Source organism: Marinomonas rhodophyticola (genome assembly GCF_026113935.1).
Taxonomy (GTDB): Bacteria; Pseudomonadota; Gammaproteobacteria; order Pseudomonadales; family Marinomonadaceae; genus Marinomonas; species Marinomonas rhodophyticola.
In genome coordinates, this window is sequence record NZ_JAPEUL010000006.1 from 237,501 (window position 1) to 468,186 (window position 230,686).

Genomic DNA, 230,686 nt, shown 5'->3' on the forward strand with positions numbered 1-230,686 from the left:
CGCAGACTGGTTACGAACAAATTTCGGCCAATGACCCGCACCAGGAATTAATTCGTATAAATTCGACAACATCTGACACCCATTACACACACCTAGCGTGAAAGTGTCAGGACGATTGAAGAAGGCTTTAAATTGCTCACGAGCAATTGGGTTGAAAAGGATAGACTTAGCCCAACCTTCACCCGCCCCCAATACGTCACCGTAAGAGAAACCACCACACGCCACTAAACCACTAAATTGATCTAGCGTTATGCGGCCAGAAAGAATATCACTCATGTGAACATCTACTGGTGTAAAGCCTGCTTTATGGAAAGCGGCAGCCATTTCTACCTGCCCATTTACGCCTTGCTCACGCAAAACAGCAATTTTAGGCTTAACACCAGAGGCAATAAATGCCGCTACGATGTCATCATTTTGATCAAAACGAACGTCAGCAGACAGACCAGGATCTTTTACATCCAACAAGTTATCGAATTCTTGCTGAGCCGATTCAGGGTTATCACGCAATGCTTGGATACGGTAGCTGGTTTCTGACCAGACACGCTGCCAATTAACGCGAGATTCTGCAAGTACCGTTTCGCCTGCGAAACGAATACTAATGTTATCGCCACCAGACAAGGTAGCAATAGAAGCGACAGCGACGCCTACTTTTGCATAAGCAGCAACGATAGTGGCCACATCGGATTCGTTCACTTGAATCACGGCACCCAACTCTTCACTAAATAATGCAGGTGCCACTTGTGTACGATCAGAAATAATCTCATCAAGATCGATATTCAGACCCAAATGACTCGCGAATGACATTTCGACCAAAGTCGCAAACAAACCACCATCTGAACGGTCATGGTATGCCAACAACTTACCGTCACTGTTTAACGCTTGAGTGGTATCAAAGAAACCAGCCAAAGCAGCTGCATCGTCTACATCTGGAGCTTGTTGACCAAGCTTGTTGTAAACCTGTGCAATAACAGAACCACCTAAGCGATTTTTACCGGCACCTAGATCCACCAGCAACAAACGCGTGTTGGCTTTATTTTGCAACTCTGGCGTGAGTGTTTTGCGCACATCGGCAACGGGAGCAAAAGCAGAAATAACCAAAGACAATGGCGAAGTAACGGCTTTTTCTTCGCCGTTTTCTTTCCATACAGTCTTCATAGACATAGAGTCTTTACCAACAGGAATCGCAATATCCAGTGCAGGACATAGCTCCATACCCACTGCTTTTACAGTTTGGTAAAGTTTTTCGTCTTCCCCTTCGTGACCAGCAGCGGCCATCCAGTTTGCAGACAGTTTAATGTGTTTACGTTTGGTAATTTGCGCCGCTGCTAAGTTAGTCAGGGCTTCGCCTACTGCCATACGACCAGATGCAGGCGCATCTAACAAGGCCACTGGAGTACGTTCCCCCATGGTCATGGCTTCACCCGTGTAGCTTTCTAGGGACGAGGTAGTTACCGCTACGTCGGCCACTGGAACCTGCCAAGGCCCTACCAACTGATCACGCGCCACCATACCCGTTATAGAACGGTCACCGATGGTAATTAGGAAATTTTTACTCGCCACCGTTGGCAAACTAAGAACACGCTTAGCAGCATCAGCGAGATCCACATTTTCAGCGGTAAAGTCATCACCAGAAATAATAGCTTTTTTCGCTTCACGATGCATTTTGGGTGGCTTGCCAAACAACACAGACATTGGCAAATCAACAGGCTTGTTGTTGAAATGAGGATCGGCCACTTCAAGGTGCATCTCTTCTTTTGCATCACCAACAATGGCAAACGGACAACGTTCACGCTCACAAATTGCCGTGAACTCTTCAATACGGTCTGGAGAAACGGCCATAACGTAGCGTTCTTGCGATTCGTTACACCAGATTTCCAGTGGCGACATGCCAGGCTCATCATTGAGAACCTTGCGCAAATCAAAGTTACCACCGCGCTCGCCGTCTTTTACCAATTCAGGTAAAGCATTCGATAAACCGCCCGCACCCACGTCATGGATAAAGCTAATTGGGTTCTTGTCGCCCAACTGCCAGCAGCGGTCGATCACTTCCTGACAACGACGCTCCATTTCTGGGTTGCCACGCTGTACAGAAGCAAAATCAAGATCTTCGTTACCATCAGCAGACGCCATGGAAGAGGCCGCACCGCCACCAAGACCGATCAACATCGCAGGACCACCAAGTACGATTAACTTAGCGCCCACTTTGATCTCTTGTTTTTCCACGTGATCACGACGGATATTACCAATACCACCAGCTAACATGATGGGCTTATGGTAACCACGCACTTCTTCTTGGGAAGGACCTTGGATTTTTTGCTCGAAAGTACGGAAGTAACCCAATAAGTTCGGACGACCAAATTCGTTATTAAACGCCGCACCACCTATCGGCCCTTCAATCATGATATCCAACGGTGTCACGATACGAGAAGGTTTGCCGTATTGGCTCTCCCATGGCTGTTCAAAACCAGGAATTTTTAGGTCTGACACAGTGTAACCGCTCAAACCTGCCTTTGGCTTGGCTCCTATACCTGTTGCACCCTCGTCACGAATCTCACCACCAGAACCGGTTGCCGCACCTGAGAAAGGGGCAATGGCCGTTGGGTGGTTATGAGTTTCAACTTTCATCAATATATCGATGTTTTCTTGGCTAAAGTCGTATTCGCGAGTCTCTGGTGATGGAAAGAAGCGTCCACCAAAATGGCCTTCCATTACAGCAGCGTTGTCTTTATAAGCAGACAAAGTACCATCTGGATTATGCTCGTGGGTATTCTTGATCATCTTAAACAAAGAGCGCTCTTGCTCTTCGCCATCAATCGTCCAAGACGCATTGAAGATCTTATGACGGCAATGCTCAGAGTTCGCTTGCGCAAACATCATCAGCTCTACATCGATTGGGTTACGACCCAACTCAATGAAAGATTCAACAAGGTAGTCAATTTCGTCTTCAGCAAGGGCAAGACCCAGCGTTTGGTTTGCCTCAACCAACGCCGCACGACCACCACCTAATACATCAACACTTGTCATCGGCGCAGGCTCTGCATGAGAGAACATGATCGCAGCGTCGCCTAATGCCGGAAGCACGCTTTCAGTCATGCGGTCATGCAACATGGCAGACAACAAGTCCAGTTCTTCTAGCGTTAAGGGCTGAGAACTATGGATAAAGTATTCCACGCCTCGTTCGACGCGAGATACGGCCGCAAGGCCACAGTTATGAAGAATATCGGTTGCTTTCGATGACCAAGGTGAAATCGTTCCTAAACGCGGAACCACTAGTACACTTTGATCAGATGAACTGACTTGGGAGGATTTAGGACCGTAGGCCAAAGCACGTTGTAGAACAGTTTCCTGCTCTGCCGTTAGCGTTTGATTATCAGCCAGCTCCACGAAATGGAGAAATTGCGCATCGACATCTGTGACAGACGGGATAGATGCTTGCATATTGGCTAATAACTTTGCCTTGCGAAACGCCGATAGCGCTGCGGAACCATGCAGAGTTAGCATGTTGAGTATTGCCTCACTTGGTAGTTTTGGGGAAATGGTGTGGGTATTTTAAATCAATGAAGCAAATAGAGGCTAGCAGAGTATGAAATTTCTACACCAAATGACGGAATTAATCGCCTAAATAGCCTCTTTTTGCCTGTTCCTTGAGCTTCTTTTTCTGCTCACGGCGGTATTGAAAGAATTGAGTCAGTTGTGCAGACGCTGTTTCGGCTAAGATCCCAGACTCAACTTTCACCTTATGATTGAGAAACACTGCCTGAAAAAAATACCCCTGACTTTCAACAACACCACTTTTCGGTTCCGTCGCCGCATAAACGACTCGATCGATACGGGCATGTACGATCGCACCCGCACACATGGAACAAGGCTCCAACGTCACATACAAAGTCGCGCCAGGAAGCCGATAATTATTCATCCGCTTACACGCATCACGAATCGCCTGAATCTCCGCGTGTGCGGTTGGGTCACAACATGAAATAGGAGAATTATAACCTTCACCAATGATTTCACCGTTAAGGACTACAATCGCCCCGACTGGAATTTCACTCTCTGATGCGGCTTTATCAGCCAATATGATGGCTCGCTCCATCCATTCTTGGTCTGTCATGTTTGATCTTCCTCAAGGCAGCACTATTACCTTAAATACATAATTGCCTTTAATAGGCAATCCACTCTACACTCAGCACTACTGTCAAAATAAACGCTGAAATAGAACAAGGAGATTCAGTCATGCGCACAGTGGCCGACCTGATGATTACCCATTTAATTACGTTAAGAGAAAACGATTCTTTAGCGAAAGCCAAAGCATTGATGCAAGAAAAAAACATTAGAAACATCCCCATCGTCAATGACTCGGGAGAATGTGTCGGCATGCTGACACAGCGTGAGTACCTACGCCATGCATTTCACTTAGTTAGCCAGTTTGGCACTCAACAACTGTCTAAAAAAGAGCAACAAACCCCCATAGCCAATGCCATGAACAAAGACATACTCACTGTAAGCCCTGAAACAGGTTTGGACATGGCCGCCGAATTCTTCATCGAAAACAAATATGGTTGTCTACCCGTTACTCAAGACAACAAATTGATCGGCATTCTTACGCCTGTCGACTTTGTCAAACTGGCGCATAAAATGCTGACCGAGTCGGCCTAAGCAGGCATCGCTTGTTTATTAGAGTCAGAGGAAGCGGATTGCGCCTCTTTCTCTACTCTCACATTCATCGCCTGTAAGCCAAAATCCGTGCTGGATAACTCGTAACTAACCGGCTGGCCTTTTCTTAATGTTTTATGTCCATCACAAGCGATTGATTTGTAGTGAACAAAAACATCGCTACCTTCTTCTCGTTTAATAAAACCTATTCCTTTGGCATCATTAAACCACTTAACCTTTCCTGTTAATCGCTCCATAACCATCGCCTCTTTTTTTATTTTTATTTAAAGTAAGCGCAAGGTCGAAAGTCAACATGGACTTTCGACCTCTCTGAGTTTACAAAGATGCAATACGGATCTTTTGCTCTTCTAATTTACTAACCGCCAGTTGCAAATCATCACACTTAGCACGTTCTTTCTCGACCACTTCTATTGGTGCCTTAGCCACAAAGCTGTCGTTTGAAAGCTTACCCTGTATACGCTCAAGGTCTTTTGTTGCCTTATCGATTTCTTTTTGCAGACGAGCTATTTCAGCGCCTTTATCGATCAAACCAGCCATGGGGACAAGCACTTCCATATCACCCACCAGGGCGGTTGCTGACATCGGCGCTTCATCACCCACATTTAGCCAAGTCACGGATTCTAGTTTTGCCAACGTTTGTAAGAAAGGACGGTTGGCATCCAAGCGTGTCTTGTCTTGATCAGAACCATTACGGAACAAAATAGCCAAGGGTTTAGAAGGAGAAATATTCATTTCTCCACGAATATTACGAATGCCTTCAATAACGCCTTTTAACCATTCAACATCCGCTTCGGCTTGTACGTCTATTTTTGCCTCATCGGCTGAAGGGTATTTACCCAGCATCACAGTCTCGCCTTCTATGCCAGCAAGAGGGGCAACACGCTGCCAAATTTCTTCGGTCAAAAATGGCATCATCGGATGAGCAAGACGTAAAAAAGCTTCCAATACACGAACCAAAGTACGACGCGTACCCGTCAATTGCGCGGCCGTCGCGTTTTCGTCCCACAGTACCGGCTTAGATAACTCCAAATACCAATCACAGTATTCGTGCCACATAAATTCATACAATGCTTGAGAAGCCAAATCAAAACGATGTGTATCAAAAGCACGATTAACCGCGTCCTCAGCACGCTGCAGGCGAGAAATAATCCACTTATCAGCCAAAGACAATTCAACCTCTGCGCCATGCTGACCGCAATCTTGATCTTCTGTATTCATCAAGACATAACGCGTTGCGTTCCAAATCTTGTTACAGAAATTGCGATACCCTTCCAGACGATTAAGATCAAATTTAATGTCTCGACCACCGGACGCCAACGAGCAAAGCGTAAAACGCAATGCATCGGTACCGTAAGCTTGAATGCCCTCTGGGTAAGTTTCGCGAGTATTCTTCTCAACTTTTTCAGCCAAACGAGGCTGCATCATGCCAGAAGTACGCTTCGCCACTAAAGACTCAATATCAATACCATTGATCAAATCCAATGGATCGATTACGTTGCCTTTGGATTTAGACATTTTATCGCCACGTTCATCACGGATTAACCCCGTAATATAGACGGTTTTGAAAGGTACTTTATTGGTAAACTTCAACGTCATCATAATCATTCTGGCTACCCAGAAGAAAATAATGTCAAAGCCTGTTACTAATACATCGGATTCACTGAATTCTTTAAAATCTTGCGTTTCTTCTGGCCAACCTTGCGTTGCAAAGGTCCAAAGAGCGGATGAGAACCATGTATCTAGTACGTCCTCATCTTGAGTCAATTTAAGCTCTGCTGCCAAACCATATTTGGCTCGAACCTCATCTTCACTCTTACCAACATAATGTTTGCCATCAGCATCGTACCAAGCAGGGATTTGATGCCCCCACCAAAGTTGACGAGAAATACACCAATCCTGAAGATCACGCATCCAAGCAAAGTAGGTGTTTTCCCACTGCTTAGGCACAAATTGAATGTCACCATTCTCAACGGCTTCAATCGCTGGTTTAGCCAATGACTCGACTGCCACATACCACTGCTGAGTCAAATATGGTTCGATCACGGTGTTACCACGTTCACCACGTGGCACTTTTAACTTGTGATCAACCACTTTCTCAAGCAAACCAAGCGCATCAAAGTCAGCAACAACCGCTTTGCGAGCATCAAAACGATCCATACCACGGTATTTTTCTGGTGCGGTATCATTAATAGCCGCATCGTCAGTCAAAATATTGATCAATGGCATGTCGTGGCGTTTGCCAACTTCATAGTCATTAAAATCATGGGCTGGGGTAATTTTCACACAGCCAGTACCAAACTCTTTGTCTACGTATTCATCGGCGACAATCGGGATACGACGACCAACCAATGGCAACTCAACAAACTTACCAACAATATCCGCAAAGCGCTCATCATCCGGCGCCACGGCCACCGCAGCATCACCAAACATAGTTTCAGGGCGCGTTGTCGCCACAACAATATAATCTTTCCCGTCGGCCGTTTTCACGCCGTCCGCCAATGGATAGCGGAAATACCACATGAAGCCATTTTCTTCTTCAGAAACCACTTCAAGATCAGAGATGGCCGTGTGCAGAACCGGATCCCAGTTTACTAGGCGCTGACCACGATAAATAATGCCTTCATCAAATAAACGCACAAACACTTCTTGAACCGCCGCAGACATACCAGGGTCCATTGTGAAGCGTTCTTTTTCCCAAGCAACTGAGTCACCTAAGACACGCATTTGGTCTGAAATCGTACCGCCAGATTGCGCTTTCCATTCCCATACTTTTTCAAGGAATTTCTCACGCCCCAAATCATGACGGGTAATATTTTGAGCGGCTAACTGACGCTCAACCACCATTTGAGTGGCAATACCAGCATGATCAGAACCTGGCTGCCACAATGTGCGACTGCCTTTCATACGTTCACGACGAATCATTGCATCCATTAAGGTATGCTGAAAAGCATGCCCCATGTGTAAACTGCCAGTGACGTTTGGCGGAGGTATCATGATAGAGAATGGAGAACCGTTGCCTTGAGGGGAAAAATATCCGCCCTCTTCCCAACGTTGATAAATAGGCTGTTCAATACTTTGAGGTTGGTAGGTCTTTTCCATTATGATGTCTTAAGGCTCTTATGTAGCAATCAATTGTAAGTTGAAGAATTATAGCGTGTCATAACCAGATAAAGAATAACACGTGGAGAATTAAGCCGTCTGCCGACGTGTTACACGACTGTTGTTTTGCATTACTCTTTTTTTGTTTCAGCTGCGTCCTGCAATGCCTGCATCACTTCCGATACCAACTCAGGCAAACGCCGCTCGAGCACGCTAGCAATGGTTTTAGCGATTAACGCTTGTGATAACGGCGATTCATCTACGATATCGTTGAGTGTAAGCACATCATCCATATCGTCATCATGCGTGCCCTCTGCGGAATCGCTAGAAAAGTCATGATCTTCAAGCAAGTCTTTCTCAGACTGCATACCATACTCTTCAGGCTCATCAAGTGGTTGCGCTGAATGTACTGACTTGTCCGAAGACACAGGCACTGTTTCCGCAACAATGTCCATCAGAATAGGAATGTCATCTTGATTGCGCAAAGCAGAGATCAAGGTTTCTTCATCTGGCTCAAAAACACCGTCATCATATTGAGTGGCTAAATCTGACATAGGAAAAACCAATATTAAGAAAGCAAAATACAACGGCCAAGCAAGCAAGACCACTTAACCTATCATTTATAACCCTCAACTTTCGCACTGAAGAACACAAAAGTCTACCCCAATGGATAAAAGCTAGTCATCAATATCGCTAGGATAAAAATAACACTTTAATCCAATTCATCTTCCTCTGCGCTAGAACGCGATTGAACCATTGCCATAAAAAAAGCAGGGACAAATAATTGTACCTGCTTTTGTACGTCACTGTTTTAAAATGACGGTAGAAGCTTAGGATTTCGCCAGCAAATAACGCGTTAACAACGCAACAGGGCGACCACTTGCCCCTTTGGCTGCACCACCCGTCCACGCAGTACCTGCAATGTCCAAATGCGCCCAAGGGTAAGATCCTGCAAAACGGGACAAGAAACACGCCGCCGTAACAGAACCGGCTTCAGGTCCACCAATGTTAGCGATATCTGCAAAGTTGCTATCAAGCTGTTGTTGATACTCTTCGTCTAACGGCATTTGCCAAATTTTGTCCGCAGCAACATGACTGGCTGCCTTCAACTCAACCGCCAGATCATCATTGTTCGCGTACATGCCTGAATTCACACCACCCAAAGCCACCACACAAGCGCCCGTAAGTGTCGCAATATCAACCACTGATTTAGGCTTGAAGCGCTCAATATAAGTCAAAGCATCACAAAGCACCAAACGGCCTTCAGCATCGGTATTCAAAATCTCTACCGTCTGACCAGACATGGTTTTCACAATATCGCCAGGCTTAGTAGCACGGCCACTAGGCATATTCTCCGCCGCCGCAATCACCGCTGTAAAGTTCAGCTTTGGTTTTAACTCACAAATCGCTTTCATCGTACCGAAAACACTTGCGGCACCGCACATGTCATATTTCATTTCATCCATTTTTGGACCAGGCTTCAAGGAAATACCGCCAGTATCAAAAGTAATACCTTTCCCTAGAAGAACATGAGGTGCCTCGTCTTCTGCACCACCGCGATAGTTCATCACGATCAAATAACTCGGCTGATCACTACCATGCCCCACGGACAACAAGCAATGCATGCCTAGTTCATCCATTTTGCTTTCATCTAGCAACTCAACACCGATACTGTATTCTTCACCTAACTGCTGCGCTTTAGACGCTAAATAACTTGGTGTACAAACGTTACCAGGCAAATTGCCAAGTTGACGAGCAAAAGCCGAACCTTTCGCCGTCGCCGTACCAATAGCCAAAGCCGCTTCATCGCTACCCTCTAACAATAGCGACTCAACTTTTGTTGTTTTCTCAGCATCATCTTTCTTAAAGCCAAGGAAGTTGTAAAAACCTTCATTCAACCACTGGGCAACCAGCGTCAATACATCAGACTGAGAGCGATTTTTTAACACAAGCCCAGCACTGGCAACAGCAACCGATGCGAATGGTAAACCTTTAATTTGTGCCGCTACCGCTGCCACCACTTTACGAGCTTGCATATCGCTCAGCTGAGCGTCTTTACCAATCCCCACTAATAGCACAGCTTGCGCAAAGTCTTGTGACACACCTGGCAATAATAGCGTTTGCGCTACACCACCTTTAAAGACACCCGTTTCGCGTAATTGTGAAACTTGCCCATTAGCATTCTCATCAATCCAAGCGGTTGACTCAGGAAAGTCACCCTCACTTGGAACAAATGTAACAAGCAAATCCGCTTGTACGGTAGATAAGCGATCAAATAACGCCATATTCATGAAAAAAACCTCAATAAAATAACTTTAAGACGGTGGTGCAAGACGAAAATTGAACAAATATACGATAAAAACGCCACTATAATCTGCGTTAATACGCTATTTTTCAGACTATCATCATTCTTCTATCTAAGAACAGCGTCGTCATGCAAAGGCCTCACTTTAAAAAAAACTGGATAATAACCTTCTTACCACGAGATAATGGGGGCTTTAGATATGTAATCAACTCTACGCTCAATAAAGCAGAATCCATCCAGAGGTGACTTTGAGACTATTCAGATACTTAGCGAAAGAAGTGCTTGTGTCAACCATTGGCGTGACGCTTATTTTATTGCTCGTTATTCTAAGTGGACGAATTTCCAACTACTTGGGCCGCATAGCCGAAGGAAAAATGACCTTCGAATTTCTATTCGTTATTCTTGGTTATCATGTGCCGAGTTTCGTTCAGATGATCCTACCTCTCGCGTTTTTCCTATCTTTGTTATTGGCATTCGGACGCCTGTACATAGAAAATGAAATGTCCGTTTTATTTTCTAGCGGCATTAGCAAAGTCAAATTGGCAGGCTACACACTTGGCATTGCCTGCATCATCGGAGCCGTTAGTGCCACCATTAACTTTTGGATAGCACCTTTAAGTGAATACCGCGCTGCTGAAGCCTCCGAGGCACAGAATCAATTGTCTGCTTTCGATTTTTTGATACCCGGCCGCTTTGAGGGTAGCGGACAGCGCACCACTTATCTCGATAGCTTCACGCCAGACGAAGGATGGATGAAACAAATTTTCATTTCGGACGTCGTTCGTAAAAAAGACCAGAACATTCCTACACAAACCTTGGCGGCTTATGCAGAACAAATACGCATTAGCTCTGAAGGTAATCAAACCTATCTTGTGTTTAAAGACGGCACCCGATATGAAGGCAAACCTGGTACAGCTAATTATCGCATCACCTACTTCGATACCTACGCCATTCGCATGGAAAACCAAGGCAGTAATGTCATTGATGACCCTTATACACGAAGCACCCTAGCACTAATAAAAAGTCAAAAACTGGCAGACAAAGTTGAACTCCAATGGCGCACTTCATTGGTTGTTATGATCCCTATTCTTGCCATCATTGGGCTTTCGTTAAGCCAAGTAAACCCAAGACAAGGGCGCTTCTTCAAGATGTTACCCGCCATTCTTTTAATGATACTGTATATCGCCCTTCTCATTTGGGGACGCACGGCACTAGAAAAAGGCAAACTCCCCATTCAGCTTGGTCTGTGGTGGATACACGGCCTATTCATGCTCGTCGCAGCGCTGCTTTTCGCACAATACAACCAAGTCTTTGAACGCCGCAAAGCCAGACTCCCTAACATAGCGGATGCAAAAAACGAGTAATTGATATGAATAGAATAGATAGATACATTGGCAACAGCGTTTTATGGGGCTTCTTGATTGTTGCGGTTGTTCTGCTTGGGTTGGATTTTGCACTCACTTTTATAGAGCAAATTAAAAAAGTCAACGACAACTACACACTGCAATCTTTATTGCAAGTTATCGTGTATCGTTTACCTGGCAAACTCGCAGAATACATTCCGATCGCTTCCCTTATCGGCACCTTAATGGGATTAGGCACTCTTGCCGCGACCTCTGAATTGACCGTTATGCGGGCAGCAGGCATGCCAATTTGGCGTATTGGTTTTGCCGCTTGCCAACCTATCTTACTCGTTTCCTTATTAGGCATGGGGATTTCAGAGTTTGTTGCACCAACCGCTGAACAAAAAGCCAATTTGATTGAAAAATTCAAAGACCAAGAAACTGGCACGTTCTCACTCAGCGGTGGCGTGTGGCTAAAAGCCGACAATAACTTCGTCTATATCGATGCGGCCGATGACACAGGAACACTGTATGGGATAGAGATTTTCGCCCCAAATCAACAACAAGGACTGCAGCAACTGGCCTACACTAAAAGCGCCACCACAGCAAAACACATACAAGGATCAACCTGGCAGCTTAATGACGTAACAGAAACCGTCTTTTTTCCCGACCGTATCGAAACCCAAAGCACCCCACATGCTGAGTGGAACGTTAGCATCACACCAGAAAATTTATTTTTGGCATCACAAGACCCAGAAACACTGTCTCTTAGCCAATTATTGAATTATCAAACTTACCTGCACCAAGAAAAACTCGACGCGTCACAATACGAACTGGAATTTTGGATCACCACCTTACGCCCTGCAGCCTCCTTAGCACTGGTGCTGGTAGCACTTTCTAGCGTCTTTGGCCCTCTTCGATCCTCCACGATGGGCGGACGGATTTTTTCGGGCGTGATCATAGGTTTAGCCTTTCAAAATGCACTGAACTTATTTGGAAGAATGAGTGTTGCGGTCAGTTTTCCGCCCATTATAGGTGTCAGCATACCGATTATTATCTGTTTATTAGCTGGCATTATACTCGTAAGACGTAGAGGCTAACCCTACGTCTTACCGCAACATCAAGAGACAATAAAGCGCGCAATTCTCGCGAGCGCCTCTTGCAACCTAGACTCGTCACAAGTGTAAGCAAACCGCACATATTTATGAGCGTCCTTGATGCCGAAATCAGCCCCTGGTGTGAGTGCCACCTTTTCTGTTTCCAACAAGGCCAAACACCAAGCCATCGCATCTTGTGTTACTCCAGACACATCAACATACACATAAAAAGCCCCGTGAGCTGGCGCGACAACAGGCAGCCCTATTGCTTTTAATCCGGCCAGCAAAACGAGACGTCTAGCGTTTAAGATTTGGCGACGCTCTTCACACTCAGCCAATACATCGGGTTCAAATGCACGAATCGCTGCATACTGAGACACGCTTGGTGCAGCAATGAATAGGTTTTGCGCCAACTTTGTCGCCCCCTCAATCGCCCAGTCAGGAACAACCAACCACCCAAGCCGCCACCCTGTCATGGCAAAATATTTTGAGAAACTGTTCACAACAAAAATATCGTCTGAAATAGACAAGGCCGTGAAGTCGTCGCCTTCATAAACCAATCCTTGATAAATTTCATCGACCAGCAAATGGCCACCCAACTCATTCACTTTTGTCCACGCATCCGAAAGATAGGATTGACTGAGTACCGCACCAGTTGGATTAGAAGGCGAAGCAAGCCAAAGCCCTGCTGTATTCAACCCCCAATGCTGACCTAACGTACTCAAATCCATTTCAAAACCATCTTCGGGCGTTGTTTCGACCAACTTGGCTTTTGCACCAGACTGGATCAAAAAATGACGATTACATGGATAACATGGATCTGGCATCAACACGTCTTCCCCAGCATTCACCATCAGCGAGGCCATCAATAATAAAGCGCCAGACGCACCAGGCGTAACAATGATTCGTTCTGGCGCGACGCTAACCCGATAGCGGCTACTATAATAGTCACTAATTGCGCACTTAAGTTCTGGCAACCCAGTAGCTGAGGTATAACCCGTCTTACCCTGCTTAATAGCCGCGATACCGGCATCAGCAACGGCTTCTACGGCAACAAAATCAGGCTCACCAATCTCAAGGTGGATTACATCCTCGCCTTGCGATTGCAACTGTTTCGCTCTAGCCAATACCGCCATTACCTGAAAGGGTGCAATTTGCTCAACCCTTGCTGCTAACTTATGCCTTTCCATCCAGCTTTCTCTACCTTTCTCTACCTGTTTCAAAAATATCGCGACATTTTACGCAAAAAATGTGGTTAACGAGCACATTATCTGGTAAGTTTCCGCCCGAAAATAAATCACCTAATTTTATTGGTTACAGGCTACCACAATGGAAACCTGCGAAGTGAGGCAATGCGTATGCCAAATATGAACCCTGAGTCATTAATGAAAGACTTCACTCCTTATGTTGCTAAGGATGGCGAAGAATACATGAACGAGAACCAGTTGGCGCACTTTAAAAGCATCCTACTCAACTGGAAACAAAATCTGATGGAAGAGGTTGATCGTACTGTTCACCATCTGAAAGAAGAAGCTGTGAATTATGCCGATCCAAACGACCGAGCGAGCCAAGAGGAAGAGTTTAGCCTAGAACTTCGCGCACGTGATCGTGAACGTAAACTGGTTAAAAAGATCTCTCAAACGATCGAGTTAATTGATAACGACGATTATGGCTATTGCGAAGAGTGTGGCATTGAAATCGGCATTCGCCGCTTAGAAGCTCGCCCAACAGCGACTATGTGTATTGATTGCAAGACACTCGCGGAAATTAAAGAGAGACAAATCGGCGGCTAACGCTAAGTACTTGAGAACAGTGCCTAATTACGCCAATACCCTTATGCCTCTCTATCGTGGCCGTTTTGCACCTTCGCCAACCGGTCCACTCCATTTTGGCTCGCTAGTCAGCGCATTAGCGAGCTATTTGGATGCCAAAAAAACCGTGGATCATGGGTTATTCGCCTTGAAGACGTGGACGGCACACGCTGCAAAACAGAATTTGCCGAACAGATTGTACATACCCTTCACAGCTACCAGCTTTTTTCCGATCAAGACATTCGAATACAAAGCCAGCATAGCGACATCTACGAACATTATTTATCAGTACTAAAACAACATGGACATGTTTTTCCATGCAATTGCACCAGACAATCTCTCGCTCAAAATGATGGCAACCATCCACTCGAGTGTGCAAGTACTACCAAAGAACCACACTCATGGCGACTAAAAACCAGTGCAACTATTTATCAATGCCAAGATCTCATCCAGAACACCCTCATTTTTACTGACGACCTTAAATACCCACCAGTACTGAAACGAAAAGATGGTTTTTTCTCCTATCAGCTGGCCGTCGTGGTTGACGATCACCTACAAAATATTACCCACCTTGTCAGAGGTGCAGATTTAATCGAGACCACCGCCCAACAACTTCACCTTTATCATCTCTTTGGCTGGACACCACCAAATGTCTGTCACATTCCACTTATCACCAATCACTTTGGTGATAAAATCAGCAAACAAAACCATGCTAAACCCATTGAAAATGGTCACTTACCCACCTTATTACGGGCACTCCACTACCTCAACATTGACCTAGCAAACCCTTCCTCGATCGCAGAAGCTCTATCACTGTCCATACAAGCCTGGAACCCCGAAAAATTAAGGGGAATTAAAGAACTTCCATTGCAGGAGCAAGACCTACATTTCATCTAAGTAGCGGTCAGCATAATCCATCAATTTAAGAAAAGGCACTCTCGACCAAAAAGTTCGCATGTGTATAATCGTTACAACAGTTACAAGAGGTGACACTCAATGCACAGCATAATGATCATTTGCCCTGACCATTCCCCACTTAAAGAATCCGAAAAATGGTTATCTCGCTATGGCTTCCAAGTTAATACCAGCCAATCCTTAGAGCAGGCAAAAAAATATTATGAGCTATCAGAATTTAATCTTCTGCTTATCGATCAAGAAGCCATTCAACACCTAAACAGCCATACAGAACTGCCCAACCAACCTCGTCGTATTGTACTTGATACCAAAGCCAGTCTAAGCACAGGTGTTAATAGCATGGCACAAGGGGCGGTTTTCTATCTGCCGCTACCAACTGACTCAGAGACACTTCTCAAACATGTCGTAAACGTACTTGAACAAGATGATGCTCCAAACATAACGCCATCCGCTCAAACACCCCCCAACCAGCAAATCACAAAAGAAGAGGCGCTAACCTTAGGCACACCAGGCAGCGGCATTATTGGCCAGTCCCCATTAATGCAAGACTTGTTTAGTGACATGCGTAAAATTGCTGGCACCGATGTGACCGTATTGATTCGCGGGGAGTCTGGAACAGGTAAAGAACTGGTCGCCAAAGCGCTACACAATCTCAGCCGCCGCCACAACCATCCTATCATCAGTGTAAACTGTGCCGCCATTCCAGAAAACCTAATAGAATCAGAGCTTTTTGGTCATGAAAAAGGGGCGTTCACAGGCGCAAACTCATCCCATGACGGTTTAATTTACGCTGCTGATAAGGGCACGCTCTTTCTCGATGAAATTGGTGAATTACCTCTCGAGGCCCAAGCAAGACTGTTGCGCGTTCTTCAGGAGGGTGAAATTCGAAAAGTCGGTGCAACACAATCGACCAAGGTCAATATTCGATTAATTACCGCCACACATAGAGATTTAATCGCCATGGTCAAACAAGGGCTATTCCGCGAGGATTTATACTACCGACTCTATGTGATGGAGCTGTTGTTACCACCACTAAGAGATAGAGGCGATGACATCTCCATGCTGGCTCAAATTCTTCTTGAGAAAGCCTGTCAGAAGCACAACAAGCCCATTTACAGCTACAACCGAACATTCGATAAAGCCATCCGCGCACATAATTGGCCAGGTAATGTGCGCGAACTAGAAAATGCCATTGAAAGAGCTGTTATTCTTAGTCCACTAGAACGGGTCGAAGCCGCTAATTTAAAACTCGCTAGCCAGCAAAACACTAGCCACACTACAGATTCAGCAGCAAGCAATGCCCATTTGCCCAAAGGAACAACGCTCGACGATTATTTTAAGCATTTCGTACTAACGCACCAACACAAGATGACTGAAACCCAACTTGCACATTCTTTGGGCATATCAAGAAAAAGCTTATGGGAAAGACGACAAAAACTAGCAATACCCAAAAAAGTAACAACATAAAGGTAACACTTGATACCAAAATACCCAAAAAATATTCAAAAAACTGTAAAGAAAATGAACAGAAACACACTAAAACTCAATGAAATCAGCACTTTATTATTTTTGGCACAACAAATGCCTTATATATGACACAACGATAAGAAGATTGACCAAGAATAAAAATAAGTTAATCGTCGTATGTAAGTTCTTAAAAATAAAAATAACAACTAAGAACACCGTGACCTCTTCAAATAAAAATAAAAATTTGAGGTCATGGATGGAAAATCGCTTTGGATAATTGATTTTTTTAGATATACAAGCCTTCGGGCAATGAAAACAATGCAACAATAAAAATAAAACTTGAGTAGAACTGCAGAAGCAGCACCCACTTTGTTTTCGGAACTAGTATCTTCATGTATCCAAAGCGATTATTTTATTTACTCATCAGTAAATAAGTAATAGTCATATAAATACCTACCCTTTTCAACATATCAAAATCACCTAAATACAACCTTTATTCGTGTAACTTTACTTTATCACGTGTAGAATGCCCTTTTCGTTAACTTTAAAATTTGTTGTCCAATGCTTACAGGATTAAAATCTCTGGTACGTAAAGCTACCTCACTGTTTGCCTCACCAAAGGCACAGACTTACCCTATTGTCATACCTCGTAGCGATCACAGCTTATCTCGACAAGACTTGAGCTCCCAATGCTGTTAAAGTATTGTATCGCTTAAACAAAGCTGGCTACGATGCTTACCTTGTCGGTGGCTGTGTACGAGATCATTTAATTGGCATAGAGCCAAAAGACTTCGATGTGGTCACTAACGCCACACCAGAGCAAGTACACAATATTTTCTCTAATTCCAGACTGATCGGTCGCCGCTTTAAACTAGTCCACGTGACATTTGGCCGAGAAATCATTGAAGTTTCCACCTTTAGAGCAAATTCAGCACAAGATGACGATGATGACGACACACCAACCACGTCATTGAAAGGCAAAGATTCGGCTCGTTCAGCTCATGGTATTGTACTGCGTGACAACGTCTACGGCAGTATCGAAGAAGATGCTGAGCGCCGTGATTTCACCTTTAACGCCTTGTATTACAATGTCCAAGACTTCAGTATTCATGACTTCTGTGGCGGTCTAAAAGACATCGAACTCAGACAAATTCGAATCATCGGAGATGCACGCCAACGTTATCAAGAAGACCCCGTTCGGATGCTGCGCGCGATTCGATTTGCTGGTAAATTAGGCTTTGAGATCGAAGCTGAAACTGCAGCACCAATCAAAGAAATGGCACACCTACTGGATCACATTCCGCCAGCACGTTTATTTGAAGAAGTATTAAAGCTTCTAGGCAGTGGTAATGGCATTGAAACGTTCCACCTATTACGCCAATACGGTTTATTTCGTTACTTATTTCCCGATACTGACGCCTTGTTACAAAGCGGCTGGAAACGTAATGATATCGATCCAGAAGCCTTTATACTTCAGGGCTTAAAAAACACCGACGACAGAATCCAGAGTGGAAAAACCACTGCGCCATATTTTTTATACGCTGTCCTATTGTGGCCAAGCGTGACATTGCGTCATGAAGAATTCCAAGCGCAAGGCATGCCAGCCACACCGGCATTGCATCAAGCAGCCAATATGGTGTTAGACAATCAAGTCGCTTCGACCGCCATTCCGCGTCGATTCTCCACACCAATGCGTGAAATCTGGGATATGCAATATCGTCTTCCCAAACGCTATGGCAAACGTGCCTTTCTACTGCTTGAGCACCCACGCTTTCGTGCCAGTTTTGACTTTTTGCTCATACGCGAATTAAGTGGAACAGAGCTAGATGGATTGGGCGATTGGTGGGAAAAATTCCAGCACGGCACAGAAAGCCAACAGAGAGAATTGATTAAAAGCATTGATAACTTTGCTAACGATAAAGAAGGCCCTAAAAAACGCCGCCCTCGTCGTCGTAAGAAAAGTAACGCACCACAAAGAGAAACATTTGACGAGTAAGAGGATGCCTCTTGATACACGCTTATATTGGACTCGGCAGCAATCTTGACAACCCAGTGGCGCAACTTGATCGCGCCATTGATACCTTAAAGAAACACGACGATGTAAAAAATCTTCGTGTTTCTTCTATTTATGGCAGCAAACCAGTTGGTCCACAAGACCAACCTGATTATGTTAATGCCGTCGCCGCCTTCGACACCGACCTATCCCCTATTGATTTACTCGATTTATTGCAAAGTATTGAGCAATCACAGCGTCGAGTAAGAGAACGGCATTGGGGACCGCGCACCTTAGACCTAGATCTGTTATTGTACGGACAAGAAACAATACAGCTACCAAGACTCACCGTGCCGCATACTTTCATGCTAGAACGAGGGTTTGTTATAAAGCCGCTTAGCGACCTAGCGCCTGATATGCTTTTAGCAAATGGCAAAACCGTTACCGAGCATTTACAGCAAATTGATACCAGCGATTTGGTCTTTATCAAAGAAGAATAAATTATGTATTCAGATAACTCACAAAGAAAACTCACCAAACCAGTTACCTTATCCACGCTCAAAAAAATGAAAGCCGATAAGGAAAAAATCACCTGCCTAACCAGCTACGACGCTTCATTTACTAATGTCATGAACGTGGCCGGTGTGGAAACCATTTTGGTTGGGGATTCTTTAGGCATGGTCATACAAGGCCAAGACAGCACCTTACCCGTTACCATCGAAGACATGTGCTATCACACTGCTGCCGTAAAGCGAGGCAATACCAATGCCTTCATTCTGTCTGACATGTCCTTCATGAGCTACAGCAAACCAGAACAAGCACTCGATAACGCCGCTAAATTGATGCAAGCTGGCGCCAACATGGTCAAATTAGAAGGTGGCAGCTGGCTCGCCGACACCGTAAAACTACTTAGCCAACGAGGTATTCCCGTTTGCGCACATTTAGGCCTAACCCCTCAATCCGTGCATAAATTTGGCGGCTATAAAGTACAAGGTAAAAGCCAAGACGCAGCCGACTTATTACTGCAAGAGTCGCTAGACCTTGTGGCGGCAGGGGCGGATATTCTCCTCTATGAATGCATCCCAACAGAATTGGGCAAAACACTGACAGAAGCCGTTCCTGTGCCAACAATCGGTATTGGCGCTGGGCATCATACAGATGGCCAAGTATTGGTGATGCACGATATGCTTGGCATCAACCTCGGCCATACACCAAAATTCGTCAAAAACTTCTTAACCGACGGTCGCAACGTGACGCAAGCCTTTGAAGCCTACGTAAAAGAAGTAAAAGACATGACCTTTCCAGGACCAGAGCACGGATTCAAATAATGCAAACATTCCATACTATCGCTGAACTTCGTGCCGCGCTAAAAATTGAGCGCCTACAAGACAAGAGTATCACCTTCGTCCCAACCATGGGCAACCTACACGATGGCCACATGTCACTGATACGTCGGGCAACAGAAGAAGGTGACGTCGTTGTTTCTTCCATCTTCGTTAACCCAATGCAATTCTCAGCCAACGAAGATTTAGAGCGCTACCCAAAAACACTAGAAGAAGACAAAAGGGTCCTTGAGGCCAACGGTTGTCACTACTTGTTCGCACCAGACGCCTTAGAAATGTACCCAGATGGCAAACGCAGCCAGACACAGATCGAAGTCATGGGCTTATCTGACATTCTATGTGGTGCATCACGCCCAGGTCACTTTGTTGGCGTTGCCACCGTGGTAACAAAATTGTTTAATATTGTTCAACCAGACTGTGCAATCTTTGGTAATAAAGATTTTCAGCAACTTAAAGTCATTGAAGATATGGTACGCGACTTAAGCTCAAACGTGCGCATCATAGGCGTTGATACAGCTCGTAATGACGATGGACTCGCCATGAGACTCACGCAACGGCTACCTAACACAAGAAGAAAGACGCATTGCACCGACGATGTACCAAACACTGCTATGGGCGAAAGAGGCGCTTATAGCAAACAGTGCGAGTCACGAGGACATTCGCGAACAAGCTCAACAGAAGCTTGAAGCGGCTGGTTTCCGTCGTGATTATTTTGAGATTCGCGCACAAGATAATTTACAAACACCATCAGAGGAAGAGAAACGCCTAGTCATTTTGGCTGCGGCACACTTAGGCAGTGCACGCTTGATTGATAATTTGCGTGTAGAGCTATAACTTTGATTTCTAGGGAGATTGTAATGGGCTTCACCCACAGAATTAACTGCTTGGCAGAAATTAATAGAACACAAACAAGACATGGCATCTGTAAATATGAAATCCTTGTTTGAAGCAGATCCCAAACGTGCCGAAAAATACACCGCACAAGCCGCTGGCTGGACATTGGATTACGCAAAAAATCGTGCCAATGACAAAACGCTAGCGCTACTAACGGATCTAGCAAAAGAAGCAGGGCTAGAAAGTGCTATTAAAGGCATGTTCAGCGGTGCGCATATTAACAACACCGAAGATCGCTCTGTCTTACACATCGCTCTACGTGCTAGCCAAGCGCAAGAAACGCTGATGGTAGATGGTATCAACGTCTTAGCTGAAGTACGTACAACACTTAAACAAATGGAAACATTTGTTACTCAACTACACAGTGGTGAATGGAAAGGCTACACAGGCAAAGCAATTACCGACATAGTTTCCATTGGTATTGGTGGCTCTTATCTTGGCCCAAAAGTGGTTGCAGAAGCGCTAACGCCATATAAAAAAGACGGCATCAAAGTGCACTTCGTTGCCAATATTGATGGTTCAGACATCAACGGCAAACTAAATCAAGTGAACCCTGAAACCACGGTATTTGTTATCTCATCTAAAACCTTTGGCACATTAGAAACACTGTCTAACGCAAATGCCGCGCGCGATTGGTTCCTAAGTAATGGCGGCTCACAAAATGACGTCAGCAAACACTTCGCAGCCGTAAGCTCCAATGTGAAAAAAGCTGTAGACTTTGGCATGGATAAAGAAAACATCTTCCCAATGTGGGATTGGGTTGGCGGACGTTACTCATTGTGGTCTGCGATTGGCTTGCCTGTTGCCATTGCCGTGGGCATGGACAACTTCTACGCCTTACTAGACGGCGCTCACAAAATGGACGAGCACTTCCGCACCGCGCCATTTGAAGAAAACCTGCCGGTAATCATGGGCGCCCTTGGCGTGTGGTACATCAACTTCCACAACGCACAAACTCACGCCTTAATTCCTTACGACCATTACCTACGTGCCATGCCTGCTCATATTCAGCAGCTCGACATGGAAAGTAACGGTAAAGCCAACCTATTGAATGGCGATGGCGTCACAACCGACACAGGCCCTATCATTTGGGGCGGTGCTGGCACCAACGGTCAGCATGCTTACCATCAGCTATTACACCAAGGCACACGTCTGGTTCCTGTGGACTTCATTGCACCACTGACCAGTCACAACCCAATTGGCGAACACCACACTCACTTGATTGCTAACTGCCTAAGCCAATCACAAGCCTTAATGGTCGGCAAAACCTTAGAGCAAGCCAAGCAAGAATTGCGTGACGCAGGTGCCGGGGCAGAGCAAGTGGAGGCCGTAGCGCCACACAAAGTGATTCAAGGCAACCGCCCTAGTAATACTCTATTTACCGATAAGATGACCCCTGCCACTGTCGGCGCTCTCATTGCACTGTATGAGCATCGCACCTTCGTGCAAGGCACCATCTGGGGAATTAACTCATTCGACCAATGGGGTGTAGAGCTAGGCAAAGTATTGGGAACCGACATCTACAATCGCCTTGTTAGCGACAGCGACAACAGCGCACTGGATGCTTCTACTCAAGCACTGATCAACGCGTTCAAGAAAGCTCAGGCTTAACTAAAAAAAGAGCAGCTTAGACTTTTTGACATTGAACTAAAAACACCAGCCTCGGCTGGTGTTTTTGTTTTCTCTGTTCCCTCCCCTTCTCTTCAAGGGGTTAGGGAGGGGTTATTAAACTGTAAGTCGCGCCTTCAGGCCGACACAAAACAACTCACATGACACCATCATCAGCCCAACACAGACTTTTGTACATAACACCAAGCCAAGCGGCGTTTCTCTTCACTTTTCAATTCTAGGTAAGGCCGGCTACCTCATCGAAACGCCGATTGGGTTGATGAAAGTAATTATCGAGCAGCGAACTAAAATAAAAAAACTAATAGTGATATCGTAACTGCGCTATCAAAATTGCATCATCTTGATATTTATAAACAATTCGATGCTCATCATTGATACGACGAGACCAATAACCAGCAAGGCCATGCTTTAAAGGTTCTGGTTTGCCAACCCCTTCATAAGGCTCTCGCTGAATATCTTTGATTAGTAAGTTTATCCGCTTTAATACTTTCTTATCTGTGCTCTGCCAGTAAAGATACTGATCCCAAGCTGCGGTTGAAAAAGTGAGCCTCACTCGATTAACTCTCTTTCAACGCCCTTACCCGCTTCCAGTTCAGCAATAGACTCCAACAAGACTCTGGCATTCGCTGGCGAACGCAGCAAATAGGTAGTTTCTTGCATGGACTCATAATCTTCTAACGACATCATCACAACTGGGCTCTCGCTTTTACGCGTGATGATCACTGGCGAATGATCGTCACAAACCTTAGCCATTGTCTTAGCCAAGTTAGCTCGGGCTGTTGTATAACTGATAGCATCCATCATTTTTTCCTGTACTTAATTCTGTACCACTGAGTATAAAGTAAACACCCAAAGTAAATCAACAACTAACCCGTAAGCTGTAATTAATAGAACAACACTAATTAGAAGCAATCAGGATCAGATAGAAATTAACTCTGCTGCCTCTTTCAACTGCCCGTGTTGTATCAAAAAATACCATCAAGACACAACGCCTGATTTTTCAATGCTATCTTTTCACTTAATCAATTGGACAAAGAACGTTAGAAAAGATACAAAAACCACCAGAGCAATAAACGAATTCAAGAAGGAGCGTAGAGGATTAAAATGGTAGATTTTACAAATGGTAAATGGATTTTCGAGCCAAAATTAAGTAAGGTGAGTCTAGACTCAGTCTCTATAACAACTGAGTCGAACACGGATCTCTGGCAACGCAGTTACTATGGATTTCGTAATGATAATGCTCCCGCATTACAGATTGAATCTGATGAAAACTTCACCTTTACCGCAAAAGCCAGTTTTACTTACCAAACTCAATTTGATCAATGTGGTCTTATTATCTATCTCGATAGTGAAAATTGGTTCAAAGCCTCAATTGAATACGAAAACCAAGCATTTTCAAGACTTGGAAGTGTCGTAACGAATTTTGGCTACTCAGATTGGGCCACATCAGATATCCCTCTACCAAAAGAAATCTGGTATCGCTTAAGCCGCCGAGGGGCAGACTTTCTGATTGAATCATCATTTGATGGTATTGTTTTCAATCAAATGCGCGTATTTCATTTGCATCAGCTTGGTGAGACAACAGTCGAAATGGGCAAATGCAACCCGCCACAACCCGCAGAGAAATCGGTAAAATTTGGTGTATATGCGTGCAGCCCTCAGAATTCATCTTTTACCGCTACATTCACCGACATGAGTTTAGAGCCTTGTAAATGGCTAGCCCACTACGCCTAAAGCCAACGTCAAAGGTGAAATTTGGCTAATCAGGATATTGCCAACTGTCTTTCATCATGTGAGCCGATTAAGCGAATTATTCGGCTCACATGGGAATTGGTCTAGGAAACCGCCTTAACCAACCACGCTTTCATTTCTTCTAAATCCGCCTTATGGTCTGGATAGTTTTCAATAACCGAGTCGACACAAGCTGCGATAGCGTCTGGTCGGTAGGTCACGCCTATAAGTTTTTCTGCAAGTTGCTCAATTGGATCCGGGAACAAGCTGTCGGTAAAGGTCTGCGCGGCGGTGATTTTCGCGTTGCTCAGATCGAGGTGAATCTCTACGCCGCCCCATTTGAAACGCTCATCTAGGGTGTGAGTAAACTGCGGAGATTTACCAAAGTTCCAGTCCCAGCTTTGCTGTTGTTCAAATTTTTCCACAAAGCCTGGTAGGTCTGGCAAGGCGTCAGGGGATATTTCCTCTATGGCTGGCACTTCATCAAAATATTCACAAAACGCTTCGACAATAGCGTCACAGACGAGCTGATGATCAATCGCTGGATACAAGCTGTTTAGGTTGGTGACTCGTGAGCGTACGGAGGTAATGCCTTTCGACTGTAACTTTTTGACATCAGGGTTGAGGTAATTCGCTAGACGACTCAAGTCAGCGTGCAGTAATAAAGTACCATGATGAAAACCGCGGTCCTTAGTCTCTTTATAGGCAGAGCCAGAAAATTTGCGCATGGCTTCACCCTCTCCGACCACCAGATCGTTACGGCCATTAGCATAACCTTCAATGCCTAACTTCTTTAAGCCGTTTAACACAATCTCTGTAGAGACTTCTTTGCTGTATTCCGGCTTACCCGCCATAAAAGTAAAGTTAGTATTCCCCAAATCATGGAACACCGCCCCACCACCGCTTTGACGACGAGCTAAATGAATCTTGTCTTGCTCCATCTTACTGATGTTGCATTCTTTCCAAGGGTTTTGTGAGCGACCAATCACCACGGTATCAGCATTACGCCAAAGAAATAAAACGCGCTGATCTGCTGGCATAGAACGAAAAATACAGTCCTCAACCGCCAAGTTAAAATGAGGGTTATTTGAATGGGACAATAAAATTCGGCTAGCCATGGCACTTTCTCTTTAAATGTCAGTAAATAAGAACGGATGTTAATAACATCCGTTCTTATTTACAACGACTTAGTTAGCAACAAAGAAAAAGGACTAACTAAAAAGTACAAACATAAAAGGGTAAATCACTTATAGCGATTTACCCTTTTGAATGAACATTTAAAAGTAAGTGCTTTTATAGTCTAAATTTAGCGACTTCTTGGTTTATTTGTCGTCCTAAGTCATGCAGTTTTTTCGCTTGTTCGGCGGCAAGCTTGCTAGCTTCTGACATCTCATCACCAACACCGCGTATGGTTTCGGTGTTGCGGCTAATTTCGAGTGTAACGGAAGATTGCTCTTCAGCCGCAGTCGCTATTTGTGCCGCCATATCATTGATTTTATTGATAGAATCAAGGATTAGACCTAAACTTCTATTTGCTTCTTCAGCATCTGAAACACTCTGGTTAGCCATCTCCTTACCTCTATCAGTCGCTTTAACTGCACTTTCCGCCGCAGCTTGCAAAGACTCTATCATTCCCTGAATTTCTTGAGTTGAGCTATGAGTACGTTGCGATAAAACCCTTACCTCATCAGCCACCACGGCAAAACCACGACCTTGTTCACCCGCCCTAGCGGCTTCAATTGCTGCGTTTAGTGCAAGCAAGTTAGTTTGCTCAGATATGCCACTAATAGTTGATAGGATAGAGTTGATGCTCTGTACATGTTTATTTAAATCGCCAATAATTTGACTTGCTCGGCCCACTTCTTCCGCTAAGGTTTCTGTAGAACGTTGACTTGTCTCAACTTCTTTGCGGCCTTTCTCTGTTATCGAAACACAATCTCTAGCAGAATAAGCTGTTTGCTCTGCATTAGTAGATATTTCTTGAGTCGCAGACGCCATCTCTGTCACTGCCGTCGCTATCATGTGAATTTCACTTTGATGACGTTGCAATCTCTCGTTTTGCTGATCTGATACCTTAGATACACCACCAGCTTCAGACAGCAAATCTTTAGAGGTAGCACTCAATCGGCTAATAATGCCATAAAGTTGTTCAACAAACCGATTGAAACTCGCTGCTAATTGGCCGATTTCATCGCCACTTTTCACTTCTAATCGAATCGTTAAATCACCATTACCATTTGCAATTTCATCTAGGCTTTTGGTAATGGCACTGAGATTTTCCAACATGACCTTCAATAACAAAGACATGATGATCAAAATAACAACCAAGATGATAAAACTAATAATGACCTGACTTATGAGCTGACTGCGTACCGGAGCAAACAATGTCTCTTTATCCATTACTAAAATAAGCGACCAGTTTGAATTAGGAATAACTGTCGCATAAATAAGCCGGTCACGACCATCTAACGACATATCTTGAAGCGTACGCTTAGAAACAAGTTTCTCGAGCAAATCACCAGCAAAGTTTTCATTTAGCTCTGAGGCTTTTTTACTTTGTAACTTGGAGTCAGGATGTGCAACGATCTGGTCACTTTTATCAACCACTACAGCATAACCATCACCAGGAACGTTAAGTTTATTAACAAAGAGCGTCAGTTGCTCTAAGGTAAGGTTAGCACCAATGGCACCAATAAACTGATTATCTTTCTTTACCGCTTCAGACAATGTAACTACATACTCATTTGTACTCGCGGAAACAAATGGAGAGGCTAAGAAACGACCATTGCTTTCTTTAGCACCTTTGTACCAACTGCGCACTCTTGGGTCATAATTTGGTGGGTTTAAGTTAGGGTCATTACGATACATCTCACCCTTTTCATTACCAAAATAAGTGATTGAGAAGCCTAGCCCTTCTCTTACTTGGTCCAATAATATATAGGGCTTGATATCTGGGAATTCTGCAATTGTCTTGGCAAGCTTGCTTACCGAGTTTTGTCTGTCTTTAAGCCAGTTCCCAACGTTATCACTAAATACTTCGGATACTAAGTCAACTTCATCTTCCAATGCAGACTCAATATTTTTTTGCAATGTAGTAACACTCTGAACAACTAAAGCAACAAAAAAAACAACAAAACAAATAACAGTAATAATAAGAATTTTTTTACGTAATGAGAAATTTTTCATAATGCCAATCCATCGATCTAAACGACATGCTTACACATGCATCAATTATATTTATTTTCGCTCAAGTTCACTTAAAGTAATCTCTCAACCAGCTCCATTGGCTAATATCTACTCGGATTGATCATAGGTTAGATAATCAATGAAAGTCAAAATAACTTAGTTAATTATTGTGAGGTTTTCATTAAGTTATGTAGAGTATTGATAATAATGAATCTAGAAACCTAGGCATAAAAAAACCACGATGCTTTCGCATCGTGGTTTTTTGTAAAACGCCTAATACATTAAATATATTCGACTTTCTCAATCTCGTATATCACTTCGCCACTAGGAACCTGAATGGTCACTTCGTCACCTTCTTCTTTGCCGATAATGGCTTTAGCGATTGGTGATGCGTAAGAGATTTTCTTCTCTTTTACATCCGCTTCGTCGTCGCCAACAATCTTATAAGTCACCGTTTCCTCAGTATCGACGTTAAACAAGGTTACTGTCGTACCGAAAATCACTTTGCCAGACGCTGGCAAGGATTTCACATCAATCACTTGCGAATCAGCAAGCTTCCCTTCGATCTCTTTAATACGACCTTCGGCAAATCCCTGCTCTTCACGAGCCGCATGGTATTCAGCGTTTTCTTTTAAGTCGCCATGTTCGCGCGCGGTTGCGATATCCGCAATCACGCGAGGACGGACGACAGTTTTCAAGTGATTCAGCTCTTCTCTTAGACGAGCTTCACCTTCTACTGTCATTGGTACTTTTTTCATTATTTCCCCAAGTGCAAATCTTGCAGTCTTCTAACTTTCGTTTCACCCGTTAGGCTAATCGCCATACTCGTTGCTTCAGCACCAGCCAATGTCGTAGTGTAACAAACCTTGCGCTGTAAAGCTGTACGACGGATAACAGAAGAGTCTGCAATCGCTTGCGTACCAGATGTGGTGTTGATGATGTAATCAATTTCGCCATTTTTCATCATATCAACGATATGAGGACGACCTTCATTCACCTTGTTCACTTTACGAACTTCCACACCATGATCAGTTAGGTATTTTGCTGTGCCTTCGGTACCCACAAGGTCAAAGCCTAATTCCGCCAAGCGACGAGCCACATCCACAGCCCCTTCTTTGTCCATATCACGAACGCTGATAAAAGCACGGCCAGACGTTGGCAATACGGTACCACCACCCAACGCGGCTTTACCGAACGCTTCAGCAAAGGTATCACCTACGCCCATCACTTCGCCCGTAGACTTCATTTCAGGCCCAAGAATCGGATCGACACCTTGGAACTTGTTGAATGGGAAAACGGCTTCTTTCACGCTGTAGTAAGAAGGAATAATTTCTTTAGTGAAACCAAGCTCTTCCAGTGTTTTGCCTGCCATGACCAAAGCCGCCACTTGCGCCAAAGAGCGACCAATACATTTAGAAACAAAAGGCACAGTACGTGATGCACGAGGGTTCACCTCGATCACATAAATTTCGCCATCTTGTACCGCAAGTTGAGTGTTCATCAAACCAACAACGCCAAGCTCTAGCGCCATGTTTTTGATCATCTCACGAATATCGTCTTGCACTTCTTTAGACAAAGAGTATGGCGGCAAAGAGCACGCAGAGTCACCAGAGTGAACGCCCGCTTGTTCGATATGCTGCATAATGCCGCCAATCACCACTTGCTTACCATCACTGATACAGTCGATATCAATCTCAATCGCCGCATTCAAGAAGTGATCTAGCAACACAGGGCTGTCGTTAGACACTTTCACAGCACTGGTCATGTAACGCATCAGTTCTTTTTCGTTGTATACGATTTCCATCGCACGGCCGCCCAATACATAAGATGGACGAACCACGAGTGGATAACCGATTTCAGCGGCTTTGGCAGCAGCTTGGTCAACACTACGCACTGTCGCGTTATGAGGTTGCTTGTAACCCAAACGCTGGATCATGCTTTGGAAACGCTCACGATCTTCTGCGCGGTCAATAGACTCAGGCGTGGTACCAATGATTGGCACACCTTCGTTTTGCAAAGCACGCGCAATTTTCAGCGGCGTTTGACCACCGAATTGAACGATCACGCCTTTTGGTTTTTCTTTGCGAACGATTTCTAACACGTCTTCAAGCGTGACTGGCTCGAAGTACAAACGGTCAGACGTATCGTAGTCAGTCGATACCGTTTCAGGGTTACAGTTCACCATAATAGTTTCGTAACCGTCGTCACGCAAACCTAGCGCCGCGTGTACGCAGCAGTAGTCAAATTCAATACCCTGACCGATACGGTTTGGACCACCACCAAGGATAATGATTTTTTCACGATCCGTTGGCGCCGCTTCACACTCGTCTTCGTAAGTGGAATACATATAGGCGGTATTGGTTGCAAATTCCGCCGCACAGGTATCAACACGTTTGTAGACGGGGTGAACATTCATCAAATAACGACGTTCACGCAACGATTTTTCAGTAACATGAAGCAGTTTAGCCAGACGTGCGTCAGAGAACCCTTTACGCTTCAAACGACGCAAAACATCGTAGGTCATGTCGACCAAGCCTTTATCCGCTAGGGCCGCTTCTTCTTTGATCAAGTCTTCGATTTGCACCAAGAACCAATGATCAACACCAGTAGCTTCATATACTTCGTCAACCGTCATACCTGAACGGAACGCATCGCCAATGTACCAAATACGGTCAGAACCTGGAGATTGAAGCTCGTAAGCCAATTTCTCTTTACTGTTTTCTTCGGAGAAATCCAGCTGAGGATTGAAACCGTCAGAACCCACTTCCAAGCCACGTAAGGCTTTTTGCAACGACTCTTGGAAAGTACGGCCAATCGCCATCACTTCACCAACGGATTTCATTTGCGTAGTTAAACGATCGTTAGCAGTTGGGAATTTTTCGAATGTGAAACGAGGGATCTTAGTGACAACATAGTCGATTGCTGGCTCGAAGCTCGCTGGAGTTTGGCCGCCAGTGATGTCGTTTTGCAACTCATCAAGGGTATAACCAATCGCCAATTTCGCGGCAATTTTTGCAATTGGGAAGCCCGTTGCTTTCGATGCCAAAGCAGACGAACGAGACACACGAGGGTTCATCTCAATGACCACAAGACGACCTGTTTTTGGATCCATACCAAACTGTACGTTGGAACCACCTGTCTCTACACCGATCTCGCGCAATACCGCCAAAGAAGCGTTACGCATGATTTGATATTCTTTGTCTGTCAACGTTTGTGCTGGTGCCACCGTGATAGAGTCACCCGTGTGAACCCCCATGGCGTCGAAGTTTTCAATCGCACAAACAATGATGCAGTTGTCTTTTTTGTCGCGGACAACTTCCATCTCGTACTCTTTCCAACCGATCAAAGATTCATCGATGAGCAATTCGTTGGTCGGAGACAAATCCAAACCACGAGTACAAATTTCGTCGAACTCTTCCATGTTATACGCGATACCGCCACCGGTGCCGCCCATGGTGAAAGAAGGACGAATAATACAAGGGAAGCCTACTTCCGCTTGAACTTTAAGCGCTTCTTCCATGTTATGGGCAATGCCCGCACGTGGACATTCAAGACCAATGGAGCGCATGGCTTGATCAAAACGGCTACGATCTTCCGCTTTGTCAATGGCATCAGCTGTCGCACCAATCATTTCTACATTGTATTTCGCTAACACACCATGACGTTCAAGATCCAACGCACAGTTCAATGCTGTTTGACCACCCATGGTCGGTAGCACCGCATCTGGGCGCTCTTTTTCAATGATCTTTTCAACGGTTTTCCATTCGATAGGCTCAATGTAAGTCGCATCGGCCATCGCGGGGTCTGTCATGATGGTGGCTGGGTTAGAGTTCACCAGAATAACGCGAAAACCTTCTTCACGAAGCGCTTTACACGCCTGCGCACCCGAATAGTCAAACTCACAAGCCTGACCGATAACAATAGGTACCGCACCTAAAATTAAGACGCTTTTTATGTCAGTACGTTTTGGCATAATATTTTCGTTCCGCTCCTATTTAGGTTTTGTCTTAGGCTTTAGAGGCTTTGATGTTTTCAATAAACTGATCGAACAAAGGCGCAACATCGTGTGGCCCTGGAACTTCGCTTCAGGGTGACCTTGGAAGCTAAATGCACTCTTGTCTGTACGTGCGATGCCTTGCAAGGAACCATCGAACAAAGATTTGTGAGTCATCACAAGGTTAGCTGGCAAGGTGTCTTCGTCTACCGCAAAACCGTGGTTTTGACTGGTGATCATCACAGTGCCTTTTTCAATCGCTTGTACCGGATGGTTTGCACCGTGGTGACCAAACTTCATTTTCTTGGTTTTCGCACCAGATGCTAATGCCAAAAGCTGATGACCAAGACAAATACCAAAAACAGGAATATCGGTTTCTAAAATTTCTTTGATGGCTTGAATCGCGTAATCACAGGCTTCTGGATCGCCAGGGCCATTAGATAGGAAAACACCATCTGGATTCATTGCTAATACATCTTTTGCAGGTGTTTTTGCAGGTACAACCGTTAGACGGCAGCCGCGTTCAACCAACATACGCAAAATATTGCGTTTTACACCATAGTCATAAGCAACCACATGGAAGTCGAAAGAGTCTGGTGTTGTGTGACCATTTACAAGATCCCAAGTAGACTCAGTCCACTCGTATGCTTTTTCAACCGTTACTTCTTTCGCTAGATCCATGCCTTTCAAACCAGGGAAAGCACGAGCCGCTGCAATCGCCGCCGCTTCATCTAAATTTTCACCCGCCATGATGCAACCTGCTTGCGCACCTTTTTCACGTAGAATACGTGTCAGCTTACGTGTGTCGATATCAGCAATACCCACCACACCTTTGCGCTTCAAATAAGAATCTAATGATTCTTGTGAACGCCAGCTGCTAGCCACTAGAGGAAGATCACGAATGATCAAGCCTTCACACCAAATTTTGTCGGATTCTTCATCTTCAGAGTTAACGCCAGTATTCCCAATGTGGGGATAGGTCAAGGTGACCATTTGTCGAGCATAGGAAGGATCAGTAAGAATTTCTTGATAACCAGTCATCGAAGTGTTAAATACCACTTCAGCAGTTGAGGAGCCATCTGCTCCGATCGACACCCCTTTAAAAACCGTGCCGTCTTCCAGAGCCAGAATCGCTGATGTTGCCAAAGGAACCTCCCATTTAGAGCCTTTCAGGTTGCAAAAAAGCGAGATAAACCGGCGGCTCATCTCGCTTTTAAGAAATTGCGTTTTTGCCGTGCATCTATTGATGGGTAACCAATAGATCTCGCGTTCAAAAAATCTGCCTAATTCTACTCTGATACGGCTTTAGCGTCCACCGAATTGCCGCTAAATCTAGCAAAAACACGGAATTTGCTTATATTTTTTCTTGACTTCTTAGTCAAGAATAAGCATGGAGCAAAATACTTTTCTAGCACAACAATCCATCAGCGACATTTTTCGCTGCATCATAGCCCTTTAAATTTCCCAATACCGTCAATGAAAAAACCATCGCAGCGGCAGGCCCTTTGCCAGTCAAAATATTGCCATCCATTACAACAGGTTCATTGGCGATATATTCCGCTCCAATCAATCCTTTTTCGAAACCTGGGTAACAAGTGGCTTGTTTATCCACCACAAAGCCATGGGTACCAAATACCACAGCAGGTGAGGCACAAATAGCCGCTAATAACGCATCTTGGATGTCATGTTTTTCCAACATATCAATCAACAATGCACAATCACGCAAATGTTCTGCCCCTGGCATACCGCCAGCCAACACAATCGCATCAAAAAATTGCTCTGACACATCGGTTAATAAAGTATCAGCCTCAAGCTTTGTACCGTGCGCCATCACAATGTGCTTTGTTTCATGAACACTCGCCACCGTGACATCTACGCCACCACGTCGTAATACATCGATAATCGTAATGGCCTCAATATCTTCATTACCATTCGCAATAGGAACCAATACTTTGCTCATAACCACCTCTTTAAACCCTTAAATTCATAGCCGCTTGGTAAACAAACAGGCCGCTTCGTGGCCTTGTTCTGTTTGTCCTTTTTTGGCTATTTGATAGTAATTTTTTCGACGACCGACCTGCTCAAACCCCAAAGATTCATACAAGGCAATGGCACCGACATTCGATTCGCGAACTTCTAACAAGAGCCTCACGGACATCTTGCTGCGCGACTGTTTCTGACCAAACCATGATTAACTGTCTGGCTAGTCCCTGTCTACGGACTGAGGTATCAATCACAATTAATTCTAATTCGGATTGATCAAGCACAACCGATGCAGTTAACCAGCCAACGATCGATTTCTGCGTCGCATCACCTAATTCAACCACCCAATTTTTGCGAGTCTGTAACGCCTCCGCAACCAAGCCCCCTCCCCAAGGATAAGGATTCGACAAGGCATCAAGTTGAATAATAGGCAGTAAATCTGACTCAGTCGCCAGACGAATAACAATAGAAGGTATCATAAAATGGAACGCCTCATAGAAGGCAAAGACATTAACGGAAAAAGCTTGATTGCATCACTTGCCACGCTTCTTTGCGCAATTCAGGAATACGATGCAATTCGGACAAACTTACGATGCGTGCTGTAGGGTATTGTTTTAAAGAACTTTCAGCTGGCAAATCCTCCACCAGCTGGGTAATTTTAGCACCGGCAAGCACGAGTAATGGAGGCTCAGGAAAATCTTTCACCAAACGACCCACATAGCTTTCTAACGCACCAAACAGCCAATCGGTACGATTTAAAAAATACGGGTTACGCAACTGCCCAGGCCAGCTAAACGCACTGCTCTGCCATTCGTCAATAGGCTGTTTTAGTAGCGCTTGTCCCATTTTCAGCGCCAGACGCTCAATCTCTTCTGCCTGAGAGAAGACCTCAGGCACATCACTTAAAATCAAAAGCTTATTAGATAAAGCATAAGCCTGAATATTCAGCCGCGTAATTTGGGTATTCAGCGTTGGGTCAGGCTCAACAACAATATCGACAGCCAACTCCTCGATAGGCTGTAAGTCTTCAACAATAATTTCTGGCCCAGCGTTTAACTGCTCACGAAGGTGATGGACTAGAGGCTCTTTTTCATCCGCTGATCGCTTATCTACCGGAGCGGAAGCAGGTTCAACCGCTTTAAAACCGGTAGACGAAGGAGACGAAGAAAAGTCCCTCGTCACCGCCACATCAATCGGCCAAGGCTGAACCGGCATAAAAACCGTGCCTGTCACACCGTCAGAAGCAGATTCACTTTTCTCAATAGACAACCAAGAAACGACGCCCATTTGCGCTAAGCAATGGGTTTGAAAGGCCTGTTGAGGTGATAGTTCGCGGTACATAATAACCTTAATCGCTGCGTTAAAAATCTACATTTGTCGATTTGAACATGAGTAAGCAAATATACCCGCTTACGCCAAGAGATGCCACTTGATGGCCTAAAGCTTGCTAGAGATCTTTACGCAACAGCTGTGTATAATCGCAGCCAATTTTGAGCAAACTCCTATAAAGGTATAAAAACATGGTGTCTTTATTATCTCGTTTGATGGTTATCGCTGCGGTTTCAATCAGCAGCTTGAGCTTCGCCGACAACTTGCCAGACCTTAAAGGTCGCACTATTTTAGCGGTCACTGAAAATGCTTACACACCACTTAATTTTGTCGACCCTGCAACAGGTGAAGGCATAGGTTGGGAATACGACGCCATGAACGAAATTGGCAAACGCTTAAACGCCAAAATTGAATGGCACCTAAGCAGCTGGGACACCATGATCCAAGCCGTCAAGCAAGGCCAATACGATGTCGGCATGGACGGCATTACCATTAACGAAGAACGCGCTCAGCAAATTGACTTCACGATTCCTTACATGACGTCTCAGCAATTCATGCTGGTGCGTGCCGATGAAGAACGCTTTAACGATGCAAAATCCTTTGCCGCCAACCCAGATCTGCAATTTGGCGCACAAGCCGGTACCACTAACTTTTATGTGGCCGTGTACGATGTGCTTGATGGTGATGAAAACAATCCTCGCATTACCTTATTAGAAACTTTTGGTGCATCTGTTCAAGCCTTGAAATCTGGCGATGTAGACAGCGTATTAATGGACGCTGCCTCTGCTCGCGGTTATATCGGTGCCAATCCAGGCGCGTTCAAAATCGTTGGCGGCCCATTGGGATCTGAAAATTTTGGCTTCATTTTGGCTAAAGGCTCAGACCTTGTTAAGCCAATCAATGCTGCCATCGAAAGCATGAAAAAAGACGGCACCTTGGAAGCCCTAAACAAAAAATGGTTCTTTGACTATAACCAATAGAAAAAGCCCCAAAAAACAATCCCGTTAAATAGAAATAACCACACAGTAACGGAGCGCCTAACACATAGGCCTTCCGTTTTTTATTGATGACGACCAAGGAATGGTCCTGCTATGAATTGATTATGCCCTTTAAAAACACCGTAGAACGCACACCTTGGTGGTTAGTCACTATCATCATTCTTGCTTTAATTCTGTCATGGAACATGGTGGCTGACGAAAGTTATCAACGCATCGCCAGCGCCCTAAGCGCAGGTTTACTCACCACCATAGGCGTCACATTTGCGGCTTTTATTTTGGCCAGTTTGCTTGGCTTATTCATCGCACTGGCAGGGTTTTCTCGTTATCGCATACTGCGAGAGTTCGCACGTTTTTATGTGGAAATCTTCCGCGGCATTCCCGTTCTCGTACTCTTATTCTACATTGCCTTTGTCGGCGCACCAGAAATGGTAAAGCTCTACAACTGGGGATTACAAATACCGATTGAAGCGGGATGGATAGAAAAAGCCACAACAAGAGACTTCTCTCTACTGTGGCGTGCCATTATCGCCCTTGCCATCAGCTACAGCGCTTTTATTGCTGAAATCTTTCGTGCCGGCATTCAAGAAGTGAGCAAAGGACAAATAGAAGCCGCCAAAGCACTAGGCTTATCCAACTGGCATCGCTTCCGCTTGATCACCCTCCCCCAAGCCATGCGCAAAATCTTACCGCCCCTGGGCAACGACTTCGTCGCCATGATCAAAGACTCCGCACTCGTCTCGGTACTCGGCGTGCAAGACATCACCCAACTTGGCAAAGTCTTCAGCTCCTCCACCTTCCAATTCTTCGAAACCTACAACGTCGTCGCCTTCATGTACCTCATACTCACACTCAGCTTATCGCTAATGATACGCGCCTTTGAAACACACCTAAGACGCAACGATCATCATTGACTAAAGACAGGATCCCTCGCTCCTAATGAGTGTATGAAATCAACGCTGTATAAGAGACAAAAACACACCCATCCTAACCCTTGGAAAAAGGTCGTAAAACGACTTCCATCGATATTGTAGATACCATCTCTCCTGACCAGCCTCAAGTTTTTATTTAACTAACTTGAGGCTGATATTCTGTTTGATTCTTAACAACGCCAAAACATATTTGTGACAGCTTTCTCATCGCTGCACCTAGCGCCTGCATTTTTGTTTTGCCTTGCTTTAGTAGTCTCGTCTTCTGCGCTTTTATATCGGTATTGTGTTGACCAGCTACGATTGCGGCCATATACAATTTCGCTCTGATATAGCCTGGCCCTTCCTTACTCAAGGTTGTTTTTCCTGCCCGTTTACCAGATTCGTTGTGCTTGGGGATCAAGCCTAAATAAGAAGCCAGCTGTTTTGCGCTCTTAAACCGCTTACACGCCAGCAAACAAACCATTATTCGGGATGTTACTTCACCAACACCATTTATGCTTTCAAGTAATTGGCGGTTCTTCTTCAATTGAGGATGCCTGTCAATATGCTCATCGATTTCATTTTTGAGTTTATCAATTTCAGCCTTTAACACTGCTATCATATCTTTGAGAGATTGAGCGACCCGAGCGGATGCGCCTGAAAATCCTACCGCTTCATAACGGTTTTCTTCACGCTGTAAATCTTGCTCTAGCGCTTCAAGTCTACGCATCATTGCCTTTAGTTCTCTTGCTTCTACCGGCTCTGGCTGCCAGCTTGAAAGTGAATGTTGTTGGTCATGACCATAGCGAGCTAGCATTGTGGCGTCTGATTTATCAGTCTTATGAACTAGCCCTAATGATTTTGCATATTGTTTTGCTTTTCCAGGGTTTACATGTAAAAGAGTAAATCCTTGGGCATATAAAAAATACATCAACGGTTCGCTATAAATACCAGTAGGCTCTGTCGTAATAACAATATTCTGAGCTTCTAACCCTGTATTCTTTAGTACCCAATCAACTAATTCTTGATAGCCTTGTTTTGTGTTCTTTAAGACCTTGGTTTTCTGCTTATTTTTGACCACGTCGCGTAACCAACTAACATCTAACTTTTCTTTACCAACATCAATGCCAATAAAAGCCTTCATCTCTATTTACTCCCCTTGTACATGCAGCATCACCCTTACTTGGGGTGCTAGGATACCATTCAGTTTAATGGAGGTTAGGAAATCAGAGACTCAATCTACAAAACAGCATCTTTGTGCTCAGGTCGCGCACGAGGCTCACCGATTTCCCGATGCGATAAGTGCTAGCTAAACACTCATCAAGAAGAGATACAAGGTCGTGCATTTATGCCGACAACAAACCTCGCCATGACAAATTAAGTATTGTCGGGCTAAAGCCGCGACCTACAAAACCCTATGTAAATCAAAAAAATGTAAGCAAAATAACCCCATCCTAACCTTCCCCTTGGAAGACAAAAGGGGAAGGGACAAAAGCAGAAGCTTAGCCATTAAACACGGGGATGATTTCTCTGCCGTATTTGGCGATGATTTCTTCTTCGTCGCCGCTGTCTAGGTAGATGTTAAACTGCGTGGTTCCTGCCGCTTCTAGGTCTTTAATCTTGGCAATATGATCCTCGACAGTCCCCAATACACAGAAGCTTTTCACTATGTCTTCGGTGATGAAATCCAAGAATGGGTTATCGCTTTGACCATGTTTGGAGTAATCGTAACCACGACGTTTTTCGATGTAATCCGTTAAGCTTTTTGGCACTAAACCTGAATCACTGCCGTATTGTTCGACAATATCCGCCACATGGTTACCGACCATGGCTGGGAACCATTTGGTGTGTTCAATACAGTAATCCATGTCACCAAAGTAAGCAGGCGCCGCAGCTTGAATTTTGAAGTTAGACATATCACGGCCTGCAGCTTCACCGGCGTTAATCGCTTGATCTTTAAACCATTTAACTAAATCAGGGTCACCAATCTGCAAAATCAAACCATCACCCACTTCACCAGCGGTAGCCAAGGCTTTTGGGCCATAGGCGCCAATCCACACAGGCAATTCATAACCTGTCGCCCAAGGTAATTTGACCGGTTCTGGGCATTCACCGTATTCCACTTCTTCACCGCGTACCATGGCTTTTACCTTGGTGGTAAATTCCGCAAGACGCGCTAGCGTCGCTGGTTTTTTGCCCATTACTCGCATGGAAGAATCACCACGACCAAGACCAATGTCGAAACGACCGTTACTTTGATGCGCCAAACTCGCGTACAAGCTGGCCGATAAAGACCAATCACGAATATTCGGGTTGGTCACACAAGGACCAAAACGCATGGTTTTGGTGTGCTCCATACACATTGCCATAGCGACAAACGACTCACGCCAAAGAATGTGAGAATCGTAAAACCAGCAATAAGTGAAGCCAGCGGCTTCCGCCTGACGAACAAGATTTCGCGCGCGATCTGGGCTGACGAAGCCTTTAAACGTAATGCCAAATTCCATAATGTATTCCTCTTGTGATTATGCTTTTTAATATTTTTAAAAATTTGAAACTGTGTTTAACAAAGTATTGGTAAGCGCTTTAGAGCACTCTCTACGATGTGCTGAGCAAAACCAAGACGAGGCAAAAACAGACGAAAAAGCGGAGTCTATAAGTTATAAATGAGCATTTTGAGTCTGTTTTTAACAAAGTATTGGTGCGCTCAGTAATCGCACCTAATGATCGGGTGGACAGATACGAACTCCCGCATGAGAAAACGGCACCTCTTTCGAAATATTCAATCGAATCAAAATCGGCGTTAGCGCTTCAACGCAACGGGCGCTTTCGGCTAAGCCTGCGTTGTAGGCTTTGGTGCCCATTTTTTCGATCAAAGCCATGACGCGTTTTTTGGCTTCAAGGTCATTGCCGCACACCAAGATGTCGCAATTGATGCCTCGAGATAGATCGTTCAAGGTCACCGCTGACACGTTATGTAAGGCACCGACAACTGGGATATCATCGCCCAATAACAACTGCGCCGATTCCGTTACCGGATCCGCTTCTGGCATCACCACGGCTTTTGGGTTACCTGGTGCCAATGGCACAACAATGTCCACCAAGGTTTTGCCGACCAACAATGGCGCTAAGGCGGTCAAGGTGGCATCGTGGCCGCTGTAAGGCACCGATAAAATCACCAAATCGTCTGCGGCTTTGGTGGCGTCCTCCATCGACAATCCGGTAATGTCCGCCTGACAATCCTGTTCCGCCAAGGTGACGGTGAGCTGCTGCGCGGTTTCTGCTGCCTTGGCAGGATCACGAGAACCCAACACCACGCTAGTGCCAGCCAGTGCCAAACGCAGGGCCAGTCCTTTCCCTTGCGGGCCGGTTCCGCCAATGATGGCGACTTTATTAGTTACTTCGTTTTTCATCTAAAAAGATCCTCGTTATGAGCACGAATAAGATCACGGCTCGAACTGTCGGTTTTTGACCAAGATAGGCCACGAAAAATTATCACGGGTGATTTAGCCCTTTTCTCCATTAACAACCCAGACGCTGCCGCAACTTCATCCGCAAAGGCAGGTGCGGTGACGCTCAAAGGTCGTCCGAACGCATCCAGCTCCCCCAACATGTGAACCACACCCGGCACATTCGCCAAGCCAATCGCCACGTTGGTTTGCCCCAACCGCCAAGGTCGACCAAAGGTGTCGCTGATCACCACGCCCAAATCACAGCCAAAATAGGCTTCTAATTTGTGACACAGTAAGCGCGCACTTTTGTCTGGGTCTTCGGGCAGTAAAATCAGTTGGCTGGGATGGTCAGCATTGGATTCATCCACTGCTGCATTAGCGCAGATGTAGCCATTTTTATGCTCGGCGATCAGTACGCCTTCTTCTTGATCAGGTCGCTTCATCGCTCGCACAATGCGTGTTGATTGGGACAAAATCACTTCGACTTTACGTGGATCTTTATTAACGGTTTTCGCCAACTCGATGGCTTCTTCACTGGGCGTAATGTCGTCCAAATAGGCAAAAGCACCTTCACTTTTTGACACTACTTTTTGAGCAATGACCAAGATGTCGCCAGCCATCAGCGCTTGATTTTGCGTCGTTAAGGTATCGATGATTTTTTGTGCTAAATCATCGCCCTGCTGAAAATCCGGCAAGCCCATCAAGCGAAACACACTCATAGAATCAGGCATAGTGGCGTTCCTTAATAAGCGTTTTCTTCATCAATGATTGCCCCGTATCGCGCCATGCTTTGAAGCGTTCAGGTTGACGAATTACGGCAACTTTAAGATCTTCCCTCTGATCAATGTCCAACGCGAGATTGGCAAGATGCAGGCTGCGACAAACCAGTCGATTATTCGCAGCGTTGGCCTTATGCGCAGACGCAGAATCACAACCATATTCAAAATGAATGGCATCCGGAGGTGATGTTAATAACGCATTGGTACCGCCGTCTTTGGCAACGGCAATCACCACTTGCGCGTCATGAATTGCCGTCATCAGCGTAGTAATTTCTTTAGGATCCAAGACCGCAATGTCACTAGGAACAATAAGTTGGCTGTCATAGCCGGATTTTTTCACCCAATCGCAGGCAAAATCCAACGCACCGTTTAAACCCTTTTCCCCATCGTCAAACAAGGTATTGGCTTCATAAGATTGAGCAAGGGAAAGTACTTCAAGTGATTCACTCACCACCAGCACGTCTAACATGGGGAAATGTCGCTGAAAAAACGCCAAGGTGTTTTCAAACAGCGTCAGAGACAAACTTTCACGGGCTGCATCCGACAAGCAGCCAACCAATCTTTGTTTGGAACGCTTGGGCGATTTCATCGGAATCACCACACAGAGCTTGTCTATAAAAAAAGGGGCCATTAAAGAAGGTGTTTTCAAAAAAGAAGTCATTAGGCCGCCCTCTGCTTTTTATGAGACAAAGCAAACTCAACCACTTTGGTAAGCAACGCCGTTTTGTCTTCAGGGGTTTTCATTAGGGTTGGCGTGACCAACACATCCAAACCTTGCCCTTGCAACCAAGTGGCGTCTTGCTGATCAAGATTGTCAATCACCATGGCCTGTAAGAATGTGCTGTAACAGTCATAGATGCCTTTTGAATCGATACTTTTCCCTACACTTTCAAGCATTTTATCCGCAGGGCCTTTTACCGTTTTTCCGCCAATTAAAGGCGAAACAGCAATGACATAAGCAGCGCTTTTTTCCACCGCTTGCTGAATGTCCGGCACAGCGAGAATGGCACCAATGCTAACAATCGGATTGCTCGGCGCGATGATAATTAGGTCACTGTTAGCAATTTGCTCTAAGGCATTTTGGGTAGGTTTTGCCTTTTCGATTCCTTGGTACTCAATATCCAGCACGTCGGACTGACAATGCTCGCGTACAAAGAATTCTTGGAAAGACAGCCAGCCTTGTGGCGTCTTCACTCGGGTTTGCACCACATCATCTGTCGGCAACAAAATCGGCACGCTGACGCCATGACGTTTCGCCAAACGCTCGGTAATCTCGCTAGCGCTAACGCCTTGGTGTTTTAAATTCGTTCGATAAATATGCGTCGCTAAATCCAAATCCCCCAGAGTCATCCAAGTGTCTTGCCCTAAGGCTTTTAGCTCGGTGAGTACTTGATGCGTTTCGTTCTTGCGTCCCCAACCTTGCTGACGGTCAATCTGATCACCCAAAGAATAAATCAGCGTATCGATATCCGGTGAGACCCAAAGACCGTGAAATTCATCATCGTCGGCAATGTTGCCAATGATCTTGGTCGCGCTGGCGTATGGGCTTTTTGCCAAGCCTTCTGCCGCTTTGGCACCACCCACACCGCCAGCCAATAAGGTGATGTTTAAGCCGCTCATTACGCCACTCCTTGAATCGCAATGCGGTTCGATAAAGGCGCTTTGACCTTGTGTTCTACCAAGGGATAATCTCTAACCACTTCATATTTAGTGCTGCGCTGTACCGCATGCAGACCCGCCGCTTGAATATTGGCGACCATGTCTTCTGGAAACACTTCTTGCCCATGAGTGGCTCCTGCCGCACGGGAAATACTTTCGTTCATCAAAGTGCCGCCCAAATCATTGGCACCTGAGCGCAGCATTCTAGCGGCTACATCGGACTCCATTTTCACCCATGAGGCTTGGATATTATCGATATGACCTTGCAGCATCAGGCGAGCAATGGCGTGCATTTTGAAATGCTCGTCTTGCGTTGGACCAGGGCGAACCTTGTCTGGATTATCCTTGTATAAACGGGTTTCGTAATGGATAAAACCTAACGGCACAAATTCAGTAAAGCCGCCAGTTTCCTTTTGAATATCGCGCAATAATTTGAGGTGATTGGCCCAATGAATTGGCTGATCAACATGACCATACATGATGGTCGACGTTGTCGGCACGCCAACAGAATGGGCGGCTTTGATAATGCGCACCCACTCTTCTGTAGTGAGTTTATTCTTGGTCAATTGCTTGCGCACTTCGGTATCTAAAATCTCTGCCGCTGTGCCCGGCATAGAACCTAAACCAAGGTTCTTTAACTCGGTCAAAAACGCCTCTGGCTCAAGGCGACCTTTTTTGCAGCCATACCAAATTTCAAATGGGGAAAAGGCGTGAATATGAATGTCTGGCACACGTTTTTTCACCGCGATAATAAGGTTACGGTAATAATCTGCGCCTATATCTGGATGCAATCCACCTTGAATACAGACTTCTGTCGCCCCTCGATTCCAAGCCTCTTCGGCTCGATCAGCCACTTGTTCGACCGTTAGGAACTCCGCTTCTTTGTCGCCTTTTTCTTTAGCGAAATTGCAAAATCGGCACCCCATGTAACATACGTTAGTGAAATTGATATTGCGCGTAATCACAAAGGTTCCGACATTGCCGACGCGTTTTTCACGTACTTTATCAGCGGTGTCTAACACGGCTTGGGCTTCTGCACCTTGCGTAGCAAATAACACACAAGCGTCTTCGACACTCAGCTCTTCGCCCAGCAAAGATCTTTGCAAAATTGTTCGAATCGATTCGCTCACCTGACTATTGAACAGCACCGAATCTGGTGTGCTATCTAGAACATTGCTTGACGTTAAAGGAAATAGGTTCATGCGATAACTCCTCCACTCACTTGAGCTGCACGGCTAGCCAGCGACGCGACTCGTTGCGTTAAATTAGGTGTTAGATATTTATTGTCCTGATGCTGAAAGCGGTCATAAATGGTCAGACGTTCTGCCAGCGAATAACCCAATCCTTCACAAGCTTGCGCCACGCTACTGATCTGCGGCCACGCTCTTTCTGGGTTAATAAAGTCTTTGGTCAAAGGCGAAATGCCGCCCCAATCGTTGATGCCCGCATTGATGTAACTGCCGTATTCGACTTCCAAATTTGGCGGTGCTTGTATGCTGATGTCATCGGGCAAGATCAAACGGGCAACAGCGATGGTGCGCTTCATATCGTCTAAATTGGGTTCTTGATAGTTGGCCATCGCGGTGCCTGCTTTGGCGCGAAAATTCTGAATGATGACTTCTTGGATATGCCCATAGGCAAGATGGCGATCACGAATGGCGATGAGACTGTTTACTCGGTCTGTCCAGCTTTCACCAATGCCAATCAGGATTCCTGTGGTGAAGGCGATATCAAGACGGCCCGCTTGCTCTATGGTGTCGAGCCGACGCTTAGGGGTTTTGTCTGGACAAGCATAATGAGCTTGGCCTTTTTTAAGTAACGTATTTGACACATTTTCCAGCATCATGCCCATGCTAGCCGCGACGGGTTTTAGGCGTTTCAGTTCATCAAAAGACAAGGCTCCCGCATTCACATGAGGCAACAAACTGGTGTGCGTTAAGACACTTTCACATTGATCATGCAAATACTCTAAGGTGCTGTCGTAACCTAAATTGGCCAACATATCGCGAGCTTTCTGATGGCGCTCTTCTGGGCGCTCGCCCAAACTGAACAAAGCTTCTTTGCAATCTAATGCCGCACCTTCTCGAGCGGTTTTTAGCACTTGTTCTGGTGTCATGTAATTAGCATGAGGAGACTCTGGCGACTGCACAAAGGTGCAATAACCGCAGGTATCACGACACATATTGGTTAAGGGTATAAACACTTTTTTGAATAAGTAAGTTGTTTACCCCAAGCGTTATCACGCGCTTTAGCGGCTTCTTGGCAGAGTGCGTACAAGTCTGGCCCAGTAGCAAACTCATAAGATATGGCTTCAGAATCAGAGATCATAGTCACTCCACGCGTTAGTGGTTAAATGAGATTAAATTAACTTTTTTACCATTTGGTATAAAAATTAATAGCAACCATTTTGCGCAGAGTAAATTGTTTTTATTAGTGCAAAACACGCACTGATAAAGGGCTAGCGGTCTAAAGTTTAGTTAAGTAATAAGTTAACCAAAAGGTTAAGATGATGAAAAGTGGCGTTTTTTTGCACAGTTCAATGACTCAAAAAAAACGCCATTTATTGAAATACCAGAGGAAAAACTTGATAAAATTATTTTTAATTATTTTTTTGGCACCAAGAGCGCGCACAACGAAATCCGTCACCGCTAGTTCCGCTCGTTCAAAATCATCTTCGTCCAAACGATGTTTTCCTAATAGCACTTCCATTTGTACCGAGAAATCGGCATAGGTTTGTGTCGCCGCCCAGATAGTAAAAAACAAATGCTCAGGATCTACATCCTCAATTAATCCCTTATTTATCCAAGACTTAACCAATATAACATCTCGATCAAACTGCGGTTTTAAGTGGCTAATTAGGTACTCTTTTAAGACAGGTGCACCACTGATGATTTCATGAGCAAAGACTTTAGAACCATTCGGGTACAATCGTGAAAGCTGCATTTTTTCACGCACATAGCGACGAATAACCGCTTCGGGCGTGTCACCTTGCGTTTCAAGAAATGACAGCTTTTCTATCCATATATCGAGCATCTCTTTTAACACGCGTTTGTAGAGTAACTCTTTGTTTGGAAAGTAATAAATAAGATTTTGCTTAGAAATATTTGCCGTTATCGCAATCGCTTCCATAGAAGACCCGCTGTAACCTTTTTCTGCAAATAACACTTCAGCAGAACGCAGTATACGTGACTCTAATTCTTCTCTATTAATTGATTGTTTTGTGCGTTTCGCTTTCTTCTCAACCAAAATCCAATCCGCCTTAATACAAAAAGTACATTCTTTTTTAACCTTATAAGACGCTGTTTTTATTAAACATTATCTTTTTCTCAAGTTTTAAAATAGCACAGTCAGATAACTCTAACGAGTCTTTCTCGACAAACTTGATTAAAACTTGGCCTACTTATTGCTGACCTGAAAGGCAAGTTATTGATTATTTTTTTATCGTCATTTTTTACCTTTTGGTAAAGGTATTGGAAGCAGGATTAGGAGTAAGCCATGCAAGACCTTCGTATCAACCAGCAACGCCTTTGGGACTCCCTAATGGAAATGGGCGACATTGGCGGTACAGAAAAAGGCGGTTGTAACCGTCTTGCAGGAACAGACTTAGACAAGCAAGCCCGTGATCTTTTTGTTTCTTGGTGTAAAGCCTGTGGCTGTACCGTTGAAGTCGATAAAATTGGCAATATCTTTGCTCGTCGTTCTGGCATAAATAATGACTTACCAGCCGTCGGCACTGGCAGCCACCTTGATACACAACCGACTGGCGGCAAGTTCGATGGTGTTTTCGGTGTTCTTTCTGGCGTTGAAGTACTGCGCACATTGCATGAAAACAACATTGCAACGCCCACGGCAATGGAATTCTCCGTTTGGACCAACGAAGAAGGGTCACGTTTCCAACCCGCTATGCAGGACTTCAGGAACCTATGTTGGCCGCTTTGATCTGGAAACTGAATTAAACAAAACGGACGTCAATGGCATTCGTCTTGGTGACGAACTAGAACGTATTGGTTATTTAGGCGAAATGGAATTAGGCAGCCGACACATGGGCGCATTTTTCGAAGCGCACATCGAACAAGGGCCAATTTTAGAGGATGAAGAAAAAGCCATTGGTATAGTTCGACTAGGCCAAGGCATCCGCTGGTACAACATTGAAGTGGTCGGTCGCCCTTCTCATTCAGGCACCACACCAATGCATCTTCGCAAGGACGCTATGTTAGCGGCTTCTGCCATTGTCACCGAAATGAACGCCATCGCGCATCGTCATGAAAATGGCTTGGGTACGGTGGGTTTTATGCAAGTCTGGCCAAACTCACGCAATACGATTCCGGGCAATGTGACATTCAGCGCAGACCTTCGTAACCCTAAACCTGATGTTTTGCTCACCATGCATGAAGAGCTATTAGCCTTTTGCAAAGAAATCGCCCTTGATCATGGTGTCGACGTCAACGTTGATCCTTTTTGGTATTTCGCTCCAGTAGAGTTTAACGCTTCTGACGACGTAAAAGCCGCCACGGAAAAGCTTGGTTATAGCCATATGGACATCTATGCAGGTGCAGGACATGACGCCTGTTACATGGCGGATTTAGTACCAACTGGAATGATTTTTACGCCTTGTTTGAACGGTATCAGTCATAACGAAGCAGAATACAGCTCACCAGAAGAATGCGCGGCCGGAGCCAATGTGCTGCTGCACGCCATGCTCGAAGCCAGTGAACGCATCGCCAAAGAACATCAATAAACCATGACAACAAGCAAGTGAAGACAACAACGAACCATTGAATGAAACCCATAAATAATTGAAAAGTAGAAGAGGTGGCAAAAATGACCAGCAAGTCTGTTAAACAAGGTGAGTTTTATGAGTTGGAGGTTGATAGCGACCTGCAACAAAGTTCAGCGTATAACGACGATTTAGCGCCAACCAAAGTCAAAGATCGTACATGGAGCAAGTGGCATATTGCCGCGTTATGGGTCGGTATGTCGATTTGTGTACCAACTTATACCTTGGGCGGGGTGTTGACAGCCTACTTCGGATTGTCGGTGATGGAAGCCTTGTTTACCATTCTTGTGGCTAACATTATCTTGCTGGTGCCACTGACACTAAACGCCTATCCTGGTACAAAATTCGGTATTCCCTTCCCTGTGTTATTACGTTCATCCTTTGGTATGGTTGGCTCTAACATTCCTTGTTTGATTCGTGCCTTGGTTGCGTGTGGCTGGTTTGGAATTCAAACCATGTTTGGTGGTTTGGCCATTCATTTATTCTTATCAGCCGTATCCGATGGCTGGGCAAGTTTGGGTGGCGTCGGCGAAGTAATCGGCTTTTTCATTTTCTGGGCGCTAAACATGTACGTGGTGATCCGCGGCGCAGAATCGATTAAATGGATGGAAACCTTATCTGCGCCATTGTTATTGATCGTTGCCATTGGTCTGATGTTTTGGGCGAGCGACAAGGTCTCTTTTACTGAACTTCTTGCCACTCCAGCAAACCGCCCTGCCGATGCTGGCTTTATGGGTTACTTTCTAGGCGGTCTGACGGCCATGGTGGGGTTCTGGGCAACCTTATCATTAAACATTCCCGATTTTAGCCGTTATGCAAAATCGCAAAAAGATCAGGTTATCGGACAAATCGTTGGTTTGCCTATCACCATGTTCTTCTTCGCGGCATTAGGCGTAGTGCTCACTGCCGCATCCACCACATTGGTGGGCGAAACGATCTCTGATCCAATCTCTTTGATTGGTAAAATCGACAGCCCATTCTGGGTGGCAATTGCCATGATCTTGATCGTCATAGCCACGCTTTCAACCAATACGGCCGCCAACGTGGTTTCTCCAACTAACGATTTTCAAAACATCGCGCCAAAACTCATTAATCATACTCGTGGCGCTTTGCTAACAGGTTTAATTGGTATTCTGCTAATGGCTTGGGAATTACTCAAAAAATTAGGGGCCTTGGAATCCGATGTTAGCGTAGAAGGCATGTATTCAAATTGGCTATTGGGGTATTCAAGTTTACTTGGCCCAATCGCAGGCATCATGATTGTCGATTATTTTTTAATCAAACGTCAGCATTTAGATTTAGTCGCCCTGTATACGCCAGACAGCCTTTATCCAGCCTTTAACAACGCTGGACTGATCACCTTTGCTGTACCCGTTTTGATCACGTTAGTGGCATTGAATGTACCAACACTTGGTTGGTTCTATAACTACGGTTGGTTCACTGGCGCATTCACTGGCGCCATCTTGTATTTCATCCTTGGCAATATGCAAACCACGCCTGCGACTCAAACTGACGCGTTGCAATCCTAAATCATTCTCACCGCGGCACCGCGTGGTGCCGTCTATACTTTACAACTGGAAAGGGACGACACATGAGTAGTCTATTAATAAAAGGTGGGACGATCGTCACCCACGAAGAAACCTTCAAAGCCGATATTCTTTGCAAGGACAATAAAATCGTCGAAATAGGCGACATCAGCGTGCTGCCAAAAGACGTTGAAACCATTGATGCCACGGGCAAACTCATCATGCCTGGCGGTATCGATCCACATACTCACATGCAGTTACCTTTCATGGGAACCGTGGCAAAAGACGATTTTGCTTCCGGTACTGTCGCAGCGCTTGCTGGCGGCACAACGACTATTATTGATTTTGTGATTCCCAATCCTCAGCAGTCTTTATTGGACGCTTATCATCAATGGCGTGACTGGGCAAAAAAAGCCCATTCAAATTACACTTTCCATGTGGCGATTACTTGGTGGGATGATACCGTCGCGGAAGAAATGAAAATACTGGTAAAAGACCATGGCGTAAACAGTTTCAAACATTTCATGGCCTACAAAAACGCCATCATGGCAACTGACGATATTCTTGTCGCGAGCTTCACAAAATGCTTAGCACTCGGTGCGATACCAACGGTTCACGCAGAAAATGGCGAGCTGGTTTATCACCTACAAAATAAACTCATGGCTGAAGGCATAACGGGACCAGAAGCCCATCCGCTGTCTCGCCCCTCTTCTGTAGAAGGCGAAGCGGCTAACAGAGCCATTAGCATTGCCAATACGCTTGGCGCGCCAATTTATCTTGTTCATGTCTCCACAGAAGAAGCCGTCGATGCCATTCGCTACGCCAAAGACCACGGCCAAACCGTATTTGGCGAAGTGTTAGCAGGCCATCTCACCGTAGACGAAAGCGTTTATCAACATCCAAATTGGGCCACGGCGGCGGCTCACGTTATGAGTCCCACCATTCAGACCAAAACATCATCAAGATGCGCTTTGGAAAGGCGTACAAGCTGGCACGCTACAAACCACCGCCACTGACCATTGCGCCTTTTGTGCCGAGCAAAAAGCCATGGGCAAAGACAACTTCACGCAAATTCCTAACGGTACAGCGGGAGTAGAAGAACGCATGATGGTGCTGTGGGAAAAAGGTGTCAATGAAGGCAAGATCACCATGAATGAATTTGTTGCTTTGACTTCGACCAACACGGCGAAAATCTTCAACATGTATCCAAGCAAAGGCTGCATTCGTGTCGGCGCTGACGCCGATCTGGTAATTTGGAATCCTGCCACGAGCAAAACGATTTCCGCGAAAACCCACCATTCGAAAATCGAGCACAGTATTTTTGAAGGCATGGAAATCCACGGTGTGCCAGAAACCACAATCTGTAACGGCAAACTCGCATGGCATAACAATGTGCTAATCGCTCAATCTGGCGATGGACAATATATAGACCGCCCAGCTTACGCGCCTTATTACGAAGCCCTAAGAAAACGCAAAGAGTTAAATAAACCTAAAGCAGTTGTGCGCTAAGACAATCATTTAAAAGGGCCGCAGCCCTTAACTCATTGAGCGAATAACATTTCTACGAGGAAGGCGATAGTTTCGAGAAGAAATGTTATTCGATCGATGAGCTTCTAAACTTATCCGTTACAAGACAAATTCGACCAACGCTTGTAGTACGACAAAAGACATAACACCGGCCAAAATATCGTCTAGCATGATACCGAAGCCGCCGTGGACGTTTTTATCGACCCATGAGATAGGCCAAGGCTTCAAGATATCGAATAAACGAAACAAGACAAAGCCCAGCACGATATAAAACCAACCTGCTGGCGCTAGCCACATGGTGATCCAGAAGCCGACAAACTCATCCCAGACGATACCAGCATGATCATGTACGCCCATGTCTTTAGAGGTTTTACCACAAAGGTAAATCCCCACTAATGAGGTCACTACTAGCATCATAAAATACGCTGTCGCGCTTAAATCCTGTAATAACCAAATAAAAATCGGCACAGCCGCAAGCGTACCAAAAGTACCAGGTGCTTTTGGTGCAGCACCAGAACCAAGACCAAATGCCAGAAAATGTATCGGGTTACGCCATACGGACGCGGGGGCAGAGTTTGCCATGGTGTTGCTACCTATCTATTAAATGAAAACCTAAAAATTTTTGTGAACTCTCATGGCTCTAAAAATGTTGCCAGCCAGTTATCTCGCCATCATAGTGTTGAATCACCAAGCCCTCTTCGACAATCTCGCCAACCTTGGTGCATGGCAAGCGCAATGTTTGGGTGATTAATGCAATTTCAGCAGCTTGTTCTTTTGCTGCGGTAAAGCATAACTCGTAATCATCACCGCCGGTTAAGGCTAACGCCACCGCTGCATCTGGCCGCCACTGGCTTAACTGCGCAGAAATAGGCAAATGCTGCGCATCGATATTCGCGCCGACGCCTGAGGCCTTGAGTATATGCTGGATATCTTGCGCAAGACCATCGGAAATATCCATCATGGCATGCACTACACGTTTGAGCGCCATACCAGCAATCAGTCTTGGTTGTGGCCGCCAAAAACGCTCATAGAAGTAATCAAAACGCTCACTGGATACTTGCAACTCCCCTGTGACAATCGGCACGGCCGCCGCGGCATCACCGAGCAGTCCAGTCACATAAATATCGTCACCGACCTTGGCTCCACTGCGCTTTACCGCCATGTCTGGCTCAACATAACCATGCACTTGCAGCGTAATCGTCAGTGGCCCTTTGGTGGTATCGCCACCCACTAAGGCCAAACCAATGGGACTCAGCCAGTTCCGCCATACCTTGCGCCAAACCCGCTAACCATTGCGGATCTGATTCAGGAATCGTCAGTCCCAAGGTGAAAAACGCTGGTTTTGCGCCCATTGCCGCTAAATCGCTCACACAGCTTGCCACCGCGCGATAACCAATATCCACAGGATCCGCGTCAAAAGGGAAATGTCGCCCTTCGACTAGAGTATCCATGGAAAACACCAGACTCTGCCCCAGCGGCACTTGCACCTGTGCGCAATCATCACCAATACCTAACAGAAGATCCCCGCGCCCTTGTGTACTTGCCATCACGGACGCTTGAAAGATATTTTGTATCAACTCGAATTCTTTCAACAGAAGATCCTTACTTATCTTGATAAAAGGTCAATTAAAAGGCATTCGCTGAGCAGTAAAAGCACGCCTGTTTTAGAGCAGAAAGGATACCGTATTATCGGCAGTCTGTCAGAAGCAAAAAAGGCAGATTGCTCTGAACAACCTGCCCTTTTGGGAATGCATCATTACCACAGTAAAAAAGCGTTAATCTTCAGAACGCTTAGCCCGTGTCTTAGGTGTTGGGATCACTTCTAGATAAAAAGACTTCCAATGCTGGCTTTGTGCCGAGCTAATATTGGTATTGATATCGCCTTCGTGGATCGCACGTGCCTTGTCAGCAGTTTGACCAAACTTGCAGTTAAATCCCCAAAAATCCGCCCCCTCTGGCAAGGCTTTATTGCGTTCCGCTTTGATGTATTGCTTAACTTCGTTTTTCGCTTCTTCGATGAGGCGCTGATATGGCTTTTTTGGGTGAGATAAGACAAAGTTCTTTTTCATTATGATCCTAAAAATATTGGGTAAAGCAGCGTAACAACCACCTTGATACCCACCTATGATAGCGGGTTAAGAATAAACCAGCCATCAATAAGAAAGATAAGACGTGTTTTTTGGTTGATTAAAAATAACAAAGACTCTGTCTAGAGAACCTTTGCCTCAAGAACAATCTCTTGGATTCAGAACGTATTTACCGAGCACCACCTCGATGTTTAAAAGGTAATGCGATCTCTACATAAAGTGTGTCTGCTATATCCATGAACAGGCATAAAAAACCCCGTTATTAGCCAGTAATAACGGGGTTTTTAGTTATCTTTTATTAGTTATCTTTATAAACGCTATTTCGCGTTTATAAAACAGTCTTTCGGTTACTTGTTGGCTTCACGGCGAGCGGCGATTTCTTCGCGGCGCACACGTTGTGCTAGTTTATCCAGAATGCCGTTAACGTATTTATGGCTTTCGGTAGCACCAAAGGCTTTAGCAAGCTCAACACTTTCGTTGATCGCAACACGGTAGGGTACGTCTAAACGTTGAGACAACTCATACGAACCAATTCGCATTACCGCTAACTCGATCGGATCCAGTTCGCTCAATGGACGGTCCAGTAGTTCTTCAAACAAAGCGTCTAGTTTCTTAGCGCTTGCCGTGACACCTTGCAGCAACTCACGAAAGTAGACTTTGTCACAAGAATCCATATCTTGATCTTGGTTCATTACGAACTGGGTTTCTATCTCGCTAACCGCAGTTTTGTTCATCTGCCACTGGTAGACAGCTTGCAATGCCAAACGACGAGAAGCACTGCGCAATTGCGAACGTGAAGGCTTTTTATCCTTACGTTTTGGTGTTGGAGTTTGGTCGTTTGTTGTTTCCACTTCGCTCATTTTTTGCCTCAATTGTCCAGACTACGCCGCCTTATGGGCTGACGCTTTTTGCCTGTTTGGCTTTTGTCTGTTTGGCTTTTGTTTATTTAGAAAATACCCTTGGTTGTTAAAGAGCTACTAGATACGGCTTTTAGACAGCATCTGAGTCATATCGACCAAAGGTACGAATATACGGGTTGTCTTGGGCGGCGATTATAGCAACATTTATTCTAGGTTTCTCGGCAAAGTTTTCTAAATATTCATAAGAAAAAACATTTTTCAGGGATTTTCAAAAAAAACCTGAGAAAGCAATAACTCAGCTTTTACCTATTCGTCAAAATCACCTTCAAAATCTTCATCTAGGTATTTTGGCAAATAAACCAAACGCACATCTTGCCCAACTTGGCGAACCGATTTCAATGTCAGCTCAACGGCTTCGTCCATGGCCTCTAAAGGCAATTTAAATAACGGACGTGCGCTAGAACCCAATAATTTCGGCGCCATGTACACCACGATTTCGTCGATCAGACCTGCTTCTAAAAAACCACCAGCCAATTCAGCGCCAGCTTCTAATAAAACTTCGTTAATGCCGGCATCGGCAAGTTGTTCCATTGCGTCCAGTAGATCGAGCCGACCATCTTCGCCACGCGGAGCAAAACGCACCGTCACGCCCTTCTTGGTCAGGACTTCTAAATGCTCTTCTTCCACTTCGTCTTCGACAGAAAACACCCATGCCTGATTCGCTGGGTAGAGAATTTTGGCTTCTGGAAGAATCGACAGAGCGGTGTCCATCACCACACGAATCGGCTGACGCACGCTTTTGGGGTCCGCTTCTTGGTCATTATTATCGATACGGACCGTCATGCTAGGATTGTCCGCCAATACCGAACCAATCCCCGTCACAATCGCATCACTTTGCGCGCGCAAACGTTGTACATCAAGGCGCGCTGCAGGGCACGTAATCCATTGGCTCTCACCAGATTCCATTGCCGTGCGGCCATCCATACTCATCGCAAGCTTCACTCGCACATAAGGCAGCCCTTCACGCATACGCTTGATAAAACCTGGATTCAACGCCTCACATTCCGCTTCTAGAACGGGGCCGATAATCTCAATCCCGGCTTTTTTAAGTTTTGCCAAACCATTACCAGACACTTCAGGATTCGGGTCTTGCATGCCGTAAACAACGCGCGCGACGCCCGCTTTAATCAAGGCATCGGCACAAGGCGGCGTTTTGCCTTGATGACTGCAAGGCTCTAAGGTGACATAAGCCGTTGCGCCAACAGCATCTTGTTTGGCATCCGCTAATGCGTTGACTTCGGCGTGACCTTCTCCGGCTTTAATATGAAAACCTTGGCCAATGATTTGCTGATCTTTAACCAACACACAACCAACACGTGGGTTTGGATGAGTGGTATAACGGCCTTTTTTCGCGAGCTGGATGGCTTTCGCCATCCAATATTCATGGTTATATGTCATGCTTTATCTTCTTTTTTCGATTCTGGGACGTTTTGTTTTGATTTCGGAACAGCGACGCTATGACTTTCTAGACGGTCTATCGCTTCACGAAACTCACTGATGTCTTTAAAGCTACGATAAACAGAAGCAAAGCGCACATAGGCCACTTGATCGAGACGCTGCAACTCTTCCATAACGGCTTCTCCTGTCCAACGGGAAGGCAGTTCACGCTCGCCAGTGGCTTGCATTTTCTCTTTAATACGAGTGATTGCGGTTTCGACCGCCTCAATGCTAACTGGGCGTTTCTCAATAGCTTTAATAATGCCATTGCGCAGTTTCTCCTCATCAAACGCTTCTCGACTGCCATCACTTTTGATCAATTTTGGCATTTGTAATTCAGCCACTTCAAAGGTGGTGAAGCGCTCTTGGCAATGGATACAGGTTCGGCGACGGCGCACCTGTGCGCCTTCAGAAACTAACCGAGAGTCCACTACTTTAGTATCTTGAGTTCCACAAAAAGGGCATCGCATGGTGCTTCCAATATCGCTAATTTGGTGTAAGAATGCCTAAAAATTAGGCCATCACATGATGGGTGAAATCATACCAACCCCGCCATAATATAGCTACCGAGCTACTGTGTGCGCGTTTATCATTCTTCACGATAGAAGATTAGATGAGTTTATAAGGATTTATATGCCGTTCGCAGAATTATCGGGCTTGGTTGCGGCCTTATGCTGGACTATTTCTAGTTTAATGGCACCAGGGCTGATCCAACGTTTTGGCGCCATGCGCTTTAATACTTTTCGTATTGTCATTGCCAGCTCCATTCTTTTAGTCATTTGCTTAATCACTCAACGCTTTGATGCGACCTTATGGCAACATGCGAAGATCATCATGTTGTCGGGGCTATTGGGCATTTTCATTGGCGACACCATGTTGTTTACCGCTGTACATCGGCTTGGCCCTCGTCGCACTGGTGTACTGTTTGCTACCAATGCCCCCATGTCGATTCTATTAGGCTGGTTGTTTCTAGGGGAAAACCTGTCTTTTAATCAACTGTTTGCCTGTGGCTTAGTATTGGTCGGCGTGGTAATAGCGATTCTCTTTGGACGCAAAAACAGCCTACATGCTTGGGAACAAACCAAAGGCAAATTAAGTATCGGGATTTTGCTAGCACTTGGCGCGGCACTGGGACAGGCCAGTGGTGCCTTGCTGAGCAAACCGGCACTCGTGGATGGCGCCGATCCCATTGCGGTTTCTGCATTACGCGTTGGTACGGGCGCGCTGGCATTGGTGCTGGCTTATGGTTTGTACTATCGACATAAACAACCTGCCGAGGCAATTCCATTTAGCCAGCTCACGCGCTTTGATTTCATGGGCATTGCGGCCCTTGCCACTATCGGCATGGTCATTGGTATGAGCGTACTCGTCTGGGGTGTCGGCAACGCAAACGTCGGTATCGTCACCACGTTATCAGCCGTTGTTCCTGTCTTGATTCTTCCGGGTTTATGGATTACCACAGGCCAACGCCCAGCCTTTGGTGCATGGATTGGTGCGATTTTCGTTGTGGCTGGCGCAGCTTTTATTATTTTATTCAGTCACTAAAAATCACTCAATATTCTTCTTTATCGTATTAAATAAAAAATTCACTTGAAATAGAAAAGCTATAAGACATAAGATTCCAAGATTGTAATTTTATGTAACAAAAAAAGGAAATAGCATAAAGTGAATACATTTAAATACATAGGGATGATGATTCTGATACTTCACTCATTTCATGTCATGAGTGCAGAAACCATCAGAGTAAATAAGGTGGTGGGAGAAAAAGAAGAGCTGATGTTCAGCGTATTGAAGCTCGTTATGAGTAAAGTTGACTCAGACGTCACCTATATTCAAAACGACCAAGAGCTAAACACTGCGCGAGCTATTGGCGCTGTTGAGTCAAAGACGTTCGATGTTATGTGGGGAGGCTCTACCTCCACATACGAAGACAAAATGCTACCTGTTAGAATACCGGCCCTAAAAGGATTACTAGGCCATCGCATCTTTATCATTCGTGCTGCTGATCAAGAAAAATTCAATAAAATAAACACCTTGGAAGATTTGAAACGCTTCAAACCAGGCTTGGGAACACTATGGGGTGATACCAAGATAATGAAGTTGGCTGGCATTCCAACTATCACGACGATCAAATATCCCAACTTATTTTTGATGCTAGAAGGTGGTCGATTTGATTACTTTCCAAGAGCGCTCCACGAGCCTTGGGTCGAAGTGAAATCTCGTCCAGAACTGAATTTAGCCATCGATAAACACCTCATGCTGATTTACCCCTTCGCTCAATATTTTTATGTCGAAAAATCGAATAAAGCGCTGCACGACAAAATCTATAAAGGTTTTGAAATGGCCATTGCGGATGGAAGCTACGACAAACTGTTCTTCAATCACCCCATGATTAAAGATGTTTTGGAGCAGGCAAATCTAAAACAACGTAAAGTCATTCGCATAAAAAATGCCACCATGCATCCAGATACGCCCTTTGATCGCAAAGAATTTTGGTTGGATTTAGATAGCCTTTAAACCAGCGAAATAACGACATATTTCTTATACCCAAAGCAACGATACGAGATAGAAATGAATTCAATCAAACAGAAATCCATGCTTTTTCTTTCCAGCGCTTCACTCATCGTGATGGTAATCATTTTCTCCAGCAGCTACATGTTGGCTAAAAATCATTTCGATGATGCGTTAGATAAGCAAATTAAAGGCTTAAACAATACCTTGTCGATTGCGTTACAAGAACCTATTTTTTCTTATGATTCAGGCCTAATTGAACACATTATGTCTTCTTTTATGAATCTTCCTTTTGTGGACAGCATAAAAGCGTATGACCAAAGAAATAAACTACTTGGCACAGCAAAAGACGAACAGAGTACAAAAGCAGACTCCCACGACTTACGTGTTGATAAAATAGATATTACTTGGAGTGACAAGAGTGTCATAGGTCATCTTGAAGTAACATACCGTATGGACAGCAACGCCGAACTACTATCGTCTATTCGAAATATGTTCCTACTGATTGGCGTCATTTTGATACTCGTTTTACAGATCACCAACTGGTTCGTACTAACTCGCTATGTCGTGAACCCAATCAAAGTCGTAGCCAACGCAATGGCTGAAATCGCACAAGGTGGTGGTGATCTAACAAGACGACTCAACATCCAAAGTAAAGATGAAGTCGGTGTCCTTGCCCACGGCTTTGATACCTTTATTTCTAACCTTCATACCTTGGTACAAAAAATTGTTCACTCAAATAACGAACTGTCAAACTGTTCTCACAGCATTAAGTCTAATGCAAATGAAAACGTCAAATCCACAGAACAACAGTTACTAGAAATTGAACAAGTGGCCACTGCGCTCAATGAAATGTCCTCAGCGACACATGAAGTCGCTCGAAACGCCAACGAAACAGCGAATAAAACCCAGCGCTGTAATGAGCTTGCCGTCAAAGGTAACAGCATCGTCAAAAACACCATCAATGATATTCACAACTTAGGTAAGGAAATCAATTCTACGTCTGTGAAAATAGTTGAATTGAAAAATCAAAGCTCTCAAATTAATACCGTATTGGATGTGATCAAAGGCGTTGCTGAGCAAACGAATTTATTAGCGCTTAACGCGGCGATAGAAGCCGCTCGTGCTGGTGAACAAGGTCGTGGATTTGCTGTCGTGGCCGATGAAGTACGTTCATTAGCACAACGCACTCAAGATTCAACGTCTGAAATCGAAGGCATCATTAATAGCTTACAAACCGCCTCTGAGGACGCGAGTAAACTCATGCAGTCGACTAGTGCCACACTACAAAGAACGATTGATGAATCCAGCGGAGCAATTGCCGCACTCGACAATATCATTCAAGATATTATCGTCATCAATGACATGAACGCTCAAGTAGCAACAGCGACCGAAGAGCAAAGCTCAGTTGCCTCTGAAGTCAGCGATAAAGTTCTTATTATCAATAATGCCACGATAGTCATCACCGACAATGCTGCAAACATCGAACAACTTAGTGATCAGCTCGACTCACTCAGCTCAAGCATTAATCGTGATTTATCTAACTTTAAGCTTTAAACGATCTAGATAAAAACGCAGCAAGAACCGTTACGATAAATAGCGGTTCTTGCTCGCATCTGTATTTTTCCCAATCTTCCCCTGTGCTATCCTTACCTAACTAATTTCATTTGGCTCTCCATCAACTTGCCAGACATTTTTTGGTAATCCCGTGGAGCGTTTTAACGAAATTTATTCACGACGTTACGAGCAAAGCCAAGACGAGGCAAAAACTGACGAAAAAGCAAAGTTTATGGTTTATAAATGAGCATTTTGAGTCTGTTTTTAACAAAGTATTGGCGAGCGTAGTAGTCGTGCTAGGATTTCTAATCATAGGATAAGTTGACTATTTATGGCTCAGTTTGTATACAGCATGAATCGCGTTGGGAAAATTGTTCCGCCTAAACGCGAGATTCTAAAAGACATTTCTCTTTCATTCTTCCCTGGCGCTAAGATCGGTGTATTGGGTCTTAACGGTTCTGGTAAATCTACCCTACTTCGTATCATGGCGGGTGTGGATACCGAGCATAATGGCGAAGCGCGTCCAATGCCGGGCATCAAAATCGGCTACTTGGAGCAAGAACCGCATCTTGATCCAGAAAAAAACGTTCGTGGCATTGTTGAAGAAGCCTTTACTGACGTAATTGAAGCGATGGCACGTTTGGATGCCGTCTATGCAGCATACGCAGAACCCGATGCAGACTTTGACGCCCTAGCAAAAGAACAAGGTCAGCTTGAAGCCTTAATCGAAGCGAAAGAAGGTCACAACCTAGATCGTGCCCTTGAAGTCGCGGCCGATGCGCTTCGTCTTCCACCTTGGGACGCCAAAGTAGAACACCTTTCTGGTGGTGAGCGTCGTCGTGTGGCGCTTTGTCGTTTGCTATTAAACAAGCCTGACATGATCCTACTAGACGAGCCAACCAACCATTTGGATGCTGAATCCGTCGCTTGGCTAGAGCGCTTCTTAAAAGATTACCCAGGCACCGTTGTGGCGATTACCCACGACCGTTACTTCCTAGATAACGCCGCTGGCTGGATTTTAGAATTGGACCGCGGCCATGGTATTCCATACGAAGGCAACTACTCTTCTTGGTTGGAGCAAAAGAATGCTCGTCTAGAACAAGAAGCGAAGCAACAAGCCTCTCACCAAAAAGCCATCAAATCGGAACTTGAGTGGGTTCGCCAAAACGCCAAAGGCCGCCAGTCTAAATCCAAAGCCCGTTTGGCTCGATTCGAAGAAATGAACTCACAAGAGTTCCAAGATCGTAACGAAACTAACGAATTGTACATTCCACCAGGACCACGTCTTGGTAACAAAGTCATCGAAATCGAAGGCGTTAGCAAAAGCTTCGAACACAAGATGCTACTAGAAGACTTCAACATGGTGGTGCCACAAGGCGCTATCGTCGGTGTGGTGGGTGGTAACGGTGCCGGTAAATCTACCCTGTTCAAAATGATCGCTGGCATCGAAAAACCTGATACAGGCACAGTGACGTTGGGCGAAACAGTACAACTGGCTTACGTTGACCAAATGCGTGAACTGGATGGCGACAAAACCGTGTTTGAAGAAATCGCTGACGGCCTAGACATGATCACGGTTCACAACTACAAAGTACCGTCTCGTGCTTACATTGGCCGCTTTAATTTCAAAGGATCTGATCAACAAAAATTGGTTAAGCATTTGTCTGGTGGTGAGCGTAACCGCTTGCACCTAGCGAAACTGCTTAAAGAAGGCGGCAACGTATTGCTACTGGATGAGCCGACCAACGACCTAGACGTAGAAACTTTACGTGCTCTGGAAGACGCCCTACTGGCCTTCCCAGGCGCCGCGATTGTTATTTCCCACGACCGTTGGTTCCTAGACCGTATCGCAACACACATCCTAGCGTACGAAGGCGATTCTAAAGCCGTCTTCTTCGAAGGGAACTACGCAGAATACGAAGCCGACTACAAAAAACGTACCGGCAACGACGCCACACCAACTCGAATCAAGTACAAACGTATTGATGCTTAATTCTATTTAATAGGATTAGTTGGTAAAGAATGGAAAGCCGCTTTCAGGAATGGAAGCGGTTTTTTTATTTTTAAAATTATGGTTTTCTTTTACCCTTCTCCGGTTTTCCTACTCACTCATCACTGACTCTTAAGTATTGCGTATCAAACCGTCATATAAGACTTTGTCTCTCATTTACTTAAAAAAATGAGAGACTAATGAGTTTGATGTACACGAATGAGAGACAAGAAACGTACTACCTCATTTATTGCTGAGAGTGAGATACAAAGCTTTCTATATATCCAGTTTAATTGGGTAAAACTAGGCTATCGTTTCTATCCCTTTTCGCTCCACAAGAGAAAGCATTTTCAGCGCAGCGCCTCTGGGTTTGCTTTCACCTTGCTCCCATTTTTTAACCAGCTTATCGCTGACATTTAAATATTGTGCGAAAACGGGTTGGGAAAGGTTATTGGCTAGCCTTAGTTTTTTGACTTGCTCAGGAGTGAAATCATGAATAGAGGTTAAGCATAAGGTATCAAATTGACGCATGGTGGTTTTATCAATCGCACCCGCTTTTTTTAGGCCTTTGGCTGTCTTATGAACAGACTTTAAAATATCACTCATGGCGATCTCCTTCTTGGCAATTTTCTACTTTGATTAACTCTTTCGAAGCTATCAAACTTTCTAGTTCACTCTGGCTAAAACTAATAAACACTTGGGCTAATTCTCTTAGCGCCATTTGCTCTTTTTTGGTGATGTTAGCTCGTTTGTTTTTAGCAAAGGCATACAAGAAAAAATACTTTTCACCAATGACAGCGCCAATAATCGTTCGATAGCCACCACTCTTACCTTTGCTCTGTGTTGCCACTCTCTTTTTATAGAGAGCGCCACCTAGGTCAGCATCAACTAATCCTCTCTGGATCTCATCACATACTTCAATGAGATCCATATCAGACAAACGATCTTTTTTAGTTAAAGAACAAAACTCTTTAGTTTTATAAATAAAAGTATACCCTCCTTGGGTAGTATTTCAACAATACTCAACACATCCTGTGCTTGTTTTATCTTGCCGCTAACCTAACTGTAACACTTTCTTAGACGCCTCGGCTAAGAAGCCAGAGCGCGATTTGTATTTTGGATTTGCGGCGACCATTTTGTCGATTTTGGTAATCAGCAGATGCGGTAAGGTGACGTTAATTTTTTCGCTTTTTCCCAACAAAGGTGTGATATCGACATTCACCACAGCCCATACACCATCGGCGTAGTCTGGATTGTCTTTATGAGCGGTGATTGGGCTTGCGGTTGGAATGTCTTCACCGTCTTCTAACAAGAGGCTCAAGGTGAGAAAAGATTGCTTCTTCGGCCATTTCTAGTGCCTCATCAAATGTATCGCCAGCCGAAAAGCAGCCGGGCACATCTGGCACAGTCACGCCGTAACTAACGCCATTGTCGGTATGCAATACAATTGGGTATTTCATGGTTCGTACCTCTGCTAAAAGCTATTAATAAAGCTGGGCTTGTTTCTTTATGCTGTTAAAAGTACCAATCGGTACATCTTTCTTTGGATGGGGAACCGTCACTGTGCCTTTTTTATTAGGATGCTTAAACTGCACGTGGCTGCCTTTTACTCTAACTTCGTACCATCCGTCTTCGACTAGCATCTGGATTACCTCTCGGCTTTTCATATAACCCCTTTCGCATCCCTTTCCTTAGTATTAATAACAATAACCCCAACACCCCCTTAAAACCAATTGCTTTTTCTTATAACTCCAATAACCCTAAAAAACAATCACTATGATACTAGAAACAAAAAAGCCGCGAACCTTCCAGTAAGCAGCTTCAATAAACAGAGTCGGGCGCTATACAATATCTACACTAATTAACGTGCCATTTGATGCAATGACTTCGTTTTTACCCAAGCATAAATCAGTTGCAATAAGTCCGTTAAGGCTGCCTGTCATGAAGAAGAAATCATCGATATAGCCTCGACGAACACATTCTTGTACGCCCTTCAACAGCACCGCCTTTTTCTGTTCGAAAAATCGGGGCCGCTGGTTGAGTAGTGGTAGGTTTGTCCACTTTTAAGTGAAAAATCACTTGCGATAGGTTGGCTCGACACTAAGATGCCGTAGTTGTAATAAAAGTCACAAGATTGATAACTCTTGTCATTAATTTTGGGACGTAAAACCTCTATAGCAACAAGTGGCTGGCTGTGGCTAACGGCGTATTCAATATCACTTGGCAAGAGTGGAACACTGCACTGATAGCAGATTTCCACTTCGATACCAGATAACTTGTCTTTTGGTAGCTGAGCGCCCTGATTCTGGAAAATTTGAAAGTCAAAAATAGGCGATAGAATAAAAACACCGGAATCCTCAACGACTTTCCAGCCTTTGATGACGGCACCTTTGCTGGTGAGTTCAGCGATCAACTGATCTTGTGCATGACAAATATCGTCGTAGCTGTCTAGGATAGAAGTAAATACACCCTCTTTAAAAGCACTAAGAATGGCGGAGTATTCTGTAAAATTCATCAATGATCCCTTAAAAAAATTTCGCTGTCAAACACCATTGCCTGAAGCCTGAGGACGCGCTCCACGGGTATTTAAACGAATACGATATATAGAAGTAGAAGCGGTAATATACAAGGTCTCTCCTTGGTGATTAGAAGACCTGTCTGTCGCAAAAGTGCAGTTAGATACTTTTTCTGGCACCCGAATTTTGCCTAATAATGTGCCATCCATGTGGTAAATCTGAATACTGTCTTCCGACGAGGTATAAACCCAACCTTGTTGATCCACTCGAAAGCCATCGGCTAACCCCGGTGACACCACGGCAAACAACCTTTCGTTACTTAGCTTGCGCCCCTGCTCGACATCAAACACTTTAATATGATGATTTCCCGAGCCGTCTTCTCTTAGCGCCGCAGAAGTGTCGGCGATATAAAGTTTTGATTCATTTGGTGAAAAGGCCAAACCATTTGGTTCTTCAATCGTATGACAAACAACGGATAGCTCACTGGTGATAGGATCAAAACGATAGACGAAATTCCCCTCTTGTTCAGACTCTGCTTTATAGCCTTCTACATTAGATAAAATGCCGTAAGGTGGATCAGAAAACCAAACAGTACCATCTGACTTCACCACTAAATCATTTGGCGAATTCAAACGCTTACCAAGATATCGGTCGACTAACGTAGTTGTCTCACCTGTTTTTAAATCCGTTCTTTCAATGGATCTACCACCGTGACTGCAATGCAATAGGTTGCCCTGCAAATCAAGATAATGACCGTTGGTAAAGTTAGCAGGCGAACGCCATACCCTTAGGCCTTTCTCCTCGTTCCAACTTAATATTCGATTATTGGGAATATCACTCCATAATAGGGTTTGTGAATGATCGAGCCAAACGGGTCCCTCACTCCATGTTGCTCCTGTGCATACTTTTTCTAAGTCTGATTTCCCTAATAAAATCGATTCTATTCTGTCATCAAATTTTTCCATGGCGATCACCGTTACCTCTACAAGCACTGTAAATAAATCAATGAAACGCCCCTTTCAACAAATGGAAAGGGGCATTAAAACGTTAACTATTTCCAAATGGCTTTGTAGTGTTCACGATAATTGTTGTCTGGATCGAAAATATCGTTTTGACCACCGTCAAACTGAATATTCTCCGGAGTGACTAAGTGTACAGGGGTCGCAAAGCCACTATCAGCAACGCCAGCAAAGGCTCGGTTTAGTTCATCAACAACTTGCCAGCCATGCAGATTAAGTGGCTCTGGTACTGTGCCTACTTGATTAAAGTTAGAGCGTATGCGCGAGTAAGCCGATTGACTACCATCACCTGCAGATATATTACTCGGTAGCTTATCCGCAGGCAGGCCTGACGCATTTAATGCCGACCCGATGTAATCAAAATAAAGGTCATTGATCCCCAAAGAGTAAGTCCACTGACCTTGATAGCGTTGTAACAAAGAGGTCGTTAGCTGAGGCATGCGTGTTGACGTATCTGATAATGGCGTGTCTTCCACAGAGATCAATGTACATCCGCTACATTGCTTAATGACATTTGCCATGGCGTCTGATTTTGCTATCGCAACGGCATAAGCTGAATCAGTAAAAATGACAACACCAGCCTTACCATTGGAGCCTGCCACAGCGGCTAATGCCGCAATCTCAGCCACATCATCCGCACTAGTCGTAATGTTAGAGAAGAGATTTTTGCTTGGAACGGGACCTGGGGTTGGCGCAGAATGCCAGCCCACGACCTTAATGCCCTGTTGTGTTGCGGTTTCCAGTGCTGCTGATTGTTCGTTCACATCAAAGCCCCCTAATACAATACCGTCCGGCTTTAATGCTATCGCTTGGTTAAACGCCGCGGTACGGCCAGATACAGTGCCCTGCCCGTCTAGAACACGAACGTTCCAACCAGTCCAGACTGCAGCCTCTTCTACACCATTACTAACACCAAGTACCCCACCGTTACGCATATCAGATGCTAAAAAAACAATCGTTTTTCCAGACACAGCTTTAGGACCGGTTGTTGGGCCATCCCATGTATTATAAGGAGCCGTGGCCGCTTGAACTTTTGCTTTTGCCATCTCTAAAAAATCATCCGCCTTGGCGCTAGTCGCTCCCATGGCAAGTAATATAGATAAACTCAAAGTGCTGTATTTTAAAATTGACTGATATTTTTTCATGACAACCTCATTCGTATTTTTTGTTTTTATACATCGCAGTTAAATATCGAACCCATTAACGCGCTTCCCTACGCCTTACTACTCACTCTTTTTAATAAGTCGTTTTATACGACCACCTCGGCGCTGAGCGTACCCAGCAATACCGATGGATATTAGTAACGTTGCACCATTGAACAGAGGTTCAATATAAAAGGCACCACCTAGCTGCTGAATGCCGGAAATACCCACCGCCAGAATAGAGACCCCGATAAGAGTACCCAGCACATTCACTCGTCCAGGTCTGATCGTCGTTGAACCGAGAAAAGCCCCAACTAACGCGGGTAAGAGAAACTCCAAGCCAACATTCGCCTGACCGATACGCAGTTTCGCTGCCAACAACACCCCAGCAAAAGCGGTTAATAGACCAGAGGTAACAAATGCCCCAATGACATATTTTCGGGCTGGAATACCATTCAAATCCGCTGCTCTTGGATTCGCACCAATCGCATAAAGGCAACGACCTAGAGGCAAGCGTTCAGTGACAATCCATAGCAAGATAGCAATGCCCATCACGTAGAATGCAGGTGCAGGTAAACCCAAAAAGAAAGCATTTGAAAGAGAATAGAAATCGGCATCCAGTGAACCAATTACCTGACGCCCTCCGGTATACCAAAGTGCAACGGAATAGATCACTGTGCCTGTACCTAACGTGGCAATGAAGGAATCAATTTTCGCCATTTCAACTAACAGGCCATTCAGAAGACCAAACAGCATGCCACAAACTAGAACGACGAAAACCGCCATTTGCCAGCTCATGCCAAATTTGGTTTGAAGGCTAATCGCTAAAATGTGCCAAAGCACAATGCCATAACCAACGGTTAGATCCATCTTCCCCGTCAACATGGGTATCATGGCCGCCAATGCTAGAATCGCGATAATGGATTTATCACTTAAAATTGAGCGTAAATTCAGCATGGTCGGAAAAGTATCCGGTAATAATACGGAAAAAAACAATATCAACAGTAGGGTTAAAATAGGTAAACCATACACGGGAAGATAGCGCCCAATATGGGAAAGTACCCCCTCATTTACTGAATTTTTATCGTTATGGTCCGGCTCTAACGCCGTAGATTTTATGGAAGTCGTCATCGTCTGCTACTCACTATAATTTTTATTTTAGCCAATCAACTTTTTGTAGGAACGGGGAAAATTAATTAACGGCACCATCTGCCGAAGCCACCTCCAGCATATTGGCAAAGGTCATCTCATTTTCAGTTAACTCTTTATGAATGCGCCCTTTGCTGAACACATAGCAGCGATTGCAAATTTTCTCTATTTCTTCAAAGTCAGTAGACACCACAATCACAGTGAGGCCATTACTCACCGAGGCTTTGAGCAAATTATAAATTTCTGCTTTTGCTCCCACATCGACACCCGCTGTAGGCTCATCCAAAATCAAGACTCGCTTATTTAAGTTTAACCAACGCGCCATAATGACTTTTTGCTGATTACCGCCACTAAGATTCTCAATGGTTTGGTCAGGATCTCTTGGACGCACATCAAAACGATCTATCAAATCGCTCGCAATATTCTGCTCTTTGGATAAGGTATTTAATGCAAATAAAGGAGGGTTACCCAACAAGGGGTTAAGAAAAAAATTGTCTTGAACCGACATGGACATCGCAAGATTTTCTGCACGTTCGCCAGCCACATAACCGATACCAGCATGAATGGCAGCGGAAGTAGAGTCTAGGCTGAGCAATTTGCCATCTAGGCGTACTTGACCATTAAATATTGGATAGTCACCAAACAAGGCGCGCCCAACCTCTCCTTGACCGCCACCGCGCAAGCCAATCAGACCGAGGATTTCACCTTGTTTTACGTGGAAAGAAACAGGGCCAACGTTGCCCGCTTCAAAGTTAGAAACGTCAAGCACAGTTGGCGCGCTAGGGTCTACACTGAGACGCTGGAAATCTTTTTGGGCATTCCCCACAATCAGCTCTACTAATGCTTTCGCCTGCATACCCTGAGTGGCGCATTCTGCAACCAAACGACCATCACGCATAATCACCATACTGTCGGAGATTTCCATGACTTCGTCTAATCGGTGAGAAACATAAATCATGCCAACACCTTTCTGACGCAAATCACGAATCACTTCAAATAAGCGCGCCACATCGGCGGCAGGTAAACTCGCAGTAGGTTCATCGAGAACAAGAATTTTTGCTTTGCAATACACTGCACGCGCAATGGCGATAAGAGACTGTTCTGCACGTGATAAGCGAAATACTCGAGTACGTGGATCAATGTCTGCGTTAACACTGGCTAACGCCTCTGCGGCACGTGCGTCCGTTGCTTGCCAATCGATTAAGCCAAACTTTTTACAATATCCCATGGATAACGCCATGTTTTCTGACACTGTCATCCAGTCGACTAAACCTAAGTCTTGATGAATGAAAGCAATCTCATCATGGTGTCTGTTTTTTTGATCTAACTTGACGCCTTGATAGAGGATCTCACCCTGATCTTCTTGATAAATACCCGCTAAGGTTTTGATCAAAGTCGATTTACCGGCACCATTTTCCCCCAATAGCGCCACGACAGAATGCGAGCCTACGTTAAAAGACACATCATTCACGGCCAAACTATTGCCAAAACGTTTGCTCACATTCTTAAACTGCAAAAGAGATGTTACTGACTTTTGTTGTTCACAAGCTTCCAACATGACCTCTCCCCACTTACATTATTTTTATTGTTAAGTAATCGATGTCTATTAACGCTGATATTTACCCGTCTTACTGTGTGAGTTGTTGAATCTGACTCCAAATATCAGGGTGAATCTCAATGCCACCGGCTTTTTCATGCTTATCAATAAAGGCTTGTATTTTGGATCCAGCAATAGAAACCTCACCACTTTCAGCAGGCTCTGATGCCAAAACATAGTCACGAATACGCTGCATTTCTGCTGCAAACTGGTTTTTTTCGATGGTTTTGCTTAGGTCAATGGCAATCAAGAATTGCGATACACCAAACTCACCGTCTTGATCTTCGGTAATGGCCGGAACTGAGCGGCCGCCTGTGATGGCCGTTAGCATCATATCTAGCACGATAGACATAGATGAACCTTTCCAAAAACCCATTGGAAGAACACGTTTGTTTTCCCAAATAATATGAGGGTCTTTGGTCAAATTGCCTTCATTGTCATAACCACCAACAACAGGCAATTCTTTATCGGCTAAGACATGATTCTGTAGCTGACCATAAGAGAATTGAGACATAGAACAATCAACCAATACAGGGGACTCACCTGCAATGGCCATAATCAGCGGATTGGTTCCGATGCGATGATCTTTCCCTCCCCAAGCGGGCATTACAGCAATAGAGTTTGTCGCCGCAATACCAGCAAAGCCTTGGCGAGCCATTTCCAATACATAAGCTCCACCGCGCATCCAATGATTTGAATTACGCATACCGACCATACCAATGCCATACTCACGGGCCAATTCCATGGCACGATCAGCACAAATTAAACCATTCAAAACACCCGCCCATAATGACAATCCCACTGCTCTAGTGCGCCCATCTGATTGACACATTCTGGGATAGCATTGAGCTGAATTTGCCCTTTATCTACTTGACCAATAAAGACCGGAAAACGATTGATACCATGAGAGTAAACCCCTTCATTCGCCATATCTGCGAAACCTGTCGCTAGACGTTTAGCCATGTCAGACGCCATGTCTCGAGATAAGAGAATTTTTTCATACGTATTTTGAAGTTGTTCTACCGAAATGATAGGCATAATAAGTGCAACCTTAATTCCGTATTACGGAATATATTGTTATTGTATTTCCGTATAATGACACAAAGCCAGAATATGTGAAGCTTTTTTAATCAACTTTTATATTTTTTATTCACAGACAAAGCTAATCGCTTAATTTTTAAATAAAAATTAAGCGATTGAATATCGAGGAAGGACATTTGAAAAAAAAGGGGAAGAGACAATTCATCAGTATTGCTCATTAACAGAGCAAACGATTACTCTCTTAATAGACGCAACTAAAGCAGTAAACCAGATTCATGAGCAATACGTTCAAGCGTGGCCTTGGCATGAGCAATGTCTTCATACCAATGATCATTCTGCGCCCACATTTCTATGACAAAAGGCGCCGCATAGTCTATTTCTGCCAGCGTTTTAAAAATGGCATGAAAGTCAACTTCACCTTGACCAATAACCAAATCACGGAACTGCCCTTTGCACTCAGGTGAGACGCGTAATGTGTCTTTGAGATGAATTTGTACAATATGATCTTGACCAAGTTTTAACTCCGTTGGCACATCATGATTCCAGCCAGAAATATTGCCCACATCCGGATAAGCCATGAAAAACGGAGAAGGAATTTCGCGTTTCAGCACCTCAAACTTGCTCAAGGAATTTAAATACGGCGTATCCATGATCTCTACACCAAGCAAGACACCCGCTCTCTCAGCCATTTTGACAGCACGTTGCATGCCTTCTACAAAACGACGATGGGTTTCTTTTGACTGCGGTTCATAATAAACATCGTAGCCCGCCATCTGAATACAACGAATACCAAGCTTGTAAGCCAATACAATGGCCTTTTCCATAATCTCAAAAGCGCGCTCCCTTACCTTATCGTCCATCGAGCCAAAAGGGTATTTACGGTGAGCACTCAAACACATTGATTGCAGTGGCATATCCAGTTCAATGCAAAGATTTCTGAGCGCATAAATGTCCTCATCGGACCAATCAAGGCGGGCTTGTCGATCCGTAGTTTCATCAACGGATATTTCAAGAAAATCAAAACCTAACGCTTTAGCATTAACTAAACGCTCACGCCAGCTCAGCTCAGCAGGCATTGCTTTTTCATAAATACCCAGACGGAACTTCTTTGCAAAATTAATCACAGCATCACCTCAAAATAGTTTTGCCTCGATGAGCTTGGCGGTCTTTGCTATCGTCTCAGCCAAGGAATCAAAGCCTAATCGAGCCATCTTAGGCGTCAGTGATGACACACTAATGGCGTAAATGGGCATTCCATCTTTATTGAAAACTGGAATGGCTACGCAGGAAATACCTGCTTCATTTTCTTCATCATCAATCGCAAAACCTCGCTCTCTCACTCGTTCCAACTCTTGAAAGAATGCGCCTTTTTCCAAGATTGTATTTTCCGTTAGCTGTCGCATTGTATTGTGATTACGCTGCCAGTAAGCTTCGCGTATCTGGTCTGAGGCGAAAGCTAAAAAACATTTACCCGCAGCCGAACAGTAAGCTGGCGAATGCAATCCAATATAGGTTCGCGTACGAAACGAAGCATTGCTTGGTTCTAACTTGTCCTTGAAAAGGATGTTATCCCCATCAAACGCCAAGAAATTTACCGTTTCATTAATGACATCAAGTAATTGCGTTAAATAAGGTTTCACAAAACCAGTCACATCTGAATTTAACGCCACCTGCCCCACATGCAATAGCTTCATCGTTAGTCGATAGTCACGACCACTGGATAGCTGAGTAACATAGCCCGCACTTTCATATGTTGAAAGAATGCGGTGGGCTGATGACTTGGTCATCCCTGTTTGCTTTGCAATCGTCTGCAATGAGGCGCCATTGGGAAATTGACCTAAAAACTCCAATACACTTAACGATTTTAGAAGTGACTTTATTTGTTCACTCATTCATACCTACCAATATTTTTTAATTTCATTATGGAAGGATTCAGCAATCGATCGACCTTCTTCACTGACCAATGCACGGCCTGCGATAAAAGACTTCACCTTAAGATCTTTAAACAGATACAAATCTTCGGGCACAATGCCACCCGTGATAGATAATTCGATGCCTAAATCCGATAACGCTTTCATTTTTATTAGATCTTCTTGCGTCCATGTCACGCCCGCTAATTCAGCGTCTCTTGAGCGATGATAAATAGCTTGTGTAATGCCTATATCAACCCAATCCTTAGCATCCTCTAATGTCCAGTGGCCATATAGCTCAATTTGAATTTCACCAGAACATTCTTCAGCCACTTTATACGCGGCGCGAATGGTCTCTATGTGTGCCGCTGCACTCACAGTGACCCAATTAGCTCCTGCCGCCAATGCCATTTTCGTTAAAATAGCACTAGCGTCGGTGATTTTCATGTCACAAACAATAACATGTTGAGGGTATTTTTCGCGCAGCAAAGTGACACTTTTCACTCCATGAGCGAATGCCAAAATAGTACCTATTTCAATAACATCCACATAATCGGCAATATTTTCTACAGATGCCATCGCTGTCTGTATATCAGTGGCATCTAATGCGACCTGCAATAAAGGTTTAGTCATAGCGATTCCTTCAATAATGAACATTTTAATTAGGCTTTTTCAAACTGTTTACTTTCAAATGCTTTGCTCTCGAACTCTTTAAATAGATTAACCAATTGCAAATAGCGCTGATACTTGTGTTGGTAAGCGTGATAGTGGCGTGGATTTGGTTCTATTCGTTTCGTCTGAATGTTCATTGCTGCTAAGCCCAATTCAATACTAGCGTATTCACCAACACCAACCATGGCCATCAAAGCCGCACCTAAAGACCCCGTTTCTTCAATACTAGGAATTTCCACCGACATCCCCGTTAAGTCCGCAAGCATTTGCATCCACACCTCAGAAGTCGTCGTCCCTCCAGTCACTCTAAGAACAGAAGCACGAGGAAAACGGACACGCATACGATCTAAATGAAGGTTATGACAGAACAGGATTCCTTCCCAAATAGCCTGAATCAAATGACCTTTTGTGTGATGGGCTTGTAAGCCATAAAAGCCTGCTTTAATACCCAGGCCCATATTAGAACCATAAAGGAAAGGCACAAAAAATAGCTCGCTAGCGGCAGCGGGTAACTCAGAGACCAGCTGTTGATTAGTCTGATGATCTATTTCACCATCCTTGCCTAGGTAATCATGAAACCACTCATAATTGCTTGCCGAGGTTGGACTGGCATCATGTATGATGTATTGCTTATCTAAGACATAATGACCATACACATAGTTGTAATTTGACTCTTTTATGTCTGATTCAGAAGGAATACCAGTCGCAATACCTGAGGTCACAGCCCAAGTACCTGTCACATAATTAAGGGTATTCTCATTCGCATTAATACCAGAGCAAATCGCGGTCGAAACCACATCAAACAAGCCGCCAAACACCGGAGTACCAGCCTCTAAACCCGTTTCTTCCGCCACTTTTTGAGTAACATAGCCGGCAAGCTCATCTGGTTTAATGATCGGAGGGAGCGCAGAAAACACCTCTTCAATACCAAACATTCTCAGCAATTCAGGATCATATTCACCGCTAGTAGCATTAAAGAAATTACTCTCTGATATATTGGTTAATTCAGCGGCGATGTTACCTGTCAGACGATATCGTAGGTAATCATGCGCCATCAAAATAGCACCGATCTGACGATAGTTTTCCTCTTCGTTGTCTTTTAACCAGCGAACAATGGAAACAGGGTGCCCTGTCCATAAGGTTTGTAATGTCATTGGGTAAATAGCTTCAGGGATTTTGTCTTCTTGCCACTTTTTCACGATACCGAGGGATCTGGAGTCCGACGAGATAATACCATTGCGTAAATTCTCGCCCTTTTTATCTAACAGATACACTCCTTTTCCTTGGGCTGAAATACTTAAGCCTTTTATATCAGCAGCCGCAATGTCAACGGATTGAAGCAGTTTAACGATAGCGGATTTCGCATCGCTCCATAAATCGTCTAGGGCACGCTCTACCCAGCCTTGTTGCTCGTTAAGCACTTTCGCAGACACTTTTGCAATGGCTATTTGTTGACCGTTACTGTCTAACAAAGCGGCTTTCATGAAGGTACCACCAGAATCTAAGCCAATAAAATAATTCATCGGTCTTCTCCTTCAGACAGAAAAAGCTGATCTATTAAGTCCGCCAATACCCAATCATCATCGTTTGTTGCTGCGGTGACTCTATCCGCTAGCTGCTGTATAGCCTCATCAGCATTCAACATAGCAACGCCCATTCCAGCCAACATCAACATAGAAATATCGTTATGATGATCACCGACAGCCACGACTTGCTCAGCTAGAATATCTTTTCCTTCTAGGTACTTAGCCAAGGCGGTACCTTTGGTGTTGCCAATGCGAGCAAAATCTATTCGATTTGCCCAAGAATATTCCCCATTAAAGTGCTGCTGCACAAAAGGTAATCCAGCAAAATGATCGGCCCTCTTACCTTCAACAACAAATTTCCACACATGAGGGTGATGTTCAATTTCGTGATGAAAATCGTTAATTTTATGTATTTGCGGACGATTTTCTCTTGGAAAGGAATTTGCCCATTCAGATAACGATTCCACATATGGCAAAGGACGATATTTCGAGTGAAGCATGGCATTAGTAACATACATAACTGTCGTCAAATCATGCTCTGCTGCAAGTGAAACAAACTGTTTTGCCACATCTTTTTGCAAAGCATTGTGTTCTAGCACTTGCTCATTTTGATAATCGTAAATATAGGTACCATTGCAGCAAATGATCGGTGTTGTCAGCCCTAGCTGCTGATAATAAGGCCTCGCTGTCGTATGGTGACGTCCTGTTACTATTAGAATCGGGATACTCTCAGCTAAAATGCGGATTTTATCAATCAAAATAGGACTAATAGTACGATCAGATTTCAGCACAGTGCCGTCTAAATCAAGCGCCAATAATTTATACATAATCTCTACTTCTTTTGACCATAGTAAGCATTCTTACCATGCTTACGCATGTAGTGTTTATTCAGTAGTTCGTCTTGTACTTTTATTTGCTGATTCAACGCTCGGGTTCCAATTGCCATCGCAGAGATTTCTTCTAACACCACGGCATTATGCACCGCATCAAACGCGTCTTTACCCCAAGAAAAAGGCGCATGACCAGAAATGATGGCACCAGGAACCGCCACTTCATTGATGCCTCGTCGTTGGAACTCCTCAATGATGACAAAGCCAGTATTCTTCTCGTAATCATTTGCAATCTCATCGGCCGTCAACATTCTGGTGCAAGGAATATCACCATAAAAATAATCCGCATGAGTCGTGCCTAAGGCAGGAATATCTAATCCTGCTTGCGCCCATATAGTCGCATGGCGCGAATGGGTATGAACAATACCGCCGATAGTTGGAAACGCTTTATAAAGTTCTATGTGCGTTGCGGTATCACTCGATGGATTCAAACTCCCTTCAAGGCGTCTCCCATCAAGATCAATGATGACAATATCGTCGGCCGTCATTGCACTGTATTCCACACCAGACGGCTTAATCGCAATCACACCTCTGTCTCGATCAATTTCTGACACATTGCCCCATGTAAAGGTCACCAAGCCATATTCAGGTAGCTGTAAATTGGCCTTCAATACTCTTTCTTTTAATGTCTGATACATGATGATTCTCGAAAAATAATCTGCATATAAGGATTTTCTAGCTTATTTAAAACGCCTCTAGACTCGGCACTTAAACGAATAGAAAGCACCGAGCCAAGGCTTTATGACTACTTTGATGCGGCTAAAATATCGTTGATCATTTTGTCACCATGCTCTTTAATAAAGGCATCCCAAACAGGCTTAACGGCTTGCTGGAAAGCCGCGCCATCGACATCTCGGTTGACTTTCATGCCATCTTTTTCCAATTGAGCAATCATAGAATCTTCTTTTTCAATACTCAGCTTGCGCTGCATCTCAACAGCTTCCTGCGCTACTTGCGTGATAATCGATTGATTCGCAGGGCTTAATTTATTGAAGGACTTTAAGTTCATCGTAAAGGCAAGAGGCGAATAAGCGTGTTGAGTCAAACTTAAGAATTTCTGCACTTCATAAAACTTAAAAGACAAAGTCACGCCGATAGGATGATCTTGTGCATCAACAACACCTGTTTCTAGTGCGGTATAGAGCTCCGAAACCGGAATTTGGGCCGGATTCGCACCTAACATATTAAACATATCGTTTAAGGCTTTAGAATTATTGACCCTCATACGTAAGCCTTTTACATCAGCGGGAGTACGAATTGGCCCTCGGCTATTGGTCACATTACGATAGCCATTTTCTGGATAACCTAGACCTTTTAAATCAAAGGCTTCCATTTGTTTAGAGACAGACTGACCTACCTCTCCATCTAACACTTTGTAAGCAGTTTGGCGATCAGGAAACATAAAAGGCAAGGTAAATGCAGCCGATTCAGGTAAAAGGCCTGAGTAGTTATTCAGCCCAACAATAGAGAAATCGACTAAGCCAAATCGAGTACTCTGAATCATTTGCTCATCATTACCAAGCTGACCCTGAGGAAAAATATTAACTTTGACGTCACCATTGGTTCGAGCTTCCACTTCTTTCTTAAAAAACACTGACATGTCTTGCTGCAGATCTGACTCTGGAGCGGCATGTGCTAACTTTAGTGTCGTCTCCGCAAAACCTGAAGTTGATAAAACAGCACAGGAAACAACGGATACCAGACCAACACCTTTAAATAATCTTTTTATTGTTTTCATTATTTTCTCCTTGGGTTATCCAATAATAAATTTCATCGGAACAGTGATGATGCTGGGAAATACTATGAAGAGTATTAACAGCAAAACATAAGCGCCTATGAAGGGTAAAATCCCCTTCACAGAGGTAGAAATAGAGACTCGAGACACGCCACACACGACATTTAAAACCGTACCAACAGGAGGCGTAATCAGACCAATAGAGGTGTTAATAACAAACATTAAGCCAAAGTAAACCGGATCAATCCCCGCCATTTTGACGATGGGCATTAACAACGGAACTAGGATTAAAATGGTTGGACTTAAATCCATCACCATACCCACTAAGAAAACCAGCAACATGATCACTGCCATTAACAAACGAGGGTTGTCTATCATAGGGGCTAGAATTTCAGCCAGTTGTTGAGGAAGTTGTGCCACAGTAATCAACCATGCAGCGACCATGGCACACCCAACTAAAAACATCACCATCGCTGTAGAACGCCCTGCCCGACCCAGTACGTAATACAAACGTTTGAAGCTCAGCTCTTTATAGATAAAAGCGGATACGAAAATAGCGTACACAGCAGCGACAACCGCGGCTTCTGTTGGGGTAAATATACCGAAACGAATACCACCCAAAATGATAATCGGAAGAAACAATGCCCAGATTCCGTCTTTTAACGCTGCTACTTTCTCTTTTACAGTGGCTTTTTTCTGTAGTGTCAAATTCTCTTTGCGGACAATAAAACTCCATAGAAACACCAGTGTCACACCCATTAACAAGCCAGGAATAATACCGCCAATAAACAAGTTTTTAATGGAAATACCACCCGCAACACCAATCAAAATGAGCGGAATAGACGGTGGTATAACTGGGGCAATAATGCCACCAGACGCCAACAAGCCGATGGATGAGCCTTCTGGATAATTGGCTTTCTTCATCATTGGATAGAGGATACTGACCAAGGCAGCCGCATCTGCTACCGCTGAACCAGACAAACCGGCTAATAAAATAGAAGTGAAAATTGCGACATAGCCCAGTCCACCTTTACGATGACCAACAAAGGTATTGGCAAGACGCACAATACGCTCAGAAAGACCGCCTGTCGCCATCACTTCCCCTGCTATCAAGAAGAAAGGAATCGCCAACAAGGTAAAGCTGTCTACACCGCCAATCAGTGCCTGGGACAGAATGTCCGCACTAAACAAATCCATATGTAGCATTAGCGCCATAGAAGACAGCAGTAAAGCAAAAGAAACAGGCAGGCCCAGTAAAATAGATAAGATCAACACACCAAGAAAAATAAAAAGTGTCATTCGTCATCCTCCTGTTCCAATAACCAGCTAGGATTAAAGATTCGAACCAGAGAAATCAGACCAATCAACAAACCTGAAATCACCCCAGCTAGGGCAAATAATGCCGACGGTAAACCGGTTAAAGGAGAAATATTATGCCAATTGGCTAAGGTTTGATTTAACGCACCAATGAATAACATGCTAGATGAAATGAGAATAACCAACCAAATAAGTCGGTTTAAAATCGGCACGGCAGACGGGAAAAAACGCTCAGAAAATTCGGTTACGGCAAGATGCTCCCCCCGACGTAACACAGCGGCAGCTCCCAACAAAACAATCCAAACAAGACCTAACCGCGATAGTTCAACAGATGAACGTATACCGGATGAAAAACCATAACGCAGAACCACATTAGTAAAGACCAGTACCACCATCACAGCCAAAATACTTGTGATCAGTACGTCAATAATCTTCCACATCCACTTTATTATTTTTTTCATGGTGTAAAACCTCTAAAAACTGAATGGGAAATCCCATTAACTGCTTTTTATACTTATTATTTTCGTTTGATCGTTTACTGTCAGAGTGTAGAAAACAGTAAAACCGACCAATATTCCGCAATACGGAATACTTTAAAACTATATTCCCGTATAATGACACAAAAATAAATTAAGTGAAGCTTTTCTGTACAGTTTTTTAGAAATTTGCGACTTAAGAAAAATAGGCATAAAAAAACTGCCTATCTTGATCACAAAAGATAGGCAGTTCAGTAGCGTGTATTAAAAGCGTGTTTTATAGATCATAAAAAACATGATCCTAAATGAACTACCGCTTCTTAAAAATCCCACTGGCAATAACGACGCCGATGCTGACGAAGATGAGTCCGGCGATGGAGTAGTTTTCTAGATGTTCGCCAAGTACTGGAATGGCGATGAGTGCGGCGAGTACTGGGGTGAAGGCGCCGATGGCGGCCATGTTTTCAGCGCCGAGTTTTTGGATGGCGTAACCGTAAGAGAACCCTGTCATCAAACCAACGAGTATACTTTGCACAAAAATTTGCCCTGCCAACATATCCCAAGAGGCGTTCGCTAAGCCGCTGGAAGCTAATCCAGTTGCCCATAAAAACGCCAGCGCGATCAAGGATACCAAGCCCATCAACGCTGTTGATACCAAAGGCGGTAAACCAGCGATACGCAGACTCACGGTATACACAGCCCAAAAGAAGCTAGCAGCAAGCAATAATAAATCGCCTTTCCAGGTGTTCTCAGGCGCAGTAAGCAGCGACAAGCTGAATAAAACCACCACGCCTGCACAAACGAAGCTCAACCCAATCTTGCGTTCACGGCTGACTTTTTCTTGATAAAAAAGCACGGCCAACAAGGTTACGAAGAAGGGAAAGGCACCAAGAATCAATAAACCTGCGTGAGATGCTGGCGCGTATGTCAAACCGGTGGCACTTAGGTAGAAAAACGGTAAGCCTGCACCACAAACGATACCGAGCAAAAGTATGGGAGAAACGGCTTTTACTTGGACTTCTAGCGCGCCATAAGAAAGGAAACAGTAATAATGCTGGCGGAGAAAATCGCAGTATACCTAAATCAAAGGCAGTCAAGGTGTTGGTCATACCAGCACGCATACTGACCAGCCAAGAAGCCCAAATCAAAATACTCACCAAGGCAGCTAATAGACCAAGGCGAAAGCCCCAGCCAGTGGCGTATTGTTTGTATTTTGGCGGCTCTTGAGCGGACATGGATGATGTGTGTTGTGAGACTGTTTGCGGCATAACCACCTCGCGGGAAATCGATAGCTTTATTATCTGCTCTCATCCGCGAGCATGTCCTTGCTATTTACCCTCAAGAAAGGATATTTTTTAGCATATAACACTCAATTCGATTCTATAAATTACTAAGTGTGCCAATATGGATAAAACAGACCTAGATATTCTCTCTCATCTGCAATCAGACGGACGTCTGACTAACGTGGCATTGGCGGAGGAAATCCACTTATCGCCCTCGCCTTGTTTACGCCGCGTGAAGCAATTGGAAGACTCTGGTGTGATCGAGGGTTATCACGCTCGCATTGATCGTCAAAAGGCAGGATTCTCCATGACGGTGTTTGTGGAAGTGCGTTTGAAAAGCCACGCAGGCGATAAACACATTGTGTTTGAGAAGGCGATTTTGGAGATGGAAGACATCATTAGCGCGCATCTTGTGTCTGGCATTGCGGATTATCGATTAGAGGTGGTGGCCGTCGATTTACAAGATTACGAACGCATTCTGAAAGCCTTACAGTCCTTACCTCATGTCAAAGACATTCAAAGCCACTTTGCTATTCGCTCGGTAAAAACCGCGGCGCCATTGCCGCTAAAAAGAATCTCCTGATCTCTCCCCATTTGTCAAAGCGTAAAACGACAAAACCGTTTATCTCTCGATAAACGGTTTTGTCTGTGGAGCACGCTTTCCGTCGGTGCTATACCTTAAAGCTGCCTACTTGCTGATCTAATCCTTTATACAACTGAGTAATATCTTTCGCTTGCTGAGCTAGTAAATCAGATACAGATTGAATGGAATCAGTCTGATCTTTCAACGACACCATGTTGCGATTGATATCATTGGAAACAATAGATTGTTCTTGAGTAGCCTGCGCGGTCTGAGCCGCCATTTCTTGAACTTTTGCAAATGATGCCTGTATACCATTAAATATTTTAGTCACTTCACCAAAGTTGGTAACCGTAGATTCAGCGTTATCACGACTATTTTGAATCGCTTTAGACGACTCAGACACATTAATCTTAAGCTGCTCAATCATGCCTTCAATTTCATTGGTACTGTCTTGGGTACGGGTTGCCAAGGTACGAACTTCATCCGCAACCACAGCAAAGCCTCGACCCTGCTCACCTGCACGAGCGGCTTCTATTGCAGCGTTCAGTGCCAACAAGTTAGTCTGTTCGGCGATATTACGAATCACTTCCAAAACAGAGGCGATACTTTCTGAACTCTTTTGCAACTGACCAGAGCGACCAAGGGCAAGCTCGATATCTGCCACTAGCGTTGTAATGGCATGTTGAGATTTATTGACTGCGGCCATACCACTTTGGGTCAAATTATTAGAATTCTTCGCCTCATCGGCAGTATCACGCGCTACTGTCGCCATTTGTTGATTGGACATATCCATTTGGTGACCAGCACTGACAATGGAAGCTGACGCATTCGCTAATGCAGTCGTAATTCCTGACGTCTGTTTGGCAACATTATTAAGCTGCCCTGTCATATCACCCAAGGCATCTGATTGTTTGTGAATATTACTGATAATCCCTCTTAGACGGCCAACAAAGTCATTAAACTCTTTGGCAAGATCACCTAGCTCATCGTCAGTCGAAAACTTAATACGTTGAGTTAAATCGCCATCGCCCTCCGATATTTCACGAATGCGTTGCCCTAAATAACGTACCTGATTAGCGAGCGTTTTTGGTGTTCTGTAGCTAAACCAAGCCGCGATAAGTAAACCCAAAAGGACGATAACTACCGCAAACTCTTCAAAGACAGAAACTTGTTCTTTAATGCGCTTTTTCGATAGGTCTGCATGAGCATTGACCGCTTCACCAGCTTTATCCAGCATGCCTCTTAATGCCTGAAAGTCAGCATTGGCTTTTTGCTCTGCCGCATCAAATCCTGAATCACCAGGTTTTAAAGCCACAAAAGCGTTGGACGCATTTAGCCAAGTATTGAAAGCCCTCTCAAATTCGCCAAACGCCTGAAAAACTTGTGGCTCATTCGCTAAATACTGACGAAATAAATTAAACCTATCTTTCACCTGTTGGGCGTTTTCAACCCTATCCTTTTCTTCATCGATCAGATTACCCACACCAACCACAATACGCTGTTCAGCCAGCTTGGCTTGATAAAGATCTCGGTCCGCATTCAGAATAACGGCAGAGGCTTTTCCGTAAGAGTCTGCATGTGCATTTAAAGCACCATTAAGTTGATTGATTATGTACCCCATAGACGCGGATGCAATGATGAATGTGATGCTCATGATCAAAACAGGTAGTGAGCTTTTTACTCTAATAGAATTTAAACGCATTGCTTTGTCTCCTAACAAAAACTATCGCTTTACAACATATAAGCCATGATAGAATTACTGGCACTCACTGAGCAATGCGGTTTAACAATTACCTACATTTATACTGAACTAAATAACGTATTAATACGTTTTTATTGATCTAACTCAAAATATAACTAACTCATTGTCTTTGTTAATTTTATTTGAATGATAAGTGAAAAATTTTCACTTAAAACACACTACTAAGTAAAGCAAAATCGTTTAAAGGAGAAGCCGCTTGTTAGAAAAAACTCCTAATAAAACCCTTGAAAAGAGCATTCCATAGCATGACTTTTCCAACACCCAGTGCAAAACTCGCTCTAGCGGCTTGGTTAGAATCTCATACTGAGTTTCGACTCTCTGCGCAGGCAAATAGCTTAACGGATGCACTTAAAGACTTAGAAACGTCTCCCAAACCGACAAGCTATTTAGCACAATTGAGGCAATTAAAGCGCTATTTCAATCGTACTATTTTTGCCGTACTGATGGCGTCCATGATCTTAGGGTTGGTGGCAGTACCACCAGCCTTTGTGACGAACCAAAGCGATCAAGTGAACATTTTCTGGTTGTTCATTATTTTGCTAGGCTTTCACGCACTGAACTTTATTGTGTGGTGTGTCACCATGATGGCCACCATGAGACAACATACAAACAGTAAGGGGATACTGCTAAGCCTGTTGATTTTCTTTAACAAAAAAATCAGTAAACACTCACACATCAATAAAGATATAAGTGAAGCCTACCTACACTGGCAATGCCCGACACATTCGAATAAATGGCTAATTGGCAGTCTTTCCCATGCTGCATGGGGCTGCTATCTATTAGCTGGCTGGTTGATGACTTTATTGTTATTGCTCACCAATCAAGTTAATTTTGTCTGGGAAACGACGTTATTAAGCGATGACGCTTTTATTCAATTAACACAGACATTAAGCCTCCTCCCCAGTGGTTTGGTATCGCACTACCAAACCAGCTTGATATTCTCGCAAGCCGAGTGGATCTCGTGTCACAAACGGCCATCACAAGACAACATTGGGCCAATTTCCTGCTCGCAAGCATTATGTTTTATGGCGTCTTACCACGGCTAGTATTCACCATCCTCTGCCTAAGTATGTATCACATTACACGCGCAACACGGCCGCTTAGTACACAAGAAAAAATCATCCAAAATCGTTACCAACAACAAGAAAGTCACAATCGACATATTTTGGATGCAGACGATCATAAAGACACAAGCAAAAGCATCCATACCGACGCGACACACAATGGCACACTTTCAGATAACACGCGCTGGAGCTCTGTTCGAGTGGAGTGACGCCAAACCCGATGAGTTAAGCAACGCACGCTCTGTGTCCTTGTTAAACAGCCGAGAAGAGCAAAATCAATTTTTAACCTTATCCAGTGATGAGCCAATTTATATCTTGGTCAATGGCAGACAAAGCCCAGACCGCGGGGTAAGACGCTTTTTCTCCCAAGCCCGCATGAGGTATCCTGCTGTCGTGATGGTGATATTAGATAACGGCAAGGACAGATTTGTCGAAGATTGGCAACGCCTTGCCAGAGAAACAAGTCTGCCTTCAACGCTTCTTTCGAAAAAGGACTAAACCGTGTCAATTTCCCTTTTAGTGGTTGGCCACGCAAACACAGGCAAAACATCGCTGATTCGTACTTTGTTACGCCGTCAGGACTTTGGCGAGGTTAACGATAGAGCGGGCACCACTCGACATGTGGAAAGTGTCAAAATAAAGATCGGTCAGCAATCGGTCATGACATTGACCGATACGCCTGGGTTTGAAGATTCAATTGGTCTTTGGCAAATTCGCCACTCGCCCAGATTTCAATCTTTCCAAGGTGCGGACTGGCTACAGCCCTTTTGCGACAGCCAATTTGCCCAAGACGAATTCGAACAAGAAGCGAAAATTCTAAAACAACTTACTAAAGCCGATATCATCTTATACGTCATTGATATTCGCCAAGCACCGTTAGGCAAATACCTTGATGAACTGACCTTGCTGGCCAGCGCCAATAAACCCATTATTCCTATTTTGAATTTCAGTGCGACAGCCAGCGCGCATACAGATGCTTGGCGCAAAGTATTAGCAGAACGTCATTTGCACGCCGTCATAAAATACGACACGGTGGCCTTTTACTTTGAAGATGAAAAACGTCTTTACCAAAGTATTCAAAGTTTAATGCCAGAAGACTACGACACCATTGCTCAGCTTATTCAATCTCGAGAAGAAGCCGCTCAATTACGCAAAACCATGGCCAGCCGTCAATTAGCCGAGTTAATGTTAAAAGCGGCCAGCACTCGTCTTGAATGCTCGAGTTATCCCCTGGCTGACAATGAATCACGTGCTTTTGAAGACAACGTACGCTCACTAGAAAATCGTTTTATCCGTCAACTTTTGCGTCTTTATGAATTCCAAGAAGAAGACTTAATCGCTACGCCATTAGCCATTCAAAATGACCGCTGGCAGCAAGATATATTTGCAAAAGAGACGCTTAAAGAATGGGGAATCGAAAGTGGCACCAGCGCGCTAACAGGCGCAGCAATTGGCGCTGGTATTGATGTGATGTCGGCAGGATTAACGCTTGGAACAGCCACAACGATTGGCGCCTTACTTGGCGCCACATGGAAAACAGGGAGGCATTACAAAGACACACTGAAAAGCAAACTGACCAACCGCTACTATCTGTGTCTTGATCACGCCACACTAACGCTACTGTGCTTACGAGGATTAAGTGCCATTCATCACCTACATCAGCGTGGTCACGCGACGCAACAAGCCTATGAACTCAACACTCAGACACAAAATGACGACCTAATCGCTCAGCTAAAGCCATATTGGAAACAAGCGCAACAGCACCCAGAGTGGGCAACACAAGATCTACCGGATACACATCCAAGCGTACGAGATTTACAGAAGTACTTAGACAAAGCCATTGAGCAAAATAGCCATTAACGCTTAGTGAGCACGCAGGAGTTCGCGATCCAATCGTTGCTGGGTTGCCTGCATCTGTTGCTCACATTGCTTCATCAAACCTACCACGTCGGTCTCTTGTAATCCTGAGGTATCAATGGGAGGTAGCATTTCAACCAGCACCTTGCCATTATGCCAGCGGTTCAAATGTACTTGACCATGAGTGCTGCTACAGACAACAGGAACAATAGGAACACCTGCTTGGACTGCCGCATGAAAAGCACCACGTTTAAAAGGTAACCAGCCACGTCCTCGGCTGCGAGTGCCCTCTGGAAACATCCAGATAGACAATCCAGTTTTGGTCATACTAGAGACGATTTGATCAATAGTGGCAATCGCTTGTCGTCGATTTTCTCGATTAATCAGGAAGTTACCACTGGCCCAGTACAAAATGCCAAAAAATGGAATCCAGCGTAAACTGGTCTTTCCTACCGTCACCACACCTTTAGGGACCACTACAGCGAGAGTGAATAAATCAAAATTATTTTGATGATTCGCCACATAAACCGCTTGAGGAATGTTTTTTGTGGACTCCGCCACTCGACCTTCAACCGATAAACCAAATAAAGGTACCCACTTGAGCAAACACTCTACCTAAATAATACACACGATTTTTCGACCATAGCGTCAGTAGACAAAACACAATACCAAAAAGTGTGACACCTACCACCAACAATAAGAGCAATGCCATCCGTATCAAAAGCAACATATTGAAATAAACCTCACATTAACAGCGTGTAAGATTGATTAGGGGTTAACGCGAGTGAAATGCCTCACGCCATTTATAAAACTCTTCTGCAACCAAGGGCTTAGAAAAAAAGTAGCCTTGAATTTTATCACAATGATATTGATTTAAGAGCGCCACACCTTCCGCATTTTCAGCGCCTTCCGCCGTCACTTGAAAGCCCAAGCTATGGGACAGTTCAATGGTCGCTTTGGTGATGAACTCATCACCCTTGTTGGTATCAATGTATTGAATAAAGGCTCGATCAATTTTTACTTCGTTCACCGGCAATTCACGCAAATACGACAGAGAAGATTGACCTGTACCAAAATCATCAATAGCCAGATGAATACCCATTTCTTGCAAGGCTTTCAGTACCCCAATCACTTTCACTCGATCTTTCATTACCGCACTTTCGGTGACTTCAAGAGCCAGAGCACGTTCAGGTAAACCGTACGTTTTTAATGCCTTAGCAACCGTCTCAGGTAACTCTTCATCTACAAGGTCATGAGCAGATAAGTTGACCGCAACACGAATTTCGTGCCCTTGTGCCCACCATTGGCTCAGTTGTGATAATACCGTATTCAGTACCCATTTAGTGAGCACCTGTATGTTACCGGCATGCTCTAACAAAGAGATAAACTCATCGGGCGGGAGAAAACCCAGTTCGGGATGAACCCATCGAATCAGCGCTTCCGCTTCATGACAATCATTTAATGCCCCTCCAACCTTAGGCTGATAAACGACAAACAGCTGATTGCTTTCCAGCGCAATAGGCAAATCTCGAATGATCATCAGTCTACGGCGATGATCTTCATCCTGGCCCTCTTTATAAAACACACAAAGCTCGCTCTCTTCTCGTGCTTTGTCAGCAACAATATCCAGCCGCCTCATGGCGCTATTCACACTGGCCGTCGCATATTCAAAAGGCAGTACCGCAATACTAATATCCAGTCGAATACTAGAGCCTTTTTCCACCTCGAACTCATCATGTAAAAAACGCTTCAAATCACTGCAATCTTGGCAAGCTATGTCTTTGTTGGAAATCACTAAGAACTTATCCGCACTCATCCGTGCCAACATTAGGGCGTCTTTTTTCCAGTATTGTTGAAGGCGCTCAGCCATTTTCGACAACAAAACATTACCAACATCAAAGCCCAGCATATTATTAATTTGCTTAAACTGGCGAATATTCAGTAACACCAAAGCGCCTGTGGTTTTTGGCAAGGCTTCACTTAAATAATGCTCAACGGCACTTTGATTAAATAACCCCGTCAGTTGATCGTGAGATGCCCGATAAGTCAGTTCTTCTTCACGATTAATAATCGATTCTTGCATGACTTTCATGGTGTTAGACAACACACCAAACTCACCAGATACTGATGGCGCTTCAATACTTTCTTTGCTGGATCCGCGACCGATTTGCGATGCATATTCCACTAAACGTCCAATCGGCTGGGTCATATTTCGAGCCAACGCCACACCAAATAATAAGGCCAGCGCCAATACCCCCGTAAAAATCAATATAAGCTGACTACGGGTATTATTGTAGCTTTCTAACCAAGGTCCATAAGGTAGGTGAATAATACCCCATTGTGTTGGAATACCTAAATCCACCCCCAAAGACAAATATTTTTCATCATTAGAGAAAATGGGATACTCAAGAACATCGTTAATGTCGCCTATACTATTAAATAGCCTTACCTTCTCATCGGTTGGCAATGTTGAAAAGCCAGCCAACTTTTCTTCATCATTGGTCTCGTAAACAAAACTAATATCTAGCCCTGTGACGTTTTTGATTTGTTCCGCCAAAACCTGATCTAACGAGAAAGCCATGCCCACCCAGGCAATGACATTGAGAGCCTCACTGGCACCAAAACCAACTGGTAAGCTCGATTATCAAAATCGATCATAGTACTGATTGACGCCCCACCTGACCGACGAGCAGACAATACCAGTTCAGAGATGGTATTACTCATTTCAATTTCTTGAGTAACGGTAATGACCTCACCTCGAGGCGAAACCAGCAGTGAAATGTCAGCGTTAATACGGGCACCATGATTTTGCAATACTGATTGTAATGTGCCTGTTTCTCGTGTTGCAACGGCTTGTTTAAAACCAAAATCTGACGTTAATATTTCAACACCTTTGGTCAACTGCTCAGCGCGCGCTTCGAGTAATAAATCAAATACTTTGCGCGAGACATCGATCGAATCAACCCCCTGCCTGTAATTGTCTTTTTTAACGATGACAATACAGCCAAAGCCGTGCCCAACTGCGCCAGCGCAAGCAGTATTAAAACAAACATGATCAGTCGTGCTTGAAAGCTTTTCAACACTCTAAAACCTCTTTGATGCTAATGACCTAGGCTACTAAGCATTAGGGACAATGCACACGCATATTCACAGATAATAGGGGGTATTTAAATTGTATGCCATATTCTCATAAACGATCTTGTATTTACGCAAATAATAACATAAGTTATTCATTTAAACTTTTGTTATTTAGCTTATGAAAGATCAAACATATCGTGTTTATCAAGCCATAAAAAGCGATCCGCTTGCGTCACAACAAGCTATTGCAAACCGACTCAATATGAGTCGAGAGTCCGTTGCTGGTCATATCATGCAGTTGACTCGACAAGGGTATATCTTAGGAAAGGGCTATTTGCTTGCTGAGCAAAACACTTATGTCGTTTTGGGTGGTGCCAATGTGGACATCAACGGCCATAGCGACAAAAACCTACACTCACACGATTCAAATCCAGGCACCATTAGCCAAAGTCCAGGTGGTGTTGGGCGAAATATTGCCGAAAATCTAGCCCGTCTAGGTGAACACGTACACCTAATTGCGCCTATTGGATTAGATCAACGCGGCGATTGGCTCATCGAGCAAACACGCTTAAGCGGTGTTGAAACTCACAACGTCTTACGTCACGAAACTTTGCCCACAGGCACGTATCTTGCCATCAATGATAGTAATGGTACCTTACTGGCCGCTATTGCAGACATGCGCATTATCGACAGCCTAGAGGAACAAAAGCTCAGTAGCAAACAGGCACTGTTACAAAGTGCTCATCGTATTATTATCGATGCCAACTTGCCCGCTGGCATCATTGCTTGGCTTGCTCAACAGCCCCTATCAGCACGCTTTATTGCGGATGCAGTTTCCACCGCTAAAGCACCACGTTTACAAGCAATACTGCCAAAATTAACCCTACTCAAAGCCAATCAGGATGAAGCTAGGGCCATTCTTGGTTGCGCAGAAACCAATCCAGAAACGCTAGCAAAAGCCTTGATTGGCGCAGGAGTGGGCGAGGTCTTACTTAGTCTAGGCAAGCAAGGTGTGCTTTATGCAGACAGCACGCACACGATTAGACAAGCGTGCTATCCAGTTCAAGCCGTTAGCGACACAGGTGCTGGAGACGCTTTACTCGCCGGCTACTTAAGTGCTTGTCAACAAAACATGAATCTAAATCAATCGCTGTCTTTTGCTCTCGCTTGTGCAGCTATGACATTAGAAAGCCCTCATGCCAACAACCCAGAACTAACGGTTCAAACGGTCACCCAATGGATAGAAAAACAATGAATGAATATTTAGATATACACCCAGATGTTGCCGCAGCGATTACGGCAGGAAAACCCGTTGTAGCGCTAGAAAGCACTATTATTTCTCATGGTATGCCGTGGCCACAGAACGCGGAAACCGCCAAAAAAGTAGAGCAAATCATTCGTGATAATGGTGCCGTGCCTGCTACCATCGCGATTATTGATGGCCGCCTAAAAGCGGGATTAAGTAACGATGAAATAGACACCTTAGCGAAAGCCGGTTTATCCGTCACCAAGTGCTCACGTCGTGACTTGCCCTATGTCGTGGCTAAGAAACAACATGGCGCGACAACGGTAGCGGCTACGATGATTATTGCAGCCATGGCAGGCATTAAGGTATTTGCCACTGGCGGTATTGGTGGTGTTCATCGCGGTGCACAGCAAACCTTTGATATTTCTGCGGATTTGCAAGAGCTGGCAAAAACCAATGTTGCCGTTGTCTGTGCTGGAGCAAAATCCATCCTTGACCTTGCGCTAACCCGTGAATACTTAGAAACTCAGGGTGTCCCCGTATTGGGCTACAAAACAGATACCTTGCCTGCTTTTTACACCCGAGAAAGTGACCAAACGGTCGATTATAATATGATCTCAGCTGAGGAAATTGCCCATTTCATTAAGGCAAAATGGGCGATGGAATTACACGGCGGCGCGATTATCGCGAACCCTATTCCTGAAGAATTTGCTATGGATAAAGCCACTATTGACGCAGCAATTAATCAAGCATTACTAGAAATGGAAGAACAAGGCGTGGCTGGAAAAGAGTCCACACCATTCTTGCTAGCACGTGTTGCAGAATTAACCGGCGGTGACAGTTTAGCAAGCAACATTCAATTGGTGTTTAACAACGCACGTTTAGCGGCCGAAATCGCCTCCGCACTTTGACTAAGCAAATGACATGGCAAACCTACGTTTGTCATGTCTAACTGGCATCAGCTTTGCCAATAATTGTCTTTCCAATAGTCGATTTGATCGTCCCCCAGAAAACTCCAGGCGACGAATCGACTAATTTTTTGACCTTGCGCCATATCAATCGTTTTCACCTGACGAGCACCAACCTGTTTTAAAGTCCTATAAATCGTTTCTAAATTCGCCTGACGTGCGACTAAAGAGGTAAACCAAAAACAACGGTCCGCGTATTGCACACTTTCTTGAATCATTCGAGAGATAAACCCTGCCTCACCGCCATCACACCAAAGTTCTGCAGACGTGCCACCAAAATTTAGCGCAGGTTTTGCGGTTGTTATTTTGCCTTTTACACCACGCCATTTACGCTGGGATTCATCCATCATAGCCGACTCACTGGTATGAAAAGGTGGATTACACAAGGTCAAATCAAAACGGTCTTTTTCTTTCCACACGCCGGAAAACAATTTGTCAGCTTGCGTCTGCAACCGCACCACTATCGCGCCTTTTAAACAAGCATTGGATTTCACAATTGTATCGCATGTCGCCACAGCAATAGGGTTAACGTCTGAACCTACAAACTGCCAACCGTATTCTTGATGACCAATAATGGGATACACGCAGTTAGCACCCACACCAACATCCAAGACTTTTATTGCTTTTCCTCGTGGAATAACCCCGTTATTGCTAGCCGCTAGCAGGTCTGCCAGATAATGAATGTAGTCCGCACGCCCTGGAATAGGTGGACAGAGATAGCCCGGCGGAATATCCCAAAACGCCACACCGTAAAAATGGCTCAGCAAGGCGCGGTTTAAGGTTTTAACCGCATTGGGATTAGCAAAATCGACGGACTCATTGCCGTATTGATTCAGTTGTATGAAGTTTGAAAGTTCCGGACAGGAGTCAGCCAATAACGCAAAGTCATAGCGTGCTCGATGCGGGTTGCGAGGATGAAGTTCTAACTTGTTGGTGCGTTTGCTCTTCGTATTCTTGCTTTTTAAGACCACAATAATGCCATTATTTCAAACCAAAATGCGAGTATAACCGAATTTCTTAGCTTGGACTAAATCTACGGATACATCATCGCTCTAGAATATTACGGCTCTGGATAAGGAATTAATGTTTTTGCAACATCTTCAATGAGCGTTCTAAACCACTTTACAGCAGGGTCTTTCTCAATACTTTTAGGCCAGCTTACAAAGTATTTGGAGTCTGGAAAGGCAACAGGTAATGGTTTCATTGTAAGATTAAATTGTTCACAAAAGCGATCCGCCAGCAAACCACTGGTACTGATCAACAATGACGTTCGCCCAACCGTTTCTAATGCCGACAAAAAATAAGGCGTACGAAAGGCAAAGCGGCGTTCATGGGCCTCTCTCCTAACACTAGGTCACTCACCGCTCGTCGAGTTCCTCCCATGCTCACCAGTACATGAGAGAAGCTCAGATATTCATCCAGACTAATATGCTCTTGCTTGGCGAGCGGGTGATTATTCGACATGATGCAGCGGAATTTTTCATGGCCTAATAAAACCTTACGGTATGTATTAGGAATTTCAATGTATTCACTACACAAAACGACATCGACCGAATGTTCCGTTTGACTGATCAAACTGGTTTCCGTAATGGTAGTCGTTTCCAAAGAAGCAAATGGCGCTTCTTGATAAAAGCGTTCTGCTATCGAAGGTACATAAGCTTGTGCTTGATAATGGGTAGTTTGTAAACGAAACACTCGATTGCTACTCTGTGGTTGAAAATCTGGCGGTGAGTCGAGTCCAGCCATCTGCTCCAATAGCAACTTTAAAGGTGCTTCTAGCGCCAATGCCTTTGACGTTGGCACCATGCCTTTTGAAGTACGAAGAAACAAAGGGTCATTAAAGGCATCACGCAATCGATTCAGTAAGCGACTCATGGCAGATTGACTCAAATACAAACGATTCGCGGCACGTCCGACATTACGCTCTTCTAATAAATATAAAAGCCCAGTCAAGGATTTGAGATCCAAATGTTGTAGAGAGTTAGGAATCATAGGTAAATCTCGATTTATGCATAATGATTAGAACTATTATGCATTGGCTTTAATCCCTAAGGAAAGCCAATATGACTTTTCTGATTTTCTCTCGTTTTATAAGGCTATTATCATGCCCACTGCTAAACAGACTTTTCTGTACGGTCTTTTTTTTAGCGCTGTGACTGTGCTCTTTTGGGGAATGCTACCTATTGCGCTAAAGTTGTCTGGCAGTTTTTCCGATCCTATTACGTTAACTTGGTTACGTTTTTCAGTGGCGGGTATCATTTTAGGTTTATGGCAATGGCAACGTGGTAAACTGGAAGAATTCAAATTTTTATCTAAACATGACTGGTTACGGCTTTTTGCCGCAGGTACATTTTTGATTATTAACTACACTAGTTTCGCATGGAGCTTAGACTTTTTATTACCGGGCTCGGCACAATTAAGCTTTCAGGTTGCTCCTTTATTCCTCGCTTTGGGTGGATTATTTTTTCTAAGAGAAAGCATAAACTGGCAGCAATGGTTGTGTTTTGTCGGAATAGGAATAGGGATGTTGGTGTTCTTTCATCCTATTTTTGGACAAGGTGGTCAGGGCTCTATTTGGGTTGGATTCGCCATTGTTCAACTGTCTGCCGCAGCCTGGTCTCTGTATGCTTTACTGCAAAAATCTTTATTCAAACGACTCGCGCCGACAAACATTTTATTGGCAATTTATGTTTATGCCTTGCTTGTTATGCTGCCATTTTCATCGCCCAGCGAACTAGTAAACATGTCCGCAGACGATGCCTGGATTGCGGCTTTTTGCTGTCTAAATACGTTGGTCGCGTATGGCGCATTTGCCCAAGCTATGCGTTACTGGCAAACCGTACAAGTCAGTGCTTCCGTTGCTTTGACCCCCGTTATGGCTTTCATACTGACAGAATTTTGTGTCGCTGTTGGTTGGTGGACCGAGAGTATTCACTCTTCCCATGCCGACCTATTAAGCTTATTTGGTATGTTAATTGTGATCATCAGTGCCATTAACGTGCAATTAATCAGCGCAAGAGTACAACGTAAAGCCGCGTTATTGACAAAGCCTTTGAACGAAGCCATTTAAGCGAGTGACATTGTCCTTATAGCCAAAGCGTAAAAGGCATAATAGAAAGACCCAGAATTAACACTATGGCAATCAAAGTAAAAAAAGCTTCTGCTGGATTTTGACGCGCATGCTGAAGGTAGCCTAACACCCACTGCCCAACCGAAATGGGTCGCATAGTTTGGGCACGTGCTATTTGATCTTCTCGTATAAGCGCTAACGCTTTTGCGGCCTGCTCCTTGTCCTTTACCCACAACCCAGCCATGGACACTTGCCAGCGCCCAGCAGACGTTTCATAAAAGGCGATCTCATGATCGGTTAATAATTGACGAATATCATTCGCTTCTTCATCTGGCACATATTTCAGTCGGAAAACTAACGTCGCCATAATATAAAACCTTATACACAAAAAAAGAGCGGTAGAGAGTAAGAGATGCCTGACCGTATTACAATCATGTGCTGTCCTGTCTCATTTTATAACGTGTTCTTCAATCCAGGAAATCACTTGCTCTTTGGGCAACGGCCTGCAGAAATAATACCCTTGAACCCTATCAACCCCGAGGCTCTCTGACCGCATTGAGCTGATCCTCTCGCTCAACGCCCTCTGCGACTAACTTCATGTTTAACTCTTTTGCCAACTTAGTCACAGATGTCAGTATCTGGCGGGTAAATTGATCGTCTTTCAAACTCGCAATAAATATTTGGTCTAACTTTAACGTGTCATAAGGGAAGCGACGCAAGAAATCCAATCCCGCATAACCGGTACCAAAATCATCCACAGACAGATGAACGCCTAGCGCTTTGATATGTTCAAATCGGCTTACCATAATAGGCAGATCAATGGCATCTAAGGCACTGGTTTCTGTCACCTCAAGTCCTAACCGGCCTTTCAGCTCAGGGTACTCGTCAAGGATACCTGCCAAACTCGGCGCAAAAGTTTCTCTAAGTAAGCTGTGCCTGTCTACATTCACCGAAATATTAATATCATTTAACGGTAAAGGGTACTCGCGATAAAAATCACCGACTTTGCGAATCACCATCCAAGTCAGTTCATCAATCAGGCCTAGTCGATCCGCCATATCAACAATAACCAGAGGAGAAACCTGACCATGATAAACAGAGCGCCACCGAATCAGTGCTTCCATTTCATACTGACCATCAACATTCAGCGATACAATAGGCTGAAAATACACCTCCATGGCATTATTTTTAATGGCGCGTTTAACGCAGTGCCTTAGAGAACGTCGGTAATAAGCAATGGTAAAATAGCCTGTACAGAGGATAATAGACAGCAGCACCCAACACACAAAGATCCAAGGTAACAGTGACACCAAACGGCTCCAGTATAAGTCGGTTGTTAAAAGCACCTCTAATTCGATTGCCCAGTCATCAAGTGTCTCTTTTTTCGTTTCTAACAGATCTGAAACAATATGGTCTCGGTTTGAGAACAGCACGTGCTTGCCCAGTGTTAACTCGTAAGCATAATCAGGCAACAATATTTGATCCACCGTCATCGCAAAACTGCTTGGCGGCGCTAAGCCATTAACACCCAGCCCGTCAGACCTTTGGTAGAAAGCAAAAAAAGTTGACTCGCCCAAGGTATTAGAATCCATTAACGACACCGTTTTACGATCTTTACTGTCTTTTATACGGGACACAATGGATTTATATATGGAAATATTGATGGCCCCAAGGTTGGAGCAATACACCTTAAAGTCAGCATTGAAAAGACCAAACTCTTTAAAAATAGGAGAGTAAAAAGTAGCACGACGCAAACGGTCTACATCAGCTCTTTCACAAACAAAAGCGCTGTTATCCGCCACTTGTTGCAATTCGGCAAAAATACTTTCCATGTGCTCTGACAAAGCATTTTTTGCCATATCGGTTCGTTTATCTAAGTCATTTAACAAAAAAACATAGAAGCCCTGTGGCAAAGAGGAGAAAACTGAGGAATATGGAGAGTAACCCGCAAAAAAATAATACCTTTTTTCAATAAACGCTATTGCCCTGACGTCGCCAAACATACCGACACATCCCTCCATTTATGAATCATCAAGATAAAACTCCAATTGTATGCAAAGGCTTTGCCTGTTAATTGTGAATAGCGACAAGAATACATAAAAGCGCCCATAAAAAAAGACCGCTCCAAGCAGTCCTTTATATATAGCATATAACATCGAATATTTGACTTAAATCTCTATGAGAGCCAGTAATAAAGCACCTTAAGCATTATTCATTTTATGCTAGGATGTTTAAAAATTATCACAAACAAGGTCCATTAGTCGGTTACTTTTGCAATCACAATAGAAAGATAACCGACTTCAACACCAAACTTTGTCATCACAGACTCATTGATAACAACGCCATCTTTGACCATATACATACGATCATCCACATTAACTTCTATTAGGTCTCCGTCGTATTGAACCTGTAAAACATAATTCATAAACAATGCATTTCCTGCGATTTTTACATCACCAGAACCAATCACATCATTCGCTGTTGCCGTATACTGGCCCTTTGCATTCGGTGTCATAGTCCAAGTACGATTTTGAACTTCACCATCATCAAACACAAACACTTCAGCCAACGTCCCAACGCCGTTCTCCCAACTTCCTTCTAGAGTGGCATTGAAATAACGAATCACCTCACCACTGCGGTTTTTCAAGATACCATGCGCGGTTAAAGGCCCAGAAAAAAGTTTGTAATTCAAACTTCGGTTCATTTTTAGCGTACAAAGACACATCTGGGGTAGAGCAAGCCGTTAATAACAACATGCTCAGTATCACCGCCATCATTTTACTTGTGACAGAACACCATACGTTTTTCATAGTCATTTCCTTAGAATATGCAGTGCTATCGCTAGAATAAAAGAGCGATGCAGTAATGTGTTAAAAATAATGGTACTGAATATCTACACTCTGATATTTGCCGTTTTCATCGCATATATTGGCGCGTCCGGTGAAACGCAATAAGCGCTTATCTAAAGGATCATAAGCAACCACTATCGGATCCACTGCTATTTTGACAAACCAGGAAATGGGAGACAAAGCGAAACACATCGCTCCATCCTGTGTTCCATCAAGACAATCGGCTTTAGCAACACGAAAAGAAAACGTGGTTTGCTGGCTAGGCACCAAATATTCGATATCCATCTGTTTACCTGTTTTCAAGGTATCCCAGTACTGTTTAACAAAACCATCAAAACCGGCATCTACCACAATACCCGCTACCAATGGGATCGAACCGACTTCTGGCTGGGCTTTTCGGTTTTCTACATAGTTTACTTCCAAGCGATTATTCACTTGTTTCACATCTATGGTTTCACCGTTACGCTCATTAACCTGTGAAAAGCTGGGAGTAATACGCGATTGAGAAAAATCTAGGGTTTTATTCGCAAACACACGGCCATCTGGCTCTGAATATTCCACCTTATGACTTTTGTCATCGAGCATTTGATGTGTTTCTCGGTACAATAAAGCACCGGTTTTCAAACTGTAGGCACTGCCTACTATTTTGGAAAAGTCGGCATTGCTAGAAACTGGCGTATCAGCCAAACTGAAGGCACTAAATAATAAAGAAAAAAACAACGTCACAAAGGACCGCTTCTGCGGCAAACAAACAAAAGATAGCTTCATTTCTCACCCTTACATTTTAGATTACGTCATACACTTATTTATCATCAAGTGAGACCCATATCAGATAGAGATAACGCTGATACAGAAGCAAATACAAGAACTCTTAGGCATCAAACAATGTCCATTTTTCGCTCAGCCAAATTCCCAGCGGTATCACCAACGACCAAATAATCGCTACGATCAATAAAGTCTGTCCAACAGGCTCTGCTAAGCTAATACCTGACAGCTTTGCACCAGCAAAATAACTCAATGTTGGCCCAATAGCACCCATTAACGCCCCCAATATATATCGTGAACGAAGAAAAGATAGGCTATGGGCAAATAAGGTCGCAACACTCACCCAAAGACACAGTAACCAAACGGGTGGCAAGCTTATTGTGTCTAAATTATCAGCTGAAGCAGAGAACACGCCAACATGAAACAGGGTACCATCAACGATAATACCTAATGTTAGGAAAACTAAAAATAAACGCCATTCTCTTCGAGTATGCATAAAATAACGATCATGCAAGAACAGATACGAAGCCGTGGCAGCGAGAGTCCAAAGATCGCCCGCTAATAAACAAATAAACCAAACCGCTTGAAATAGAATGGCATTCAATAAGGATTTCATGCCATATGCTCCCTTTAATTCGTCTCAATAGACAAACGATGATCGGGTTTGGCAAAGACAAACTGCCCTGTACTAATGGCCCTTTCTTTGAAGCCACCTTCGCAATAAGCCAAATAAAAGTCCCACATACGGCAAAATACGTCGTCAAAACCCATGTTCGTCACTTCATGACGAGCGGCATGGAAACGTGTGCGCCAATCCGCTAACGTTTTGGCATAATGCTCTGTAATGTCCTCCAGTCCCACAATTTGCATGTCAGTTTTTGACGCTATTTTATGAGCAATCACCTGATTGGATGGCAAACAACCACCTGGGAAGATGTAACGTTGGATAAAATCCACTGAACGGCGTGCATAATCGTAACGTTGATCCGCAATGGTAATGGCTTGAATCACCATCACACCATGGGGTTTTAACAGCTCGCTGCACTTAGAGAAATAGCTGTCATAGTATTCGTGACCCACCGCTTCAATCATTTCAATAGAAACAAGCTTATCGTATTGCCCTTGTAAATCGCGGTAATCTTCAAGCAACAAGGTAATCTTATCTTGCAAACCTTCGGCTTCCACTCGTGCCTTAGCAAACTCATACTGTTCTTTGGAAATTGTGGTGGTGGTTACTCGACAGCCATAGTTCTTAGCGGCGTGAATCGCCATGCCACCCCAACCTGTGCCGATTTCTAATAGGTGATCGTCTTTGCTTAATTGAAGCTTTTGGCAAATACGATCCAGTTTATTTACCGATGCTTCTTCTAAAGAAGAATTCAGCTGTGGGTAAACCGCCGAGGAATACATCATGGTAGGGTCTAAAAATAAGGAGAAAAAATCGTTGCCTAGGTCATAGTGAGCGGAAATATTATCTTTCGACCCTTTCTTCGTATTGGCATTCAATTTATGAACGATCTTTGCCCCTATACGGCTCCATATGGGACGTTTAGCGTCCATTTTATTGATCAAACTAAGATTGGCCACCATCAAGCGAATCACCGCAACCACATCCGAAGAAGACCACCAGCCCTTCATATAAGCTTCGCCAGCGCCAATACTACTGTTTAAAAATACGTCACGATAAGCATGAATGTCATGAACTTGGATATGCGCAATATAGCGAGTGCTTTCCTTGTCTTCTCCGAAGGTATAGGTTTTACCATTCTCATCTAATGTTAAATGGCCAATTTCCAATTTTCCTAACATCGCAAACACCATCTTGCGTGCTAGCGTATCGAACCAAGTTGTTGTGTTATTTTTCACTTTCTGATTTTCCATACTAACGGAGTTCATAGGTATTAATCTCCTAAATGCCATATTTCTACCCTATTTGATCTTGGTAGACGATGAGTTCGGATGCGAATAAAAAGGCACCTTTTTTATCCATAACTTTAGTGCTTGCCAATAAATGCCAAAGGCAACTTGCATTGTCATGACAGGATAACGAAACAACACCCTCGCCATAGTAGAAGACGTTAACGACATTCGAGTCAGTGATAAGGTGGCATCAAACACGCACTTTTCCCCTACTAACTCTTTATTCTGCATATGCACCGCTAGCTTCTTATGAGGAACATTGCTTCGCCAGTCATAAAAATGTTCCATCGGATGAAATGGCGATACATGCATTGCCTTGTTAAATTGCATACGCTGCATAGGCAGGAGTGGATCACATTTTAAAACATAAGGTATTTTTTCCCGCCAAGGCGTATTCGTTACTTCAAGCAGCATGGCTTGCAGTTGCTCATGTTTGTCGAAGCAATAATAAATAGTGATGGGATTGATGATGAAGCCAAAATATCGACAATTGGTTAACATGCGCACTGGACCTGATAAATCCAAGCCCAAACGCTCATTCACTTCAGACAGCACTGCCTGTTTAATAGAAACAGACGAATCCCCAAAATAATCTTGTCGAGCAAATCGAGCTAAGGACCAAGGTTTAACAGACCACCAGGGACTCATCGCCAACACATCATTTAACTCATCTAAATCGAAGTACATCATAAAGACGCTATAACGAAACGCATGAGTACGCGGTAAAAAACGACGATGGCGCACAGTGCCATGATAGACAGCGCTGTGCTTAGGCAGAAAATCTACCATGTGATTCCCAATCCATTAGCCACACGAACGCCACTCCAACAACCATCTTCATGGAAACCGTTACGCCAATAAGCCCCACAAAACCACGTTTTGTTTACCCCATTAATTTCTGACCAACGATCCTGAGCGTTAATACCCGCCAAGGTAAAGGTAGGATGAGAGTACTGGAAACGCCCCACGATTTTGTCTTCCGCAATCATGTCTGTTTGGTTCAAGGTAACCACATAGGTGGTATCACTGGAAAAATGCTGCAGAATATTCATGTTATAACTTAGGGTAGCAGGCTTAGTTCGATCCTTTCCAAGATAGTAATTCCAACTAGACCAAGCGAGTTTCTTTTTCGGCAACAGTCTGGTATCGGTATGAAGTACCACATCGTTGTTTCGATAAGGCAGAGCCGATAAAATCGCGTGCTCCTCTTTAGAAGGGTCCGCCAATAACGCCAACGCCTGATCACTATGGCAGGCAAACACAATTTGATCGAACACTTGTGTAGAGCCATCTGCAAAGTGAATCACCACATCGGTCTCAGAACGATGTACTTTGTCGATAGTCGCGCCAAGCTGAATACGGTCTTTAAACTTTTCGACTAAAGGCTGTAAATACGCCGATGATCCCCCTTCAATGACTCGCCATTGCGGGCGATCATTCACACTTAACAAACCGTGGTTTTTAAAGAAGCGGACGAAAAACACCAATGGAAATGCCATCATTTCATCCAATGTCGATGACCAAATCGCACTGCCCATTGGAATCAAATAATGACTGGCAAAACGGCGACCATAGCCCTTTTGCTGCAAATACTCTCCAAGCGTCACACCTTCCTTTAATTGACCGCTGTCTAGGTCTTGGATGGCTTCTTTATTGAAACGTAAAATATCTTTTAACATACCAATAAAAGAGAAGTTCAATAAGTTGCGACGCTGGGCAAACAGTGTATTTAAATTGTTGCCTCCGTATTCGAGGCCCGTATCCTGACAACTCACACTAAAACTCATCTCTGTCGCTTTAGATGCCACACCCAACTCATCCATTAGCCGAATAAAATTCGGATACGTCCAATCATTGAAAACAATAAAACCCGTATCAACTGCCCGAGTCTGTTCTGCTTCTTTTACATCTACGGTTGCCGTATGACCACCAATACGATTTTCCGATTCAAAGACTGTCACTTCGTGCTGCTGCTGTAGAAGATAAGCACTAGTCAAGCCAGATATCCCTGAACCAATTATGGCAATTTTCACTCATTGTCCCCTTAAAATACCTTATATCATTCACTCACCGAGCGGATGTAATAGCCAATTGTCACTGGTGATATTAGTCGTTATGATTTTTTTTAGGTGCCAATATAGACAACCATAATTTTGGGAAGTGCCGTCCAGCCCACAGCATGACCGATAAACGCTTAGGAAAGGCAAACTCAAAAGGACGGGAGGCTAAAGCATTGAACATTCTTTTCGCCGCATCATCAGACGACATTAAAAATGGCATAGAAAACGTATTTTTTTGCGTCAGAGGTGTATCAACAAAGCCCGGCAATAAACAGGTCACATCAATATTGAATTGCTTTAAGTCCATACGTAGGGAAGAGAGGAAATAACGCACAGCCGCTTTGCTCGCGCCATAAGCTTCCGCTTGTGGGAAAGCGGCCTGAACCGCTTGTGAACTTACTCCGACTAAATGCGGCCGCGAGGATTTCTTCAATAACGGCAAACATACATCCACACTGTTTACCAAACCAAAAAAATTAACCGACATAATTCTATCCATCATTTTCCAATCAGGATCTGTATCTGTCATATTAAGATATTCGCAGGTGCCCGCATTTAAAATCGCACAATCTAAATGTGCAGTATGTAGCATTAAGGTTTCTCTTACGGCTTGAACCTGACTGTCATCGGAAATATCAAAAGCCACAAAGGTTAGGCTTTCATAGGATTCTGACAAAGTAACCAATTCGCCTTGCGTTCTCGCACTGGCTAACACTTGCCATCCTGCTTCTAAGTATTGCTTTGTTAACGACAGACCAATACCAGAACTGGCTCCGGTAATCCATACAACACCTTTGTCCATTATCATGCTCCTTGTTCTCCCCAAACTACCTTGCCAAGCGCTTTTTTAAACCTTTCACGGCAGTACCCAACAAAGGCACGTGTTCATAAATTAACTGACCAAGGTCATACACGTCTTCATGGAAATAGATGCGCTCATTAAACTGCACTTGGCTCATACCACGCACAGTAATCGTTTTGTTGCCTAACTTAGGGTGTTTAAAATGCATATTCCATTTGATATAGGCTGTATTCTCAGAGACGAGCTGATCCAAATATTCAAAACGCCCACTGTGCACATTGACACACATTTCGGACAAGTAAGCGTGCAAACTTTCGGCACCGCGCAACTCATGAACAGGGTCCTTAAAGAGCACATCTTCTGTGTAAACATCATCCATTTTTTCTAACTTTGGATGCTTAACGTCTTGATAAAACGCTTTAAAGCGCTCTATTAATAAAGAATTGGAAGCCATATTTGCGTCCGTCATACTCGTCACTTACCTTAGCAGTTACCTAATTGGGTGGTATTTTGTGTCACCATATTTTGTTTAACGCGTTGCGGTGCATTCTGGATCACTTTCAAAAGAAATTTAAACACTATTTACGTAAATAAAAGTGATCCTCTCGAATAAATACAGCGTATATTTGATACAACGCAAACTAAGCGTATGACAATTTTGCTTTTTGGAGCGATAAATGGAACGCGCAACTCAACTACCCGACGACGAACAACGAGTCACGGACATTTATGCCGTCGCTCAACATAGGGATCAAGCCGCTTTAGGCCGTTTATTTGATCACTATGTACCAAAAGTAAGATCGTTCTGTCTTGCCGCTCAGCCTGGTGCCAATTTAATGGCCGATGATATTGCGCAAGAAGTCATGATACGTATTTGGAACAAAGCACACACTTACAAACCTGAATCGGCATCGCTTAATACTTGGGTCTTTACTCTAGCGAGAAATGCTCGTATCGATTATTTACGTCGAAACAGCCGACATCAGTCAGATATTGATCCGGAATATCTTTGGGAACATGTGATCGACGAAAATGCCGATCCATTTAAAGACGCACAGCAAAAAAGAGATCAAGAACGTATTCAGCAAGGCTTAAACAAATTACCAGCTGATCAAAAGCAGGTTTTGTCAAAAGTTTACTTAGAAGGGAAAACACATAAGGAAGCCGCTGAAGAATTGTCTCTTCCTCTTGGAACGATAAAATCTCGGGTTCGCCTTGCTTTGCATAAACTCACTATTTACGTTAAGAGGTAGTATCGATGATAAACTACCATCCATCGATTGAAATACTAACAGACTACGCTGCTGGCTCACTACCTTTGGCGCATTCCTTGTGTGTGTCCACACATTTAGAACGCTGTCCTGAATGCCAACAGCAGATTAGAAAGTTGGAAATGCTCGGCGCACATCTTTTTGATCAGGCTCAGACAGAATCTCGTCAGCTCAGTAACCTAAAAGACAGCTTCTTCAAAAATCTAGCGCAACAGCCTAGCCCAAAAGAAGACAATAAGGTATCGCCTCAAGAAGATAAAGACATGAGATGGGATGATTACGCCATTCCACGTAGCCTGCGCCAGTTTATTACCAAAAGCTATGATGATCTTACGTGGATGCGCCTATCGCCCTCTTTTAAGATAGCAACGCTTTACAACGAAGAAGGCGGCGCACAAATCGCTCTGACCAGAGTAAAAGCTGGCGCCCATATGCCAACCCATACCCATACAGGTGACGAAATCACTCTCGTATTGGAAGGGGCTTTTTCGGATGAAAGCGGTATTTATCGTCAAGGTGACTTTATCAACCGTGACGCGAGTCACAAACATAAACCCATCGTCACAAAAGACGCAGAATGCATCTGTCTAACAGTTTTAGACGCGCCGATTGAGTTTACAGGCTGGCTGACAAGACTGTTAAATCCGATTGTTCGTCGTTACCATCCTCATTCTCACTAATGGCAGGATGGTTCAACGCAACCAAAGATAGACACACGATTGCAGACGTTAGCCAATAACAAGCAAATTTTATGAAATTCTGGTATAGTCCTTGTTCAATCTAAAAACAAGGACTATTTATCATGGCAACTAAAAAGAAACAGCCGGCTGCTTCGGAAACTTCGGAATCCATTGAAAAGCAAATGCAAGAGTTTCTTGCGCGCGGTGGACAGATAGATAAAATCGATTCAGGGGTTAGCGGACAATCTCAGTTAACAGGATCACGCCACATTTCTCTCGGTAATAGCAAAACGAAAGCGCAGTAAGCTTTCGTTTTTATACGCCTTGTTGAAAATGGGTTAGTAAAAGAACACTTGGTACAAGCCAGCCCTTGAATAATCAGGCATTTGGTTTATCTAGCGTTCTTTTTCTCTAACTCATAAGCCAAACCAATAGACAAAGCTTGTGCCAAACAAAGTGAAGAGGACAACGAACGAAAAGACTGAATTTCCGCTTCCTTGACCACAAAACAAACAGATGCGATGGAAGCCAAAGGGCTTATTTGATTATCGGTGATCACAATCAGAGGCACTTTTTTCTCTGCTGCCGCTTTTGCCACCATTTGCGTTTCTTCCGCATAAGGGTGAAAACTCACCGCGATCATCACATCATTCTTATCCAATGCACTCGCTTGTTCCTTATACATACCCCCGACACCATCAATTAAATAAGCCTTACGATCAATATGGCGCAACGCATAAGCAAAATAACTGGCGACGACAAATGCTCGTCTTACTCCGACAACATGCGCAGCATTGGCTTGGGACAATATTTGTATGGCTTTATCCAAATCCTCAGCCGCAGTGGTTTCACTCAAATGCCCAAGAGCAATCGCATTTGCGTGGGAAAATCGAGTCAGCAATTGAGACGGCGACTGTTCACTATTTTCATCGCCAAATGCTTCTCTTGCCATACGAATTCTGTCTTGATAACTGGGCGCCTCTTCCATTAGATTCTGCTGGAACAATTTCTGCATCTCGCTAAACCCGCTAAAACCAAACGCATTAGCAAAGCGAACCCAAGTAGAAGGATGCACCCCAGCGTCTTTTGACAGCACAGCAACAGTACCAAATGCGACATCACTTGGTGCGTCTAAAACAAACTCTGCCACTTGACGCAACCGCTTACTTAACTTTGGATAGTGCTGTTTAATGGTCTCTTTTAAGTCCGTCAATGATTCTGGCGCAACGTTTGACATAAAATACTCTCTGTACTCAAAGTTCTCTCCGTAACAGCAAGCACAGCAGCATAATGAAACAAATGGGCTTATCAAGAGAGAAGTAATTATTGCAATTTTAGAATAAAAATTCTAACTTAGTGGTTACTAACGTGTCTAGTATCAAACCTCTAGATACCGTCTCTTAGTCAAGAAAATCATATAAAAATAGGACTTTCATTTTGAACGAAGCTGATCGTAAATTTTTTCGCCCTAAATGGCGTCGTGTCACCGCTACCGTTTTCTGTTTTGGCTGGACATTGGTGGAATGGTTATCCGGAGAACCGTTCTGGGGCATGATTGCAGCGGGCATTACTTTTTACTGTTTATGGAATTTCTTTTATAAATTTGACGAAAGCCAAGAAACATCTGAATAAAACCACCACCGTTGATAGAGCAAGGTAAACACTAACACGCAAAATCGATTAAACATAACGCAACAACAGGGATAAAAAAGCAGCTTAGTCAACGCTAAGCTGCAATGGGAGTACCGATTGATTTGACAAGACAACGCTCTACGCTAGGTGGTTTTCTTGCGTTTGTTCTGACGTTGTTGATCAATAATCACCGCAACAACAATGATGGCGCCTTTGATTATGTCTTGATAGTAGGCATCAATGCGTAAAAACGTAAAACCGGAAAGCATAACACCTAAAATCAAAGCGCCAATCACTGTCCCCGCAATACGGCCTCGCCCACCAGATAAAGACACACCACCAATGACCGCAGCGGCAATAGCGTCCAATTCGTACATCAACCCCATACCTGCCTGCGCTGTTTTAATACGTGCGATGGCCACCATGGCTGCCAACCCAACCAACAAACCTGCAATGGTATAAACCTTAATTAAGTGACGATCTATATTGATACCCGATACTCGCGCAGCTTGAGGGTTTGCACCTATTGCGTAGGTGAATTTACCAAAGCGGGTATAGCGCATGACCACATGAAAAATGATGGCCACTATAATAAAGATAACAACGGGCATCCAACGATCTAAGGCATTCCCTAACATGGCAAATTCATTGGTAAAACCAGACACAGGACTGCCATCAGTATACCAACGAGCCACACCTCGCGCGGATACCATCATACCTAATGTGGCAATAAATGGTGGTATACGTGTTTTGGTGATGAGCCAGCCATTCACAAAGCCAGCCAATGCCCCAACCGTTAAACCCACCATCAAGGGCACAAAAAAGGGCAAATCCGTTAACGCTGGAGAAATAACCTTAGGCCAACTACTGGATTGAGCAAACGTCGCAGCAATCATGGCCGACATCGCCACCACAGACCCAGAAGACAAATCTATCCCTCCGGTGATGATGACCATGGTGACCCCTATGGCAATAATACCAATAACAGAAACCTGTAATATGATGATTTGCAACCGACTCATATTCATTAAAAAGCTCTGACCGACAAAAATCCAGCCGAGTATTTCAAACATAACGGAGATGCCAATCAAAACTAATAAAATGCTGACTTCCGCAGGAATACGTTTTTTCTTCTGGGTATCTGGGTTGTCATTTACTTCTTTCATGGTGTTGTCTAACGTCGTCATAAGAACCTCTTATTTTTCTAATTCTTGTACTATTGAGCGGCTAAATTCATTACTGATACTTGATCGGCTTCTGAACGATCTAAAATGCCCGTCACACGTCCTTCGTGCATAACAAGCACCCGATCACTCATCCCTAGCACTTCAGGCAATTCGGAAGAAATCATGATGACCGCGACCCCTTTATGGGCCAGCTTTGTAACCAATGAATGGATTTCAGCTTTTGCCCCAACATCGATACCTCGTGTGGGTTCATCTAAGATCAAAATACGTGGGTGAGTCAGTAGCCAACGAGCAATCAACACTTTTTGTTGGTTACCACCAGAAAGGTTCTCGATGGCTTCTTCCATGTTTGGGGTTTTTACACGTAGCTTTCGGCACAAGGCTTCAGATTCTTCATTCAGTCTTTTTTGATCGACAAAACCGCCGCCACCGACAAAATGCTCATGCAAAACAGCAGACTGAATGTTTTCTTGAATATCCAACGATAGGAAACAACCGGTTTCTTTTCGGTCTTCTGTTAAAAACGCCATACCCTTCATAATGGCGTCATTAGGATTTTTGATATGGACTTCTTCACCCTCAATACATACGGTACCTGAGTCTGCGGGAGTGACACCAAAAATGGCCTCTGCGACATTGGATCTACCCGAACCGACAAGACCAGCAAAGCCTAATATTTCACCCGCTCTCACATCAAATGACACATCGTGAAATACGCCATTTAGGGTTAGATTTTTGACCGACAGTAGGACATCGCCTAATGCAACGTCCTCTTTTGGAAACATCTGATCCACATTACGACCCACCATCATGCGGATGATTTCATCACGGGTAACGTCAGCAGAAGCATGCGTACCAATGTATTTTCCATCACGAAATACAGAAAATTCATCGGCTATTTCAAATAACTCACTCATTTTATGAGTGATATAAACGATACCAATACCCCGTTTGCGTAAGCCTCGAATAATCTCAAATAAATGCGCCACTTCGGTCTCAGTAATAGCAGACGTCGGCTCATCCATGATCAATACATCCGAGTTAAAAGACACGGCTTTGGCGATTTCAACCATCTGACGATTCGCCACCGATAAGGTGCTAATCTCGGCTTCTGGATCAAGCTTAATATTAAGACGTACGAACAATTCTTCCGTCATGCGAGCCATTTTGGCATGATCAATAAAACCAAAGGCGTTAGTTGGCTCTCGTCGAATCCAAATATTTTCCGCCACCGTCATTTGATTCATCAACAACAACTCTTGATGAATCATAGCAATGCCAGACTCTTGCGCTTTCAGAGGTGTTTCTAAGGTAACAGGCTCTCCTCTTAACCTCACTTCGCCACTATCTGGCTGATAAATGCCAGCAATCACCTTCATCAAGGTGGATTTTCCCGCACCATTTTCCCCCATTAACGCATGGACCGTACTCGGACGAATTTTCAAACACACGTCATCCAATGCCAATACACCAGGAAACCCCTTGGACACATTAACAACTTCTAATACGTATTCACACGAGTGGTCTTTGGGAGGAGTTGCGCCATTCACAGACACGGTTTCCTCAACTGCTGCGCTATTCATAACGCAATCCCTCCTATTTTTATTTTAATTAAAAGCGTTTTTAGTTAAGAAACTTAAAGGTAATCGTTTAGATTTTCAGGTGTCACCAATTCAAACGGCACCCATACTTTACGATCCACACTTTGGCCATTAATGAGCTTAACGGCTGCGTCTACAGCACCACGACCTTGCCCATCAGCACTCTGGAAAACCGTTACATCCAACTCACCCGCTTTCATGGCAGCCAAGCCGTCAGTAGTGGCATCAATACCCGCAATCACAACCTCATCCATTGAACGGCCAGCGGCTTTTAATGCCTGAATCGCACCGATCGCCATTTCGTCGTTGTTTGAAATAACCGCATCAAACTGGATACCAGCAGCAATCCAGTTGGTCATCAAATCGCTGCCTTTGGTACGTGACCATTCTGCTGTTTGTTGCTGAACCACTTTTAGGCCTGAGCACTCTGGCGTGGCAATAACATCATGAATATCTTGTGTGCGCTGTAACGCCGCTTGGTTGGTTAACTCACCCATCATGACCACAATGTTGCCCTTGCCATTTAATAGGCGACACACTTCTTGAGTCTGCAACGTTCCCGAGACTTTCTCATCCGATGCCACAAACGCTTGATTATCTGGAAGCAAATCAACATTGATAGGTTGGCGATTAACATAAATGAGGGGAATACCAGCGGCTTGGGCATCATCGGAAATGGATAAGGTTGCATCGGTATCAACAGGGTTAATAATGATGGCATCCACACCAGAAGCGATAAAATTCTGAACTTGATTTAATTGATTACCAACGCCATTTTTGGCGTCTTCTATTTGAACATCAACCCCCTGCTCCTTGGCAGCTGATTGAATACCGTTGCGCAAAGTCGTCAAAAAGTTATCGTCAAACAAGGCCATTGAGACGCCAATCTTAAGATCCGCAGCAGAAACAGACGTTGCGATAACTGAAGACGCGATGGCAGTAAGAAGTAGTTTTTTCATTATGCGATTTCCTCGAAAGTAAGCGCTGACACGCTCTAATTGTTTTTATTTTTTCCGGTAAAACGCGTCTAGAGATCAAACCCAGACGCACTCTACAAAGTGCCTCTAGATCTCTAAACATTCGACTGGTTTATATCACTGAGATGCAACCCATTCGAATATGTATATTCCACAAAAAATCAATATAGAATATATATTCCAATTTGATGGATATTGCCACCGTTGTCAAGCCCAAAATGTAATTTAATGGCAGAGTAAAACCACCAGCCGTTTGCCTTCCTCTGTCACACCTTTCAACACACTCAAAAATCATGGGTAGGCCAACAGTGCACGACACTTTCCATCATAAAGGCGCTGGCGAAGAGGAATTCTTTCCCGAGCGCACGGGGCTCATTCATATCTCTGGCCTAGAAGACGACATAACCTTCAACGACATGCTAGACGGAGACCGAGTGCTAGTCGGTCCCAAAGATCGTTTAGACAATATTGAGCAGCTCCGCACTTTACTGGCAGCAGGTTATTTAGGCCGGTGTCATTCGAACCTTTCTCTAAAAAAGTGTGGGACCTTCCAAATCCAAAACAAGCGGTTCAAGACAGCATTGATTTTGTTAACCAATCATTAGCTCAATAGGCGAACTGATTAATGATTCATATCCCACACAGCGAACCCAGGCGAGCAGATACACTCTGCAGCCCTCACACAGGCTGTTTTATTTCCTCCATTGGCAGAATTATTATGTAAATCTCATTAAAAAATATAACGCATTGTTTTATAAAGATTTTAAATTGAAAAACACATTATGGAAAAATTCATTCCAACATATTGAAAATATAGAATATATATTCTATTATCTTCGAAGGTAGATTACACAATAAAAAAAACAGCCACTTCATTTTCGACAAAGTACTATTCACCTTGTTGTCATTTCGGCTGATACGGGAGATGAAGAACCATGCTCAAAGATAAAACGTTAGATCTGATTTGTCTTGGACGCGCTGCGGTCGATATGTATTCAGAGCAAATAGGCAGTCGTTTAGAAGATGTCAGCAGTTTTGCAAAATATCTCGGCGGCTCTTCTGGCAACATGGCTTTTGGGACAGCTCGTCTTGGTTTAAAAAGCGCCATGTTGACACGTGTTGGTAATGAACACATGGGCCGCTTTGTTAAAGAAGAGTTAGCCCGTGCAGGTGTCGACACCAGTCACGTTATTACGGATCCCGAACGTTTGACGGCCTTGGTCGTATTAGGCATCAAAGACCAAGACACCTTCCCATTAATTTTCTACCGTAACGACTGTGCCGATATGGCCGTCAGTAAAGACGACTTTGATGCGGACTTTATTGGTTCAGCCAAAGCCCTTGTTATTACAGGCACTCACTTCTCCACTGAAAACACTTACGAAACCAGCAAACAAGCCATTGCCTACGCTAAGCAAGCGGGCACGAAATGCGCCCTAGATATCGACTACCGCCCTGTTCTTTGGGGACTAACCAACCCAGGCGATGGTGAAACCCGCTTTATTTCCAATGAAAGAGTCTCAGCACACTTACAAAGTATTCTGGCGGATTTTGATCTGATTGTGGGCACAGAAGAAGAAATACATATTGCAGGTGGCAGCACAGATACCATCACGGCACTGAAAAAAATCCGTGAACTAAGCACGGCCACCATAGTGCTGAAACTTGGCTCTCAAGGTTGTACGGTACTGGAAGGAGCGATCCCTGACTCTATGAACGCCTTTGAGCGACATATTGGCGTTCGCGTTGAGGTACTCAATGTGCTTGGCGCCGGTGATGCCTTTATGAGTGGCTTCTTACGGGGCTGGATACGCGGCGAATCCGCAGAACAGTCTTGTGCCTACGCCAATGCATGTGGCGCTTTGGTTGTTTCGCGTCATGGTTGTGCTCCGGCTATTCCAAGCGCGGAAGAACTGGATAATTATATTGCTCGTGCGGCACACATTAAACGCCCAGACTTGGATCGTGAACTGAATCATTTACATCGAGTCACCACAGAAAGACTGCCTTATGACTGGCAAGACCTGTGTATTTTTGCCTTCGACCATCGCAAACAACTCTTTGATATGGCCCGTGAAGAAGGGGCCGATCCAGCCCGAATTAAAACGCTGAAACGTCTATTAGTCGATGCCTTAGATGTAGGTTCCCGCCAACTAGGTGGTAGCCAGTACGGTGTCCTCATTGATGATACCTATGGACAAGATGCACTCAATGCGGTGACGGGGCGCGGCCTTTGGATTGGTCGTCCAGTGGAACTTCCAAGCTCTCGCCCTATCGAGTTAGAAGGCGGGCGTAGCATCGGTTCTCGCCTAAAAAGCTGGCCAAAAGAGCACATCGTAAAATGCCTCGTTTTCTACCATTCACAAGATGAAATAGAGCTGCGTGTTGCCCAAGAGCGCCAAGTGGTTGAGCTCTACCATGCTTGCTGCACTTCCGGCCATGAACTGTTGTTGGAAATCATTCCACCACGAGACAAAGCCTTTGATGACAGCCTTTTCACGAACGCCATGAAACGTTTCTACCACCTAGATGTGCGCCCAGACTGGTGGAAGCTGCCACCTCAATCGAAAGCAAACTGGCAAGCCATTACCGACATAATTCAGCACCATGATAAACACTGCCGTGGTGTGGTGATGCTAGGTTTAGACGCGCCAATGAACGAACTCAAAGAAGGCTTTGTTAATAGCGCAGGTTTTGATATTTGCAAAGGCTTCGCGGTGGGGCGTTCTATTTTTAGCGAACCAAGCCGTGAATGGTTAGCAAATCGCTATAGCGATCAACAGTTTATCGACGCCATTGTGTCAAACTATTTGGAGCTCGTCTCTTATTGGAAAGAACGCCACACCGCTCAGTCCCAGCAGCAGCCACAACAGAAACAGGCTTAAAGGAAATTCACATGACAACAATAACACTTACCATGGCCCAAGCCGTCGTCCGCTTTATGATGGCGCAAAAAATAGAAACAGATAATGGTATTCAACCCATGTTTGCGGGTGTATGGGGGATTTTCGGTCACGGTAATGTTGCCGGTCTTGGCGAAGCGCTTTACCAAGTAAAAGATCAACTGCCGACTTATCGCGCACACAATGAACAAGGCATGGCACATGCCGCTATTGCCTACGCTAAAACCAAAAACCGTCAACAAATGATGGCTTGTACTGCGTCGGCGGCACGAGTGCGGTGAACATGGTGACGGCAGCAGCTGTGGCGCATGTGAATCGTATTCCTGTCTTGTTTCTTCCGGGCGACACCTTTGCCACTCGTATGCCAGATCCAGTACTCCAACAAGTCGAAAGCTTCCAAGACATGACCATCACGTCGAATGATTGTTTTCGCCCAGTCAGTCGCTTTTTTGATCGTATTACTCGTCCGGAGCAACTGTTAACCTCGTTGCCGCAAGCCATGCGCGTGCTAACGGATCCGATTGAATGCGGCCCTGCGACATTAGCGTTACCGCAAGACGTGCAAACCATGGCATTCGACTATCCTATTAGTTTCTTCGACGAAAAAGTCCATCGCCTACGTCGCCAAACACCGGATTTTTATGAGCTAAACGACGCGCTTAAACTGATTCGACAGGCCAAAAAACCGGTCGTCATCGCAGGAGGCGGCCTTCATTATTCTGGTGCGCTCAAAGAGTTCGATGCCTTTGTTAGCCAATTCCAACTGCCTGTAGGTGAAACACAAGCCGGCAAAGGCGCTCTGCCTTGGGACCACAAACACAATATGGGAAGTATCGGTGTCACAGGCGCGGCCTCAACCAATAACCTATGTGCTGATGCGGACTTGATTATTGCCGTTGGTACTCGCCTTGGTGACTTCACCTCGGGGTCCCGTTCTCTTATCCATCCAGATGCCAAAATCGTCAGCCTAAACGTAGCGTCTTTTGATGCCATCAAACATAAGAGCCAAGCGCTAGTAGGAGACGCAAAAGCCACCCTGCCACTGTTAAGTAAGGCCCTCCAAGGCTGGCAGCTAGAGTCTTCTTGGGTTGATAGAGCCGAAAACGAGCGCGTTAACTGGCAACATATTGTCGATCAAGCGACCACGGATCAAGGCACAAATTTACCCAGTGATGCCGAAGTTATTGGGGCCGTCAATCGCGCGGCTGGCGAAGAAGACATGGTGGTATGCGCGGCTGGCGGTTTACCAGGTGAATTACAAAAGTTATGGCGGACGCGTTACCACCGCGGCTACCACATGGAATACGGCTATTCCTGCATGGGCTATGAATTGGCCGGTGGCTTAGGCGCCAAAATGGCAAGCCCTGAATCCGAAGTGTTCGTCATGGTGGGCGACGGTTCTTACCTAATGCTCAACTCTGAAATCGCCACCTCAGTGATGCTAGGTCAAAAAATCATCGCTGTTGTGCTAGACAACCGAGGTTTTGGCTGTATTAACCGCTTACAACAAGCCGGTGGCGGTGCAGGCTTTAACAACCTTTTAGACGATTGTTTTAGTGTGCCTGAAGGCGCGCCTAAAACCGACTTTGCGGCTCATGCCAGGGCACTTGGCGCTAACGCTGAAAAAGTCGCCAACATCGCGGAATTAGAGCAAGCCCTTGTACGCGCTAAGAGCTCCCCTATCAGTTATGTCATCACCTTAGATACCGATCCGCTGAAAACGACAGCAGAAGGCGGACATTGGTGGGATGTCGCATTAGCTGAAGTCTCAGAGCGCAAACAAGTCAGCGACGCTCGCAAGGAATACGAACAACGTAAAGCAGCTCAATTTAAACACTTGTAATACTGAACATCATTTCGCATTTACTGATCGGAGAATAATAATATGAGCGTCAGAATCGGCATTAACCCATTAACTTGGACAAACGACGACCTACCCACACTGGGCGCAGAAACTTCCCTTGAAACTTGTTTAACAGAAGGCAAACAAGCGGGATTTAGTGGCTTTGAGTTAGGTCAAAAGTTCCCTCGCACACCAGAAGTACTTGGCCCTATTCTAAAAGCACATGGTTTGGACTTGGTTTCAGGCTGGTTCAGCGGCGAATTATTAACGCGCAGTGTCGAAGAAGAAATTGAGGCCATTAAGCCGCATCTTCATTTATTGAAATCCCTTGGCGCAAAAGCCATGGTGTACTGCGAAGTCACAGGCTGTATCCATGGTCAAATCGAAACCCCATTGTCGCACCGCCCTATTATCAGCGAAGAAAAAATCGCTGAAATGAGTAAAAAACTCACTCAGGTCGCGGACTACTGCCTATCTGAAGGGGTACAAATTGCTTACCACCACCATATGGGAACCGTCATTGAAAGCCAACACGAAGTTGATTTATTGATGAAACACACAGGTCCTTCTGTTGGCTTACTTTTAGATACGGGCCACATGACATTTGCTGGTGGTAACCCATTAGAAGTTCAAGCAAAACACGCGGATCGCATTATTCACGTACATTGCAAAGATCTTCGCCCTGAGATCTTAAAGGACGCTAAGAACCGCGATATCAGCTTCTTGAATGCCATGTTAAATGGCGTATTTACTGTACCTGGCGACGGCTTTATCGATTACAGCAGCTTGTTCAAACAACTTAAAGCCAGCAACTATTCTGGCTGGTTAGTGGTAGAAGCAGAACAAGATCCAGCCGTTGCACACCCATTAACTTACGCCACAATGGGGGCAAACAACTTAAAAGCACTATGCGCTGAGTCTGGGATAGACATCGTCCAATAATCACCGGCTTTTATTCGTGTCGTTAACGCTAGAGCACCCACGTTAACGACAACAAAAAACACATGCAAACGTTAGGTACTCTCATGCAAACATTAGGTAACTACATTAACGGTCAGCACATGGCCAGCCAAAGCGGTCGCACGAGCCCAGTCTACAATCCAGCAACGGGGGCACAAAGTCTTAACGTTGCGCTGTCTAGCGCCGATGAAACTCGCACCGCGATTGCCTCAGCACAAGAAGCGTTTAACACATGGAGCAAGGTCACTCCGCTTAACCGTGCTCGTGTCATGTTTAAATTTAAAGCCTTGCTGGAGGAGCACGCAGACGAAATCGCCGCGATGATCACCAACGAGCACGGCAAAGTATTCTCCGATGCCAAAGGTGAGTTAACGCGTGGTATCGAAGTCGTCGAATTTGCTTGCGGCATTCCACATCTACAAAAAGGCGAACACAGCCTAAACGTTGGTCGCGGCGTCGACAGCATGTCTTTGATGCAACCACTTGGCGTTTGCGCTGGCATTTCACCGTTTAACTTCCCTGCTATGGTACCAATGTGGATGTTCCCTGTTGCCATTGCCTGCGGCAACACCTTTGTCATGAAACCATCCGAGAAAGACCCATCCGTGCCATTACGCTTAGCCGAACTGCTCTCCGCAGCGGGTCTCCCAGATGGTGTATTCAATATCGTTAATGGCGACAAAGAAGCGGTAGATGTACTGCTAACGGATGAACGAGTTCAAGCAGTGAGCTTTGTTGGCTCAACGCCCATTGCTGAATACATTTACGCAACCGCTTCTGCCCATGGTAAACGCGTACAAGCATTGGGCGGCGCTAAAAACCATATGATCGTCATGCCAGATGCAGATCCAAGCCAAGTCGTTGGTTCCCTAATGGGAGCGGCCTACGGCTCAGCGGGTGAACGTTGTATGGCGATTTCTGTCGCGGTTTGTGTAGGCGACAGCGTGGCCGATAATTTGATCCACAGCTTAAGCACTGAAATTGATGTCATGCGAGTCGGCCCAGGTATCGGCTTACCTGAAGAAGCACACATGGGTCCCGTCATCTCCAAAGAGCATTGTGCAAAAATCAAAGACTACATCCGCATTGGTGTCGAAGAAGGCGCGACGTTGGTGCGCGATGGCCGCGATTTTGTCTACCCAGGCAATGAACATGGTTATTTCGTTGGACCCACCTTATTCGACAATGTCAAACAAGGTATGCGCATCTATAACGAAGAAATTTTCGGCCCTGTTTTATGCGTCGTTCGGGCCACCAGCTATCAAGAAGCCTTGGATATGATCAATGCCCACGAATACGGTAATGGCACGTCAATCTTTACCCGTGATGGCGATACCGCTCGTCAGTTCTGTGAAGACGTTCAAGTAGGCATGGTGGGCGTCAATGTGCCCATTCCTGTGCCCATGGCCTTCCATAGCTTTGGCGGCTGGAAACGTTCTTTGTTTGGCCCATTGCACATGCATGGACCCGATGGTGTGCGTTTCTATACTCGCATGAAAACCATCACGGCCCGCTGGCCAACGGGCCTTCGCGCTGGCGCAGAATTTTCTATGCCAACCATGAAGTAGCGAATTTACTCGAGCCTCAGTCGCCGATTGTTTATTGTTTAACTCTCTAGTCAGCGACTTTTGGCCCACCTTATTGGTGGGCTTTTTTTCACCTTCATGCTTGAAAACTTTTGGTCACATACTCGCCACACAAACGTCACGTCTTTGTCACATTGACACTCTACCCTGCTTACTATGACATCTGAAATCTTATTAGAGCGGAGTACGACTGTGATACAAGTTGAGCAAATGATTGCCAGTAAATCGCCTCAGTTTTTCGACAAAAGCCCTCTTATCACTCGCCCAACGTTAAGCCTGTTAAAACGCTTATTCCACGAAAATGAAGTCAATCAATTCCCGGAAAAAAACCACGGCTGTGTCGGCTTCGAATTTATTGACCGTGTACTGGATCACTTCAACTTTAGTTACCAAGTGAGCCAAGTTGATCGACGCAACATTCCTGCCAGTGGCCGCGTTATGATTATCGCCAACCACCCACTTGGTGCTTTGGATGGTCTTGCGTTACTTCGATTAATTGGTGAGATCCGTCCAGATGTAAAAATCGTCGCCAATGATTTATTGATGGGCTTTGACGGTTTAAAAAAACTGGTCTTACCGGTCGATAATCTAGGTGGCAAAACAGGGCGCCAGCAACTCAAAGCCATCATGAGCTGCTTACATAATGAAGAAGCCGTGATTATTTTCCCAGCCGGAGAAGTGTCGCGGATGTCACCAAGTGGTGTAAAAGACCAACAATGGAATCAGAACTATCTTAAATTGGCGCAGAAAACCAACAGCCCATTGTTGCCCGTTCACATCGGCGGACGTAACTCTATGTTGTTTTATACCAGTTCTATTTTGTATCGCCCATTGTCTACGCTGCAGCTTGCGAACGAAATGTTTCGTCAGCGAAATCGCAAAATACCCATGCAAGTAGGCCAAGCCATTCCGATTCAAGAATTGGCACAATTACCGTTAAGCGATAAAGAAAAAACAAACTGGTCAAACGCCATTTGTACCGTATTGCCAAAGGCAGAAAACCGCTGTTAAAAACAGAAAAAACCGTCGAGCACCCGCAAAACCGACAACTGATCAAACAAGAGTTAAAACTGGCAGAACACCTTGGCAGTACCAAGGACAACAAACAAATTTATCTGTTTGATTACGACCCTATGTCAGTGACGATGAAAGAAATTGGGCGCTTGCGCGAGATTGCCTTTCGTAAAGTCGGTGAAGGCACAGGAGAGCGTTCTGATCTGGATAAGTTTGATCAATACTATCGCCATTTAATTCTATGGGATGAAGAAGAACTGGAAATCGTTGGCGCTTATCGAATTGGTGAAGTGGCGCGTTACATGAAGTCAGACACTCCAAATCGCATCTACAGTGCCGAGTTATTTCAATACTCTTGCGATATGGAGCCTTACTTCGAACAAGGGATCGAATTAGGGCGCAGTTTTATTCAACCCAAATATTGGGGCAAACGCAGTCTGGATTATTTATGGTACGGCATCGGTGCCTATTTGGATAAACACCCTGAAATACGTTATATGTTTGGTCCAGTGAGTCTAAGCAACAGTTATCCGCAAGTGGCAAAAGATTTTATTGTCTCTTTTTACAAACTGTATTTTGCCGACAAAGAGCATTTAGCACGCTCTTTTACGCCTTACCAAATCAACGCCGAACATGCGGACATTATTTCCGATATTTTCAGCGGAGAGGACTATGAAGAAGATTTCAGGCTATTAAAAGAACAACTCAGCCACTTTGGTGCGAGTGTGCCAACCTTGTTCAAGCAGTACAGCGAATTATGTGAACCTGGTGGGGTTCGCTTCTTAGACTTTGGCGTCGATGCCGACTTTGGCTACTGTGTAGACGGTTTGGTCCTAGTAGACCTAAATACAGTCAAAGAAGCGAAAAATAAACGTTACCGAGGGCACAACAGCGGCACTCAGGCTTAATACCCTAGAATGTCCTAGCGTGAATCGTGGTGATGCCCTCGTGAATGAGAATGGTGACCATGGGAATGGTCATCCTCTTGTTCAGGGCGTTTAAAGACAACCAGATAAATAATCTTAATGACCAGCATCACACTTAACGCAATAAGAACGACCATTTGAATGTCCATCACAACACCTCGTTATTTTTGTTGGTGTCATTTAACTATAGGACATAAATCCGTTTATATTGTGAATTTTCGTTTCAATTGTGTATGAGTGCCGTAAGCCCCAGAATAGCGCAATGGGGAACAATTAAAGCTAGGAATATGCTTTAACCAGATAGCAGAAAACGCTCATTAAGAATTTTATTATTATAAATTAATTAGTTATAAAATGTGGCGTAAGCTTTGCTTGCTATTTGCACTAGAAGCTCGCTTCAAAAGCACATTTTGTTGCACTCAGGCTTTTGCAGTAGCCTTACCTTATTTTGTCTATCACTAGACCATGGAGCTGGAAATGATTGAGAAAACCTACTTAAAAACCAAACCCGAATGCAAAGTGAAATTTGCCCTACCAGCCGACAAGATTGGCGAGGCCAAAAGCGTTGCTGTTGTTGGTGATTTTAATAACTGGGACAGCGAAGCCAATCCAATGAAAAAACAGAAATCTGGTGTATTTGCATCGACAATCAGTTTGGAGATCGATACCTCGTACCAATTTCGTTATGTATTAGATGGTACCGAATGGCTCAACGATGACATGGCAGATGCCTATGTTCCAAGTCCAATAAGCCCTGATACGAATGGTGTTATTCGCCTGTAATCCCCTTCTTAGACCTTCGTAATACGATTAAAAAGCCCGTCTCGGCTCAACATTTGAGTCGAGACCAAATACGCGTTCACCGCGTATTTTGTTCATTCTGAGGCATCTCATGACCTCTCTTTCCTGTCGCTCTAAAACGCCATTTTTTTGCCCTAAAAACACTAATTCATGGTTTCAAGCTGCAATTTATAGTCAAAATATGTACAATTGTTTTTATTAAACGCGCGTTTAATAAAAATTCAAATACTTCAATGATCCTAAACAGAACATTGAAACAGACAAAAAGAGGCACAACATGGCACATCAGCAGCAATACATTCATGGCCGCTACCATGCATCCACCAGCGGAGAACACTTCGAGACAATCAACCCAGCCACAGGCGAAGTGATTGCAACAGTAGAGCACGCAGGACAAGCTGAACTCGATGCTGCTGTTGAATCTGCCAAACAAGGCCAAAAAGTCTGGGCAGCGATGAAGCCCTGTTGAACGCGGCCGCATTTTGAAAAAAGCCGCCGATCTATTGCGTGAGCGCAACGAAGAATTAGCACGCCTAGAAGTGCTCGACACAGGCAAACCTCTGCAAGAAGCCATTGTCGTCGACATCCAAACTGGTGCCGATGTTATCGAATATTACGCAGGCCTTACGGACAAAATCCAAGGCGATTACCAAGATCTTGGCAATGGTAATTTCTTCTATACTCGCCGTGAACCGCTTGGCATTTGCGCAGGCATTGGCGCGTGGAACTACCCTATTCAAATCGCCATGTGGAAATCAGGCCCTGCTTTGGCAGCAGGCAACGCGATGATCTTCAAACCATCTGAAGAAACACCACTCACGGCGCTTAAACTGGCAGAAATCTTCACCGAAGCAGGCTTGCCTGATGGCGTCTTCAACGTTATCCAAGGGGATGCACGCACAGGCCAAATGATCACCAACCACCCAGACATCGACAAAGTGTCTTTCACCGGTGAGGTTGGCACAGGCAAGAAAGTGATGGCCGCGTCTTCACAGTCTTTGAAACAAGTCACCATGGAGCTTGGCGGTAAATCGCCGATGATCATCTTCCCTGACATGCCAGTGGATCAAGCCGTTTCTGCCGCTATGCTGGCAAACTTCTACACCCAAGGCGAAGTATGCACCAACGGCACCCGTGTGTTTGTCCATGCCGACATGATGGATGCCTTCACCAAAGAACTCAAAGCACGCACCGAAGCCATGATCATTGGCGACCCAATGGACATGGCAACACAAGTTGGCGCACTCATTTCTAAAGATCACATGCAAAAAGTCTTAGGCTACATTCAAGCCGCTAAAGACGCTGGGGCGACCTTGTTATGTGGCGGTTACCAAGTCACGGAAAAGGGCTTAGACAAAGGCGCGTTTGTGGCTCCGACTGTCTTCACCGACTGCACTGATGATATGCCGCAAGTACGCGATGAAATTTTTGGCCCTGTGATGTCAGTACTGAGCTTCACCGACGAAGACGAAGTAATTGCCCGTGCCAATGATACCAAACTTGGCCTAGCCGCTGGCGTATTCACCAAAGACTTCGCTCGCGCTCACCGTGTAATCAATCAGTTGCAAGCAGGTATTTGCTGGATCAACTCTTGGGGTGCGTCTCCGGCAGAAATGCCTGTGGGCGGCTACAAAGAGTCTGGCATTGGTCGCGAAAATGGCATCGAGACCCTGTACCACTACACGCAAAACAAGAGCGTTTTTGTTGATCTAAACGACATCGAAAGCCCTTACTAAGCGGCTCACAGAAGAGACAGGAGTAGACATGGCAAACGAAACATACGATTACATTATCGTTGGTGCTGGCTCCGCAGGCTGTGTGCTGGCGGACCGACTGACAGAAAGCGGTGAGAACAAGGTTCTGTTGCTGGAAATGGGTGGCTCGGATAAGAGCATCTTTATCCAAATGCCAACGGCGTTATCTTACCCAATGAATACCGACAAGTACGCGTGGCAATTCCACACGGAAAAAGAACCGGGCTGGATGATCGTGAAATGCATTGTCCACGCGGTAAAGTACTGGGTGGTTCGTCTTCCATCAACGGCATGGTGTATGTTCGTGGTCATGCCTGCGACTTTGATGAATGGGAAGAAAAAGGCGCCAAAGGTTGGAATTACCAGTCTTGCCTCCCCTACTTCAAAAAAGCCGAAACATGGAAAGACGGCGCAACACTCTACCGTGGCGGCGAAGGCCCATTGTCGACCAATAACGGCAACGACATGACGTACAACCCGCTTTATAACGCCTTCATCAAAGCAGGCGAACAAGCAGGCTACGGTCAAACCGATGACTACAACGGTTTCCGCCAAGAAGGCTTTGGCCCCATGCACATGACGGTCAAAAATGGTGTACGTGCATCAACCTCTAATGCCTACTTGCGTCGAGCCATGTCACGTCCGAACCTCACCGTAAAAACAGGCGTGCTTAGCCATAAAGTTTTATTTGACGGCAAAGTCGCGACGGGTGTTGAGTTCAGTAAAAACGGACAAGTGCAACAAGTGAGCGCCAATAAGGAAGTGATCCTTTCGGCAGGTTCTGTGGGTTCACCACAACTATTGCAACTGTCTGGCGTGGAACTTCAAAAGAGGTGTTGGAAAAAGCAGGCGTGCCTGTACTGCATGAGCTGCCTGGCGTGGGCGAAAACTTGCAAGACCATTTGGAAGTCTACTTCCAATACTACTGCAAGCAACCTGTAAGCTTAAACAGCAAGTTGGATTTGATCAGCAAAGGCCTAATCGGCACGCGCTGGATCTTGTTCAAAACGGGCTTAGGTGCGACTAACCATTTTGAATCCTGTGGTTTCATCCGCTCTCGTGCTGGACTCAAGTGGCCAAATATTCAGTACCACTTCTTGCCAGCGGCCATGCGCTACGATGGCAAAGCCGCGGTTAAAGGTCACGGTTTCCAAGTACACGTTGGCCCAAACAAACCAGAAAGCCGTGGTAAATTATGGATTGAGTCGTCTGATCCAGCAGCCAAACCTCGTATCTTGTTCAACTACATCACCACTGAACAAGACAAACAGGATTGGCGCGATACCATTCGCTTAACCCGTGAAGTGCTGCAACAGTCTGCCTTGGACGAATACCGCGGTGAAGAAATTCAACCGGGTATGGATATCCAAAGCGACGAGCAGATCGACCAATGGGTAAAGAAAAACGTGGAAAGCGCTTACCACCCTTCTTGTACTTGTAAGATGGGCGACGACAACGACCCGATGGCCGTACTTAACGAGCAATGCCAAGTGCGTGGTTTGCAGAACCTACGTGTGGTGGATTCCTCCGTGTTCCCTACCATCACCAATGGTAACTTGAACGCTCCCACCATCATGGTGGCCGAAAAAGCCGCCGACATGATCCTTGGCAAAGCACCACTACCAAAACTCGACGCGCCAGTTTGGATTCACCCTGAATACGCAACCAAACAGCGGTAATCACCTAAGAGATTATGAGATAAAAAAAGCCAAGTTGACGTCTTTCTCAACTTGGCTTTTTATGAACTTTTTAGCGAACTAAAATCACCAGTATTTATTCAACCGAGCTTAAAGCGACTAATAATACGTTCAAGATTCGCCGATAGTTTTGCCATATCATCGCTCGATTTTGATATTTCAGCGATGGTCTTCTCATTCTGTGAGGAAGCTTTGGTGACAATTTCAACGTTCCCGCTTATCTCATTGGCAACCACGCCCTGCTCTTCCGAAGCACTGGCGATTTGTTCCATCATATTACTGACGTTATCGACATAATGGACCGCATCCTCAAGCGACTGTGCTGTATGACTGGCTGCACCCGATACTTTTTGTACGTAATCCACACAAGCATGCAGCATCTTTTGAGCGGCTAATGCCTCTGTTTGTAAGCGGCGAATGATGTCCGCAATTTGCTCAGTTTCTTTTTGAGTGTTTGATGCCAAACTCCTCACTTCATCGGCAACTACCGCGAAACCACGACCAGACTCACCGGCACGGGCAGCTTCAATCGCGGCATTCAAAGCAAGTAAATTGGTCTGATCAGAAATCCCCTGAATAGTCACCACGACTTTAGAGATGTCTTCCGTACGTTGATTTAGTGTATCTACGGTAACACGTGCTTTGTGCACTTCCTCCGTCACTTGCGTCATATCGTTAACAGCATTTAATAGCTCTTGCTGACTCTCGCTCACCCGCTGTTTGGCGTCTTCTGCTGCACTGGCTGCCTCTTGAATATTACGCGCAACATCTGTCACAGAAATGGCCATCTGCTGCATCGAGTTACCAATTTCTGTTGTGCTCGTGTGCTGAGACTGCACGTTAGCACTAGCCTGCTCAGAGATAGTAGCGAGTTCACGAGAAGAAGCAGATTGAGATACAGCGCTATTTTTTACTTGTTGAATCAACTCATTAAGATTATTCGACATGCTTCGCATCGCACCATACACGCTAGATGCTGATGCGGTATCACTAAAATGAAGTGATAGATCTCCAGCGGCAATTTTTTCTGCAATTCGCTGCATTTCTTTAGGCTCTGCTCCAAGAGGGGCCAATACCGCTCGCGCTACCCACAAAGCGATGAACACCACACAGATACCGATAACAATCGCCAATATTAGAAAAGCATAATTGAGCTTGTTTACACTGGCTAACGCTTCCGCTTCACTCATTTCTGCTGTCAAAATCCATTTCAAGTCCTTATATTCAAATGGTGCATAAGAAGACAGCACCGCGTCGCCCTTATAGTTTTTACTAAGTTGCGTATTTGAAATGCCTTGACTACCTTCAGTCAAAGCAAGGGTATCAACTCGGCCTCGATCTGGATAACGAAACGATGCCAGAACAGAGTGAGATTCTGGATCAAGGATAGAATCTGAACGCATCTTTCCATCCTCACCCATTAAATAGGTTTCACCCGTCATGCTCAGACCAATATTCTGTGACATGATCTGATTCAACGCATCAATTGGAAATTGTGCGATCACAATCCCTATCTGCTTTCCTTCTCGATAAACCGGTGTTGATAAAAAGCCTGCTGGTGCTTGGTAAGACGGCAAATACAAAGAAAAATCGGTAAACGTGACACCATCTGATGACAACGCCTTTTGATAAGCCATTGCTAGACCAGAACTTTTAAAAGGGCCAGTTTTTAAAGAGGTGCCAAAATCCACCTCTTTAAACACGGTGTAAATAACATCACCGTCTAACGACACCAAAAAAACATCATAGAAACCAAACTCTTGCTGCACTTTTTGCAAATAGGGGTGAATACTTTGATGGAAACCGTCGTAAGCTGGAATATCGTCCGATGTTAACGCTTTATCTTTTTCTCCTACAGAGTGAGGGTTATTCGCTATGTAGGCATATTGCAAAGCAATGGCGGCAGGCGACATCTGAGACGTTAGAGAGCTAGATTGAAAGCTCGCCGTCTCGTTTTCCGGCAGCCTTGAGGCGAATTCTGTTTGATAAAAACGATTTAACTCACCAAGTTTATTATCATCAACGGGAATGGCTTTTAGCCGATTATAAGTATTTTCCAAAATAGGCAACATACGCACGACAGAAGGGTTTTCCGCTAACAAAGAAAGCCCATTTGATAAGGTCTCAAGATACGCTACGACAGATTGTTTTTTGGTTTCTCTTAACGACATTAATTGATTATTGCCCATTTTGATTAAAGCGTCTGATGAGAAATAAACCGCCACTGCCGAAGAAATTAAAACAGGAAGAAAACCCACTAAAAGTAGAATTGCTAATATTTTCTTTTTAAACGTCATAAGTCAATTCCATTACGATTAGGTAACAATTCATACACTTTTGCGGTGTAGGTATAGCTATCGATACAGGTCAAACAATCCTGAACGTCATTTCACACCTTGGTCCAAAGTAACGTATTAATGTCAAACGCTTACTTCCATGTAAGCATTTAACGCTCTAGCTAAAGAAAAACCAAGTATGGATTTGTAGACTATTGCAACTGAACTATTTCAACTCAAAGATAGCAAAGCCATTTTCGTCTAAAGACTTATACATCATATTTTTAGCCGCAGCTTCTTTTGCTTTTGGCGCCGTAGTAAACAAAACGTTTGCTTTACCAAATCCCGTAAAGGACCAGTTCCCATCTGCTGCTGGGTTAATAACCGCCTGGCTTAGCAAGTAGTTCGCAACGACGTCACGGTTCTTATCGGGTGCGTCAATGACAATGGTGTCGCCATTCAAGTTCGGGAAGTGACCGCCACCGCCTGCGCGATAATTGTTGGTTGCCACTAAAAACTCATCTTTCGGACGAAGCGCTTCGCCATTAAACATAACATGAGTGATGCGGTGGGCATCTTGATTGATTACTTCCCCATCGCTGTTATAGCGTGCCGGTTGGGTGACATCTATCTTATAGGAAATGCCGTCAATCACATCAAAGTTATAAGTTGGGAAAGACGCATTCACCAACTGTTGTGGCTCGGTTGAATAGGGATCGATCTGATTAAATTGACCCGCCGCCGCTTCTAGCCACTCCACTACTTGCGCACCCGTCAGTTTCACCACTTTTAAATCGTTAGGGTAAATGTACAAGTCACTGACGTTTTTCAATGCGATGTCACCTTTTGGCACATCGGTGTAATACTCTGGGCCACCACGACCACCGGCTTTAAAAGGCGCTGCCGCAGACAAGATAGGCAAGCCTTCATAAGACGTACCACGAACAATATTCTCCACGTACCAAATCTGCGCATTATTGACGATTTGAATAGAAGGATCATCTTGCACCAGTGCAAAGAAGCTATTGATGTCAGCGGTAGATTCACCCACTTTACGACGCATATACTCCAAAGTACCTTCGTGTTCGGTTTTCACTGCGTCATTAATACTCGCGTCGGCTTCCACTAAAGCCACCGTGTCACGGCCTTCGCGACGTGCAATAGCACGCACTTCCGCTTTGCCATCGGCAACTTTCCAACCATTACCCGCAGGTTCAAGCGTTAAATCAATCACCCCAAGGTGAGAACCCCAAAAACCCGGCATAGTCGCAGGCTTGCCAAATACGGTGCCTTTGTCACCATCCACGCCTTCAAACTCAGCTAATGCCTTGTCGCCAGGGAAGATACGGTGGGAATGACCAAACAAAATAGCGTCGATGCCGTCTACTTTCGCCAAATGGTATGTGGCGTTTTCTTCGCCTTTTAAATAAGGGGAGTTCATCATGCCACTGTGTGGGATCGCGATGATCACATCCGCGCCCTTAGCCTTCATTTCTGGTACATATTTATTGGCGGTTTCGATGATGTCCTTGGCAATGACTTTATGGGTTAAGTTGTCTTTATCCCACGTCATAATTTGAGGTGGCACAAAGCCAATATAACCTATTTTGACCGATTGTTTATTGCCGTCAGAATCGACGAAGGTTTTGTCTTTGATAATGTAAGGCTGGAAGTAAGGCTGGTCATTAGACGCATCGTTGTCGCCATCGTCCACGTAGACATTCGAGTTAACGTAAGGGAAGTTCGCGCCACTCAAACTTTTCATTAAAAAGTCTAAACCGTAGTTAAATTCATGGTTACCAACGTTACCCACATCGTAATCCATGAGGTTCATGGCTTTAAAAGCTGGGTGAGTTTCACCGAAGCGCAACACGCGACCTTTTGCCACATAATCGCCCAGCGGCGTGCCCTGTAATAAGTCACCATTATCCACCAACACAGAGTTTGCAACCTCTGCACGGGCCGCCTTGATCAAGGTCGCCACACGGGACAAACCCACCGCGTCACTTTGCTTATCGCCGTAGTAATCGTAATCCACCAAATTCATGTGAATATCCGTAGTTTCCATGACCCGCAAGTCAATAGTAGAAGCCTGCGCCATCGCCGCAAAAAGCAAAGAAGAGGCGAAAAATGTCGCGCCCTTAGGAACAAAAAACGTCATGAAAATACTCCATTCATACAGTCATCTTGCGTATCAAAAAATACTAACCAAAAAGTCAGTTTTCATAGTAAGACGATTTTATGCGAAGTTCATGCCTTTTTTGTGACAGTTGTTTATCCACTTTGAGCGTGTAAAGGACCGGATATGTCGGATCACGGTCGTACCTCCCTCATCCGACCTACGCGCCATAGGCTTAAACTCAGTAAGAACCAAACGGCGTTTTGATGAGACAGGCGTACTTTTCTTGAGTTAGCAAGTGAGGAAAAACGCCGTTTGGTTCGATTCAAATAGAAACTCAAAGTGCTAACGCTTAAACCAGCGCCAAACGAAGAGGACTTTGATGAGTGCAGCGGCGACGTAGGTCATGGCGCAGGCCGTGAGGATCTTCTTCACTTTGGGTAGGTCTTCCTGTGGGATGTAGTTACCTTCGGCAAGGATGGGTAAGGCTTTGTTAAAGCTGGCGTCCCATTCTTCGGGCAGAATGGCGACTTGCACTAATACGGCCAACAGACCAGATAACCCAACCACCAACGCGTGCAGCGGCACAGCGTAAGGCAAATGCAGCAACAGCGTGATAGCTGGCCAGCCTAACAATAAACCTGCGGTGATGCGTCTCGCCATGTGCGCTAAAGGTAAATAACGCGTGCTAAGGTGGGAGATTTTTTGTTTCTTTTCGTGGGCAATGGCGTGACCGACTTCGTGAGCCGCTACCGCAACAGCGGTGAGCGAGCGACCATTTAATACACTAGGACTTAGACGAACAACATGTTGACCAAAATCGAAATGGTCATGGCCTTCTTGCGTTGCTTCCACTTTGACCTCATTAAGCTCAAAGCGTTTCACCAAGTGCGTTGCCAGTTCTCCGCCCGTTCCAGGCAGGTCGTTACGCTCGGTAGAATAGCGCTTCAAGGTGTATTTTACCCAAGCACTTGGTCCAACCAAGAGTAAAAGTGCGATGACAATTCCGATAATCCACAACATAAATAAGTCTTTTAACTACCCAAGTTAACAAAAAATATTCCGCTCAACTTTGACCCTTTTTGCTGTCATCACATACACTGTATGAAATAACACTAAACCAATAAGAGCTTAATATGAAAAATCCCTTAGTTGGTCCTATTCTCGCGATTTTAAAAACGCATCCTAGCGGCATCAGTGAATTTGATATTCTCAAGACACTGAAAGATCAGTTACCCGAATTTCGTCAGTTGGCCGACGATGCGAACTTGCAACTTTTTCGCCAACACTTTCTTATCATGAATGCCTTATATCAATTACAAAGTAGCCTCTGGCAAGAGGAAAGCTTAACCCTTAGCATCAATGCGATGCGCATTCAGTTACTCAGTGCCACGCACATCAATCTCTCGCAGAATACCACGTTAAGCGACAGCGCAGATGCAAAACTGGCGGCCTACTATCTAGATTGGAGTGAATACGAAAAAACCGATGCTGATGAGGTCTCTCGTCTTCTTAACAGTTTCTATAAGGGTATTAGTTTACCTGGCAACCGAGACTCGGCTCTTAAAACACTGCAAATCGACAGCACTAATCCAACCAAAGCGACCATTAAACAACACTACCGAAAGTTGGCCCAAAAGCACCACCCAGATCGAGGCGGCGACCAAGATGTTTTCATCGGTCTAAGACAGGCCTATGAGTACCTGATGTTCTAAAAGGTTCCCCAGTAGAACAAAACCCGTCTTTTAAGTGTAAAGCTCTCTTTCTGTGATTGCTTTCATTTCTATAAAAATTCAAGATGAACCTCGCTCATCATTTGTGGTCAAAACACGACCTTTTATTACTTCATTGATTCATTTTATAGAAACAGGCCTATGACTTTTTCCTCTTTTTTTCAGTCTCTTCAACCTTCTCGATTACTCTCTTTAAACCTTCGTCCTCTTTGTCTAGCGTCATTCACCTTACTGGCTAGCTGCAGTTTAACGGAGATTGACCACTCCAATGACTTTGAGAATAATGGTCGAGACGTCACCGCATTGAAACGTGACACCCTATATCTAAAAGAAAGCCTTCCACCAGGATTACCTTATCCAGACAAAAGCTTTCAAAGTGGCTTAGCACAGCAAATCAAGTATTTAAATCGCATAAAAGACAAAGATTATTTACTAGAAAACACCCAAACCAGTGTCGCCGACTTAAGACTCGTTGCCCAAGAAATAGACAACTGGCTGCGCAATCCAACCCAGCAACCGAAATTGATAGCTCACCAGTTAGCAGGACAAGATAAAAGAGGCAATGTACAGATCACCGGCTATTACGTTCCCATTTTGCCAGTGCGTCATCAACCAGATGACGTATACCGTTATCCACTTTATCGTAAGCCGACCCAACGAAATGCAGAAGGAAGATTTCCTTCCCGTGAAGAAATCGACTTTGAAAACGCCCTCGCTGGACAAGGTTTAGAGATCGCTTACACCGCAAGTTTGGTCGACAATTTTTTCCTACATGTACAAGGCTCTGGCGTTATTGAATATGAAAATGGCGAGCGTAAACTCTTATCTTGGGGTGGAGTGAACGGCCACGCTTATCGTAGTTTAGGAAAAGTGCTCATTGAAAAAGGTGAGATTGATAAGGCCGATATTTCAGCGCAAAGTATTCGCCAATGGCTAAGCGACCATCCTGAGCGCAATAGGGAGATTTTATCGACTAACCCAAGCTATTTGTTTTTTAGCGAAGGTCCACAAAACCCTGTTGGCGCCGCAAACGTGCCATTAACTCCGCTTTATTCTGCGGCGGTTGATCCAAATGTCATCCCGCTTGGGTCCATTTTATTGGCTCAAGTCCCTAAACTAGACCATTATGGTAACTTAATAGGGCATGATTTTCGTCTATTACTCGCACAAGACAAAGGCGGTGCTATTAAAGGACCGGGACATATTGATTGGTATCAGGGCATAGGCGAAGAAGCCCACTTCCATGCAGGCCAGCTAAAACACTTTGGCAAGGTTTGGTTGCTGCTACCGAAGAATCCGATACCCGAAAAGTTGATTGCTAAATAAACACATCCTTTCAATAACAAAACGCCGTACTGTCATCACCCAGTACGGCGTTTTCCATTTGGCTAGGTTTCACTAAAAACCATCACATAAGGTCACTTAACTTAAAGGAAACGGGAAGGTTTATCTTGAGTTCGGTTTCCGTCATGTCTTTAGGAAATTTCGGTAATGGTGTTGAACGTTTAATCATATCTAACACCGCATCATCTAAGCGTTTGTGTCCTGAGCTTTCTGTAATCATCACATCCGACACCGAGCCATCGGCATGGGCCACAAACGATAAGGAAACCACGCCCTCTTCATTGCGGCGACGAGAGGCTCTTGGGTAACGTTTATTTTGTGCCAATACCGATTTTAGCTGAGTAAAATAACTTGCCTTAGCGCCGGGTTACCACCACTACTCGCCGCATTACCACTACCTGTTGTGACCTTTCGGTTCGCCATAGAAGGTGGGGCAACTTGCGGAGAAGCGGCCTTCACCACAGATTGCTCTTGTTTGTTCGATTCAGGCTGCGGTTTTGGCTCAGGTTTTGGTTCTGGCTTAGGTTTTGGTTCTGGTTTCGGTTCTGGTTTCGGTTCTGGTTTCGGTTCTGGTTTAGGCTCAGGTTTTGGTTTTGGCTTAGGCTCAGGTTTTTTTACTTCAATAGGCGATTTTTGCTTGACCACTACAGGCTCTGGCTCCTGAATCACTTCTGGTTCTACCACAGGCTCTTCAATCACTTCAGGCTCAGGCTCAATCACCGGCTCTTCAATAACCTCCGGCTCTTCAACGACCTCAGGTTCGACTTCTGGCTGAACTTCTTCAATAGGCTCTTCCATAACGTCTTCGGTTTCTTTGACTTCTTCTTGCGCAGCCGTTGTTTGCGCTGCAGCACCGAGATCGCCTAGCATACCAAGATCAAACTCAATACCCTGAGAACCAATCGCTTGACTACCCTCTGTCGGGCTATAAAAAACCGCATAAAAAGCCCCTGCATGGAGTGATATTGCTAAACTACCTGCAATCACCCAGTGTCGCGTGGAAATCATTCTTTTCCTCGCTCTAATTGTGTTGCCAAACTCACCTTAGTCAATCCTGCTAACCGAACTTGATTAAACACTGGACGTAACTTCTCTAATGAAATACTGCCATCTGCTTTAATTTGTACCCAAAAAGCTTCTTTGTCCGGTGCTGAAGCAAATTGCTGCTCCAAATAAGCTTGCACATCATCAATAGAAAATAAGGCATCATCGACATACAAGCTGCCATCTGTGCCTAACACGATTTCAATACTGGGGTCAGTGACCGCTCGATTGTCATTGATAGAATGGGGCGGCATCACAGCGATAGGATCGGCTTTTTGAATTTGGCCAGCCACCATAAAGAACACCAACATCAAAAACACCACGTTGATCAACGGCACCATGTTGTCATCATTGGCGGCGTTTCTTGTGGCGTATTTTTCGCCTATTTTCATTTCGTCTCCGGCATAGCAAAAGCATTCGCAATGGATACGGTTTTTGCACCATTAAACTTCAGACGGTCAGCAAGATGCATCAAGGTCTGCAAGGTAACGCCCTCTTCCGCCTTGATGACAAAAATGCCACCATTATGGTCTGCCACAAGTGTCTGCAAGCGAGATTGATCGGAAAAACTAACGGCTTGCCCCTCCACCCAAACCTGATCATCGTTTTGCTTCAAGGTAAGAATAAGATTGTCTTTTTCTTCGACAGGCTTTTGTGTGTCAGGCGTCATAGACAAAGGAGTATCCACAATACGCCAAGGCACAAAGCTCGAGGTCAACATAAAAAACAGCAAAAGAATGAACACCACATCGATCAGTGGCGTTAAGCTAATGGCATTCTTACGTTTAGGTTGGGAAAGATTAAGCGGCATGCAGCATCTCTTTGGTAGCTTTTGCCACCAAATGCTTCGCTTCTTTGCTAGTGAAAACTTGAGTCACGGCATCGTTCATGTTGTGAGCAATGCGCTCAACCTTGCGCTCCAACCAGCTTTGTAATGTCACCACAGGAATCGCTACCGCCAAACCCACAGCAGTCGTTAACAGTGCCTGCCAAATACCGCCAGATAACACAGAAGGATCCACTTGATTCCCAGCCCCTTCCATTTGCTGGAAAGCGGTAATCATACCCAATACTGTACCGAGTAACCCTAACAATGGGATTCAAGGTAGCAATGATTTCCAATGGACGTAGATAGGAACGAAGCTGATTGAGTCGACTCATCGCTCGACGCTCCACTTCTTCACGAATCAAATCCGCGCTGGTGTTCGCTGCTAATAAGGCACGCATGGTATAACCAACAAGCGCATCAATCGGGCGTTTTTCATCTAACTTTTCAAGCGCACTTTCCGCGCCTTGGTTACGCCAAGCATCCAAAGCCACATTGGTTGTTTTGAGACTTTCAGCACGCAATGATGATAGCTGCCAAAGCTTCAAAAAAACGATGGTCAGAGCCACGATAGAAAACACCATCAGAATCCACACGACAGGCCCACCGACCTGCAAAAAATCGATTATTTTCTGCTGTATTGAATTTTCCACAAGACTCTCCGCTGAATAAAACATATTGGACAAATGGTAGTCATTCTCAACCACATTTTCAATATGTAATTACCAAATACAAAAAATAGATGCTGCTCAAGGCGTATTAACAGGGGAGAAAAGTCTGATCATTCAAGAAAGGCGCATAATCATGGACGTTCACCATGATTATGCGTGATAAATGCAGTGAAGGCCGTTGCGCTAGAGCCAACCACGATGCTTAAAATACCAATAAGGCGCAAAAGCTGAAAACACCATCAAGCCTAACGCGGCAGGATAACCAAAATCCCAGCCGAGCTCGGGCATAATATTAAAGTTCATCCCATAAATGCTAGCCACCAATGTTGGCGGCAAAAATACCACGGAAGCAATCGAGAAAATCTTGATGATTTTGTTCTGTTCGATGTTAATAAAACCTTGCGTCGAATCCATCAAGAAGTTGATTTTATCGAACAAAAACGTGGTATGGGACATCAAGGTTTCAACGTCACGCATCACCTCGCGCAGTGTTTCTGAATAGTCTTGGCGATTCGGTAAATGTCGTAGCAGAAAAGAAATATTACGTTGCGTATCCATCAAACAAAGACGAATTTTTCCATTGCTGTCTTCCAGCCGCGCTAGCTTCTCGATAATCGTATCCAATTCGGTTTCGTCATCTTCCAGCACCAAATGACTGACACCTTCCAACTGACGATGAGAGTCTTCTAGCGTATCAGCGTGGTTCTCTACTTTATTCTCAAGCAAGGTAACCAATAAATGCGCCGCTGAATCAACAATGATTTGGCCTCGGCGCGCACGCATACGCAACAACCTAAAGTCAGCCAATTCTGTTTCACGAATGGTAATCAGCCTATCTTGCTGCAAAATACAAGCGACGGTGGACGTCTTATGGCGACCTTCCGTTTGATTCAAAAATAGCGAGTGAACATGAATGCCCGCTTGATCAACAAAACAACGAGCAGACGCTTCAATCTCTTCAACATCATCAGACTCAGGAAGATCCGTTCTTAATAAGTCCTTCAGCTGTAATCGCTCATCGTCATCAGGTTCCGCCGCATCGATCCAATTGGCCTCCTTTTGCAACGTGGCAAAATTCTCATCTTCTTTGGAAATCTCTTGAATCAGTCCATTAGAGATTTTAAAAAATCTTAACATCTTCTTTCCTCGATATACTGGGCATTTTATTTCAGCCTAATCACGTAATCTGGCACAGCTTACAACCTATAGAATAGACACTAGAGATGTGTGTTTTATGACGTTGAAATAGGTTTGTGTGGTTGCAAGAGTGCTTATTGTATCTCACGTCTGAGAGAAACTGCAGGACAAAAAAGAGGCAATACAGACCAAGCCGCATTGCCTCAAAAAAAGACCGTTCCCTGGGAGGAGATGGTCTGTCTTCTTATCGAGTTGGATAAGAAACTTTAAAATGTCATAACAAAAGCCATCAGTGCGCTAATATTTGGTCCAGAAAAGCTTTGGCGCGTTCTGTTTTTGGTTTCACAAAAAACTCTTTTGGCGGCGATATTTCAATCACGCTGCCCGCTTCCATAAAGACAATACGATCCGCAAATTCTTTGGCAAAGCCCATCTCATGAGTCACACAAATCATTGTCATACCGTCTTTCGACAATGAGCGCATAATTTCCAGCACTTCAGAAATCATTTCAGGATCAAGTGCGGAGGTTGGTTCATCAAATAACATAATGTCTGGAGACATGGTTAGCGCTCTGGTGATGGCAACACGCTGCTGCTGACCACCTGACAATTGACCAGGATACTTTTGCTCTTGATCGCCAATTTTCACCTTACTAAGTAAATCACGCGCGATATCGTTCGCTTGTGCCACAGGCATCCCCAGCACATGACGTAAGCCAAAGGTGCAGTTATCTAGCACCGTCATATGGGGGAAAAGATTAAAGTGCTGAAACACCATCCCCGTATGACGACGAATTTTCTCGATGTCTTTAACATTGTCACTGATGGTGATATCGCAAATAGTAATATCGCCTTCGTCGTGTTGCTCTAAATTATTAAGGCAACGAATCAAGGTGGATTTCCCTGAACCAGAAGGTCCGCAAATCACGATGGTTTCGCCTTTGGCGACCGCTAAATCAATATCACGTAGCGCATGATATTTACCGTACCATTTGTTAACTTGATCCAGCTTTACTACTGTTTGTTCAGACATAATGTATTCCCATTAATGTTTTGTGCGTTTAATACGGCGCTCTAGATGCGCGCCATATTGGGCAATAGAGAAACAAGCGATAAAGAAAAACGCTGAAATAACAATCGGACCTTCTGCATGAAGCCCAAGCCATTCCGCGTTATGAAACGTCGCATTAATCGCACCCATCACTTCCAATAATCCTAAAATCATCACCAAGGTGGTTTCTTTAAATAAACCGATAAAGTTAGTGATTAACGCAGGGACTGAGTTACGTAGTGCTTGCGGCATCACCACATACGCCATCGTTTTCCAATAGCCACAGCCCATCGCATAAGAGGCTTCAATTTGGCCTTTTGGTACGGCTTGGATCGCTCCACGAATGATCTCTGCTTTGTACACAGCCGAAACGAAAATCAGCACAAACAAGACTCGGAACAATACGTCGATAGACACACCACTTGGCAAAAAAAGCTGCAACACTAAAGACGCCATAAATAAGAAAGTAATCACAGGCACCGAGCGAATCAGCTCGATATAGCCGGTACAAGCCCAACGCAAAATGGGTAACTGAGATTGTCGACCTAATGCCAAAAGAATAGAGACAGGCAACGACAAACACATAGCAATAATGCCCAAGAAAAAGGTCAGCGTTAAGCCGCCTAACGCACTGGTTGAAATATCTTCAAAGATGAACCCACCTTTAAGCAACAACCAAAGTACAACTGGCAAAACAAGGATATAAGCTACAATCCATTTTTGTGGAATTCGTTGACTAAACAACAAGGGAAAAGCAAAAAGCCCTACGGCAAACGCCGAATTCACTCGCCATTGCTCAGACTCAGGAAAAGGTCCGTAGATGTAATAATCCATGTATTGCCGGATCGGAATCCAACACGCAGCGCTCGGTGCACAATCTGCGCGGCTGGTTCCACTAAAGGTGGCGGAGAAAAACAGCCAATCTAAAGCTTTTGGCAACAGTAAACACAAGAGTGCAATAATGGACAAAGTCACCACACTGTCCAACCAAGTGTTGAAAAGATTACGTTTTATCCACACAACAACTCGGCTAAAGCTGAGAGGCGTCGCTTTTTTCGCTCTCGCCTCAACAGGCTTACCGATTATTTGTTCTATGTTTGTTTGATGATTCATCTTATCGTCCTTTCAACTGCATAGCTTTGTTGAAACGTCCCATAATGGCTGCCAATATCAGGTTCAAAAAACCATAACTCGCCATAACAATCACGATGCACTCGATGGCTTGACCGGTAATGTTTAAACTACTGCCACCCATGGTGCCCATAATGTCCATAAAGCCAACCACCGAACCCAATGCAGCGGCTTTTAGTACGTTGATATAAATAGACGTCATTGGTGGAATAATAGAATGCAAGGCTTGAGGGATTATCACTTTATTCATCACAATATTGGGCTTTACACCAAGCGCTAGACCGGCTTCCATTTGCCCCTTAGAAATCGCCAAGATACTTCCTCTAATGACTTCTGAACCATGTGCTGCAGAGTAAGTACTTACTGCGATAATGAGCATTATAAATTCTGGAGGAAGCGTCCAACCCTGTTGGAAGTTAAAACCAACCAGTCTTGGTGTATTAAAACTAATAACAGGCGAAAAAACTAAGCTTGCCGACACAGCCAAAATAATCGTCATCAGCAAAATAGAGAGACATTGGCGTCCTGTTGTCGTCATCCTTTTTTTAATAGCAAAAAACAGTATTCCCCATAGTGTGACAAACACTAATGATGCCAATATGCCATAATTCCACACCACACTAGGAATGGATAAACCACGATTTGAAAGAAACGATACATCACCAAAATTAAACGCCTGACGGACTCCAGGTAATGTCAAAGATAAGGTATACCAAACCGAGATATGCACCAAAATCGGCACATTGCGAACATATTCAACGATGCAAAGAGAGACCTTAGACAGTAAAAAATTCTGTGACAAACGCATAATAGCCAAACACAAAGCCAGCACCGTCGTTAACAAGATAGCTATGACAGCAAACGCAATCGTATTGACCATTCCAGCCGCCCACGCCATAAGGTGCGAAGAGGTTTTTGGATCATAATGAATTAAGCTGTAGCTAATATCGTAGCCTGCGCGCTGAAAAAGAAAATCAAAACCGCTTGTCAAACCAGCATCACGCATATTGGTCGCAGCATTGAATGCTAAATACATGGCGCCAAAACAAATGACTACAAAAAATACGAGCTGTATCAGAGTATCTCGCACTTTTCGGTTATATAAAAAAGAATGCATAAACCACTGCCATTAAGCTAACTAAAAAGTATTGATCATAATAAAAGCCAGTTTATTCATGAATAAACTGGCAGATATGGTCATTAACGGAACGGATAGGCGTATAACAGACCGCCCTTGGTATAAAGGTTATTTAAACCGCGATCGAACTTAAGCGAAGAATCCTTACCGAGGTTACGATCAAAGATTTCGCCGTAGTTACCCACCGCTTTAATGGCGTTGTAAGCCCATTTATCATCTAAGCCAAAGTTCTTGCCCAAACTGCCTTCTGTGCCAAGTAAGCGCATCACGTCAGGTTTGGTACTGTTTAGTTTTTCATCAACGTTATCTTGAGTGATCCCCTGCTCTTCTGCCTCAATCAAGGCCATTGCTGTCCAAGTAACGACTTGACGCCATTCGTCATTGCCTTGTTTTACATAAGCACCCAATGGCTCTTTGGAAATACGTTCAGGCAAAATCACGTTTGCCGATGGATCTGGCATACCTTGACGATCAGCCGCTAAAGCAGAGGCATCATTGGTCACAGCATCACAACGATTCGCTAGATAAGCGGCCGTAGATTCAGCACTTCCTTCTACGATGAGCGCTTTATAACTTAAACCTCGCGACTCAAAATAGTCGTTAATGTTTTTCTCGCTTGTCGTACCTGGGTAAGTACAAATAGTCGCACCGTCTAATTCTTCAATCGAATTCACACCCAGCTCTTTTTTCACCATCAAAGCTTGGCCGTCATAAAACCAAGGCGTGGTGACATCCACACCATTCAAACCATCACGCGTAGCAGTGAAGGTAGTAGAACGCGCCAACATATCAATTTCATCTGTCACTAACGCCGTTAGACGGTTACGAGAGTTCATGGTAATGAACTCAACTTTAGATGCATCGCCAAATACCGCTGCAGCAACGGCTTTGCAAAGCTCAACATCTAGTCCAGTCCAATTGCCTTTTGTATCAGGCGTTGAAAAACCCGCTTTACCAGGATGGATACCACACTTCATAACACCGCGTGCTTTTACTTCTTCTAGCTTGTCCGCTGCGTAGACAGAAGCACTAGTAGATAAAACTCCAGCACCAATGATCGCAGTCGCAATTAGTTTTTTCATTGTTGTAATTCCTATATTGAGTTCCGATGTGACAAACAAAGAATACTTTGGATACATATTAATAGTCAATAATGAAAAAATGGATACATAAAATTCAATTTGATTGCATGATTTAGAACACACGCCATCCAAATGAGAGAAAATCGGCACGTTTAAAAAACATCTATAGGAGAAAAACAGACATGGGGATCACCACCTTCTCAGGAAAAAACCTTAAGAAGGTGTGTTAATTAGGTAATACAGAAGGTTACAACTTGGTAGCTTGACGGCGTTTTAATTGCTGAGATTTCAATTGTTCAGCCAGTGCATAAGCGCTCATCATGATATGACTTTCCAACGCATAGCAAGCGCCTTCTATGTCCTGACGTTCGCAGCGATCAATCAATTCATCGTGCTCACGTAAGGAGCGAGGCGTATTACGGTGACTCAAAATAAAAGACTTCAAACGCGCATAATGGCGATGATGTAGGTCTTTGATCACGTTTTGCATCAAAGGACGATTGGCAGGTTTATATAAGACTTCATGGAACTGATAGTTTAATGGCGTCCATTCCTCAGGAGCACATTTTTTTAGGCTTTCATTGATTTCACGGGCTTTCGCAATGTCCTCTGGCCCCATCAACGGAATAGCTAATTCAAGTAACTTCACTTCAATTAACGCTCTAAGCTCACACTTTTCAAGAAAACTTTCTGGCGAAATGGTCGTGACCGTTGCTCTGCCTGTATCGCGAATTTCAACTAACTCTTCTCCAGCTAATATCTGCAAAGCTTCTCGCACTGGCGTGCGGCTAACTTGATAAGCACTGGCAATATCCACTTGCGAAAGCGCCATTCCTTCAGGATAAGTACCATCCAAGATTTTAGCTCGTATGTCTTCCGTAACCGACAGTACTGCTTTTTGTTTGTTATTTTCGCTCATGAAAGCCTATCTAATTGAGTTTAATGAGGTTTCTAAATAAAACCGCATAAAATATGAACAAGATTTTAGCATAGAGTCATCTTATCTGCGACAGTAGACGATAGAAATACAAGCAATAGGAACTTGATTAATGTATTCATTTAATATAAAAACAACAGCAAAATGTATCCATTATGGTTTTATATATGTTCACTCTCGTCAAAAATGCAAATGTGTACGCTCCAGAGGCACTTGGTATCAACGATATTTTGATCGCTGCTGGCAAAATTTTAAAGATAGACAGCAAGATCGATATCACAAATATCACTGATACTCAGGTTATTGATGCACAAGGACAAACACTCATCCCAGGTTTTGTCGATGGTCATGTGCACTTGATTGGTGGCGGTGGCGAAGGCGGCTATCACACTCGTACACCCGAAGTGTTGCTCAGTCATTTAACCAAAGCAGGCATTACCACGGTAGTTGGCTTATTAGGAACAGACAACGCAACACGCCATAATGAAAGTCTTTACGCTAAAACAAAAGCGCTCACCACAGAGGGCGTTAGTGCGTATATGTTTACTGGTGGTTATAAGGTTCCAACCGAGACCATTACTCAATCAATTCAACGAGATATTGTCTTTATCGACCGAGTCATTGGTTTAAAAACCGCCCTTTCCGACCATAGGTCTTCGCAACCAACCATAGAAGAGCTATCACGCATGGCTTCAGAAGCACGTGTTGCAGGTCTTATTTCTGGAAAATGCGGTCGAGTTGTCGTACATCTTGGCAATTCCCCAAAAGGTTTTGGACCGCTGTTTGAGGTAGTTGAACGCTCAGACATTCCAATTTCTCAGTTCATACCGACTCACGTCAATCGCACCGAGTTACTGGCAGATCAAGGTATGGAATGGTTAAAACTAGGTGGTTTTGTTGATTTGACCGCAGGCATAAACCCAGACAAAGGCGCAAAAGGCAGTGTCAAAGCGTCTCGCTTTTTAGCTCGCTGTAAAGAACAAAACATCGATACTAGTCGAGTTTGCATTAGCTCTGATGGTAATGGCTCTATTCCAGTATTTAATGAAAAACGCGAGCTTATTGGTTTAAAAGTGGCAGGTTTTAGCTCTTTACTCTACCAGCTAAAAGAAATGATTCAGGTCGAAAATATGTCGATCACTGAGGCGATTATTCCTTTCACTCAGGCTCCAGCCCAATGCCTAGGATTAGCGAACAACAAAGGCAAAATATCAGTAGGAAAAGACGCTGACTTTTTGGTCTTGGATCATAATCTCGATATTCAACACACTTTCGCTCAAGGTATTTGTCATATAAACAATGGCGTAGTCCAAATCAAAGGGACATTTGAAGAATAAACGCCTAGCTGATAAACCCTACCGATCATTGGATCGGTAGGGTTTTTAGCTTAATACTGTCGCATTACGTTAATTTCACGAGTTTGTTCGCTGATCACCATTTGCGCCATTTTGATGAGTGCTGGGTCACGACTAAACTGCAGCAGCACTTTTGCCATGGCTACCGCGGCCTCATGATGTGGAATCATGCCGTCTATAAAGTCACTATTCACATCGCCACTGGCGGATAATCCATGCATCTCCGCCATCATGGTCGCATTAATCGCAGCGTAGGCAGCTTTAATTTGCTCTGCTTCTGCCGATGGTCGCGCTTCTCCATAGCTGACCAACCAGTCTTGCATAAAGGCGATCTCACTCGATTGAGCCGCCACAACGTCTTCGGCCAAAGGCTTCAACTTGTCAGACATCTGCGCGGAGGCAAGCAACTGTTTCGCCATATCAATCGCCCCTTGGTGGTGTGGAATCATGCCCTTTACAAAGTCGTAGTCCGCATCTCCGGTCAACTCTGTGGCATGCATATCCATCATCATTTTTTGGTTGGATTGCACAAACAAAGGCACATCACGGCTTACAGAAGACGACATCGTGTCGTGCCCTTTATGAGGGGTTGTGTCATTCACCACATTGGTGCAGCCAGACAGAGCTATGCTGCTGGCTAACATCGCCGCAACACTGTATTTTTTAATACCTATCATAATTTCATCTCACATTATGGAGTGTTTAGTCATCCCTAGAATCTATACCAATAATGAACACATTCGTACGGATGGTGACAATATCGCGTTTGATAACGCGTGTTTTAACTCACAGTAAACATTGATAATCGAGGTGGCGGTGTGACAGGTTCTAAAAAATGATGGGGCCATTGCTGGCGCGACGCTAACAATGGCCAATAATGTGTCAATGCTGAAAACGGTTCAAAGAACGGTGATAAAACCGCCAAAGTACAGTGATCAACACAGTCAAGATAACTCATGTCCGAAGCATGATGGTGAGAAGCAAAAGACGCTAAATTCGACTCCTGCATTGAAGCATTTACCGAATGTGCTGCATGTACGTCCACCGATATCGGCAAGCTATGATGTGCCATGTCGTGATAAGGAGTCACTTGGATTAAAGCCGATAAAAGCAACCCTCCTCCCGCCAGCAGACACATCATAATCAAGACAATACGAGGTACTTTTAGCACACCATTAAACCTACAAATAAATATATTCGAATAGCATACTCTGCAAATGCCGACACAACAAACACATCGAAACAGAATCAATCCATTTCTGCACGAATCTATTTTGCCGTTCTCTATTTTTTTGGATAATCACTCATCTCTTTGATCAAGGTAAATAGATTACCTTTAGCAACTTCCGCCTCAAAACTGTCTTGCATGATGCCCATGTCTTTGCGCAGTTCATGGGACAAAGACGCAAGCTTCTTACGAGAGTGGTAACGTTGAAAACAAACCGAAATGTGCTGTAGCAATGCAATGATGATCATACCAACCTCCTAATGTCGTGAAACGTCTGAGCAAGCAATAATAAACGCCTTAGTACCAGCCCAACAGACGCAGACAGATCATTAAAAAAACACACAGAATCCAATACAACCCCTCTGTATTGTCACTTTCTCTTTGTTCTGTATGCTTTTACTAAGCGAAGATAAATCGATACGCCACATAGAGTAATAACAGCGCCATAATGCGATTCACCCACGCCATGATGATAGGATTCATTGCGGCTTTTTTAAGACGAGAGCCTGCGAGTAAATACACACTTGGCGCACCGCAGGCCATAGCGGCAAGCCCGAGTGACCAGAGAGCAATATGCCAACCCTCGATCTGTGCTCGTGGAAATTGCACGGTCACAATAGGCACAATGGCGACCAAGGCTTTAGGATTACAAAGTTGTAATATCAATCCGGTTTTAAAGCTCACTTCTGTATCTTTGGCTTTCAACGTACTTTGCTGAAAGCTCGCCCATAAGATTTTCAGCCCAAGGTAGGCGATATACAGGCCACCCAATACAGCAATAAAGGATTGATAGTCTTGGGGAATAATCTCGCCACCTAAATAGCCAATCAATAGAAACAAGATCAGCATGGCGGCCCCAACACCAACGCAATACAAGAACGCCCGCCAACCTTGCCCATTTATTCCGGCAAACAACGCCAGCATATTGGCAGGTCCTGGACTGTACATAACACCAAAGGCATAAATGAGTATTTCGAGCATGGGTATTCCTCAAATGGATATTGATAAAAAGACGTCAGTAACATTCGGTATGTAAAGTAGTGAGTAGTACGACTAACTACGCAGCAAAGTGCGCCTAAATTGATAAGGCGTGAGGCCAAACATGGGTTTGAATCGTCGGTTAAAGTAACTCAGATCGCTGAAGCCAAAGGTAAAAGCCACATCCGCTAACGGCATACCAAGCTCAAGCGCTTCTTTGGCACGGTTAATACGATAGTTTTGCCAATACTGATGGGGCGTCATACCGAAATAATCACGGAAACAACGCAACAAATGATACTTAGACATATGCGCCACTTGACTTAACTCGTCGAGAGACACTTCTTCCCCGACATGAGCATGTAAATAATCGCGCACTCGCTCAAAAACAGGGTCTTTCGCGCGGCGTTTGGACTTGTCTAGACTAACAGAGCGCTGAATTCCCTTTTGGCGCGCTAAATATTCAGCAAATTCAAACAACGCAGACGAGTACTCCAATGCCGAGGTTGACGTACTTTCCACTAAAGCGGCCAAACGCAGAATATGCGTTTTGAGCACAGCATCGTGTTGCACAGTATGTTCGATACGAAAGTCTTGTGCTCGTCGAACGCCAGCACTGGCAAGCATAGGGCTTAGTTGATCAGGATGAACATAGAGCATTTTGTAGTGCAGCGTATCGTCACCACCAGAATGACCGTCGTGAGCGTCTTCAGGATTAAACACAATCACATTGCCAGCATAGCTTTTGTGATGTTCACCTAAAGCGAAGAAATCCTGACGACCGGATAAGGTCACGCCGAAAGAAAACTCTTCATGGGCATGAGTACCATAAGAAAAATCGCTCATAGAGGCTTCCAGCAACATGACTTCATCAAGCACAGCGCTTTTCGCAAACTGAAAACGATTTTCTGCCGACATCACACCCTCTCTCAACTCGCCCAATCAATAACCATAGACTAACCAATAACAAACAGAAAAGATTGGACAATATTGCTCAATGAACTGTCTTGACTAACAATTTTGTTTAGCAACGAATCCTGCACTATGGCGTTCAGTAAGCGCCAGAACAACAACCGATGCCATTAAAATAATCACACCAAACATAGCCAAAGGCGTCAGTTTTTCTCCCAAAAATAGCACAGCAATAGCCGCCGCCGTCACGGGTTCGACGAGCACGATAACCGATGCCGTTGTAGCGCGGACAGAAGCAAGGCCTGTATTGAACAGTATGTAGGCAACAGCGGTCGGCACCAAACCAAGGTAACTGAGAAGAACAAGGCTATGATACAAATTTCCTGAAAGAGGCAGCAAGCCTTCAAGTAAGGCGAATGGCAATAGACAAACGGTTCCGACTATTATGCCAAAAAAGGTAACATTAAATTGATCAGTACGATCACGCCGACCCATCGCTCTAGTAATAAGAGTGACACTGACATAACAGACAGAAGATAGGGAAGCGAAAGCCAGCCCTAGCAATGAATTAGACCCAACATCTCCGCCACCCGTCAACAAAGCAAGACCAAAAATAGCAAAGGCGATGATCAGTGCACCCGACCAGCCGATTCGTTCACCCATTGTCAGATAAGAACCGATAGCCATCAAAATTGGTCCCAACCCTAACGTCACTATGGTAGCCACTGCTAAGCCGCTATATTGCACCGCTGCGAAATAGGCGGTCTGGTAAATCGCGAATCCCATACCAATGATAATAACTCGTGCCCAGCGCTCGCGGATAAAGTCTCGCATGGCGCTTCTTTTGTCTTTCGAACTCATGATGAGTGCCACAATAGCAAGAACCAACATACCGATGGCGAAGCGCCAAAACGAGACCGCAATCGGCCCAAGACCACTGCGATAGAGAACAGCAGCGACAGCCCCTCCCGTGCCCCACGCAATGGCAGCAAAGGACACATAGAGCAAGCCACGGCTAACCGATAAAGTGGAAGAAATCTCCTTTACACCAGCTGCTTCAGAAACCATGTTTAACCCTCAGTTTAAAATGAATACCTTCTGTTCTTGCAGCAAGCGTCGCTTAGTTATATATAAGAGTAAAACGCATAATTCACTAAACAATCATTCGAAAAACGAATAGGTAATACCAATGAATTACCCTGACTTACAAATAAGCTGGTTACGAACCTTTGTGGCAGTGGTCGATACTGGGTCTTTATCCGCCGCCGCGCCATTGGTGCATCGCTCTCAATCTGCCGTCAGCATGCACATCAAAAAGTTAGAAGACATTATTGGTACAGCTATTTTATCTAGAGGACCCCGTCATTTAGAGGTCACATCAAAAGGCATTGAATTACTTGCCTACTCACGACGAATCCTCGAATTACAGTCTGAGGCCTATGAGGCCCTGTTTGGCACGCAATTGACCGGCCTAATTCGCATCGGTGTTCCTGATGACTATGCCATGTACTTGGCCCCCGTTTTACGAAGCTTTGTTAGTCGCTATATGGGTGTAGAAATCGAATTAACCTGCGAACAATCAACCTCTCTTATTCCACGTATCAATAGCAACGAACTGGATATAGCGCTAATCTCTCGCGACAAACCAGAAAATGGGGAGTTGCTTTTTCAGGAGCCAATGGTTTGGGTGGGAGCGTCAAAATACGAAGTGTGGCGGCGCAATCCTCTACCTATCGCTGTCTATGAAGCGGGTAGTATGGCTCAAATTGAAACATTGTCGGCCTTAAATAAGTTCAACAAAGATTATCGCATTGTTTATAAAAGCTCGGGGCTAGCTGGTCAGCTTGCTGCGGTGGAAAGTGGATTAGCGGTGGCAGCACTGACTCGTTGCAGTGTTCCTGCCGAATTGCAAATTTTACAAAATTTACCCGCTGAATATGATTTACCTAAACTAGCGGCAATGGAAGTGGCTGTCTTTCGCAGTAAACGATCACAAAAATCGGCAGCCGTGGATGTGATTTACGAGCAAATAGTTCAAGCGTTAAAAGTCGACGCTTAATATCTATATCAATATGGTACAAATCAATAAATAAGTGGCTACAAGGTTAACCACTCAATTAAAGAATAAATTTCTACCAGAGCATGAAGCTGTTAAATAGTTTGTTTTCTCTCTACTTGAGCTAATGCTCTTAGGTACATACGCCCAGCACAAATACCCGCGAGGATATTGCCGACCAAAACACCGAAGAACAGCCCTTTAAGCCCCGCTAGTTCAGAACCAATCCATAGGCAAGGCAGAAAGAAAGCAAACAAGCGCAATGCCGATATTGTTAGAGCTGTGTAGGATTTTCCTAACGCATTAGAGATAGACACCATCAACATACAGATACCAAGCAAACCAAGGCTCACCGGTACTATCATCAGATGCCAATGCAAAATCATCGAGACGTCTTCATCGCTGGTCATTAAGTTTGCCAATACGCCCGAGATAAAAAAAGTAATGACGGCGATCACTAACTGAAACGACAAGACAAAACGACACGCCAAACGCACCACGTAACGCACATCATCCAAGCGACCTTCGCCTAACAATCGCCCTACCATGGGAGGCATAGACATAGTCAGCGCCAACACAGCAACAATAGAGAAAAACTCAAAGCGTGGTCCAGCGCCCAAGAAGCCACCGCGGCCGTACCAAACCCAGCAATTAACTTAGTGGCTAACATAGAAGACACAGGCGGCAACAACTGACTGACCATCGCAGGCCCCATAATATGACCAATCGACGCCAAGCTTTTGACGATATTTAAGTCTTGCCAATCAAAGGTAATCCAATGCTTTCGAGCCACTTTCGGCGCAACCATCAAAACACCCAGACCAAACGCCACCGTCGTTGCCATCGCGGCACCGTTCAAGCCAAGGTCTAGCGTGAAGATGAAGATAGGGTCTAACACCAAGTTGAGTACGCTGGTGACTATCATCATGATACCAGGTAACAAGGTGTTCCCATTGGAACGACAAATACTGTAGTAAAAATAGATTAATGCCCCAACCCACGCACTCAGCAACCAATGAGGCCAATAAGCATCAATAATAGGATAGACAGAATCAGGGGCACTTAATAACGCCAAAATCGGATGACGTAACAACCAAATAAGCACGCTAAAAAAAGCAATCCCCACGCTTCCCATCATCAGTACCAAACCACCTAATTGCTTGGCGTAACGGGTGTTCCCGGCCCCTAAAGCTCTTGAAATAATCGCCGTTGTCGCAATCCCAAGACCCACCTGCAGACCGATCACAATCATTTGAATGGGCAAGGTAAAACCCTGTGCCGCCAGTGGTAAAACCCCCAACTGACCAATAAAAGCACTGTCCACCAACTGAAAACTCATCAACGACAAAATGCCAAACATCATCGGCCATGTCATGGAGAAAAGTTGCTTTGCTAAGGGCGCAGAGGGAGATACTTGAGAGGACATAGGTTGCTCATACAAAAAACTGAACCTCTATTCTAACCTACTTTGCTGACAACTGAATGACACACACCTTCACCAAACAAACTATGCGATGAAAAGTCTCATTCTTCAGCATGACGCTGACTTTGCTTATGCCCATAGTTCAGCATGACTAAAGCAATCATAGAAAAAATAGCAAAACCGCTAGCCAAAGGAATAACAGTAAAGTTATAGAACTGTCCTGCGATGGTTGCTAAGACAATGGCAATTAAGCTTGATAAAGACGAGATTAGCGAAGCGCCAAGCCCTGCCATGTTCCCTAATGGCTCCATCGCCATGGCATTCACATTACCAAAGACCATACCGAGACATGAAAACATCACCATACCCAGCACCATAAAAAATACAAAAGGCGGCACGCCATCAAAGAAAAAAGCCACAACTAACAGGATAAACGCGGTCGAACACATAACACTTAACGCGCCAACCACGCAGCGCAGCATGCCTACTCGCAGGACAATTTTGCCGTTTGAAAAGTTAATGATAGAAGAACCTATCGCCAGCATGGCAAAGAACAACGGAAAACGATCACCCGTGTCATACACATCCTGAAAAATAGATTGTGCCGTACTGATATACAGCATCAAACCTCCAAAAATACAACCTAACAGAATGGTAAAGGCCATCACATCACGACGACTCAGAATGATGCGCACGTCAGCCATTAAGCGTTTTCGGTTTAACGGTACACGGTTCTCTTTTAGCAAGGTTTCTGGTTGGCGTAACAAAAGCCAACCACCGGCAACAGCGGCTTGTATCATCAATAAAGCAAAAATCCAGCGCCAATCAGCCACTTTAATCACCAGTTGCCCCAATGACGGTGCAAGCATGGGCACAAGAATAAACACCATCATGACAAACGACATAATGCGCGCCATAGCGGCGCCTTTGTACAAATCTCGCACCAAGGCACGGGAGGCAATTTTAGGGCCAGCAACACCAAAACCTTGAATCATACGGCCCAGCAAAAACACCTCGATAGACGTCGCCAATAACGCAATCACAGAACCTAAGAGATAAATACTAACGCCAATTAAAATGCTTTTTTTACGGCCAATCGCATCCGACAGCGGGCCAAAAACGATCTCACCAAACACCATACCCAGAATCATCGCTGAGACAATCCACTGAGTTTGTTGATAATCCACAATAGCAAGTGATGCCGCAATTTGTGGGAACGCTGGCAACATGGCGTCCATACTCAACGCGGTCAGTGACATCATCAAGGCAAACAGCGCAATGAACTCTTTTTCGGCTAAGCGCCGTTGCGGTTTGTCCGCTACTTGGGCATCAGAAAGCGACATCCGTATCCTCAGGGTCTAACAAAAATGGAGCATTAGTTTACTCGTCTCTTCTTATATACTGCAATCAATTAGATGGCGCTCTGGCTAACAGTTCCAACACAGCAACTTTTACATCCTGTATTAATTCGGCTTCATCCACGCCGAGCACTTGGCCATTTTCCACCACTCGCTTGCCGTTAATAAAGCTGTGTTGAATCAACGCTGGTTCGCCGCATAAGATGGGCGCTTCTAACAGACTGTGTACACCAGAAAAACGGGGTGCATCAAGGGAATACAAGACTAAATCCGCAGCATACCCCTCGGCTATTTGACCTGTTTTCAGCCCTAAAAGCTCGGCGCCATTTTGCGTGCCCCATTTAAGCACTTGCGCTACATTCGTGGCGGCTGGGCCACCCTGAGTACGATGCAGCAGCCAAGCTAAATTCAACTCTTGCAGCATAGAAGCATTTTCACTGGACGCAGAACCATCCACACCAAGGGTAATTGACATGCCCGCCTTTTCCATCGCCAGAATCGGGGCAATGCCGCTACCAAGTCGACAATTTGACGTGGGACAATGGGCGATTCGAGTCTTAGTTTGTGCCAGCAATTCAATGGCATGAGCATCCGCTTGTACCAAGTGAGCGAACCACACATCCTCCCCTAACCAATCGCAATCCAGTGCGTAATCAATGGCACTCATACCAAAATTCTGTTGCGCCATTTGCTCATCAAAAGACACTTCCAATAAATGCGAATGGCGCAGTAATTTTCGTTCTTTTGCCCACTGAGCGTAACGACGTAAATCTTCGGCGGGTGAGGTATGAACCAAGCTGGTAGGCGCGATGACTAAACGTCGCATGCTGAATGGGCTGTCGTCATGATAGCGTTTATAGGAAGCATCAAGGCGATCTAGTGACAACACCAATGACTCTGGGACAATGCCGCTGTCTTGCATACCTTTATGGCTGCCCTGTACCGTCGCACCACCACGACATAAAACTAAGCGAATGCCCAAGTCTTCCGCCGCACGCCAAACAGCGTCTTCCAACTCTGGGGATGTACTCGCATGATATAAGTAATGGTGATCCGCGCAGGTTGTCACCCCAGAGCGCAGTTGTTCATAAAGGCCTAATTTTGCTGCAACATACATTAAATCTGGCGTAATTTGTGGCCAAAAACGATAGGGAACACTCGCTAGCCATTCCCCTAACCCTTGGTTTAAGCCAGTAGGAACGCCTTTTAAAATGGATTGAGCAAGGTGATGGTGAGTATTGACAAAACCGGGATAAACGACACAGTCTGATGCATCGATCAATTCATCGTCTGGTTCGCGATACAAAGTAGGTGCAATGGCGGCAATCACGCCATCTTTAATACGGATCTCTTGAGGAAACTCATAACCTACAACGGCTTTGGCTTGGCGGATTAAATACTGAGTCATAACACTCTCCTTCTAGGAAAGAGCAATGTCCAGGCCGCAAGGCTTAACCGCTTCTACTCTTTGATCTAATACTAATGATTTTAAATTGGATCTATCCAATGCAATCACAAAGCAAGCCCTGTACCAGTCTGCTCAACGGCAGCAAGTACACAGCCACCCGCTTTAAAAAAGCCCATAAAATCCTCTGATTTTTGTATTTATAGTGCAGAGACGCCTTAAATCGCCCAATTCAAGGGCATAAAAAAAGCACGCAAAATACAAAACGGTCGATTTTATAGACCATCCTATTTGGCCTACTTGTTGCTTAGTCATGAATAGCGCAAATTGTTTGCGTGGCGCAATGAGTAGAAGCGGTCAAACTTGGAGCTGATATCAATAAAACCAAGTTCGGGCATTGCTCACTGCCTTATCGACAACCCAAAGAGGATGTCGAAAGGGAAGTGACAGCCGTTTCCAACAAACTCGACTGTGTACCCAGCCCTCTCGCTCTTTCCTCATCTGGTTTTCTTTGTGGTTGTTTCTGTGAATGAGTTTGTTTTGCTTAAAAAAAAGCAAAGCCGAATCTATGATGAAGCATGGAGAACACAATGAACAACCCACTAAAAACATCCCTATTTGGTAAGCTATGCCTAGCTGGGGCCGTGGCATTTACGGCTTTAAATGGCAGCACCGCATTTGCAATAGACAAAGTGAAATTTCAGCTTGATTGGCTACCGGGTGGCGACAAAGCGCCTGTTTATGTTGGTATCAAAAAAGGCTTTTTCAAAGACGCCGATTTAGACGTAACCGTTGCCAGCGGCCGAGGCTCTACCGACGCCATTAGCAAACTCGCCACAGGCAATGCCGATTTGGGTTTATCCGACTTGGTCGCACTATTAATGGCAAAAGCTCAAAACGATGTACCAGTTTCTGCGGTTTATTCGGTTTTTAGTAAAGCACCCCATGCTTTTTTTGTTCTCTCTGAATCAGGCGTTAAAAGTGTCAAAGACGTCGCTGGAAAACGCATCGCCACCTCGCCTTATACGTCTTCAAATGTCTTCTTACCTTTGCTGTTAGACGTGAATGGCGTTGATCCAAACAGCGTAAAGTTAATCAAAGCCGACGCTGGTGCCTTAAACCCAATGTTACTTTCCGGTAATGCAGACGTCGTTATTTCATGGATAACAGACACGGTGATTTACCAACAACAAGCCAAAAGTGCGAACAAAACCTTACAAGTACTGCCTTGGTATGATGCTGGGTTAGAATTTTATTCAACGTCCGTCATTGCTTCAGATCGCTTTATTAATGAACATCCTGATGTAACAAAACGCTTTGTCGCAGCGTATAAAAAAGCCATCGAATATACTTGGAAGCACCCGGAAGAAAGCGGACAAATCGTCCATGAGATGGTACCCGAAGTCGATGCAAGTACCGCGACAGACACCATTAACTCGATCAAATCCTTGGTTTATAACGCCGTCAGCGAGCAAGATGGCTACGGTGCATTTACCAAAAAACGACTCGCCACCACATGGCAATGGACCGCCAAAGCACAAAATATTGCAGTCGACAGCTTTGATCCAGAATCGGCGGTAAATCGCCAGTTTATGCCTTAATTAACACCTTCATTTGCTGAAATAAAAACTCTTCAAAAAGCCCATTTATGAAGTGACCCCCAATGTTGTTTGTCCAACTATTGGGGGTCACTTCATTATTTGGGCTTTTCTTAGTTCTGGTACAGGTAATTCCATCACGTTCTAGATTGAAAAGATCTCAGTATCGACGAGAAATAAAGGCCACAAGACAGCCTGCGACACACAAGCCTGTTAGTACGAAAAACAACCCTTGGCTACCATTCAAATCAATTGCATAAGCAAAGATAGGTGGACCAACAGTTACCCCTAAATTTCCTAGCTGCGCTATTGCACCATTCCCCATTGCTTGCTCTGATTCTGTTGTTGATAATGCAGGTATTAAAGCAAAAGCCGTACCCTGCACAATTCCAGATACCAGTAACAATAATAAAGCAGTCAATAAGAAGTATCGCGGTGAGTCTTCAAACTGAGTAACAAAATAGGTAATCAGAGCAACGCCTACATACGCAAGAAACACCAAATTTTGAGGACGTAAACAATATTGAGACAAAGCACCAGATAAAAAAGTCCCCCGATACTACATAATGGCAGCAATATTAAAAGTAAGCTTTTTGTTGTGTCATCAGGAGATAATCTAGGAACAAATGTCAAAAGAGCCACAAACATAGTTGTATGAAACAGAAATACTAATCCTGGCAAAAATGTTCTTGGATTCAAATAAACCTGAATGGTTTGAGTAAAAAAGCTAGCAAAGGTTAATTTGTTAATGTTTGGTGGAGTATTAAGCGTTTTACGTGCTGGCAGCAGGAAATAAAGCACGAGAGGAACAGACAAAAAAGCATGAGCAAGAAAAACACCAGAGATTCCATAATTTAAAATAATCTTGCTTCCTAACCACCCAGCAATAGCAAAAGCCACACCAAAAAAGTTCCCCACAACCCCATTACTAGAGAATAATGCTGTTTTGCAGCACTCCGTAGCATAAGTGTTGGTGCGGCAACCACTATACCAAGATGTGATATTCCTTCTATAATTCTAGTAATTAGTAACACAGAATACGAAGGAAGCACTGATTGAATAAATGACAACCCTCCCCCAATGACTAGAGATCCAATAAGAACCTTTTGATAGCCTAAATATCCAGACAGTACCCCAGCAACAACACCAAATAATAATCCGATAAAACCGACTATCGATAACAACGCACCAATAGAAGAAGCACCGACATCATAAGCGGTAAGAAGAAGATCATAGGAAACCGAAAATTTTGCAAACTGCATTGCTGCGAAAACACCAACAATCCATAGAATAAAAACATCTATCCATTGTGTTTTTTCTAACTCGATACTTTTAATTGCCACAATAGAACTCATAATAACCCCAACATTCGCGGTAAATGCTCACAGCTATTACAAACCTTTATCTTTTTAGATGATGCATCTACAACATAATGTATCATTACTTTGGGCATTGATATATCCGAAGGTACTATAAACTGGGGGTCAATAGTAAACTGACCTGAATCAGATAAATTCCAGTCAGAGGAGCCACTTAAAAACTGCCTTGACTTTCTCATTTTTTGAGCACTAATATCACTTAATTCTTTTGATGTATTATTCAAATCTGGCATTAGATCATATAAAGAAGGAAGGGTATGACCAAAATTATAATCATTATCTGTAGAGCTCCATGTTTTTCCTTCTAACCCATTTTCGGATGCAATACGATCTATCAACAAATATGCTTGCCCACTTGTTGAGTTCGCCTCAAAATTAGAAAAATTCATTACAAACATTAAAGCATTTCCTAAAATATGCGCGTATTTTAGGCGACTCACCAAAATATGCAGTAGTAGCAAAATCGGCAGGAACGCCAGATTCATTATCAACATTAGACGCATACGCCACAAGAATAAGATCTTTCCAATTAATAGCTTGATTATTTGAAAAAACTGAGAGTCTCTAAATGATTTAAAATGGCTACGCGTAACATCATTACTATTACATGCTAAAATTGCAGCACCTAAATGAGGGGGATTGTACCAACCATTTTCGGTTAAATTAGGATAAGATGCTATCTCCTCAATCCAAGACTGTTTTAATAAAGCTTCGGATATATTATTTTTACCGAAATAGTGACTAACTACTTTTGTTAATGCATCTGAAACCTTCAATCGACCAGGGTTAATAATATCTACCATAAAAAACACTCCTTGTGAAATTTAATCCTTAAAAAGAAATCATTCTGTATGCTTCTAATATCGAGTTTCCAGAATAATTATATTTGCTTATTTTCTTTAACTCAGGACTCGCATTTACCGCAATAGTTTCTGTAAGCTTAGAAAATAATGGCTCATCACTTAATGAATCACCAAATGCAATACATTCATCAAAATCAAGATTATATTTATTACATAAATCCATAGCAATTAATGGTTTATCTTCAGGAGACAAAATCTTAAAATATTCATCTGAATGAGGAGGATATGTTGAACTAAAGATATGATCAAAACCATAAATACTAAAATGACTTGCAAATACATCCTGAGACATTGTAATTAAACAGCTCAGACTTCCTCGACCCTTTATTTCTGCAAGGCACTCTGAAATATGATCGATTTTTTTTGCATCTTGGAAGGCAGAAAACGACACATTTTTGTCTATTTCCCCCCAAAGTTTTGATATAAGATCAGTGAATTGATAAGTAGTGATTCTACGTTCAGAAAATTGTTTTTCTAGCTCAAAAAGCTGTGTCTCAGTTCCAAGCTTTTTGGCCAATTCTAGTAAACCTGTAGATTCAGGTAGAATTGTTCCATCCATGTCAAATATATATAGTCGTCTCATTCCTTTAACTTCCATGACAATCCAATAACAAAAATCTAACAAATCTAAAAGGTATAATCAATACTATTTTTCATAGTTTTCAATATCCTAATTTTCTGGGTAACTGACACCGTAATTTATCAACAACAAGCTCAAAGCGCGGGCAAAACACTGCAAATACTACCTTGGTACGATGCCGGTTTAGAATTTTATTCCACCTCAGTTATTGCCTCTAATCGCTTTATTAATGAACATCCTGATGTAACAAAACGCTTTGTCGCAGCGTATAAAAAAGCCATTGAATACACCTGGGCACACCCCGAGGAAAGCGGACAAATCGTTCATGAGATGGTACCCGAAGTCGACGCTAGCACCGCCACAGACACCATTAATTCGATTAAATCGTTAGTGTATAACGCTGTCAGCGATCAAGACGGTTACGGCGCATTTACCAAAGAACGACTCGCCACCACATGGCAATGGACCGCCAAAGCGCAAAATATTGCCGTCGACAGCTTTGATCCAGAATCAGCTATAAACCGTCAATTTATACCTGAATAAACCATCATATTCAGTTAGATAAAAAACCTTTCAAAAGCCCATTTATTTGGGCTTTTTTCTTGCTATTAGACGCAAATCGCTTCTATTTAGAGTAAGATATCTTCATTAAAAACAATAATAGAGGTCGATATGGACATAGGTCTGGCCAAGCATTTAAAACTGACTCAACTGCGCTTAATTTCGGTCATAGCAGAGCATGGTCAGCTCGGTATTGCGGCCGATGAGATGGCAATGACACAACCTGCCGCGTCACGTATGTTGAGTGAAATCGAACAAACTATTGGCACGCGTTTATTCATTCGTCACGCCAAAGGCATGGAACCAACCTTGGTTGGTCAAGCTGTGGCACGTCGGGCACACAATTTATTGGTTGAGCTACGAGATCTTGCCCGTGAAGTAGGCGAACTAAAAGAAGGTGGCGGAGGCACCACCTCAATTGGCGCGGTTACCGGGGCCGCAGTGGGGTTTGTCATTCCAGCCATTCAACAATTGCGTGCCATCGCCCCCAAAGCCGAAATAGACATCAATGTGGACACCAGTGATATTTTGGTGCGTGATTTAATCGCTGGACACAATGACTTCGTGCTCGCGCGTATCCCCAAACAATACGACGCCAACGAATTTGAAATTTATCCAGCCCGTACTGAATCGGTCACACTCGTGGTGCGAAAAGATCACCCATTAGCTAATCTTGATAAAGTGCGCGTCAAAGACCTCGCTCATTTTGAATGGGTCATGCAGTCCCACCGTGCGCCCATACGTGAAGCGGTCGAAGCGGCCTTTATGGAAGAACGCGCTGAACTGCCGTTAAGCATTACCAACAGCACCTCTTTATTGGCATTAATCGCTATCTTGGTGTCTTCCAACGCCATTGCGCCGATGGCGAGAGAAGTCAGTGATTTGTTAGTGGGTCATAAAGTCAAAGCCGACTTAAAAACACTAAAATTGGATAGAAAAATTGTCATGAAGCTCTCATTATTTGTTGCAAATGCGTGGTCGCCAATTATCCCCTCTTGCCAATCAGCTCAAGCGTTTAGTATTAGCCGAACTGGAACAGAAACCGATAAAGAGTGATATATAAAAAAAGCGAGTCGCCTGCTTCACAGACCACTCGCTCAAACCCCGCCTTGGGTATCTCAACAAAAATTAGCCAACAAGATCTTTTGGTAACAAAGCCTTTGGAATGTTTTGATAACACACAGGGCGCAAGAAACGACGTATCGACAAAGTGCCCACTGAAGTGGCACCGAAGTTTGTCGACGCTGGATATGGACCGCCATGCACCATGGTATCGTTTACTTCCACACCGGTTGGAAAACCATTTGCCAGCAAACGACCCGCTTTACGCTCCAGCACAGGCAAGAGTTTCTGACACGCCGCATGATCGCCTTCATCAAGATGAATAGTACAAGTCAGCTGACCTTCCAAATGACGAGCTAACTCGACCATTTGCTCAACACTGTTCGCTAAAACAATCAATCCAAGTGGCCCAAAGACCTCTTGATGCAAGGTTGGGTTATCCAACCACACTTGACCCGTTACCGTGAATAAGTTTGGTCGAGCCGTACGATCATCTGTATCCGCTGAACGAACAACCGCCTGAATGCCCGTTTTTTCCATCGCTGCGACACCAGAACGGTACGCATCGGCAATGCCATCTGTGAGCATAGTTTGTGCTGATGTTTCCGATAAAGCGGCACTGGCGGCTGCGATCATCTTCTGGGCATCTTCATTGTCCAACATGACCGCAATTCCAGTGGTTAGTACAAAACTGTCCAGCACCCATGGTTAATGAGCCAGCCCAACCTTTACCCAATGCCTCCGCACGATTTTTAACGGCTTCTGGCATCACAAACATTGGGTTTACAGAACCCAGTTCACCAAAAAACGGAATCGGCTCTGGACGTGCCGCACACAAATCAAACAAGGCACGGCCACCCGCCAAGCTGCCAGTAAAGCCAACCGCCTTGATCAGTGGATGTTGCACCAAGGCTTGCCCTACCTGACGATTGCCCCCTTGAATCAAAGAGAAAACACCGTCTGGCATGTTGCAACGCTTAATGGCCTTATCAATGGCTTGTGCCACTAACTCGCCCGTTCCGGGTGTGCCGAATGGCCTTTGACCACCACAGGGCAACCTGCCGCCAACGCGGCGGCGGTATCGCCACCCGCCGTTGAAAACGCCAATGGAAAATTAGACGCACCAAATACGGCAACGGGGCCGATTGGACGCTGGATCATGTACATATCTGGACGCGGCAACGGTGCGCGATCTGGCAAGGCTTCATCATAACGACGATCTAAATATTCGCCCGATAAGATGCGCTCAGCAAACAAGCGTAACTGACCCGTAGTACGGCCACGTTCGCCCTGTAACCGTGCCGCTGGTAAGCCCGTTTCCTGCACGCCGATTTCAGTAATTTGATCGCCTAGCACATCGATTTCGTCAGCAATCGCATTCAGAAACGCGGCACGCTCTTCGCGAGAAGAATACCCAAACGTTTCAAAGGCCGCTTCTGCCGCTTCTACTGCCGCATTTACATCAGCAACACGCCCCACGGCAAACTCATGAGAAGACCCAGAAGAAGGCTCGGAAGAAAATGTTGCGTCGCCCTTTACCCATTTGCCGGCAATAAAATGCTGTCCCGTTAACATACTCACTCCTCTCTGCTTTTTAATTAATGACTGTCTTTTGGTACGGCCGCACCACGACAACCTTTTAGGAAGTCAAAATCAGCCCCCGTATCCGCTCCTTGCACATGGTCATGGAACAGCTTGATATAGCCGCTTTTGGGTGGCTCTAAATGGCTCTTCCAGTTCGCCAATCGACTGGCCATTTCTTCATCTGAAATGTCCACATGTAAGCGTCGTTTTTCGACATCCAGCTCAATCATGTCGCCATTTTGTATCACGGCCAATGGCCCACCCGCTGCGGCTTCTGGTGTCGTATGCAATACCACAGTGCCATACGCCGTACCCGACATACGCGCATCAGAAATGCGCACCATGTCTTTAATACCCTTGCGCAGCACTTTTGGTGGCAAGCCCATGTTGCCAACCTCCGCCATACCTGGATAACCTTTCGGTCCACAGTTTTTTAGCACCATGACGCAGTTTTCATCGATATCCAAGGCTTCATCATTGATCTTAGCTTTGTAGTCATCAATGTCTTCGAATACCACAGCGCGGCCACGGTGTTGTAATAAATGCGCCGATGCCGCAGAAGGTTTCAGTACTGCACCTTGTGGCGCAAGGTTACCTTTTAATACAACAATACCGCCTTTTTGTGTCAGTGCTTTTTCCACTGGCAAAATGACGTCTGGGTTCCAATTACGAACCTCTTTTACTTCTTCCCAAATGGATTCACCAGACACGGTAATGGCGTTTTTGTGTAGTTTTCCAGCTTCTGCCAGATGCTTAATTACCACAGGCAAACCACCCGCGTAGAAGAATTCTTCCATCAGGTATTTGCCCGATGGCATCAGGTTCACAATAGTGGCAATTTCTTGGCCCAATTTATCCCAGTCATCTAGGGTTAAATCCACACCCACACGACCAGCAATAGCCAATAAATGAATCACCGCATTGGTCGAGCCACCAATCGCGCCGTTGACGCGAATCGCGTTTTCAAAAGCTTGGCGAGTCAAAATATCAGACGGCTTTAAATCGTCTTTCACCATATCAACGATACGACGACCAGTTAGATGCGCCATAACGCGACGACGGCTATCTACTGCAGGAATCGCTGCGTTACCCGATAACGCCATGCCCAAGGCTTCAGCCATCGAGGCCATGGTGCTAGCGGTGCCCATGGTGTTACAAGAACCCGCAGAGCGAGACATAGATTGCTCGGCTTCAAGGAAGTCTTCTTGTGTCATCTTGCCCGCTTTAATGTCTTCCGACATTTGCCACAAGGCTGTACCAGAAGCCACACGCTCGCCTCTGAAGTAGCCATTCAACATTGGGCCACCAGATACCACAATCGCAGGGATATCGACACTACACGCGCCCATAAGCAGCGCCGGTGTGGTTTTGTCACAACCTGCTAACAAAACAACGCCATCAAGCGGGTTGGCACGCAAAGCCTCCTCCACGTCCATCGCCGCCATGTTGCGATACATCATAGCCGTCGGACGCAGTGAGCTTTCACCCACAGAGAACACAGGAAACTCTAGTGGCAAACCACCCGCTTCATAAATACCGTGTTTCACTCGATCGGCAAGATCTCGAAGATGGGCGTTACAAGGTGTAAGCTGCGACCAGGTATTACAAATGCCAATAACGGGGCGACCATCAAATAAATCCGCCGGCAGGCCTTGGTTTTTCATCCAGCTGCGGTGGTAAATATGATCACGTGAGGTACCGCCAAACCATTCGGTTGAACGTAATTTGCGGGGCCATGTTTTTGGTACGAACTTGTTTTTTTCAGAATCACTCATACCCAACCTCCATCAACAATAAAGTTCTGCGCCGAACACATAGCCGCCGCATCGGACCCTAAAAACAGTGCCATATTGGCGATGTGTTCAGGCAGTACCTTGCCTGTTAGGCATTGGCTCTGTTTAATTTTCTCTTCTGCCGCATCATCGACCCACAGGCGCAGTTGCTTTTCCGTCATCACCCAGCCGGTACCAAGGTATTCACACGAATACCAGAGCCACCTAAATCACGGGCCAGAGATCGAGTTAAACCATGAGTCGCCGCTTTGCTCGTGCCGTAAGTTGGATAACCGGCTGTCGCCATCATCCAGCCCACTGAGCCAAAATTGATGATCGAACCGCCACCGAGTTTGCGCATCATCGGCGCGACGGCTTGAGCGGCAAACATAGCGTGTTTGATGTTCACACCAACCAGCTCATCAAAACGCTCTTCTGTCAGCGATTCTAAAGAATGACGCACGTCGTTAGCGGCGTTATTCAACAACACGGAAATAGGACCGAACGCGTCTGCTGCCGCACGAATTTTGCTCTGGTAATCTTGGATGTTAGTAATGTCACAGACCTCAAAACGCACCTCATAACCATCTTTTTTCAGACGTTTAGCCAGTGCCGTACCAGCTTTTTCATCCAAGTCGACAAAAGCCGTTTTCGCACCTTGCTTGGCATATGCTTCAACGATGGCCGCACCTATACCCGTCGCACCGCCAGAGATAAAGACTGAGCGATCTTTTAAATCTGGATAAACGGCACTCTTTGATTTATTCATAGCGGCGCTACCTCGGTATCAAGTTCATCCGCTTTCGCTAATGTATTGCGCAATGGCAAACCAAAGGTAGGTGAGGAAATTTCAAAGACATCGCCTTCTTGAGCCTGAATGCCATCAGCAAAAGACAAGGTTGCTGTGCCAAACATGTGTACATGTAGATCGCCCGGCTGGCGGAAAATCGCATATTTGAAATGATGGTGCTCTAAGTTTTTAAAGGTATGCGACATATTGTCTTCACCGGATAAAAAGCCTTTTTCCCAGAGCGTTTTTTCGCCACGTTCGATGCGTGAATGACCATCAATGTGCATGGGCAATTCGCCCACCAACAATTCAGGACCAAACGACGCAGGACGCAATTTTGAATGCGCTAGATACAAATAGTTTTGACGCTCTGTTACGTGATCTGAAAATTCATTCGCCAAGGTGTAACCAAGACGATGCACTTTGCCGTCTTCGCCCACCAAGTAAAAACCCGCGATTTCTGGCTCTTCACCGCCATCTAAAGCAAAAGATGGTGAAGGCAAGGCCTCACCTGGTGCGATTACACCAGCACCATTGCCTTTGTAAAACCACTCTGGCTGAACGCCTTCTTGTCCGTCTTTTGGCTTGCCACCTTCCACGCCCATTTGGAAAATTTTCATGGAATCGGTCAGTTCTTCACTTTTCGCATGCATAGCATTACGTGTTGCTGCAGAGCCTAAATGCGTTAAGCCTGTACCAGTCAGATACATATGCGCTGGATCAGGATGTCGAACTGGGCAATCTAACTGATTATTTTTTGCCAGCTCTGCCAAATTCACAGACTCCCCCAAACCATACTTTGCAATAATAGACTTCAGCGGCACGCCATTTTTAACGGCTTCTGTTGCGAGTTCGTAAACACTCGATGCATGAAGAACAAGGTGTGCTTCGCTGCCTTCACGGCACACCACACCACCTTGTTTAATTTGAGATAAAAACAACATAAATCGCTCCTTAACCCGCGTTCTTAGCGCGCTTTTTGTTTGTTGTAGACGTCGAAAATAACCGCAGCGAGCAATACCAAGCCCTTGATAACTTGCTGCCAATCAATCCCTATACCCAATATCGACATCCCGTTGTTCATAACGCCCATGATGAAAGCACCAATCACCGCACCGATGACTTTACCAACGCCGCCCGTCATGGAGGCGCCGCCGATAAAGACGGCCGCAATAACATCCAACTCAAAAGCAAAACCGGCTTTTGGCGTAGCTGTGTTCAAGCGGGCGGCAAAGATTAATCCTGCCAAAGCAGCCAACATGCCCATGTTGGCGAAGGTCAAAAAGGTCAAACGCTCGGTATTGATACCCGATAATTTCGCCGCTTTTACGTTGCCACCCAAGGCATAGATACGACGACCAATCGTCGTGCTGTTTGTAATAAAGGTATAGATAGCGATCAGTACCGCCATGGTGATCAATACGTTTGGTAAACCACGATACGTACTCAACATGTAAGATAGGTAGATAATGGCAACTGCGATCAAAGCATTCTTCACGATAAAGAAAGCAAAAGGCTCATCTTGAATACCATACTTCAACGCTCTAGCACGGCTACGAGCTGCTAAGAATACAATGGCACTGGCGGCTAACACACCCAATACTAATGCCGTAATATTTGGACGTCCTGCCCCAAACACATCTGGAATAAAGCCAGTACTTAATAGCTGAAAGCTTTCTGGAAACGGTCCGATGGATTGCCCTTCCAGCAAGGTCAACGTCAAACCACGAAATACCAACATGCCGGCCAAGGTAACGATAAAAGCCGGAATCTTCCAATAAGCGATCCAGTAGCCCTGCAAGCCGCCAATAATTAAGCCAACCAGCAGGCAAACCGGCACAACAATAATAGTGGGTAAGTTATAATTTACCGCCATCACCGCCGCCAATGCCCCAATAAACCCCGCCACTGAGCCAACTGATAAATCAATATGCCCCGCAACGATCACCAGCAACATACCAATCGCCATGATAATGATGTAGCTGTTTTGTAAAAATAAATTGGTCAGGTTAACCGGGCGCATCAATATGCCATCGGTCAAAAACTGAAACATCCCCATGATGACCACAAGCGCAATCAGCATGCCGTAATCACGTACGTGTGACTTTAAATAGTCAGTAACAGAAGGTGCCGATTGGACCGCTGTAGAGGTTTCTTTGGTTGTCATTATTATTGCTCCGCTATTATTCTTCTCGCCGTTATTATTGCTATCGCTAGGCTTTCACTATCATTGACATGATTTTCTCTTGGCTCGCATCAGCTTTGTCTAATTCGCCAACCAAACGGCCTTCGTTCATCACATAAATACGATCACACATGCCAAGCAACTCTGGCATCTCTGAAGAAATCATCACCACGCCTTTACCGTCATCAGCAAGCTGATTGATGATGCTGTAAATTTCAAACTTGGCACCTACATCGATACCACGAGTAGGCTCATCCAAAATCAACACATCTGGTTGTGAATACAGCCATTTGCTTAATACGACTTTCTGCTGGTTACCACCGGATAAGTTCATCACCTTTTGAAACACGCTTGGGGTACGAATATTTAGAGCTTGTCGATAATCTTCAGACACTTGACGTTCGATGTTTTCATCGATGACCCCAAAAGACGAAACCCTAAGCAAATTCGCTAGCGTGGTATTGGTTTGAATGGTTTCTTCTAGGATCAAGCCCAGTTCTTTACGATCTTCAGTAACGTAGGCCAAACCGCTTTTAATCGCTTTTGGCACCGTCGATAAATCGGCGAGTTCACCGCGCAAACGCACCTCACCTTGCACATTTTTGCCGTAGCTTTGACCAAACAGACTCATGGCCAATTCCGTTCGTCCAGACCCCATTAGTCCTGCGATCCCGATGACTTCGCCAGCACGAACAGTAAATTCAATGTCGTGCAGCATCTGGCGATCCAACGCATCGGCATGCCATACGTTCCAACCGCTGACTTCCATTAGTATTTTGCCTAATTGACTCTCTCTCGCTGGATAGCGGTGCGCCATATCACGACCAACCATGTCACGAATAATGTCTTCTTCACTGATGTTTTGTGCATGACAATCCAGCGTTGACACTGACGCGCCGTCACGAATCACGGTAATGCTGTCTGCTACTCGGCTGATTTCATTCAATTTGTGGGTGATCAGGATAGAAGAGATGCCTTGTGCTTTTAATTCCAGTAGCAAATCAAGCAATTTGGCGCTGTCGTTTTCTTGCAAAGCGGCGGTTGGCTCATCCAAAATCAATAACTTCACGTCTTTAGCAAGGGCTTTAGCAATCTCAACCAGTTGCTGTTTACCGACCCCCAGTTGACCGACTAACGTCGACGGCGATTCTTTCAAACCTACTTTGGCTAACAAGTCTTGGGTACGCGAGAAGGTCTTCGGCCAGTTAATGACGCCACCTTCCACATTCTCGTTGCCTAAAAATAAATTCTCAGCGATGGATAAAAGTGACACTAATGCCAACTCTTGGTGAATAATAATGATGCCTTTTGCTTCGCTGTCCCTAATACCGGAAAAGGCAACAGTCTCGTTATTAAAAAGAATATCGCCATCGTAACTGCCATGTGGATAAACCCCACTCAATACCTTCATGAGAGTGGATTTTCCCGCGCCGTTTTCCCCCACCAAAGCGTGGATCTCCCCTGAACGAACTTTAAGGTTCACTGAGTCGAGGGCTTTTACTCCAGGAAATGTCTTGGTAATGCTGCGCATTTCCAAAATAATATTTTCCATAAAACATCCCATTAGCAAGGCGCTACTACCGCATTAACACACGGTGAATAGCGCTCTCGCTGGTTTATTATTGTTGAATTAGGATCAATTAAAAATTTTCACGATGTCACGAGCGAAGCCAATTTTGTACTCACAAAAGCTTGGCTTTGCTCACTCATTAAAGGCTTATTCGACTTGAGATTTGGTGTAATAACCACTGCCCAATAGCACATCTTGCCAGTTAGATTTATCCACCGTGACCGGCTCAAGCAAATAACTTGGCACAATTTTGATACCATTGTTGTAGGTTTTAGTATCATTAATTTGCGGCTTTGCATCATTCAATACCGCTTGCACCATGCCCACTGTCACACTGGCTAATTCACGGGTGTCCTTGAAGATGGTGGAATATTGTTCGCCGGCAATGATGGATTTAACGGATGGCACTTCCGCATCTTGCCCTGTCACAATCGGCATGGGCAAATTACCAGAACCATAACCAACGCCTTTCAAAGAAGACAAAATCCCGATAGAAATACCGTCATAAGGAGACAAAATACCATCAACACGTTTTGTCGTATAATGCGCTGACAATAAGTTATCCATACGAGCCTGAGCGGTTGCACCGTCCCAGCGCAAGGTACCGACCTTATCCATGCCCATTTGCCCAGAAACCACGTTCACTTTACCCGAGTCGATCATAGGTTGAAGCACAGACATGGCGCCATCGTAGAAGAAATAAGCGTTATTGTCGTCTGGTGAGCCGCCAAACAATTCAACGTTGTAAGGTACCGCTCCACGCTGTTCCATACCACTGACCAAAGACTTAGCTTGTAATACACCGACCTTAAAGTTATCAAAGGTGGCGTAGTAGCTCACATGAGGGCTGTTTTTGATCAAACGGTCATAGGAAATTACTTTAATACCCGCTGCGTCGGCATTTTCAAGTGCGTTTGAAAGAGTGGTACCATCAATTGCGGCGATGACTAATACATCAACGCCTTTTACAATCATGTTTTCAATTTGAGAAAGTTGATTTGGAATTTCATCTTCAGCGTATTGCAGATCAACCTTATAGCCTGCGTCTTGGAAGAGTTTGACCATGGAATCACCATCTGTGATCCAGCGGGCAGACGATTTAGTCGGCATGGCAATACCAACATAACCACTCGCAGCCAAGGCACTCGCGGAGCTTCAGCGCAGTGGCACCCAATACTAAACCAGCAATGGCATTCTTTAGATAGTTCATTAGCGTCTCCTGTTACAGCCGAGTAAGCGCCATAAAGGGCAAACTGCGTTAGCCGTAGGGTTTGTTATCGTTATTTTTTTAGAGCCAATCAGGTCTTATAAAAAACCTGCTACTCAGAGTAGGCAAAATGAACATACCAATCAAATAGAATAAATGTTGTTCTTCATATCATTTTTGGTATGAAATTGAGTGAAGTAATAAAAGACAAATAAACATATTAGCTACTGCAGGACACGCACAAATTTCGTATGATAATTTTACCCTTTACCTATCCCATTCATTCAGAAGGACTATATGGAATTTATTTGGATATTATTCGCCTTTGTCTGCGGGCTGGCGGTCAAAATGATCAATTTACCGCCATTAATTGGTTTTTTATTAGCGGGGTTTTTGCTCAATTATCTGGGAATGGAAGCAAGCAGCACATTAGACTCTCTCGCTAATATTGGTATTACTCTAATGCTGTTTAGTATTGGATTAAAGCTCCACGTTAAAGACCTACTCAAGCCCGAAGTGTGGGTCAGCACACTTAGCCATATGGGATTATGGAGTGTGGTTTTCGCTGCTATCGCATTGTTACTGGGGACGTTAAGCCTCCCCTATTTTGGCGCCCTAGATTACAAAGTTGCTGCTTTACTCGGTTTTGCACTGAGCTTCTCTAGTACGGTGTGTGTGATGAAGCTTTTGGAAGAAAATGGTGAATTGAAGACTCGCCATGGCCAACTCGCGTTAGGCATTCTGGTTATGCAAGACATAGTAGCCGTTATCTTTCTGGTTGCAGCCACAGGGAAAATCCCTTCCATTTGGGCATTAGGCTTATTTGGCTTACTGCTTATTAGACCACTCATCAATAAAATGGTTAACAAATCCGGACACGGTGAGATGCTACCGCTAACCGGGCTATTTCTTGCTTTAGGCGGCTATGAACTCTTTTATCTTGTCGGCGTAAAAGGCGATCTAGGCGCGCTGATTATGGGTATTTTGTTAGCCTCTCATCCTAAAGCGACGGAAATGAATAAATCGTTAACAAACTTTAAAGATTTGTTCCTCATCGGTTTCTTTCTATCGATTGGCTTTACAGCGTTACCAACCTTTAGCATGATTGGCATGAGTTTTATCATCACATTAGTCCTTCTGTTGAAATTTGTTCTCTTCTTCGCCCTGATGACAAAAATGAAACTGCGTGGCCGAACGTCTTTCTTGTCTTCCCTTATCCTTTCTAACTACAGCGAGTTTGGCCTAATTGTCGTTGCACTAAGCGTAGCGAATGGCTGGCTAGCAAAAGAATGGCTGGTCATTTTAGCGCTCGCTGTGTCGATTTCGTTTGTGATTACCAGCATCATTTACCGACAATCCCACAGGCTTTACCGCAAAAACAAAGAAACCATTCGCCAATTCGAAAGCAGCCAATGCTTGCCTGAAGACATCTTTACTCAACCCAAAGGCGCAGAAGTGTTAATTGTGGGTCTTGGACGTGTAGGACGTGGTGCGTTTGAGTCGCTAAAAGGTTTAATTGGTCATAACGTCGCGGGGATGGACGCCGACCAAAATCGTATAAAAATGATGCAAGAAGCCAATGAAAATGTCTTCTATGGTGACGGCGAAGACGCTGATCTTTGGGAACGCCTAGACACCAAAGGCATTCGCCTCATTATGTTGGCCTTACCCATCGCAGAAGACAGCACCAACATCGCCATACAGCTGCGCAAAGCCAACTACCAAGGCCAAATCGCCGCCATTGCCCGCTACCAAGACGAACGAGAAATACTACTCGCCTCCGGTATAGACAACGTCTTCAACTTCTACACCGAAGCCGGTACCGGTTTTGCGGAAGAAAGCTTGGCATTGATTCGACCACAGGAAAGCGCTGCAGCGGCTTAACGTTCAACAGTAGAGCGCACCATAAAAACGCGGTGTCATGCCTATGACACCGGTTTTTTATTGAATCTAGCTATGCAAACCTAGCGCTAGCTCACGCATATTGCAGTTCATAAGGCTGAACATTCAACGCAATCTTATGCTCTCTAACAGCCCACAAATCATAAGCATTTTGCAACCTAAGCCAATGATCTGCAGAGGGCTTCTTGAAAGCCAGCTCGAGTCGCAATGCCATTTCTGGTGTAATCGCCCCTCTGCCATTTAACACCTTAGATAGGGTTTTCCTGCTGACATTAAGATGTGCAGAAACATCCGTTATGGTTAACTCCATTGGCTCAATAATGAGGCTCTTTTAAGATCTCGCCCGGATGAGCGGGGCTATGCATACTCATTAGTGATAGTCCTCGTAGTTCACAATTTCAGCATCTCGGCCATCAAACCGAAAGGTTACTCGCCAGTTGCCATTCACCATGACAGACCAAATTCCATCTCGATTGCCAGAGAGCGTATGAAGTCTCAAACCAGGAAGGTCCATATCATCAATATTTTCAGCTTGATCAAGGTTTGAAAGAATCAACTTTAAGCGATTCTTGTGCTTAGCTTGAATTCCTGCCGTGCTTCCCGTTTTGTAAAAACGTTCAAGGCCTTTGTGTTTGAAAGTTTTAATCATACACAAAACCGTAACCCAAAAGGTTACAGTTTGGAAATTGGTTTTTTAATATAACTTCGGGATTAAGATAGCAAAATATTATTAATGAAAGCTTTAACTGTTAGCTTTCATGTCATCCAGCTTCACTTTCACGGCTTCGGCCTTCTCTGTCAGTTCTGAATAGAGTCTGATGTCGCCACCGCGTTGAGCTTGCATGGCTTTTTCTAGCAGCTCGCCATATTCTTTATCGAGCTTTTTAATCGGATCGGATTTCAAAAAAGAAAACATAAATGAGCCTGTCGCTGTGGATGGATGTTATTCATACGCAGGCAATTGGAATTTAGATCCTTTTTTCCTGACAAACCAACAAAACAAAAACGCCAACCAGATGTCTCTGATTGGCGTTTTGACTAAAAGCAATAAAAGCTGTCGCGCTTACACGTCTAGGAAATCCATAATCCCTTCAGCCGCCTTACGACCTTCGTCGATTGCTGTTACCACCAAGTCGGAACCACGCACCATGTCACCACCAGCAAAGATTTTTTCGTTGGTCGTCTGGAACATAAATTTACCGTCTTTTGGCGCAACAACACGACCGCGAGCATCGGTTTCAATACCGAACTTTTCAAACCAAGGCGCCGGACTTGCTTGGAAGCCGAAGGCGATCAATACCGTATCAGCCGGAATAATCTGCTCACTGCCTTCGATGATCTCTGGACTACGACGGCCATTAGCATCGGGTTCGCCAAGTTGTGTTTCCACTACTTTCACGCCCTCTACTTTGCCATTACCTACGATCTCGACTGGCTGACGATTAAAAAGGAACTGCACACCTTCTTCTTTGGCGTTTTGCACTTCTTTACGAGAACCGGGCATGTTTTCTTGGTCACGACGGTAAGCACAAGTCACGCTCTTTGCACCTTGACGAATGGCGGTACGGTTACAGTCCATCGCCGTGTCACCACCACCCAAGACAACAACTTGCTTGCCTTTTAGATTCACGTAATCGGCTGGATCTTCTTCAAAATCTAAACAATGATTGACGTTAGAAATCAGGTAATCCAAGGCATCGTGAACACCCGGCAAATCTTCCCCTGGGAACCCGCCTTTCATGTATTTGTATGTACCCATGCCTAAAAACACAGCATCGTACTCTTCTAATACGTGTTCGAATGGTACGTCATCACCAACAGACGTTCCAAGTACAAACTCCACGCCCATTTCTTCAAAAATTTCACGACGACGCGTCATGACGCTTTTTTCCAGTTTGAATTCAGGAATACCAAAGGTCAGCAAGCCACCGATTTCAGGGTACTTATCAAATACAACTGGTTTGATGCCATTACGTACCAAGATGTCCGCACAAGCCAAACCAGCAGGGCCTGCCCCAACGATGGCAACCGTTTTGTTAACCGGTACTACGTTAGACATATCAGGACGCCAGCCCAAAGCAAACGCGGTATCCGTAATGTATTTTTCTACAGAACCGATCGTCACCGCACCAAAACCACCTTCACCAAGCGTACAAGCACCCTCACAAAGACGATCTTGTGGACAAACACGACCACACACTTCTGGCAAGGAGTTGGTTTGATGGCTCAACTCCGCCGCTTCCAAAATACTGCCTTCACTGACTAACTTGAGCCAGTTTGGAATGTAGTTATGAACGGGACACTTCCATTCACAATAAGGATTACCACACTCTAAGCAACGGTGCGCTTGGTCTTTCGCACTGGCTTCTTCAAAGGGTTTATAAATTTCGACGAATTGCGCCTTACGGGTAATTAAAGGCTTCTTTTTAGGATCTTTACGATCCACTTCGACGAATTGAAATACGTTGTTCAAGCGCTCAGACATAAGCTGCTATCTCCTTGGCCGCCTGATAACAAGCGGCACTTCTCTCAAATGGGTCAGACTGATTCATTCACAACGCTTAGCTCGACGTTTTATTCCATCGAGCCAAGCGCCACAACAGCGTGTTTTATTCCGGACGTTGACGAGTGTTTGCCAACAGCGCACCTAAGCTGGCGGCTTTTGGTTTGACTAGCCAGAACTTACCAATGTAGTCATAGAAGTTTTCTAAGATCTCATGGCCCCATTCGCTGTCAGTTTCTCGGACGTATTCTTCGATCACAGAACGAAGGTGTGAACGATACTCTTCCGTCAATTCCGTACCAATGCGGTGAATTTCCACCAATTCGTGATTGTATTTATCTACGAAGGTACGATCTAAATCGAGTACATAAGCGAAACCGCCTGTCATACCCGCACCAAAGTTATAACCTGTATTGCCAAGAACCGTTACCATACCGCCAGTCATGTATTCACAGCAGTGATCGCCTGCGCCTTCAATGACAGTATAAGCACCGGAGTTACGCACAGCGAAACGCTCACCCGCCGTACCCGCGGCAAACAATTTACCGCCCGTCGCGCCATACAAACAAGTGTTACCAATAATGGCGGAATGTTGCGATTTGAAAATCGAGCCTTTCGGAGAACGAATCACCAACTTGCCGCCCGTCATACCTTTACCCACGTAATCGTTAGCATCACCTTCTAGGTACATATGCAAACCACCCGCGTTCCATACCCCAAAACTTTGACCGGCTGTGCCTTTCAATTTCAAGGTAATAGGCGTATCAGACATACCTTGGTTGCCATAACGTTTCGCAATCTCACCAGACAAACGAGCGCCAATAGAACGGTCACAGTTAGTAACATCAAAAGAGAACTCACCGCCTTCTTTTTCTTCAACGACGTCTTTCACCGTATCCCACATTTTTAACGCCAATAGGCCTTTGTCGTGTGGTGGGTTAAAAGGCGTCACACAATATTGCGCTTTGTCCGCTGGAATCGCATCGTTTTTCAAAATAGGTGATAAGTCTAAATTGCGTTGCTTATCTGTTTCGCCAGGTAGGATGGTTAACAGATCAGTGCGGCCAATCAAGTCTTGCAGACTTGCCACACCCAGCTTCGCCAACCATAAGCGTGTATCTTCAGCCATAAAGCGGAAGAAGTTTTTAATCATCTCGACCGTGCCGATAAAATGATCATCACGCAAACCTTGGTCCTGTGTTGCCACACCCGTCGCACAGTTGTTCAAGTGACAGATACGCAGGAATTTACAGCCCATCGCCACCATTGGCGTGGTACCAAAACCAAAGCTTTCTGCACCCAAAATGGCGGCTTTAACGACGTCTAGACCCGTTTTCAAACCACCGTCTGTTTGCAGGCGAATTTTGCCACGTAGGTCGTTAGAACGAAGCGCTTGTTGCGCTTCTGCTAAACCTAGTTCCCATGGTGAAGCCCGCATGACGAATAGAGGTAATGGGCGATGCCGCCGTACCACCGTCGTAACCAGAAATGGTGATCAAATCCGCGTAAGCTTTCGCGACACCAGCGGCAATCGTACCCACACCCGGTTCAGAAACCAATTTCACAGAGATTAGCGCATCTGGATTCACTTGTTTCAAGTCGAAAATCAGCTGAGCCAAATCCTCGATAGAATAAATATCGTGATGTGGCGGTGGTGAAATCAAGGTCACACCCGGTACGGCATAACGTAGACGAGCAATTAAGCCGTTCACTTTTCCGCCTGGTAACTGACCACCTTCACCTGGTTTCGCCCCTTGTGCCACTTTAATTTGTAGCACTTCTGCGTTGACCAAATATTCTGGTGTTACACCAAAACGACCTGAGGCGATTTGCTTGATCTTAGAGCGACGCTCTGTACCGTGACGAGCTGGATCTTCACCACCCTCACCAGAGTTAGAACGACAGCCCAATTCATTCATTGCTTGCGCTAGGGCTTCATGGGCTTCTGGTGACAAAGCACCTAAAGACATACCCGCGGAATCGAAGCGAGGTAAAATCTCTTCGATGGACTCAACGCTGTCTAATGGAATCGCCTTTGCTTTATCCGATAACGTAAACAAATCACGTAACATAGAGGCAGGACGATTATTCACCAGCTCAGTGTACTTAGTGAAATCCTCGAAACGACCACTACCCACCGCCGTTTGCAAGTTACGCACCACATCAGGGTTAAAGGCATGGTATTCCGCATCATGTACGTATTTTAAATAACCACCTTGCTGAATCGGTTTGCGCAATTTCCAAGCGTTATTGGCAATCGTTTGTTGATCTTGTTGGAAATCTTCAAAGCGAGCGCCTTTAATCCGGCTGGCAACGCCTTTGAAACAAAGATCGACCACTTTCGTGTCCAAACCAACAGCTTCAAACAACTGCGCGCCACGGTAAGAGGCAATGGTAGAAATCCCCATTTTAGAGATAATCTTCATCAAACCTTTGTTAATGCCTTTACGGTATTTCACGTGGCAAGCAATTGGGTCACCCAAGACTTCGCCTTTATCAATCATGTCGTTAATCAAACGATAAGAAAGATACGGATAAACCGCTGTCGCACCAAAGCCCAACAACACGGCAAATTGATGAGGGTCACGAGCAAAGCCTGTGTCGGCAATAATGTTAGAATCGCAGCGTAGACCTTGCTTAGACAAATAATGATGCACCGCACCAACGGCCATAGGCGAAGGAATAGGTAGATGGCCTTTCACGATCTCACGGTCGGTCAATACCACAATCACAGCGCCATTACGGACCACGTCTGCCGCCTTCAATTGCAAGTCTTTAATCGCTTGCTCAAGAGACACTTCTTCTGGATTGTAATTGGTGTTTAAACGAACCAAACGGAAACGGTGGTCATCTAATGCCAACAAACGGCTGTATTTACGAGCCGATAAGATAGGCGAAGACAAGATAATACGGTTTGCGTGTTTTGGTGTTTCTTCAAACAGGTTACGCTCTACACCAATACACGTTTCTAGCGACATCACCACAGATTCACGCAGCGGATCGATAGGTGGGTTCGTCACTTGGGCAAACTTCTGACGGAAGTAATCTGTCACTGGACGCGTCTGACTGGACATCACCGCCATTGGCGTGTCATCACCCATAGAGCCAACGGCTTCATGACCGCTTTCTGCTAATGGACGGAAAATTTGCTCACGCTCTTCATAAGATACTTGGAACATTTTCTGATACGTCAGCATTTCTTCTTTGGTAAAAGGAACGAACTCAAGAGACGATTCTTCCAACAAAGATTCGATACGAATGGCTTCCTGCTTCAACCATTTTTTATATGGGTGCATAGACTTAAGACGATTGTCGATGTCATCCGTGTGCAATACTTTGCCATTTTGTGTATCGATCACCAGCATTTGGCCAGGACCTACACGGCCTTTCGACACAACATCTTCTGATTTGTAGCCATATGTGCCCACTTCAGAAGCCAGTGTAATAAAGCCGTTTTTCGTCACTACCCAACGAGCAGGACGCAGACCATTACGGTCAAGCATACAAATAGCGTGACGACCATCGGTCATTACTAAGCCCGCTGGGCCGTCCCACGGATCCATGTGCATAGAGTTGTACTGATAAAAAGCACGCAACTCTGGATCCATGTTTTCTACGTTCTGCCACGCCGGTGGAATGATCAAACGTGCCGCACGGAAAATATCTACGCCACCAGTCACCAAGACTTCCAACATGTTATCCATGGAAGACGAGTCAGAACCGGTTAAGTTCACAATCGGTTGAAGATCTTGTAATTCAGGGATCAGCGGCGTGCGTAGCTTGCTGCTACGAGCCAAAGCCCAATTACGGTTACCTTCAATAGTATTGATCTCACCGTTGTGCGCCAACATACGGAAAGGTTGCGCCAATGGCCACTTAGGTAAGGTATTAGTAGAGAAACGTTGGTGGAAAACACAAATCGCGGTTTGCATTTTTTCGTTGCCCAAATCTTTATAAAAGAAAGGCAAATCCACTGGCATCATCAAGCCTTTGTACGCCAACACTTTGTCGGACAAAGAACAGATGTAGAAGTTTTCGTATTGCGCTAAAGCAATCTCAGTTTGACGACGAGCCACAAACAAACGGGTTGCGAAGGTACGAGCATCCATACGGTTGCTATCAACAAATACTTGCTCGATACGCGGCAAGCAATCCATCGCGATAACACCAAGACAAGACGCATCGATCGGCACTTCACGCCAACCGACGACGTTCAAACCTTCATCGGTAAGCTTCTTCGTTAACGTTTCACGTTGCTCACTCGCAAGCGCCTCATCTTGGTCAAGAAACACCATGCCGATACCGTAAAGATCCGACAAGGTGTGATTGAATAAAGCCTGTGCTTCACCACGTAAAAATAGATCAGGCTTTTGGATAAGAAGACCACAACCATCACCCGTTTTGCCATCGGCAGCAATGCCGCCACGGTGTGTCATACATGTCAAAGACTCAATAGCGGTCTTGAGCAATTCGTGGCTAGTATTGCCTTCCATATGCGCAATTAAGCCAAAGCCACAGTTGTCTTTGAACTCGCCAGGACGATAAAGGCCTGCATTCATACACCAACTCCCACAGTTAAAACGTAAAAATAATTATTAGATAAATTCGACGATCAGATGGCTGGGTTAAAAATCGCAAGTATAAACTCACTCACGTCGAGAATGACTATCATCTACCCAAAATACCACCCAAATGGACGATCATACTACCCTGACACCGAGCACTACTCAAACGAGCACAAGCCTGCTTTATGTTATTTTGGCGTTTTTTATAGGGTGTTTAGCGGCAAATAATGCGGACTTAGAGAATTATCTATGGCTGGAGTTTTTCCAAACAGAAAATTCCACTGTTCATTGATGTTTTTCAGAGAATTACAGTGATTTTTACTAAATTAAGGGGGTTACTATACAAAAGCCTCACAAAAAGGAGGATTGATGAGGTTTTCTGTCCTGTCATCAGAAGAAAATGCGGAATTCTCAATAAAAAAAACGCAAATCGCTAATACTACTTGGCTTTCTTAATATCCTCTTGAATTCCTCGGGCACTGCGCGCCCAAGGATTAAGGTCACGAATATCTTTCGGAAGAGACTCTGCAACCGCTATGGCTTCGCTGCGATTGCGGTAAGAGCCATACACCACAACATACCAATCCTTACCATTGTGCCTTGACTTAAAGTACCCAAAAGCATCGACACCTCCTTGATCGCGGATAAAATCCTGTACAGTGCCTTTATTATGCGTTCCTAGTAGCTGTAACGTATAACGACTGGGGCTTTGCGATAACCACCATTCGGTTTTATCAAAACGGTCTGGCGTGGGCTTGACACTCGCTGTCTCTGTTTTAGGTGCCGTTTGCACGGGTACAGCCTGAACAGGTGCCGCCGCCGCTGTGACCAGAGGAGCTTCGCCACGAATTGGTGCCGTAGGTAATGCGGGCACTAACATAGAAGGTGAATTCGTTGATACCTCATTCGACATGCTAATAGGAGGCAATGAAGTGTCTTCAGGGATAGGCGGAAGAATAACATCGCCTTCTTGGCCAATTTTGCGCTGCATAGCGTCAATACGAGCAATAGTCTCAGCAGATGATTGCCCTTGCCGCGGACTCAAAGGAATGACGTTACTCGTTCTGTCTGCCGTTGCACTGGGTGTCGATGACTTATCAGAAAACAACACCGCAACAAGAATACCCAGCATCACAACGGACAGCAATGCCATGTGGGCCAATGGGAATCCCATCGCAAGGTTAAATTTCATTCCCGATTTAATGGCTTTATTGCCATTGCCCATCATCGCTTGCGCTATCTGATTGATACGACCAGGATAGCCGCCAGACTCTTGATGAATCTGCTTAATCTGCTTGTCGTTAAAGGGCAGATTGATTCCGCCGCCAACCGCACGAACACGATGTAATAAATAAGAGCGCGTTTGCTCTAAAGAATAAGGTGCCAGAGTAAAGGAATGGCTCAACTGTTCATAACGAGACCGCTGAAAAGCATCTAAGTTACGCGACAGAGGATACTCACTAAACAGCACAACATGAGGAACCGTCTGATTTTCCGTTGCCAATGACATCATATCAAGCAACATACTCACCGCGTCGGTATTAAGTTCTTGAGCATTATCAATTAACACTAATGCCGCTTGGCCTTTTACATCCAAATCATGGGAAAACTTTAACAGAGGCCCGAATGTTGTTTCGTTCGGGGGTTGCGTAAAATGACCAGCAAAGCCCGAATATATGGCCTGCAATAGCTGCCCCGCGGTCATGAGCATGGAGGCTTTCACGTGACTAATGATAGTGGTGTCATCTTGATGTCGGGCAAATTCCATCAAGAAGCGACTTTTGCCGCTACCTTGCGGTCCTTGAACCACAGACAACAAGCTACTGTAGCGACTCAAATGCTCAAGTAAGGCCAATTGCTGATTGCCTTCTTCGGAAGCAAAATAGACAGACGCATCTTTCGAGCCAAAGGGATCCCTCAGCGTGGCTTTTGGCGGCTGATTAAGCGCATCCTCTAGATCAAACTGAAAGTCTGGCTTAGACATAATCGTCCTTCAACAATAAATACCCAACAAGATTAAGCAAGATTCGCTTGTTTACTTGCTTCAAGTGCATCCAAAAGACAAGCATTGAAATCTTCCATGGGAAAGTCAGATGTAACGATCGCTTCCCCTAATGCACTCAGCAATACCAAACGTAGGCTACCATCCAATACTTTCTTATCCAATGACATGCGTGCAATGAAACACTCAAGTGTCATACTCATAGGCGGCAATACAGGTAAATTTGCCGCTTGGAAAAGTGCCACAGAACGACTCACGTCCTGTTCGGTTAAGTTACCCATGCGCCAAGAAAGATCGATGGCTAACATGCTTCCAGCTGCAACCGCTTCTCCGTGCAACCAATTGCCATAGCCCATTTCCGTTTCTATTGCATGACCGAACGTGTGACCTAGGTTTAAGATAGCACGAATTCCACCTTCTCTCTCGTCTTGCGCCACAACGGTGGCCTTCGCTAAACAGGAACGATAAATAGCATCGCTAATTTTATCGTTGTCCAATGCCATCAACTGAGACATTTCTTGTTCCAACCAATCAAAAAATGGCCTATCACAAATCAAACCATATTTAATGACTTCGGCCATGCCCGCTGACAACTCGCGCTGAGGCAGGCTTGATAAGGTTTCTGTATCAATAATCACGGCTTGAGGCTGATAAAACGCCCCTATCATATTTTTACCTAAGGGATGATTTACACCGGTTTTCCCGCCGACGGAAGAATCCACTTGCGATAATAAAGTCGTTGGCACTTGAATAAAAGGCACACCACGTTGATACGTTGCGGCGGCAAACCCCGCCATGTCCCCAACAACACCACCACCTAGGGCGATAATCGTTGTCGTACGATTATGCTTTGCCTCTAACAAGGCCGACATAATCAGGCCATAAGTTTCCAACGTTTTATAAGCTTCGCCATCGGGCAAAACACACGTATCCACTTTATAGTTCGCTGATAACATAGAAACCATATCATCTAAATACAAAGGGGCAATGGTTTCATTGGTCACTATCATGACTTGTTTACCATGAATAGCATCATCAAAAAGCGACTTTTGCTGGCGAATCCCTCTACCAATAAAAATAGGGTAACTACGATCGCCAAGATCAACGTTTAACGTACGCATCAGGATACTGTAATCTCCATCTTCAGATGACGCCGAATCGCATCCAACACCTTGTTGGCGACAGATCTAGGGTGGCGTGCATCAGTTTCAATAATCAGATTCGCTACCTCACGATATAGAGGATCGCGCACTTCAAATAGTTTTTTTAATGTCGCTTTCGGATCACCGGTTTGCAAAAGCGGGCGGTGAGTGCTTTTAGACGTTCGGTAAAGCTGTTGTGCAACGGATGCATAGAGATACACCACCAAAGCGTTTTCGCGAAGAATCTCTCGATTTTCTTCGCGCATCACGATACCGCCACCGGTTGCCAACACACAATCACCTGTATCCGACTCGGCTATAGAAGCCAATGCTTGGGTTTCACGCTTACGAAAGCCGTCTTCCCCCTCACGCTCAAAGATCCAAGGAATGTCTGCACCAGCATTGTCTTCTATGACCTTATCTAAGTCATAAAACTCTTTGCCCATCGATTGGGAAATCAAACGACCTATGGTCGTTTTTCCTGCGCCCATCGGGCCTACTAAAATAATATTGGGGGCTTTTATCATTGTATTCAATTACGTCGGAATTAAGCAGATTTAGACTGCGGCCTAGTTAACTGACATTTGTAGCAGCTTTGGTGTAATAAATACAAGTAATTCAACCTTTTCTTGCTGTTCTGAACGCCTTTTAAACAACTCACCCAATAATGGAATATCACTAAAGAAAGGCACTCGACTTTCAGATTCAAAACTTTCTTCCCGAAAAATCCCTCCCAGAACAAGCGTCTCCTGATTTTTCACCACCACTTGTGTTTTTAGTCGATTGGTTTTTAGACTGGGAACACCGTTAACTAAATCGCCTACCGAGTCTTGGTGAATATTAAGGGATAACAAGATGTGCTCACCTTCTTTGACGAAGGGCGTCACCTCTAACATGAGTGCCGCTTGACGAAACTCTATACTGACTTTGTCGTCACTCACTGCCTGATAAGGCACCTCTGTTCCTGATTCAATCCTAGCAGGCTGCCCCTCTGAGGTCACAATCTTTGGTTTTGATACGACATTTGCCAAGCCTTCGCTTTCCATCATGTCTAAGGTAAATGCCAATAACCCAGAGCCTCCCATGCTTGAAAAGTCTAGATTTGTCGTTGGCACTAACGCGCCTAAATCAATTGCACCGCCTAATGAAGATCGGACACCATCTGACAACTTAGCTTGCCAGTTCACACCAAACTGTGATTGCGCTGTACGACTGACTTGTGCGATTTGAGCACTGATTTCAATTTGCCGCAACGGCGCATCCAACCATGCCAGTGTTTCTTCTATTCCCTCAGGCGCATCACAAGAATGGGTAATAATGGAATTGGTTCTATCATCTACAACTAAAGATAACGCTGGATATAAGACCTGTAAGTGCTGACCAACGATGTCGGCTTTGGCGTGTTTTATCACCCAATACTCTTTCTGGCAAACCACGCTAGAATGATTCGTATCAATGGATGATGACTCATTAGGCATCAGAATAGCCACTCGCCCTTGCCATTGCAGTTTTAAATTTGGCTGTTGAGCAATCGACTCCATCACATCTTTCCAACTTGCATCTTTAATCGAGAGTGTTAACAGGTCATCAATCTCAGGGCTAATCACCACACTTTCATTCATTTGCGATGCCAGCCAAGGCAATACTTCTTGCAGTGGGCGCGATTCAAAATACACATCCATTGCCAAGGCAGAGTGTGATACGCAAAGTAAACCGAGAAGGAAGCGAGACAACCCCTTATTCATATTGATCTCTCTCCTCTCGAACCTGCAGTCGTTGTATCGATCCATCCCTGGCCACCAGAGTAATTTGATCGAAAGATACTGCATTCACTGTCATACCAGCTTCAGGCAACCAACTTCCCCGCGTTATCCAATAACGATGGTTTTTATAGTTCAGCATGGCTGACGCTGCCGCACCTACTCGCATCGTCGATACCAGTCGCCAATCATCTTTGTTGAAGCGCCTTGTGCGTAATTGAGTCGGCAACCAATTGTGATATTCTCGATTCTGCTTAGGAACACCAAGACCAAACCGCAACCGACCTTGCCAATTACCCAGCTGTGTTCTTTGCCAAGACACAGTGTGCAAAACCAAAGGCAGCTGCGTCTCAACTTGCTCCAACACGCTTTGCCATGCAATCAACGACGCGGTTCCCTCAATAAGCCATTGCGTGGGCCTATCAATTTCTGTTGCCACCACGCGTTGTTGAACCCAAGAAGTATCAGGAAAATGTATTTGTCGCAGATAATTAGCCTGCTTTTGCCATTGTCGCCATTCATTCTCGGCTTGATTATTGAGTCTTGTGTGATGACTCACGTCGTCATGCAAATTCGACAAAAGGGGATACCAAACCGCCATTTGCAACAATATGAATAACAGAACAATGGAACGAGTGATTTCGAAAGAAAAGAAAGCGCTACTTTTCAAATACGCTAATAGAGACATCTACCACGTCCTTATGTGCTCTTACCAAAGACGAATCAGATTGCTGCTGCGCAACCTCCCAAAACCAATCGGGGTATTGTTGCTGCCAACGAGAGAGCAACACGTCTAAATCTTGCTCTAACAATGTCATTTCAAAAGACATCCCCTCTGACTCACTATTTACCCTCTCAAGACGAACGGAATCGGGTAGAGCCTGAATTAGGGCCAATACAGATTCCGTCATCCCTCCCACTTCTTGCTCTGAAGACCAGGCGGATTGAGCCGCTAATGTCTGCTGACGAGCTAGGATCATCTGTGCAGATTCATCTTGTAAATAAAATGAATACAGCACCGCCGCACAATGCAGTAAAACGCTTATTCCACCTAACACAACCCAAAGGCGGCGAGTCTCGTTGCTGCTTTACTTTATTAGGCTGATAAGGCAATAGTGCGTGCTGCGAACAATGAGTTCCAGGAGCGATCATGAGACGGTATCCCCAACCACTGACTTTGCGACATTAATAAACAAGATTTCGCAGTAGACTGAAAAGGTAAACAAAGTTGCTCTGCCCACTCCGCTGCACAGGCAAATACACGCAATTGGCGATCTCCAACGGACTCTTCTAAGCACTGGTAATTAAACACTAAGGTTTCTGGTGGCAGAAAGCTTGTCTCAACAGCGTGACTCAACGCCGCTAAAGGCAATAACGACGAAGGAACAGAATGTTCCAGAGAGCATTGAGAGATCGAAAGCCAGTCATCAGGAATCAAAACAACAATACGAGAGCAAGTAGGAATACTATCAAATGATAAGGCTTGTTGAATCAATACCAGATGCGAAGAGTCTATCGTCACGCAATCCTCTAAAGCGCGGGATGTCAACCATTTAGCAGACTCACTGGGGGTATGGAAAGTGCAATTTTCGGCCGAATATATGGCCACAGAATAGGCAGACATGAGCGTCATCATTCATCCTTGAAATAATCAGCAACAGGGCGTAATTTTTATTTGGCATCCTGACCAAATTTTTAACAAGATAACACGATTTGATGCAAAGTTAACCACCTATTCTGTAATCATCTTAGGTATAATGGGGACTTTCCATCCAGCATCCATTGGATTTATATGGCTAAGGCACTAAAAATACTCTTTATTCTCGGCCTCTTTGGCACCCTTTGTGCGGTCGGTATCACCTATGCAATCTATTACAGTGTAAAGGATCGTATTCCTACAGTTGAAGAGACTCAAAGACATTGAACTAAGAATTCCATTACGTATCTATACCGCCGACAACTTACTAATTGGTGAGTTTGGTGAGCAACGTCGCACACCTATCAGCTACTCAGAGATCCCACCCAATCTAGAGCATGCTATTTTAGCGGCCGAGGACACCAATTTTTATCACCATCCAGGCGTTGATATCCTTGGCTTAGGTCGAGCGGTCATGCAACTGATCACCACAGGACAAATTCAAAGTGGTGGTAGCACCATCACGATGCAGGTGGCTAGAAACTATTTCCTATCATTTGAGCAAACTTTCACCCGCAAATTCACCGAAATCTTCATTTCTTTAAAAATGGAGCGCGAACTGTCAAAGCACGACATTCTTGAGTTGTACGTCAATAAAATCTACTTAGGAAATCGCGCCTATGGGTTTGAGGCCGCCGCTCAGGTGTATTATGGCAAAAACCTAAACGAACTGGATCTTGCTCAGCTGGCCATGATAGCTGGTCTGCCAAAAGCACCATCGCGTTTTAACCCTGTGGTGAACCCTTCCCGTGCATTGATTCGTCGTAACTGGATATTGCAGCGCATGTTGTCACTTGGAATGATAGACAAAGACGCCTATCAAAATGCCGTAGAATCTCCTATTACCGCTAAGAACTATGGGGTTATGCCTGATATTGAAGCCGGGTATATTGCTGAAATGGTTCGCTCAGAGCTATACAACACATTCGGCGACGATCTGTACAGTACGGGTATGACTGTCTACACGACCATTGATTCAAAACGACAAAAAGCCGCAAACGACGCTATTTTCAATGGCGTACTTGATTACGATATGCGCCACGGCTACCGAGGCCCTCTTGAAAAACGTACCGACCTAATTAATGCCCCGCTAGAAGAGCAGAAAAAAGCCTTACAAGACATAGGAAGGTTTAAAAACTGGCAAACGGCATTGGTGCTGTCCACCACCAACACAACGGCAGACGTTCGTCTTGCTAACGGTGAACGCGCAACCCTACCATGGGAGGCCGTTAAATGGGCAAGATCCTATATAAACGAGGACTCACAAGGCCCATCACCATCCAAAGTGACCGATGTGCTCGTGCCTGGTGATATTGTGCGCTTACGCCCAGACAACCAACTTGAATGGCTACTAGCGCAAAAGCCCGCTGTTCAAAGTGCCCTTATTTCTCTTAACAGTAAGGATGGTGCCATTCAGGCTCTCGTCGGCGGTTTTAACTTTTTTGAAAATAAATTCAACCGAGTGACTCAGTCTAAACGCCAACCTGGTTCTAATTTTAAACCCTTCATTTACGCCAGTGCTTTGGATCGCGGCTATACGGCCGCCAGCATTATCAATGATGCGCCTGTAGTCTTTAATGATAAAAACTTAGAGTCCGCATGGCGTCCAACCAATGATGGTGGTAAGTTTTACGGCCCCACACGATTACGTGAAGCGCTGTATCGCTCACAAAATATTGTCTCTGTGCGTTTACTTGAAGAGACTCGGCATTCGTCCTACTCTCAACTTCTTACGTCGGTTTGGTTTTGATCCAGATGAGTTACCTTACAACCTTTCTCTATCTTTAGGCAGTGCCAACCTATCACCTCTACAAATAGCAACAGGGTATGCTGTTTTCTCAAATGGTGGTTATCAGGTACAACCCTACCTAATTAACAAAGTCATCGATCGAAATAACAATGTCTTATTTCAAGCAAGCCCAGCTACAGTCTGTGTGACCTGTACACCGCTTGAAAAGACGACAGATGATAAACCTCAAATGGGATTATTTAATACGCCAGAGGGTATTGTTAGCCTTCCTATGGCACCACAAGTGCTTGACCCAGAGGTAAATTACATAACCTACGACATGATGCGAGATGTTATTAAGCTCGGCACAGGTCGACGCGCTAGAGTATTAGAGCGCGACGACTTAGCTGGAAAAACTGGGACTACAAACGATGGGCGCGACGCTTGGTTCTCCGGTTTTAATGGTGAGCTGGTCACTTCTGTATGGAGTGGTTTTGATAACTCATCGCCCCTAGGTCGTGGAGAATGGGGTGGCTCTGTTTCGCTTCCAGCATGGATAGATTATATGAGAGATGCTTTACAGGGCACCCCACTGTCTTTCGTGAGCAAACCCTCTTCCTTAGTAACCGTTCGCATTGATCCGAATACTGGAGAGCGCGCTTTACCTGGTCAATCTAATGCAATTTTTGAGATTTTTAGAAAAGACCACGTACCGCCACAGCGCAATCTAAACTTGCCAACATTAAACAGTAATCGTGACAGCGAATCACGAGAAGAGAAGCAAGAAACCAATGCATTAGAAAACTTGTTCTAACATAGGTTTATTCCCTATAAAAATGCCAGCCCAGTGCTGGCATTTTTATCTCTTTGAACGCTCTAGCTCCACTTGGGCTGAGGAGCTTGGTAAGCTTTCACGGCCGCTAGCAGGGTTTCTGGCGTGCTCTCTTTGATAATCATATCAATGTAAGACTGCTTCACAAAGCCTGCCTGCTGCATGCTGTCTACCATAGTAAATAGGGGATCATAAAAGCCATTTAAATTATAAAAGACACAAGGTTTGCTATGCAGGCCAAGTTGCCCCCAGGTCCACACTTCAAACATTTCCTCCAAGGTCCCCACCCCACCCGGAAGCGCCACAAACACATCAGCCAATTCGCTCATTTTAGCTTTACGCTCATGCATATTGGCTACCACATAGAGTTCAGTTAATCCTGTATGAGCGATTTCCTTGGACTCGAGATGGGACGGAATCACACCAATGACCCTTCCACCAGCTTGCAAGGCTGCATTCGCTATCACCCCCATTAAGCCAACATTTCCTCCGCCGTAAACAATGTCTATCCCTTGCCCAGCAAGATACACGGCCAACGCTTTTACGCCATTGGCATATTCGGGGGAATTACCCGCAGCGGAGCCACAATATATTGCAACTTTCATGACACAACTCCTATTTAATCCAAGCTATTCCTGCTTATTGATCAATGAAAATACCGTATTAATAATATTTAGTCATAAAAAAAGCGGCTCTTTTTTAAAGAGCCGCCTGGTAACAGATCAAGATTCGATTAAGCACCGAAGTGATTAAGATTCTCTAGTGGATAAAAATCTGGGTATGGCAGCATTGCCACACCAGAATCTACCGCAGCACGAGCCACCGCGGCAGACACCACATTAAGCAAACGAGAATCCATTGGTTTTGGCAGGATATATTCTTTGCCAAAGCTCAATGGTGCGCCACCGTAAGCTGCAACCACATCCGCAGGTGCTTCTTCTTTCGCAAGATCTTTCAGAGCATGCACAGCCGCAACTTTCATTTCTTCGTTGATTTTAGTCGCACGAACGTCTAAAGCACCACGGAAGATGAAAGGGAAACCAAGTACGTTGTTTACTTGGTTAGGATAATCTGAACGACCTGTTGCCATGATCAAATCATCACGCGTTGCACGAGCAAGCTCTGGATTAATTTCTGGATCTGGGTTTGAACAAGCAAAAACGATCGGATTCGCCGCCATTTTCGCAAGCTGTTCTGCAGACAATAAATCTGGACCAGATACACCGATGAATACGTCAGCACCATCGATTGCATCATCCAAATTACGTTTATCCGTATCAATCGCAAACATGGCTTTAAATTGGTTCAAGTCAGTACGACCAGAGTGAATAACGCCATTACGGTCAAGAACGAAGATGTTTTCGCGCTGTGCACCACACGCAATGATTAACTTCATGCATGCAGTTGCGGCAGCACCCGCACCAAGACAAACGATTTTAGCGTCAGCAATGTCTTTACCTTGAAGCTCAAGCGCATTCAAAAGACCAGCCGCGGTAACAATCGCTGTACCATGTTGGTCATCGTGGAAAACCGGAATAGAACAACGCTCGATCAATTGACGTTCAATTTCAAAACACTCAGGTGCTTTGATGTCTTCTAAGTTGATACCGCCGTATGTGTTGGCAATACGAGCCACAGTATCAATGAATGCCTGTGGACTTTCAGATTCCACTTCCACATCAACGGAGTTAATACCAGCAAAGCGCTTAAACAATAAACCTTTACCTTCCATTACTGGCTTACTTGCCAATGGGCCTAGATTGCCTAATCCGAGGATCGCAGAACCATCAGAGATCACGGCAACCAAGTTGCCTTTACCGGTATAACGGTAAGCCGCTTCTGGGTCTTTTGCGATTTCACGACAAGGCTCAGCCACACCTGGGCTATAAGCGAGAGAAAGATCACGAGCGGTTGCTGTTGGTTTCGTAATAGTAACGCTAAGTTTGCCTGGAACTGGATATTGGTGATAATCCAACGCTGCTTGCTTTATATCTTCTGCCATTATGATGTTTCCGTCTATTTGGTGTTATTAATTAGTTTTATCATAGCCAAACTGGGCCTTGTCCCCAAGCCTACAAAAGCTTCGAAAGTGGCACCTTATAATTCTGTGTCGCCAGAATAATCGATATACTCATTACTTTAAAGCGTAAAACCATAGGAATATTCTATCAATCAATGCTTGTTAGAAACGTTGATTTCACGCAAATCATTCGGATGTCTTACTGACAAAACCCAAGATTTAAAGTCTGAATATCGGCTTTTCCTTTGATGTTGCCAACCACGTACCTCTATGTCCTTGCCTTCAAACGCAAATACTGTTTGAGCAGACCAATAGTCGATAGTATTAGGTGGCAAATTGATCACTAGATCCTGATCGGTTTCTAGCCACCAACCTCCTCGGTTCTGAGTAATGGAAGTGATGTTAACACGAGAGATTGCAAAGCCAGCTTTTGGCTGCCATTGCAAATTTTGCTGCCATAATCCCTTATGCGCATTGCGAGCTGAGTCTTCAGCGGCCTCAAAACAATCTTGATAGGCTAAGTTAGGAGGAATCGCAATACGATAACCAAGTCCTTCGGATAGTAACTGACTCGTCAGTGAAATACGATCTTTATCGAAAAGGTAGTACAAATAACGACCGTATCTATCTTGATCATTTTTGGACTCTTGAAGGTAGACAAATTGATCGAGGCGAGAACGAAGAAACTGCATCGCCTCAACGGCAAAAGGCTCATGATTGCCTTTTTTGTGATCCAGTTCTGGGGTATCAATACCCACTAATCGCACTTTTCGGCCATCCGTCAAATGTACGGTATCGCCGTCAACGACTCTTTTAATCTGAGCCTTCTCAAGCTTTCCTGTTGCCACACAGGTATCATCACCATGGGCGGCAAAGGACAAAAACAAAAAAAGCGCCAAGCAAACTTGGCGCTTTCTTAATGGGATCACTATCATGCCACCAATTACTTAGTAGTACGACGTGCTCCGAAACGCTTGTTGAAGCGATCAACACGGCCACCAGTATCAACCATTTTTTGTTGACCTGTGTAGAAAGGGTGGCAGTTGCTGCATACGTCAACGTGCATGTCTTTACCAAGCGTTGAATGTAGGTTTAGCGTGTTACCACAAGTACAAGTTGCTGTAATTGCAGAGTAATTTGGGTGAATATCTTTTTTCATTGTATATACCTTTGGGTTTAATGTGCCGCCACTTGGTCGATCATTAATGGGCTATTGCCGCGCCAAGCACCGCACGTTTTTTTGTACAGACATTGTACAGTATTGCGCAAGAGTGGCGTATTTTAGGGATCTATTGCAGAATCAGCAACCTTTTTATCGTGCTTTGCTGATAAAATTGTCACTCGCACCAACCCACTACTCTGACGTACACTTACGCATTAATAAAAATGCTATCTTTTGCTTTACTGAACAAGGCCTAATCTAACGCATGTCTGAAGTGCTTCTCACACTCTCCCCATACATAAAAGTCGCGTTACCTGTGCCAATGCGTACCTTATTCGACTACAAAGTGCCCAAAGCTATTGCCCTGCGGCATGAGCTAAAACCGGGCATGAGAGTCAAGGTCCCCTTTGGCAAAAGTAGTCGTCTTGGAGTGATTGTCGCTGTTAGTGACCACAGCGAGTGGGACCCCGATCAGATTAAGCCGCTCACCTCACTACATGATAAAAGCCCTGTTATTAGCGCCGAATTAATGGCCCTGTGTGAGTGGGCAGCACGTTATTATCATCACCCCATTGGTGATGTCATCTTTCATGCGCTGCCTATTCTATTGCGCAAAGGTGAAAATGCCGAGTTTAGGACAGAAAATTGGTGGTTCACGACAGAAAAAGGACAAACCACCTCTCTGGAACAACTCAGTCGTGCACCACGCCAACAAGACTTTTTAAAAGCTGTGCAACAACACCCTAATGGCTTAAGTCAGCATGCCGCCTCAGTATTAGACCTTGCCCCTAATGCTGCCAAGATTCTGGAGGAAAAAGGGCTATTGCGCAAAGAACCTCGTTCTTTTAACAAAGGCGGAGAAAGACATGCCCATGTGACACAAATACCTCCGACACTGAACATGGAGCAAATGCGGGCAACAGAGCATATATTGGATTATCGTCACCAATTCCATGTCGCGTTATTGGACGGTGTGACGGGGAGCGGTAAAACCGAAGTTTTTTTACGAGTAATGGAGCGCCTGATCGACGAGGGAAAACAAATTCTGGTGATGGTGCCAGAAATAGGCCTAACGCCACAAACACTAAAACGCTTTGAGAACCGTTTCAACACCGATATTGTGCTGATGCACTCTAACATGAGCGATAGAGAACGTTTGGATGCTTGGCTCTTGGCAGCAAGCGGCCACGCTAAGATCATCATCGGCACAAGATCCGCGGCTTTTATCCCTGCCCCAAACCTTGGCCTAATCGTTATTGATGAAGAACACGATACCTCATACAAACAGCATGAAGGCTTTCGTTATCACGCACGAGATCTTGCGATTAAACGCGCTCAAGCACTGAATATTCCCGTCTTACTTGCTTCGGCCACACCGTCATATGAGAGTTTAACCAACGCCCTGCAAAAACGCTTTGCTTGGCTTAAACTACGTCAGCGAGCTGGTAACGCACACATACCTAAAATGGAAAGAGTAGACTTACGGGGAAAGAGCTTAGTGCATGGCTTCAGCGAACAAGCACTCGTAAGTATGAAACAATGCCTAGAACGCAAAGAACAAGTACTGGTATTTTTAAACCGTCGCGGTTACGCCCCCACTCTAATGTGTCACCAGTGTGGCTGGATTGCCGCCTGCGATCATTGCGATGTTAACCTCACCGTACACAAACGTGCTAATAAGCTGCATTGTCACCATTGTGATACGCAAAAAGCACTCATTCATACTTGCCCTGAATGCCAGTCGGAAGAGTTATTTACCGTTGGGGAAGGTACAGAGCAAATTGAAACACAGCTCAGCACACTGTTTAAAGAAGTACCTATTTTGCGTATTGACCGTGACAGCACTCAACGTAAATCGGCTATGGCAAAACTTACCCAAAAAATCCATGAGCATGACCAAGCCATTCTCATTGGAACGCAAATGCTCGCCAAAGGACATCATTTCCCTAACGTCACTCTTGTCATCATTATGGACGCAGATGCTGGGTTATTCTCTTCTGATTTTCGAGGTATGGAGCGCACTGCTCAGCTTATTACGCAGGTCGCTGGCCGCGCTGGCCGCGCCAAAAAGCCAGGCCATGTATTATTGCAAACCTATCACCCCGATCATACTGCGATTGAATGCCTATGTAATCTTGGTTACGAACACTTTGCCATTGATGGATTGGCCGAGCGTAAATCTTTATCACTTCCGCCCTTTTATCATCAAGTCATCATTCGCGCCGAATCCGGCAATGAACAGGAAGCCATGCAACTCTTGTCCACCATGCGAAACGATTTAGAGCCATATTTCTCTAAAGACGTATTTCTTGTCGGCCCCTATGCCGCCATCATTGTTCGCAAAGCAGGACAACATCGGGCATTAATTTCTCTAAAATCGGCACAGCGAGCGCCACTTCATCAAGCCACCCAAATGATGACCGAATGGCTAGAGCAATCAACCAAACAACATAGAATTCGCTTTGCAATTGATGTCGATCCACTGGAAACTTACTGATCTTGGCCGCATAATGTGCGCAACTCACACTGAACCCTATTTACTTATGCCAAAGCTAAAAGCCAAAAGCCCAAATTATGTTTAATCCTGTTCAAATTGCAGCAAAAGGAAGTCGCCCAAAAAAAGGGGCGACTCGTCGAACACCACCCCCACAGCAACGCAAAACCACTTGGTGGCTTTGGCTTCTTGTGCCCATTATAGTCATCGCTTTCATTTATGGCCTAACGCAACTAAACCAAGTCGCACCCACAACAAAACCAACACCAATAGAAGTCCCCCAAGGCGATTCCAAAACCAGCCCCTACACCGGCGCCTAAGAAAGTAGAAGAAAAAGTCAGTGTTGCTCCGAAAAAAGACACGTTTGAGTTCTATCAAATATTACAAGACAGCAAGGTTGATACCAGCCACGTCGATGCTTATCAGTCTACCCCTAGGGGGGAGCAAGATTATTACTACATGCTTCAAGCCGCCTCATTTAGAAATCTTGAAGATGCGGATCGCCTGCGCGCTCAACTCATCTTGTCTGGTTTGGTCGAAGCCAGCGTTCGCAAAACCATGGATAAGGACGACCAGGCTTGGTATAGAGTGATTCTTGGTCCTTATGATTCACGTTCAAAAATGAATCGTGCAGAGGATAAACTCGTCTCTTTGTCAATCTCTCCTTACTCTTATAAAATTAAAAAAGAGTAAGCTTTAAAATCGGCATAAATTGCATACAGAACATGAAAGCTTGTTCTGTATGCAATCCTCGCTTGAAATCTTCCCGCTCGCCCCCATTTCGTTAGAATCGAAACGGGAGTAGACCATGACAACGATTCTTACTGTACGCAAAGGCAATCAAGTCGTCGTAGGCGGCGATGGACAAGTATCTTTAGGCAACACTGTGATGAAAGGCAACGCTCGTAAAGTGCGCCGTCTCTATCGTGGTGAAGTAATTGCTGGCTTTGCTGGCGGTACGGCGGATGCGTTCACCCTATTCGAACGCTTTGAAGGCCAACTTGAAAAACACCAAGGCCACTTAGTACGGGCTGCAGTAGACCTTGCTAAAGACTGGCGTTCTGACCGAGCGTTACGCAAATTAGAAGCCATGCTGATTGTCGCTAACAAAGAAAGTACTCTAATCATTACTGGTACGGGCGATGTGGTTGAACCACAACATGGTGCATTGGCTATTGGCTCTGGCGGCAACTTCGCTGAAGCCGCGGCTCGAGCCTTAATTGATAACACGGATTTATCAGCCAAAGAAATCGTTGAGAAAAGCCTCAATATCGCTGCTGATATTTGTGTGTTCACAAATCACAGCCTAACCATAGAAGAAATTACCATCGACCCGCAGCTTGAAGATAAGTCTAAATAATTCTCTATCAACCAAGAGCATTACAGACAGTAAAGCGACGCAGCTAACATCACACAATACATTTAAAAGAGAATTAATAATGAGCAGCATGACCCCAAGAGAGACGGTTAACGCCCTAGACAACCACATTATTGGTCAGCAAAAAGCAAAACGTGCGGTCGCCATCGCACTACGAAACCGCTGGCGTCGCATGCAACTTCCTGAAGACATGCGAGCAGAAGTCACACCCAAAAACATCTTAATGATAGGCCCAACGGGGGTAGGTAAAACAGAAATCGCTCGCCGATTAGCTAAGCTTGCCAACGCACCTTTCATCAAGATTGAAGCCACAAAATTCACTGAAGTGGGCTATGTTGGTCGTGATGTAGAGTCGATTATTCGTGATTTGGTTGAAATGGCAATTAAAATGCTTCGCGAACAAGAAACGGCAAAGCTACGCCATAAAGCCGAAGATGCCGCAGAAGACCGTATTCTTGATGTGTTGTTGCCCCCCGCTCGCGGCGGTGATCCTGAATTACAAGACAATAGCACTCGTCAGACTTTCCGTAAAAAACTACGGGAAGGCCAACTGGACGACAAAGAAATCGATATCGATGTATCCGATTCACCAATGGGTGTTGAAATTATGACTCCACCAGGCATGGAGGAAATGACCAGCCAGCTACAAAACTTATTTTCCAGCTTTGGTTCACAAAAAACCAAAAAGCGTAAAATGAAAGTCAAAGATGCTATGCGCCAAGTTCGTGACGAAGAAGCGGCAAAGCTCGTTAATGAAGAAGAACTGAAAGCTCGCGCAGTAGAAGCCGTCGAGCAAAATGGTATTGTCTTCTTAGATGAAATCGATAAAGTCGCTAAAAGCTCAGAACGCTCCGGCGGAGAAGTCTCTCGCGAAGGCGTACAGCGCGATTTATTGCCTTTAGTCGAAGGTTGCACCGTCAGCACCAAATACGGCATGATCAAAACCGATCACATCCTATTCATTGCGTCTGGCGCCTTCCATTTGTCTAAACCATCAGACTTGATTCCAGAATTGCAAGGCCGTTTACCCATTCGAGTTGAACTGGATGCGCTAACAGTAGACGATTTCAAACGTATTTTAGTCGAACCAAGCATGTCATTGACGAAACAATATGTGGCGCTTGCTAAAACGGAAAATATCAACCTGAACTTCACTGAAGAAGGTATTCACCGCATAGCTGAAATTGCTTTCCAAGTGAACGAGCGTACGGAAAACATTGGGGCGCGTCGCTTACATACGGTACTTGAACGCTTACTTGAAGAAGTGTCTTATTCCGCCAGCGACATGCCAGATGATCAAACCGTCGACATCACAGCGGCTTATGTTGATGAACAACTAGGGGAAATCGCTAAAAATGAAGATTTGAGCCAATATATTCTATAATTGGAATCATCTCTCTTAAAAAATAGCCCTTATTTCACGCCCCTTCTTGGAAGGGGCTTATAGGAAAAAGACTGTGTCTAAACCCGTCCCAACGAACATCAACTACCATAAAAAATCACGAGAGCTGGCGCTCACCTTTGCTGATGGACATAGCTTTCGCCTAAGTGCTGAATTCTTAAGGGTTCACTCACCTTCCGCGGAAGTACGCGGTCACGGCATGCAAATGCCCATTTTGCAATACGGGAAAAAAGACGTTGCCATCAATAATATTGAAGTCGCTGGCAATTATGCGCTAAAGATCTCCTTCAACGATGGTCACGACACTGGCCTCTATACTTGGGAATATCTCTACAATATTGGCAAAAATCACGATGAACTCTGGCAAATGTACCTAGATCGCCTTGAAAAAGAAGGTAAGACGCGGGACACTTCCGTCATTCAAATCCACCAGCTTTAATTTTTATATCACTCTGCCATTGACCATCGGAGCGTTTTTTTATGAGTTCTCTCAGTTTATCGGCGCTTAGTGCCATCGAAAAAGCGATCAATCTAGCGCTCAAACAGGACACACCGTCACAAGACCGCTTGAGTAAACTGGCAGGACAACAGGTTTTTCTTTATGTAGAAGACTTTTCTTTCATATTACAAATGCACATCCTTGAACAAGGGGTAATGCTGCATCAACCAGACAGCTTAGATGAAATCGAATTAGACCCGCGGTTAGATACACTGGTGCAAGGACCCAGTTCAGCCTATCGTAAATTATTGGATGGCGATGGTTTCTTTGACGGTGACCTACGCATTCAAGGCAATGCTCAAGCCCTCATGACACTGCATAAAGTGATGGAAAACTTCGAATTCGATTGGGAAGGATTGCTGGCGGATCACATCGGCGATTTGCCCGCCGCAACCCTAGCACGCCTACTTCGTGCTCAATGGTCTTGGAGCAAAGAATTCACCACCAATATGAGAATGCAACTGGTTCAACATCTACAAACTGACAGTCAGCTACTGCCCAGCAAAATTGAATTTGACCACTTCGTCAATGAAATAGAACGCTTCGGCACCTTAATTGATCGTGCCGAAGCTAGATTAAGGATCTTAACAAAATAAAAAATGATTTAAATACATATACTTGTTGATTACTTAGGGAAGTTTAATGTCTTCAATACTTAATAATCTTACCAATTTTGAATGGTGGTTTAATGGTCTTTTTTTACGCTATTAGCTTTCACTTCTAAATTATATTTTTATATAACTCCTAGATTTAAAAGATTTTTTAGAAACCGTTCAGCCAAAGAGTTAAAGGCAATTAGGTTAATTAGACACGACAATGTAAAGGTATTAAGAGAAGTCTTTCATGAAAAATGTTTATTCCTGATTTTTATACTTGGGGCCATGGTCTACATATACAGTTTTGTAGCAAATAATATATTTTCCGATATAGAAATATATAATCAAGATAAGATGACCCATAAATTAAATATCATTTTCACGCTATCTATCCCTGTATACATCCTTGAAATCATGTATATAAGAAGAAGGTCTTATGTAAAGAACCTTTTTAAATATCGAGATAGACTAAAAAAATAAGACCTATAGCTTTGCTCGACTAAAATACACACCAACAATTGTCACAACAAAACCGATAATCTGAATCGTGGTCATGGATTCGCTGAATAAGAAATAACTTTCTACTGCCGCCAATGGGGGCGCTAATAGCAGCATAGTGGAAACCTGTGAGGCTCGCACTTTTCTCAATAACCACACCATTAAAAAAACACCGCCACCAGATAACACCAGCACGCCCCAGATAACGAGTAAGAAGGACTCCAGCTGCACGGCAAACAAGGTTTCACCAAGTAACAGCATAAAGCCAATCGAGACGACACTGGCCGCGAGGTTTTGTATCGCCATGGAGCTGAAAATATCAGACGATGAAATAGACATTTTTTGATAAGTCACACCCAGTGACAAGGCAAATATCGCGGCGCAAGCCAACGTAAACGTCAGCAGAGTCACGCCACCATGGCTCATATCTAACTCTAGCGCGGGGCTGATGACCAATACTAGGCCTACCATGCCGACCAACATTCCAAGAATACCTTTGAAGGACGTTTTTTCTCTGATTAGTAAGAAAGCTAACAGGGTCACCAATGCCGGCTGTAACGCACCAATCAGCGCCATGATGCCAGCAGGCAAGCCTTTAGCGATAGCCACATAGGCAAAGCCCAAATAAAAGCCATTCATTAGCATGCCAGCAATAATATGCTTAGGTAATTCTTGCCAAGCAGGAAAACGTCTACGCTGCCACAAGGCAATAGCAAGGAAGAGTAAACCCGCTAAAACAAAACGGATGCTCAGAAAAACGTTAGGGTCGATCAGGCCAACAATTAACTTACCGGTGATAAATCCCGTAGACCAAATAAGAACTAAGAGTACATATAGCAAGGCCATTTCAATTCCCTTTAAAATTTAGATAAGGTTTTTCGCCGTCACCTTACAGTTGGGCAGACAATGAAAAGCCAACGTTTCTAGAAACACTTTTTAACTTCTTCACTACTCATTCCAGACCCAATCAAAAAATGCAACTTGGCAAAAGCGGCTTCGTAAGTCATATCTTTACCAGAAATAACGCCCGCTTTAACCAAGGCAGAGCCAGCGGCATACGCTCCAGCCGCCACACTTCCTGCGCCACATTGGCTCACGTTCACAATCACGACGCCACGGTCGGTCGCGGTTTTCAATAAAGCCAAAAGAGTGGGATCTTTATCAGGAGCGTTACCAGCGCCGTAGCTTAATAATACCGCCCCTTTTACCGAATCATTTAATAAACCTTGCCAATGAGCCGCTTGCACGCCTGGAAAAACCGGCAGTATAGTGACCGCACTGTCTGCCATATCTGGAATATGTATCACCATGGGCGGTTTCACGGCCTCTGTTAAACGCCACCGCCAATCAATGCCTAACACACCTCGCTCAGGGCAGTTGGGCGAACTAAAAGCTTGCCAGTCACTGGTATGCGCTTTATGAAGCCCGATCCCCTTCTATCAAGCGACCTGCAAAAAACAAGAAGACACCTTGCACGCCTTCCTCACACGCTGAAATCGCGCCCATGATATTAATCATCGCATCGGTGCGCACTTTATACATAGGTACTTGCGAGCCAGTCACTATGATAGGTTTGTCGCTATTAGCAAACATAAAAGATAACGCCGCCGAGGTATACGCCATGGTGTCTGTGCCATGCAATACAATAAAGGCGTCAAAATCATGCCATTTGCTTTCAATATCACGGGCGATGGTTTGCCAGTCTGTCGGGGTGGCATTGGAGGAGTCAATCAAACTTGGATAACCTTCAATGACAAACTCATGATTAAGCTCGTCGGCTTCATTAAGATGTTGAGCAAGATGATCAGCAAACGCTGCATCGGGTATTAAACCTTGACCCGAAGGTACCATACCTATCGTGCCACCTGTGTAGGCTATATAAATTCTCATCTGCTGACTGTTCCTCTTTACGAATCCTATTTTGCGTGCGAATTATGTCGCTTAAGACATAAAAGGCGCTGTTCAGTTGAAAAGCGCCTTTATTGTGTTCATTACCACCGTAGAGAATTTACATACGCTCTAACGTTTCAATCCCTAATAAGGACAAGCCAAGCTTCAGGGTAGACGCGGTATTCAACGCCAACTGTAAACGACTGTGTTTCACCTCTTCCTCGGCATTGATAATAGGACAAGCTTCGTAGAAGGTCATAAAGACACCGGCTAAATCGTATAAATAAGCACATAAGAAATGTGGCATACCATCATTCGCCACTTGCTGAATGGCTTCTTCAAACTGGCATAACTTCACTGCCAAAGCACGTTCTTGCGGCTCATCAATCGTAATGTCACCAGTCAAGCTAGCCACATCAACTTCAGAGCGTTTAACGATGCTTGCGACGCGAGAATAAGCGTACAGCAAATAAGGCGCCGTGTTGCCTTCAAAGCTCAACATGCTGTCCCAGTTAAACACATAATCGCTGGTACGGTTCTTCGATAAATCCGCGTATTTCACTGACGCAATACCGACCACACGACCAATGTTGCGCAGCTCTTCTTCGTCCATTTCTGGATTCTTCGATGCCACCAATTGATAGGCGCGCTCTTGGGCTTCTTCCAATAAAGAAGACAGTTTCGCTACGCCACCAGAGCGAGTTTTGAAGGGTTTGCCATCGCTGCCCATTACCGTACCAAACGGCATGTGTTCCAATTGTGTTTCTGGCTTCACAAAACCCGCTTTGCGAGACAAGGTGAAAATTTGCTGGAAATGCAAAGATTGGCGCGCATCCACAAAATACAACACACGGTTTGCATTCAAGGTATGTTGACGAAAACGCACAGCGGCTAAATCCGTTGTCGCATACAAAAAGCCACCGCCAGTTTTTTGCACGATAATTGGCGTGATCTCACCTTCTTTATTAGCGAACTCTTCCATGAAAACACACTGTGCACCATTGGATTCTTGCAGCAAATCTTGTTCTTTCAGCTCATTAACAACATTAGCTAGGTCATCGTTATAAGCGCTTTCTGGCATTACATGCTGACGCTCCAAAGACACACCAAGCATTTTGTACGTCTCTTCACAGTGCGTCAGAGAGATATTTATAAACTCATCCCAAAGTGCCAAACACTCTTCATTTCCAGACTGCAACGCCACCACTAATTCACGAGAGCGAGTAGCAAAAGCTTCATCCTCATCGAAACAGGTTTTCGCAGCGCGGTAAAAGGTTTCTAGATCAGAAAGCGCCATGCTGATGGTGGCATTTTCAGAACGTAAACGTTCCATGTAAGCCAACAACATACCAAACTGCGTGCCCCAATCACCCACGTGGTTTTGACGCACCACATGATGACCAAAAAACTCTAGCGTACGAACAACAGCATCACCAATGACCGTTGAACGAAGGTGTCCAACGTGCATTTCTTTTGCAAGGTTTGGAGACGAATAATCCACCACAACCGTTTCTGGTGCATCAACAGGATTTACATCAAGGCGGTCGCTGGTACGCAATTGCGCTAACTCTTTACTCAACCAAGCATTTTTCAAAAATATATTGATAAAACCCGGTCCAGCGATTTCAACCTTATCGGCAAGATCCGATAGATCCAACTTATCTAATGTGGCTTGGGCAAAATCACGCGGATTCATTTTTAACGCTTTTGCGGCGCCCATAATACCGTTTGCTTGGTAATCACCAAATTGTACTTTCGCGGATTGACGCACTAAAGCTGGCGCCGAATCAGAAGCACCAGACGCCACCATAGCCGCTTGAATGCGTTGATTTAAAAGAGTTTGAATATTCACAAGGAGACCTTTAAACAGTAAATACACCGCTCATTTAAGCGGCATACTAGAATCACACAGCCCTCGGACTGTCACCAATCAGAGGGCTGAATTCAAAAAAATAATGGTAGCAATAATAACCGATTTTCACGCTTTTAGCGAAAGAACAGCTTACAAGCTTGGTTGTTATTTTCATCTTGATAAGGATAGCCAAGCTCGTCTAGGAAATGCGTTACGTCGGTTTCTTCACCCACCGCTTGCAAACCGACTAAAACGCGACCATAAGCATCGCCATGATTACGATAATGAAACATGGATATATTCCATTGACCACCGAGTGTATTTAAAAATTTCAACAAGGCACCCGGACGTTCTGGAAACTCAAAACTGTACAGTAACTCACCTTTATCGCTGCGCAAATGCCCACCAATCATATGACGAACATGCACTTTAGCGGTTTCATCGTCTGTCAAATCAACGATTTCATAGTCTTTCAAGTCGGCCAATAACTCCTTACGACTATGAGGACTACCACCTAACGCCACACCAACGAAGATAACGGCTTCTTGATCATCGCCGTAGCGATAGTTAAATTCAGTGATATTACGGCCAACCAAAGCTTGGCAAAAATCCTTAAAGCTGCCTGGATGCTCAGGAATTTTTACCGCAATGATGGCTTCACGCTTTTCACCTAATTCAGCGCGTTCAGAGACATGGCGTAAGCGATCAAAATTCACGTTCGCACCACTGTTGATCGCAATCAGCGTTTGTCCTTTCGCGTCTTCACGCTCGATATACTTTTTAAGCCAGCTAAGGCGCAAGCACCAGCAGGTTCTGTGATCGCACGTGTGTCGTCATAAATGTCTTTAATCGCGGCACACATTTCGTCGGTGGTCACAGTGATCACTTCGTCGACAGTGTCTTTGGCGATCGCAAAGGTGTTTTGTCCGATTTCAGCCACCGCCACGCCTTCAGCAAAAATACCTACAGTCGCTAAGCGAGTTGGCTTGCCTTTCTCCATAGCAATTTTTAAACACGCCGCATCTTCTGGCTCAACACCGATGATTTTGATGTCTGGACGCAAATATTTCACATAAGCCGCCACGCCAGCGATCAAACCACCACCACCGACAGGAATAAAAATCGCGTCAATATTACCTTCATGTTGATGAAGGATTTCCATACCAATCGTGCCTTGGCCTGCGATCGTGTCCAAGTCATCAAATGGATGCACGTACACTTGACCTGTTTGTGCCATGATTTCACGAGATTTTGCCGAGGCTTCATCAAACGCATCACCAAACAAAACCACTTCTGCACCATGATTACGTACCGCACTGACTTTTACTTCAGGTGTGGTGGCTGGCATAACGATCGTTGCCTGAATGCCAAGTTTCTTCGCCGCCAAAGCCAAGCCTTGAGCGTGATTACCCGCTGACGCAGCAATCACCCCACGAGTCCGTTCTTCGGGTGTTAACTGACAAATTTTGTTGTATGCCCCACGAATTTTGAACGAGAAAACAGGCTGCAAATCTTCTCGCTTCAAAATAATCTCGTTGCCCAATCGATTTGATAATTGATTGGCACGAGACAGTGGTGTTTCTACGGCAACGTCATAAACGCGCGCCTGTAGAATCTTTTTGATCATGGTATGAGGCATAGTGTTTCCTAAACGAATATAAATCGACAACACGATGTTCTTAACGACATCTACGCTGACTGCTAGTCAAAAAAACCGAGTAGGAAATATACTCTTTCACTTCTCTTGGCGCAAAGACAGATGTCCTCTAAATCCACATTAAAAAGATATAAAATCGATAAATAGCCTGATCTGGCGGGGTAACAATCACACTTGGAAGCGCCTATAATATTTCCACCATCAGAGGTGGCTTAGCTTTTAAAATAAGCCAGACCCCCCTAATAAAACTATAACAGAAGGTGAACACCACCATGACACAAGACGAATTAAAACAAGCAGTTGCTAAAGCAGCCGTGGATTACATTTTGCCCATGCTAGAAGCAGACACTATAGTTGGTGTTGGCACAGGCTCTACCGCAAACTTGTTTATTGACGAACTAGCCAAATACAAAAACCGTTTTGACGGTACAGTGGCCAGTTCTGAAGCCACTGCAGAGCGCTTAAAAAAACATGGCATTCCTGTGTATGATTTGAACAGTGTTGACAGCATACGAGTGTATGTTGATGGTGCGGATGAATCAGATGAACATTTACACTTAATCAAAGGCGGCGGTGCCGCGTTGACTCGCGAAAAAATCGTCGTCGCATGCAGCGATGAGTTTATCTGTATTGCTGATGAATCCAAACTGGTAAACGTACTTGGTGATTTCCCTCTTCCTATTGAGATCATTCCGATGGCACGCGGTCACGTAGCGCGCGAATTGGTAAAATTAGGCGGTGATCCGGTTTATCGTGAAGGCGTTGTTACTGACAACGGCAACCACATTCTTGATGTCTACAATTTAAAAATTCTTGATCCTATTGCACTGGAAAAAAGCATTGATGGCATTGTTGGTGTCGTGACGAATGGCTTGTTCGCAAAACGTTCTGCAGACGTTTTATTGTTAGGCACAAAAGATGGCATCAAAACCATAAAGAAATAATGTCATGACATTCAAAGCCTCGAAAAAAGATCGAGGCTTTGAATAATGACAATGGGATTAAAACAGGCCGTTAAAACCAACGACTTCTTCGCATCAGCACAAACTGACCACCGCCCAACACCACCAAAGCCGCGCAGAACAACCAAAAGGCCGCATTACTGTCAGTGCCAGGCATACCACCAATATTAATACCGAATAACCCAGTCAAAAAACCCAATGGCATAAAGATTCCTGACAAAATCGACAAAACATACATGCGAGCATTCATTTTCTCGGCTTGTAAATTGGCAAACTCTTCTTGCATCAACAAACAGCGCTCACGCAATGACTCTAACCCTTCGACATAGCGAGTAATATCGTTCGCAGCTTCTTGTACGCGAGCTATTTGCTCTACGCTCATCCAAGATACGGCTTCTTGAGAGAGCTTGTTAATCGCTTCTTTCTGCGGCACTAAAAAACGTCTAAGACGAATCGTCTCGAGACGACGCTGAACAAGTGAATCTCGTTGTCCAGACTCAATCCCTTCACCAATGCTTTCTTCTAAATCAGCCAGCTCGTCTTCCAAATCAGTAATGACTTTTGCCATTCTATCCGTTAAGGTTTCCGTCAATGTCGCAACCACATCCGCCGTATTAGTCGGCCCTTCATTGTTATTAAGATCCTTCACAACGCCCTGCACCGACAATAACTTACGTCTTCGACTTGATACAATAAAATGTGGGGTTACCCAAAGACGTAAAGACACCATATCTGATGGATTTGATTCCGGGTTTAAATTAACCCCTCTCAGCGTCAACAATAGGCCTTTTCCCATTCTGACCGTTCGAGGTCGTGTCTCTTCTGCAAACAAAGCCTCTACCGCTGTTTCTGGAATACCCTCCACACTTGACAGCCACGTATAGCCTTCTTCTTCATAACAATCTAAATGCACCCATCGACAGCCTTGCTCAGGTAAAATCTTAGGCAAATCTGAAAGTGGCAACGACTTAGCACCACCTTGACCATCAAGCTCAAGATTGTGTACAACAAACGCAGACATATCTATTCCTCTCAACATTTTTCGTAGATTATCGGAAAACGTTGGTTTTCCCTATTTATTTTGCCTTCCAATTCCTAGCTTGGCTGACACTCATAGCCTAGAGTGGCATAATTTAAGCCACTTCAAATAACAAGGAAATGCCATACCATGCAAAACTTATCTGATGTTTTAGCATCCAGCGCAACACCGAAAACATTACAAACTGTGTTAACGGTAACAACCAACACCTGCATTGCCATATCCGATGCGCTAAAACAGGGTTCACTAGCAGGTATTTTAGGCATGGCTGGCAATGAAAATGTTCAAGGTGAAGAACAAAAGAAGCTAGATGTCATTTCAAACGACATGCTTAAAGACGCTCTCACCGCTTGCCCTGCCGTGAGAGCCATTGCTTCGGAAGAAGAAGACTACATAGTACCAGCCAATACCGATGGCGAATACTTCATCGCCTTTGATCCATTGGACGGTTCGTCTAACATCGATATCAATGCCATGGTTGGTACTATCTTTTCAATCTATCGCCAAACCGGTGACCAACCTGCAACCGAAGCGGATTTCTTGATTCCTGGTAAAGAACAAGTCGCGGCAGGTTACGTTCTGTATGGCCCATCAACCATGTTGGTTCTAACAACAGGCAATGGCGTTAATATGTTCACCTACGATCCAACCAAACACGTCTTCATATTAACCCACGAAAACGTTCAGGTGGCACAAGACACACAAGAATTTGCCATTAATATGTCGAATCAACGCTTCTGGTCTGCCAGCATGCAAAACTACGTTAATGACCTAGTGAAAGGCAAAGATGGCATACGCGGTAAGAACTTCAACATGCGCTGGGTAGCCGCTATGGTGGGTGACGTACACCGCATCCTTTGTCGCGGCGGTATCTTCATCTATCCTTGGGATAACAAAGATCCATCTAAAGCAGGCAAGCTACGTCTAATGTATGAAGCTAACCCAATGGCCATGCTTCTAGAACAAGCTGGCGGTAAAGCCCATACCCACACTCAACGCATTCTGGACATTCAGCCAGAAGCCATTCACCAACGTGTCGCCGTCATTCTTGGCGCTGCAAACGAAGTGGATAAGTGCCTAAGTTATTAACAAAATAAAAGTATTGAGCCATACTAGACTTAATGTGGATAGGTTAGTTGCAACAAAAAAGGGCAAACGGAAACGTTTGCCCTTTCAATTCATAACATAAATTTATGCGCTTAACTTAGCCGCAATTTCAGCAACATGTTTACCTTGGAATCGCGCCATCGCAATCTCTTTGTCTGACGGCATACGACTACCATCAGCACCAGCAATGGTTCCAGCCCCCAGCGGTGAGCCACCTTTGACTTCACTTATATCCGCCAATTCTGGACAAGAATAAGGTAATCCCACAACGACAAAACCATGATGAAATAAAGTCGTATGAAAAGACTGTACAGTGGTTTCATTGCCGCCACCCGTACCAGTGGAAGTAAAGACACTGCCCACTTTACCAACGAGCTTGCCTTGAGTCACAAACCGCCAGTCATATCTAGGAAGTTACGCATTTGAGACGCCATATTACCGAAGCGGGTTGGCGAGCCAAAAATAACAGCATCATAATCCGCCAACTCTTCAGGCTTAGCAACGGGAGCTTGCTGATCCAACTTGATACCCGCATTCTTCGCCACATCTTCCGGCATCAACTCAGGCACGCGCTTAACATCGACATGCGCACCGCCACTACGAGCACCTTCGGCCACCTCTTGCGCCATTTTTTCGATGTGACCATAGCTTGAATAGTAAAGAACCAATACTTTTGTCATCTCAAACTCCTTCCTTTATTTAAAATGTCATTTCATTGTAGACCTGATTTCCAAAAATTAAAGGGAATAGTTAGAGTTCAAACTTATTTGAACTTTATTTGGACATTAATGAAGACTATCTTCAAAAACCAACCTAACAAGACAAACATAAGTGAATTGGTGAGCAAATAGAGAAGCGAGTAATAAGGGACAACCTATTCTGATAGATGGCACAGGCAATCTCTTTTAATGACGCGCCCAGATAGACAAATAAGGCGTTCTCTTTTGATGACCCGCGCAGACGCGTCGGAGTATGAAACAGGCACAAACTGAGTACGAGAGGGTAAGCCATTACTACGTGGCATGAATTCAGATAGACGACATAAGGCGCGCTCTTTTGATGACCCGCGCAGACGCGTCGAAGAATGAGACAGGCGCAAGCGGGGCACAAAAGAGCAAGCCATTGCTGCAGGAGTAAACCATTACTGCGTGCACGTGAAGACGGCTAACCGTAGACGAAAAAAAGCCCTGACAGCATCAGCTATCAGGGCCTTCTTAATATAAAGCTTGACGACGACCTACTCTCACATGGGATCTCCCACACTACCATCGGCGATGGCGCTTTTCACTTCTGAGTTCGGGATGGGATCAGGTGGTTCAACGCCTCTATGATCGTCAAGCAATTCGTTTTGCGTTTTGTTCTGGCTGGACTCTTTTCGTCTCACCACAACACGCGAATACGTGCTTGGATCTTTAACAATTCATTTTGAAATAGTGATAACCAAGTATCAAACCGATGCTCATCATTGCTGATGCTTTATCGTAATCTGTGTCTGTGATTGTAGCGTTTCCGCTTTAAAAACCACTTTGGTGTTATATGGTCAAGCCTCACGAGCAATTAGTATTGGTTAGCTCAATGCCTCACAGCACTTACACACCCAACCTATCAACGTCCTAGTCTCGAACGGCTCTTTAGGGAACTTATGTTCCAGTGAGATCTTATCTTAAGGGAGGCTTCCCGCTTAGATGCTTTCAGCGGTTATCCCGTCCGAACATAGCTACCCGGCAATGCCACTGGCGTGACAACCGGAACACCAGAGGTTCGTCCACTCCGGTCCTCTCGTACTAGGAGCAGCTCCTCTCAAATCTCAAACGTCCACGGCAGATAGGGACCGAACTGTCTCACGACGTTCTAAACCCAGCTCGCGTACCACTTTAAATGGCGAACAGCCATACCCTTGGGACCGGCTTCAGCCCCAGGATGTGATGAGCCGACATCGAGGTGCCAAACACCGCCGTCGATGTGAACTCTTGGGCGGTATCAGCCTGTTATCCCCGGAGTACCTTTTATCCGTTGAGCGATGGCCCTTCCATACAGAACCACCGGATCACTAAGACCTACTTTCGTACCTGCTCGACGTGTCTGTCTCGCAGTTAAGCGTGCTTTTGCCTTTACACTCTATGCATGATTTCCGACCATGCTGAGCACACCTTCGTGCTCCTCCGTTACTCTTTGGGAGGAGACCGCCCCAGTCAAACTACCCACCACACAGTGTCCTCGATCCGGATTACGGACCTGAGTTAGAACCTCAAACATACCAGGGTGGTATTTCAAGAGTGGCTCCACGGTAACTGGCGTCACCGCTTCAAAGCCTCCCACCTATCCTACACAAGTAGGTTCAAAGTTCACTGTGAAGCTATAGTAAAGGTTCACGGGGTCTTTCCGTCTAGCCGCGGATACACAGCATCTTCACTGCGATTTCAATTTCACTGAGTCTCGGGTGGAGACAGTGTGGCCATCGTTACGCCATTCGTGCAGGTCGGAACTTACCCGACAAGGAATTTCGCTACCTTAGGACCGTTATAGTTACGGCCGCCGTTTACTTGGGCTTCGATCAAGAGCTTCGCTTGCGCTAACCCCATCAATTAACCTTCAAGCACCGGGCAGGCGTCACACCCTATACGTCCACTTTCGTGTTTGCAGAGTGCTGTGTTTTTAATAAACAGTCGCAGCCACTGGTATCTTCGACCGACTAGTGCTTACGGAGCAAGTCCTTCACACCGGCCGGCGTACCTTCTCCCGAAGTTACGGTACCATTTTGCCTAGTTCCTTCACCCGAGTTCTCTCAAGCGCCTTGGTATTCTCTACCTGACCACCTGTGTCGGTTTGGGGTACGGTTCCTGCATATCTGAAGCTTAGAAGTTTTTCCTGGAAGCATGGCATCAACCACTTCGCCCAAAGAGGGGCTCGTCATCAGTTCTCGGTCTTAAAAGGGCTCGGATTTGCCTAAGCCCTAAACCTACCGCCTTAAACACAGACAACCATCGCTGTGCTGGCCTAGCCTTCTCCGTCTCTCCATCGCAATATGCACGAGTACAGGAATATTAACCTGTTTCCCATCGACTACGCATTTCTGCCTCGCCTTAGGGGCCGACTCACCCTGCCCTGATTAACATGGGACAGGAAACCTTGGTCTTCCGGCGGGGAAGTTTTTCACTCCCTTATCGTTACTCATGTCAACATTCGCACTTCTGATACCTCCAGCCTGCCTTACAGCTTGACCTTCAACGGCTTACAGAACGCTCCTCTACCATGCCTAGTAAACTAAGCATCCGTAGCTTCGGTGTACAGTTTTAGCCCCGTTATATCTTCCGCGCAGGCCGACTCGACTAGTGAGCTATTACGCTTTCTTTAAAGGATGGCTGCTTCTAAGCCAACCTCCTAGCTGTCTAAGCCTTCCCACATCGTTTCCCACTTAACTGTAACTTTGGGACCTTAGCTGACGGTCTGGGTTGTTTCCCTTTCCACGACGGACGTTAGCACCCGCCGTGTGTCTCCCGTAATTGCACTCATTGGTATTCGGAGTTTGCATGGGGTTGGTAAGTCGGGATGACCCCCTAGCCCAAACAGTGCTCTACCCCCAATGGTGAGATACGAGGCGCTACCTAAATAGCTTTCGAGGAGAACCAGCTATCTCCGAGCTTGATTAGCCTTTCACTCCTATCCACAAGTCATCCCCAGCCTTTTCAACGGATGTGGGTTCGGTCCTCCAGTTGATGTTACTCAACCTTCAACCTGCTCATGGATAGATCGCCCGGTTTCGGGTCTATTCCCAGCAACTAAACGCCCTATTAAGACTCGGTTTCCCTACGGCTCCACTACATGTTTAACCTTGCTACTGAAAATAAGTCGTTGACCCATTATACAAAAGGTACGCAGTCACGGAACAAGTCCGCTCCCACTGCTTGTACGTACACGGTTTCAGGATCTATTTCACTCCCCTCACAGGGGTTCTTTTCGCCTTTCCCTCACGGTACTGGTTCACTATCGGTCAGTCAGGAGTATTTAGCCTTGGAGGATGGTCCCCCCATATTCAGACAGGATAACACGTGTCCCGTCCTACTCGTTTTCATGATTAAGGTGTTTTCGTATACGGGGCTATCACCCTCTATCGCGGCACTTTCCAGAGCCTTCTACTAACACCAAAACCACTTAAGGGCTAATCCCCTTTCGCTCGCCGCTACTTAGGGAATCTCGGTTGATTTCTTTTCCTAAGGGTACTTAGATGTTTCAGTTCCCCTCGTTCGCCTCCTCACAGCTATGTATTCACTGTGGGATACTCTACAAGTAGAGTGGGTTCCCCCATTCGGACATGTTCGGATCAAAGCCTGTTTATCGACTCCCCGAACCTTTTCGCAGATTACCACGTCCTTCATCGCCTCTGACTGCCAAGGCATCCACCGTGCACGCTTGGTCACTTGACCATATAACCCAAAATAGTTTCGGATCACATACCAAAGGGCTTTTGTACCCCTCTGGATTTACGATTTAGAAAGTCATCTAGGTTAAAGATGCTTTCCACCGGTTTGACGCTTGATTATCGTCTATTTCAAAATTCGAATTGTTAAAGAGCAAGTTTAGTGCAAAGCACTAAGTCAGAGACTAAACCATCACTTGCGTGACGCTTTGTTTAGTGTCTTGCTTAAAGCTTTGTCGCTAAGCTTTCTAAACTAGATACTGTATCTCGCCAATGAATAATCATTAACTCATACCATCAGATAATTTGTGTGAACGCTCACCAGAGGTTTCTATCGTTTAAGGAGGTGATCCAGCCCCAGGTTCCCCTAGGGCTACCTTGTTACGACTTCACCCCAGTCATTGACCACTCCGTGGTAAGCGTCCTCCTTACGGTTAGACTACCTACTTCTGGAGCAATCAACTCCCATGGTGTGACGGGCGGTGTGTACAAGGCCGGGAACGTATTCACCGTGACATTCTGATTCACGATTACTAGCGATTCCGACTTCATGGAGTCGAGTTGCAGACTCCAATCCGGACTACGACGTACTTTCTGGGATTCGCTTACTCTCGCAAGTTCGCAGCCCTCTGTATACGCCATTGTAGCACGTGTGTAGCCCTACTCGTAAGGGCCATGATGACTTGACGTCGTCCCCACCTTCCTCCGGTTTGTCACCGGCAGTCTCCTTAAAGTTCTCGGCATTACCCGCTAGCAAGTAAGGATAAGGGTTGCGCTCGTTACGGGACTTAACCCAACATTTCACAACACGAGCTGACGACAGCCATGCAGCACCTGTCTCAGAGTTCCCGAAGGCACAAACACATCTCTGCGTTCTTCTCTGGATGTCAAGAGTAGGTAAGGTTCTTCGCGTTGCGTCGAATTAAACCACATGCTCCACCGCTTGTGCGGTACCCCCGTCAATTCATTTGAGTTTTAACCTTGCGGCCGTACTCCCCAGGCGGTCTACTTATTGCGTTAGCTGCGCCACTAAGTCATTACAACCCAACGGCTAGTAGACATCGTTTACGGCGTGGACTACCAGGGTATCTAATCCTGTTTGCTCCCCACGCTTTCGCACCTCAGTGTCAGTATTAGTCCAGGGTGTCGCCTTCGCCACTGATGTTCCTTCCTATATCTACGCATTTCACCGCTACACAGGAAATTCCACACCCCTCTACCATACTCTAGCCTGCCAGTATCGGGTGCCATTCCAAGGTTGAGTACTGGGATTTCACATCCGACTTAACAAACCACCTACGCGCGCTTTACGCCCAGTAATTCCGATTAACGCTTGCACCCTCTGTATTACCGCGGCTGCTGGCACAGAGTTAGCCGGTGCTTCTTCTGGGGCTAACGTCAAGATAATTGGGTATTAACCAATCACCCTTCCTCACCCCTGAAAGTGCTTTACAACCCTAAGGCCTTCTTCACACACGCGGCATGGCTGGATCAGGCTTGCGCCCATTGTCCAATATTCCCCACTGCTGCCTCCCGTAGGAGTCTGGGCCGTGTCTCAGTCCCAGTGTGACTGGTCATCCTCTCAGACCAGTTAGAGATCGTCGCCTTGGTAGGCCTTTACCCTACCAACTAGCTAATCTCACGCAGGCTCATCTAATAGCGGAAGGCTCCGAAAAGTCCCCTCCTTTCCCCCTCAGGGCGTATGCGGTATTAGCATGCGTTTCCACATGTTGTCCCCCTCTACTAGGTAGATTCCTACGCGTTACTCACCCGTCCGCCGCTCGTCACCCAAGAAACAAGTTTCTCCGTGCTACCGCTCGACTTGCATGTGTTAAGCCTGCCGCCAGCGTTCAATCTGAGCCATGATCAAACTCTTCAGTTAAAAAGTTTGCTTACTCAAAATCTATTACACTAACAATAACTTAATCATTTCATCATCCCGAAGAACAACGAAACAACATAAAGCGAATTGACGTGTTAGACGTTTCGCAAGACTTCAATTTTTTTGACCATCTCGAATCAGTTAAAAACCAATCCGGATAATCTTCTGAAGCCTCCAGCGAGCGCCCACACAAATTATCTGATTATCTATTTTAAAGAGCGTCTGATACTTCGTTCAACTTACTTACCTTAGTAAGTGCAAACTCTTGTTTGCGTCGTTGTCCGTGTCAGTGGGTGCGTATAATACGCATCAGAATTTTCTATGCAAGGACTTTTGGTTTTTCTTTCAGTTTTTTTAAATAAAATCAAAACCGTTCAAATAACCACCAAAAAGCCGCTTTTTTGGTTATAAAGCAACCAAACAACATAAGTGTTTGTGTGAGCCTTACGTCAGTTTAGGCATTTTTACTGGGACAGAACGAGCCACGGCCATTCCTTTTGTATCGATCGCCACTTGGTAGGCAATCACCTCAACACCTTTTTCAATCACTTCCATACACGCTTGAGCATACTTCTTATCAATATGCACCGCAGGGGTAACCGAATCGATCCCCGTGTGACTAACACAGAAGAACATCACCGCTCGATGACCTTCTGCCACCATATTGGCAAGCTCATACAAATGCTTGCGTCCTCTATCGGTAACCGCATCCGGAAAATACCCTATTCCATCTTCTTCGAGCAACGTGACGTTCTTCACTTCTACATAACACTTCTGCCCATCACCACCCGTTAATAACCAATCAATACGGCTTTTTTCGCCATACTTCACTTCGGCCTTTTGCTCAACGTAGCCCGTAAGCTCTTCTACCACTCCATTCGCAATAGCTTCACCAACCAACTTGTTTGGGTAGCCAGTATTAATACAGGCTAGATATTGCTCGTCGACTTCCACCAGCTCCCACGTATACGCGAGCTTACGCTTTGGGTTATCGCTTTTGGATAGCCACACACGGGCATTCTCTTGTTGGCAACGCTTCATTGACCCGGTATTCGGGCAATGGGCAACGACCACCTCACCGCTCGGCAATTCAATGTCCGCCAAGAAGCGCTTATAACGCTTTAGCAATCTTCCTTCTATTAAAGGGGTTGGAAACTCCAAGTAAATACTCCTATCTTTCATCTAGAAAAGAAATCCTGTCGAACACGCACAAGAAAAACACGCCTTATTCATTAAAAGCCTTCGCTCAATCACTTCGCCTACTTGCAACACTTGATAGTCCAAGTATCGCATGATCTTTCAACGCCCCCCACAATTCTCACAACGCTAAACAGCAAATAGGGATTGCCGTGCAGACAAAACAAGAACGACCTCCAATGAGAGCCTTAAACACATTTATAAAACACATTAAAGCCGGCTGATCGCAGCCAATAAACGCTCATTGAATGCGCGATCAATGACAATTGCTTTCACTTCATTAAAATTATCATAGAAATTGGGCAAGGAAATGGCATCGATTACATTAGCTGCAAAATATGGCGCGGAGTTTTTTGCAGCAGCCAATACACTTTGTGCTCCACTGGCCCCTGGTGATGTCGACAGCATAATAACGGGCTTACTTTGAAAGACTTCCATGTTGATTCGAGATGTCCAATCAAACAGATTTTTATAAGCCGAGGTATAGGACCCGTTGTATTCGGCAAAAGACATGACGATGCTATCGGTCGAACCAATGGCGTTATAAAAGTCGTGTGCTAATTGTGGAATGCCCGATTCTTTTTCTCTGTCCTCGCTGTAGATTGGCATTTCAAAGTCGTTAATGTCGATCAGCGACACATCTGCGTTGTTGATTTGTTGGGCAGCATAACAAGCCAGTTTCTTGTTGATAGAGTTTTTACTGTTGCTTGTGCTGAAGGCCAGTACTTTCATTTTAGTTTCCTTTATTGACGTTTGTAGGGAGAGTAGATTGTTTTTTCAGGGTGGCGGCGCCTGCAATGGCTAGAACTAAAGTAAAAAACCCTGCTAATAAGTAAAAATCGCTGTATCCCAATTGGGCGATAAGAACGGAGGTGACAAAAGGTGAAACAAATTGCCCAATGAAGATGCTGCTGGTCAGTACGCCAGATGCGAGTCCGCGTTTGTTGCTTGGCACAAGCTCCATGCCTTTTACCATGAAATTTGGCATTACCAATCCCATGCAAGCGCCCATGAGGCCGCAACCGAGAATAACTAAGCCGAACGATGTGGCTTGTGATAGCACAAGCATACCAAGACTCATGGCAATAAAGCCGATGAGTGCGACGCCATAGTTTTGGATTTTGACAACCAGCTTGCCAAAGAACACACCAGCTATCGCGGCGATTAATGTTCCCATTCCGATTGCCAAGCCTGATTTGCTTGGATCAGTGATGCCAATATCCGCCATAAAAAATGGAATTTGCGTTGGCAGGATATAAAACACGATTAGGTGACAGAAAATCAGAATAGAACAGCCGATGAGCGGGAGTTTCCAGTTCGTATTGGTATCATCTTGCTGGTTATCGCTTGGCTGAGTGGTTTGCTTGCTGTCGCGAATAGATAGGAATACAAGCGGCACCAACAGAATAGCAATGGCGTAGATATAAAAAGGGAGTCGTGCGCTTATGCTTGCTAAATAGCCCGCTGTGACGATAAAGAGGATACCGCCAATATTAGAAAAGGCTTGTTGCAGCCCCATAAATTGGCTTCTTTTTTGCCCAGAATAATAATCGGTTATGAGCGCCGTTATGGCGGTCATCAGTCCTGCGACACATATACCCAAAATGGCTCGACTGATAATAATGGCTTCTAAACCCAGCAGCTGTGCGCCAGCGGCACCAGCGATGGCAAAAACAATAGTCGCAATAAGGATTTGATTTCTACGACCAAACTTATCGGCTGTCCAGCCTAATATTGGCGCGAAGATCACTACAAACAAAGCCGGAATTGGTAACAGCATCTTTACCAAGAAATCAGCTGCAGGCGTTCCCGAGAATTCACTCGCCAAACCGGGTAACGCAGGAGCAATAGTAGCGTTAGACATTACTGTTAGTGTGGAAATCAGTAGCAAGCAAAGTGCTCTGGATTCTAATAGATTGGTTTTCATTAAGGCTCTCTTTTTTAGGCATAAATAGCATTTTTTCACAGCTCTCTCAGCGACTTTATTAAATGCTGAACTTGAGCTGATTTGAATTTGAGTCTATTCTGCTACCTAAACTTAAGTTTAGGTCAAGCGTCAAATGCGAAAAATAATAATGCCTGAGTGGATTTCTGTGGGTGTGTTAAGCGAAAGGACCGGCGTATCGGTGTCGGCTTTACATTTCTATGAAAGGAAAGGTTTGATAAAAAGCCAAAGAAATACATCCAACCATAGGCAATACCCAAAACATGTTATTCGTATCGTTTCTCTGATTCAGGTTGCTCAGCGGACAGGATTTTCTTTGGAAGACATTTTGTTGGAGTTTGAAGGACTACCAAATCGAACCCGCGTCACCCTAGAAGATTGGGAAGCCCTCGGTGCAAGATGGCAAAAAGAACTGGATAGGAAAATTACTCAACTGACCGAGCTGAAAAATATGATGGCGGACTGTATTGGTTGCGGCTGCCTTTCCCTTGAGCGATGTCGACTCATGAACCCATACGATAAACTAGGTGAAAAAGGCACTGGGGCACAGTTGTTGACGAAATGGCACAAGTAGCTTAAAAACACCTTTTTATTCACGACCTAGACCCACTCCCCCGCGGGCATAGAGACAACCTAATAATTATCGGCGATGCCTTCAGCGACACAAACCGTACAGGGAGTTTCTACTGAGCAATTGAGTAAACTCTATATGGAAGGGTTGATCAGTAATAACCAAAAACAAAAAACTCGCTTCGACGAGGCGGGTTTTTAGCGTTTCTATTGATTCAGTCAGATGTTACCTAACTGAATTATTCCCATTAGATGATGGCAATATAAAAAAACATCGAGTTCAGCATCTTGAATTATTTTTTTAATTGTCATACATTACGATACTGGTTCTATACACTATCAACTTATTTGCGCAGCAACCTGAACAGACACCCGTTCTACATTATAAATGACAACTTCTCCACCAATAGCCTGATTGGGGTCAAACAAGGCAAGATTAATCCCCTCACTAACAGAGCTACGATAAACAACGCCATCAAATCCTTTCTTTTTAATAAACTCACACAAATACTGGCTAGGAATGTAGTCTATAGCAGCACCTGAAGGCTGAACTGGCCTTGTCAACTCTTCCCCCAAACGTTCTAGAAAAGGCAAATCTGCCCGCAATTGAGCTATTTGCCTTGCGTCTTCCAAAATGAAAGGAGAAACAAGTTCACGAGGGTTGCGCAAATCCACAGCCTTAATTTCAGGAATATCAAACGTGGCTACGCAAGCGATTTCGCCTGTATGAGGTCTAACCTCAGCTACAGCTGTCTTGGGTAAAGAGCCTAAGTAAAGATAGGGTATTCCTGCAGGGTTTGCACGTCCATTTGAAGAACGCCTTTTAGGTGGAGCACCCATTTTATCTATTTGAAAAGTTCCATCCTCACTCTGGATTCGAGCACGATACCAGCGCAATGGTAACTCTTTTGCTATTAGCATATCTAAGAGGCTCTTTGAGACGTTCCTCATCTATAGTTACATCGAGAAACCAACGATTCGAGTACATCATTTCATCACGCAGTCGATCCCACTGGGCTAGACCATCGCTACTATAACTACTGGAAGGCTGAAATGTACGACGAACAATTTCACCGTTATTAAGAATTTCACTAAGTAGATCTTTTGCATGAGCTATATCCATACGATCGTGACTAAATATCAACCAATCATCTTTCATCCACTCAACTAATATTTTTCCATCGGAACTTGGCTCATAAACATTCACCAGAAGCTCAAAATACTCAGCTAAACTTGCTGGAGTAACTAATGACGTGTTAATTGAACCACAAAAATCGCAAGTTCCCTCTTTTGGCTCCAGTGTTGGAAATATCTGATCTCGTAAAACTCGATCACCAAAACATTCAGGGCAACAGAAACGCTCAGCCATAGCTACCTCACTTCAAATAGTTAGCAAGCGTTTCAATGTGATGCTTCATAGAAAGCTTCTTCACATAACCTAGACCTGGGAAGTGACCTTTAGCATGAAGAACTCTGAACTCCTCAATTGCTTTGCCTTCAAAAATACCCGAGCTACCGCTATCTAACTTAGTGATTAGCTTATGGAGTGCTTGAGCAAATTTTCCTGCAGGGTCTGTAGGAGTATCCTTTGTATCTGAAACAAAATGATAAATATACATCACGTCATCCTTTTCGCGATCAATAAAAGTAAGGTGAATTGCTACTGCATAGGCTGGTCCACCACCTTCAGTATATGCATCACCAACCATCAGGAAATCCCCGAAACCTCTCATACCTAACTCAAGGTAAGTGGCATGAAGCTCAGAAAAAGTCTCTACTTCTGGGTAATCTGCATTACGCTGACGGTTGAAACCATCACGAATCAAAATGCGTCGACTTTCAGAAAAATGTTTTCGGTATAGTAACTTTGCATAATCATCAATAAATATATTGGTTATCTCATGCATACGCCCTTCAAGCCTAGCAGCTAAAGCTTTTGGCTCAGTAAACCCCATATGGACTAGTACTGGATTGTGAGGCACGTGCCTCTCAAAGCAAGAAAAAGCATCATCAACCGATATACCATTACGTAGAAGAATCCCTGCTGATATATTCGTTGAGCCAGAAAACTCATCCTCAAGAAAGCTAGTTATATTAGCGCCATCATCTTGATGATCCCCATGATGAGGATTAACTATTACTATAGCTTTACCACCTGCATCATGAATCGCTTCTAGCGCTCTTTTCAGACCATTCAATGACTCACGAACAGGTTCAATCACAGGTATAAAGTCTTTTTCAGCTAAAAGCCCAGCCATTTCACGAATCGTTATTAGCTCATATTGCTTTCCACGAAAATATGGGTAGTACATACGTCGATTAACTCCATGTCATTGCCGCATGTAGCGGGGTTTCTGTCGCATTGATCAACCTTATTTGATCCGAGCGTCGCACAGATACAGATAACGCAGCTGTCTGTAAGGATTTCGGTAAGCTTTCAACAAAGTCTCTAAGAGAAGCAAGTTCTCGCGTTCGTTTTAGCGTTTTTACCATTTCAAAATGCAAAGTAGCTGGGTCGAGTCTCAGAAAACAGCTCTCGTAGTACGGCATGTCTTTGGGTATTAGGAACATCAGGGACCTTTACTCCTAAATGTTCAAGGATCTCAATACTTTCAGTGATACGCAAAGACTCAAATACTGTACGAGGACAGACTCTTTCAGGACTATTCTTGGCCTCACGTATAGTCTTTATTTGATATCGCTTAGTAAGACACATAATTCCAATATCATCCGATACGGTTTCAATAATGCCATCGATATGGTCTTCACTAGATATAACATTAACTTTTGCAAATACGCGCTTATAGTTCTCTATTTGATTTTCAAGCCGAGTCAGCGAATCTCGCTCAGACTTTATTTCATAAACGGTTGCTGTACCGTTTAAAATCACAAGGTCGGCTTTACAATTACCAGCTCGAAACTCGTTAAGCATTGAGGCTGTACGAAGTGAATGGGTTCCAAGAAGCACTTTTTGACTCACTGCTGCTCGATATATGTACTCATCACGATGCCCAACAACTTTAAGTATATTAAACGCAAAATCAAACGCTTCACCGACCGTTGCGTTAAGACCCAACTGATCAACTAATTCAGTTTCTCTAAGCAAACGAGAGAATAATGTTGACTGCCCCTTTCTTGCCATCTCCCGAAAGACAGTAGCTGAAAAAAACCTCGTCAAAGCTGAAAATTGAGTTGCTTTATTGATCTTCATCCAAACACCAGAAAAACGCCTTTACACAAAATATATCAACCTTAGGAAGAGCCATTAGCCCTACTTAAGCCCATGACTTCAGACGATCTTCATCCTTTCAATCAAATTAAATATTACACTTCATACTAGCATTCAAGTTCAATTTAAGCGATGAAAAAGACAGCCACTCCCATTTCAAGTTCTTAATTTTAGGTCATTGTCACAACTCTTCTTTTCTTCAGGCAATAAAAAAACCCGCTTCGACGAGGCGGGTTTTTAGGTGTTTCTATTGATTCAGTCAGATATTACTTAACTGAATTATTCCCACTCGATGGTAGCCGGTGGTTTAGAAGACACGTCGTAGGTCACGCGGGAAATGTGTTCGATCTCGTTGATGATTCGACCAGACACTTTTTCTAGCAGTTCGTACGGTAGGTGTGCCCAACGTGCGGTCATGAAGTCGATGGTTTCTACAGCACGTAGCGCAACCACGTATTCGTAACGGCGACCATCGCCCACTACGCCGACAGATTTCACCGGTAGGAAGACAGCGAAGGCTTGGCTGGTTTTTTCGTACCAACCGGATTTACGCAGCTCTTCGATGAAGATAGCGTCAGCGCGACGAAGGATGTCGGCGTATTCTTTTTTCACTTCGCCAAGGATACGAACACCAAGACCAGGTCCTGGGAATGGGTGACGGTAAACCATGTCGTATGGCAAGCCAAGTTCAAGACCAAGCTTACGCACTTCGTCTTTGAACAATTCACGAAGTGGCTCTACCAATTGGAACTTCATGTCTTCTGGCAAGCCACCCACGTTGTGGTGAGATTTGATAACGTGCGCTTTACCTGTTTTAGACGCTGCAGATTCAATCACGTCTGGGTAAATCGTCCCTTGTGCTAGGAAGTCCACATCGGTCAATTTCGCCGCTTCGGTATCGAAGATGTCGATGAAGGTGTTGCCGATGATTTTACGTTTTTTCTCGGGATCCGCTTCGCCCGCTAATTTACCAAGGAACAAGTCTTCCGCGTCAACGCGGATGACTTTGACACCCATGTTGTCGGCGAACATTTTCATGACTTGGTCGCCTTCGTTCAAGCGTAGCAAGCCGTTGTCGACGAATACACAAGTCAGTTGGTCGCCAATGGCTTTGTGAAGCAATGCCGCTACCACAGAGGAATCTACCCCTCCAGAAAGCGCCAATAGTACTTTGCGGTCGCCTACTTGCTCTTGCATGCGTTCAATGGCGTCTTGAGCAATGTTCGCAGGTGTCCAAAGGGTGTCACAACCACAAATATCCACAACAAAACGAGATAGGATACGACCACCTTGTAACGTATGGGTTACTTCTGGGTGGAATTGCACACCGTAGAATTTCTTCGCTTCGTGCGCCATAGCAGCGATTGGGCAGCTTTCGGTAGACGCCATAAGAGTGAACTCTTCTGGCATTTTGATGACTTTATCACCGTGGCTCATCCATACGTCTAGCAAGGCAACGCCGTTGTTAGCCACATGGTCTTGGATGTCGTCGAACAATGATGGGCCTTCGTGCTTGCGAATTTGTGCGTAACCGAATTCACGAATGTCAGAGCCTTGAACTTTACCGCCCAACTGCTCAGCCATGGTTTGCATGCCGTAGCAGATACCAAAAACTGGCACGCCCATTGTAAAGACCACTTCCGGTGCGCGTGGCGGCTCGGCTCTGGCACGGATTCAGGGCCACCAGCAAGGATGATGCCTTTTGGGTTGAAGTCGATCACTTCTTGATCTTCCATATCAAAAGCGCGAACTTCACAGTACACACCAATTTCGCGAACACGACGCGCAATCAGCTGAGTATACTGAGAGCCGAAATCAAGAATAAGAATTTTATGAGCGTGGATATCTTGCGACATTGTTAGCCATTCCTTTCACTCTGCCAATAAAGAATCAAATGCTTTGCGACAGACGTAATTAATAAGTAATTGGAGCGATAAATAAAGATGGGGCGTGTTGTACGCCCCATCTCAGTGTCAAATTATCTCGCGATTAACCCACGTGATAATTTGGCGCTTCTTTTGTAATCGTTACATCATGAACATGACTTTCACGAATACCTGCGCCTGTAATTTTTGAGAACTGCGCTTTAGTACGCATTGTCTCAATATCTGGTGAGCCAGTGTAGCCCATTGAAGAGCGAACACCGCCCATCAATTGATGAACAACCGCAGCCATTGGTCCTTTGGAAGGCACACGACCTTCAATCCCTTCCGGTACAAGCTTCTCAACGCTGCTTGAATCTTGGAAATAGCGATCGCTTGAACCCTGAGATTGAGACATCGCACCAAGCGAGTCCCATACCACGGTACGCCTTAAAAGAACGACCTTGGAACAAAACAACCTCACCTGGAGCCTCGTCCGTACCAGCAAGAATACCGCCAACCATAATAACACTGGCGCCTGCTGCAATGGCTTTACTAATGTCGCCAGAAAAACGCACACCGCCATCGGCGATCACTGGAATACCACGAGGATTCATTACTTCAGCGACATTCGCCACGGCGCTGATTTGTGGCACGCCCACACCTGTAACAATACGAGTGGTACAGATAGAGCCTGGACCGATACCGACTTTCACGCCATCCGCACCAGCGTCAGCAAGGGCGATTGCCGCTTCGGCTGTCGCAATGTTGCCACCGATCACTTGAATATGAGGGAAGTTTTCTTTTACCCAACGAACACGATCGATCACGCCTTTAGAATGACCGTGCGCTGTATCGACAACGATGATGTCAACGCCTGCATCAGACAGGGCTTTCACGCGATCCGCGGTATCCGCACCCGTACCAACCGCGGCACCAACACGCAAACGACCTTGGTCATCTTTACAAGCGTTCGGGAAGGTGGTGGCTTTATTGAAATCCGTTACCGTTACCATACCACGCAATTCAAACTGCTCGTTCACAATCAACACTTTCTCAATGCGATTTTCATGCAACAATTTGCGGATAGAACCAGAAGATGCCCCTTCCAGCGCAGTAACAAGGCGATCTTTTGGTGTCATAATGTCAGCGACTTTTTTGTCGTAATCTTTGACAAAGCGCACATCACGACTCGTTACGATACCAACCAAGTCTGAACCTTGAACAACAGGTACACTTGAGATGCTATTCGCTGCTGTCAATTCCATTAGCTCTTTAACGCTGGCTTCTGGATTGATGGTAACAAGATCACGGACGATACCGCTTTCGAATTTTTTCACACGACGCACTTCACGAGCTTGCTCTTCAATGGTCAAGTTTTTGTGCACAATGCCTATGCCACCTTCTTGAGCCAGAGCAATCGCCATGCGATGTTCAGTAACGGTATCCATCGCCGAAGAAATAAGCGGAATATTCAGCTCAATGTCTTTAGTGATTTTCGTTTTAAGGCTAACATCCTTAGGAAGAACTTCGGAATAGCCAGGGATAAGCAATACGTCGTCAAACGTTAAAGCTTCTTGCACGATTCGTAACATAATGGGGAGTTTCCAATGCCAACAAGGGTGTTAAGATGGCAAGTAATTCTACTCCAATAGTTGCACTCGGTAAATCAAAACCACGAGAGATTGATGAAAAATTTTACAACTTCGGCTTCACAAGAAACAGCTTTTACCGTCTCACAGCTAAATAGACAGATACAACAGTTACTTGAAGCAAGCTTACCGTGGATTCTTGTAGAAGGAGAAATTTCCAATCTCGCCAAACCAAGCTCGGGTCATTGGTACTTTTCCCTCAAGGATGACAAAGCGCAAATTCGCTGCGCCATGTTCAAAGGCAAAAATGCCGCGGTACGCTTCAAGCCCAAAGATGGCGACATGGTTCGCTTACGCGCGCGCGTCACGTTTTATGGCCCACGAGGTGACTGTCAGCTCAGTGTTGAAGGCATGGAGTCTGCTGGCGAAGGCGCACTTCAACAAGCGTTTGAGCGTCTAAAGAACAGTTTACAAGCCGAAGGCCTGTTTGCACCTGAGCACAAAAAGCCACTCCCCACCAAACCAGAGCGTGTCGCCATTATCACCTCACCAGTCGGTGCCGCTGTGCGCGATATGATCATCGCCTTTCGTCGACGTTTTCCCTTAACCGAACTCACCATTCTACCCTCTTTGGTACAAGGCCAAGAGGCTGCCAGAAACATCCTGAAACAGCTACAACGTGCCGATGGCAGCGGCCACTTTGATGCTATTATTCTCGGTCGCGGTGGCGGTTCATTAGAAGATTTATGGAGCTTCAATGACGAAGCCTTAGCGCGCGCTATCTTTGCCGCCAACACGCCGATTGTGTCGGCTGTGGGCCATGAGACAGACTTCACCATTGCGGATTTTGTCGCCGACGTCCGTGCCGCCACACCAACGGCGGCAGCGGAATTATTAAGCCCTGATCGCCATCAATTAATTCGTCAAATAGAGCAACAAGAGAAGCAATTGGCTCGGCGCATGTCTCACATCCTTGAGCAATGCCAACAACAACTCGACTTCATGACCAAACGTATTCGCCACCCAAAAGAGCGAATCGAGCAACAACAAAATCAACTAGAACAGCTGAAACGTCGTTTGCAGCAGAGCATGCAACGTAAAATAGTAGAGCAACAAACGAAAACCGCTCATTTAGCTCACCGTTTGGAGAAAAATAGCCCTACGCGCCGTATCGATCAGAACAGACAAAAGCTCAAAGACATCGACGCTCGCCTTGTTCGTGCGCTCAATAACACCTTGACCAACAAGCAAACCGCCTTTGCTCGTATCATCGACAAGTTAAACCTCGTCAGCCCACTGAATACCTTGGCTAGAGGCTACGCCATTGCCTCCAAAGACAAGCAAGTGATTCGCTCCATTAAGGACGTTGAAAAAGGTGATGCTATTTCAGTAAGAGTTCAGGATGGGATCATTTCTTGTACCGTAGGCGAAAGTGAACAACCCAAAACCAATCAAGTTCGATAATGTATCGCGCTTGATTGTACCGCCAAAACATTGGTTTTTTTCTTCTAAGACCCCAATACCAGCACAAAACATGACTTCGCCACTACTTTCTTAAAAAACACTAACTCTCCATCTGTGCCCTAAAATGGACACCCTAAGCTTTCTAAAAAAAGCAAAGAAGTTTTAATAAATGAATAATTGTGCAAAAACTCATCCTTCCCTAGTATCGATCGGAGAGTTACTAGCAAGATAAAAATACAACGGAGCCACATTAAATGTCGGACACTTATAAGATGGAGCGCGCGACAGCCTCTGCAAAAAAATCAACAGATAAAAAATTACTTAAACTCATTATTGCCTCCTCTATTGGCAACGCATTGGAATGGTTTGACTTAATCGTCTATGCCTTCTTTGCCCGCACTATTTCAAAATTGTTCTTTCCTACCGATAACGAAACACTGTCACTCATGCTCGCGCTCTTCACATTCGCGATGTCATATCTCATTCGCCCTATTGGTGCGATTGTGATTGGTAACTACGCAGACAAAATAGGGCGAAAAGCAGCAATGCTATTAACCATTTGGCTAATGATGGCAGGAACTTTTCTAATTGCTGCAATGCCAACCTACGAAACTATTGGCTTATTGGCACCATTAGGGATTTTACTCGCTCGATTATTGCAAGGTTTTTCGGCTGGCGGGGAATTTGGTAGCGCCACAGCGATGCTGGTTGAACATTACCCTGAACGTAAAGGCTTTATCTCTAGCTTCATGTTTGCAAGCCAAGGATTAAGTGGTTTGTTAGGAGCAGGATTTGGGTTGTTACTAACAACCACATTAACCACGGATCAGTTAGAAAACTGGGGCTGGCGCATTCCTTTCATCTTTGGTTTATTGATTGGTCCTGTGGGTTTATACATCCGCCGACACATTGAAGAAACGGGTGAATTTACCGCTTCAAAAGAAGAGAAAGTGCCATTAATAGAATTGTTTGCGAATAACAAACTCGGCATCCTATTCAATATCGGCGCCATGATACTGTCTACATCTGTAACCTATTCGATTATTTTCATGCCGACTTATGCCACAAAATATCTAGGCTTAAGTAACTCCATTGGTTACGGTGGCACTCTAATCAGCTACACGGTGCTAATGTTGTTAACACCGTTTGTTGGGATTTTGTCAGACCGTATTGGCCGGACTCGTTTAATGATTTTTGCTGGTGTGCTGTTCTTTATTACGGTTTGGCCTGCGTTCTTCGTTTTGTCTCACCACCCAACATTAATCATGCTTGCCAGTGTTCTATTTTGGTTAAGTGTCTTGAAATCCATGTACTTTGGTGGCTTGCCCGCTCTGATGTCTGAGATGTTCCCTACTCGTGTTCGTGCAACAGGGATGGCTCTGAGTTACAACATCAGTACAACAGTGTTTGGGAGCTTTACTCCATTCTTACTCGTCTGGACTATCAGTGCCACGGGAGATCAATTGGCGCCAAGTTATTACCTATTGCTGACTAGCTTAATCAGTTTGCTCGCCTTACTTGGCATCCGTAGACACTTCAAAATCAACTAAATAGAAGTTCTTATCTGACCATAAAAAAAACGCTGCCTTACGCAGCGTTTTTTTATTTTAAATTTTCATCGATGACATCAAACTAAGAAATTCACTCCTACCACAAACAGCAGTAAAGCAAATAGTCGTCTTAACATTATAGGATTCAAATGGTGTGCTAGTTGAGCACCAACACGAGCAGAAAACATACTCATCAAGGCAATACCTACTAACGCAGGTAAATACACAAAGCCGATACTGTTAGGTGGCAACTCTAAATGATTCCAACCAATAACCACAAAGGAAATAGCTCCCGAGAAAGCAATGGGTAAACCGCATGCCGCAGAAGTTGCTACCGCCTTCTTAATATCAACCCCTTTCCAAGATAAAAATGGCACCATTACAGAACCACCACCAATGCCAAAAATTGCCGACACCCAACCAATAACTACGCCAGCCATAGACATCACCGATTTAGTTAAGCCAGAGCCTTGGTCTTTAGGACGCCAATTCGCCGCCATTTGTAATGACATCAGTAAGCAAAACACACCAATAATTTGCTGAAGATTCTCACCCGGAATATACGACGCAGTCACCCCTCCCAACGCACTACCAAATAAAATCCCAGCACCAAGCCAGATAACCATTTGCCACGCTACTGCGCCTTTTTTATGGTGCGCTATCACCGAGTTAATCGAGGTAAAGAAAATAGCACTGAGTGACGTTCCTACTGCCAGATGCGTCAACACTTCAGCCGATATGCCTTGCAAGGTAAAACTGAATACCAACACAGGTACAATGATCAAGCCGCCACCTATGCCAAACAGCCCTGCCAATAGCCCAGAGCAGGCCCCTAATACTAAATACAAAAGAAAATCTATCATACAGTTTATTCGCAAAAATCAGGTCATCATAACCAATACAAAGAAAAACGGTGGCCTCTTTGAGCCACCGTTTCAGACACTAAAAGCCTCTCAATTACTCAGGCCAATGTTCGCCTAAATCCCAAAATAATCCAGTAACCGCTAAAAGCCCTTGCTCAACAACACTTTCTAGAAGATGCTCATCAGGCGCATGCTGTTTACAAGATGGATAAGAATGAGGCATCCACACAGTTGGTAATTCTAATACATCTGCGAAACAATGATTTGGAATAGTACCACCTAAGTTAGGCAAAACAGTCACCGTTTGGTCTAACGAGGTTTCCATAGAACGCTTAACAAAGCCAACCCAAGGATGAGCCGGATCTAAGCGCGTCGCATTGTAACCACCTTCAAAAATCACCTTAACATCCCCTAGCCCTTTCTCATCTAAAAAGTCTGATAGGTTAGCAACCAAATTCTGCCAGTCGGTTCCCGGTACAATACGCAAGTGACATACCGCCTCAGCGACGTCAGGAATCGCACCAATAGGCTTTTGGATATCTCCAGCACCAAGAGCGATTACTTCGAGAGTATTACAACCAAACAATCTCTCACCTGCAGTAAGCTCTTTCTCACCCCATTGGTCATTCAACATCGGATCACCAGCATAGCCACCCACCGTTAATTCACGCATCATTTCAGCCGCCAAACCACTTGGTAAAGGCGCACGTAAGCACTCAGCAATTATTCGACCATTCGCTGTCATCATACTAGAAAGAGCGTGCTGTAAGCGTGTCACCGGATTGGTAATAACGCCCCCCAATTACCTGAATGACGTGCACCATTGCCAGTTTCACACCGTAGTCGAAATTGGCAAACGCCACGAGAACCTAAAAAAATAGTCGGTGTCTGAGCATTTAACCTAGGACCATCAGACGCTAAAAACAAGTCGGCTTTTAGCGCTTCTTTTTGCTCACGACAAAACAGTTCTAATCCTTTAGAGCCAACTTCTTCACTCATCTCAAATAGGATTTTAATGTTGTAACCCAACTTACCTTCACGAGCATTTAATACCGACTCCAGTGCGAGCAGGTTAATCGTGTGCTGACCTTTATTATCTGCCGTACCACGTCCGTAAATTTTCTCGCCAATCTGAGACAATTTCCAAGGATGAGTACCTTCTTGCCATAATTCCGCCTGCCCATTAGTGACATCACCATGACCATAAGTTAATAGTGTCGGTAAAGATTCACCCTCCATGCGTTTAGCAATTAATAGCGGCGGGCAAGACTCTATTGGATTCGCGAAGATCTCACACTCAAACCCCAATTTCACTAACGTTGGCTGAATTTCATCGGTTAAATACGTCATTAATTCAGCACTGGCACTTGGGTTTTGACTTTCACTAGCAAACGCCACACGACGCGTTAATGTTGCGATAAACTGACCATTTTCAATGGTCGCAATAGCCTGTTGTAACGCGGCTTGTCGACCATTTTGGCTGGTTGCTTGGGACATAATCTCTCCAAAATGCACGAATTTATTATGGCATTTAGCTTAAGATGTAATAAGCTTTACAACAATTATCAATTACACAACAAAACCTTCTATAAAATAGAAATCTTATGAATGACATCTCGTTAAAGTACTTTCACGCTGTTGCAAAAACGGGTTCCTTGTCTGCGGCTTCGGAAGAACTCCACGTCGCGGTTTCGGCAATCAGCCGACAAATAACTCAGTTAGAAGAAAAACTTCAGCTAACATTGTTTGAACGTAAAGCGCGTGGCATGACGCTCACACCAGCTGGTGAAGTGCTATATACCTATTCGTTGCGTAATACGTTGGAATTTAAAAACGTGATGTCGGAAATGAGGGGAATTAGCAATATCCAGCAGCAGTCTATCGCACTGGCTTGTCCAGAAGGCATGGCTTGGGACTTTCTCCCGCATGTCATCGCAAAATTCCGCTTGGAATACCCAAGTGCTCGCTTTTCACTACAAGTTGTCGACTCAAGCAGAGCAACTCAACTGGTTAGAGAAGGCCGAGTAGATGCTGCGTTTACCTTCAATTTGCAACCTGAGCAAGGCGTTGAAGTGTCGCTGCAAGTGCCTTCTCCGATCGTCGCCTTATTATCCAAAAATCACCCGCTAGCCAGCCAGCAAGACATTAGCGTAAGGGATTTAACCGAATACCCTATTGCTACATCCGGATCAGGAACAACACTCAGTTACTTATTTGATATAGCTTGTCATATTGAAGGAGTACAAATCATTCCAGCCTTGTCTAGCGACTCTGCGGGTTCTATTTATACCTTTGCGAGCGAAAGCGAAAATGCCATTGCTCTCTGTGGGGAACTAACCGTTGCGAGACGAGCAAAGCGAGATGGTCTAGTTATACGGCCAATGCGCGAACCAGCGTTAGCTCAGCGCAGCCTTCAAGTGCAAATTATGTCGAGAAGAAAATTACCCACTATCGTGAGGTATTTTCTCACTCACCTAACCGAGTCACTTAAAAACCAAAGCGAGCGCCACGCATAAGTAAATTTAAACCAAACCTGATTAACTAGGCTCGGTTTAAATTATATGCTTGCATCAAGTCACTTTGAACAGCTCGACTTTGTCTTTTAGGTGTCTCATCTCTTCGCCAATGGCATTGGTTGCCGCTCGGCTTTGATGAAATAGTTCGACTGTCTGTTCACTTTGCGCGGCCAACATGGATAAATGCTGATTAATGTCTGCAACCGACGCATTTTGAATGCCGGCCCGCTCTGCCACCTGTTCATTCATATCAAACAATTGCTGCAAGAAAGCATCAAGGGCCATAACTTTTTCGGAGACCAGCTGTTGACTGCCAAGCGTCTGAATGCTTTTTTCACACGCCACGTCCATCTGTGAGGTAACCTGCGTCGATGCGGCTCGCAACTGTGAAATAATACTCTGTATCTCATTGGTCGATTCGCTCGTGCGCTGAGACAGCATGCGAACTTCATCCGACACAACAGCGAATCCTCGACCATGTTCGCCAGCACGAGCCGCTTCTATGGCCGCATTTAGAGCAAGCAAATTAGTCTGCTCAGAAATAGAACTAATAACGTTCAACACGGAAACAATCTTTTCTATATTTTCATTCAGCTCAGTCAGGCTGGTTTTACTTTGCATCATATCGACTTCTAAAGCTTGCAAAAACACCAAGCTACTCTGAACTTCTTTGTTAGCCTGCTGAAGCTCCGCATTACTTTGATCAGACAACTCTCCCGCTCTTGTTGCCAAATCTTTGACCTGAGCGCTCTGCTCAGTAATATCCTGAGTCGCAGAAGCAATTTGTCCTATAGACTGTTTCTCTGCTTCCGACGCTTTAGAAAGCTCATCAACTTGCTGGTTCAAACCTTCAATTGCACCATCTGTCGTTTTAACAGCATCGTTCACCGCCATTAATGAGCCCTTTAAAGTCCGCAGCAAGGAGTTAACTGCGCCAGCCAAAGCACCGATTTCCGCTTTATCAGAACTCTTGATCTGATAATTAAGATCTAAATTATCAGACACATAACGAACGTCCTTACCAATCGCCACAATAGGACGAGTCAAAGAACCAATCACAAAATGAAGAATGAGCAATGAAATCAAAATAAAGACAACAGAGTAGAGAAACGCCTTCTGGAGCTGTTTATAAATCGGTGCCATGATCTGCTGTTTCGGCACCACGAGCATAATAAACCTGTCTAATACTGGTACCCATAATGACCCCAGATAATAAACCTGTTCGTTAATCATCACATCATCAATAACTAGGTCGATTTTATTGTTCAACAAACTAGAAATATGACTTTTCTCGATCCTATCCATAAAGGAAGAATCACCTTTTGCTTGGATCACACCATTGCTTGTTACCAACATAGCGCGTCCCTGCGGACCTACCTTGAGCTTCTGAACCATATTAATCAGCTTGTCCGCTTTAATTCCAAGCCCTGCTACTGAATAGGGTTTATTGGTATTTGGATCCACAGCATTACTACGATAATTGATAAACAGCATTTGATTTTCATACTGTAAATTCAACTCATAATCATGGCCTGTGGCCAAAAAATTCGGATAAAACTCTTTGTAAGGATAATCTGGCAACAGCGTTCTAAAAAAGTTTTTCTCATAGCCAAAATATTCCAAACCATTTGGGCCATTTAAAACATAAAATGTCGAGTCACTGCCCGCGATGTCTTTCACGGATTTCAGCTTAGCTTCTATAAAAGAAATCTGATTATCTGCTGCGCCTTTGCGAACCCAGTCTTCAACAAAATTGTCGTTTGTCATGAGATGAGAGGCAGTAATTAACGGCGTAATTTCAGTACTAATTTGTGAGGCTAGATTACTTAGATGGGTGGGTAATACTTCTTTTTTTAACTGTTCTAACTCTGTATCTAGCGTGGAAAGTGCTTGAGTACTTACTGAGACCACCGTACTGGCAACCAGCAACACTGCAAGAACAGAGAACATGCGACTTCTAACGGATAGACTTTGCCACTTCATAATAACATCCTTATTATGTTTTTTATTGTAGAGTTATCGTCAGATACTACACCGCAGTTAATGACAAAAACAAAACAATTTTCACACTGAAAGTAACAAAATGATTAAAAAATACTGACCTTAATCAAAGAATCTATGTAAAACGATTAAGCTCGTTCTACAACCCATATCGCTCTATTTTCTTAATCAGCCCTTGTCGTGAAATACCCAGTTGTTTGGCGGCTTGGGTGCGGTTGCCTTGGCTTTTTTCTAAGGCTTGGTTAATCAGTCGAATCTCAAGGTCGCGGACTTGTTCATCTAATGAGGCGTCGCTCGTTGGTAAGCTTGCCATGGTTTGACGAACAGACTCACCACTTGGATATAACAGCTGGATATCTTCCATGGTGATTCGACCTTGCGGGCAAATAGACGCGACGCTTTCTAGGGCGTTCTTCAACTCTCGAACATTGCCCGGCCATGATTGATCTCGGAACCATTGCACGGCTTCAGGACTGAGCTGTAATTGCTTGGTTTGCTGACTTTGCAAACGCTGCAGAAATGACTGTAGCAATACGGGAACGTCTTCTAGACGCTCCGCCAGCGCTTGGGTTTCAATATTGACGCCTTTGATTCGGTAATACAGGTCCTCTCGGAAGCTACCTTCTCGGACTTTTTCAAGTAAGTCGGCGTTGGTTGCGGAAATCACACGGATGTCGATGTATTTCTGTTCTCGGCCACCGACAGGGAAGAAGGTGCCCTCTTGCAGCACTCGCAGCAGTTTCACCTGCATCGCCAACGGCATTTCGCCGATCTCATCCAAGAACAAGGTGCCGCCATCGGCCAAACTCAATAGGCCAATTTTGTCTTTTTCCGCCCCAGTAAACGCGCCTTTCACGTAACCGAACAGTTCGCTTTCTAATAAATCCGCAGGAATCGCGCCGCAATGCACAGAAACAAACGGCTTGGCTGCGCGATGACTCAAGTCGTGCAAGGTGCGCGAAATGACTTCTTTACCCGTACCCGATGGCCCCGTGACCAAAACACGCACATCCGTCGGTGCGATTCGCTCCACCAACGCCCTGACCTTTTGTGAACTCATCGAATGACCAATATACGCAGACGCACCTTGGGAAGAATGACTAACTTGCTTTAGCTGAGTTAATTCTCGCTCTAAGGTGGTTTTGGTGATGGCTCGGCGCACCACCACCGCCAACATATCTGGATCAATGGGCTTAGCAATAAAATCCCATGCGCCAAGTTCAATGGCTTTTAGGGCCAAATCCCGATCCGCGTGGCCAGTAATAATAATCACCGGACGACCCGCAAAATCGTCCATCGCATCCAAGGTCACTTGCGGATCAAAATGCGGCGGCATAGACAAGTCTAATAGCACCAAATCCGCATCAAACAACGCCAATGCACCTCGGGCGTCGTCTAAACTACCCGCGGTTTTGACCTGGTAATCTTGCTTCGCCAACCAACGGCTCGCCAATTCACGAAATGCAGGTTCATCGTCGACCAGTAATATTTTATTTTGAGTCATGGAATTCTCTGTTTAAAATCGCAACGCCAGAAAAGTGGCGAGGTAAAATAAGCTCGAAGGTCACAGGCCAAGCCGAATCAGAACGGTGTCTAATCTTCCCGCCATGGGCATCAACAATACGACGCACAATCGCTAACCCAAGACCACTGCCACCCGCTCGCTTAGTCACAAATGGCTGAAATAAAACTTCACCTTGCAGGCTTGGGTCGATGGCTGGCCCGTTATTATGCACTTGGATGACAATCTGTTGATCTTCTTCTTTGGCTTCAATCAATAATTTGCCCTCTGGCATATTGCGCAAAAAAGACACGGCATTATCGATGAGATTAATAAACACCTGTTGAAGTCGTTGCGGGTCAGCATCCAACTCAATCGCTTCATCGATATCAAGTTCAAACGCCACACCTTCTAGCTGAGCTTGCGCCAGAATACTCGCTATTAAAGAACGTAAAGGCGTGGCGACAACTTGCAACGTCAAGCCACCGGAATACACCAACATATCGCTCACCAAACGATCCGCGCGTTTTAGCTGAGTCTGAATATGTTGACGCGTTTCAGCTGGCGCGTCATAGGCTGCCATGGAAATAATGTTCAGAGGATTGCGTAACTCGTGGGCCATGGCCGCCGACAAACTGCCCAGCTCAACCAAATGCTGCTCATCCATGCGTTTTCGTTCCGCCACCGCTAAGGCCAACAACCGCTCAAGCAAGCCACAGCTAGTCGAAAATAAAGAGGCAAACACCTCCGCTGTCAAACGCATCCCAGGGCTGGCATCCTCCCAACCGATCAAAACAAAGTGCCAATCCGACTCGGATCGAGACACTCGTATTGCTAAAACATCGTCTTGCTTTTTCATTGGGTAAGCAGAACGTTGCAATTGAATCGCCACACTGCGTCTTATCTGCAGAGAAAGTAAACGCTCACCAATGGCGATCAATTGCGACCAGTCTTGGGCGTCTTTTAATTGTGTTGACCAGGTATCCAATATCGCTTCATTCAAGGAGGCGCCAGGATAAATAAGCCGCGATACCAAACGACTCAACGGCTGATAAATGACCGCAGCGACAACCAAGATCAACAAGGAATACAGCCACAACTGCCAACTTGGCACATTGGCTAACGCCTGCAAACCAAGGCGTCCAGATACCACGCTGATTACTGCGATCACACAGAGAATCACCAACATCATGGCCACCCAAAGCAAGGCACGATTGGCAAAGGCATTGACTGACAAAATTTGATAGCGCACCACCGCATAAACCAACAACAGCAAATAGGTTGGCAGCAAGAGCATGGGATACGGAAACCAGCTAATGCCAAAGGAAGGAAACACAAAACTGGTCGCTAACAATAACCCCCAAGCGCCAACGCCGAACATGGCTAGAATGGAGCGTTTCTTGTTACCAGAATGCCGATACCAACCAAACAACAGCACACCATGAGCCAAGATACCAATCAACACGGTGTAGGCGAGGTTCCAGGCCCCAGCTTCAGTAAAAATGAAAAATGAACGTGTCTCTAAGGTGCTAATCGCATCGCCCGCACCAATCCACCAGCTCTGTAACACGACCGCGAAGCTGGTAAGATAGAACCAAGGCACGACCTGATATAGGCGTTCTAACATAGGCTCTTTAGCCGGGCCTGAATTGACAAAACGGATGGCAAAATGTAAGAAAAAAGTCGGCATTAATGGATTAGCAAGAATGATATGAATACCAATTTGCTCATAGCCTTGAAATAAAACCACATGCCCAAAACACCAAATAGCCATCATGATGGCAAAGCCAGCCAACGCTTGTAGGTCACTTTGCTTTCGTGCGCGCCACAATAGCCAAACGGCGACCAATACACCACATACACTGTTCACCAGCATGGCGACTTCAAACATCAAGGAAAGCGTCAAAATCGTAAACCTCGTTTACATCTGTAAATGGAAAAATCGTAAACCTTTTTGACACAGCAAGCAAAGAAATAAAAATTCCCTTTAAAATCAAAAGCATAAATATCACTAATAGTTGGCCTGTCCTTTGCTATGACTAAGGCAACCTTTGATTTACATCAAATATTTATCAACTAACAGGACCAACACCATGAACACTGGCTTTTTAATGACCGAAATCATTGCGCTTTTTAGCATTGTAGGATTAGCAATACTGCCTTTGGCTGTACAACAAATACGCACGCTAAGCGTTAAAAACAACGTTTAACTACCTAACGCTTATTTATTGCTAAGGGAGCCATTATGGACCTCGACGTCGCCATCTTATCTCGCATACAGTTTGCCTTTACGGTGAGCTTTCATATCATTTTCCCCAGCATTACCATTGGTTTGGCGACGCTGATTGCCATTTGGGAAGGTCTGTGGCTTAAAACACACAACCCTTATTACTTACAGTTGGCAAAATTTTGGATCAAACCCTTCGCCATTACCTTCGGTATGGGGGTGGTGTCCGGTATCGTCTTGTCCTACGAGTTTGGTACCAACTTTTCCAAGTTCTCAGAAATGACCTGGGCAGTACTTGGGCCATTGATGGCGTATGAAGTACTAACGGCTTTTTTCATGGAAGCTGGCTTTCTTGGTGTCATGTTGTTTGGCTGGCAACGTGTTGGTCGGAAGCTGCACTTTTTCTCAACCATCGTCGTCATGGTAGGGACGTGGATTTCCGCCTTTTGGATCATCGTCGCCAACTCTTGGATGCAAACTCCCACAGGGCACAAAATCGTCGATGGCAAGTTTGAAGTGGAAAGCTGGATGGCAGTGATTTTCAATCCATCCATGCCCTATCGCCTCACACACATGTTAGTTGCGTCATTAATTACCGCCACTTTTGTTGTAGCCGGCATCTGTGCCTACTACTTATTGAAAAAGAAACACATTCCGTTCGCGAAAAAAGGCTTATCCATGTGCATGTGGTTCGCCTTGGTACTCACTCCACTACAAGCATGGATCGGCGATATGCACGGTTTGAACGTAAAAGAACATCAGCCAATCAAATTGGCGGCCA

208 protein-coding genes, 3 rRNA genes and 16 pseudogenes (2 of these 227 only partly in view) are annotated in these 230,686 nt (G+C 44.8%); 67 read left to right on the forward strand and 160 right to left on the reverse strand.

The window, feature by feature from the left end:
• Both purL and tadA read right to left on the reverse strand, forming a co-directional pair.
• On the reverse strand, positions 1–3,501 hold the 5' portion of the coding sequence (gene purL / locus ONZ52_RS07065; RefSeq protein WP_265217966.1) for a phosphoribosylformylglycinamidine synthase. Its footprint begins 399 nt before the window's first position; 3,501 of the gene's 3,900 nt are visible here — the first part of the coding sequence; it begins with the start codon at positions 3,499–3,501; its stop codon lies off the left edge, out of view.
• Between the two features lie 109 nt (positions 3,502–3,610).
• Positions 3,611–4,108, reverse strand: coding sequence for a tRNA adenosine(34) deaminase TadA (gene tadA, locus ONZ52_RS07070; protein ID WP_265217967.1), 498 nt, complete (start codon positions 4,106–4,108; stop codon positions 3,611–3,613).
• 122 nt (positions 4,109–4,230) lie between these two features.
• On the opposite strand from tadA, the gene ONZ52_RS07075 reads away from it, so the two are divergent.
• Positions 4,231–4,653 (forward strand): CBS domain-containing protein, encoded by a 423-nt coding sequence (locus ONZ52_RS07075; protein WP_265217968.1) that lies wholly within the window; start codon positions 4,231–4,233, stop codon positions 4,651–4,653.
• Here ONZ52_RS07075 and ONZ52_RS07080 read toward each other — a convergent pair.
• The 4 genes from ONZ52_RS07080 to ONZ52_RS07095 all read right to left on the reverse strand — a co-directional run bounded on the left by ONZ52_RS07080 (position 4,650) and on the right by ONZ52_RS07095 (position 10,061).
• Positions 4,650–4,907 carry a cold-shock protein gene (locus ONZ52_RS07080; RefSeq protein WP_265217969.1) on the reverse strand — a complete coding sequence of 86 codons (258 nt, stop codon included), beginning with the start codon at positions 4,905–4,907 and terminating at the stop codon, positions 4,650–4,652. The genes ONZ52_RS07075 and ONZ52_RS07080 overlap by 4 nt on opposite strands.
• Before the next feature lie 79 nt (positions 4,908–4,986).
• Positions 4,987–7,770: a valine--tRNA ligase gene (locus tag ONZ52_RS07085; RefSeq protein ID WP_265217970.1), complete on the reverse strand. Its 2,784-nt coding sequence runs from the start codon at positions 7,768–7,770 to the stop codon at positions 4,987–4,989.
• A gap of 131 nt (positions 7,771–7,901) precedes the next feature.
• Positions 7,902–8,324, reverse strand: a complete 423-nt coding sequence (locus ONZ52_RS07090) for a hypothetical protein (RefSeq protein WP_265217971.1) — start codon at positions 8,322–8,324, stop codon at positions 7,902–7,904.
• Positions 8,325–8,600: 276 nt separating this feature from the next.
• Positions 8,601–10,061 carry a leucyl aminopeptidase gene (locus ONZ52_RS07095; RefSeq protein WP_265217972.1) on the reverse strand — a complete coding sequence of 487 codons (1,461 nt, stop codon included), beginning with the start codon at positions 10,059–10,061 and terminating at the stop codon, positions 8,601–8,603.
• A 256-nt stretch (positions 10,062–10,317) separates the two neighbouring features.
• Between ONZ52_RS07095 and lptF the strand changes: the two genes are divergently transcribed.
• Together lptF and lptG are read left to right on the forward strand one after the other, a co-directional pair.
• Positions 10,318–11,439, forward strand: a complete 1,122-nt coding sequence (gene lptF / locus ONZ52_RS07100; RefSeq protein WP_265217973.1) for an LPS export ABC transporter permease LptF — start codon at positions 10,318–10,320, stop codon at positions 11,437–11,439.
• A gap of 5 nt (positions 11,440–11,444) precedes the next feature.
• Positions 11,445–12,518: an LPS export ABC transporter permease LptG gene (lptG, locus tag ONZ52_RS07105; protein ID WP_265217974.1), complete on the forward strand. Its 1,074-nt coding sequence runs from the start codon at positions 11,445–11,447 to the stop codon at positions 12,516–12,518.
• Positions 12,519–12,538: 20 nt separating this feature from the next.
• Here the strand turns inward: lptG and ONZ52_RS07110 are convergent, their stop codons facing one another.
• Positions 12,539–13,738 (reverse strand): aminotransferase class I/II-fold pyridoxal phosphate-dependent enzyme, encoded by a 1,200-nt coding sequence (locus ONZ52_RS07110; protein ID WP_321160278.1) that lies wholly within the window; start codon positions 13,736–13,738, stop codon positions 12,539–12,541.
• A 135-nt stretch (positions 13,739–13,873) separates the two neighbouring features.
• On the opposite strand from ONZ52_RS07110, the gene dksA reads away from it, so the two are divergent.
• From dksA to pgi, 8 genes and pseudogenes are all read left to right on the forward strand, one after another.
• Positions 13,874–14,308, forward strand: coding sequence for an RNA polymerase-binding protein DksA (gene dksA, locus ONZ52_RS07115; RefSeq protein ID WP_111606847.1), 435 nt, complete (start codon positions 13,874–13,876; stop codon positions 14,306–14,308).
• A 174-nt stretch (positions 14,309–14,482) separates the two neighbouring features.
• The gene (locus ONZ52_RS07120) at positions 14,483–15,223 is read left to right on the forward strand and encodes a glutamate--tRNA ligase family protein (protein ID WP_346433229.1); all 741 of its coding nucleotides are present in this window, start codon (positions 14,483–14,485) and stop codon (positions 15,221–15,223) included.
• Positions 15,224–15,322: 99 nt separating this feature from the next.
• Positions 15,323–16,708, forward strand: coding sequence for a sigma-54-dependent transcriptional regulator (locus ONZ52_RS07125; RefSeq protein WP_265217975.1), 1,386 nt, complete (start codon positions 15,323–15,325; stop codon positions 16,706–16,708).
• Positions 16,709–17,411: 703 nt separating this feature from the next.
• Complete coding sequence (gene pcnB / locus ONZ52_RS07130) at positions 17,412–18,704, forward strand: polynucleotide adenylyltransferase PcnB (RefSeq protein ID WP_265217976.1); 1,293 nt, start codon at positions 17,412–17,414, stop codon at positions 18,702–18,704.
• Between the two features lie 14 nt (positions 18,705–18,718).
• On the forward strand, positions 18,719–19,201 hold the full coding sequence (gene folK / locus ONZ52_RS07135) for a 2-amino-4-hydroxy-6-hydroxymethyldihydropteridine diphosphokinase (RefSeq protein WP_265218188.1): 483 nt from the start codon (positions 18,719–18,721) through the stop codon (positions 19,199–19,201).
• A gap of 3 nt (positions 19,202–19,204) precedes the next feature.
• The gene (gene panB, locus ONZ52_RS07140) at positions 19,205–20,029 is read left to right on the forward strand and encodes a 3-methyl-2-oxobutanoate hydroxymethyltransferase (RefSeq protein ID WP_265217977.1); all 825 of its coding nucleotides are present in this window, start codon (positions 19,205–19,207) and stop codon (positions 20,027–20,029) included.
• Positions 20,029–20,878: pseudogene (panC, locus tag ONZ52_RS07145) on the forward strand (pantoate--beta-alanine ligase). The gene panB and the pseudogene panC overlap by 1 nt, the downstream one beginning before the upstream one ends.
• A 30-nt stretch (positions 20,879–20,908) precedes the next feature.
• Positions 20,909–22,549, forward strand: a pseudogene (gene pgi / locus ONZ52_RS07150) (glucose-6-phosphate isomerase); the annotation flags it as partial.
• Between the two features lie 316 nt (positions 22,550–22,865).
• Here pgi and ONZ52_RS07155 read toward each other — a convergent pair.
• Positions 22,866–23,120: a Txe/YoeB family addiction module toxin gene (locus ONZ52_RS07155; RefSeq protein WP_265217978.1), complete on the reverse strand. Its 255-nt coding sequence runs from the start codon at positions 23,118–23,120 to the stop codon at positions 22,866–22,868.
• Positions 23,117–23,371: a type II toxin-antitoxin system Phd/YefM family antitoxin gene (locus tag ONZ52_RS07160; RefSeq protein ID WP_428981165.1), complete on the reverse strand. Its 255-nt coding sequence runs from the start codon at positions 23,369–23,371 to the stop codon at positions 23,117–23,119. The genes ONZ52_RS07155 and ONZ52_RS07160 overlap by 4 nt, the downstream gene beginning before the upstream one ends.
• 300 nt (positions 23,372–23,671) lie before the next feature.
• Here ONZ52_RS07160 and ONZ52_RS07165 point away from each other — a divergent pair, with 300 nt between their 5' ends.
• Complete coding sequence (locus ONZ52_RS07165) at positions 23,672–24,301, forward strand: DUF1349 domain-containing protein (protein WP_265217979.1); 630 nt, start codon at positions 23,672–23,674, stop codon at positions 24,299–24,301.
• Positions 24,302–24,402: 101 nt separating this feature from the next.
• On the opposite strand, the gene lplA is transcribed toward ONZ52_RS07165, so the two are convergent.
• The 8 genes and pseudogenes from lplA to ONZ52_RS07205 all read right to left on the reverse strand — a co-directional run bounded on the left by lplA (position 24,403) and on the right by ONZ52_RS07205 (position 34,802).
• Positions 24,403–25,416: a lipoate--protein ligase gene (lplA, locus tag ONZ52_RS07170; RefSeq protein WP_265217980.1), complete on the reverse strand. Its 1,014-nt coding sequence runs from the start codon at positions 25,414–25,416 to the stop codon at positions 24,403–24,405.
• 175 nt (positions 25,417–25,591) lie between these two features.
• Entirely contained in the window at positions 25,592–27,484 is a 1,893-nt protein-coding gene (locus ONZ52_RS07175) for a methyl-accepting chemotaxis protein (protein WP_265217981.1), read from the reverse strand.
• A gap of 281 nt (positions 27,485–27,765) precedes the next feature.
• Positions 27,766–28,242, reverse strand: a complete 477-nt coding sequence (gene greA, locus ONZ52_RS07180; RefSeq protein WP_265217982.1) for a transcription elongation factor GreA — start codon at positions 28,240–28,242, stop codon at positions 27,766–27,768.
• On the reverse strand, positions 28,242–31,457 hold the full coding sequence (gene carB / locus ONZ52_RS07185) for a carbamoyl-phosphate synthase large subunit (RefSeq protein WP_265217983.1): 3,216 nt from the start codon (positions 31,455–31,457) through the stop codon (positions 28,242–28,244). Before carB ends, greA begins: the two co-directional genes overlap by 1 nt.
• Before the next feature lie 34 nt (positions 31,458–31,491).
• Positions 31,492–32,624: pseudogene (gene carA, locus ONZ52_RS07190) on the reverse strand (glutamine-hydrolyzing carbamoyl-phosphate synthase small subunit).
• A gap of 262 nt (positions 32,625–32,886) precedes the next feature.
• Entirely contained in the window at positions 32,887–33,438 is a 552-nt protein-coding gene (locus tag ONZ52_RS07195; RefSeq protein ID WP_265217984.1) for a DJ-1 family glyoxalase III, read from the reverse strand.
• A 136-nt stretch (positions 33,439–33,574) separates the two neighbouring features.
• Positions 33,575–33,940, reverse strand: a complete 366-nt coding sequence (locus tag ONZ52_RS07200; protein WP_265217985.1) for a GNAT family N-acetyltransferase — start codon at positions 33,938–33,940, stop codon at positions 33,575–33,577.
• 31 nt (positions 33,941–33,971) lie between these two features.
• Positions 33,972–34,802 carry a hypothetical protein gene (locus ONZ52_RS07205; protein ID WP_265217986.1) on the reverse strand — a complete coding sequence of 277 codons (831 nt, stop codon included), beginning with the start codon at positions 34,800–34,802 and terminating at the stop codon, positions 33,972–33,974.
• A gap of 179 nt (positions 34,803–34,981) precedes the next feature.
• On the opposite strand from ONZ52_RS07205, the gene ONZ52_RS07210 reads away from it, so the two are divergent.
• Together ONZ52_RS07210 and ONZ52_RS07215 are read left to right on the forward strand one after the other, a co-directional pair.
• Positions 34,982–35,770 carry a transporter substrate-binding domain-containing protein gene (locus ONZ52_RS07210; protein WP_265217987.1) on the forward strand — a complete coding sequence of 263 codons (789 nt, stop codon included), beginning with the start codon at positions 34,982–34,984 and terminating at the stop codon, positions 35,768–35,770.
• Positions 35,771–35,892: 122 nt separating this feature from the next.
• Positions 35,893–36,699, forward strand: a complete 807-nt coding sequence (locus ONZ52_RS07215) for an amino acid ABC transporter permease (protein ID WP_265217988.1) — start codon at positions 35,893–35,895, stop codon at positions 36,697–36,699.
• A gap of 154 nt (positions 36,700–36,853) precedes the next feature.
• Here ONZ52_RS07215 and ONZ52_RS07220 read toward each other — a convergent pair whose 3' ends face one another.
• From ONZ52_RS07220 to ONZ52_RS07265, 10 genes are all read right to left on the reverse strand, one after another.
• Positions 36,854–37,840, reverse strand: coding sequence for an IS110 family RNA-guided transposase (locus ONZ52_RS07220; RefSeq protein WP_100188761.1), 987 nt, complete (start codon positions 37,838–37,840; stop codon positions 36,854–36,856).
• A gap of 358 nt (positions 37,841–38,198) precedes the next feature.
• Positions 38,199–39,203 (reverse strand): TIGR03842 family LLM class F420-dependent oxidoreductase, encoded by a 1,005-nt coding sequence (locus ONZ52_RS07225; RefSeq protein ID WP_265217989.1) that lies wholly within the window; start codon positions 39,201–39,203, stop codon positions 38,199–38,201.
• Positions 39,204–39,416: 213 nt separating this feature from the next.
• The gene (npdG, locus tag ONZ52_RS07230; RefSeq protein WP_265217990.1) at positions 39,417–40,109 is read right to left on the reverse strand and encodes an NADPH-dependent F420 reductase; all 693 of its coding nucleotides are present in this window, start codon (positions 40,107–40,109) and stop codon (positions 39,417–39,419) included.
• Positions 40,106–40,879: a coenzyme F420-0:L-glutamate ligase gene (gene cofE / locus ONZ52_RS07235; RefSeq protein ID WP_265217991.1), complete on the reverse strand. Its 774-nt coding sequence runs from the start codon at positions 40,877–40,879 to the stop codon at positions 40,106–40,108. Before cofE ends, npdG begins: the two co-directional genes overlap by 4 nt.
• The gene (cofC, locus tag ONZ52_RS07240; RefSeq protein WP_265217992.1) at positions 40,872–41,588 is read right to left on the reverse strand and encodes a 2-phospho-L-lactate guanylyltransferase; all 717 of its coding nucleotides are present in this window, start codon (positions 41,586–41,588) and stop codon (positions 40,872–40,874) included. The genes cofE and cofC overlap by 8 nt, the downstream gene beginning before the upstream one ends.
• Positions 41,588–42,547: a 2-phospho-L-lactate transferase gene (gene cofD / locus ONZ52_RS07245; RefSeq protein ID WP_265217993.1), complete on the reverse strand. Its 960-nt coding sequence runs from the start codon at positions 42,545–42,547 to the stop codon at positions 41,588–41,590. Before cofD ends, cofC begins: the two co-directional genes overlap by 1 nt.
• Positions 42,547–43,788 carry a 5-amino-6-(D-ribitylamino)uracil--L-tyrosine 4-hydroxyphenyl transferase CofH gene (gene cofH, locus ONZ52_RS07250; protein ID WP_265217994.1) on the reverse strand — a complete coding sequence of 414 codons (1,242 nt, stop codon included), beginning with the start codon at positions 43,786–43,788 and terminating at the stop codon, positions 42,547–42,549. The genes cofD and cofH overlap by 1 nt, the downstream gene beginning before the upstream one ends.
• Complete coding sequence (gene cofG, locus ONZ52_RS07255; RefSeq protein ID WP_265217995.1) at positions 43,785–44,735, reverse strand: 7,8-didemethyl-8-hydroxy-5-deazariboflavin synthase CofG; 951 nt, start codon at positions 44,733–44,735, stop codon at positions 43,785–43,787. Before cofG ends, cofH begins: the two co-directional genes overlap by 4 nt.
• A gap of 38 nt (positions 44,736–44,773) precedes the next feature.
• Complete coding sequence (locus ONZ52_RS07260) at positions 44,774–44,914, reverse strand: hypothetical protein (RefSeq protein WP_265217996.1); 141 nt, start codon at positions 44,912–44,914, stop codon at positions 44,774–44,776.
• A gap of 216 nt (positions 44,915–45,130) precedes the next feature.
• Positions 45,131–45,832, reverse strand: coding sequence for a TetR/AcrR family transcriptional regulator (locus ONZ52_RS07265; RefSeq protein WP_265217997.1), 702 nt, complete (start codon positions 45,830–45,832; stop codon positions 45,131–45,133).
• Between the two features lie 249 nt (positions 45,833–46,081).
• Here ONZ52_RS07265 and ONZ52_RS25020 point away from each other — a divergent pair, with 249 nt between their 5' ends.
• The 4 genes and pseudogenes from ONZ52_RS25020 to hydA all read left to right on the forward strand — a co-directional run bounded on the left by ONZ52_RS25020 (position 46,082) and on the right by hydA (position 50,398).
• Positions 46,082–46,525, forward strand: coding sequence for a hypothetical protein (locus ONZ52_RS25020; protein WP_346433230.1), 444 nt, complete (start codon positions 46,082–46,084; stop codon positions 46,523–46,525).
• Positions 46,410–47,324, forward strand: a complete 915-nt coding sequence (locus ONZ52_RS07270) for a hydantoinase/carbamoylase family amidase (RefSeq protein ID WP_346433231.1) — start codon at positions 46,410–46,412, stop codon at positions 47,322–47,324. Before ONZ52_RS25020 ends, ONZ52_RS07270 begins: the two co-directional genes overlap by 116 nt.
• Positions 47,325–47,407: 83 nt before the next feature.
• Positions 47,408–48,892: an NCS1 family nucleobase:cation symporter-1 gene (locus tag ONZ52_RS07275; RefSeq protein WP_265217998.1), complete on the forward strand. Its 1,485-nt coding sequence runs from the start codon at positions 47,408–47,410 to the stop codon at positions 48,890–48,892.
• A gap of 62 nt (positions 48,893–48,954) precedes the next feature.
• A pseudogene (hydA, locus tag ONZ52_RS07280) lies at positions 48,955–50,398 on the forward strand (dihydropyrimidinase).
• 117 nt (positions 50,399–50,515) lie between these two features.
• On the opposite strand, the gene ONZ52_RS07285 reads toward hydA, so the two are convergent.
• The 7 genes from ONZ52_RS07285 to nrdR all read right to left on the reverse strand — a co-directional run bounded on the left by ONZ52_RS07285 (position 50,516) and on the right by nrdR (position 55,330).
• Positions 50,516–50,998 carry a phosphatidylglycerophosphatase A family protein gene (locus tag ONZ52_RS07285; protein WP_265217999.1) on the reverse strand — a complete coding sequence of 161 codons (483 nt, stop codon included), beginning with the start codon at positions 50,996–50,998 and terminating at the stop codon, positions 50,516–50,518.
• A 58-nt stretch (positions 50,999–51,056) separates the two neighbouring features.
• The gene (gene thiL, locus ONZ52_RS07290; RefSeq protein ID WP_265218000.1) at positions 51,057–51,647 is read right to left on the reverse strand and encodes a thiamine-phosphate kinase; all 591 of its coding nucleotides are present in this window, start codon (positions 51,645–51,647) and stop codon (positions 51,057–51,059) included.
• Entirely contained in the window at positions 51,586–52,008 is a 423-nt protein-coding gene (locus tag ONZ52_RS07295; protein ID WP_265218001.1) for a thiamine-phosphate kinase, read from the reverse strand. The genes thiL and ONZ52_RS07295 overlap by 62 nt, the downstream gene beginning before the upstream one ends.
• 183 nt (positions 52,009–52,191) lie before the next feature.
• Positions 52,192–52,485 (reverse strand): DUF6172 family protein, encoded by a 294-nt coding sequence (locus ONZ52_RS07300; RefSeq protein ID WP_265218002.1) that lies wholly within the window; start codon positions 52,483–52,485, stop codon positions 52,192–52,194.
• A 365-nt stretch (positions 52,486–52,850) separates the two neighbouring features.
• A complete protein-coding gene (gene nusB / locus ONZ52_RS07305) occupies positions 52,851–53,363 on the reverse strand; it encodes a transcription antitermination factor NusB (RefSeq protein WP_265218003.1) in 513 nt (170 codons plus the stop codon).
• A 306-nt stretch (positions 53,364–53,669) separates the two neighbouring features.
• Positions 53,670–54,821 carry a bifunctional diaminohydroxyphosphoribosylaminopyrimidine deaminase/5-amino-6-(5-phosphoribosylamino)uracil reductase RibD gene (gene ribD / locus ONZ52_RS07310; protein ID WP_265218004.1) on the reverse strand — a complete coding sequence of 384 codons (1,152 nt, stop codon included), beginning with the start codon at positions 54,819–54,821 and terminating at the stop codon, positions 53,670–53,672.
• Positions 54,818–55,330 carry a transcriptional regulator NrdR gene (nrdR, locus tag ONZ52_RS07315; protein WP_265218005.1) on the reverse strand — a complete coding sequence of 171 codons (513 nt, stop codon included), beginning with the start codon at positions 55,328–55,330 and terminating at the stop codon, positions 54,818–54,820. The genes ribD and nrdR overlap by 4 nt, the downstream gene beginning before the upstream one ends.
• Before the next feature lie 163 nt (positions 55,331–55,493).
• Here nrdR and ONZ52_RS07320 point away from each other — a divergent pair, with 163 nt between their 5' ends.
• The 4 genes from ONZ52_RS07320 to ettA all read left to right on the forward strand — a co-directional run bounded on the left by ONZ52_RS07320 (position 55,494) and on the right by ettA (position 60,921).
• A complete protein-coding gene (locus ONZ52_RS07320) occupies positions 55,494–56,405 on the forward strand; it encodes a DMT family transporter (protein ID WP_265218006.1) in 912 nt (303 codons plus the stop codon).
• A gap of 120 nt (positions 56,406–56,525) precedes the next feature.
• A complete protein-coding gene (locus tag ONZ52_RS07325; protein WP_265218007.1) occupies positions 56,526–57,377 on the forward strand; it encodes a transporter substrate-binding domain-containing protein in 852 nt (283 codons plus the stop codon).
• Between the two features lie 54 nt (positions 57,378–57,431).
• The gene (locus ONZ52_RS07330; protein WP_265218008.1) at positions 57,432–58,928 is read left to right on the forward strand and encodes a methyl-accepting chemotaxis protein; all 1,497 of its coding nucleotides are present in this window, start codon (positions 57,432–57,434) and stop codon (positions 58,926–58,928) included.
• 331 nt (positions 58,929–59,259) lie between these two features.
• Positions 59,260–60,921 (forward strand): energy-dependent translational throttle protein EttA, encoded by a 1,662-nt coding sequence (ettA, locus tag ONZ52_RS07335; RefSeq protein ID WP_111639096.1) that lies wholly within the window; start codon positions 59,260–59,262, stop codon positions 60,919–60,921.
• A gap of 300 nt (positions 60,922–61,221) precedes the next feature.
• Here ettA and ONZ52_RS07340 read toward each other — a convergent pair whose 3' ends face one another.
• The 24 genes from ONZ52_RS07340 to ONZ52_RS07455 all read right to left on the reverse strand — a co-directional run bounded on the left by ONZ52_RS07340 (position 61,222) and on the right by ONZ52_RS07455 (position 79,219).
• Positions 61,222–61,524, reverse strand: a complete 303-nt coding sequence (locus ONZ52_RS07340; protein WP_265218009.1) for a helix-turn-helix domain-containing protein — start codon at positions 61,522–61,524, stop codon at positions 61,222–61,224.
• Positions 61,517–61,849 carry a type II toxin-antitoxin system RelE/ParE family toxin gene (locus tag ONZ52_RS07345; RefSeq protein WP_265218189.1) on the reverse strand — a complete coding sequence of 111 codons (333 nt, stop codon included), beginning with the start codon at positions 61,847–61,849 and terminating at the stop codon, positions 61,517–61,519. The genes ONZ52_RS07340 and ONZ52_RS07345 overlap by 8 nt, the downstream gene beginning before the upstream one ends.
• Before the next feature lie 123 nt (positions 61,850–61,972).
• The gene (locus tag ONZ52_RS07350) at positions 61,973–62,239 is read right to left on the reverse strand and encodes a type II toxin-antitoxin system HicB family antitoxin (RefSeq protein WP_265218010.1); all 267 of its coding nucleotides are present in this window, start codon (positions 62,237–62,239) and stop codon (positions 61,973–61,975) included.
• Positions 62,214–62,378: a type II toxin-antitoxin system HicB family antitoxin gene (locus ONZ52_RS07355; protein WP_265218011.1), complete on the reverse strand. Its 165-nt coding sequence runs from the start codon at positions 62,376–62,378 to the stop codon at positions 62,214–62,216. Before ONZ52_RS07355 ends, ONZ52_RS07350 begins: the two co-directional genes overlap by 26 nt.
• A 24-nt stretch (positions 62,379–62,402) precedes the next feature.
• Positions 62,403–62,585 (reverse strand): type II toxin-antitoxin system HicA family toxin, encoded by a 183-nt coding sequence (locus ONZ52_RS07360; RefSeq protein WP_265218012.1) that lies wholly within the window; start codon positions 62,583–62,585, stop codon positions 62,403–62,405.
• Between the two features lie 174 nt (positions 62,586–62,759).
• Positions 62,760–62,915: a hypothetical protein gene (locus ONZ52_RS07365; protein ID WP_265218013.1), complete on the reverse strand. Its 156-nt coding sequence runs from the start codon at positions 62,913–62,915 to the stop codon at positions 62,760–62,762.
• Positions 62,912–63,433, reverse strand: coding sequence for a hypothetical protein (locus tag ONZ52_RS07370; protein WP_265218014.1), 522 nt, complete (start codon positions 63,431–63,433; stop codon positions 62,912–62,914). The genes ONZ52_RS07365 and ONZ52_RS07370 overlap by 4 nt, the downstream gene beginning before the upstream one ends.
• 27 nt (positions 63,434–63,460) lie before the next feature.
• Complete coding sequence (locus ONZ52_RS07375; protein WP_265218015.1) at positions 63,461–64,399, reverse strand: SMP-30/gluconolactonase/LRE family protein; 939 nt, start codon at positions 64,397–64,399, stop codon at positions 63,461–63,463.
• Positions 64,400–64,485: 86 nt separating this feature from the next.
• The gene (locus tag ONZ52_RS07380) at positions 64,486–65,598 is read right to left on the reverse strand and encodes a substrate-binding domain-containing protein (RefSeq protein WP_265218016.1); all 1,113 of its coding nucleotides are present in this window, start codon (positions 65,596–65,598) and stop codon (positions 64,486–64,488) included.
• A gap of 78 nt (positions 65,599–65,676) precedes the next feature.
• Positions 65,677–66,726 carry an ABC transporter permease gene (locus ONZ52_RS07385; RefSeq protein ID WP_265218017.1) on the reverse strand — a complete coding sequence of 350 codons (1,050 nt, stop codon included), beginning with the start codon at positions 66,724–66,726 and terminating at the stop codon, positions 65,677–65,679.
• Positions 66,727–66,787: 61 nt separating this feature from the next.
• A complete protein-coding gene (locus tag ONZ52_RS07390) occupies positions 66,788–68,302 on the reverse strand; it encodes a sugar ABC transporter ATP-binding protein (protein ID WP_265218018.1) in 1,515 nt (504 codons plus the stop codon).
• Positions 68,303–68,372: 70 nt separating this feature from the next.
• Positions 68,373–69,116 carry a 3-dehydro-L-gulonate 2-dehydrogenase gene (gene yiaK / locus ONZ52_RS07395; RefSeq protein ID WP_265218019.1) on the reverse strand — a complete coding sequence of 248 codons (744 nt, stop codon included), beginning with the start codon at positions 69,114–69,116 and terminating at the stop codon, positions 68,373–68,375.
• Positions 69,113–69,379, reverse strand: coding sequence for an Ldh family oxidoreductase (locus ONZ52_RS07400; protein WP_265218020.1), 267 nt, complete (start codon positions 69,377–69,379; stop codon positions 69,113–69,115). Before ONZ52_RS07400 ends, yiaK begins: the two co-directional genes overlap by 4 nt.
• Before the next feature lie 257 nt (positions 69,380–69,636).
• Entirely contained in the window at positions 69,637–70,506 is an 870-nt protein-coding gene (locus tag ONZ52_RS07405; RefSeq protein WP_265218021.1) for an L-ribulose-5-phosphate 3-epimerase, read from the reverse strand.
• 9 nt (positions 70,507–70,515) lie between these two features.
• Positions 70,516–71,274: an IclR family transcriptional regulator gene (locus ONZ52_RS07410; RefSeq protein WP_111639086.1), complete on the reverse strand. Its 759-nt coding sequence runs from the start codon at positions 71,272–71,274 to the stop codon at positions 70,516–70,518.
• A 6-nt stretch (positions 71,275–71,280) separates the two neighbouring features.
• The gene (locus ONZ52_RS07415; RefSeq protein ID WP_265218022.1) at positions 71,281–71,925 is read right to left on the reverse strand and encodes a 3-keto-L-gulonate-6-phosphate decarboxylase UlaD; all 645 of its coding nucleotides are present in this window, start codon (positions 71,923–71,925) and stop codon (positions 71,281–71,283) included.
• Between the two features lie 29 nt (positions 71,926–71,954).
• A complete protein-coding gene (locus tag ONZ52_RS07420) occupies positions 71,955–73,487 on the reverse strand; it encodes an FGGY-family carbohydrate kinase (RefSeq protein WP_265218023.1) in 1,533 nt (510 codons plus the stop codon).
• Positions 73,484–74,317 carry a Cof-type HAD-IIB family hydrolase gene (locus tag ONZ52_RS07425; protein ID WP_265218024.1) on the reverse strand — a complete coding sequence of 278 codons (834 nt, stop codon included), beginning with the start codon at positions 74,315–74,317 and terminating at the stop codon, positions 73,484–73,486. The genes ONZ52_RS07420 and ONZ52_RS07425 overlap by 4 nt, the downstream gene beginning before the upstream one ends.
• 5 nt (positions 74,318–74,322) lie before the next feature.
• Positions 74,323–75,018 (reverse strand): L-ribulose-5-phosphate 4-epimerase, encoded by a 696-nt coding sequence (locus tag ONZ52_RS07430; RefSeq protein WP_265218025.1) that lies wholly within the window; start codon positions 75,016–75,018, stop codon positions 74,323–74,325.
• A 107-nt stretch (positions 75,019–75,125) separates the two neighbouring features.
• Entirely contained in the window at positions 75,126–76,118 is a 993-nt protein-coding gene (locus ONZ52_RS07435; RefSeq protein WP_265218026.1) for a TRAP transporter substrate-binding protein, read from the reverse strand.
• Positions 76,119–76,133: 15 nt separating this feature from the next.
• Positions 76,134–77,414 (reverse strand): TRAP transporter large permease subunit, encoded by a 1,281-nt coding sequence (locus tag ONZ52_RS07440; RefSeq protein ID WP_265218027.1) that lies wholly within the window; start codon positions 77,412–77,414, stop codon positions 76,134–76,136.
• Positions 77,411–77,893 carry a TRAP transporter small permease gene (locus ONZ52_RS07445; RefSeq protein ID WP_265218028.1) on the reverse strand — a complete coding sequence of 161 codons (483 nt, stop codon included), beginning with the start codon at positions 77,891–77,893 and terminating at the stop codon, positions 77,411–77,413. Before ONZ52_RS07445 ends, ONZ52_RS07440 begins: the two co-directional genes overlap by 4 nt.
• A gap of 325 nt (positions 77,894–78,218) precedes the next feature.
• Complete coding sequence (locus ONZ52_RS07450) at positions 78,219–78,896, reverse strand: DMT family transporter (protein ID WP_265218029.1); 678 nt, start codon at positions 78,894–78,896, stop codon at positions 78,219–78,221.
• Between the two features lie 95 nt (positions 78,897–78,991).
• Positions 78,992–79,219 carry a hypothetical protein gene (locus ONZ52_RS07455; protein ID WP_265218030.1) on the reverse strand — a complete coding sequence of 76 codons (228 nt, stop codon included), beginning with the start codon at positions 79,217–79,219 and terminating at the stop codon, positions 78,992–78,994.
• Positions 79,220–79,312: 93 nt separating this feature from the next.
• On the opposite strand from ONZ52_RS07455, the gene ONZ52_RS07460 reads away from it, so the two are divergent.
• Positions 79,313–79,774: an Lrp/AsnC family transcriptional regulator gene (locus ONZ52_RS07460; protein ID WP_265218031.1), complete on the forward strand. Its 462-nt coding sequence runs from the start codon at positions 79,313–79,315 to the stop codon at positions 79,772–79,774.
• 88 nt (positions 79,775–79,862) lie between these two features.
• On the opposite strand, the gene ONZ52_RS07465 is transcribed toward ONZ52_RS07460, so the two are convergent.
• On the reverse strand, positions 79,863–81,476 hold the full coding sequence (locus ONZ52_RS07465) for a methyl-accepting chemotaxis protein (RefSeq protein ID WP_265218032.1): 1,614 nt from the start codon (positions 81,474–81,476) through the stop codon (positions 79,863–79,865).
• Positions 81,477–82,129: 653 nt separating this feature from the next.
• Between ONZ52_RS07465 and ONZ52_RS25330 the strand changes: the two are divergent.
• From ONZ52_RS25330 to ONZ52_RS07480, 3 genes and pseudogenes are all read left to right on the forward strand, one after another.
• Positions 82,130–82,809: pseudogene (locus tag ONZ52_RS25330) on the forward strand (DUF2868 domain-containing protein).
• On the forward strand, positions 82,760–83,098 hold the full coding sequence (locus ONZ52_RS07475; RefSeq protein WP_265218034.1) for a DUF2868 domain-containing protein: 339 nt from the start codon (positions 82,760–82,762) through the stop codon (positions 83,096–83,098). Before ONZ52_RS25330 ends, ONZ52_RS07475 begins: the two are co-directional and overlap by 50 nt.
• Positions 83,099–83,101: 3 nt before the next feature.
• Entirely contained in the window at positions 83,102–84,460 is a 1,359-nt protein-coding gene (locus ONZ52_RS07480; RefSeq protein ID WP_265218035.1) for a DUF3482 domain-containing protein, read from the forward strand.
• 3 nt (positions 84,461–84,463) lie between these two features.
• Here the strand turns inward: ONZ52_RS07480 and ONZ52_RS07485 are convergent, their stop codons facing one another.
• From ONZ52_RS07485 to ONZ52_RS07495, 3 genes are all read right to left on the reverse strand, one after another.
• Positions 84,464–85,063, reverse strand: a complete 600-nt coding sequence (locus ONZ52_RS07485) for a 1-acylglycerol-3-phosphate O-acyltransferase (protein WP_265218036.1) — start codon at positions 85,061–85,063, stop codon at positions 84,464–84,466.
• Between the two features lie 169 nt (positions 85,064–85,232).
• Positions 85,233–87,038 (reverse strand): GGDEF domain-containing phosphodiesterase, encoded by a 1,806-nt coding sequence (locus ONZ52_RS07490; RefSeq protein ID WP_265218037.1) that lies wholly within the window; start codon positions 87,036–87,038, stop codon positions 85,233–85,235.
• The gene (locus ONZ52_RS07495; RefSeq protein ID WP_265218038.1) at positions 87,023–87,358 is read right to left on the reverse strand and encodes a hypothetical protein; all 336 of its coding nucleotides are present in this window, start codon (positions 87,356–87,358) and stop codon (positions 87,023–87,025) included. The genes ONZ52_RS07490 and ONZ52_RS07495 overlap by 16 nt, the downstream gene beginning before the upstream one ends.
• 355 nt (positions 87,359–87,713) lie before the next feature.
• Here ONZ52_RS07495 and ONZ52_RS07500 point away from each other — a divergent pair, with 355 nt between their 5' ends.
• A complete protein-coding gene (locus tag ONZ52_RS07500) occupies positions 87,714–88,790 on the forward strand; it encodes a carbohydrate kinase (protein ID WP_265218039.1) in 1,077 nt (358 codons plus the stop codon).
• Positions 88,787–89,692 carry a pseudouridine-5'-phosphate glycosidase gene (locus ONZ52_RS07505; RefSeq protein WP_265218040.1) on the forward strand — a complete coding sequence of 302 codons (906 nt, stop codon included), beginning with the start codon at positions 88,787–88,789 and terminating at the stop codon, positions 89,690–89,692. The genes ONZ52_RS07500 and ONZ52_RS07505 overlap by 4 nt, the downstream gene beginning before the upstream one ends.
• 47 nt (positions 89,693–89,739) lie before the next feature.
• Here ONZ52_RS07505 and rlmF read toward each other — a convergent pair whose 3' ends face one another.
• The 3 genes from rlmF to ONZ52_RS07520 form a co-directional block, all read right to left on the reverse strand.
• Positions 89,740–90,720: a 23S rRNA (adenine(1618)-N(6))-methyltransferase RlmF gene (rlmF, locus tag ONZ52_RS07510; protein ID WP_265218041.1), complete on the reverse strand. Its 981-nt coding sequence runs from the start codon at positions 90,718–90,720 to the stop codon at positions 89,740–89,742.
• An 89-nt stretch (positions 90,721–90,809) separates the two neighbouring features.
• Positions 90,810–91,013, reverse strand: coding sequence for a type 2 periplasmic-binding domain-containing protein (locus ONZ52_RS07515; RefSeq protein WP_265218042.1), 204 nt, complete (start codon positions 91,011–91,013; stop codon positions 90,810–90,812).
• Positions 91,014–91,033: 20 nt separating this feature from the next.
• Positions 91,034–91,741 (reverse strand): LysR family transcriptional regulator, encoded by a 708-nt coding sequence (locus tag ONZ52_RS07520; RefSeq protein WP_265218043.1) that lies wholly within the window; start codon positions 91,739–91,741, stop codon positions 91,034–91,036.
• Between the two features lie 112 nt (positions 91,742–91,853).
• Here ONZ52_RS07520 and ONZ52_RS07525 point away from each other — a divergent pair, with 112 nt between their 5' ends.
• Complete coding sequence (locus ONZ52_RS07525) at positions 91,854–92,819, forward strand: DMT family transporter (protein ID WP_265218044.1); 966 nt, start codon at positions 91,854–91,856, stop codon at positions 92,817–92,819.
• 16 nt (positions 92,820–92,835) lie between these two features.
• Here the strand turns inward: ONZ52_RS07525 and ONZ52_RS07530 are convergent, their stop codons facing one another.
• From ONZ52_RS07530 to ONZ52_RS07575, 10 genes are all read right to left on the reverse strand, one after another.
• A complete protein-coding gene (locus ONZ52_RS07530) occupies positions 92,836–93,186 on the reverse strand; it encodes a DUF6164 family protein (RefSeq protein WP_265218045.1) in 351 nt (116 codons plus the stop codon).
• A 163-nt stretch (positions 93,187–93,349) separates the two neighbouring features.
• Entirely contained in the window at positions 93,350–94,678 is a 1,329-nt protein-coding gene (locus ONZ52_RS07535) for an EAL domain-containing protein (protein ID WP_265218046.1), read from the reverse strand.
• A 398-nt stretch (positions 94,679–95,076) separates the two neighbouring features.
• Positions 95,077–95,511: a DUF3833 domain-containing protein gene (locus tag ONZ52_RS07540; protein ID WP_265218047.1), complete on the reverse strand. Its 435-nt coding sequence runs from the start codon at positions 95,509–95,511 to the stop codon at positions 95,077–95,079.
• Positions 95,512–95,689: 178 nt separating this feature from the next.
• Complete coding sequence (locus ONZ52_RS07545) at positions 95,690–96,436, reverse strand: hypothetical protein (RefSeq protein ID WP_265218048.1); 747 nt, start codon at positions 96,434–96,436, stop codon at positions 95,690–95,692.
• A 103-nt stretch (positions 96,437–96,539) separates the two neighbouring features.
• Complete coding sequence (locus ONZ52_RS07550) at positions 96,540–97,049, reverse strand: DUF2878 domain-containing protein (protein ID WP_265218049.1); 510 nt, start codon at positions 97,047–97,049, stop codon at positions 96,540–96,542.
• Between the two features lie 14 nt (positions 97,050–97,063).
• Complete coding sequence (locus tag ONZ52_RS07555) at positions 97,064–98,329, reverse strand: SAM-dependent methyltransferase (protein ID WP_265218050.1); 1,266 nt, start codon at positions 98,327–98,329, stop codon at positions 97,064–97,066.
• Between the two features lie 33 nt (positions 98,330–98,362).
• Positions 98,363–99,142 (reverse strand): DUF1365 domain-containing protein, encoded by a 780-nt coding sequence (locus ONZ52_RS07560; RefSeq protein ID WP_265218051.1) that lies wholly within the window; start codon positions 99,140–99,142, stop codon positions 98,363–98,365.
• A complete protein-coding gene (locus ONZ52_RS07565; protein WP_265218052.1) occupies positions 99,136–100,386 on the reverse strand; it encodes an NAD(P)/FAD-dependent oxidoreductase in 1,251 nt (416 codons plus the stop codon). Before ONZ52_RS07565 ends, ONZ52_RS07560 begins: the two co-directional genes overlap by 7 nt.
• A gap of 73 nt (positions 100,387–100,459) precedes the next feature.
• Positions 100,460–101,215, reverse strand: coding sequence for an SDR family NAD(P)-dependent oxidoreductase (locus tag ONZ52_RS07570; protein WP_265218053.1), 756 nt, complete (start codon positions 101,213–101,215; stop codon positions 100,460–100,462).
• Positions 101,216–101,240: 25 nt separating this feature from the next.
• Positions 101,241–101,684, reverse strand: coding sequence for a nuclear transport factor 2 family protein (locus ONZ52_RS07575; protein ID WP_265218054.1), 444 nt, complete (start codon positions 101,682–101,684; stop codon positions 101,241–101,243).
• A 208-nt stretch (positions 101,685–101,892) separates the two neighbouring features.
• On the opposite strand from ONZ52_RS07575, the gene ONZ52_RS07580 reads away from it, so the two are divergent.
• The 3 genes from ONZ52_RS07580 (at position 101,893) to ONZ52_RS07590 (ending at position 103,471) form a co-directional block, all read left to right on the forward strand.
• Positions 101,893–102,468 (forward strand): sigma-70 family RNA polymerase sigma factor, encoded by a 576-nt coding sequence (locus tag ONZ52_RS07580; protein WP_265218055.1) that lies wholly within the window; start codon positions 101,893–101,895, stop codon positions 102,466–102,468.
• Between the two features lie 5 nt (positions 102,469–102,473).
• Complete coding sequence (locus ONZ52_RS07585; protein WP_265218056.1) at positions 102,474–103,166, forward strand: ChrR family anti-sigma-E factor; 693 nt, start codon at positions 102,474–102,476, stop codon at positions 103,164–103,166.
• 122 nt (positions 103,167–103,288) lie between these two features.
• Positions 103,289–103,471 carry a hypothetical protein gene (locus ONZ52_RS07590; protein ID WP_024025667.1) on the forward strand — a complete coding sequence of 61 codons (183 nt, stop codon included), beginning with the start codon at positions 103,289–103,291 and terminating at the stop codon, positions 103,469–103,471.
• Positions 103,472–103,557: 86 nt separating this feature from the next.
• On the opposite strand, the gene ONZ52_RS07595 is transcribed toward ONZ52_RS07590, so the two are convergent.
• Positions 103,558–104,403 carry a MurR/RpiR family transcriptional regulator gene (locus tag ONZ52_RS07595; RefSeq protein ID WP_265218057.1) on the reverse strand — a complete coding sequence of 282 codons (846 nt, stop codon included), beginning with the start codon at positions 104,401–104,403 and terminating at the stop codon, positions 103,558–103,560.
• 200 nt (positions 104,404–104,603) lie between these two features.
• Between ONZ52_RS07595 and ONZ52_RS07600 the strand changes: the two genes are divergently transcribed.
• On the forward strand, positions 104,604–104,798 hold the full coding sequence (locus ONZ52_RS07600) for a hypothetical protein (RefSeq protein WP_321160280.1): 195 nt from the start codon (positions 104,604–104,606) through the stop codon (positions 104,796–104,798).
• 143 nt (positions 104,799–104,941) lie between these two features.
• Here ONZ52_RS07600 and ONZ52_RS07605 read toward each other — a convergent pair whose 3' ends face one another.
• Genes ONZ52_RS07605 through ONZ52_RS07615 form a run of 3 tightly spaced genes read right to left on the reverse strand, consistent with a single transcriptional unit; the run spans position 104,942 to position 108,545 of the window.
• The gene (locus tag ONZ52_RS07605) at positions 104,942–105,985 is read right to left on the reverse strand and encodes an ABC transporter permease (protein ID WP_265218058.1); all 1,044 of its coding nucleotides are present in this window, start codon (positions 105,983–105,985) and stop codon (positions 104,942–104,944) included.
• A gap of 29 nt (positions 105,986–106,014) precedes the next feature.
• Positions 106,015–107,568 carry a sugar ABC transporter ATP-binding protein gene (locus tag ONZ52_RS07610; RefSeq protein WP_265218059.1) on the reverse strand — a complete coding sequence of 518 codons (1,554 nt, stop codon included), beginning with the start codon at positions 107,566–107,568 and terminating at the stop codon, positions 106,015–106,017.
• Between the two features lie 53 nt (positions 107,569–107,621).
• Complete coding sequence (locus ONZ52_RS07615; protein WP_265218060.1) at positions 107,622–108,545, reverse strand: sugar ABC transporter substrate-binding protein; 924 nt, start codon at positions 108,543–108,545, stop codon at positions 107,622–107,624.
• Positions 108,546–108,871: 326 nt separating this feature from the next.
• Between ONZ52_RS07615 and ONZ52_RS07620 the strand changes: the two genes are divergently transcribed.
• The 7 genes and pseudogenes from ONZ52_RS07620 to ONZ52_RS25590 all read left to right on the forward strand — a co-directional run bounded on the left by ONZ52_RS07620 (position 108,872) and on the right by ONZ52_RS25590 (position 117,777).
• Positions 108,872–109,168, forward strand: a complete 297-nt coding sequence (locus ONZ52_RS07620; protein WP_265218061.1) for a hypothetical protein — start codon at positions 108,872–108,874, stop codon at positions 109,166–109,168.
• Between the two features lie 330 nt (positions 109,169–109,498).
• Positions 109,499–111,448, forward strand: coding sequence for a bifunctional 5-dehydro-2-deoxygluconokinase/5-dehydro-2-deoxyphosphogluconate aldolase (locus ONZ52_RS07625; RefSeq protein ID WP_265218062.1), 1,950 nt, complete (start codon positions 109,499–109,501; stop codon positions 111,446–111,448).
• Positions 111,449–111,459: 11 nt separating this feature from the next.
• Positions 111,460–113,309 (forward strand): annotated as a pseudogene (iolD, locus tag ONZ52_RS07630) (3D-(3,5/4)-trihydroxycyclohexane-1,2-dione acylhydrolase (decyclizing)).
• 42 nt (positions 113,310–113,351) lie between these two features.
• Positions 113,352–114,251 (forward strand): myo-inosose-2 dehydratase, encoded by a 900-nt coding sequence (gene iolE, locus ONZ52_RS07635; protein WP_265218063.1) that lies wholly within the window; start codon positions 113,352–113,354, stop codon positions 114,249–114,251.
• Positions 114,252–114,334: 83 nt separating this feature from the next.
• Positions 114,335–115,837 carry a CoA-acylating methylmalonate-semialdehyde dehydrogenase gene (locus ONZ52_RS07640; RefSeq protein ID WP_265218064.1) on the forward strand — a complete coding sequence of 501 codons (1,503 nt, stop codon included), beginning with the start codon at positions 114,335–114,337 and terminating at the stop codon, positions 115,835–115,837.
• Between the two features lie 210 nt (positions 115,838–116,047).
• Positions 116,048–116,866 (forward strand): 1-acyl-sn-glycerol-3-phosphate acyltransferase, encoded by an 819-nt coding sequence (locus tag ONZ52_RS25585; RefSeq protein ID WP_487349000.1) that lies wholly within the window; start codon positions 116,048–116,050, stop codon positions 116,864–116,866.
• Positions 116,830–117,777, forward strand: a complete 948-nt coding sequence (locus ONZ52_RS25590) for a GNAT family N-acetyltransferase (protein WP_487349001.1) — start codon at positions 116,830–116,832, stop codon at positions 117,775–117,777. Before ONZ52_RS25585 ends, ONZ52_RS25590 begins: the two co-directional genes overlap by 37 nt.
• Positions 117,778–117,791: 14 nt before the next feature.
• Here the strand turns inward: ONZ52_RS25590 and ONZ52_RS07650 are convergent, their stop codons facing one another.
• Entirely contained in the window at positions 117,792–117,944 is a 153-nt protein-coding gene (locus tag ONZ52_RS07650; RefSeq protein WP_157959187.1) for a hypothetical protein, read from the reverse strand.
• Between the two features lie 328 nt (positions 117,945–118,272).
• On the opposite strand from ONZ52_RS07650, the gene ONZ52_RS07655 reads away from it, so the two are divergent.
• The 3 genes and pseudogenes from ONZ52_RS07655 to betA all read left to right on the forward strand — a co-directional run bounded on the left by ONZ52_RS07655 (position 118,273) and on the right by betA (position 122,029).
• Positions 118,273–118,578 carry an isoamylase early set domain-containing protein gene (locus ONZ52_RS07655; RefSeq protein ID WP_265218065.1) on the forward strand — a complete coding sequence of 102 codons (306 nt, stop codon included), beginning with the start codon at positions 118,273–118,275 and terminating at the stop codon, positions 118,576–118,578.
• Between the two features lie 295 nt (positions 118,579–118,873).
• A pseudogene (betB, locus tag ONZ52_RS07660) lies at positions 118,874–120,332 on the forward strand (betaine-aldehyde dehydrogenase).
• A 28-nt stretch (positions 120,333–120,360) separates the two neighbouring features.
• Positions 120,361–122,029 (forward strand): annotated as a pseudogene (betA, locus tag ONZ52_RS07665) (choline dehydrogenase).
• Between the two features lie 98 nt (positions 122,030–122,127).
• On the opposite strand, the gene ONZ52_RS07670 reads toward betA, so the two are convergent.
• From ONZ52_RS07670 to ONZ52_RS07680, 3 genes are all read right to left on the reverse strand, one after another.
• Positions 122,128–124,344 (reverse strand): methyl-accepting chemotaxis protein, encoded by a 2,217-nt coding sequence (locus ONZ52_RS07670; RefSeq protein WP_265218066.1) that lies wholly within the window; start codon positions 124,342–124,344, stop codon positions 122,128–122,130.
• Positions 124,345–124,549: 205 nt separating this feature from the next.
• Positions 124,550–126,484 carry a bifunctional 2',3'-cyclic-nucleotide 2'-phosphodiesterase/3'-nucleotidase gene (locus tag ONZ52_RS07675; RefSeq protein ID WP_265218067.1) on the reverse strand — a complete coding sequence of 645 codons (1,935 nt, stop codon included), beginning with the start codon at positions 126,482–126,484 and terminating at the stop codon, positions 124,550–124,552.
• Positions 126,485–126,787: 303 nt separating this feature from the next.
• Positions 126,788–127,465 (reverse strand): zinc metallopeptidase, encoded by a 678-nt coding sequence (locus tag ONZ52_RS07680; protein ID WP_265218068.1) that lies wholly within the window; start codon positions 127,463–127,465, stop codon positions 126,788–126,790.
• 113 nt (positions 127,466–127,578) lie between these two features.
• On the opposite strand from ONZ52_RS07680, the gene ONZ52_RS07685 reads away from it, so the two are divergent.
• Both ONZ52_RS07685 and mltA read left to right on the forward strand, forming a co-directional pair.
• On the forward strand, positions 127,579–128,157 hold the full coding sequence (locus ONZ52_RS07685) for a DNA-J related domain-containing protein (protein ID WP_265218069.1): 579 nt from the start codon (positions 127,579–127,581) through the stop codon (positions 128,155–128,157).
• 159 nt (positions 128,158–128,316) lie between these two features.
• Positions 128,317–129,501, forward strand: a complete 1,185-nt coding sequence (mltA, locus tag ONZ52_RS07690; protein ID WP_265218070.1) for a murein transglycosylase A — start codon at positions 128,317–128,319, stop codon at positions 129,499–129,501.
• An 82-nt stretch (positions 129,502–129,583) separates the two neighbouring features.
• Here mltA and ONZ52_RS07695 read toward each other — a convergent pair whose 3' ends face one another.
• The 12 genes and pseudogenes from ONZ52_RS07695 to ONZ52_RS07750 form a co-directional block, all read right to left on the reverse strand.
• Positions 129,584–129,844: an energy transducer TonB gene (locus ONZ52_RS07695; RefSeq protein WP_265218071.1), complete on the reverse strand. Its 261-nt coding sequence runs from the start codon at positions 129,842–129,844 to the stop codon at positions 129,584–129,586.
• Positions 129,845–129,852: 8 nt separating this feature from the next.
• Complete coding sequence (locus ONZ52_RS07700; protein WP_265218072.1) at positions 129,853–130,527, reverse strand: hypothetical protein; 675 nt, start codon at positions 130,525–130,527, stop codon at positions 129,853–129,855.
• Positions 130,524–130,955 (reverse strand): ExbD/TolR family protein, encoded by a 432-nt coding sequence (locus ONZ52_RS07705; RefSeq protein ID WP_265218073.1) that lies wholly within the window; start codon positions 130,953–130,955, stop codon positions 130,524–130,526. Before ONZ52_RS07705 ends, ONZ52_RS07700 begins: the two co-directional genes overlap by 4 nt.
• On the reverse strand, positions 130,952–131,374 hold the full coding sequence (locus ONZ52_RS07710) for an ExbD/TolR family protein (RefSeq protein ID WP_265218074.1): 423 nt from the start codon (positions 131,372–131,374) through the stop codon (positions 130,952–130,954). Before ONZ52_RS07710 ends, ONZ52_RS07705 begins: the two co-directional genes overlap by 4 nt.
• The gene (locus ONZ52_RS07715) at positions 131,364–131,507 is read right to left on the reverse strand and encodes a hypothetical protein (RefSeq protein ID WP_265218195.1); all 144 of its coding nucleotides are present in this window, start codon (positions 131,505–131,507) and stop codon (positions 131,364–131,366) included. Before ONZ52_RS07715 ends, ONZ52_RS07710 begins: the two co-directional genes overlap by 11 nt.
• Positions 131,508–131,627, reverse strand: a pseudogene (locus tag ONZ52_RS07720) (MotA/TolQ/ExbB proton channel family protein); the annotation flags it as partial.
• A 616-nt stretch (positions 131,628–132,243) separates the two neighbouring features.
• Positions 132,244–133,197 (reverse strand): magnesium/cobalt transporter CorA, encoded by a 954-nt coding sequence (gene corA, locus ONZ52_RS07725; protein ID WP_265218075.1) that lies wholly within the window; start codon positions 133,195–133,197, stop codon positions 132,244–132,246.
• A gap of 289 nt (positions 133,198–133,486) precedes the next feature.
• Entirely contained in the window at positions 133,487–134,230 is a 744-nt protein-coding gene (locus ONZ52_RS07730; RefSeq protein WP_265218076.1) for an amino acid ABC transporter ATP-binding protein, read from the reverse strand.
• Positions 134,231–134,242: 12 nt separating this feature from the next.
• The gene (locus tag ONZ52_RS07735) at positions 134,243–135,361 is read right to left on the reverse strand and encodes an amino acid ABC transporter permease (RefSeq protein WP_265218077.1); all 1,119 of its coding nucleotides are present in this window, start codon (positions 135,359–135,361) and stop codon (positions 134,243–134,245) included.
• A 1-nt stretch (position 135,362) separates the two neighbouring features.
• Complete coding sequence (locus ONZ52_RS07740) at positions 135,363–136,496, reverse strand: amino acid ABC transporter permease (RefSeq protein ID WP_265218078.1); 1,134 nt, start codon at positions 136,494–136,496, stop codon at positions 135,363–135,365.
• An 83-nt stretch (positions 136,497–136,579) separates the two neighbouring features.
• Positions 136,580–137,599 carry an amino acid ABC transporter substrate-binding protein gene (locus ONZ52_RS07745; protein ID WP_265218079.1) on the reverse strand — a complete coding sequence of 340 codons (1,020 nt, stop codon included), beginning with the start codon at positions 137,597–137,599 and terminating at the stop codon, positions 136,580–136,582.
• Positions 137,600–137,846: 247 nt separating this feature from the next.
• Entirely contained in the window at positions 137,847–138,518 is a 672-nt protein-coding gene (locus ONZ52_RS07750) for a GntR family transcriptional regulator (RefSeq protein ID WP_265218080.1), read from the reverse strand.
• A 185-nt stretch (positions 138,519–138,703) separates the two neighbouring features.
• On the opposite strand from ONZ52_RS07750, the gene iadA reads away from it, so the two are divergent.
• Positions 138,704–139,873: a beta-aspartyl-peptidase gene (iadA, locus tag ONZ52_RS07755; RefSeq protein ID WP_265218081.1), complete on the forward strand. Its 1,170-nt coding sequence runs from the start codon at positions 138,704–138,706 to the stop codon at positions 139,871–139,873.
• A gap of 50 nt (positions 139,874–139,923) precedes the next feature.
• Here the strand turns inward: iadA and ONZ52_RS07760 are convergent, their stop codons facing one another.
• The 6 genes from ONZ52_RS07760 to ONZ52_RS07785 form a co-directional block, all read right to left on the reverse strand.
• Positions 139,924–140,568, reverse strand: a complete 645-nt coding sequence (locus tag ONZ52_RS07760; protein ID WP_265218082.1) for a DUF305 domain-containing protein — start codon at positions 140,566–140,568, stop codon at positions 139,924–139,926.
• 104 nt (positions 140,569–140,672) lie between these two features.
• A complete protein-coding gene (locus ONZ52_RS07765) occupies positions 140,673–141,062 on the reverse strand; it encodes a hypothetical protein (RefSeq protein ID WP_265218083.1) in 390 nt (129 codons plus the stop codon).
• Between the two features lie 113 nt (positions 141,063–141,175).
• Positions 141,176–141,367: a hypothetical protein gene (locus ONZ52_RS07770; RefSeq protein ID WP_265218084.1), complete on the reverse strand. Its 192-nt coding sequence runs from the start codon at positions 141,365–141,367 to the stop codon at positions 141,176–141,178.
• Between the two features lie 151 nt (positions 141,368–141,518).
• Positions 141,519–142,100: a LysE family translocator gene (locus ONZ52_RS07775; RefSeq protein WP_265218085.1), complete on the reverse strand. Its 582-nt coding sequence runs from the start codon at positions 142,098–142,100 to the stop codon at positions 141,519–141,521.
• Between the two features lie 72 nt (positions 142,101–142,172).
• The gene (locus ONZ52_RS07780; RefSeq protein WP_265218086.1) at positions 142,173–143,015 is read right to left on the reverse strand and encodes an AraC family transcriptional regulator; all 843 of its coding nucleotides are present in this window, start codon (positions 143,013–143,015) and stop codon (positions 142,173–142,175) included.
• A 93-nt stretch (positions 143,016–143,108) separates the two neighbouring features.
• A complete protein-coding gene (locus ONZ52_RS07785) occupies positions 143,109–144,077 on the reverse strand; it encodes a DMT family transporter (RefSeq protein ID WP_265218087.1) in 969 nt (322 codons plus the stop codon).
• 121 nt (positions 144,078–144,198) lie between these two features.
• Between ONZ52_RS07785 and ONZ52_RS07790 the strand changes: the two genes are divergently transcribed.
• Positions 144,199–145,068: a LysR family transcriptional regulator gene (locus ONZ52_RS07790; RefSeq protein WP_265218088.1), complete on the forward strand. Its 870-nt coding sequence runs from the start codon at positions 144,199–144,201 to the stop codon at positions 145,066–145,068.
• A 92-nt stretch (positions 145,069–145,160) separates the two neighbouring features.
• Here ONZ52_RS07790 and ONZ52_RS07795 read toward each other — a convergent pair whose 3' ends face one another.
• The 4 genes from ONZ52_RS07795 to ONZ52_RS07810 all read right to left on the reverse strand — a co-directional run bounded on the left by ONZ52_RS07795 (position 145,161) and on the right by ONZ52_RS07810 (position 149,254).
• Complete coding sequence (locus tag ONZ52_RS07795; RefSeq protein ID WP_265218089.1) at positions 145,161–145,685, reverse strand: MATE family efflux transporter; 525 nt, start codon at positions 145,683–145,685, stop codon at positions 145,161–145,163.
• Positions 145,631–146,491 carry an MATE family efflux transporter gene (locus ONZ52_RS07800; protein WP_265218090.1) on the reverse strand — a complete coding sequence of 287 codons (861 nt, stop codon included), beginning with the start codon at positions 146,489–146,491 and terminating at the stop codon, positions 145,631–145,633. Before ONZ52_RS07800 ends, ONZ52_RS07795 begins: the two co-directional genes overlap by 55 nt.
• 98 nt (positions 146,492–146,589) lie before the next feature.
• Positions 146,590–147,831: a multidrug effflux MFS transporter gene (locus tag ONZ52_RS07805; protein ID WP_265218091.1), complete on the reverse strand. Its 1,242-nt coding sequence runs from the start codon at positions 147,829–147,831 to the stop codon at positions 146,590–146,592.
• Positions 147,832–147,895: 64 nt separating this feature from the next.
• Complete coding sequence (locus ONZ52_RS07810) at positions 147,896–149,254, reverse strand: amidohydrolase family protein (protein WP_265218092.1); 1,359 nt, start codon at positions 149,252–149,254, stop codon at positions 147,896–147,898.
• Positions 149,255–149,841: 587 nt separating this feature from the next.
• Between ONZ52_RS07810 and ONZ52_RS07815 the strand changes: the two genes are divergently transcribed.
• Positions 149,842–150,852: an ABC transporter substrate-binding protein gene (locus ONZ52_RS07815; RefSeq protein WP_265218093.1), complete on the forward strand. Its 1,011-nt coding sequence runs from the start codon at positions 149,842–149,844 to the stop codon at positions 150,850–150,852.
• 157 nt (positions 150,853–151,009) lie between these two features.
• Here ONZ52_RS07815 and ONZ52_RS07820 read toward each other — a convergent pair whose 3' ends face one another.
• The 5 genes from ONZ52_RS07820 to ONZ52_RS07840 are packed head-to-tail and all read right to left on the reverse strand — an operon-like array spanning position 151,010 to position 153,689.
• Positions 151,010–151,348 carry a hypothetical protein gene (locus ONZ52_RS07820; RefSeq protein ID WP_346433232.1) on the reverse strand — a complete coding sequence of 113 codons (339 nt, stop codon included), beginning with the start codon at positions 151,346–151,348 and terminating at the stop codon, positions 151,010–151,012.
• Positions 151,330–151,749, reverse strand: a complete 420-nt coding sequence (locus tag ONZ52_RS07825) for a hypothetical protein (RefSeq protein ID WP_265218095.1) — start codon at positions 151,747–151,749, stop codon at positions 151,330–151,332. Before ONZ52_RS07825 ends, ONZ52_RS07820 begins: the two co-directional genes overlap by 19 nt.
• A complete protein-coding gene (locus ONZ52_RS07830; protein ID WP_265218096.1) occupies positions 151,722–152,204 on the reverse strand; it encodes an MFS transporter in 483 nt (160 codons plus the stop codon). Before ONZ52_RS07830 ends, ONZ52_RS07825 begins: the two co-directional genes overlap by 28 nt.
• Complete coding sequence (locus tag ONZ52_RS07835) at positions 152,201–153,031, reverse strand: hypothetical protein (protein ID WP_265218097.1); 831 nt, start codon at positions 153,029–153,031, stop codon at positions 152,201–152,203. Before ONZ52_RS07835 ends, ONZ52_RS07830 begins: the two co-directional genes overlap by 4 nt.
• Positions 153,032–153,059: 28 nt before the next feature.
• A complete protein-coding gene (locus ONZ52_RS07840) occupies positions 153,060–153,689 on the reverse strand; it encodes an HAD family hydrolase (RefSeq protein ID WP_265218098.1) in 630 nt (209 codons plus the stop codon).
• A gap of 99 nt (positions 153,690–153,788) precedes the next feature.
• Here ONZ52_RS07840 and ONZ52_RS07845 point away from each other — a divergent pair.
• The 3 genes and pseudogenes from ONZ52_RS07845 to ONZ52_RS07855 form a co-directional block, all read left to right on the forward strand.
• A pseudogene (locus ONZ52_RS07845) lies at positions 153,789–153,968 on the forward strand (ABC transporter substrate-binding protein); the annotation flags it as partial.
• 33 nt (positions 153,969–154,001) lie between these two features.
• Positions 154,002–154,214 carry a hypothetical protein gene (locus ONZ52_RS07850; RefSeq protein ID WP_265218099.1) on the forward strand — a complete coding sequence of 71 codons (213 nt, stop codon included), beginning with the start codon at positions 154,002–154,004 and terminating at the stop codon, positions 154,212–154,214.
• Positions 154,215–154,343: 129 nt separating this feature from the next.
• On the forward strand, positions 154,344–155,288 hold the full coding sequence (locus ONZ52_RS07855; RefSeq protein ID WP_265218100.1) for a LysR family transcriptional regulator: 945 nt from the start codon (positions 154,344–154,346) through the stop codon (positions 155,286–155,288).
• A 72-nt stretch (positions 155,289–155,360) separates the two neighbouring features.
• On the opposite strand, the gene ONZ52_RS07860 is transcribed toward ONZ52_RS07855, so the two are convergent.
• From ONZ52_RS07860 to chvE, 9 genes and pseudogenes are all read right to left on the reverse strand, one after another.
• Positions 155,361–155,957 (reverse strand): aldehyde dehydrogenase family protein, encoded by a 597-nt coding sequence (locus ONZ52_RS07860; RefSeq protein WP_265218101.1) that lies wholly within the window; start codon positions 155,955–155,957, stop codon positions 155,361–155,363.
• Positions 155,944–156,300 carry an aldehyde dehydrogenase family protein gene (locus ONZ52_RS07865; RefSeq protein ID WP_265218102.1) on the reverse strand — a complete coding sequence of 119 codons (357 nt, stop codon included), beginning with the start codon at positions 156,298–156,300 and terminating at the stop codon, positions 155,944–155,946. The genes ONZ52_RS07860 and ONZ52_RS07865 overlap by 14 nt, the downstream gene beginning before the upstream one ends.
• A complete protein-coding gene (locus ONZ52_RS07870) occupies positions 156,300–156,869 on the reverse strand; it encodes an aldehyde dehydrogenase family protein (protein WP_265218103.1) in 570 nt (189 codons plus the stop codon). The genes ONZ52_RS07865 and ONZ52_RS07870 overlap by 1 nt, the downstream gene beginning before the upstream one ends.
• Positions 156,870–156,892: 23 nt before the next feature.
• Complete coding sequence (gene araD / locus ONZ52_RS07875) at positions 156,893–158,653, reverse strand: L-arabinonate dehydratase (protein WP_265218104.1); 1,761 nt, start codon at positions 158,651–158,653, stop codon at positions 156,893–156,895.
• Positions 158,650–159,419: pseudogene (locus ONZ52_RS07885) on the reverse strand (SDR family NAD(P)-dependent oxidoreductase). Before ONZ52_RS07885 ends, araD begins: the two are co-directional and overlap by 4 nt.
• Positions 159,416–160,384 carry an AraD1 family protein gene (gene araD1, locus ONZ52_RS07890; protein WP_265218107.1) on the reverse strand — a complete coding sequence of 323 codons (969 nt, stop codon included), beginning with the start codon at positions 160,382–160,384 and terminating at the stop codon, positions 159,416–159,418. Before araD1 ends, ONZ52_RS07885 begins: the two are co-directional and overlap by 4 nt.
• 23 nt (positions 160,385–160,407) lie before the next feature.
• The gene (gene mmsB, locus ONZ52_RS07895; protein WP_265218108.1) at positions 160,408–161,607 is read right to left on the reverse strand and encodes a multiple monosaccharide ABC transporter permease; all 1,200 of its coding nucleotides are present in this window, start codon (positions 161,605–161,607) and stop codon (positions 160,408–160,410) included.
• Between the two features lie 46 nt (positions 161,608–161,653).
• Positions 161,654–163,177, reverse strand: a complete 1,524-nt coding sequence (gene mmsA / locus ONZ52_RS07900; protein WP_265218109.1) for a multiple monosaccharide ABC transporter ATP-binding protein — start codon at positions 163,175–163,177, stop codon at positions 161,654–161,656.
• 165 nt (positions 163,178–163,342) lie between these two features.
• Positions 163,343–164,305, reverse strand: a complete 963-nt coding sequence (gene chvE, locus ONZ52_RS07905) for a multiple monosaccharide ABC transporter substrate-binding protein (RefSeq protein ID WP_321160281.1) — start codon at positions 164,303–164,305, stop codon at positions 163,343–163,345.
• 394 nt (positions 164,306–164,699) lie between these two features.
• Here chvE and ONZ52_RS07910 point away from each other — a divergent pair, with 394 nt between their 5' ends.
• The gene (locus ONZ52_RS07910; protein WP_265218110.1) at positions 164,700–166,286 is read left to right on the forward strand and encodes a cation:proton antiporter family protein; all 1,587 of its coding nucleotides are present in this window, start codon (positions 164,700–164,702) and stop codon (positions 166,284–166,286) included.
• A gap of 91 nt (positions 166,287–166,377) precedes the next feature.
• Here the strand turns inward: ONZ52_RS07910 and ONZ52_RS07915 are convergent, their stop codons facing one another.
• The 12 genes and pseudogenes from ONZ52_RS07915 to ONZ52_RS07970 all read right to left on the reverse strand — a co-directional run bounded on the left by ONZ52_RS07915 (position 166,378) and on the right by ONZ52_RS07970 (position 179,909).
• Positions 166,378–166,614 (reverse strand): HigA family addiction module antitoxin, encoded by a 237-nt coding sequence (locus tag ONZ52_RS07915; protein WP_265218111.1) that lies wholly within the window; start codon positions 166,612–166,614, stop codon positions 166,378–166,380.
• Positions 166,615–166,674: 60 nt separating this feature from the next.
• The gene (locus ONZ52_RS07920; RefSeq protein WP_111609010.1) at positions 166,675–166,953 is read right to left on the reverse strand and encodes a type II toxin-antitoxin system RelE/ParE family toxin; all 279 of its coding nucleotides are present in this window, start codon (positions 166,951–166,953) and stop codon (positions 166,675–166,677) included.
• A 93-nt stretch (positions 166,954–167,046) separates the two neighbouring features.
• A complete protein-coding gene (locus ONZ52_RS07925; RefSeq protein WP_111609009.1) occupies positions 167,047–167,220 on the reverse strand; it encodes a DUF6435 family protein in 174 nt (57 codons plus the stop codon).
• 147 nt (positions 167,221–167,367) lie between these two features.
• Positions 167,368–168,789, reverse strand: coding sequence for an FAD-dependent oxidoreductase (locus tag ONZ52_RS07930; RefSeq protein WP_265218112.1), 1,422 nt, complete (start codon positions 168,787–168,789; stop codon positions 167,368–167,370).
• 124 nt (positions 168,790–168,913) lie between these two features.
• Positions 168,914–173,366: pseudogene (gene gltB / locus ONZ52_RS07935) on the reverse strand (glutamate synthase large subunit).
• Between the two features lie 445 nt (positions 173,367–173,811).
• A complete protein-coding gene (locus tag ONZ52_RS07940) occupies positions 173,812–175,356 on the reverse strand; it encodes an SPOR domain-containing protein (protein ID WP_265218113.1) in 1,545 nt (514 codons plus the stop codon).
• A gap of 32 nt (positions 175,357–175,388) precedes the next feature.
• Positions 175,389–176,495 (reverse strand): 3-dehydroquinate synthase, encoded by a 1,107-nt coding sequence (aroB, locus tag ONZ52_RS07945; protein ID WP_265218114.1) that lies wholly within the window; start codon positions 176,493–176,495, stop codon positions 175,389–175,391.
• Positions 176,495–177,043 (reverse strand): shikimate kinase, encoded by a 549-nt coding sequence (locus ONZ52_RS07950; protein ID WP_111609004.1) that lies wholly within the window; start codon positions 177,041–177,043, stop codon positions 176,495–176,497. Before ONZ52_RS07950 ends, aroB begins: the two co-directional genes overlap by 1 nt.
• Positions 177,044–177,085: 42 nt before the next feature.
• Positions 177,086–178,261 carry a type IV pilus secretin PilQ gene (locus tag ONZ52_RS07955; protein WP_265218115.1) on the reverse strand — a complete coding sequence of 392 codons (1,176 nt, stop codon included), beginning with the start codon at positions 178,259–178,261 and terminating at the stop codon, positions 177,086–177,088.
• Entirely contained in the window at positions 178,254–178,964 is a 711-nt protein-coding gene (locus tag ONZ52_RS07960) for a hypothetical protein (protein WP_265218116.1), read from the reverse strand. Before ONZ52_RS07960 ends, ONZ52_RS07955 begins: the two co-directional genes overlap by 8 nt.
• Positions 178,936–179,295: a hypothetical protein gene (locus ONZ52_RS07965; RefSeq protein ID WP_265218117.1), complete on the reverse strand. Its 360-nt coding sequence runs from the start codon at positions 179,293–179,295 to the stop codon at positions 178,936–178,938. The genes ONZ52_RS07960 and ONZ52_RS07965 overlap by 29 nt, the downstream gene beginning before the upstream one ends.
• Positions 179,296–179,372: 77 nt before the next feature.
• Positions 179,373–179,909 carry a hypothetical protein gene (locus ONZ52_RS07970; protein WP_265218118.1) on the reverse strand — a complete coding sequence of 179 codons (537 nt, stop codon included), beginning with the start codon at positions 179,907–179,909 and terminating at the stop codon, positions 179,373–179,375.
• 268 nt (positions 179,910–180,177) lie between these two features.
• Between ONZ52_RS07970 and ONZ52_RS07975 the strand changes: the two genes are divergently transcribed.
• Together ONZ52_RS07975 and ONZ52_RS07980 are read left to right on the forward strand one after the other, a co-directional pair.
• A complete protein-coding gene (locus ONZ52_RS07975) occupies positions 180,178–181,722 on the forward strand; it encodes a penicillin-binding protein 1A (RefSeq protein WP_265218119.1) in 1,545 nt (514 codons plus the stop codon).
• A complete protein-coding gene (locus tag ONZ52_RS07980) occupies positions 181,667–182,515 on the forward strand; it encodes a penicillin-binding transpeptidase domain-containing protein (RefSeq protein ID WP_265218120.1) in 849 nt (282 codons plus the stop codon). The genes ONZ52_RS07975 and ONZ52_RS07980 overlap by 56 nt, the downstream gene beginning before the upstream one ends.
• 62 nt (positions 182,516–182,577) lie before the next feature.
• Here ONZ52_RS07980 and ONZ52_RS07985 read toward each other — a convergent pair whose 3' ends face one another.
• The 4 genes from ONZ52_RS07985 to rpmE all read right to left on the reverse strand — a co-directional run bounded on the left by ONZ52_RS07985 (position 182,578) and on the right by rpmE (position 185,712).
• Positions 182,578–183,138 carry an LOG family protein gene (locus ONZ52_RS07985; protein ID WP_265218121.1) on the reverse strand — a complete coding sequence of 187 codons (561 nt, stop codon included), beginning with the start codon at positions 183,136–183,138 and terminating at the stop codon, positions 182,578–182,580.
• A gap of 128 nt (positions 183,139–183,266) precedes the next feature.
• Positions 183,267–184,535 carry a malic enzyme-like NAD(P)-binding protein gene (locus ONZ52_RS07990; RefSeq protein ID WP_265218122.1) on the reverse strand — a complete coding sequence of 423 codons (1,269 nt, stop codon included), beginning with the start codon at positions 184,533–184,535 and terminating at the stop codon, positions 183,267–183,269.
• A 170-nt stretch (positions 184,536–184,705) separates the two neighbouring features.
• A complete protein-coding gene (locus ONZ52_RS07995) occupies positions 184,706–185,440 on the reverse strand; it encodes a thermonuclease family protein (RefSeq protein WP_265218123.1) in 735 nt (244 codons plus the stop codon).
• Between the two features lie 56 nt (positions 185,441–185,496).
• Positions 185,497–185,712, reverse strand: coding sequence for a 50S ribosomal protein L31 (rpmE, locus tag ONZ52_RS08000; RefSeq protein WP_111608996.1), 216 nt, complete (start codon positions 185,710–185,712; stop codon positions 185,497–185,499).
• 268 nt (positions 185,713–185,980) lie between these two features.
• Here rpmE and ONZ52_RS08005 point away from each other — a divergent pair, with 268 nt between their 5' ends.
• From ONZ52_RS08005 to ONZ52_RS08030, 6 genes are all read left to right on the forward strand, one after another.
• The gene (locus tag ONZ52_RS08005; RefSeq protein ID WP_265218124.1) at positions 185,981–188,212 is read left to right on the forward strand and encodes a primosomal protein N'; all 2,232 of its coding nucleotides are present in this window, start codon (positions 185,981–185,983) and stop codon (positions 188,210–188,212) included.
• A 456-nt stretch (positions 188,213–188,668) separates the two neighbouring features.
• Positions 188,669–188,902 (forward strand): SPOR domain-containing protein, encoded by a 234-nt coding sequence (locus ONZ52_RS08010; RefSeq protein WP_265218125.1) that lies wholly within the window; start codon positions 188,669–188,671, stop codon positions 188,900–188,902.
• Between the two features lie 115 nt (positions 188,903–189,017).
• Positions 189,018–189,569 carry an ATP-dependent protease subunit HslV gene (gene hslV, locus ONZ52_RS08015; protein WP_265218126.1) on the forward strand — a complete coding sequence of 184 codons (552 nt, stop codon included), beginning with the start codon at positions 189,018–189,020 and terminating at the stop codon, positions 189,567–189,569.
• A gap of 79 nt (positions 189,570–189,648) precedes the next feature.
• Positions 189,649–190,971 (forward strand): ATP-dependent protease ATPase subunit HslU, encoded by a 1,323-nt coding sequence (hslU, locus tag ONZ52_RS08020; RefSeq protein ID WP_265218127.1) that lies wholly within the window; start codon positions 189,649–189,651, stop codon positions 190,969–190,971.
• A gap of 73 nt (positions 190,972–191,044) precedes the next feature.
• Positions 191,045–191,428: a gamma-butyrobetaine hydroxylase family protein gene (locus ONZ52_RS08025; RefSeq protein ID WP_265218128.1), complete on the forward strand. Its 384-nt coding sequence runs from the start codon at positions 191,045–191,047 to the stop codon at positions 191,426–191,428.
• Positions 191,429–191,469: 41 nt separating this feature from the next.
• The gene (locus ONZ52_RS08030) at positions 191,470–192,084 is read left to right on the forward strand and encodes a ubiquinone biosynthesis accessory factor UbiJ (RefSeq protein ID WP_265218129.1); all 615 of its coding nucleotides are present in this window, start codon (positions 191,470–191,472) and stop codon (positions 192,082–192,084) included.
• Between the two features lie 483 nt (positions 192,085–192,567).
• Here the strand turns inward: ONZ52_RS08030 and ONZ52_RS08035 are convergent, their stop codons facing one another.
• The 5 genes and pseudogenes from ONZ52_RS08035 to ilvA form a co-directional block, all read right to left on the reverse strand.
• Complete coding sequence (locus ONZ52_RS08035; RefSeq protein ID WP_265218130.1) at positions 192,568–193,428, reverse strand: DMT family transporter; 861 nt, start codon at positions 193,426–193,428, stop codon at positions 192,568–192,570.
• Between the two features lie 77 nt (positions 193,429–193,505).
• Positions 193,506–193,943, reverse strand: a complete 438-nt coding sequence (locus ONZ52_RS08040; RefSeq protein WP_265218131.1) for an L-asparaginase family protein — start codon at positions 193,941–193,943, stop codon at positions 193,506–193,508.
• 55 nt (positions 193,944–193,998) lie between these two features.
• On the reverse strand, positions 193,999–194,472 hold the full coding sequence (locus tag ONZ52_RS08045) for an asparaginase domain-containing protein (protein WP_265218132.1): 474 nt from the start codon (positions 194,470–194,472) through the stop codon (positions 193,999–194,001).
• A 118-nt stretch (positions 194,473–194,590) separates the two neighbouring features.
• Entirely contained in the window at positions 194,591–196,324 is a 1,734-nt protein-coding gene (gene argS / locus ONZ52_RS08050; protein ID WP_265218133.1) for an arginine--tRNA ligase, read from the reverse strand.
• Positions 196,325–196,458: 134 nt separating this feature from the next.
• Positions 196,459–197,963 (reverse strand): annotated as a pseudogene (gene ilvA, locus ONZ52_RS08055) (threonine ammonia-lyase, biosynthetic).
• 290 nt (positions 197,964–198,253) lie between these two features.
• On the opposite strand from ilvA, the gene rpiA reads away from it, so the two are divergent.
• Positions 198,254–198,925, forward strand: coding sequence for a ribose-5-phosphate isomerase RpiA (gene rpiA, locus ONZ52_RS08060; RefSeq protein ID WP_265218134.1), 672 nt, complete (start codon positions 198,254–198,256; stop codon positions 198,923–198,925).
• 70 nt (positions 198,926–198,995) lie between these two features.
• On the opposite strand, the gene ONZ52_RS08065 is transcribed toward rpiA, so the two are convergent.
• Positions 198,996–199,964 (reverse strand): zinc transporter ZntB, encoded by a 969-nt coding sequence (locus ONZ52_RS08065; protein WP_265218135.1) that lies wholly within the window; start codon positions 199,962–199,964, stop codon positions 198,996–198,998.
• Positions 199,965–200,111: 147 nt separating this feature from the next.
• Here ONZ52_RS08065 and ONZ52_RS08070 point away from each other — a divergent pair, with 147 nt between their 5' ends.
• The gene (locus ONZ52_RS08070; protein WP_265218136.1) at positions 200,112–201,071 is read left to right on the forward strand and encodes a class 1 fructose-bisphosphatase; all 960 of its coding nucleotides are present in this window, start codon (positions 200,112–200,114) and stop codon (positions 201,069–201,071) included.
• A gap of 102 nt (positions 201,072–201,173) precedes the next feature.
• Here ONZ52_RS08070 and wrbA read toward each other — a convergent pair.
• The 7 genes and pseudogenes from wrbA to ONZ52_RS08105 all read right to left on the reverse strand — a co-directional run bounded on the left by wrbA (position 201,174) and on the right by ONZ52_RS08105 (position 210,512).
• A pseudogene (wrbA, locus tag ONZ52_RS08075) lies at positions 201,174–201,769 on the reverse strand (NAD(P)H:quinone oxidoreductase).
• 544 nt (positions 201,770–202,313) lie between these two features.
• Positions 202,314–202,428, reverse strand: a 5S ribosomal RNA gene (rrf, locus tag ONZ52_RS08080).
• 197 nt (positions 202,429–202,625) lie between these two features.
• Positions 202,626–205,513: ribosomal RNA gene (locus tag ONZ52_RS08085) — 23S ribosomal RNA — on the reverse strand.
• Positions 205,514–205,845: 332 nt separating this feature from the next.
• Positions 205,846–207,388 (reverse strand): 16S ribosomal RNA (locus ONZ52_RS08090).
• The 16S, 23S and 5S rRNA genes sit together here, the layout of an rRNA operon.
• Before the next feature lie 444 nt (positions 207,389–207,832).
• Positions 207,833–208,549 (reverse strand): DNA/RNA nuclease SfsA, encoded by a 717-nt coding sequence (gene sfsA, locus ONZ52_RS08095; protein ID WP_265218137.1) that lies wholly within the window; start codon positions 208,547–208,549, stop codon positions 207,833–207,835.
• Positions 208,550–208,795: 246 nt separating this feature from the next.
• Positions 208,796–209,317, reverse strand: coding sequence for an NADPH-dependent FMN reductase (locus tag ONZ52_RS08100; RefSeq protein ID WP_265218138.1), 522 nt, complete (start codon positions 209,315–209,317; stop codon positions 208,796–208,798).
• 1 nt (position 209,318) lies between these two features.
• Positions 209,319–210,512 (reverse strand): MFS transporter, encoded by a 1,194-nt coding sequence (locus ONZ52_RS08105; RefSeq protein WP_265218139.1) that lies wholly within the window; start codon positions 210,510–210,512, stop codon positions 209,319–209,321.
• A gap of 133 nt (positions 210,513–210,645) precedes the next feature.
• Here ONZ52_RS08105 and soxR point away from each other — a divergent pair, with 133 nt between their 5' ends.
• Positions 210,646–211,104: a redox-sensitive transcriptional activator SoxR gene (gene soxR / locus ONZ52_RS08110; RefSeq protein WP_265218140.1), complete on the forward strand. Its 459-nt coding sequence runs from the start codon at positions 210,646–210,648 to the stop codon at positions 211,102–211,104.
• A gap of 335 nt (positions 211,105–211,439) precedes the next feature.
• On the opposite strand, the gene ONZ52_RS08115 is transcribed toward soxR, so the two are convergent.
• From ONZ52_RS08115 to guaB, 6 genes and pseudogenes are all read right to left on the reverse strand, one after another.
• Positions 211,440–212,021 (reverse strand): RES family NAD+ phosphorylase, encoded by a 582-nt coding sequence (locus tag ONZ52_RS08115; RefSeq protein WP_265218141.1) that lies wholly within the window; start codon positions 212,019–212,021, stop codon positions 211,440–211,442.
• Positions 211,966–212,469, reverse strand: coding sequence for a hypothetical protein (locus ONZ52_RS08120; RefSeq protein WP_265218142.1), 504 nt, complete (start codon positions 212,467–212,469; stop codon positions 211,966–211,968). Before ONZ52_RS08120 ends, ONZ52_RS08115 begins: the two co-directional genes overlap by 56 nt.
• A gap of 7 nt (positions 212,470–212,476) precedes the next feature.
• Positions 212,477–213,412, reverse strand: a complete 936-nt coding sequence (locus ONZ52_RS08125; protein ID WP_265218143.1) for a sce7725 family protein — start codon at positions 213,410–213,412, stop codon at positions 212,477–212,479.
• A 182-nt stretch (positions 213,413–213,594) separates the two neighbouring features.
• Entirely contained in the window at positions 213,595–214,311 is a 717-nt protein-coding gene (locus ONZ52_RS08130) for a sce7726 family protein (protein ID WP_265218144.1), read from the reverse strand.
• Between the two features lie 297 nt (positions 214,312–214,608).
• Positions 214,609–216,185: pseudogene (gene guaA / locus ONZ52_RS08135) on the reverse strand (glutamine-hydrolyzing GMP synthase).
• A gap of 133 nt (positions 216,186–216,318) precedes the next feature.
• Positions 216,319–217,786 (reverse strand): annotated as a pseudogene (gene guaB / locus ONZ52_RS08145) (IMP dehydrogenase).
• A 93-nt stretch (positions 217,787–217,879) separates the two neighbouring features.
• On the opposite strand from guaB, the gene xseA reads away from it, so the two are divergent.
• On the forward strand, positions 217,880–219,247 hold the full coding sequence (gene xseA / locus ONZ52_RS08150; RefSeq protein WP_265218146.1) for an exodeoxyribonuclease VII large subunit: 1,368 nt from the start codon (positions 217,880–217,882) through the stop codon (positions 219,245–219,247).
• A 254-nt stretch (positions 219,248–219,501) separates the two neighbouring features.
• Positions 219,502–220,797: an MFS transporter gene (locus tag ONZ52_RS08155; RefSeq protein WP_265218147.1), complete on the forward strand. Its 1,296-nt coding sequence runs from the start codon at positions 219,502–219,504 to the stop codon at positions 220,795–220,797.
• 77 nt (positions 220,798–220,874) lie between these two features.
• On the opposite strand, the gene ONZ52_RS08160 is transcribed toward ONZ52_RS08155, so the two are convergent.
• The 3 genes from ONZ52_RS08160 to ONZ52_RS08170 form a co-directional block, all read right to left on the reverse strand.
• Positions 220,875–221,660 carry a sulfite exporter TauE/SafE family protein gene (locus ONZ52_RS08160; RefSeq protein ID WP_321160282.1) on the reverse strand — a complete coding sequence of 262 codons (786 nt, stop codon included), beginning with the start codon at positions 221,658–221,660 and terminating at the stop codon, positions 220,875–220,877.
• A 94-nt stretch (positions 221,661–221,754) separates the two neighbouring features.
• Entirely contained in the window at positions 221,755–222,438 is a 684-nt protein-coding gene (locus ONZ52_RS08165; RefSeq protein WP_265218148.1) for a hypothetical protein, read from the reverse strand.
• A complete protein-coding gene (locus ONZ52_RS08170) occupies positions 222,435–223,157 on the reverse strand; it encodes a M20/M25/M40 family metallo-hydrolase (RefSeq protein ID WP_265218149.1) in 723 nt (240 codons plus the stop codon). The genes ONZ52_RS08165 and ONZ52_RS08170 overlap by 4 nt, the downstream gene beginning before the upstream one ends.
• A 107-nt stretch (positions 223,158–223,264) precedes the next feature.
• On the opposite strand from ONZ52_RS08170, the gene ONZ52_RS08175 reads away from it, so the two are divergent.
• A complete protein-coding gene (locus ONZ52_RS08175) occupies positions 223,265–224,176 on the forward strand; it encodes a LysR family transcriptional regulator (RefSeq protein ID WP_265218150.1) in 912 nt (303 codons plus the stop codon).
• Between the two features lie 54 nt (positions 224,177–224,230).
• Here ONZ52_RS08175 and ONZ52_RS08180 read toward each other — a convergent pair whose 3' ends face one another.
• The 3 genes from ONZ52_RS08180 to ONZ52_RS08190 form a co-directional block, all read right to left on the reverse strand.
• Positions 224,231–226,159: a methyl-accepting chemotaxis protein gene (locus tag ONZ52_RS08180; protein ID WP_265218151.1), complete on the reverse strand. Its 1,929-nt coding sequence runs from the start codon at positions 226,157–226,159 to the stop codon at positions 224,231–224,233.
• 157 nt (positions 226,160–226,316) lie between these two features.
• A complete protein-coding gene (locus ONZ52_RS08185) occupies positions 226,317–227,681 on the reverse strand; it encodes a sigma-54-dependent transcriptional regulator (protein WP_265218152.1) in 1,365 nt (454 codons plus the stop codon).
• Entirely contained in the window at positions 227,668–229,584 is a 1,917-nt protein-coding gene (locus ONZ52_RS08190; protein ID WP_265218153.1) for a sensor histidine kinase, read from the reverse strand. Before ONZ52_RS08190 ends, ONZ52_RS08185 begins: the two co-directional genes overlap by 14 nt.
• A gap of 339 nt (positions 229,585–229,923) precedes the next feature.
• Between ONZ52_RS08190 and ONZ52_RS08195 the strand changes: the two genes are divergently transcribed.
• Positions 229,924–230,686: the 5' portion of a cytochrome ubiquinol oxidase subunit I gene (locus tag ONZ52_RS08195; RefSeq protein ID WP_265218154.1), read on the forward strand. 173 nt of this gene lie beyond the right edge of the window; 763 of the gene's 936 nt are visible here — the first part of the coding sequence; the start codon lies at positions 229,924–229,926; its stop codon lies off the right edge, out of view.

Bases quoted from the DNA above. Each gene is read 5' to 3' on its own strand.
- ONZ52_RS07425 (WP_265218024.1), bottom strand. From the start codon at position 74,317: ATGTATAAATTATTGGCGCTTGATTTAGACGGCACTGTGCTGAAATCT.
- ONZ52_RS08130 (WP_265218144.1), bottom strand. From the start codon at position 214,311: ATGAAGATCAATAAAGCAACTCAATTTTCAGCTTTGACGAGGTTTTTT.
- ONZ52_RS25020 (WP_346433230.1), top strand. From the start codon at position 46,082: ATGCAAGACCTTCGTATCAACCAGCAACGCCTTTGGGACTCCCTAATG.
- ONZ52_RS07330 (WP_265218008.1), top strand. From the start codon at position 57,432: ATGAATTCAATCAAACAGAAATCCATGCTTTTTCTTTCCAGCGCTTCA.
- ONZ52_RS07275 (WP_265217998.1), top strand. From the start codon at position 47,408: ATGACCAGCAAGTCTGTTAAACAAGGTGAGTTTTATGAGTTGGAGGTT.
- ONZ52_RS07375 (WP_265218015.1), bottom strand. From the start codon at position 64,399: ATGGAAAAATTTGATGACAGAATAGAATCGATTTTATTAGGGAAATCA.
- ONZ52_RS07605 (WP_265218058.1), bottom strand. From the start codon at position 105,985: ATGACGACGTTAGACAACACCATGAAAGAAGTAAATGACAACCCAGAT.
- ONZ52_RS08180 (WP_265218151.1), bottom strand. From the start codon at position 226,159: ATGAAGTGGCAAAGTCTATCCGTTAGAAGTCGCATGTTCTCTGTTCTT.
- ONZ52_RS07445 (WP_265218028.1), bottom strand. From the start codon at position 77,893: ATGAAAAAAATAATAAAGTGGATGTGGAAGATTATTGACGTACTGATC.
- ONZ52_RS07175 (WP_265217981.1), bottom strand. From the start codon at position 27,484: ATGAAAAATTTCTCATTACGTAAAAAAATTCTTATTATTACTGTTATT.
- ONZ52_RS07165 (WP_265217979.1), top strand. From the start codon at position 23,672: ATGGTAGATTTTACAAATGGTAAATGGATTTTCGAGCCAAAATTAAGT.
- ONZ52_RS07220 (WP_100188761.1), bottom strand. From the start codon at position 37,840: ATGAAGGCTTTTATTGGCATTGATGTTGGTAAAGAAAAGTTAGATGTT.
- ONZ52_RS07225 (WP_265217989.1), bottom strand. From the start codon at position 39,203: ATGGAATTTGGCATTACGTTTAAAGGCTTCGTCAGCCCAGATCGCGCG.
- ONZ52_RS08160 (WP_321160282.1), bottom strand. From the start codon at position 221,660: ATGATAGATTTTCTTTTGTATTTAGTATTAGGGGCCTGCTCTGGGCTA.
- ONZ52_RS08175 (WP_265218150.1), top strand. From the start codon at position 223,265: ATGAATGACATCTCGTTAAAGTACTTTCACGCTGTTGCAAAAACGGGT.
- ONZ52_RS07400 (WP_265218020.1), bottom strand. From the start codon at position 69,379: ATGCCTATCATTTCGGTAGAACAACTTCAAAATACGTATGAAAAAATT.
- npdG (WP_265217990.1), bottom strand. From the start codon at position 40,109: ATGAAAAACGAAGTAACTAATAAAGTCGCCATCATTGGCGGAACCGGC.
- ONZ52_RS07270 (WP_346433231.1), top strand. From the start codon at position 46,410: ATGAAAACAACATTGCAACGCCCACGGCAATGGAATTCTCCGTTTGGA.
- cofE (WP_265217991.1), bottom strand. From the start codon at position 40,879: ATGCCTGATTCTATGAGTGTGTTTCGCTTGATGGGCTTGCCGGATTTT.
- hslU (WP_265218127.1), top strand. From the start codon at position 189,649: ATGAGCAGCATGACCCCAAGAGAGACGGTTAACGCCCTAGACAACCAC.
- ONZ52_RS07345 (WP_265218189.1), bottom strand. From the start codon at position 61,849: ATGGATCTCATTGAAGTATGTGATGAGATCCAGAGAGGATTAGTTGAT.
- ONZ52_RS07160 (WP_428981165.1), bottom strand. From the start codon at position 23,371: ATGATGGATGCTATCAGTTATACAACAGCCCGAGCTAACTTGGCTAAG.
- ONZ52_RS08125 (WP_265218143.1), bottom strand. From the start codon at position 213,412: ATGTACTACCCATATTTTCGTGGAAAGCAATATGAGCTAATAACGATT.
- ONZ52_RS07440 (WP_265218027.1), bottom strand. From the start codon at position 77,414: ATGACACTTTTTATTTTTCTTGGTGTGTTGATCTTATCTATTTTACTG.
- ONZ52_RS07595 (WP_265218057.1), bottom strand. From the start codon at position 104,403: ATGTCAAACGTTGCGCCAGAATCATTGACGGACTTAAAAGAGACCATT.
- ONZ52_RS07745 (WP_265218079.1), bottom strand. From the start codon at position 137,599: ATGAAAAAACTAATTGCGACTGCGATCATTGGTGCTGGAGTTTTATCT.
- araD1 (WP_265218107.1), bottom strand. From the start codon at position 160,384: ATGTTGTTTTTATCTCAAATTAAACAAGGTGGTGTGGTGTGCCGTGAA.
- ONZ52_RS07655 (WP_265218065.1), top strand. From the start codon at position 118,273: ATGATTGAGAAAACCTACTTAAAAACCAAACCCGAATGCAAAGTGAAA.
- panB (WP_265217977.1), top strand. From the start codon at position 19,205: ATGTATTCAGATAACTCACAAAGAAAACTCACCAAACCAGTTACCTTA.
- ONZ52_RS07925 (WP_111609009.1), bottom strand. From the start codon at position 167,220: ATGTTTTCTTTTTTGAAATCCGATCCGATTAAAAAGCTCGATAAAGAA.
- corA (WP_265218075.1), bottom strand. From the start codon at position 133,197: ATGTTAAGATTTTTTAAAATCTCTAATGGACTGATTCAAGAGATTTCC.
- ONZ52_RS07455 (WP_265218030.1), bottom strand. From the start codon at position 79,219: ATGAGAGCAGATAATAAAGCTATCGATTTCCCGCGAGGTGGTTATGCC.
- ONZ52_RS08120 (WP_265218142.1), bottom strand. From the start codon at position 212,469: ATGGCTGAGCGTTTCTGTTGCCCTGAATGTTTTGGTGATCGAGTTTTA.
- ONZ52_RS07525 (WP_265218044.1), top strand. From the start codon at position 91,854: ATGCCCACTGCTAAACAGACTTTTCTGTACGGTCTTTTTTTTAGCGCT.
- ONZ52_RS07775 (WP_265218085.1), bottom strand. From the start codon at position 142,100: ATGCTCGAAATACTCATTTATGCCTTTGGTGTTATGTACAGTCCAGGA.
- ONZ52_RS07370 (WP_265218014.1), bottom strand. From the start codon at position 63,433: ATGAATTTTACAGAATACTCCGCCATTCTTAGTGCTTTTAAAGAGGGT.
- ONZ52_RS07585 (WP_265218056.1), top strand. From the start codon at position 102,474: ATGATAAACTACCATCCATCGATTGAAATACTAACAGACTACGCTGCT.
- ONZ52_RS07080 (WP_265217969.1), bottom strand. From the start codon at position 4,907: ATGGAGCGATTAACAGGAAAGGTTAAGTGGTTTAATGATGCCAAAGGA.
- ONZ52_RS07610 (WP_265218059.1), bottom strand. From the start codon at position 107,568: ATGAATAGCGCAGCAGTTGAGGAAACCGTGTCTGTGAATGGCGCAACT.
- ONZ52_RS07960 (WP_265218116.1), bottom strand. From the start codon at position 178,964: ATGTCTCTATTAGCGTATTTGAAAAGTAGCGCTTTCTTTTCTTTCGAA.
- ONZ52_RS07615 (WP_265218060.1), bottom strand. From the start codon at position 108,545: ATGAAAAAACTACTTCTTACTGCCATCGCGTCTTCAGTTATCGCAACG.
- ONZ52_RS07380 (WP_265218016.1), bottom strand. From the start codon at position 65,598: ATGAAAAAATATCAGTCAATTTTAAAATACAGCACTTTGAGTTTATCT.
- ONZ52_RS07970 (WP_265218118.1), bottom strand. From the start codon at position 179,909: ATGACGCTCATGTCTGCCTATTCTGTGGCCATATATTCGGCCGAAAAT.
- ONZ52_RS08035 (WP_265218130.1), bottom strand. From the start codon at position 193,428: ATGGCCTTGCTATATGTACTCTTAGTTCTTATTTGGTCTACGGGATTT.
- ONZ52_RS08070 (WP_265218136.1), top strand. From the start codon at position 200,112: ATGCAAAACTTATCTGATGTTTTAGCATCCAGCGCAACACCGAAAACA.
- ONZ52_RS07550 (WP_265218049.1), bottom strand. From the start codon at position 97,049: ATGAAATCCTTATTGAATGCCATTCTATTTCAAGCGGTTTGGTTTATT.
- ONZ52_RS07680 (WP_265218068.1), bottom strand. From the start codon at position 127,465: ATGTTGTGGATTATCGGAATTGTCATCGCACTTTTACTCTTGGTTGGA.
- ONZ52_RS07490 (WP_265218037.1), bottom strand. From the start codon at position 87,038: ATGGCTTTCTCGTTAGATCAGGTTTTGGCGGAACAAATCAAAAACGTC.
- ONZ52_RS07990 (WP_265218122.1), bottom strand. From the start codon at position 184,535: ATGGCAGAAGATATAAAGCAAGCAGCGTTGGATTATCACCAATATCCA.
- ribD (WP_265218004.1), bottom strand. From the start codon at position 54,821: ATGACATATAACCATGAATATTGGATGGCGAAAGCCATCCAGCTCGCG.
- ONZ52_RS07390 (WP_265218018.1), bottom strand. From the start codon at position 68,302: ATGTTGGAAGCTTGTGAACAACAAAAGTCAGTAACATCTCTTTTGCAG.
- ONZ52_RS07195 (WP_265217984.1), bottom strand. From the start codon at position 33,438: ATGAGCAAAGTATTGGTTCCTATTGCGAATGGTAATGAAGATATTGAG.
- hslV (WP_265218126.1), top strand. From the start codon at position 189,018: ATGACAACGATTCTTACTGTACGCAAAGGCAATCAAGTCGTCGTAGGC.
- ONZ52_RS07465 (WP_265218032.1), bottom strand. From the start codon at position 81,476: ATGCGTTTAAATTCTATTAGAGTAAAAAGCTCACTACCTGTTTTGATC.
- ONZ52_RS07740 (WP_265218078.1), bottom strand. From the start codon at position 136,496: ATGCATTCTTTTTTATATAACCGAAAAGTGCGAGATACTCTGATACAG.
- ONZ52_RS08170 (WP_265218149.1), bottom strand. From the start codon at position 223,157: ATGTCCCAAGCAACCAGCCAAAATGGTCGACAAGCCGCGTTACAACAG.
- ONZ52_RS07410 (WP_111639086.1), bottom strand. From the start codon at position 71,274: ATGAGTGAACAAATAAAGTCACTTCTAAAATCGTTAAGTGTATTGGAG.
- ONZ52_RS08100 (WP_265218138.1), bottom strand. From the start codon at position 209,317: ATGAAAGTACTGGCCTTCAGCACAAGCAACAGTAAAAACTCTATCAAC.
- ONZ52_RS07840 (WP_265218098.1), bottom strand. From the start codon at position 153,689: ATGGAAGTTAAAGGAATGAGACGACTATATATATTTGACATGGATGGA.
- ONZ52_RS08105 (WP_265218139.1), bottom strand. From the start codon at position 210,512: ATGAAAACCAATCTATTAGAATCCAGAGCACTTTGCTTGCTACTGATT.
- ONZ52_RS07855 (WP_265218100.1), top strand. From the start codon at position 154,344: ATGGACATAGGTCTGGCCAAGCATTTAAAACTGACTCAACTGCGCTTA.
- ONZ52_RS07735 (WP_265218077.1), bottom strand. From the start codon at position 135,361: ATGAATCATCAAACAAACATAGAACAAATAATCGGTAAGCCTGTTGAG.
- xseA (WP_265218146.1), top strand. From the start codon at position 217,880: ATGAAAAATTTTACAACTTCGGCTTCACAAGAAACAGCTTTTACCGTC.
- ONZ52_RS07750 (WP_265218080.1), bottom strand. From the start codon at position 138,518: ATGAGCGAAAATAACAAACAAAAAGCAGTACTGTCGGTTACGGAAGAC.
- greA (WP_265217982.1), bottom strand. From the start codon at position 28,242: ATGAAAAAAGTACCAATGACAGTAGAAGGTGAAGCTCGTCTAAGAGAA.
- ONZ52_RS07810 (WP_265218092.1), bottom strand. From the start codon at position 149,254: ATGACTCAGTATTTAATCCGCCAAGCCAAAGCCGTTGTAGGTTATGAG.
- tadA (WP_265217967.1), bottom strand. From the start codon at position 4,108: ATGACAGACCAAGAATGGATGGAGCGAGCCATCATATTGGCTGATAAA.
- ONZ52_RS07710 (WP_265218074.1), bottom strand. From the start codon at position 131,374: ATGCCGCTTAATCTTTCCCAACCTAAACGTAAGAATGCCATTAGCTTA.
- ONZ52_RS07520 (WP_265218043.1), bottom strand. From the start codon at position 91,741: ATGATTCCTAACTCTCTACAACATTTGGATCTCAAATCCTTGACTGGG.
- ONZ52_RS08030 (WP_265218129.1), top strand. From the start codon at position 191,470: ATGAGTTCTCTCAGTTTATCGGCGCTTAGTGCCATCGAAAAAGCGATC.
- ONZ52_RS07830 (WP_265218096.1), bottom strand. From the start codon at position 152,204: ATGAGTTCTATTGTGGCAATTAAAAGTATCGAGTTAGAAAAAACACAA.
- ONZ52_RS07730 (WP_265218076.1), bottom strand. From the start codon at position 134,230: ATGTCTGAACAAACAGTAGTAAAGCTGGATCAAGTTAACAAATGGTAC.
- ONZ52_RS08005 (WP_265218124.1), top strand. From the start codon at position 185,981: ATGTCTGAAGTGCTTCTCACACTCTCCCCATACATAAAAGTCGCGTTA.
- ONZ52_RS08155 (WP_265218147.1), top strand. From the start codon at position 219,502: ATGTCGGACACTTATAAGATGGAGCGCGCGACAGCCTCTGCAAAAAAA.
- ONZ52_RS07985 (WP_265218121.1), bottom strand. From the start codon at position 183,138: ATGAAAGTTGCAATATATTGTGGCTCCGCTGCGGGTAATTCCCCCGAA.
- ONZ52_RS07205 (WP_265217986.1), bottom strand. From the start codon at position 34,802: ATGTACCGCGAACTATCACCTCAACAGGCCTTTCAAACCCATTGCTTA.
- ONZ52_RS07915 (WP_265218111.1), bottom strand. From the start codon at position 166,614: ATGGAGTTAACCATAACGGATGTTTCTGCACATCTTAATGTCAGCAGG.
- ONZ52_RS07415 (WP_265218022.1), bottom strand. From the start codon at position 71,925: ATGACTAAACCTTTATTGCAGGTCGCATTAGATGCCACTGATATACAG.
- ONZ52_RS08115 (WP_265218141.1), bottom strand. From the start codon at position 212,021: ATGCTAATAGCAAAAGAGTTACCATTGCGCTGGTATCGTGCTCGAATC.
- cofC (WP_265217992.1), bottom strand. From the start codon at position 41,588: ATGACTTCTTTTTTGAAAACACCTTCTTTAATGGCCCCTTTTTTTATA.
- ONZ52_RS07560 (WP_265218051.1), bottom strand. From the start codon at position 99,142: ATGGTAGATTTTCTGCCTAAGCACAGCGCTGTCTATCATGGCACTGTG.
- mmsB (WP_265218108.1), bottom strand. From the start codon at position 161,607: ATGACAACCAAAGAAACCTCTACAGCGGTCCAATCGGCACCTTCTGTT.
- mltA (WP_265218070.1), top strand. From the start codon at position 128,317: ATGACTTTTTCCTCTTTTTTTCAGTCTCTTCAACCTTCTCGATTACTC.
- ONZ52_RS07555 (WP_265218050.1), bottom strand. From the start codon at position 98,329: ATGAACTCCGTTAGTATGGAAAATCAGAAAGTGAAAAATAACACAACA.
- ONZ52_RS07200 (WP_265217985.1), bottom strand. From the start codon at position 33,940: ATGATACCTTCTATTGTTATTCGTCTGGCGACTGAGTCAGATTTACTG.
- cofD (WP_265217993.1), bottom strand. From the start codon at position 42,547: ATGAGCGGCTTAAACATCACCTTATTGGCTGGCGGTGTGGGTGGTGCC.
- dksA (WP_111606847.1), top strand. From the start codon at position 13,874: ATGCCAAATATGAACCCTGAGTCATTAATGAAAGACTTCACTCCTTAT.
- ONZ52_RS07760 (WP_265218082.1), bottom strand. From the start codon at position 140,568: ATGATAGGTATTAAAAAATACAGTGTTGCGGCGATGTTAGCCAGCAGC.
- ONZ52_RS07420 (WP_265218023.1), bottom strand. From the start codon at position 73,487: ATGAATTATTTTATTGGCTTAGATTCTGGTGGTACCTTCATGAAAGCC.
- ONZ52_RS07340 (WP_265218009.1), bottom strand. From the start codon at position 61,524: ATGAGTGATATTTTAAAGTCTGTTCATAAGACAGCCAAAGGCCTAAAA.
- iolE (WP_265218063.1), top strand. From the start codon at position 113,352: ATGAGCGTCAGAATCGGCATTAACCCATTAACTTGGACAAACGACGAC.
- iadA (WP_265218081.1), top strand. From the start codon at position 138,704: ATGTTCACTCTCGTCAAAAATGCAAATGTGTACGCTCCAGAGGCACTT.
- ONZ52_RS07650 (WP_157959187.1), bottom strand. From the start codon at position 117,944: ATGGACATTCAAATGGTCGTTCTTATTGCGTTAAGTGTGATGCTGGTC.
- ONZ52_RS07955 (WP_265218115.1), bottom strand. From the start codon at position 178,261: ATGAATAAGGGGTTGTCTCGCTTCCTTCTCGGTTTACTTTGCGTATCA.
- ONZ52_RS07095 (WP_265217972.1), bottom strand. From the start codon at position 10,061: ATGAATATGGCGTTATTTGATCGCTTATCTACCGTACAAGCGGATTTG.
- ONZ52_RS07930 (WP_265218112.1), bottom strand. From the start codon at position 168,789: ATGTCTGAGCGCTTGAACAACGTATTTCAATTCGTCGAAGTGGATCGT.
- ONZ52_RS07385 (WP_265218017.1), bottom strand. From the start codon at position 66,726: ATGACGACTTCCATAAAATCTACGGCGTTAGAGCCGGACCATAACGAT.
- ONZ52_RS08045 (WP_265218132.1), bottom strand. From the start codon at position 194,472: ATGAGAATTTATATAGCCTACACAGGTGGCACGATAGGTATGGTACCT.
- ONZ52_RS07640 (WP_265218064.1), top strand. From the start codon at position 114,335: ATGCAAACATTAGGTAACTACATTAACGGTCAGCACATGGCCAGCCAA.
- ONZ52_RS07590 (WP_024025667.1), top strand. From the start codon at position 103,289: ATGGCAACTAAAAAGAAACAGCCGGCTGCTTCGGAAACTTCGGAATCC.
- chvE (WP_321160281.1), bottom strand. From the start codon at position 164,305: ATGCCGACTAAATCGTCTGCCCGCTGGATCACAGATGGTGATTCCATG.
- ONZ52_RS07790 (WP_265218088.1), top strand. From the start codon at position 144,199: ATGAATTACCCTGACTTACAAATAAGCTGGTTACGAACCTTTGTGGCA.
- ONZ52_RS07300 (WP_265218002.1), bottom strand. From the start codon at position 52,485: ATGAAAAAGAACTTTGTCTTATCTCACCCAAAAAAGCCATATCAGCGC.
- cofH (WP_265217994.1), bottom strand. From the start codon at position 43,788: ATGAACCTATTTCCTTTAACGTCAAGCAATGTTCTAGATAGCACACCA.
- lplA (WP_265217980.1), bottom strand. From the start codon at position 25,416: ATGGCTAGCCGAATTTTATTGTCCCATTCAAATAACCCTCATTTTAAC.
- nusB (WP_265218003.1), bottom strand. From the start codon at position 53,363: ATGAGCGAAGTGGAAACAACAAACGACCAAACTCCAACACCAAAACGT.
- ONZ52_RS07950 (WP_111609004.1), bottom strand. From the start codon at position 177,043: ATGATAAAAGCCCCCAATATTATTTTAGTAGGCCCGATGGGCGCAGGA.
- ONZ52_RS07260 (WP_265217996.1), bottom strand. From the start codon at position 44,914: ATGATCTCTGATTCTGAAGCCATATCTTATGAGTTTGCTACTGGGCCA.
- ONZ52_RS07475 (WP_265218034.1), top strand. From the start codon at position 82,760: ATGGCACACTTTCAGATAACACGCGCTGGAGCTCTGTTCGAGTGGAGT.
- ONZ52_RS07505 (WP_265218040.1), top strand. From the start codon at position 88,787: ATGAATGAATATTTAGATATACACCCAGATGTTGCCGCAGCGATTACG.
- ONZ52_RS07920 (WP_111609010.1), bottom strand. From the start codon at position 166,953: ATGATTAAAACTTTCAAACACAAAGGCCTTGAACGTTTTTACAAAACG.
- carB (WP_265217983.1), bottom strand. From the start codon at position 31,457: ATGCCAAAACGTACTGACATAAAAAGCGTCTTAATTTTAGGTGCGGTA.
- lptG (WP_265217974.1), top strand. From the start codon at position 11,445: ATGAATAGAATAGATAGATACATTGGCAACAGCGTTTTATGGGGCTTC.
- ONZ52_RS07430 (WP_265218025.1), bottom strand. From the start codon at position 75,018: ATGTATCAGACATTAAAAGAAAGAGTATTGAAGGCCAATTTACAGCTA.
- nrdR (WP_265218005.1), bottom strand. From the start codon at position 55,330: ATGCGATGCCCTTTTTGTGGAACTCAAGATACTAAAGTAGTGGACTCT.
- ONZ52_RS07355 (WP_265218011.1), bottom strand. From the start codon at position 62,378: ATGAAATACCCAATTGTATTGCATACCGACAATGGCGTTAGTTACGGC.
- soxR (WP_265218140.1), top strand. From the start codon at position 210,646: ATGCGAAAAATAATAATGCCTGAGTGGATTTCTGTGGGTGTGTTAAGC.
- ONZ52_RS07850 (WP_265218099.1), top strand. From the start codon at position 154,002: ATGGTACCCGAAGTCGACGCTAGCACCGCCACAGACACCATTAATTCG.
- ONZ52_RS07785 (WP_265218087.1), bottom strand. From the start codon at position 144,077: ATGGTTTCTGAAGCAGCTGGTGTAAAGGAGATTTCTTCCACTTTATCG.
- ONZ52_RS07125 (WP_265217975.1), top strand. From the start codon at position 15,323: ATGCACAGCATAATGATCATTTGCCCTGACCATTCCCCACTTAAAGAA.
- ONZ52_RS07800 (WP_265218090.1), bottom strand. From the start codon at position 146,491: ATGTCCTCTCAAGTATCTCCCTCTGCGCCCTTAGCAAAGCAACTTTTC.
- ONZ52_RS08065 (WP_265218135.1), bottom strand. From the start codon at position 199,964: ATGTCTGCGTTTGTTGTACACAATCTTGAGCTTGATGGTCAAGGTGGT.
- rpiA (WP_265218134.1), top strand. From the start codon at position 198,254: ATGACACAAGACGAATTAAAACAAGCAGTTGCTAAAGCAGCCGTGGAT.
- ONZ52_RS07835 (WP_265218097.1), bottom strand. From the start codon at position 153,031: ATGGTAGATATTATTAACCCTGGTCGATTGAAGGTTTCAGATGCATTA.
- ONZ52_RS07500 (WP_265218039.1), top strand. From the start codon at position 87,714: ATGAAAGATCAAACATATCGTGTTTATCAAGCCATAAAAAGCGATCCG.
- ONZ52_RS07700 (WP_265218072.1), bottom strand. From the start codon at position 130,527: ATGATTTCCACGCGACACTGGGTGATTGCAGGTAGTTTAGCAATATCA.
- ONZ52_RS07090 (WP_265217971.1), bottom strand. From the start codon at position 8,324: ATGTCAGATTTAGCCACTCAATATGATGACGGTGTTTTTGAGCCAGAT.
- araD (WP_265218104.1), bottom strand. From the start codon at position 158,653: ATGAGTGATTCTGAAAAAAACAAGTTCGTACCAAAAACATGGCCCCGC.
- ONZ52_RS07625 (WP_265218062.1), top strand. From the start codon at position 109,499: ATGCTCAAAGATAAAACGTTAGATCTGATTTGTCTTGGACGCGCTGCG.
- ONZ52_RS07085 (WP_265217970.1), bottom strand. From the start codon at position 7,770: ATGGAAAAGACCTACCAACCTCAAAGTATTGAACAGCCTATTTATCAA.
- ONZ52_RS07575 (WP_265218054.1), bottom strand. From the start codon at position 101,684: ATGACGGACGCAAATATGGCTTCCAATTCTTTATTAATAGAGCGCTTT.
- ONZ52_RS07570 (WP_265218053.1), bottom strand. From the start codon at position 101,215: ATGGACAAAGGTGTTGTATGGATTACCGGAGCCAGTTCTGGTATTGGT.
- rpmE (WP_111608996.1), bottom strand. From the start codon at position 185,712: ATGAAAAAAGATATTCACCCAAATTACTCTGCAATTACAGCAACTTGT.
- ONZ52_RS07285 (WP_265217999.1), bottom strand. From the start codon at position 50,998: ATGGCAAACTCTGCCCCCGCGTCCGTATGGCGTAACCCGATACATTTT.
- ONZ52_RS08185 (WP_265218152.1), bottom strand. From the start codon at position 227,681: ATGACTCAAAATAAAATATTACTGGTCGACGATGAACCTGCATTTCGT.
- ONZ52_RS07815 (WP_265218093.1), top strand. From the start codon at position 149,842: ATGAACAACCCACTAAAAACATCCCTATTTGGTAAGCTATGCCTAGCT.
- ONZ52_RS07870 (WP_265218103.1), bottom strand. From the start codon at position 156,869: ATGTTAACGGGACAGCATTTTATTGCCGGCAAATGGGTAAAGGGCGAC.
- ONZ52_RS07360 (WP_265218012.1), bottom strand. From the start codon at position 62,585: ATGAAAAGCCGAGAGGTAATCCAGATGCTAGTCGAAGACGGATGGTAC.
- ONZ52_RS07075 (WP_265217968.1), top strand. From the start codon at position 4,231: ATGCGCACAGTGGCCGACCTGATGATTACCCATTTAATTACGTTAAGA.
- ONZ52_RS08010 (WP_265218125.1), top strand. From the start codon at position 188,669: ATGCTTCAAGCCGCCTCATTTAGAAATCTTGAAGATGCGGATCGCCTG.
- ONZ52_RS07670 (WP_265218066.1), bottom strand. From the start codon at position 124,344: ATGACGTTTAAAAAGAAAATATTAGCAATTCTACTTTTAGTGGGTTTT.
- ONZ52_RS07535 (WP_265218046.1), bottom strand. From the start codon at position 94,678: ATGGCAAAAAATGCTTTGTCAGAGCACATGGAAAGTATTTTTGCCGAA.
- ONZ52_RS07780 (WP_265218086.1), bottom strand. From the start codon at position 143,015: ATGTCGGCAGAAAATCGTTTTCAGTTTGCGAAAAGCGCTGTGCTTGAT.
- ONZ52_RS07215 (WP_265217988.1), top strand. From the start codon at position 35,893: ATGCCCTTTAAAAACACCGTAGAACGCACACCTTGGTGGTTAGTCACT.
- aroB (WP_265218114.1), bottom strand. From the start codon at position 176,495: ATGCGTACGTTAAACGTTGATCTTGGCGATCGTAGTTACCCTATTTTT.
- ONZ52_RS07545 (WP_265218048.1), bottom strand. From the start codon at position 96,436: ATGAAGCTATCTTTTGTTTGTTTGCCGCAGAAGCGGTCCTTTGTGACG.
- ONZ52_RS07210 (WP_265217987.1), top strand. From the start codon at position 34,982: ATGGTGTCTTTATTATCTCGTTTGATGGTTATCGCTGCGGTTTCAATC.
- ONZ52_RS07860 (WP_265218101.1), bottom strand. From the start codon at position 155,957: ATGTTGGACAATGAAGATGCCCAGAAGATGATCGCAGCCGCCAGTGCC.
- mmsA (WP_265218109.1), bottom strand. From the start codon at position 163,177: ATGGAAAATATTATTTTGGAAATGCGCAGCATTACCAAGACATTTCCT.
- ONZ52_RS07705 (WP_265218073.1), bottom strand. From the start codon at position 130,955: ATGAAAATAGGCGAAAAATACGCCACAAGAAACGCCGCCAATGATGAC.
- ONZ52_RS07910 (WP_265218110.1), top strand. From the start codon at position 164,700: ATGGAATTTATTTGGATATTATTCGCCTTTGTCTGCGGGCTGGCGGTC.
- ONZ52_RS07580 (WP_265218055.1), top strand. From the start codon at position 101,893: ATGGAACGCGCAACTCAACTACCCGACGACGAACAACGAGTCACGGAC.
- ONZ52_RS07940 (WP_265218113.1), bottom strand. From the start codon at position 175,356: ATGTCTAAGCCAGACTTTCAGTTTGATCTAGAGGATGCGCTTAATCAG.
- ONZ52_RS07675 (WP_265218067.1), bottom strand. From the start codon at position 126,484: ATGACGTTTTTTGTTCCTAAGGGCGCGACATTTTTCGCCTCTTCTTTG.
- ONZ52_RS07320 (WP_265218006.1), top strand. From the start codon at position 55,494: ATGCCGTTCGCAGAATTATCGGGCTTGGTTGCGGCCTTATGCTGGACT.
- ONZ52_RS07435 (WP_265218026.1), bottom strand. From the start codon at position 76,118: ATGAAAACAATAAAAAGATTATTTAAAGGTGTTGGTCTGGTATCCGTT.
- ONZ52_RS07460 (WP_265218031.1), top strand. From the start codon at position 79,313: ATGGATAAAACAGACCTAGATATTCTCTCTCATCTGCAATCAGACGGA.
- ONZ52_RS07805 (WP_265218091.1), bottom strand. From the start codon at position 147,831: ATGTCGCTTTCTGATGCCCAAGTAGCGGACAAACCGCAACGGCGCTTA.
- ONZ52_RS07770 (WP_265218084.1), bottom strand. From the start codon at position 141,367: ATGATCATCATTGCATTGCTACAGCACATTTCGGTTTGTTTTCAACGT.
- ONZ52_RS07530 (WP_265218045.1), bottom strand. From the start codon at position 93,186: ATGGCGACGTTAGTTTTCCGACTGAAATATGTGCCAGATGAAGAAGCG.
- ONZ52_RS07685 (WP_265218069.1), top strand. From the start codon at position 127,579: ATGAAAAATCCCTTAGTTGGTCCTATTCTCGCGATTTTAAAAACGCAT.
- ettA (WP_111639096.1), top strand. From the start codon at position 59,260: ATGGCTCAGTTTGTATACAGCATGAATCGCGTTGGGAAAATTGTTCCG.